Below are 230686 nucleotides of genomic sequence, written 5' to 3' on the forward strand. Positions count from 1 at the left end.
AAATCGGTGCCGTCCGCGACGGCCCGCTGAAGTCGAGTGACGGAAAAGGACGCCGCGTTCATCGGTTTCAAACTCAAGCAAGGGGCATGCGGCAATCCAAAATACGGACCGACACTTCCTTCCTTAGAAGCAATGGAATCCAATGTACCCTCCCAGCTGGCGCTTCAAATGCGCCACGATAGTCGCAATCAAAGCTGGGCCTCCTCAGTTTGCTAGCTTAGATTAGCCCCCAGTCAAGAGCAACTGGGGACAACAAACGTTCAATCGACACTGGCGGTTCATCCGAACCGTCCACGAGGCATAACAGTCTATGGGATTTTGCGCCTTTCTTGGGACAACTTCTTGTATGAGAGGCTTGCAATTTGACGGATATGTTCAGATCGTGGCCCGACGGCGGGATAAGGGCTCGACGAGCAGCGGGCGATAACGTCCAAAATAAGAGCTCATCATTCAAGATGATTGACACGACAACCGATTACAGTGGCACCTCGGCGAAGAGGCAACGGAAATAGTGGCACAACGTAAGCGGACCCCACCCCATTTTAGAAGCGAGTGCTTCCTTGCCCTCGCAAACCTGTCCGTCGGTAGAGCCCGATGGTGAATCGGCGACTTATCGAGCGATGGCATGCTGAGAATGTTCCCCTTGGCACAAGCGGATTGCAGCGGCGCATACGACTGATCGGAGCAGCTTGCCTAGTCTGCATTATTTTTCTGATCGACACTTTCACTTCCCTTGGCAGTGCGATTGCCGTTCTCTACGTCCTCGTCCTTGTTCTGGCCGGCGACTTCGGGAACCGATTGTGGACACTGTTTTGGTCCTTGGTCTGCGCTGCGCTGACCCTTGCCAGTTTTGCCTATGTCCACGGATATCAAGGGGACCCGCAGGCGGTGCTGCGGCTCCTGTTCAGCCTTTCGACCAACATCGTGACCACCGTCCTGGTCCTACGACGCCACGCTGACCGCGTCATATTGGAGGCGCAGGCCCGTCTGTTGGATTTAACGAACGACGCGATCTTCCTGCGAGACAGTTCGGGAAGAATCGTCTTTTGGAACCGTGGAGCCCAGCAGCTTTACGGTTGGTCCAGCAGCGAGGTATTTGGCCGCGACAGCTCACGAGCTGTTGCAGACCCGTTTCCCCGGCTCACGCGATGATGCCGAGGCGGCACTCATTGCAAGCGGACACTGGCAAGGAGAACTCAGGGTTCGAGATCAAAGACGGGCGGGAAATCGACGTTTTGGGCCGCTGGCGTCTGCAAAAAGATCGGCATGGCACGGCCTCTACCATTCTTGAAACCAATACGGACATCTCCGAGCAAAAGGTTGCGGACCGAGCGCTGAAAGTCAGCGAGCATCGATTTCGAACAATTTTCGAAACACTTGCGGTGGCGATCTGGGAACATGACTTCAGGGATGTAAAACACGAGCTCGACGCGCTGCACAGGACAGGCGTCCAGGACATGCGTCAATACCTGGCCCAGCATCCGGAGTTTGTACAAAAGGCACGTCGGCTGGTTCGAATAACAGATGTAAACCAGACGGCGCTGAAGCTGATGGGCGTCCCGAGCAAGGAAGAATTTTTCACTCATCTTGACGAGTTTCTTCCCGATACCGATGAAAGCTTCGCGCAATGCCTGATCGCGATCGACGAGGGTCATTCAACATTTCAATCGGAAGCGACGGTCAGGGGACGGCACGGCAAGCTCATAAATGTCATCGTCGTCCTCAGTTTTCCGCCAAATGGCGCTGGCCTCGACCGCATTCAAGGCAGCATCGTAGATATTACAGAACGACTTGCTATTCAGAATACGCTCGAGCAAACCAGACGGGAGCTTGAACAGGCATCCCGCGCCGCCATGATTGGCGAGATCTCCGCATCCATCGCTCACGAGGTCAACCAACCGCTATCGGCGATCACGACGTCCGCGCAAGCCGCCCAACGCTGGTTGGCCAAAAGTCCACCCGATATAAGTGAAGCTCATACGGCCCTGGCGGATGTCGTGATCGCCGCACAACACGCCGATGGTGTCGTCAAACGCGTCCGCATGCTCCTAAGCAAGAGCAAGACGGACATGGGAGAGCTGTTGCTTGACGAAGTCATCGCCGACACCGTTCACTTGAAGCGGGGGGAACTTGAGGCTCAAGACATAGATTTGTCTCTGAACCTGCGCGCGGTGAGCACGGTGATTGAGGGCGATCGCATTCTACTGCAACAAGTGGTCAGCAACATCGTCACGAACGCCATCCAGGCTATGGAGTCGGTACCACGGGACCGCAGGAGTTTATCGATCGTGACTGAAGCTGGTGACAACGACGTCCGGATTCTGCATTGCTGATTCCGGCCCGGGCCTCGCGCCCGAAATGGCAGAAAGAACGTTTCGAGCATTTTCAACGACAAAAGACTCCGGAATGGGGCTGGGGTTGGCTATATGCCGCTCCATTGTAACGGCTCACAGCGGCTCCATTGCGATCGTCAACCGGGACGACGCGGAGGGCGCACTCGTTGAGATACGTCTGCCCAATACCCTCTCTCTGCACTCGACAGATACATTCGAGATGACGGCATAGCTGAGTAACGCGGCCGCTCGTGTCACGACGGCAGTGTTCCCCCACCAAGGATCGTGCCTCACACTGCCGGTGTTGGGAGCATTGGTCGACCTCTCGACGAAAAGCATGAGCATTCGCTCCGCCGCTCTTAGGTGACCGTGCAAATCTTCAAAACGGAATTCAATCAGACAAGACGCGCATCGGCTGCCTCGACCATAGTCGCCACGAAACTGAAAATGTTTTTCAGTCGAGAGGAGCCGTTATGTCCATCAAAGCCACCCCAACGCCAGGATCCCAACTGGTATCCCCGAAAGACCACACGCTGATTCTGATCGATTTCCAGTCGCAGATGTCTTTTGCCACAAAATCGATCGATGCAGTAAATCTGCGGAACAATGCCGCGCTTATATCCAACGCAGCTGCCGGTTTCGGAGTTTCCACCATCCTGACCACCGTGGCGGAAAAGAGCTTCTCTGGCCCTATGTTCACAGAGATTACCGATGCATTCGAAGGCAAAACACTTTTCGATCGAACTTCGATGAACACCTGGGAAGATGCCGCCGTTATCGAAGAAGTCAACCGTATCGGCAAGAACAGGGTTGTCCTCGCCGGACTTTGGACGTCGGTATGCATTGTGGGTCCGGCGCTTTCGGCACTTGATCAGGGTTTCGAGGTCTATTTCATCAGCGACGCTTGCGGAGACGTGTCCACCGAGGCGCACGAACGCGCGTCCGACCGGATGATTCAGGCCGGAGCTCGGCCCATGACCTCCCTTCAATACATGCTTGAACTGCAGCGGGATTGGGCACGCACGGAAACGTACGACATGACCACCGGAATCGCCAAGAAGTTTGGCGGGGCATACGGGCTTGGCATCATTTACGCAAAGACCATGTTTGGTGCCCACGAGGGCTAATGTCTGCACAGGTGCGCCGGCACTGCCCCGGCGCACCTCCCCTTCTGATGTAATGTTAGTCAAGGAGCCGATGGGTTCATGAGAATGTATCTGATATCACTCGCAGCGGGCCTGTTGGTTGGCGTGATCTATGCGCTACTCAATGTCCGGTCTCCCGCCCCTCCGGTTGTTGCCCTGATCGGCTTGCTTGGCATCCTGGTGGGGGAACAAATTCCACCGCTTGTAAAGCACCTCTGGAGCAAAGAACCAGCTGCGGTTTCCTGGCTCAACCAGATCAAGCCCCACGTGTTCGGTGATTTACCCAAAGCCGCAACAGTCTCGAAGCGTGGTGACGCCGTCACTAAGCGGAGCCAAGGCTGATGCCGACACGCCGCAATTTCTTGGAGGCTGCTGCCTCAGGCATCGCGTTGTCGAAGCTTATCTCGCCTGTGTTCGCAAGCGACAAAAACACCAATCCCGGAGAAACCAACATGGCTGCCGAACTCATCCTCTATCACGGCAAGATTACGACTCTGGACCGCGGCAACCCAAACCCCACTGCAGTAGCGATCAAGGACGGGAAATTTTTGGCGGTAGGGCAGGACGACGAGATTTTGGCGCTTCGAAACTCGGAAACGACGGTTATCGATCTCAAGGGACGTCGGGCATTGCCCGGGCTGATTGACAATCATCTCCACATCATCCGGGGAGGATTGAACTTCAATATGGAGCTGAGGTGGGATGGAGTGCGGTCGCTGGCCGACGCTATGGACATGCTGAAGCGTCAGGTCGCAATCACGCCTCCCCCGCAATGGGTGCGCGTCGTCGGCGGTTTCACCGAACACCAGTTCGCGGAGAAACGTCTGCCCACCATTGATGAGATCAACGCAGCAGCCCCCGATACTCCCGTTTTCCTGCTGCACCTCTATGACCGCGCGCTCCTTAATGGAGCGGCCTTGCGGGCCGTCGGTTACGATCGTGACACTCCGGCACCCCATGGGGGCGAGATCACGCGGGACGCCAAGGGGAATCCCACCGGCCTGCTCTTGGCCAAGCCGAATGCCGCTATCCTCTATGCTACGCTCGCCAAGGGGCCAAAGCTGCCGTTCGATTACCAGATGAATTCGACGCGTCATTTCATGCGGGAGCTGAACCGCCTTGGAGTTACGGGAGCAATCGATGCAGGCGGCGGATTTCAGAATTATCCTGACGACTACGCGGTGATCCAGAAGCTTTCTGACGAAGGGCAACTGACCATCCGCCTTGCGTACAATCTCTTCACTCAAAAACCCGATGAAGAGAAGGAAGACTTCCTCAATTGGACACGCACATCGAAATACAAGCAAGGTGACGACTATTTCCGTCACAACGGAGCCGGCGAAATGCTGGTTTTCTCCGCCGCCGATTTCGAGGATTTTCGCCAGCCCCGGCCGGACATGCCGACGGAGATGGAAGATGATCTCGAGGGCGTAGTTCGGATTCTGGCGGAAAACCGCTGGCCATGGCGGATGCATGCGACCTACGACGAAACGATCTCCCGTTCCCTCGATGTGTTCGAGAAAGTGAACAAGGAAATCCCCCTGGAAGGACTCAACTGGTTTTTCGACCACGCCGAAACAATTTCAGATCAGTCGATAGACCGGATCGCGGCGCTTGGCGGCGGCATAGCTGTTCAGCACCGCATGGCTTACCAGGGCGAATACTTTGTCGAGCGCTATGGACAGGGTGCAGCCGAGGCGACACCGCCCGTAGCGAAGATTCTTGAAAAAGGCGTCAAGGTGTCGGCAGGTACCGACGCCACCCGCGTCGCTTCCTACAATCCATGGGTTTCGCTCTCATGGCTGATAACCGGCCGCACGGTCGGCGGTATGCGAATCTATCCCGAGCGAAACTGCTTGGACCGCGAGACGGCGCTCCGGATGTGGACGGAGAACGTGACCTGGTTTTCGAACGAGGAAGGCAAGAAGGGACGGGTAGAAAAAGGTCAACTGGCCGACCTCATCATTCCTGACCGCGACTTCTTCTCGTGCGGGGAAGATGAGATCAGCCACATCACGTCTGAACTGACCATTGTTGGTGGCAAGGTTGTCTACGGCAGCGGTGATTTTGAAGTTCTGAACGAAAATCCGGTGCCGCCTGCCATGCCCGACTGGTCTCCGGTGCGGACGTTTGGCGGTTACGCGGCTTGGGGCGAACCCCAAGGCGCAGGCAAGAACTCGTTGCGCATCAAGGCGGCATCGATGTGCGGCTGCAGCAATACTTGCAACGTACATGGGCACGATCACGCCAACGCCTGGTCCAAACAACTTCCGATCTCAGACCTCAAGGGATTTTGGGGTGCGCTCGGCTGTGCGTGTTGGGCGGTCTGATGTCGGATCTGACTGTTCTAGTGGTTCGCCTGTTGCTGGTGGCACACCGCGCGCTGCAATACCCGGTCGCGAAGATGGGAGGCAACAATGTCTGAGGAACGCTTATCGATGGTGACTGGCGTAGCTGCGCGGTTTGCCGCGCCGGCAGTGAGATGGCTTGCCATGCTTGGCCTCTGTGCTGCTTATATACAGGGCGCCCTCACAAAGCTCTTCGACTTCAGTAGCGCCATTGCGGAAATGAATCACTTCGGGCTCGCGCCCGTAGTGCCTTTTGCAGTCTTGACCATTGCGCTCGAGTTGATTGCGTCGCTCATGATACTGAGCGGGATTTACCGCTGGTTAGGAGCGCTCGGCCTCGCGGGATTTACGCTGCTGGCAACTTTTGTCGCAAACCGCTTCTGGGAAGCGCTGCCTCCCGAACGGTTCATGATGACGAATTCGTTCTTCGAGCATCTCGGCCTGGTCGGAGGTTTCGTTCTAATAGCCTGGCACGACCTTCGCCCTCAAGGCGGCGAGAATAACGGAAAACCAACATGACCAATGTATCAAAATCGGATTCTAAGGCATCCGAGACGAGCGGCTTTGCGCCTTTCCGTCAGCCCGTGTTCGCAGTTCTCTGGGCAGCGACCGTCCTCGGAAACACCGGAAGCTTCATGCGTGATGTGGCAAGCTCCTGGTTGGTGACTGATCTGTCAAGCGCCCCAGCGGCAGTCGCAATGGTTCAGGCTGCAGGGACACTGCCGATTTTCTTGTTGGCGATTCCTGCGGGAGTGATGTCCGACATTCTCGACCGCCGCAAGTTCCTTATCGTCATACAGCTTCTGCTCGCAGCGGTAAGCGCATCGCTGATGATACTATCCTACAGCGGCTTGCTGACCGTGAGTTCCCTCGTTGCCCTGACTTTCGTCGGAGGCATTGGGGCCGCACTCATGGGCCCGACGTGGCAGGCTATCGTGCCTGAACTTGTTCCCCGTCAGGACCTGAAGAGTGCAGTCGCACTGAATTCGCTCGGCATCAACATCGCGCGATCCATCGGGCCGGCCGCAGGCGGACTCATCCTTGCCGCGCTTGGAGCAGCCGTCACCTACAGTGCCGACGTGATCAGTTATGCCTTCGTCATAGCTGCGCTGATCTGGTGGCGCAGGGCCCCCGACGCAGACGATGCACTTTCGGAACATTTCTTCGGCGCATTTCGGGCAGGATTGAGATACGCTCGAGCAAGCCGCGAACTGCATATTGTGCTTCTCCGCGCCGCAATTTTCTTCGCATTCTCCAGCGCCGTGTGGGCCTTGCTTCCATTGGTGGCACGAAACCTGCTCGGAGGTGATGCGGGCTTTTACGGGATCTTGCTAGGCGCTGTGGGAGCCGGCGCAATCGTAGGGGCGCTCTTGCTGCCGAGGCTCCGTTCACGGCTCGATGCCGACGGTCTGCTTTTAGCATCTGCGATAGCGACAGCGATCGTCATGGGCATGTTGTCGATCGCGCCACCGCGCTGGCTGGCCATCATGGTCTTGCTGGTCCTCGGCGCTGCCTGGATTATCGCGCTGACGACATTAAATGGTGCGGCTCAGGCCATTCTTCCCAATTGGGTCCGTGGCAGAGCACTGGCCGTTTATCTGACCGTATTCAACGGAGCGATGGCTGGCGGGAGTTTGGGCTGGGGTGCAGTAGCAGAGGCGGTAGGCGTTCCCAACACGCTTGTTATCGGCGCGTTGGGATTGGCCGTCGTCGCGCTTGTTCTCCATCGGATTAAACTGCCCATAGGTGAAGCCGACCTTGTAGCGTCCAATCATTGGCCTGAACCCCTTATTGCCGATCCCATTGAACATGACCGCGGGCCCGTCCTTATCCTCATCGAATATGCCGTGCGTAAAAACGACCGGACCGCATTCCTGCAGGCCTTGGCTGAGCTTTCCGAAGAACGGAGGCGGGATGGCGCGTATAGTTGGGGAGTGACCGAAGACTCTGCTGATCCCGAAAAGATCGTGGAGTGGTTCATGGTGGAATCTTGGGCCGAGCATCTCCGGCAACATAAGAGGGTCTCAAAAGCTGATGCTGATCTTCAGCAGGAAACAATAAAATTCCATATCGGTCCGGACAGGCCGGTCGTGAGGCATTTCTTGACACTGGATGCACGCCGGGTGAACCGCAAGTCCAAGCGGAAGACGGTAACGACATGACCGACGCGAGTGCATCATCTAGGATGTGGCAGTATTTGCTAAGGGCCCCCTCCGTGGCGCTTTTTTGGGGCATATGCGCCTCCGTGACTCTGATCTCGACGGCAAGGTCTGAGGAACGACCCGCCTACAAGAGCTCGCGTTCCGAGGAAGACTGGACCGCCCTCCGCGATCCTTCGAAGCGTACCGATCCGCTCGACGCGCTGAAATGGATTCCGTTGAACGGCGACGGATCGTGGTACATGACCATCGGCGGTGAGCTTCGGGAACGCTATGAATACTCCCGCTATCCCGTTTTTGGCTTAGGTGCGCCTGCACGCAATGACTACCTGCTGCAACGGGCGTATCTGTTTGCCGATGTTCATTACGGCCCTTATCTTCGCACGTTTACCGAACTGGCAAGTGGTCTCGTTACCGGCGAAGCCGCGGAGCCGTCGCCAACGCAAAAAGACGAGCTTGATCTTCTGCAGGGCTTTGGTGAGGTCACCCTACCGCTGTCGGAAGGAAAATTCTCCGTCCGGGCGGGAAGGCAGGAATTGAGTTTCGGATCATCGAGGCTGGTGTCAGTCAGGGAGAGTCCGAATATCCGTCGTTCTTTCGACGGCGTGCGGGTGTCATGGAGCGGACAAGACAGTGAGCATATCGATGCGTTCCTGACGAGGCCGGTCGCCCCGCAGACCGGAACATTCAATGACAGCAATGACCAAAACCAGGCCTTTTGGGGAGTTTACGCAACCGCGAACGTGCCCGGAATCGCCGACCTGAAGGCAGATCTTTATTATTTCGGACTGGAAAGGAAAAATGCGCGGTTCGCACAAGGGGCTGCTGACGAGCAACGTCAGACTGTGGGCACACGGCTCTTTGGCAGTCATGATGCGTTTGACTGGAACGTTGAGGCCGCTTATCAGTTCGGAACCTTCGGAACAGACAATATCAGTGCGTGGACGGCGTCCACAGACATCGGTTACACGTTCACGGATATCCTTTTTTCTCCCCGCCTCGGCCTTAACGCTGACGTCATAAGCGGCGATCACGACTTGCATGACCAAAGGTTGGGCACGTTTAACCCTTTGTTCCCCAAGCTTCCCTACTTTTCCGAGGCAAACTTGGCGGCCCCCGCCAACCTGATCGATATCCAGCCGAACGTCACATTACAGCTGTCGCCCAAACTCGAACTGAACGTCGGTTGGAACCCGCTCTGGAAAGAGGCCGAAGCTGACAGTTTTTATATCCCGCCGCTGAATCCGGCCAAAGGTACATCGGGGGGAACCGGGCGTTTTATTGGCCAGCAGATCACCGCGGCGGTCGGATGGCAGGTATCCGATCATCTAAGCTTCAACGGAACATATGTGCATTATTCTCCGGGCCAGCGGATCAGAGACGCGGGCGGGCGGTCCGGTGATTTTGTCTCGGCTTCGGCGCAATGGCTCTTTTAATTTAACCCTCCATCAGCCCTTCAATGGACCATCGAGAATTGCTGATCAGCATGCAGAAAAGGCGATTACAATGAAACCAAAGCTCCCGGCCCTTCTCAGTTTCAATGGCGGTTATGTGGACACAGCAGGATTTCTGGCACTTCAGGGACTGTTCACCGCCCACGTCACCGGAAACTTTGTGACCCTTGGCGCATCATTGGTTTACGGAACATCTGGAGCCCTTGCAAAATTGATGGCGTTGCCGGTGTTTTGCTGCATCGTCGTTTTAACCAGACTGCTTGGCTACTGTCTCACCAGATACAAGTTGCCCGTTCTCCGCACCATGCTATCGATCAAGTTGTTGCTTTTGACTGTCGCCGCTGTCCTCGCAATTTCTTATGGCCCATTCCCGGACGGCGACAGTTGGACAGCTTTGGTGACTGGGATGGTATTGGTGTCGGCCATGGCGATCCAGAACGCTGTTCACCGTATTCACCTGGCTACTGCGCCGCCGACAACGCTGATGACTGGCACGACCACTCAGATAATGATCGATTTCGCGGATTTGCTGCATGGGACAGAAGCCGACAAAATTGAGGGCGTCAGGCAAAGGGTCAAGAAGATGGTGTTGAGCGTCTTCGCCTTCGCCTGCGGTTGCGGGTTGGCCGCTGCACTCTATCTGATTGTCCAAATCGGTTGTTTCATTGTGCCCCCCTTGCTTGCTCTCGTCGCCCTCCTTCTTCGGGAAGCGTCGGGCGAACAGGTCAACTCATCTCTCTAATCAATCAGTACAGTCGCCTTGTTCAAAGGCTGCAATTTCCGACAAACCCCGTCGGCGGCTACCCGCTACTTTGCTGCAGGATTCCAATTTGAAGAGATCGATTTATGGCTTTCAAACTTCAACGGTGTCGACCACGACGTGGATGTGGACGATGACGCCCCTCTGTTGTGGATTCTGCGAGACATTCTTGGGCTCACAGGCACGAAATTTGGATGTGGTATGATGGAGCGCCGGACCACGGACAACGACAGCAAGTACGCCTGGGTCGAACGCGCTGGAAGCCTTGCTGTTCTTGGCCGCCAGGCAGAAGCGGAGGCAACCGTCAAGGAAGCACTCCAGCGTTACCGGACCTTAGCATCGAGACTATTGCCAATGACCAGGCCTTCAGTGCTGCCGAGCACCAGCGGCATATTGAGACGATGCGACGGGCGGGATTCCCGCCCTGCGCGACGCCGGAAGCGTTGGCGAAACTCGTCAAACCTGTGCGACTGGAAGAATGCAGCGCGGACCAAGATAAGTCGTCGGAGAACCATAGGACAGCTGGTCTACAAGCGGGCATGAGGCAGAAATACCCAAATGGCACGCCGGGCGCGTGGTGAAAGCGTCGGCCGGCCTGTTCGAGCATTGCGGCATGTATCCGGGCTACAAGGCGTGGGGGTCGTTCGGCTTTGAGACGCGATACGGCCGGAACGGTATTGCAGCGAGCACAACCGGGCTGATACGGACGAAGGCTAGACCGACAATCGCTTCTGACCAATGTAGATCTCGGCCTCCCGCGCAGCTTCGATAAACGCTTGCCGAGCCTTGGTGCGGGTGATTTTGCCGTGCAGCGCATCAAGACAGGCCTGGCGGGCCGCTGTGAGTTTTCGGCTATGTTTTATCGGCCAATCGTGAAGCATGAACTCGCTGGCTTCTTGCACGGACGAAATATTCCTCTCCTTGCCGACATGTTCGGTCATGACTGTCACATATGGAAATGGCAAGTCGCGCATACTCAATAAACGCGGGATTGGAATGCTGTGTGAACTGGCAGTTAACGCCAATTCCCCCTCCCCGACGTAGATTTCCGATTCTTTTGCTGCATCGATGAAAGCTTCGCGCGCAGTGTTGACCGCAACGGCCCTCTCCATCGCATCCAGACAGGCGATGCGGGCCTTCAAGTGCCGCGTGCCTTTCTGTGTCGGCCAATCATGGGCAAGGAAATCTCCGGCCTCTTCCACCGATGTTATGGTCCGATAGCGGCCGACCTCTTTGGTTGCAACGGTGACCGCTCTAAACGGATATTTGCGCATATCCAGAAACGCAGGTTGTTGATTTGCGGTTCCAAAAGATCAGCGTATAGTGCCCGCCGGAGTAGCCAGGGCAGATGCTTTGGAAGGCCCATTGGGTTCGCATTACGTGGAGGGGCGCCATGCCGCAACGACTCAATTTCAAATCAGATTGCCCGATGTGCGGGGTAACATATCTCTACATTCCAACCGGAGTGACCAATTCTACCGTCATCCATTGCAGTTCATGCAATACCCCGCTCGGGATGTGGTACCAGCTTGAGACGTCCTTTGTTGGGCAAGGTGGTTCAAAAGGCATACCCGGGATCGAGGACGAGCAGGTCATCCGAGAGGCGTAGCTCCCAATAATGAACATGTGCGAATGGAATCTACGGGCCACTGTGGTTCTGTAGCCGGCCATGCCGACTGAACGGAGACGCCGCGATGGACATTCGACTGACACTGATCGAGCTATGCGAGGCCTTCAATGCGCATGATCTGGATCGCATCATGACGTTCTTTTCTGATGATTGTGTCTTGGAGATGCCGCGGGGCAATGAGCCTTGGGGTTCTCGTTTCGAGGGCAAACGGAACGTACGAGAGGCGCTGGCAACACGCTTTGAAGGCTTGCCAGATGTTCACTACGGCAATGAGCAGCATTTTGTAGATTCGGCTGCCGAGACTGGCATCTCAAAATGGATGCTCACAGGCACCACCCTCGACGGGACGAAAAAGGAGGTCCAGGGTTGTGACTTCTACACGTTTCGCAATGGCAAGGTCGTCCGCAAAGACTCATACTGGAAAATCGTGGAGTAAAAGGCATTCCGCTTTTAGTGCCCAATGACTGCGTACCTCAGAGGTCACTAACCTTTGATTCCATCGAAAATGTCCATGAGTGCGATTTTTTGCCGAATACGATTGTTCGTGGAATTCTACAATCTCCATCAGTAGTAAGAAGTTTTTTCCATTGGGCACTACAGAGCAGCCCGCAGGCTGCCGAACGTCGAGCACCGCCGAATAAGGCGCTCAACGACCGGGCAGAGAATTTTCAATTGCCGTTGCGAAGCTTAACTGGAGGATTACAGCAGTTCATCTTGGTCTTTCTGCCTTCGCAACTTTTTCGTTCCAGTTAGCCAGGTGCATCGTGCGATGGTTGAAGGGACAATCCTATCGCGGCGCGATTTGATCCAGAAGGCAGGCGGTATCGATGAGCAATTCATCACCAAATGTTCCGCTTGTGCAGCGTGATGCAAGCCGGGCAATGAGCGAAGGCCCTTTTCGGGCGGCGATGTCCTCGATCACTCCAAGGTTTTTTTCAAAGAAGCCCCGGAATGCTTCCGGTACGCGCGGAACGGACAGGGTGTTCTGTGCGACAACAAGATGATCAAGTTCAAGCGCCTTGATGCGGTCGCTCAAAATAGCCGGGTCCTGCGTTAGTATGAGATCCCTCATAGCCAGCATGCGTTGCTGGATCGGCATGAAATAGCCGCGCTGATAAGCGATAGCCAACTCCCGGTTGAAAAGCGTCGAGCGATTTGTATAGACCGGCGAGAAATCGAGATCCCTGACGAAGCCGCCAACAACGGCTTCCTGCGGCAGAGCGGCAATTGCCGCCAGTAAACGGGGATTTTCAGGAGTGCTGAACTTCAATTTCACATCGCCGGCCAAATAGATGCCTCCGGCCACTGTGACCACGAAACCCGCAATCATTGAAACCCTTAACCGCTGCCAATTCTTCAAAACAATCGGCAAGGAGCGATTGCGAGATCCATCCAAGAACAAGTGGAAGAGTTGAAAGATATGGTAGCAACGAGAAGAAGGACATGTACCGGCTCGGAATGTGGAGCTTGAACATCGTAAGGGCCGCGACCGCAGCAAACGCGAAAGAGCTGGTGACGAGGAGAAGTGGCAGCGCCGATCGTGCCCTGGCGGAACTGCGCCGGTTGAACAACGCAAGAAACAACAGCACGGGTCCTGAAAAATACCAGACCGTCAGCCAGATTATTTTCGGATCTCCAAGATCATCGCATTTGTCGAAGAAAATTCCCGTTCTTGGCGAGCAGACGAAATTGATTGAGCCATCTTCGTTGAATATTTGACCCCGTCCGCCCGTCTGGAATGTCGGTATTTGTCTTGCTTCGGCAAGGGTCATCGTCGGCGAGAACTCGTTGGTTCCGGTCGCAAAGGGAAAAATACCGACCAAGGTGGCGACAGCAGCAATCACAATGATCGTGATCCGTCGGCGGCTGAAATCGATCCAGTGCGAATGCCAAGGCGTGAATGTCGAAAGGCCGATCATCCCGGACGTGACGAGTGCCATCTGCGGATAGGAACCGGCGAGCAGCAATTGACCCACGGCAGTTTGCCAGATCCTTTTGCGGGACAGCCCGTCAACAACAACGAGGGTGAAAATGGGCCACAACGCCCTCGGGGTTCCGCTGGTGACAAGATCGCCGCGTATCAGGATGTGGAGCATGAACGCCGTCGCAATAAATGCTATAATCGGCTCAAACCGGAAAGATCTCAGCAGGCGGTAGGCAAAGAACGCCATAGGCGGATAAAGCATGGCGGGCATAATCTTGACGAACATCACAGGCTCGATACCGGTGAGCCAGGCAAGCCGGAAAATTCCAGAATAAAACCATGGGCTGACCGACGACCAGTAATCGGCAATCAGATCGCCTTTTAAAAGGTTGGCGTCGCCGAAACGTCCCATCCATGACAAGAACATCCTAGCATCGTCCGGAATGCTTCCAGGGTGGTGGGAGGCTTCGAAGATAAATGCTGTGCAGGAAACCAACCCGAGAACGAGTGTCAACGGCAACCAGAAACGATCCTCGTCACGCCGTTCCAGTCTCGCCTTCACGAACGCGGAAATAGGGCACGATTTTCGCTCCACGGCGGGTGAGGCGTTCACGTCGACCTCTTTTTGTCAGACGGCCGCACCAGACCGATAAAGTCACCGACGAAAGGTGCGCCGGCAATGGCCGGAAGCACGTAGCGCAGGGTGGCGAGAATGCCAAGAAGCGCAGCCGATTCTGCTGTCAGATAGGGAGCGTAGAAAAAAATGATCGCCGCGTCGCGTGTGCCGACACCTGCAAATGTGAAGGGCAAAAGCCCGACCAGTATAGCCAGTGTCGCAAAGGCTGCATTTTGCAGAATGGGAACGTTGCCATGCAATGCCTGTGAGAACAACCAGAACTGGAACAGGTGCGCACCCCAAATCAATATGGAAAGGCCAATGACCGCAATTGCGTGTGAGGGACGCTGCCAGAACGTCTCGGATATGAGCTGCCAGCTTGCCGATGATTTTTCCAAGATCCTGCTAACTTTGCCCGGCATTATTTGGCCAAAGGTGACAAGCATGATGGGCAGGATACGCAGCGGCAGGATGATCAGCATCAGAACTGCGCAAAGACCCGCCACCGGTACGAGAAACAGGAGCATCGCGGGACGGCCAATGCCGACCACGACCAGCCCGCCGCACCCCCATACAAGCAGGGACATCATGTCCAGCGTTTTTTCCAGAATGACGGTAGCGTAGGCGAGCCCTGTATCCATGGAATGACGTTTGGACAGCACATGTCCCTTGGCCAGATCGCCAAGCTTGGATGGCAGAAACAGGTTGAGCGTGCTTGCAGCGAGGATGAGACGGTTGGCTTCAAGAAAAGAAATGCGGTTTTCGACGAGCAGCATGAACCGCCATGCCGTCAGCAGCGTAAGCGGTACCACGAAGAGAATGCCCGCCAGAAGCCACGAGCCATCTGCAGCGCGCATGGCCCTTTGCAAGCCGTCGGCATCCAGCGAAGCGTATAGCAGGGCTAGGATTAGCGAGCTTACGCCAAGACCGATCAGCTTCCGCATGCGGCTGGTTCGCTCTTCAGATTGCGCGCAAATTTCAGCTTCTGTCCCTTGTCGAGATCATTGACGCCGTCGATCTCGATGAAAGGCGTTTGCTGACTGTGCTGATAGACCCGCGCCATCACCGTTGTCGTCGACGTCTGATGACTGGAGATGCCAATCCGAGCGACGTCCTTCCAGTCTTCAGCGGCAGCGATCTCGTCGCTGACGCGCCAGCCGTCGGCGGTCCTTTCAAACTGCCTGCGGTAACTGAACGGTGCTGGAGACTTTCCTGTGACAAGAATCTGCTGGAGCAGCCGGCGTATTAGATTGGGAAAAAACCTGCCGAAGCTCATCATCAAACAACGCAGGATAACGTTTTTCACCGGCGTCAACCGAGTGCCCTTGGCCCAGCCCATCTGCCCAGAAACGCCGATCTTGCCGCACGATCGCTCGACGGACGAACCGCCGAGATGCGTCACCGCGACACGGCCGCTTTGTGTGCGTAGTGTAATCCCTGTATCGCTGGCAATGAGCCGCCCACCGGAAAAGAACTTGTAGACGCCGCCACGATACAGCGAAGCGACCAGCATGTCGCCTTTGGATCGCTCAACCATGAGACCGCAGCCGGGAAACCAAGTGCTGTCGGCACGAGCAATATTGTCTGACGGTCGAACTTGCTGGAACTCGCGCAAGGTAAAGAGCCAACCCCAGAGATGGTGACCTAGGATGCGATCATCGGAATAACAGGGCGTCGTCCGGCACATGACGGGAATGAGTGCAAGGTTGTTGATGCGCAGTGCATCGTCATGCCATGCACCTGCGATTTCAAAGCCGAACGGGAAAAAGTTCAGTGTTCCGCGGCTGGCATACTCACCGCCGACGGTGCCATCGGGATGGACGAAATTTGCAAAAAAATCGATGGCTGCCGTCAATGGCGTTCTTAGCTGCAAATCGGGTCTGCGCCGGTCAAGATCGGAAAGGAGACCAATCGTCAGAGACAGATAGCCGAGATCCGCGCCGCCATATTCGTCAAACCAGCCTTCCTCATGCTGCCAGGACAAAAGCCGCGTGAGCCGAGCGCCAATCTGCGCTTCGAAGGCCTGATCGGGATAGCGAATGCGGGCGCGCTCAAGGCAGGAAATGATCAGCGCCTCGTGGTTTGAGAGGCGGCCACTTTCCCTATGGGATGCCAGCCAATTGGCGCGGCGCTTGACAAAAGCATCGATCTCTTCATCGGCCTGCAAGCCGAGGATATCCATTGATTCAAGGATGGCGAACAGCGAAAAAGCGGCGGCACCGGCGGCTCGCTCGAAGGGATAATAGTCGTCACAGGAACTGTCCGGATGAGCAGAACGGGCTGCATAACGAATGCCTGCTATGACGAAATCGCGGATCAGCGGATCTTGATAATAGACATTGCCGGGCAGGTCCGGCATCGACCAAACGAGTGCCAGCGGCAGGACGAATTCCTGTGACATTCCGCACGGAAAATCGATCATGCGGTAGTGCCAATAGGCACGGTCGAAGCAGCCGTAAGTGGGACTGACGGGCACGCGGTCGAGTAATGTCAAAAGTTTTGGAATGTCGGCGAGCACAAGCGAGCGCCACCGCCTTGCGCAGAAATTCAGCCTGCATAGGATTCCGCCTGATCGCCCCTGCCGTCGCCCAGACGCTCGCGCCGCAATTGATACTGGATGTCCTCAAGCAATTTCCGGTTGATGCCGTGGAGTTCGCCCAGCAGTGCACAGAGCCAGCATAGCAAAGCCGCGATCAGCATGATCGCCGCAAGGATCAGACTTGGAACATGGCTCCTTGTCGAGTCGTCGAAATAGAAGGCCAGCCATCGAAAACTGAAGAAGAGCCCGATTGCCAGCGGGAACAGGCCAAGGAAGAAGAATGTCTGGCCGGGCCGATAGACGAACATTGATCTTAATATGGAGAGGCTCGAACGCAAAACGTAGCGCGGAATGCTGCGAACGAGGCGCGAAGGGCGGGTTTCGCCATTGACACGGATTGGGACGGAAACAATGCTGACGCCCGATCGTCCCGCTTGGATGATGGATTCAAGCGTATAGGTATAACTATCGAAAATGTTCAGTCGCATTGAGGCTTCCCGCGATATGGCGCGAAAGCCGCTCGGTGCATCGACGACGTTCGCGCCAGATGTGAAGCGGACCACCCAGCTTCCTAGGTGCTGCAGCAATTTCTTCATCGGCGAGAAGTGTTCGATGCTTCGTATGGGCCGGCTGCCCACCACCAGATGGGCGCGGTGCCCGACGATGGGCGCGACCAGCTTTGGAATGTCGTCTGCGTTATATTGATTATCGGCGTCTGTGTTGACGATTACATCCGCGCCTTCTTCCAGCGCGCGGTTGATACCGGCTACGAAGGCTTTCGCCAGACCGCGATTTACTGGGAAGTCGACGATGTGGTCGACGCAGCACTCTTTGGCGATCTCGACCGTTCTATCTTTACTGCCATCATTGACGACGAGCCACTCCACGGTATCGAAGCCTTCAACTTCACGGGGAAGATAAGAGAGGGTTTCTGCGAGTGTCCCTTCTTCGTTGAAGCATGGAATTTGAATAATCAGTTTCAAAACAGAAGATCTCCCGCGCAACACGTGGAAAAGCTAATCGGTATTGAGCCTCTCCTGACGTGTCAAGCCAGATGCCGTCAGACGACAATTTGGTGCCGACGTCGATACTATAGATCCAAGCATATCCTGGTCGATCAGGCGAATAAAGCCGGAAGACATTTGCCTTGCCGATAGAGTGCGGTGCACCCGTCTGTCACGATTGTCTTCGCCATTACGAATTGGCGAACCAAACCGGTCCGTCGGGCCACTTCAAGAGGATTTCACCTATTGCGTCGGAAGACGGTCATCGACACACAAAACCTGCTCTACACGAGAACCGCTCGGCACGCATAGGTCGAGACTGTGATACTTAACTCCAACTGCACGACGAGCTCCCTGCGCTCGAGCATTTCTGCAAGGTCGAGCGTGCCATCTGGCTCTCAGTCAAAAAACACTGCTCCGCGTCGGCGATGCTGATCAAGTCCGCCACGATCCCTGCAGACGACACCACTGCGACGGTTGTGCCAGGAAGGCGGGCACTGAATGGGCGATTTCGCAAGGCCGGGTTTAATTTCTGCAAGGTTCACACAAGCCGACGCTGCTAGCCCTGCAATGCTGGGTAAAAGTGCAGGAGAGAGTCTTGGGAATCCTTATTGGACTGGTTGTGACGATGGGATGTCTGCTTGGCGGGTTTATCGCCATGGGTGGGCATGTCGCCGTTCTCATGCAGCCATGGGAATTCGTCATCATCGGCGGTTCGGCGCTGGGCACCTTTCTCGTGGCCAATCCGTTTTCGGCGGTCAAGGATACCGGCCGCGCCTGCATGGAAGCCTTTACAAATAAGATCCCCAAGCAGCGTGACTATCTCGATGTGCTCGGCGTTCTTTATGCATTGATGCGCGAACTGCGCGCAAAATCGCGCAACGAGGTTGAGGTTCATATCGACAATCCGACGGAATCGTCGATCTTCCAGACATTTCCGAGTGTACTCAAGAACCACGATTTGACGCACTTCATCTGCGACTATTGCCGGCTCATCATTATCGGCAATGCTCGGTCGCATGAGATCGAAGCACTGATGGATGAAGAAATCCACACGATCTCCCGCGACAAGCTGAAACCCTACTATGCCATGGTAAGCGTTTCGGAGGGCCTGCCGGCACTTGGTATCGTCGCAGCGGTCCTTGGCGTCATCAAGGCCATGGGAGCGCTCAATGAATCTCCGGAGATCCTCGGGCACCTTATCGGCGCAGCCCTCGTGGGTACGTTTGCCGGTATTTTCCTGTCATACGGCGTCGTGGGTCCAATTGCGACCAAGATCAAGACGACACGCGAGAAGCAGAACCGTCTGTATACGGTCGTCAAGCAGACATTGCTGGCCTATATGAACGGCGCTCTTCCCCAGATCGCACTCGAATATGGCCGCAAGACTATTTCCGCCTATGACCGCCCGTCGATTGATGTGGTCGAGCAGGAAACGTTGACCCCTGCGCCCCTACAACAGGCCGCCTAGGATTAATCATGGACGTCGAGGCTGAACAGAAGCGACCCGATGTATTGGCAGAGAGCATTCTGCGCGCCGCCGGCATGTCAGTCGACGACCTCAAATCTTTCGAAACGGTCTTCCGCGAACTTGCCGCTTCGTTCGCTACAAGGATGGCCGCACAGACGGACGTCGCCGTCGGCGCCGAATTTGTCCGCATCGAGTCGCTGGAAAAGGACGATATCGCCGACACGCTATCGCGCTGTGGGCTTGTGGGCATGGTGCCCGTGGCAAAGTGGGGATCGCGGCTGCTGCTTGCCGCCGACCGCAGCTTCGTCGATTGCGGCATTGAAGCGCTTTTCGGTTCGGGCGCAAGTCTTGAGACCGGGAGTGCGGCAAGGGCGCTGACCACCGTCGATCTTGGCATTGCCCGTCAGGTTTTTGGCGATGTCACGGCGTCGCTCGATCACATGTTCTCCGGTGGGGCAGAGTCACTGTTTCAAATTGGTGATCTCGTCGAGGCTGCCCATCTGGCCCCCGGGACAGTCAGCGAAACACGCATGATTTGCTGTGCAATTGCACTTAAGGCCGCCGACCGGTCCGGTCAGATCCTGATCCTGTTGCCACGCTCCAGCTTCAAGCCAATGCAGGATGCTATGGCCCGCATGCTGCGTCAGCCTGCACATCATTCCGACCCGGCCTGGGCAAAGAAGCTGCGTCTGGAAGTCAGCCGTGCTCGAGATCGAGGTCGAGGCTTATTTGCAGCAGGGGTCCATGACCCTCGAACAGATTGCTCTCCTCAAACCAGGACAGGTCTTGCATTTACCTAAAGATGCAATCGACCACGTGCGGCTGCGCAGTGGCAATCAGGCGCTTTACAAATGCCGCCTTGGCAAGGCTGGCAGTGCATTCACCGTGCGGATCACCGATCCCGTCAATGAAGAAGAGGATCTCCTTGATGAGCTTGCCGCTGGTTAATCTCATTTCGATCACCCTGAGCGCGCTGTCGCTGGTCATCTTCTTTGCGGCGCTGCGAAAAGCCAATCGCCTGACAGCAATGAGCCGGGTCATGGCGCATCAGGTTGCAAGTTCAGCCGCCAATCTCCAGCAGGCGCTGGCGATCCTGCAGGCAGAGCGGGAAACCTGCCGCGACGAAAGCGTTCGGCTTGAAGCTAGGTTGCGCGATTCCGATCGCGTCCGCTCAGAGATCACCCGCGCCATCGACCTCGTCGAACGTGCCAAAAGCGACCTTAAGGACGGCGTTGGCCCCTTGCCGCTGCCAGTCCAGCCGTCGGCTGCAGTCCCTCCCTTTGTCGCCAAGGCCGCACCCGTTCTGCCAGCACAGCAGCCTGGCGCCCCGGCAAGGGCGCTCCCCGTTTTCGTCAACCGCATCGTGCGCAGTGCCGATGTAGCAAGCGCAGTCCTTTAAACCTCTTTTCGTTCAGGACCCTTAAGATATGACCACAACCGACAAGAACTCGATCGAAGACGAGCTTAACGAGGCAATCGAAGAACTCAAGCGCGACGACCCGCAGCCGAGCCGCAAGCCAGCGGGTTCCAAGCCCAACATCGACCTCATCATGGGCATCCCGGTTGACGTTCAGGTGGTGCTGGGCTCAACCTCAATGCCCGTCGCCAATTTGATGAAACTCGGGCGCGGTGCGGTCGTTACGCTCGACAAGCAGATCGGCGACCCGGTGGACATCGTCGTCAACGGCCGCGTCATCGCCAGGGGTGAGGTGATTGTTCTCGAAGACGACAGTTCGCGCTTCGGTGTCAGCCTGACCGAAGTCATTGGCAGCGGCGTCTAGCCGCGCATATCACTTGTAACCTTAGAAGCCGGTCCGCATGAGCGATCAAGAAACACCCCAAAGTGCAAGCGCCATTCAGGATTTGTCGGGCCCCGAAAAAGTGGCTGCACTGCTGGTTGCGATCGGACGCCCATCCGCATCCAGGCTTCTGAAGCATTTCACCGCCGATGATTTGCGCTCGCTCGCCGGTCATGCCCGCAAGCTCGAACCCATTACGCCGGGGGATTTCGAAGAACTGGTGAAACAGTTCGAAAATGCCTTTGCCGATGGCGCGCCGGTTTCAGAGGCCGGCATGCGCTTTGAGGGGCTGCTGCGCGAAACGCTCTCGGCGGAAGATGCCAGCGCTGTCATCGAGAACCGGCGACCGGAATTGCTGACACAGGAATCGGTGTGGGATCAGCTTCCGCGTATTCCGGCCGACGTGCTCCACACCTATCTGGTCGCCCAGCATCCGCAGGTCACCGCCTATGTGATTTCCCGGCTGCCGTCGGATATTGCGGCCAAATTGCTGATCCGCTTCAGCGCTAGAGAGCGCAGCGCCATCATTCAGCGCACGCTGCATATCCGCAAGGTTGGACCATCCATATCCGCGATGCTGGAAACGCTCCTGCAGCGCGAAGTGACCGGAAAGGACAACACAAGCGCGCAAAAGAGCCATCACGGTACGATTGCCAATATCATCAATCAGCTCGAAAAATCCGAGATCGACGAATTGCTCGCCGGTCTGACGGACCTTGGCGTTGATGACCTGGCCAAGATCAAGGCCAAGCTCTTCACTTTCGAGGACATTGCGCGCATCACACAGCGTGCCCGGCTGGTGCTCTTCGACGAAATCCAGACGGATGTTGTCACAACGGCTCTGCACGGCTGCGAACCGCAGTTGCAAGAGCTCATCCTGCAATCCCTATCGACCCGTGGGCGCCGCATGGTCGAAACAGAGCTCTCCAGCCAGACCAATATCAATGCCAATGCGGTCACCGAGGCGCGGCGCGTCATTGCCCGCACGGCGATTGCCCTTGCAGATCGCGGCGATCTCAAGCTCGACGCGGAAGTACCCGCAGCATGAAACGCAGTTAATCGATGTCAGAGGGCGCTGACAAAGAGAGCAAAACGGAAGAAGCGACTGAGAAAAAAATCAGTGACGCGATCGAGAAGGGCAACCTCCCCTTCTCTCGTGAAGCACCCATCCTCGCCTCCATCATTGCGTTTTTGGTCATTATGGTCTTCGTCGCCGTACCAGGTGGATTGAAACTGACGGCCTTGCTGTCTGAGCTGCTCGATAAATCCGACGACTGGCGCCTCACCAGTGCTGACGATGCACGCCAGTTGTTCTCTATTATCGGCGCTGCGGTCGGGATCGCCCTGTTGCCAGTATTGATCATCATCCCAGGGGCCGGCATCCTCGCCTCGGTGTTGCAGAACGCACCGCGTATCGTCGCCAACCGGATCGAGCCGCAGTTTTCGCGCATCTCGATCGCTAAAGGCTGGTCACGCATTTTCGGCGCTGCAGGGCGTGTCGAGTTCCTAAAGTCGACATTCAAATTCGCCGCAGCCAGCATTATCGTCTTTATGATCTTTTTCGAGGACACTCATTTTTTCGTCGACGCGATCATCACCGAGCCAAACGCCCTGCCGGAACTGATCCGCAGTCACCTGGTGCGTTTGCTTTCTTCCATTGCGATTGCCGTTACCGTACTTGCCGCATTCGATCTGGCCTGGACCCGCATCCACTGGCGCAGCGAATTGAGAATGACCCGGCAGGAAATCAAGGACGAGCACAAGCAAGCAGAAGGCGACCCGCTGCTCAAATCCCGGCTTCGCTCACTTGGCCGTGACCGGGCACGGCAACGCATGATTGCCTCGGTCCCGACAGCCACGCTGATCGTCGCAAATCCGACACACTTCTCGGTTGCTCTGCGCTATGTTCCGGCCCGGGATTCAGCACCGGTGGTCGTGGCCAAAGGACAGGATATTATTGCCCTCAGGATCAGGGAGATCGCGGAGGCTCATGACATACCGGTGTTCGAGAATATTCAACTGGCACGCTCACTTTATAAGCAGGTTCAAGTCAATAACGTAATTGCCCCGGAATTCTACAAGGCAGTGGCCGAACTTATTCAATTTGTTAATGCGCGCCGTCGATAGTTGCGGTGGCTGCAATCGGATGAATGTATGAAGAGAACCCAATATTCCGTCGCCCGCGTCGAGATCATCTCCGAACACCTGGTGGAGGTCATTGAAGATCTCCGGCTCGTCGATGTGGCGGACTATATTGCTTTCATCCGCTGCGAGCTTTTCGGTAATATTGCTGACATCGTCAACTCAGCCACGGAACTGACTTTCTATCCAAATATGCTGACTTTTGGTCTCGGCGGCGAATACACGCTCGACTGGAACTCTTCACCCAAGGTGATGCTTGATCTGGAATTCAGCAATATGGGCGTGAACGCCTATTTTCGCCTGACGCTGGCGGCAGACTCCACCGAAATCGATCTGCACCATCTGCGTTTTGCCGACACCGGACGCAGCCCCGCCGACAACACGGCCCTGCTTGCAGCCGCATTTGAAGACGCGCGCCTTCCACAATTTACGACACCAGCGAATGGATGAGCGACCGATCTTCTCGTCGACTACTTGAACCTGTTGGTTATGACCGGCATCTGGATAACGCCCAACGCCAGTGCCGTGGCAACGGTCGACGTGCGGTTGGAGCAGCCAAGCTTGTTCTTGGCGTTTTGCAGATAAGTGACCACGGTCCAGCGAGCGATGTTTAGAATTTCGCCAATTTCGCCATCGGTCTTGCCGTTGGCTGCCCAATAAAGGCAATCAATCTCGCGCTTCGTCAGAAGGTTTTCAACGGCGGCGGCCAACACCGGGTTGCGGTTGCCGTGCAGTGTGTTGTGAAGCCGGGTCGCCACGGCAGCCAGTCGCTTGCGCGTGCGATCGATGAAAGCGGTCTGCTCGGAGGTTTCGATGTGGAAAGTGAACTCGGTGATCCCTCGAAAGCCGTAGGAATTGCACGCATCGACAGTAAGAAAAAGATTGCCAAGACCGCGCAACTCACAGTCCCGCAGAAATTGTTTTGACTGGGCTTCCAGCCCGGTTTCTGCAGACAGATTGCGGATTGTGCCGGGAGCATCGGCCGGGCGCGGGGAAACCGTGATCCCCTGCACGAGAGGATCAACCTTGTAGTAGTTCTTAGCCGAATAACGAAGAACCCAGTTCATGGGCAAGGTTGTCAGCACCGATATTTCGGGCGCTGAACCTTGCTGCGGGCCGGCCGGAGCCGAATGGCCAATATGCGTGATATGCCGGCAGCTCAGTTGCTGTCTGATTTGCACAAGCATTTGAAGGGTGTCGCCAGTGCCATTACCGCTGAACAAACCTTGCTGGAATTCCGGGAAATGGGCCAGATCAAAATACATCGGGGACTCGAACCATTCCTCTTAGCAGGCCTAATATGCCGACATCGTCATTAGGATCTTTAAAAATCGAGATTGCTGTAAATGCTAAAGAATCAACAACGTGTGTATGGTTGCACCAGCTTGGTGCAGCATACAAGCAGTGAGCAACGTATTTCACCTAATTGCAACGGTATGGCAATTTAAGGTTGACAATCCCATATGTCTTGTCCGCAACTTGTTGGGGCAAGAGGCCGAGGATGATCGCGAATTGGTGCGTAAATCCACGCTTTTATCAACGAATCCGACTGTTAACCGTAGCGAGATATCCCTACTATCCTTGGTTGTATTGCCGCATGGTCAAACCAATGAATGATGATTTCTTCGATACGCTTCCGGTTTTCGTGCATTTCGAGGGGGTCGCCGACACCGGCAATTACAAGCCCCTGCCCGATGACTGGGTGCTGGCAACGGCTGACATTGTCGGCTCGACCAAGGCGATCAAGGCGGGCCGCTACAAGGCGGTCAACATGGCCGGCGCCAGCGTCATCTCCGCCATCCTCAATGCACTTGGCAAGCGCAGCTATCCCTTTGTCTTCGGCGGCGACGGTGCATTGGTAGCGCTTCCCGCTTCGGCTGTGGATCGGGCGCGCGAAGCGCTTGCCGCAGTCCAGGCCTGGGTTGCCGATGATTTGCAATTGAGCCTGCGTGCAGCGCTTGTGCCGATGCGCGATGTAAGGGCACAGGGGCTTGATGTGCGTGTCGCCCGGTTCAGCGTCAGCCCCGACCTCTCCTACGCCATGTTTGCCGGAGGCGGAGCGAGTTGGGCGGAAGCGCGCATGAAGGCAGGCGAATACACGATCGAGGCAGCGCCATCCGGAACGCGGCCCGATCTTGCCGGCCTGTCATGCCGCTGGAATCCGATCCAGGCGCGTAACGGCGAAATCGTGTCAATCATTGCCGTGCCTGGCACGCCCGGCGCGAGCGCAAAGTTTCAGAAGCTGGTTACCGACATCATTGCCGTTGCCGCTGAACAGAACCGCGGCGCCCACCCGCTTCCGGCCGAAGGCCCTCCCATTATCTTCAACACCAGGGGCGTTGAAACGGAAGCTCGGGCCACCGCCCCTGTTGGCCAGCGATTTTATCGCAAGCTTGCGATTATCGGTCAGATCATCTTGCTCTTTGCGCTCGACAGGCTGGGACTAACCGCCGGAGGGTTCGATCCGAAGCGGTATAAGATTGAGGTGGCACAAAATTCCGATTTCCGTAAATTCGACGATGGCCTCAAAATGACGATCGATATCGATGCCGAACGTCTTCGCCGGATCGAGATGCTTCTGGAAGACGCTTCAGCTGCCGGTATCAGCCGCTATGGATTGCACCGCCAGGATTCCGCTCTCATCACCTGCTTCGTGCCGACACCACTCGCACATGATCACATCCATTTCATCGATGGCGCCGCAGGCGGTTATGCGATGGCCGCGAGCAATCTGAAGTCGAAGCTGTCATAAATCTGGCGGCAGCTACGACTTCACAATATGCTTGCCCATCAGTCCAAGCTTCGCGAAGATGTTGCGGGTGTCGATAATGAGGGGCGCCCATCTGCCCAATGCCGCATAGTCTATACCATCATGATCGGTCGAGATCAGCACAGCGTCGTAAGATCTCACATTTGCCTCGGTCAGATCTTCGGATTTGCGGCCCTTGAGCGTCATATGTTCGCGTGTGGTCGGGATTTCGGCGACGAAGGGGTCGTGGTAGTCAGCACGTCCCCCACGTTCCTCGATAATCTCAATCAGCCGCAGTGAGGGGCTTTCGCGGATATCCGGCACGTTCTTCTTATAGGCCAGGCCAATAATCAGCACGCGTGAGCGGCTGAGCGCCTTGCCTGCCCGCACGTCAAGGGCTTCGGCCAGGCTGCTGACGACATAGCGCGGCATGGCAGAATTGATTTCACCGGCCAGTTCTATGAACCGCGTCGGCAGCTCATATTCACGCGATTTCCACGTCAGATAAAATGGATCAATGGGGATACAATGGCCCCCCAGACCTGGGCCTGGATAGAACGGCATATAGCCAAACGGCTTGGTTTTTGCAGCCTCGATGACTTCCCAGATGTCGATGCCCATGGCCGCGTAGACAACCTTCAGTTCGTTGACCAGCGCAATATTGACAGAGCGGAAAATGTTCTCCGTGAGCTTGACTGCCTCGGCCGTCGCGTTGGAGGAAACCGGTACAACCGTTTTCACCGCCGCGCCATAAAATGCCTGCATCAAGTTTCGCGCCGCTTCACCATCACCGGCGACAATTTTCGGGATCGTGGCCGTGTGGAAATCGCGATTGCCCGGATCCTCCCGTTCCGGCGAAAAGCCGAGATAAAAATCAATACCGGATTTGAGACCCGTTTCCTCGAGGATTGTCTTAACGACATCGTCGGTCGTGCCGGGATATGTCGTCGATTCCAGGACGATCAATTGCCCGGGGCGCAAGGTTGCTGCAATCGAGCGGCTTGTCGCCTCCACGAACGAAAGATCTGGATCGCGGTGTTTGGTCAAAGGTGTCGGCACACAAATGACAATGACGTCGCATGTTGCAAGTTGGGCAAAATCACTCGTCGAGTGGAATCTGCCCGCCTTTGCCTCGTTTGCCAGCGCCTCATCGTTTACCGCTTCTATGTAGGAGCGCCCGGCATCGAGCGCGACGATCTTGCCTGGATCGATGTCGAAGCCCGTAACGGCAAAGCCGCTGCGCGCCAGCGTGATTGCCAAGGGAAGTCCTACATAGCCAAGGCCGATGACACCGGCATGGGCCTTGCGCGTTGCAATTTTGCCTGAAAGGTTTTCGTATGGAGAGGAGGTCAAGACGATCTCTTTTGTGCGAGCGCAAATGCATTCAAGTGACGTTTAGATGGCTTCTATCAAATTGCCTGTCAAGCGAGCGGTTGCAGACACGTCTTCTCACGATCAAGTGACTAGTCCCTATTGTTTAGGTTGGATGACATCCCCATGTGAGTGACTTGGAAAACAACGACTGATAAAGGACCGCCCGTCGAGCTACCCGCTCAAGTCGTATCGGACCGGTGAGATTGCGCCGCCGGCTTACCTGTGCCAGCGTTGACACCGTCGCCCGATTCACTCATTTTCATCTTGGCCCGGCATGCCTTGAGTGTGCTCTGATCACGCTGGGCCGGCAGTAGTGAAGTACCGGGGAACGGACGTGGCTCGCATTTGCAAGGATCAAGGATGAGCACGACCCAATCTGACGTATCCGTCATACTTCTCGACAAGGTAGCTGACTGGCTGACGCAATCTTCGCTTGCGGGCGAAAATCTCGAAACAATCGTACGCGGCTTTTGCGAACGTATTGCAGCGGCCGGCCTGCCAATTGCCCGCGTCAATCTTTCGTTTTCCATGCTCCATCCGCTCTATGACGCCCTCGGATTCACCTGGAAGCGGTCGAGCGGCATGACGGTCGAGGGCTATCGGCACGATCCAGGCGGAAAACCCGAACGCTTCTTGCTGAGCCCGTATTTTTATCTGCTCACCAATAATCTTGAACATGTGCGCCGCCGCCTCGATGTTGACGGACCGATGGAATTTCCGGTTCTCGACGAATTGCGCCAGGAAGGCGTTACTGACTATCTTGCTTTCCTGCAGCCTTTTGGCGGCCAGTCAACGCAGGGGATGATGGGTTCCTGGGCCACCGACAGTGGCGGAGGGTTCAGCGATGCCATGATCGGCGCGCTTTTGCGTCTGCAGCATCATTTGGCTGTGGCTGCAAAGATGGCGGTTCTTGGCAAGCTCGCCGACAATATGCTTACGACCTATCTTGGCGGCAATGCCGGCAAACGCGTCCTCAATGGCCAGATCCGCCGCGGCGACGGCGAGACCATCCGGGCGGCACTGGTGATGGGCGATATGCGCCAGTCGACGGTGCTGGCCGAAAAGGAAGGTCGCCAGGCCTACATCGATACGCTCAACCATTTCTTCGATGCGATCGCTGCGCCATTCAACCGCAGCGGAGGAGAAATCCTCAGCTTCATGGGCGACGGCTTTCTGGCAGTGTACCCTTGCGGGCGGCACAAGGATCCCTCGAAGATGGCGTGCGAAGCCGCCCTGTCGGCTGTGTTCAAGGCGCAAGCGCGCGTCGCCGAACTCAATAAAGAGCGGCGCAAGGATGGTTTAAGCGATATCCGCTACGGCATCGGCCTGCATGTCGGCAATGTGATGTTCGGCAATGTCGGTCTGAAGGACCGCCTGACCTTTTCTGCCTTCGGTTCAGCAGTAAACGAGGTCCAGCGCCTGCAGGGCCTTACCAAGAAATATTCACGCGAAGTGATTGCCAGCCAGGCATTCGCCACCTATTGCGGCGGGGATTGGACCACTTTGGGAGAGGAAAAAATTGCGCGGCGTTGGCCAGAAGGTCACGGTTCTCTTGCCCAAGTCGACTGGCGAGACCGTTCAGCTGGATGACGCCTATGACGATGTCGCCTATGACGGCCTGTCGGAAGCCGAGCAGGTCATGCTTCTGCACCGCGATGCCAAAACGCAACGACCCTTGCTCGAGAAATTCATGCAATGATAGGAAAGATCCTCGCCATGGCTCTTCTCGCCGCCACTTTCAATTTAGCCAGTGCGGCAGCGGACCCGGCGGGCGACGTGCTTATCGATAATTTCGATGGCAATGACTTTTCGCCGGGCGGCGGACTTTATTATCGCGAAAATTTCGAGCAGCGCGCCGGAACGGTGGAGTTTCAATCTGAAGTCAAGCAGAGCGGCACAGGCGCTTTGAAGCTCAGTATCAAGCCATTTTGTCCAAATACGAATGAGGATTGCAGTGAACGGGCCGAGATCTGGGAGAAAACCGAACGGCGCGTGCCCTATAACGAGGGCGTCTGGTACGGTTTTTCGGTCAAATTTGCCGATCCCATCCCACGCGGCGACCATCGTTATCTGATCGCACAGTGGAAACGTGAAATAGGACCCGAAGCGGTCGGCGACTTCAGTCCCTTCCTCGCGCTTCGTCTCAACCAGGGCAAATTGTTTGCCACCATCGAGACCAATTATGTCGCGCCTTCAAAGGCGCAAGGATCAAGCAGCGTTAAGGCGTGCGGCGATAAGCGGACGCCGGTATGGTTCCGGCCGGACACCAACCAAATGCGCGCGCTTGTTGCGACAGACACAAACTGGACGCCGCAAGATGGCAGCCAGTTCAACAGCTGCACCGATGCGATCGTCGTGACCGATCACGGCAACAAACTACCAACGCCGGATTCCGGCTGGATCGACTTTGCCATCTATACCAAACCCGGTCCTGATGGCTCCGGCCACGTCGAGATTTTTGCCAACAAAAAATGGATCGTGACGGTCAAGGGCCATGTCGGGCACGCTGACAAGGGTCTTGGTGCCAATCAATACTTCAAGTTCGGTCCTTATCGCGCCGCGGACAAGACCGACTGGACCCTCTATTACGACAATTTCCGCCGCTCTCCTCGCTGCGCCGATGTTCTGGATGCGGATATCTGCCCCATGCCCTAGGCGCGGCTTTCAAGCTTGCGCAAGGCGCAGTGAGTCTGACAGTCTGATCGGCGTCGAGGTGTCGTCCCTAGGGTTCATCACGCTTTGGCACCTGCCTTTTATCCCGGCACCAAGATGCCGGGAATTTTTTTCCACATCTTCGCGGTGATCGGTGGCACTTTCTAGGTGCCTCCCTTGACGAGAAGAGCCCATATGGTTTGGGTCATCGCAACATTCGATGAGACGGGATCGGTAAACCAGGGAAAATTCTATGCGTCTCGAACGCGCATTGTAGATTTTGGATCCGATCCACGCACCTCCCATACGGGCCGGCGGCATCGGCGCGCTCCGGAAGTCGGCCACCATGGCCGCTCGTCAATGTCGCGCCACAGCGTCAATTTTTGCAGTAGCGGGTCGTCCGATGGATCTGATCCGACTAGCTTTTTCATCGGACGATGTTTCCAATTCTTCCGCTGTAAGCGCGGCTCCACCCACAAGCTTTGGGCTATAGTTGATGTTTCCACCGCCCTCGTCACCCCTCCGCTACGCGTCTGAGGGCTCCGTCCAGCATTTGGTTACGATTGAATCCATCCCTCACGCGGCTTCCAACGCCAATCGCCGTCAGTCTGCGCCATCAGGGGCAGTAAAAGCCGCCCGAGGTCCGTCACTACAGCAGCCAGACGTGGCGGCGCAGCGGCCATACGTTCGCGTCCGAGAAACGCCCGCCATTGCCGATCCCACACTTCGGCGTAGGCATCACTGAGACCCATCGGCCTCTCCTTCCGAAAATCTGTCCCTCTTCTAGCGAAAGTCTGGCGCGCGGCCTCCGCGAGGGTGGACCGCTCAAGCTCGAACGTTTCGGCGATCAGCCAAAGATCGTAGAAATCCTTCAGGCGGCTATTCGCCATGCCGAGTGTCACCAGCGCCTCGAATTTCTCGGCGATCACGGTTGCGACCGGATAAGCTCGAAGGCGCGGCGCCGGCGCATCGAGCAACGATGGATATTCTATATCGACCGGTCCCGGGGTGACGGCGTCGCCGAAGCCTATGTCCACCTGGATCGGAATGCGGGCGCCTGCGATGGTGGCCGTGGTGCGGACGCGAACGCCGCCATACTCGACTTCTTCTCGGATCGGCGCGGCTTCGAGCCCGTCCAGGTCGAAGACAACACCGTCATCCTCGACCGGCTGTGTGCAAATAGCGTGGAAAGTCTCTGCGATGGCCCTAGGACTGTTCTCGCCGTACCCCAGCAGGTCGAGGTCCCGCGTTGGCCGAAAAGGGTCGGCGACCCAGGCAACGAACAGCATCGCGCCCTTGAGGATGAAGCGGTCGCGATGCGCGGATAGGCTCAGCCGGTACAGGAACCTTTCGAGCGCATAGCGCGTCAACAGGATCTGAAAGTCCGTGCGTTCCGCGCGAGACCGATCCAGGAGCCGGGCGCGCACCGATGCCCCGACATTTTTCTTCGGTTCACCCGCCATCAGCCACCGTCGCTTCGACATAGGGTCGCATGGTCGACCAGATTCTGGCCCTCTTCGCATAAGCCCAGAGTTCGTCACTTGTGGTCTTGCGCCGCCGGAGCCCCTCGCGCAGCCCCTCCATCGCAACATCGAGGCCGACTTTCGTCCGATAGCGGAAGCAATCGACGATCGAGCGCGCCGGATTTGTGATCGGCACCTCGACCCCCTCGATGCGATGCCGTTCGACGCCCTCGGTGAGAGCGGCGCCGGTGAAGCGTACGAAACGGATAGGCGGATAGTCGATCTTAGGGCGCCAAGCCGTTCGATCGATGGCCATCCAGACCGCCGACGGCATCTGCAGCGTCAGCTCATGAAATTGCAGCGCCGAGGTCAGGCAGACGATCCCTTTCGGCACAAGCGCCGATGCCTCGGCCAGGACATGTCGTGCGTCGGCCGCAGCGTCGGGAAGCTGGTAGAGGCCGCGCGCCGGACGAACGACTTCTTCATCTCGTACGAGACGCGCGAGCGTCTCTGAGCCAATGCCGTGCGCGGCGAAATCCTTCAGCCGCAGCATATGCCGGGCTTTCAGGAGTTCCAGTGCGCGAGCCCGTTGGGTGCCAGCCGTGTCCACTTCCGTGATGTTTCCTCTGCCGAGACTCATAACAGCAGAGGTTTTAACACATTCCCCTCTGAAAAACACCCATGTTCAGGGCGGGTGTGAGATCCATCAGAATCGACCGGATTTTGCGGCCATGGCGGTTCGTCGCGGGGACCGCCGTCCTCAAATCTCAGCAGAACAGCATGGAGCTTCGCGACAATTCCAGCGACGGATTGGGCACGCTCGGCCCGAATGGCTCCCGCCAGTTCGTCCCGATGGACTCCGCCTCTGCCCTCAAATGTTTGTGCGGCCAGAATGCTGCGCCTGATCAATCAAGGGCGGGGGCGTCTTCGTCATCCGCGCAAATCGCAACAATAGTCGAGGCATCCAAGAACATTAAACGTCCCACATTTCATCGATGTACTTCTGCATGTCGAAGTCTGGCCTGTTTGGTCCCATTCTCGCCTTCACATCGTCCTGAATCTCGTTAATGCGGACCTTCAAGGGTAGAGCCTCTCGGGCGCGGGCCAGTTCGTTCTACAAGGCGCGCCTGACGGCCTCGGTTTTGTTTGGTGCCTTTGTCAGTTGCTGAACCTTTACGGCCAGAGCATCAACGTCATTGTCGCGATGTAGAGAGACATCCTTTAGTCCTCCATGGGTGTTTTTGGAGTATGCGTCATGAGCAAGGCGATGCCGCACTTAGATATCAAGGCACGCGCAGAGCTTGCAAGGCAGGTTACACCAACATTCGGCATCGGAATGCCGTTGCGGCAATCGAATTGTTTTCAGCGCCGGAATTCAACTGGCGGACAACGTGCCATCAAGCGCAGGCAAACTTCGACCATCCCTCTTGTCAGCAGAACACCTTTGACGTTTGTGCCCCAATGCCGCTGCTTGCAATAGCAGGCGGCAGAACCAACGCGACCTTGGTTGATCAACAGTCGTCAGTTTCTCCGGCTTGCTCATCAAGAAACGCCTCACGTAAGACATTAGTAGCATGGTCCGCCTCCCGGCGTTTTTCCAAGGCGTAGAGCAGATCATACCAAAGGCGCAAGCGCACCCCGCTAGACTCCCCGTATGCGGTGCGATAGTCTCAATTTCAATGGGCGACAACGATACGCTATGGGAAAATAATTGGCTGGCATGAAGTCAGGATCTGATCTGTTGCGTATCGAAAATCTGGGCATTTCATTTTCAATGCTCGGTGGACGTATGGACGTCGTCAAAGGCGTTAATCTGCGCGTTCTGCCAGGAAAAGTTACCGCACTTGTCGGTGAATCCGGCTCGGGCAAGTCGGTCATCAGTCAATCCGTCATGGGGATTTTGCCCAACACGGGAAAAGTCACCGGAAAAATTCTCTTCACCGACCCTCTGGACGGCAAGACCACGGATATCTTGCAATTGTCGCGCGATGGCGAGGAGATCAGGGCCCTGCGCGGCAGCCGAATGGCCAAGATCTTTCAAGAACCGATGACGTCCCTGTCGCCACTGCATACCGTCGGTAACCAGATCAGCGAAGTGCTGGCGATCCATACCAGCGCAACGAAAGACGAACGGCGCGCGCAAACCGAAGACATGCTCGGCCTTGTGGGTTTTGCCAAGCCAAGCCGCACCTACGACATGTATCCATTCGAGTTGTCTGGCGGCATGCGCCAACGCGCCATGATCGCCATGGCGCTCATCTGCCGGCCAGCCCTTTTGATTGCCGATGAACCGACAACGGCGCTCGACGTGACCATCCAGGCGCAAATTCTCGAGCTGCTGCGCGACCTTCAGCACAAGCTCAATATGGCTATGCTGCTGATCACGCATGATCTTGGTGTCGTCGCCAATGTGGCAGACGAGGTAGTTGTGATCTATCACGGCGAGATCATGGAGGCGGGCCCCGTCGATGCGATCTTCCGCAGGCCGCAGCACCCCTATCTGAAGGGCCTCATGGCGGCCGTTCCACACTTCGACATGAAGCCCGGCGAAAGACTGAAGGCCCTTCGTGAAGTGCCGGTCAATTCAGAGACGCTTTGGGCCAAGAAGAAACGGGTCGAGAATGCTCCGGAGGTACTTGTATCCGTTCGCGATCTGACCAAAACATTCACCACGCGCAAGTCCGGCCTGTTCGGCGGCAAGGACAAGACACTCGTTCGGGCCGTCGATGGAGTCAGCTTCGACATTTATCGGGGTGAATGCCTTGGCCTGGTCGGTGAAAGCGGTTCCGGGAAAACCACGGTCAGCAAAATATTGATGCGGGCGGTTACACCCGACACCGGCGCCGTTAGCTTCGATGATGGCAGCGGCAAGATCGACGTCCTGGCCGCACAGGGTGATGCGCTCATGGAGCTTCGCACCAAAATCCAGATGGTATTCCAGGATCCAGTCTCCTCTTTGTCCCCGCGCATGACCGTGCAGAATATCCTCAGCGAGCCGTTGGAAATTCATGGGCGTGGCGACAGCGACTACCGTCTTGAGAAGGTGCGGGGGCTGATGTCGGCGATCGGGCTCGATCAGCGCTACCTCAACCGTTATCCGCACAGCTTTTCTGGTGGCCAGCGTCAGCGTATCGGCATCGCTCGCGCCTTGGCATTGGGGCCACAATTGCTGATCTGCGATGAACCCGTCTCGGCACTGGATGTGTCGGTGCAAGCGCAAATCCTCAATCTTCTCAAGGATTTGCAAAAGCAGCTCGGACTGACCTATCTGTTTATTTCCCACAACCTTGCGGTCGTCGACTATATGGCCGACCGTATTGCGGTCATGTGCGGTGGGCGTATCGTGGAAATCGCACCAAGAGAGATTATCCTGCGCAACCCAGTCCATCCCTATACAAGGGCACTTCTTGCAGCCGTGCCTTTCCCCGATCTTGATCGGCCGCTTGATTTCGAGACCTTGCAGGCCAGCGGCGCATCCGATCAAAGAGCTTGGGGTCCGCAATTCTCCACCGATGGCAGTGACCGGCCGCTTGCACCAGCAGACCTTGGCGATGGACATCTGGTCCTTGCAAGGCGTAATGTCGATCCTCGGGAGTTACGCTCGTGATAACGCGCCGTACTGTTCTTGGTACTGTTGGCCTTAGTGCCCTTGGCTGTGCACTACCGGGTCTGACGCGCGCCGCCGATCGCGAACTTGAGCCGGAATATTTGGATGACCGGCTGAAAGCGCGCAGTATTCCCCCGCTTAACGAGCGCCTGCCGAAGCGCCCGCGTATTGTCGGTCTGAAAACGATGGGGCGGACGCCAGGCCGATATGGCGGCACGGTCCGCACGATCATTGGCAGTGGGAAAGACGTCCGCCTGATGACGATCTACGGCTACGCGAGGCTCGTTGGTTATGACGAGCATCTTGTCATGCAACCGGATATCCTTGAAGCATTCCAGTCTGAGAACGATACCGTCTTTACCTTCACGCTCCGCGACGGCCATAAATGGTCGGACGGTTCGCCTTTGACCGCAGATGATTTCCGTTACTGGTGGGATGACGTCCTGCTCAACAAGGATCTGACGCCAGGCGGCGGCTCACTTGATCTGCGCGTCGATGGAAAGCTGCCACGCTTCGAGGTTCTCGATGCGTTGACGGTCCGCTACACCTGGGAAAGGCCAAATCCGAATTTCCTGCCAGGCCTTGCCGGCCCGCAACCACTGATCATCGTCGGACCATCCGCCTATTTGAAGCAATTTCATAAGAACTATCAGGACGAATTCAGGCTTTCCGCGCTGATGAAGGAAAACCGGGTGAAGAAGTGGGCCGACCTCCACATCAAGATGTCGCGCGAATATCGGCCGGAAAACCCTGAACTTCCAACGCTCTACCCATGGCGAAATACGACAGCGCCCCCGGCAGAACAATTTGTCTTTGAGCGCAACCCGTTCTTTCATCGTGTCGATGAAAACGGCCGGCAATTGCCCTATATCGACCGATTTGTGCTCAATGTCAGTTCTTCATCCATCATCCCGGCCAAGACTGGCGCCGGGGAAAGTGATCTGCAGGCGACAGGCATTGATTTTGCCGACTATACTTTCCTAAAAGATGCCGAGGACCGATATCCGGTCAAGGTCGATTTGTGGAAAATGACACGCGGCTCGCGCGTGGCAATCCTGCCCAATCTCAATTGCGGGGATGAAGTCTGGCGCGCGCTGCTGCGTGATGTGCGCGTGAGGCGCGCGCTTTCGCTTGCCATCGACAGGCACGAAATCAATATGGCGGTGTTTTACGGCCTGGGAAAACCCAGCGCCGACACCGTTTTGCCCGAAAGCCCCCTGTTCAAGCCGGAATATGCCAAAGCATGGATTGATCATGACCCGCATAAGGCAAATGCCCTGCTCGACGAGGCCGGTCTTAACAATCGCAATGATGACGGCCTTCGGCTGCTTCCTGATGGCCGCCCGGCGGAAATCACCATTGAAACACCAGGCGAAAGCACCGTTGATACGGATGTTCTTGAGCTGGTCACCGACCATTGGCGCAAGATCGGTATTGCGCTGTTCATCCGCACCTCGCAACGCGATATTTTCCGCAGCCGCGCCCAGGCCGGCCACATCATGATGTCCATCTGGTACGGGATCGAAAATGGCGTTGCAACCGCCGACATGAACCCGCAGCAACTGGCCCCGACATCGGACGATCAGCTGCAATGGCCGCTGTGGGGCATGCACTATCTCTCGCTCGGCCAACATGGCCAGGCACCGGATCTGCCTGAAGCGGCAGAGCTGATCAAGTTGCAAAACAGCTGGCGGGAAACTGCCCACATGGCCGAGCGCACCGCTATCTGGCATAAAATGCTGGCAATCTTCACGAGCCAGGTTTTTTCCATCGGCCTCGTCAATGGGACCTTGCAGCCAATCCTTCGGTCGGACCGCTTGCAGAACGTTCCCAAAAACGGGCTCTATGGCTTCGATCCAACCTCCTATTTTGGGATTTATATGCCTGACACGTTCTGGTTGAGCGAGGAGCAGGCCTAGAATGCTGAAATACATTCTGTGGCGCATCGCCGCCATGATCCCCACACTGCTGATCATCTCCGCTCTTGTCTTCGTCATCATCGAATTGCCGCCCGGAAATTTTCTGGACAGCCAGATCGCCGAAATGCAGGCTCAGGGCGAAACCGTGAACATGCAGGATCTGGAAGAACTACGCCATCAATACGGGTTCGATCAGCCACCTGTTCTGCGCTATTTTCATTGGCTTGGCGGCATGCTGCACGGCGATTTTGGCTATTCCTTCGAGTATCAGCTACCGGTCAGTGAAGTGGTCGGGGACCGGATGTGGCTGACGATCCTTGTCTCCTTTGTCACCATTTTGTTCACATGGCTGATCGCATTTCCCATCGGCATGTATTCGGCGACCCACCAGTATAGCTGGAGCGATTACGGCCTTACCTTTTTGGGTCTCCTTGGGATCGCCATTCCAAATTTCATGCTGGCGTTGATCTTGATGTATTTCGCCAATATCTGGTTCGGCACCTCCATCGGCCATTTGATGGACCAGAAATTTCTCAATGAGCCCATGAGCTGGGAAAAGGCGCGATCAATCCTTTCCCATCTGTGGATTCCGGTCATCATCGTTGGCACAGCCGGGACAGCGGGCATGATCAGGCGGCTGCGCGCCAATCTCTTGGATGAACTGCAGAAGCAATATGTCATGACTGCGCGCGCCAAGGGGCTGCATCCGTTCCGCACGCTGGTCAAATATCCGCTGCGCATGGCGTTGAATTTTTTTCGTCTCCGATATCGGCTCCATTTTGCCGTCGATCATATCGGGCGCCGAAATCACCGCGATCGTCCTTTCGCTGGAAACCACCGGACCGATGCTGATCAAAGCGTTGCAAAGCCAGGATATGTATCTTGCAGGCTCCTTCTTGATGTTCCTGGCATTCCTGACGGTCATCGGCGTGCTGATATCGGATATCGCGCTTGCCTTTCTTGACCCGCGCATTCGTCTTGCTGGCAGGAGCACCAAGTGACGGCGCCGCTTCCTTCCCCCGGCGCGCCCTTGCAGCACTATGTCTCGACGGCGCCGTTCGATCCGATGTCGGTCGAGGTGATGACCGACGAACAGGCGAAAATCCATCTTGCATCGCAAACGCGGCTGATGTGGTGGAAATTCAAACGACACAAGGTGGCCCTGGCATCCGGCATTTTTCTGCTGCTGCTCTACGGCATGATCATCATTGCCGAGTTTCTGGCGCCCTACAATCTGCACACGCGCAATGTGGATTTCATCCATTCGCCGCCGCAGCGGGTGCATTTTTTCCATGAAGGCAGGCTTGTCGGGCCATTTGTCTATGGCCGAACCATGCAGCTCGACATCGACTCTTTAAAGCGCAACTACACGGACAATAAAAACGATGTGCAACCGATCCGCTTTTTATGCCGGGGGGACAGCTATCGCTTCTGGGGGCTTGTGGAAAGCAATATCCATCTCGTGTGCCCGGCAAAGGACGGCCAGATGTTCCTGCTGGGCACTGACCGGCTGGGACGCGATGTCTTGTCGCGCATCATTTATGGCGCCCGCATTTCGCTGACAATCGGGCTGATCGGCATCACCATCAGTTTCGTTCTGGGCATCATCATTGGCGGGCTTGCCGGCTATCACGGCGGTCTGTTCGACCTTTTGGTGCAACGCGTCATCGAGGTGTTGCAATCCTTGCCTAGTTTGCCGCTATGGATGGCGCTGGCGGCGGTTATGCCGGTAACCTGGAGCCCGATCCTGATCTATTTTGGCATCACCATCATTTTGGGGATGCTCGACTGGACCGGGCTTGCCCGTTCCGTGCGCTCCAAACTTCTGGCCTTGCGTGAGGAAGACTATGTTTTGGCGGCGCAGCTGATGGGGGCAAAAAGCGGACGCATCATCGGACGCCACCTCGTCCCTGGATTTATGTCGCACCTGATCGCGACGGCGACCATTTCCATTCCCGGCATGATACTGGGCGAAACGGCGTTGAGCTTCCTTGGTCTTGGGCTAAGGCCGCCCATTACCAGTTGGGGTATTTTGCTCACCGAAGCGCGCAGCGTCAGTGTCATTGCCTTTTATCCCTGGCTGCTGTTCCCGATGATTCCGGTAATTCTTGTTATCCTGGCGTTCAATTTCTTGGGAGATGGGTTGCGCGATGCCGCCGATCCATACAGATAGAGTCCGTTAAATTAGCATACTCACGGCTGTTTCAAGTGCACTGCGCGGGTCAACCCGCAAAACAGAGGGTTTTGACCATGATGCGGCGTTTTGAAGATGCACGGATCTTGATGTACAGCCACGACACCTTTGGCCTTGGCCATCTGCGGCGGTGCAGGACAATCGCTCATTCGCTCGTAGAGGACTATCGCGGGCTCAATATTCTGATTATCTCCGGCGCGACCATCGCCGGAGCATTCGACTATCGTGCGCGTGTTGATTTCGTGAAGGTGCCAAGCGTGATCAAGCTGCGAAATGGCGAGTACACCTCGCTTGCCCGCCATATCGATCTGCATGAAACCCTAAAGATGCGCCAATCGATTATCCGCCACACCGCCGAGACATTTCAGCCCGACATCTTTATCGTCGACAAGGAACCGATGGGCCTGAAGGGCGAGGTCGAGGAAACGCTTGCCTACCTGAAATCGCGCGGCACGACACTCGTGCTTGGTCTTCGCGAAGTCATGGATGCACCGCATCTGCTCGAAGCCGAGTGGAAGAATAACAATGTGATGCACAAGATCGATGAGCTCTATGACAATGTGTGGGTTTATGGACCGCCGGATTTCTACGATCCCTTCGTGGATCTGCATGTGCCGGCGAGCGTCCGCGACAAGATGAAGTTTGTCGGTTTCCTGCAGCGCAGCCTGTCACAAGACCATGCTCCCAGCCATGTTCCAGAAGGTGATTATATTCTGGTGACAACCGGCGGCGGCGGCGACGGGGCAGATCTCGTCCACAACGTCATCCATGCCTACCAGCAGGATCCGACGCTTCAACACAAGGCGTTCATCGTGCTTGGTCCCTATATGCCGGCCAAGCAACGGGCCAAGCTGGTGAGGAAGGGCAGTAAGATTCCCTATATCCAGGTCATCGAATTCGATAACCGCATGGAAGAACTCATCGCCGGCGCCAAGGCCGTTGTCGCCATGGGTGGTTACAACACCTATTGCGAGATTTTGTCCTTCGACAAGCCAGCGCTTATCGTGCCGCGTATTGCACCGCGCGAGGAGCAACTGATCCGCGCGCAACGCGCTTCAGAACTTGGTCTGATCGAGATGCTGCTGCCCGAAGAGGCAGAGGATCCTTTGCGCTTGGCGCAAGTGCTCAAACGCCTGCCGGAGCGCGCACCACCATCCCAAACCGGCAAGGGTGAAGGCATGCGGCTGGAGGGCCTGGTCCATATTTCCGAAATCGTCGGCGATTGGCTTGACGAACGCGAGCAGCCACTTCCTGCCGTCGCGGAATAGTATCTGGCTCAAGCATGCACGCTCCACTCATACGCCGCAAAACCCTCGTCGTTCTGAAGGGTTATCCGCGTCTGTCCGAAACGTTCATTGCCCAGGAGTTGCTGGGGCTGGAGCGCGCCGGTTTTGACCTGACGCTCATCTCCATGCGCAAGCCGACCGACAAGAAGCGTCATCCCATCCATGACGAGATCAAGGCCCGCGTCGTCTATTTGCCGGAATATCTGCACGACGAACCACTGCGGGTGTTGCGCGCCCTTGTTGCTTGCTGGAAAAAGCCGAACTTCAAGCCACTCATCAAGCGATTTTGGGCGGATCTGCGCCGTGATGTTTCGCGCAATCGCTTTCGCCGCCTTGGCCAGGCGCTGGTGCTGGCGCACGAATGGCCGGATTGCGCTGAATGGCTGCATGCGCATTTCATCCACACCCCCGCTTCAGTCACGGCCTATACCAGCATCATCACCGGCGTGCCATGGACCTGCTCGGCCCATGCCAAGGACATCTGGACGTCGCCGGATTGGGAGCTGACGGACAAACTCGAGTCGGCCCGCTGGAGCGTCACCTGTACGCGTTCGGGGTTCGAGCACATGCGTCAACTCACCAAACGCAAGGATCGGGTTCATCTGAGCTATCACGGTCTTGACCTGGCGCGCTTTGGACAATTTGATACGCTTCGCTCCAGCCGCGACGGCTCCAGCAGGTCGGATCCGGTGCAGATTTTGAGCGTTGGCCGTGCCGTTCCCAAGAAGGGCTATGACATCCTTCTTCACGCTCTTGCGCTTTTGCCAGCCAATCTCAATTGGCACTTCACCCATATTGGCGGCGGCGACGAGCTGGCAAAGCTCAAGCCATTGGCGGAAAAAGCTCGCCATTACCGACAAAATTACCTGGAAGGGCGCGCTTGCCCAACAAGAGGTGCTTGCGCATTACCGCAGTGCGGATCTGTTTGCCCTTGCCTGCCGTGTTGCCGCCGATGGCGATCGTGATGGGCTTCCCAATGTGCTGGTTGAGGCCTCGAGCCAAAACCTTGTCTGCGTCTCGACCAATATTTCTGGAATTCCGGAACTGTTGACCGGCGGCGAAAACGGCTTTGTCGTTCCGCCCGAAGACCCGCGCCTTCTCGCCGTCGCACTTGAACACGCCATTCGCCAGCCTGATCTGCGCCACCGGCTTGGACAAGCTGCCGAGGCACGCGTGCGAGCGCATTTCGACCATAATTCCAGCATCCGCCAGCTCACGCGCCTGTTCGAAAGCGAGTGGCAAAAAGCATGACCGCACCGCGCGTTTTCTTCTATGTCCAACACCTTTTGGGGATTGGCCATCTCGCGCGTGCCAGCCGCATTGCCGCAGCTCTTGCCGAGGACAATTTCGACGTGACGGTTGTCACCGGTGGATCGCAGGTTCCGGGTTTTCCAGGTCCCGGTGTCCGCTCCGTTGCGCTGCCTGCGGTTCTTGCCGGCAACGCAAGTTTTTCAGGCCTTGCCGACCAATTTGGCAACCCGGTCGATGAAGCGTTTTTGCACCGCCGCCGCGATCTTCTGCTTCAGGCATTCCATGCGGCCTGCCCGGACATTGTCATCCTGGAAGCTTTTCCCTTTGGACGCCGGCAAATGCGGTTCGAGCTCTTGCCTTTGCTTGACGCAATTTCAGCCGCGTCACCACGGCCAATGCTTGTGACGTCGCTCCGCGACATCCTGCAGGAGCGCACAAAGGCGGGCCGCGATAAAGAGACGGTCTGTCTCATCAAGGCACATTTCGATCATGTGCTCGTCCATGGGGATCCGTCCTTCATCACGCTGCCCGATACGTTTCCGCTGGCGGGCGAAATTGCCACCAAGATCATCTATACCGGCCTTGTTGCCGGTGCGGCTCCCGCCCCGCCTGCCGACGCATATGACATCGTCGTTTCGGCCGGGGGCGGCGCCGTCGGGTTGGATCTTGTCCGCTCGGCTCTGGAGACGGCCAAACGTTCCGCCTTTAGCGGATCGTGGTGCCTGATAACCGGTCCAAATCTACCGGAGAGCGATTTTACCGCTCTTTCTCGGCACGCGCCGGACAATGTCACGCTCGTGCGCTTTCGAAACGATTTTCCGTCTTTGCTCAAGGGCGCGAAGCTGTCGATTTCACAGGCGGGTTACAATACGGTCTGCGATATTCTACAGGCACAATGCCGCTCGATTCTCATCCCGTTCACCGCCGGCGGCGAGACTGAACAAAGCGTGCGCGCCACGCGCCTGGAGGCGCTTGGCCTGGCTATCGCTTTGCCGGAAAACGGCCTTGACGCCGACATTCTTTGTGAAGCGGTTGCGGCAGCCTTGTCCCGGGTCAAACCTCATGGACACAAGCTGGATTTGAACGGCGCACAGCGCACAGCGGCGGTCTTGCGCGGGCTTCTCTAACGACACCCACATCATATAGCGTTCATGGCTTGGATGCTGTAGGCTTGGGCCAATGGATCATGGAGTTCGTCCATGGGGTCTTCAAACGTTTTAATGATTGAAATTCTTGGCTGTTTCACAGCGCGCGGTTATCCATGGAAAAAGTCTAGGACGTTATATCTGGTCGAACACACGACTTCAGCAGATTTGGATTCTGTGTGTCGTGGCGGTGTCGATGATTCCATACTTCCTGTCCTTCGATCTGCCGAAACAGATCGTAAACGGTCCCATTCAGGGTATGGGGTTCGACGCGCCCGGCGCCACGCAGACCTTCATGCGCATCCAGTACGATATTCCCTATATCGGCAATGTGGTGTTTTTCAACGGGCTCGAGCTCACCCGCTTTCAGATGCTGATGGCGCTCAGCCTGGTGTTCCTGTTGCTGGTCATCATCAACGGTCTGTTCAAGCTCTATATCAACACATACAAGGGCCGCCTTGGTGAGCGCATGTTGCGGCGCATTCGCTTTGAACTAATCGACCGGGTTTTGCGTTTCCCGCCCGGCCAGTTCAAGCGGGTAAAGTCAGCCGAAATCGCCACGATGATCAAAGATGAGGTGGAGCCGATGGGCGGCTTTACCGGCGATGCCTTTGTCCAGCCAGCCCTGCTTGGCGGCCAGGCGTTGACTGCGCTTGTCTTCATCATCATGCAAAATTTCTGGCTTGGCATGATTGCTGCGGGCATCGTCGCCATCCAGGGCGTTGTGATCCCGCGCATGCGCAAGCGATTGCTTGAACTTGGCCGCCAGCGCCAGCTGACGGCACGCGAATTGTCGGGCCGCGTTGGCGAAATCGTCGACGGCATCGGCACCATTCACGGCAATGACACGTCGAATTTCGAACGCGCCGATATCGCCGCGAGGTTGGGCCTGATTTTCTCCATCCGTTACGATCTTTACCAGTGGAAATTTCTGGTCAAATTCATCAACAATTTCCTGGCGCAGGTTACGCCCTTCCTGTTCTATTCGATTGGCGGTTTTCTCGCATTGCAGGGCCGTCTGGATATCGGTCAGCTTGTGGCCGTCATCAACGCCTACAAGGATCTGCCTGGCCCGCTGAAGGAATTGATTGACTGGGACCAGGCACGCCAGGATGTGCAGGTGAAATATGCGCAGGTCGTCGAACAGTTCAACGTCGAGCGTCTCGTCGATCCGCGAATTCAGGCTTTGATGCCCGAAGCGGTCAGCCGTCTTGAACATTCCTTGCAGGCGGTCAACCTCACACTTTCCGACGACAGTGGCGCGCCGCTGCTGCGCCATGTTTCTTTGGAGATAAACCCCAGCGAGACCGTTGCTATCGTTGGCAGTGGTGGCAGCGGCGCGGAATATCTGGCCGAGGCCTTTGCCCGGCTCATCTGGCCCGAGCAGGGCCGCATCACCATTGATGGCAAGGACATCCTTGAACTGCCGGAATCGGTCACCGGGAGGCGAATTGGCTATGCCGCCTCCGATACTTACTTCTTCCATGGAACGCTCAGGGATAATCTCCTTTATGGCCTCAAGCACGCCCCGCTGACCAAGGTCGAATATGAAGGAAAGAGCGCCGCATACTACAAGTGGAACATCAATGAGGCACGCCGCGCCGGCAATCCGGAGCTGGATCTTAACAGCGACTGGGTGGACTACGCCTCCGCTGGTGTGACCGGTCCCGACGATCTTTTCAAGGTCGTGCGTCCCGTGCTCGATGCCGTCCTGATCTCGCAGGACATTCTCGATATGGCGCTGCGCTCGACGGTCGATACTGCCGCCCATGCCGATCTGACCGACCGGATCGTCGAGTTGCGGCAGGCTTTGCGCAAGCGTCTGAAGAAAGAGGACCTTGACGACCTCGTCGTGCCATTCAAGCTCAACGCCTACAATGCGCAGGCCACCGTTGGCGAAAACCTTCTGTTCGGATCGATGAAGCGGCCGATGATGACCAATCGCAAACTGGCCGCCCATCCCTACTTTCGCGCGGTCCTGCGCGAAAACGATCTGTTGATCGATCTTTATACGATGGGCCTTGAGATCGCCGAGAATGCGGTGGAACTGTTCCAGGACTTGCCGCCAGACCATCCGTTTTTCCAGCAACTGACCTTCATGACCGCAGATGATATCCCGCTCTATCAGCAGCTGCTGCAAAAGCTTAAGGGCCACGGCATCGAGGCCGCCTCGTCGGATGAACGCACAAGCATCATTCGCCTGAGCTTTTCCTATATTGAACCCAGACACCGCTTTGGTCTTCTCAATGATAAACTCATGGCAAAGATCGTCGATGCCCGTGAAAGGTTCCACAACAACCTGCCCGATGACCTCAAGGCTGTCATTGAACGCTATGATCCAGAGCAGTTCATCGCTTCTGCAAGCTTGATGGACAATGTTCTTTTCGGCCGGATCGGCTTCACACAGGCCGACAGTTCGGAACGCGTCAACACGATCCTGCGCGATATCTTCGACCGCCTCGACCTGTTTGAAAGTGTGCTCTCCATCGGCATGGATTTCGACGTTGGCTCAGGCGGCAAACGGCTGACCAATGTGCAGCGGCAAAAACTCAACGTCGCACGCGCATTGCTCAAGCGGGCCGATTATGTGATCTTCAACCGCCCTATGCCGGCCCTCGACCAGCGCGTGCAGGATCAGATCACCCACAATATCATGGAGAATTTGCACCAAGAAGGCCATGCCCCGGCAATCATCTGGGTGCTTTCCAATACGGCCCTTGCCAATCTGTTCGACCGGGTGATTGTCTTCGACAAGGGGACTTTGGTCGAAGATGGAACGCACGCGACTCTTTTGAAGAAAAACGGTATATTTAAAGAACTGGTGTCATAACAAGCTGTCACAAAGGCGGGGAACCTGGATGGCGCAAAAGGGGGATAGTGGACGTCTATGTTGCTGAAAGATGAAGTCGAGATGTTGCGGCGCGTGCCGCTGTTTTCTGGGGTTGCGCCAGCCAAGCTGAAGCTTCTGGCCTTTACATCCGATCGCGTCAGCTACAAGGCAGGCCAGACATTGTTCCGCCAGGGCGATCCGGCCGATGCGGCCTACGTCATCCTTACCGGTGCAGCCGATATTTTGTCGGACACACCGAGCGGCGAAATCAAGGTCGCCGAGATCGAGCACGATTCCATCGTCGGTGAAATTGCCATTTTATGCGATGTATCACGGACCGCGACCGTCAGAGCAAATTCGGCCCTGGAAGCGCTGCGCATCAGCAAGGACCATTTCCTCAAACTTTTGAGCGATTACCCGGAAATGACGATCGAAATCATGCGGGTGCTTGCCGACCGCCTCAGCCATACGACCACGGAACTTAGCGAGGCGCGCAGCAAACAGAAACAGGCAGCAAAGTAGCTGCCTGTCGACGCTTTGGCGGCCTATGGCTCACCCCATGCCGATTTTCAGATTTTGACGAGCATGGCAGTGATGTACATGAAGCTGGCGCCCGCAGCCAGACCGCCAAATGTTGAAGGTGCAAGCAAGGCGGAAATGCCGGCACTGCGCGAGCGCACGATGAGAGCGCTGACCTCGATGATGACCTGAGCGATCGCGCCTGCCCCGATTGCCAGAGCAATTGCCGTCCACTGGGGGGCATAGGCAAGGCTGCCAATCCATATTCCGATAACGGCGGGCCCTCCGGCCAGGAGTGTCAATCCTGCAAAAGCGGCGAGCGTTGGCGTTTTTCTCAATATCGGCGCGGCAATCCCAATACCTTCGGTGATATTGTGAAGCGTAAAGCCGAGGACAAGGAATGTTCCCAATCCGGCGGCACCGGCGGTAAATGCCGCGCCGATAGCCAGTCCCTCGCCGAAATTGTGCAGACCGATACCAAGCGCAATATAAGTCGCCAAAGCCAGGCCCGTTGGTGTTCCGTGTCTTCGCCCGATACCCATTAACACGAGGAAGCTGGCCGCGGCCACCAGCACGACCATGGCGCTTCCCTGGAAAATTGCCGCCGACTTTGCTGCAAATTCCAGCGCCTCAACCAGGGTGTCGATCAAAAGGAATGCCAGCAAACCCACCGTCATCGCCAGGAGGAACGTCATCGTTCCCGGGCCCGCACCACGCAGTGCCGGATAGCACATCAGGCCGATGGCGACAGGAAGAATTCCAACGAATGCACCCAGAATTGCTTGCGCCCACAGGCTTGAAGAGGTGGCGAGCGGCGTTGGCACGGCTACGGCGATCTCGTGCTCGAACGTCGCTCCGGTATTTGTGACAAAATTGACCTTGTGCGTTTCGCCAAGCACCCACGGGAAGGGCAAGCTGATCCAGGCTGTTTCGCCCCGTGCAATGCGGCCCTGCGGGTTTTGCTGGAATTCCCAATAGGCATCGTCGACCTGGACCTGGGCAATCATCATCGGATCGGAGCCTCCGGCACGCACCAGGAGCTGCAATCCGTTGTGGTCAAGGATCGTTCGCTCGATCGTCAGGTTCTCAACCGGCGGGGCGCCGTTGTTGAAACTTTGCAGCGGATTTGCCTGGAACAGCCACACGATTGCCATTGCCAGGACGGCGATGGGGACAAGCAGCCAAAGCCAATGCGACAATCGTGGCGATGCCGGCGCGCGCGGCTGGGTAACGTTGACAGGTTTGTGCATCATGACACCGTCTCCCTGACATCGAACATGCCCATCCAGCCAAGTTCGGTAAATTCCGATTGATGCGCATGGAACATGTAGAGCCCCGGCTCGTTTTCCTTGAAGGTAAATTCAAGAATGCCGCGCTGGGCCTGACACTGCATGATCAGATCGACCGTCTTCAGTGTCGGCGTCAATGTCGTTCCCTGATCGTAATAGTCGAAGAAATTGGCATGCAAATGGAACGAATTGATTGGATCAAACTCGGTAATATTGACCAGATAAATCCGAACCGGCCGCTCACGCGCGATCTTGATCGGTTCCTTGGCATAACAATGCGCGATCGTGTTGCATGCGTAGAACTCATTTTCGCCGTCGAAATTCGTGTCGAACGCATTCATCACCATGGCCAGTTCCTGCCAGTTTGCGTTTTCAGGCGAACCAAGAAGGCGTGACTGTGCAACGTCGACATGCTCCGGGTGACGGGCCGGATCAGGATCAATGACAAACAGGCCGTACATGCCTTTGTGGAGATGCCGGGTCAGCGGCAATGCATGGCAATGGTAAAGATGGCAGCCAAACGGCTTTGCATCGAATTCATAAACGAACTCTTCGCCCGGGTCGATGACACCGGCCCCTGGCACACCGTCCATCCGCGCCGAATGGATTCCATGGAAATGCAGCGAATGCGGGTGCGAGCCATTGTTCTTCAAAGTGATCTTGAGGCGGTCTCCCTGCGTTGCCCGCAGTGCAGGCCCAGGGACCCCGGCCATTATAGGTCCAGGCCGGGAACATCACACCTGGCGCGATCTCAATTTCCTTTTCTTCGACGGTGATTTCGAAGCTGCGCTGTTTGCGCCCGTCGGGAAGCTCGCTCACGACACCGGTATACCAATCGGTGAGCATTGCCGTTGGATCGAAACCGTTGCGCGCACTATCGACGGTCCCGACCGTCATCATCGCACCATGCGCCGACCTGTGGGCAGAAGCCGCAGCGTCAGCGTTTGGTGCCGGACCGCCGTGATTGCCATGGGCTTCCTGCGCGCTCGCAGTGCTGGAACAAATCGCTGATGCGCCGATTGTTGCGATACTTCCGCCCAACAGACGTCGTCTGCTCAGATTTGTCTGTGCCCATTTCAGCATCCGTCCCGCTCCGATTAGCAACCTAGATGAATTAAAGCATTGTACTCAATTTATAGCAAGTGCTATAATTGCTGTCCTCATTTGCCTGCTTGAAAATCCAAACTTTTTTTAAGGTGTAGAAATTTGGTGCATATGATGAAAGAATAGCCAGGGCTAACTTAGGCAAACCGGCTTCAAAAAAGTTTACGGAAGTGAAGATCAGATGATACCCGACGATAGCGCGCGCGGCGATGGCGACAGTCTGCTTGTTGATCCCAGCACCCATATGGAGAGTTTTCGCCGCACCCGTCACAATCGCCGCACGGAACTGATTGAAGACTATGTCGAACTGATTGCCGATCTGATTGAAGACGGGGGCGAGGCCAGGCAGGTCGATATCGCTCTGCGCCTTGGCGTGGCGCAGCCGACGGTGGCAAAGATGCTCAAGCGGCTGGCATCCGACGGCTATATTCAACAGCGGCGCTATCGCGGCATCTTCCTCACCGATACGGGCAAACAGCTTGCAGAACAAAGCCGTGAGCGCCACCAAATCGTTGAATCGTTCCTCTGCGCTATCGGCATCTCTCTCGAAACGGCAAGGATTGATGCCGAAGGTATCGAACATCATGTGAGCCCTGAAACCTTGGAAGCCTTCAGGCTTTTTGTGGCAAAGACCAACCCTTGATCAATCGGGGCCAGAGACGATCTCTCCGCTTAAAAGATTTACCTTGAAATTGCGCGATGGCAGGCCTGAAAGGTAGCGGTCCATCATGCGCAGCATCCGTCCGAAACGTTCCTGGGCGCCGCCGGTTTTGATTGCAGCAGCGCTGGCATAGACCAGGATCAAAAAACGATAGGCACGAAGCTGCTCTGGTGAAATACGATCGAGCGCCATTTCACTGCCCATGCGCAAGCGATACCAGTCGCCAAGCAAAGCGAGAACCGGGATTGCATCCAGCTGTTCGATGGTGACACCGCCCGCTTCAGATAGCGCCTGCAACGTCACAACTGCACCGTTACGGGCGCGCTGCGCATGGATCAGCGTAACTGCATCCTCAACAGGAAAGGGCTGCGCACATTGGCTCAGCACAAGCAGGTCGCCGAGATTGAGCTGCGGGATGATCCGCGCCAGATCCTTCGGCCACTCGCGCCGCAAATAGCGGTATACGACCAGCTGATCGACATGCTCCGACAGGAATTGACCGTAATGGTCGGCATCAAGCATCCTGCCAACCTTCTTGCCCGTTAGATTGATCTCGATGCGATACTGCTCCTGGATGGCAGGATTAATCGGCAGGTGATCCAGGCTTAATGTTTCGATATCAAGGGTGGCACCATCCAGCGTCACGATCTTAAGTGCCGGGGGAAAGGCAACCAGCGATGGGACCCCAACATTGACGAGGAAGCCCCCGTCCTTCACCACCCGTGCGGTATCATTGATGTGGAGATGCCCGCTGAAATGGATGCGCAGCCCTGCATCCATGGCCGCGCCCGCCACATCGGGCAAAGGCATGCGCTCGCTTGAACTTGTCCTGCCGATAAGCCCAAGCTCATCGTGCGTTGTTGCATCGAGCATATCCAGCATCGGATAATGTGAAAACGCCAGCAACTGCTTGCCGTGGCGTTTTGCTCTTGCGGCAACATCTTTTGCCCAATCGAGCACGAAACGCTTGTGTTTCCGCATGGCATTCCAGCCGGCATTGGTGCTGTCGATGAACGCCCCCGCATCGCCTGTCGCAAATTCCCCATTGCGCGGCTCAAACACATTGGCATCAATCATCAACAGCCAAAGACCCTCCACCGGTTCAACGAGATAAGACGCATCCATCAACTTGTATTGGTTTTTCCCGTCGTTGGAACAAACCAAATAGAGCCGCTTTTCAGGATGATCATCCGCCCCAAATGGCGTTTCCCAATGCACGTCAGCCGGGCGGCGAAAGAAGCCGATATCCGGCAGTGCCTGTAATGCGGCGGGATAACCCGGGCAATACATTTTGTCGCTCACCACCATTCCATCCGCGTCGTCATCGACGAAGCCGCCGTCACTGGCAACGATCGTATAGGTGCCGTCGGCGTTGAGCAGGCGCTTGGCGTGATGGCGACCGTTCGGGCCAAAAATATCGTGATTGCCAACGGTTGCGATAAAGACAAGCCCATGATCGCGAGTATAGCCGTCAAGCAATTGTCGCAACGCGCCAAGGGTCGCCACCTGGCCGTCATCGGAATAGTCGCCAAGCAGGATGACGAAGCGAATACCGCGCGCCACCACCGCCTCCAGCGCCGCTTTGAGCGCATCATAGCTCTCGTTGAACACGCGGGTGGAACGCACCGTATCGGTCAGCCGGCGCGCGGTCATCCGGCCGGCCCCCGTCTTTATGCCGGCAAAGTCATAATCGCCATAAAGATCATGGAAATGTGCGTCGGCAATGACCGCGATCGGTGGGAACTTCGAAGAAGTCATGAATCAGGCGTTCCGGCTGGCTAAGTTCACGAACTTATACATTTTGTAGTGACAATTGTCATAAAGCTTAAAAATCAGATGACCATCGCCTACATATGGTCACACGCAGGTTTTTATTGCGTTATTGACAAATAAATCGAAATCCAAGTCTCGCATAACGAATGCAGTTTGGTTACGGTACCCGAAAAAAGCGGGGAATTGGGTGTAAAGATCAGCATGAACGACGAAGTGTTTAGGGTGAAATTCTGGGGAACGCGTGGCAGCGTCTCTGTATCGGGCCCCGAGTTCAAGCGCTATGGCGGCAACACCGCATGTATCGAAGTCCAGTGTGGCACACACAAGCTGATCTTTGACACCGGCACAGGTGTACGCCAGGCAGGCGAAGCCCTGACCAGGGAAGGCGTTGATCAGGTCGATATCATCTTCACGCATTGCCACTACGACCATATCATCGGTCTGCCGTATTTTGCGCCGCTCTACAATCCGATGATGAATGTGCGGGTGTGGTCCGGGCATCTGGCCGGGGTCATGACCACGCGCGAAATGGTCAAGCAGTTCATGCGACCGCCATGGTTTCCCGTTGAACCCGAAATCTGCAAGGCTTGTCTCGGCTTTCGCGATTTCCGCTCCGGTGACGTGCTGGAGCCGTTTGAAGGCGTTATCATCCGCACCGATAGCCTCAATCATCCAGGCGGTTGCATCGGCTATCGCATCGAATGGGCGGGGCGCGCGCTGGCGCTGATTTATGATACCGAGCATGAAGCCGGAAAGCTCGACCCTGTGGTGATGAAGCTCATCAAGGATGCCGACCTTGTTATCTATGACTGCACCTATACCGAGGACGAGATGCCACGGCGCTTCGGATATGGCCACTCGACCTGGCAGCACGGCGTTCTTCTGGCGCAGGCAGCTAAAATCGGCAAGCTGGCGCTGTTTCACCACGCGCCATCGCGTACCGATGACGAGCTTGACGCGTTCGAACGGCTGTCCAGGCAGCGGTTTGCCGGCGCCTTTGCTGCCCGCGATTTTCAGGTTATCGATCTTTAGAGGTTATGGCGGCCGAGCAATTCGCCCATGCAAACCCAGCGTCCGCCCGGCGCTTCGGCCACCACGGCAAACAGCGTTTTAAGAAAGTCCCAGGCCGATGCATCATGGACGAGATGATGGGTGAGGAGGCCGACCGGCTCGTTGCTGCCATCAAAGCGCTGCTGCAGTTCCTCAACGATTGCCCTAACCAGCTCGCCATGATCCCGGCAGCCACGCGTCCCGTGCCAGTCGATCAGGTCGACATGCGTGTTGATGACCGGCAGGAAAGCTGAATGTTTCGCCTTGGCGGCGCCAAACACCGACAAAGCCTCAAAGCCGAGCCCCGGCAGTTCGGGCAACAGCAGCAAATCGATGCGGTTCCAGGGCGGAACCAGCACTGGCACAAACTGCCCGTTAAACCGTGCCTTCAGCTGGCTATAGCCATCGCGAAGCTCGCCGAGAATGACACTTTGCGGCCGGTGCGGTCCAAGCTCCTGCTTCTTGTCTGAACTTGGTGCATGGTTTTCATGCGACCAGCCATGCACGGCAACGCTGACGCCCGCTTCGCCCGCCAATCGCCCGGCAAGCGCGTCCGAAGCATAAAGTGGAACCACAGCAAGCGTCAGCGGCACTTTTTGTTCCTGGCCAAGCGTCAACAAACGCTCCAGCGCAGGCGTCGGCTTGACGGCATCATCATCCCGCAACCAGAAACGCGCGCTGCGGTTGGCGTGGATCCAGCGCGCAAGTTCTGCGCGCAAGGGCTGCCATACTTGATCGTTTGTCATAGGCCCGCCCCCGTAAAGTTGCGCAGTAATATATCCAGCCGCCTTGATGCAACATCCAGCGACCGGTCCTGCAAGATGAAGCGGCGCGCCGACCGGCCCAATTTATGGCGCCGTGCGCCGTCACCCAGCATCTGCGCGATGGCATGCGCAAAAGCCAGGGTATCGCCCGCTGGCGTCAACGTGCCGGTGACGCCATCCTTGACCACTTCCGGCACCCCGGCGGTCTTTTGCGCCACCACCGGCAATCCTGCCGCCTGTGCTTCCATATAGGCGATCCCATAGGCTTCACCCGTGCCGGGCCAGACATAGGTTCCCCCTTCATAGAGAAGGTGGACGACTTCTGTCGCCGGTTTTTCGCCGAGCCATTGAACGCGCCCGGCACTAAATTTTGCAAACAACGCCCACACCGCGTCGCGCGCCGGGCCATCACCGATCACCGTCAATGTCCAGGGCACGTCCTCAATCAAAGCCAGTGCTTCGGCAAGCATGCTGTAGCTCTCCAGCTTGTCACCCGGTCGCATCATCGCCACCGTGACCAGTCGACGCGGGTTTTGGTTTGATGGTTCGCTGGCAAAGGGCAAAACGTCGATGAAAGGCTCAAGCCGCGCCAGATGCACGCCTGGAACAGCGGCAGCAAGCCCCGCTTCATCGCGTTTTGTGAAGCATATATTCACGACTGCCTGGCGCACCGCATCGCTCACCAGCAATTGCAGCTCTGCCCAGCCGGTTTCATCCCGCCGCCTGGAGTAGGAAGCCTCCGCCGTCACATAGGGAAGATTGAACAACGACGCGAGCTTCGGCCCGATCAGGTCCGGCGCCTTGTAATAGGGATGATAGCAGAACCAAAGATCAGGCTTTGCGCCTTGCCGCCACTTTGTTGCCAGGCGCTTCGCCTCATTTTCCGCCTGCAACGCCACCTGTTGGCGCGCACCGGCCTCTGGCGTGCCCGTAAAGCTGCGCAGCTCTGACGCAATCTCGACCTTGTGCCCGGCCCGTTGCATGGCGGCCATCAAGAGCCTTGCCATCTGCCGGTCGCCGGATGGAACCGGATGATTGGGCGATTTGAGGGGCGCGTAAAAGGCGATATGCATATTGCTTTATGATTCAATCAGTACGTGTGCAGCTTGCTAGAATCTTGCACACCCATTTGCCGGCAATTGCAAGCAGGATATGCTTGATAAAACCGCTGTGCCGGCGCGTGTGAACTACACATAATTGTCATCCGCGCCGGGCCTTGTCTTGCCATTATTCAGGAGCAATTGCGCAAAATGTGACCATCTCGCCAAATCATTATTCGTCGCTTAAGTTAGTTCGACAGAAATCAGTTCGGTATTCATGACAGTCATTGCACAAGCGCCTCGCTTCTCCGAACGATCCCTGCGCAGGGCGCGGCTGGTTTCAGGGCTGATCATGCTGGTCTTTGTGACATTGCATCTCAGCAATCACGCACTCAACCTGATTTCCTTGACCGCCGCGGAAGAGGGACGGTTGTGGTTTACAGCGATCTGGCGCAATCCCATTGGCACGCTCATTCTTTATGGCGCAGTTCTCGTCCATGTCACGCTTGTCATGCGTTCACTTTATCTGCACCGGACCCTCGTCATGCCCATGCGCGAGGCGATGCAGGTCATTCTTGGATTGTTGATCCCGCTCCTCATTATCGACCACGTCATTGCAACGCGCGTGCGTTTCGAAATGATGGGCCTGCAGGACAGTTACGAGGCGGTGATACGCACCTTGTGGATCGAGATCGCCGACCAGCGGTCTGCGCCAGTCGATCGCGCTGCTCGTCATCTGGACCCATGGATGTATCGGGGTGCATTTTTGGCTACGCTATCGCGACTGGTACTATCGGGCTGCGCCGTTTCTCCTTACATTCGCTATTCTCCTTCCCGTCCTTGCGCTGCTTGGCTTTGCCGACACCGGGCGGATTCTTGAAAGCGAACCGGTTCAGTCGAGCTACGGCAGTGGCTATGCAAGGGCTCGTGGTGCTGGCGGATACGGCCAGGTATCGGCAGCGCTCGAAACGCAAATGCAGCGCGTGCAAATGGCAAAATACTCGCTCTACGGCGGATTTGCCGGCGCTTTGATACTTGTCTTTGCCCTGCGCACACGCCGCAGTTGGCGCGAACGGGCCGACCAGATCCAAATTCGCTATCCAGGCGGGGAAACCGTTAACGTTCCGCGCGGATTCAGCGTGCTGGAGGCAAGCCGCATGGGCGGTATTCCCCATTATGCGGTCTGTGGGGGCAAGGGACGTTGTTCAACCTGCCGCGTCCAGGTTGTCGAAGGCGTGACGACACTGCCGGCTCCCGAATCGATTGAGCAGGTCACGCTGAACCGCATTGGTGCCGATCCTGGTGTGCGCCTGGCCTGTCAGCTTCATCCGGTCACCGATATCAGTGTTGTGCCGCTGCTGGTACCGTCCGTCGAAGGTATCGTGCCGGTCGGCAGCCAGCAGACCAATCCTGGCCGCGAACAGGAAATCGCCATCCTCTTTTGCGATATTCGCAGCTTCACCATGCTGACCGAAGCGCAGCTTCCCTATGATGTCGTCTTCCTGCTCAACCGCTATTTCGCCCTTGTCGGTCAGGCCGTGGAGACGTCGGGCGGCCGCGTCGACAAATTCATCGGCGACGGGGCCATGGCCCTGTTCGGACTGAGGGGGTCGCCCGAAGATGCCTGCCGCAATGCGCTCAAAGCAGCGGCAACCATCGCGCAGGAAATCAAACGTCTCAACGAGGAGCTGGCAGGCGACCTGCCCATGCCAATTCGCGTTGCCATCGGCATTCACAGCGGCCCTGCGATCGTCGGCGCCATGGGCTATGGATCGGTCAAAAACTTGACGGCCATTGGTGACACGGTCAACGTTGCCAGCCGGCTGGAAAGCTGTCGCCAAGGAACTTGATGCCACCGTTGTTGTCTCGGAGCCGACGATCCTTTTGGCCGGCTCGGATACCGACGACCTGGAAAGCCGGGAGATTGCTATCCGCGGCAGGGCTGAACCGCTGCGCGTCTATATTATTTCCCAGGAAACAAGCAGCCGGTTCGCATGAGTACAAGCTGGAAGCGCCAACGCCGAAAACTGCGCAACCGCCTCGCCGGACGGTTTTTCGACACACGCTACGGGCGCGAGCTGATGATCAACGCCATCGGCCCGCGCGTTCTGACAATGACCGTCGATTGCGGCGATCACATCATGACCTTCGCTCCCAACGACTATATCGGCAAAAAAATCTTCCGTAAGGGCAACTTCGAACGCGACAGCGTCAACCGGCTGCTTGCCATCCTTCAGGAAAGGCAGCTGTTGCGGCAAGGCAGCACGTTGCTTGAGCTTGGCGGCAATATCGGTACCCAGACCATTTATTTCGCTTTGAGCAAGGCCTTTGCCCGCATTGTCAGCGTTGAGGCGGATCCGCGAAATTTTGAACTTCTGCGCATCAATATCACCCAAAACAAGCTCGCCGATCTGGTGACGCTCGTCAATTCAGCCGCCGGCGAGAGCGAAGGGATGATCGATTTCTTCCAGCACCAGGACAATTACGGCAAGAGCAGCGCATTTGCGCAAAGCGCGGGTGACCGCGAGATTGTCGTTCCGGTCAAACCTGTCAGCACGATCCTTGCGGAGGCCGCGACCCCCCTTCATGAGGTCGGGCTGATCTGGATGGACATCGAGGGCTATGAGCCGCTTGCCTGCCGCTCGATGGAAGCGCTGCTGGCTCGCAGAGTTCCGCTCTACATGGAGTTTTCGCCGGTTTTTTACGGCCCGCAGCAAAGCACGGCCTTCGTGGACTACCTCGCCGGTTTCTACGAGGACTGCCTGATCGTTCGCGACAACGCCATCGCTCCAGCGAAGGTCAAAGACATTCCCGTTAAAGAGCAACAGTTTGACCTGCTGTTATTTGAGGCCTCAAACGCGGCGGTATAGGAAGTAGCGGCCTTTCTCGACCCCCGGCGGCATCGGCAAAGGCTCAAGGTGCGGATGCTGCAGTTCAAGGCCGCTCACCGCAAAACCGTTCGGTGCAACAAGCCCAGCCATGAGTTGCGGTAACCAGGTCAGCGTGATCGCATCCTTCTCGTCATAGCCCGTGCCGATATCGACATGCGCAAGAGCAGCATTGACCCCGATGTATTGCTGCGCGGTCTCCCTGATCTCGCCAACGACCATGTTTTCCGGCTCCGGCGTTGAGGTCTTGTGCGCGCCAACGGCCCGGTCAAAGACGATGATCCTTCGATCCGGAAAACATTCGCGCAAATGATCAAACGTGCGGCCGTTGCCCAGACCAAGCTCGAGTATCGGCCCATCGAGCCCATCCAACTTACCGGTAAGGTGATTGAGAATTTCGCGCTGCGCGGTCATGCGGAAGATGAAGCTGTCGAGCCGGCTCATGAGATTTCGGTTTCCATTATTTTGATATGCGAGGTGGGCCTAACATGCTGCCCATCGGTGGTCGACCGCTGGAGTGTCACCTTGAGAAAACGAGACCAGTCCAGAAGCCATCAGAGAAGAGTTTGAGAGAGATTCGCTCCATTCTTGCATAGAAACCACCTGATCCTGGACAAAAAATTGTGATTCTGACAAAAGCTGAGGCCACTTTTCCGGCATTATGGAGCAAGTGCCACAAGATTTGATTTCGGCCCTGACGCCCCAAGATGTAACTTTGGATGTAGTACCACGCGGATATGCTGCGACGATGGTTTTCGCCCCTCTCACCCTGTTAGGCCTGACCATCTTGAGGATCTGGTCTTGGTGCGGGAGTTTTTCGGCATTCGTAGCAAAGACCACCAGACCGACCGCTTATGACCGGTGGCAGGTTCGTCCTCTTCTCTTATTATAATCGTGATTATAACGGAAGAGACAACCAATGGCCCCGATTCGTGGGACGAGAACGCGAGTTAAAGCGGGTTGCGCGCGAACTCAACAAGCCTGGAGCCTCGCTGGTCATAGCCTATGGACGCCGTCGCATCGGCAAGTCACGACTGCTGCGCCAGGCAGCTGTTGGCCGCAAAGAAAGGGTCATATTCAGTGTGCGACGGGAACCATTTCACGTTTTTGGCTTTCTTCCCCAATAGTCGATCTCGCACGGAGGCACGGTGTTGTTACCGCTCGCAATCATGTTCGGTCCAAGTGACTGGGTGCCAAACAATAAAAATCTGCCCGTCCTTTATTATTCTTCGGTGATTGCCGCCAATGGCAATCTTGCCGACCTTTTTGAACAACGCTTCTTGGCAAATGGGTGGCAAGGCTGTTGGCGTAACGGCATATTCTCTTATCAGCACTACCATACCAAAGCCCACGAGGTTCTCGGCATTGCCCAGGGAACCGGACGCGTTCTTCTGGGCGGCCCCGCTGGGCGGGCGTTTGACGTGTCAGCAGGCGATTGCGTTGTCCTGCCGGCAGGAACAGGTCATCGCAAGATTGACAGCAGCGCGGATTTCCTGGTCGTCGGCGGCTACCCACCCCATCAATATGCCGATATCTGCACAACAAGGGCTGATGCCCAGGGCTTGGGCACGATCGAATCGCTGGCGCTGCCAGCCTCGGACCCGGTCATTGGGCCTGGCGGCCCCTTGATTGACCTATGGAAATTGCCCTGATCGCAATACGCAAACATGGAGAGAGGAAATCATTATGGAACTCAAGCGTGGACGGCTGATCGACCACCTGCACCTTCATTCTGCCAATCTTGTTGAAAGCAAGCGGTTCTACCAAGCAGTGTTAGGTACGTTTGGTATCGAGGTTGTCGATGGTGGTGATCACTTTTATGCTGACGAATTGTGGATCGACGCGGGGAAGCCGGCAACCCGTGTGCATTTTGCTTTCCAGGCACGCGACCGAGATGCTGTCCAGCGTTTTTACAACGCTGGCCTTGAGGCCGGGGGCAAGGATAATGGCGCGCCAGGGGAGCGCCACTACCATCCGGGATATTATGCAGCCTTCTTATTGGATCCAGACGGCAATAATGTTGAGGCGGTGTACCACGGCCCTGCAGAAAAATCGGCCGAGTTTATCCGGATCAGCTTCGAAGACCCTTCCTAGCAGCGCTCCGCTTCTCTGCGGTCCAAGGCCTTCCCTCGCATCGGGCCGCGACGATGTTGGAACGCATCTTTGTGGCGACGCGGAAATAGAAAAACGCCGCGGGAACCCGTGCCGCAACCTTCGTGGCAGATGCTCAAGTCTATTTTGCCCCAACTGCGGCTGGAATGGTCCAATGGCGTCTTAGGCGCTCTCCAGAGTCGCGACCCTTAACCGGGTTCTGGTGAGAAAGACTGCTGACGGCGGCTTTGACTAACTATTTTGGTTTAATAACTTGACTCTTTTTATCATGTTAAATTATAGCTGACGCCGTAACATTGACGGTCGGCTTTACGCACGCATTTTGAATAAAACTGCGCGCTATGAAGCTATTACCTCCTCACTGTAATCACTTGGCAAAGATTTGCAAAAATGGAAAAAGAACAAGACTCGTATAATAGCAATGTTCTTGTCGATGCGCTTATTCAATACAAACCAAAACTTATAAAAATCGCTGACGGAATACTGCATTCTCACGCCCAATCTGAAGATATCTTCCATGATGCTGTCGTTAAGGCCTGTAGCATGCGACCTGATTGGATTCATTGCCCGGTCGGGTACGCGTGCCGGATGGTCTATAATCTCGCCGTCGACGCGGCCCGCAAAAAGACCCATGAAAGGCTCAGCATGAGGCCTATCGACGGGATAGAGTCCATCCCTGCCCCATGTGTTAGCGCGCTCGATTGCCTCGTCAGTACAGAAACACTGCGCGAGGTGCTCAACTCATTGAAAAATCTGCCGCAACGCACCCACGACGCCTTCGTCCGTCACCGTATAGACGGCGTTCCGCAAAAAGATATTGCCGAAGAGCTCGGCGTATCCAGAACCCTCGTTAACTTCATGATCAAGGACGCGCACCGCGCCTGCCAGCACATCCTCAATGCTGCATAGATCGACGCCCGGTGCGGATCAGCAGGAGCGCGAACACCGGACCTCCGAGCAGTGTCGCGACAAGGCCCGTGGGCAATTGCCACGGGAAATAGATTGTGCGTCCGATGAAATCCGCGATCGCCATCAGCAGCGCCCCGAGCAGCGCCGACCCCAATAAATGGGCCAGACCACGTGTCAGTCCAAGGCGCTGCGCCATATGGGGGGCCATCAGTCCAACGAAGCTTAGCGGACCCACGACCAAAGTGGCGATGGCTGTCAACAAGGCCGCAAAGCCAAGAATCATAACGCGGAATTTCGCAACGTCGACACCGTGAGAGTGCGCCGAGATATCCCCAAGTGAAAATTGCTGCAATGGCCGCAGAAAAAGCGTTACCGCAGCCAAACCACTGACCGCAAACGCCAATGATATCCATGCGATTTGGCGGCTTATCCCATAGGTCGAACCTGCCATCCAGCTGATCAGCGAAAGAGCACGCGGGTCTCCAGAGGCAAGAATGACTGAGATCAATGCGCTCAGCAATGCCCCCAGCGATACGCCAATAATGAGAAACTGGTTGCCGGAATGCACCTTGCGGCTCATGGCAAAAAGCACAGTGAGCACGATCGCGGCGCCCGAAAAACCACCGAACACCCTGTGGCCATAGGTTGGCTCGGCCACAAGAAACAGGACGCAAAGCTGCCCGAATGCCGTCGCGGCGCTGACGCCAAGAACTTCCGGGCTTGCCATCGAATTGCCGGTGAGCCGCTGCAGCAAGCTGCCGGCCAGTGCCAGCATCAACCCCGCGGACATTGCAGCAACGAGCCGGGGCCCGCGCCATGGCAGGAGAGATCCGAGCGTTGCACCGCTTTGACTTATCCACGCCCCGCCGACATCCCGGCCGACAAATACCGCAATCGATGCAACCACCAATAACAAAAGCGCGATGCTTGCTATCACACGCATGGGGAGCCTGCTTGCCGTGATTGCCACTTTGCCTTCGGCTGCGGTCAGCATCGAACGTCCGCGCCGCAAGATAACAATCAAGAGGACAGGCACACCGATCAGCGCGGTGATGGCACCAGTTGGAAGATGCACAGAAGTTTTTGCAGCATAAATTTGCAAAACCTGATCGATGATGACCAGCAATAGCGAGCCAATGAGCGGCGAAACCATCATGCGGGACTTGATGCGCCTTGCACCAAGTGCACGCGCAATGGCCGGCGCTGCAAGCCCGAGAAAGCCAATTACTCCAACGGCACTGACGGTGAACGCAGTCAGTGCTACCGCGACAAACAGCACGCAAACGCGGGTGAATTGCAATTTGATTCCAAGGCTTTGCGCAGTATCGCCCAACGTCAGGACGCTCAGCTGCCGCGCCAGCATAAATGCAAGAAAGCTGCAGGCAACGACTTTTGGAAACAATCCTTGAACCTGGCGCCAATCATTCTGGTTCAGCGACCCGCCGCCCCAGATGAACAGGCCCGATAGGTAATGATCGTTCATCAAGGTCAGCAAGGTAACGATCGCAGTGCAATAAAGGCCAATGACCAATCCGCTAAGAATGATGGCGACCGGCTGGAATTTGAGCCGCCAGGCTGCCGCAAAGACAAGAGCCAGGGCAGCAAAGCCTCCGAGAGCCGTCGTCGCATCGCGGCTCCAACCAAGAAGCGCGGGGAACCACAACATGGCCATTGCGAGAGCAAGCTGTGCGCCTGCCTCTACACCCAAGGTTGACGGTGAGGCCAGCGGATTGCGCAGCACATGCTGGAGCAGCATGCCGGATAATCCGAGCGCAAAGCCACAAACGCACGCCATGGCCAGGCGCGGAAGCAAACTATAGTGGACAAGGACTGCCAAACTGTCGTTGGGCGATGGCGCTGAAAAAGCTGCACGCCATCCAATGATGCTGATCATAGGCCCAAGATTGAGCGCTGTGATAGCAAGGGCAACACACGAAAACAAACCTGCCCAAAACAAAGGATGAGGATACAGCGATTTCATGCGGCAGCTTCAGTGAGCAGTCGGGCAAAGCGTGAGGCGGCAGGGAGCGTGCCGAACATCAAAACACTCGCCATGCGCTGCGCATGCCCGTTCTTGACGAACGGCATACTTTGCCACAGCGGGCTTTCAGACAGGGTTGCCAGGAGATCTGGCGGAACAGGATCCATGTAGAAAAGCCGGCTGTCGCCGACATCGATGAGACCGGCCATGCTGGTATCACCAAAGCCCCATTCATTGGTGGGGTGCGGCCACGCATTCTCCAGCTCGAGACGATCGAAGACATCCTGAAAAATACCGCCAGGGCCGTAAACGCGGATGTTGCGGGCATCTATGAACGTGATGACTGCAAGCTTGCCCAGATGTCGCGTTGATGCCCTTGCCACTTGCAATTCATTGTCGGTGCGATCGATCAATGCTTCGGCTTCGCCCTGGCGTCCAAGCATGCGCCCAAGTTCGCGCGTTGCAGCAATGATGTGCGGATAGGGCGATGAACCGAGCGCATGAATTGGGAACGATTTGACCGGCGCGATTTGTTCCAGCTGCGGTCTGACCCATTCGAGATAGGGTGTGGAGATGATCAGGTCAGGCTTTAGCAGCTGCAGCAGCTCCATATTGACTTCAAAGGATGAGCCAATGTTAACGACACTTGGCGGCAGTGGCGGTTCAATGGGCCATTCGGCCCACCCTTGCGTATCAATCAGACCAATTGGCGGGACACCAAGCTCAATCAACGTCTGTGCCAGACCATAATCCAGCGCAACGACCCTTGGTGCAGCCGCCCTGCCCGGCACTGGACTCAGGGAGGCGGCAAATGCCGCCGAGCCAAACAGAAAGTTGCGTCTGCGCATTTTGGTCATTTCAAAGGACGTAGCTGATGGGCGTGTGTGTTTGCGGGTGCCTGAAGATCCCCATACGCACGCCATAGATGGCGTCAAGCCTGTCTGCCGTAATGAGCGCGTCGGTCTCGCCGTTGGCCACAAGCTTGCCGCCGGATAAGGCAATCAGCCGGTCGCAATAGCGTGCAGCCATATTGATATCGTGCAATACGATGAGGACCGACCGGCTATGCTCGTGTGCCAGCATGCGGATGAGCCGCATGACTTCGATCTGATGATTGATATCAAGAGCTGAGATCGGCTCATCCAGCAAAAGACACTCGGTGTCCTGCGCAATAAGCATGGCGAGAAACGCGCGCTGCCGCTCGCCCCCCGACAATGTATCGACGATGCGATCCGCCATTGCCGTCAGCGACGTCAGCGCCAGCGCGTTTTCTACCTTCGCCTTGTCGGCACCTGAAAACCGCCCAAGCGCCCCGTGCCAGGGGTAGCGCCCCAAGGCAACGACTTCCTTCACCGTCATCCCGTCCGTGTCCGGTGTTTGCTGCGGCAGATAGGCGACCTTGCGCGCATAGTCCTTCGAGCGGAATGATGCCAGCTCCTGTTCAAGGCATTTCGCGCTTCCGCTGGTCGGCGATTGAAAGCGCGCCAATATCTTCAGCAATGTCGATTTGCCGGAACCATTATGGCCGAGAATGCCGACGACCTGGCCACGCGGAACGTCCAGGGTCAGCGGATGGAGCAAGGTCTTGCCATCGACTTTGAAGCTGATTCCATTCAAGGAAAACGACGTTCTGTTCATCGCCTGCCGCCTAGAATTTGGCCGAGAGCGCTGCCTTGACAGCGCGTCCCTCGCCATAAATGCACATGGGACTGCCATCGTTGTCGCCAGCACAGGTTGCATAATACTCCTTGTCGAAGACATTGCTCGCCTTGAGTGATCCCTTCCAGCCATTCTTCTCATAGCTGATCGCGGCATCGACAAGCGTATAGCTATCCACCTTGATCTGGTTGGCGTTGTCTCCAAAGGAACTGCCGACATAGCGCACGCCGGATCCAACATTCAGCCCGTCGAGAACACCGGTTTCGAATGTGTATTTCGCCCAAATCGCCGCTTGATGCTCGGGCACCAGTGCCGGGCGATTGCCCAGTTCTCCCTCGGTATTGCTCGATGTAATTTCAGCATCAAGATAGGTGTAACTGCCGGTCAGGCTAATACCGTGGAAGAGATCCACCACTGTCTCAAGTTCGAAGCCGCGGTGGCGAACTTCACCGGTCTGGACCTGGAAATTCGGATCATCGGGATCAGGTGTCAGCACATTGGACTTGGTGATTTCGAAAACGGACCCGGTCACTGTTCCCGGGAAGAAGTCCGGTTCGTACTTCACGCCGGCTTCATACTGCTTGCCTTCTGACGGGGAAAACGTCTCGCCTGTAGAGCCTTGGCCGATGGTTGGGCTAAAAGATTCCGAATAGCTGATATAGGGCGTCAAGCCATTGTCAAACAGATAACCAAGGCCGGCCCTGCCGCTAAAGGCGCTGTCGGATTGTTCCGAGGTCGTGCCGCTCAAGCGGTCATAATTCTTGTCTTCAACCCATGACTGGCGCCCGCCGAGGGTCAGCAACCAGTGATCGTCGAATTTCGTCTGAGTTTGGGCGTAGAGCCCAACCTGATCGATTGTCTGTCTGCGGTCGAGATAGATCGCCGGCGCCGCAACATCCAGTCCATAGACGGGGTCATTGATATCCAGCGTCGGCCCGGTATCAAAGCCATTTTGTCCGTCAACGGTCTGGCGGGTATAGTCCAGCCCCATAAGCAACGTGTTCTTTATCCGCGTGCCTTCATAGTCATATTGCACGCCATTATCGACACTGAAGATCGTCGCCGTCTCATCAACAGTAAACGCCGTGCGGTTCATTGTGTGATCGTCGATCATGCTCGAATAGTAGAGATGGCGGTAATCCGTGTCCTGCTGCGAGTATCGAAGGTTCTGCCGGATAGTCCAAGCCTCGTTGAAGCTGTGCTCGAACTGGTAGCCGATCGAGCCATGATTTGCGTCAAAACGGTCGAAATTCGGATCGGATGTGGTGAAGCTGCGCGAGAATTTCGGCAAGGTGGGATTGAGCGGGCTGGCAATTGGCAGGAACGTGTTTGGCGTCAATTCGTCCCACTGGTAGTTGGCGAGAATTGTCAGCGAGGTATCGGCACTCGGCGACCATGTAATGGCGGGCGCAATGAAAACCCGATTGTTCTTGGAGAAGTCCTTTTCCAGCTCTCCGTCACGAAAAAGCCCCGTCAGGCGGTAGGTCCAAACGCCTTCCTTGTCGAGCGGACCGCCCGCATCGATACCCACTTCATACGTATTGAAGGATCCATAGCTCGCATAGGCGCTATAAAGCGGGTCCCTGGTTGGCCGCTTTGTCACCAGATTGACGAGACCGCCCACTTCGTTTGCGCCGTAAAGCACCGATGCCGGGCCCTTGAGGACTTCAACCCGTTGAAGGGCGTATGGCTCGACTTTGAAACCTGAAAAATCGATGGCCTTTTGCGGCAGCCCATCGCGGAAGAGCGCGTAAGGGCCAACATCAAACCCCCGGATCAAAAATTGGTCAAAGCGCTCGTCAACGCCCCAGGGCGAAGCCGTCACCCCGGATGTATAGGCAATCGTATCCTCGACGCGCTCGGAAAACCGGTCATCCATCTGCTCGCGGGTGATGACGGAAATCGACTGCGGTATTTCGCGCAGCGGCGTGTCGGTTTTTGTGCCCATGGTCGTGTTCTTGGCAATATAGCCCTTGTCGGGGCCAATCGGGCTTGTATCACCGTCAATGACAATGGTGTTCAACTGGATGCTGGGCGCTTCCTGGGCCATTGCCACATTTGCCAGCATGAGACCGGCAATGGAGGTGGTCATGAGCAATCGTGCACGACGCCTGTAGCCCGTTAAACTGGCGTCATTTGCCATAACCATCGTGCATCCCCGCATGACCACACCCCTTGTAAAACTTTGACTCTGCTTGAGAATTTATATGAGAATCGTACTCATGTTTAAAGATGACTACATTTGTCATATTATAAGAGTCAAGGCGCGATCGATGATATGCCGCCTTTTTTCACGCGCCTTGCCAAATCGCGCTGCGGCTGTGGCTTCAAAACTACAGGCGGGCGCTGTGCAGTGCCTGCTGGATGTCGTTCCAGATGATTTCCGGTTGCTCCAACCCGACGGCAAAGCGGATCGTTTGCGGGTTCACACCGAAGCGGACAAAGGACGTCATGCGATCAGGGATCTGCAAGGCGGCTTTGGCAGGAACAACGAGCGTTTCAGGTCCTCCCCAGCTGACGCCAAGCCTGATATGACGCAGCGCATTGACAAAACGCGCCACATCGAGGTCCGGGCTCAGATCAAAGGCAAACAGACCGGAAAAGCCCGTCAGGGTCTTCTTGCCAGGGTGATCAGAAAATGCAGGATGGCGAACAAGCGCAATATCGCGATGCTGCTGCAGATGCTTGGAGAGTATGAGCCCGTTATGCATGTGCTCCTTCAATCGCACCTTCAAAGTCCGGATACCGCGCAAAAGCAGCCAGGCTTCAAAAGGCGACAGTTTCGCGCCTATATAGGGGTAGGTCGAGCTGTTGATTTTGGCGATCAGGTCGCGCGGACCGACGACCACGCCGGCAACCGTGTCGCTGTGCCCGCCGAGATATTTTGATGCCGCATGAATGACGATATCGACGCCGTGCTGGATTGGCTTTTGGAACAGCGGCGTTGCCCAGGAATTGTCAATAACGGTCGTAACACCATATTCCTTGGCCATTGTGGTCAGGGCCTCAATGTCCTGCAATTCGAAAACCATTGATGTCGGGTTTTCCAGATAGAGCAGTTTTGCGCCCGGCAGCGCCGCGCGCACCTCATCATGGTTGGACGGGTCGACAAAATCCACCGTGACGCCGAAGCGGCCAAGCAGTTTGACGAACAGGCGGTAGATATCATTGTAGAGATGCTGGACGGCGACGACGCGGTCACCGGCTTCTACGAGACTGAGGATCGTTGCGGTAATTGCCGCCGTACCACTGGAAAAGCCGCGACCATCTTCGGCGCCTTCAAGGCGCGCGGTCAAAAGTTCGAATTCACGCACCGTCGGATTGTCGCCGCGCGAATAGATGTAATTGCGCGAGCGTCCCGCGAACACATCTTCCATCGCCTCATAGCTGTCATAGGTGAACAGCGACGTTTGGAAGATGGGCGGCGAGACCGCATTGAAGGCTGCGGCATCGATGGGAGAAAACAGATCGTCCGCCATTTCGACATCAAACTCTTGGGGTGGCATGGCTTTGTTCATGATGCCCTCTCAGACACGGTATTGTTGAAACTGGTAATCGGGATGGATGGCGAATGGCCACGCAGCTGGCGCAGGGTCACAGCGAGGATGGCCAAAGACATGAGTGCCGTCAGGGCTGGTGCCAAAAAGAGGCTGGCAAGAACGCCGTCGAAGGCAAACCAATGCGGCAGGATGAACAGCAACGGCAGCAGGAAATAACCGTTCTGGGCCACACTAACCGCTCCAGCCAGGCGCGCCCTGCCCTGTGCCTGCAGGAGAACAACGAGAATTTGCCGGGCGCCAAAGAATATGAACGGGATGTGCGCGACGATAATGGTCAATGCAGCAATCTTGGCAATCTCCGCGTCATCGGTGAAGATCGTGGCAATGGGATAGCGCAAGAGCACGGCCGCAGAACCGTAAAGAACGGCAAAGCCCGAGGTGAGTTTTAAAAGCGTGCTTGACGCACCAAGCAATCGCGCTGGATTGTTCGCGCCCCAGGCGAAACTCAGGACGGCCTGACCGCCAAGCGAAAGGCCGATGATCGGCAGCATACCGAGCGTGAGAACACGCATGGCGATACCGACCCCGGCAATACCGCTATCGCCGCGATAAAAACCGGCAACGGAGAACAGAACTGCGAAACTGATGCTGCTCAACATGCTGGTGAGCATCGTCGGCAAGCCGATGAACAGCACCGGTTTGAGGACATCGGCGCGCCACACGGCAAACCGCGCGGCAAGATGCAGCGTTCCGACCTGCTTGCGGAAATAGAGCGCATAGGCACCAAGTGCTGCCATCTGGGAAAGGATGGTGGCAATCGCCGAACCGGCGAGCCCGAAATCGAACCCGAAAATCAGGATCGCATCGAGTATGATGTTAAGGGCAAAGCAGCCCATCAGCGTCCACATGCTAAAGCGGGTATTGCCTTCTGAAATGGCTATGAAATCAGAAAGTATCTGCAACATGGTCAGCGTCACCGAAAAGGCAACGATCGAAAGATAATGCTCGGCCAGCGGTAGGATGGCTTGGCTGGCGCCAAAAAGGACAAGCAGTTCACGTTTGAACAGCAAGATGCCCACCGTGAGCACGAGGCCGAGTGGTATCGCCAGCACAACAAACGTCGAGGCGGTGACATTGGCGCGCTGCGGATCAGCAGCTCCAAGCGCGCGGCCGACCGCCGTGGCAACGCCAACCCCCACCCCCTCGCCGATTGCACCAATCATCATCAGGATCGGCAGAACAACGGTAATCGCCGCGATCTCCTGACTGCCTATCATGCCGACGAAAACCATGTTGATCGTATGGTGCACGGCATTGATCGACAGGCCCGCCACCGCAGGCATGCCAAGGCGCAAGATCAGGCGGGTCAGCGCCGGGTCGTTCAGGTCATCAGGTGCAAAGTAGGCGCGCTTCGGCTTGCCCCTCATGATGCGGGAATCCAAAGGCGATCACCGAAGAACCGCTCGCGTGTCAGCATCATCAGCATGGCGCGTTTGTGGGGAAAATCGAAATGCTTGACCTTGGCAAATCCCGAACGGTCGAGATTACGGATTTGCTGTTCGTGACTGGCCCGCGGTTCGCCAACGATGCGATATGTCCGCGGATCGTCGAGAAAAATGAAATGCATCAGCGATGGTAGCCAGGCGGTGATCCACTTTTTGCCGCGATAGGCCGGCTCTCCGATGGCGACATGCCAGCCGCGATCATAATCCTGCGCATCGTAATATGGCCCGAGCCGGTTTTCCTTGGCCCAGTACACCTCGAAATACCCAAATGGGACACCATCGAAGCTGCCAATCAGCGCCAGCATGTGCGGATCGCGCAGGCGTTCCTCAAGAATTAACCGATGCTTGTCGCGATCGCCGCCGTCTTCCCAGATGTCATTGACCTGCTCGTTATTCATCCATCCATGGAAATGCTCAAGGTCGGCCCGAGGATCGGCAACGCGGAATGACAGCACCTGGTCGAGCCAGGGAATATAGCGCTCGTAAACGACACCGACCGGCTTTTGCGACCGTTTGGGATGATACTGGCCATTGCTCATAACGTGCACCTGCGGGTGCGGATAGGCCGGCCTTGCAATCCAGGGGTTTGGCCATTGCCAAAAAGCGCGCGGATCGATCGTCAGATAATCGCCTTCAAAAGTGCCAAGCGGAAAGTCGGATGCCGGAACATTCCCGATCTTGATCAGGTTAGGCTCGCGAGACTGCGCTGACATGAACTCGACCGCAGAAGACAGAACGGCGAGCGCATCAGTCTCTGCTAAACTCGGCAATACCAGTTTAACCTCGCTCGGGTTCAGCTGTACCGATAAAGTGTAAGCGCCGCTGGCGGTGGAAATCTCCAATGTGTCTTGGGTTGGCGGTGTACCTGCTTTTAAGAATTGGGATGAGACCGGAAACGGTTCAACACCTGTTTCCTTTGCAAGCTTGGATATAAGGGTCATGGCACACTCCGCAGCATCCCCGCTGCAACCGTTTCGCGTGGGGTTTGCTACAAAGACGCAATGGGCCAGCGCCGATTTAGTCCAATCTGAGACTTTTATCGAAAGATGGCACTAAACATTGAGCCATGTGGCAGGGACGCCAATCCATGAGCTTTTGGAAGAAGACAGTGCCTCTTTGCGGCTGTTATGCGGTGCATCAACGGGTCTGCCGTTACGAGAGCGGCGCGCAAGGCGGTCACCTTTTGCGCGCGACACCACGCCGCCGGGTAGCCCATGTGGATCGCTACGCTCGCCGGCACGCGCACGGTTCGTCGTTCAAGGTCACCGCGCAAACGGCCACAGCAGCGGTTCGCGAGCGCCATGTTGGCGATGAACGGCAAAGCCGTAAAATTTGCTGCCCGCAAACGCCGCAGCCTATCAGAAACTGCCGGTAGGAAAGAACACCGCAGCTGACCCGGCGCTTACATGCGGCGAACATCGTCGACAGGCACCAGCTACTCGAAGGCTGTGCCAAAAACGGTTCACTGTGGCGCAGAAATGCGACCGATGACTTGCAGCGGACCAACGGGCTGGATGCGCGCAAAGGTCATTTCGCCGCTACCCGGTACCTTTCCGGTCAAGGCGGTGATGTTGACCTGATGAGTGACCAGTAACAAGGGGCCGTCGAAGCGCCGGCGACGCAGCCAAGTCAAAAGCGCTGCGGTACGTTCTGGTTCAACCGAAGCATCGCCGAAGAAGGAATTGAGCAGTTCGAGGGGAGCAGGTTCACCCAATCCGAGCAAACGTGCCGTATCGAGACACCGGCACCATTGGCTGGAGTATACACTTGCAGATGAAATGCCATTGGCCCGAAAGAGGTTGCCGATCGCGCCGGCCTGCGCTCGGCCCTTTGCCGACAAATTCCGCTGCGTGGTGCAATCGCCAAGCCTGAAATCCGGCGGATCGCCGGTGCCGGGGGCTTCCCCATGCCTTAGCAGCGCTACGGCTTCCCCCGATCGCAGGGCGGTCCAAACCGACGCTTCAGTAGCCTGCACTCGTCCAGACAGGGTCGCGGCAAGCGAACAAACCAGAAATTGTCGGCGTTCAAATCTCATGACGTACCTCAATGCGAATACAGTCGCTGGCGAAGTTCAATGGACCTTATTTCGCCCTTGCCCAAGGTTTGGACTTCGACTTTCAGGAATATCCTCCTGGCTGTTCTAAGCCAACGATATGACCATCGTAACCCAGGATAACGTTATCGTGCACGAGAGCCCCGATTGGCGCTGACGGGCAAATTATCGTTCTCGCGTTTTCACCTTGGCGATTATCCCCTTTTCCGCAGAATGCAGAAGTGCGTCGATGAAATCATGCGCCTTTAGCGCCGTCCGGCCGCAAACGCGCGGTGCGCGGTCTGCGTCGATTGAATCCAGAAAGTCGGCGAGGACGGCGCGATGGTGATCATGGGGAAAGGCCATCGGGTCAGCGCCCGCCCCGCCGCCCGGTCCGCTGTCGGAGGCAACCAATTCCGTGCCGTCGTGGAATTTTGCCGTCAGTGTCGGCCCGTCGAGAATGGCTGTGCCGAGCGTGCCGATAAGGTCAATGCGATCGGCAAAACCTGGAAAGGCGCAGGTCGTGGCAGTCACTGTTCCCATCGCCCCACAGGGATAGCGCAGCGCGCAGACGACCATATCCTCGGTCTCCATACGATGAACAGGGCTCGTTGTCGCATAGGCGAAAACCTCGTGCGGCAGGCCGGTCAGCGACAAGAGAAGATCGATCGTGTGGATGCCCTGTGTCAGCAAGACGCCCCCGCCGTCACGAGCACGCGTGCCGCGGCCCGGCACGTCATAATAGCTTTGTGGCCGCCAATTGTAGAGGCGCGCCGATACGCCGACCATTTCGCCAAGACGGCTGTGTGCCAAAAGTGCGGCAAGCGCTTGCGATGTCGGGCGAAAGCGATGTTGCAGTACCACAGCGAGTTTCACGCCGGCGCGTTCGGCCGCCTCCACCAGTTTCTCGGCGTGCGGCGTACTGATGTCGAGCGGCTTTTCCAGCAAAACGTGTTTGCCAGTCTCTGCCGCGCGTTCGACCAGTTCGCGGTGACTGTTGGGCGGCGTCAAGATCATCACCGCGTCGATCGATGCGTCTGCAAATATCGCGTTGAGATTGTCTGAAACCGGCATGGCGTATTTCAAGGCAAAAGCCTCGCGCCGCGCTTGGGTGCGGCTGTAACCGCAGACCACCTCCACGCGCTCACTCAAATCGATCAGGCTTCCCGCATGCGGCTCGACAGCCATGCCAAGACCGATGATTGCAATACGGGTCCGGGCCATGTGTCTCTCCGTCCTTGGGTATTTGCACGCGCGCACACTGCCATAGTCACGGTACACACAAAATCCCGCACTACAAATAAATTCATCATACAACATTATCACTTTTGTATGTTGACATATGACGTGCATCTTTTAACCTATGAATGGAGGGGAGAATTGCTGTTGCGCGGATGCCCGTTTCGGGTACGTCGGCTTGGCTGCGTCCATGAAAGTCTGCCGCAATCAGGCGGCATGGAGGCAACTATTTGCCCTGCTGCGCCAATGGAAATTTGGAGATCCAGCGTCATTGCCAATCGTGCCAACCACGCGTGCTTTCAGTCAATTTCGGCGCCATGACCGGACGCATGGGATGATTGCACCCTTCTCGCGCACTTTTTGGCGGAGCGTTAGCTCCCAAGAACGGGGAATGAACTGAGCTGGATCTGGCCTGTACGTCTCCTAAGAAACGTACAGGCTCTGACTTGAACTGGGCATATCGCCCAAATGCAACAAGGGAGGAAACCTATGCTGTATTTTTCGAAGTTGGCAGCCGCCATCGCGGCTGCATCACTCATGATGGGAGTTGCCAGCGCGCAAACAGTGCTGCGCTCGTCCGACACGCACCCGGACGGTTATCCAACGGTCGAGGCCGTAAAGTATTTCGGAGAGCTTTTAAAGGACAGGTCAGCAGGCCGCTATAGCATCGAGGTGTTCCATTCCGCCCAACTTGGGGAGGAAAAGGATACGATCGAGCAAGTCCGCTCGGGCGTCATTAATTTGAACCGCGTCTCTATGGGGCCGTTCAACGGGCTTATCCCGGAAACCACGGTGCCCTCGCTGCCCTATATCTTCCGTTCGGTCGATCATATGCGCAAGGTCCTCGATGGTGATGTGGGCACGGACATTCTCGCAGCCTTTGAGCCCCATGGTCTTGTCGCTCTCGCCTTCTATGACGGAGGAGCCCGCTCCTTCTACAATTCCAAAAAGCCGATCGCATCCAAGGAAGATCTCGGCGGTATGAAGTTTCGCGTCATGCAGTCGGACATCTTTGTCGACATGGTCAATGCACTCGGCGCCAATGCGACGCCGATGCCCTATGGCGAAGTTTATTCGGCCATCGAAACTGGTGTCATCGACGGCGCGGAAAACAACTTCCCAAGCTACGATACGGCCAAACATGCGGAAGTGGCCAAATATTATTCGCTCGATGAACATCTGATGGTGCCTGAGGTACTGGTCATGTCGAAGGCCAGCTGGGACAAGCTCAGCCCCGAAGATCAGACAATCTTCCGGCAGGCAGCCAAAGACAGCGTCGTCAAGCAGCGCGAACTTTGGGACGCCAAGGAAAAGGAATCCCGTGCCAAGGTCGAAGCGGCCGGCAGTACGATCTCCACACCAGAAAAGCAGCCCTTTATCGACGCAATGGCGCCCGTCTATGAAAAACACGTCACCGATCCCAAGCTGAAGGATTTGGTCGAGCGCATCAGGGCGGTTCAATAATGAATCATGGTGGCGCGGTATACCGCGCCGCCATGTTTTCTTGAAGGACGATGAAATGACCCACAGATTGGAAAAGCTATCCAATATCCTTTCCAGGACGAGCACGGCGGCGCTGTATCTCGCCGGCATCGGGCTGGTGCTGATGACCGCTTTCGTCGCTTGGCAGGTATTTGGCCGCTATGTCTTGAACAGATCGCCAAGTTGGACCGAGCCCGCCGCTGTAATGTTGATGAGCTGGTTCATTTTTCTGGGTGCCGCGGTCGGCGTTCGAGAAAACTTTCATCTCGGCTTCGATGTGCTCCTCTACGTCCTTCCCGAAGGTAGCAAGGCCATACTGCGCACTGCCTCGGACGTCATTGTCGCTGCATTCGGTTTTGGCATGGTCTGGTACGGTTGCCAGTTGGTTTCGCTGACCTGGGCTTCCACCTTGCCTTCCCTGGGCCTGCCCGGCGGTTTCGATTATCTGCCGGTCGTGGCCGGGGGTGCGCTCATCCTTCTGTTTTCCCTGGAGCGCATGGTGCAGCGCTTTGCCGGCGTGGGCATCGACCGGGATTTAAATCTCGAAGAGGTTCCTGACCTCAACACAGTTCAAGAGGCATAGGCGATGGAACTCTGGATACTCTTTGGGCTATTTACCCTGTTGATGCTGATTGGAACGCCGATTGCCTTTTGCCTCGGGGCGGCCAGCTTCGCCACCGTGCTTTATATGGGGCTGCCGCCCCTTGTCGTGTTTCAGCGATTGAACTCAGGCATGAGCGTCTTTTCGCTTCTGGCCATTCCCTTCTTCATCTATGCCGGCGACCTGATGGTACGCGGAGGCATAGCGGGTCGCATTGTGGCTTTTGCCGGTGCTCTGATCGGGCATATCCGCGGTGGGCTGGGACAGGTTAACATTGCCGCTGCTACTTTATTTGGCGGCATTTCCGGCTCTGCGGTGGCTGAAGCCGCCGCTGTCGGTGGGCTCATGATCCCCCAGATGAAGGCACGCGGCTATGGTGCGGATTATGCCGTTAACGTCACATCCATGGCCGCGTTGATTGCGCTGCTTCTTCCACCATCCCACAACATGATCATCTATTCGATTTCTGCAGGCGGCCAAATCTCGATCGCGGACCTGTTCACCGCCGGCATTATTCCGGGTCTGCTTTTGGCCCTGTCGCTGATGATAACCGCCTATTTCGTGGCGCGCAGCAGAGGCTATCCGACAGAGCCGTTTCCCGGCTTCGCCATCGCGGTCCATCTTGGTGTTATAGCAATACCGGGAATTCTTCTTATCGCCATAATCTTTGGCGGTGTTCGCTCAGGCGTTTTCACCGCGACCGAGAGTTCATGCATCGCCGTCATCTATGCCCTGCTGGTCACGATCTTCGTCTATAGACAGATGAATTGGCAAAATTTCGTCCACGCCACGTTGGGCGCCGTGCGAACGACTGCCATGGTCCTTCTTATTATTGGCACAGCGGCAGCCTTCTCGTGGTTGATGGCCTATCTGAAAGTGCCGGCGGCGATGATCGAATGGATGAATACGATCTCGGACAATCCGATCATCATCCTGCTTCTCCTGAACGTGATCATGCTGGTACTCGGTACTTTCATGGATATGGGTCCGATGATCATCATTACCACCCCGATCTTTCTGCCGGTTGTCGTAGCCTACGATATCGATCCGGTTCATTTCGGCGTTATCATGATCCTCAATCTCGGCATCGGCCTAAACACGCCACCCGTTGGTTCCGTGCAGTTCGTCGCTTGTGCCGTCGGCAAAATTACGGTCTGGCAAGCAATGCGTTCGATCTGGCCCTTCTACTTTGCTGGTGTGGTTGTGCTGGGGCTCGTCACTTATGTGCCAGCAATCTCGCTGTGGTTGCCGAGCGTGTTCAAGTAGGAGGTCCAGATGACTGAGGATTTTTCGCCGGAACTGAAGATAGAGCGCAAACCGAAACTCGCCGAGCGAGTGGTTTCTGTCATCCGTTCGCAGGTCATTTCAGGAGAAATCGCGCCCGGCGAAAAACTGCCCACGGAAAGTCGGATGACAGAAGTTTTCCACGTCAGCCGAACCGTGATTCGTGAGGCGATCACCACGCTCGCCGCCGATGGGCTGGTAGAGGCTCGTCAAGGCGCGGGCGTCTTCGTGGTCGAAAGACCCAGCCAGGCCTTTCTCACCATCAGCACCGAAAACGGCAACCGTATCTCGAACGCACTCAACGTTCTCGAAGTGCGCATGGGCATTGAAATCGAGAGCGCAGGCTTGGCAGCGATGCGGCGCAATAGCGCCCAGGAGGCGCAGATACAGGAGGCGTTCCTGGAATTTGACCGCCTGTTGGAGCGGCGCGAGGCAACTGGCAAGGCGGATTTCGCCTTTCACCGCGCCATAGCTGTTGCGACCAACAACCCCTTCTACGTCGAGATCCTCGAGGCGCTTGGAAATCGCGCTATACCCTGCGATGTAACTTCGCCCTGGGGCACTGACGACATTCTCACGATCGAGTATCAAACCGGCCTCCAACGGGAGCATTTCGATATTCTGAAGGCTATTTCCGCGGGCGCCGCGGAAGCTGCTCGCACCGCGATGCGCCACCACCTTACGGCCAGCCAGCAGCGCTATCGCGCCCGCCTTCATGGTCGCTATGAGGAGTACCTTTCCGTCCTTGGCAAAAACCGGAAAAACAAACCAGGCAAGGCAGGACCGGAAACATGACAATGAGCAATAGCCGATATACATCGCGCCACGCGATCGACGCCAATGCGGCGGCACGTATGGGAACACAGGAACTACGCGACAATTTCCACATCCCGGATCTGTTCCAGGCCGGAAAGATCGAGCTCGTCTACACGCACTACGACCGGATGATCGTGGGTGGCATCGTGCCGACTGACATCCCAATCGTACTTGAGGCCATCAAACCGACAGGAACAAAGAATTTTCTCGACCGGCGCGAACTCATCGCCGTCAACATCGGTGGTGCCGGTTCAGTGACAACCAACAATGGCAGCTTCGGATTGCGCACCCGCGACATGATCTATGTTGGTATGGGCGACAACGTCAGCTTTGCTTCGCACGATGCAAATCTTCCTGCAAAGTTCTATTTGCTCAGCGCTCCGGCGCACCAAACCCACCCGACACGACATATCGCGATAGGTGAAGCAAAGCGCCTCGATCTTGGCAGTCAGGAGACCTCAAACGAACGATCGATTTTCCAGTTCATTCATCCCGAAGGCGTGAAGACCTGCCAGTTGGTGGTCGGTATGACCCAACTCGCGCCGGGTTCGGTTTGGAACACGATGCCCTGTCACATCCATGACAGGCGCATGGAAGTCTATCTCTACTTTGACCTCCCGGAGCCGGCAACCGTCTTCCATTTCCTTGGCGAACCCAGCGAAACACGACATATCATTGTGCGCAATCAAGAGGCCGTGCTGTCGCCGGTTTGGTCGATTCATTCAGGTTGCGGCACGTCGAGCTACGCCTTCATCTGGGCCATGGCCGGTGACAATGTCGACTACACCGACGTCGATCTCGTTTCGATGGACGCTTTGCGGTGAGTACACACCCAAGATTCAGCCTTGCGGCCAAGACGATTGCAGTCACCGGTGCCAACACGGGCATCGGACAGGGCATCGCGGTCGCGATTGCGCGTGCCGGTGGCGCTGTGATTGGTATTGGTCGTTCGCAATGGAGGAGACGGCGGCACTGGTCGAGGCATTCACTTCGCTTCACTGTGATCTGAGCAACCATACGCTCGCCACAAGCAACAACGCAGGCAAGCCCCGCCTGGATATCGGCTGCGCACATGACCCGCGAGGAGCATTTTACATCAATGCGCTAGGCCGCTCCGCGCCAGCGCTCGGCCATATGCGGGCACGTATTGAATCAGGGCCTTTAATTTTCGTTCAGGACGTTCTCCAGTCCGCGCAGTATGCTGTGTCGCCCAACACGCCGGAAAGGTGATCACGATGCCAACACCCTCTGTTCCAAGAACGGCTTTCCTCCGACTGATCGTCCGGAGTGCCAATCCTGTCATCCGCTCATACGGCAAGCGCGAATACCGCATTCGTGACCCGTTCGGGTATCTCTGGATCCCGAGCCAGCAGGTGCCAGAATGACTGTACGCCGCATCGTCGCGAATATAGCTGTCGACACGGTGCCGGAAGCCCGGAAGTTCTATTGCGATCTTTTCGGGCTCGAGCCGGTCATGGATCTGGGATGGATCGTCACCCTTGCGTCGCACGAGACTGCCGTTACCCAAATCAGCATTCTCAGCGAGGGAGGTTCAGGCGCGCCCGTGCCCGACATATCGATCGAGGTCGACAATGTGGAGGAAGTGTATCGTCGAGCGAAGGAGATGGGCTGCAAGGTGGTCCACAATCTGACCGACGAACCTTGGGGCGTAAGACGCTTTTTCATCCACGACCCGGCAGGAAATCTGCTCAACGTGCTCTCGCATCTCTCCTAGAGACAGTTTGGAATGTACCTAGCTGGCAATTCAATGAATCGAGGGTCGAGAAGCAACAATTTGCATAAAAGTTTCAGGATAGTCCGGCCGGAACCTTAAATACTGTTCATTAGAAAGCTCTCCAGAACAACAAAATCGGAGGCGACTAAATGAAATATTCTCTCGTGCATCGGAACAGTGTGAAATCGATAACGACAGCAGCAATCGGATTCGCAGTTTTCGCGGTTCTTGGCGCAAGCGCACAAGCTGGAGAAAGCCGCAAACCAAAACAAGAGATGCGATCCGTCTACCTCGTCAAATATCGGGTCAATAATGAAATTCGTTATGCCAAGAAGTCTGCTGGCAAGACCGTGAAGGTGTCGGCATCGCAATACATGAACAACAATCCTTATGTCTGCACGCCTAGCGGCTTCGGTCAAAAAGCCCGTTGCTATACTCCAAGCATCTTCAAACGGCCAAACGTTTAGCGCGCAATTTCGTAATAAGAGCTGCCGCGCCTGATCCGCCCGGCAGCTCTTCGCGGAGCTTATCGCCGAATGGCCTTGAGCTGAGCCGCTTCTTTGCTCACCCGATCGCCTTTGACCAGCTTGAGCGCTTCATCATCCTTCCGAACGGGATTATGCCGGAAGACATACCAGCTGCCGCCCAAGCTTGGCTTTTGATAGATGACGCCATCCTTTTTCGCGATGCAGGAAACATGTGACTGCGCCGCCACTTTCCATCTTGCTGGACCACAGAGCCTGCAAGCAGAGCTTTCCGCCATTGGCCGCATACCAACGGCCATCGGCGTAGGACCAAGCCGCCCCTTTGCGCGTCCACGCGGTAAACTTCTTCCGGTCGGCGGAAAAGAACCCGCCCCCATCTTTCCATTTCCATGTGCGGTCGGCATAGAGCTTTTCCAGGGCCACGGCCTTCATCGGCAACGCGGCGGCGGCAAGCTTGGCTGTCGCGTCGTCGACTTGTGCCTTGGATGCGGCGCTGGCATTGCCAGCCAGCAAGAGTGCGGACAGCGCCGTACTTACGATAATTGAACGGAACGGATACATTTTTTTACTCCTGACTAATAAGGCAGTTCCAGCGACAATGCGTTAGGGCACTTGCGTTTGGAATCGCATAGAACAAAGGGATGGAGCGGTTCGCGAACTGGTGCAAAAGTCGAACCGCTCAGTTAAAAGCCGGGATCATTCCAGCGGATGGTTGGCGACGCGCCAATCAGGTCGGCCGACGTCCCTCGGCCACGGATAGACTTCACGATCGTTGAAGTAGACAACCGCAGTCATTGCAGGGAACTCGGTATGTGGCTTGTTTGCTTCGGCAGCCCAGTCACGAACGTAATCGTCGTTACCTTCATAGCCAAGCTCGGCAATAGCGATTGGTTTGCCGAAGCGGGTCACACGATCGTATCCGGGTTTTGTCCGCTCAACAAACGTCGTGTCGTGACCGACCTCCAGTTTGTCGTAGGGCTGGTAGGCAAAGACAGACAGACCGATAATGTCGACATATTCATCCCCCGGATAGTAGGCTTCCAGTCCCTCCTCTCCTTTCGGTGACCACATATATTGGGCCGACGGAAATTGCTTGCGGCATACATCGATTACATGTCGATAGGCCTTCACATAACCTTCCGGCTTCCAGAAGGCCCACGTGAACTGCCCGTCATTATCTTCCATTTCCTGCGCCCAGCGGATCGTGACCGGGCTTTTCAGCTTTGCTCCTGCAGAACAGACCGCCGACATGTTGGAATCGTACCGTCCGGCCAGGATCCCATTGAGCAGATCGTCCGGGCTGATGCGCCACTCACGCGCCCAGGACCACGGTTCGATGGTGATCAAGAGGGATCGTCCACGCTCGCGCGCATACGCGTCCGCAGCACTGAGTGTTGTCAGATCCACGTCCTCCCACGGCAGGAACAGGTGTTCGATCTTGGAATTGGAATCGTTGGTATAATCCCCGTGCGGATCATAGGCGCCGGGAGTCACGGCCTCAGCCGTGATGATGGGCCGCTTATCTTGAAACTTGTTGCGGCCGTCAACACTCGCTCCTGACACACCGCTGGCCGCATATACGCCACCGGAAACGAATGCACCGCAAAGCAAAGCTGCGGTTAGTTTATAGAGACTTTTCATCGCCCCCTCCTTTTCTTATTGTTCAGGCAACTGGGCCGCGCCAAGCGCGGTTTTGATGCTGTCGCTTTGTTGAGAAACCAGATCGGTGAAAACCAGCTTGTGGGCCTCGTCGTCTTCGCGCGCTTTGGCGTGGCGGAAGATGTACCACTCACCATCGGGCTCGCGCTTTTGATAGATGGTTCCATTGCCGATACGATGGGAGAAACAGGTCTTGGCTGGAAATGCGCCCTGTCCGGAATGCCATGTCGCATTGAGACACAACCCGCCTGTCTCGGTGATGACCCAGCGACCTTCTGCCCAGGATTTGCCTTTCTCTCCATCGGCCCATGCCGTGAATTGCCGCCCGGCATCCGTCATATGCCCCGCGCCGTTGTCCCACTGCCAGCTCTTGTTCTTGTACAGTGCATAGATTTCGAAAGGCGTCATGGCGCGAGTTCCTGCCGGCTGTTCAGACGCTTTTGACGACGCGGCAATAGCCGGTGCGGCAATGCAGAATAGGGCGCAAGCAACTGTCGTTATCATCCGAAAGCCCGGCAGGAACCCAGCCTTTGCAGATTTAGAGATTGTCATTGGAACCTCCCGCTGTCTCGAAATGAGCGCCCTCCGCTCTTGGTCCTGGATGGACCCGTTCCGCCGTATGAGGCAGCGCGGCGGAGGTACTCCCATCATACCGGGCCGTCGTTGATCGGCCGATGGCCGATACACGAAAGCCGATTTCTTCCGCAACGCCCTGCTCAAAGGCATTTCTGAGATCGATCAACACCGCCTGGCGCATGGTATTCTTCAGGCGCGCAAGATCGAGTTTGCGAATGCTGTCCCATTCCGTGATGACGACAACAGCATCGGCGTTGTGCGCGCATTCATACGCATCGTCAAAAAACTCGACGTCCGAGAGGATGCGGCCGGCATTCTCCATACCCACGGGGTCATGGGCGCGGATAGTGGCGCCGAAACGCTGCAGGGTTTCGATGAGCGGAACGGAAGGCGCATCGCGCATGTCATCGGTATCAGGTTTGAAAGTGAGACCCAGAACGGCAATCGTCCGGCCTTCCACATCACCTTCTAGGGCATCCATGACTTTCAAAGCCATGCGGCGCTTGCGCGCTTCATTGGCGGTCACAGTTTCTTCGACGATCCGCACCGACACGCCGTAGTCCTGGGCTGTGCGCAACAGCGCCATCGTATCTTTCGGGAAACACGAGCCGCCGTAACCTGGTCCAGCATTGAGGAAACTTGTCCCGATGCGCTTGTCGAGACCCATGCCCAGTGCCAGTTCGCTTACATTGCTGCCAACCTGCTCGCAAAGATCGGCCAATTCATTGATGAAGGTAATCTTAGTCGCCAGAAATGCGTTGGCGGCATATTTGATCAGTTCCGACGTCCGGCGCTGGGTGACCACGATGGGCGTCTTATGCGCTTCGAGAGACGCACCGTAGAGTTCCATGAGAACCTGGCGCCCGCGCTCATCCTCGACGCCGATCACAACGCGATCAGGCTCCAGGAAATCGCGGATAGCAACGCCTTCCCGCAAGAATTCGGGGTTGGACGCAACCGAGAAAGCGCCGGTTTTACGCACCGATCCGATGATCTTCTGCACGATGTCGCCTGTGCCCACCGGAACCGTGGACTTCACGACCACAACGGCACCGTCGTCAATCAGCGGCGCCAGTTCCCGCGCGGCCATGTAAACGAACGACAGATCCGCATCCCCGTGACCTGCGCGCGGCGGCGTGCCAACCGCGATGAACACGACTGATGCCCCCGCCAGCGCTTCGGCCAAATTGCACGTAAAGCTCAAACGGCCTGCCGCAGAATTGCGTTCCACCAGTTCATCCAGACCGGGCTCGTAAATCGGCACAACGCCGCGTTTGAGGCCGTCTATTTTCTGAGCATTCTTGTCGACGCATATAACCTCGTGGCCCCAGGTGGCGAAACAAGTCCCGCTGACCAATCCGACATAGCCCGTTCCTATGACTGCGATCTTCATGTGTTTGATTGCCTTTTATTGCTGGTTTGAATTGTTGGGAACGTTGGTGCGCCAACGCGGATTGAAGATGGTTTTGTGAACATCGCGACCTCCGACGCCTGCGCCAGCAACCGAAAAGCGGTCCTCGAACAAGGAAAAGCTTTGGGTTCCCCATGCGAGCGCCTCAATGCCGTCGCGGCCCCGTTCGGCGGTTGCAAAGCTCGGCAGAGCCACAAGAGCAAGCAAGCTGGCGGCAAGCGCTGGGCGATAAACCCGAGTGCGGTAGCGAACCGTGTTTTCACGTGCATGCTGGAGAACGATAACGAACAGGAGGAGCGCATAGATCACGGCGTTGATGATGGCGAAGACATAGAAGCCACGGCTGTTGTCACTGGCGTCCGGGATGAGCAGCACCGGCAGGATCGAGAGAATCGCCAGGAAACCGTAGGGTGCGAGCACACGGAACGGCAGGGGATCCACTTCTGACGCCCCCTTCGGCGTGACGCGGAAATCCACAAATGAACCCGTTGCCCAATCGCGCAGCGCAGCCAGCGTTCCAGCCAGCGCCCATGGCCAGCGCGCGAACAGAAACAGGGTCATTTCGACACTGAGTATTTTCGCATCATGCGAACGGAATGTGCCGGAAGCGCGCCAGCGATAGGCCAGCACGATCAACATGATCGCCTGGGGCAGAAAATGGCTCAGGAAATCGGGATAGGTGACGGCAACGAAGCTATCCCCTATCACCAGCGCAATGATCGGCAAGACGAACATCAGCGCCATGAATAGAGAAAACAGGGGATACCAGAACTGCGAGAACAGAAACTGGAATTTCAGTCGCAGTGACAAATTACCAACCAGCCGCGGCGAATACTGGAGCAGGATCATCATCAGGCTGCGCGACCATTGAAACTCCTGCGTGATGAGGTCAGCAAAGGTGCGGGGTCCGTCGCCATGTGCGATGGCGTCGAGCGCATGCACGCCGCGCCAGCCATGGGCATTCATCATCAAAGTGGTGGAATGATCTTCCGCCAATTCCGGTCCAAGGCCGCCAATTTCCTTTAATGCCGCGGTGCGAACCGCATAGTGCGACCCGATGCAAAGTGGGGCTAGACCGTTGTTGTAACCGGCCTGCAAAGATCCATGCATACTCGCTTCGGCATAGAGACGTCCGCGCGCGGACCAGCTTTCGTGGGCATTGCGGTCGCAAATGCTGGGTGCGGAGACATACCCCACAGCCGGATCAGCGAAGGGACGCAGCATCTGAAACAAATAGTCCAGAATCCGGCACATGGTCCGCATCGAGGCTGCACCACAAAATCGTAAGCGTCGTAGCCGTAATGGTCATAGAAAAAGGCGAGATTGCCTTCCTTGCAGCGCGTGCGTCGCGGCCACGTCTTGCGGTGATAGTCCGCGCGTCCCTTGCGCGTGGAGACGAAGACACCATGTTTCTCGCACCAGGCGAGCGTTGCCGCAGAAGGGTCCTCATCGGCAAGCCATGTGTCGTGCGGCACATCCTGGGTCAGCATGGCGCGTAGCGTCTCGGCCACCACCTCGAAAGGTTCAGATGGCGCCTTTGTTACCACCATGGCGATGCGGCTTCCTGCCGGAAGTCTCAACGGGCCACTTGGACGGCGCGCACGGAAAAACAGGACAATGAAATAGGCCGGCAACAACGTCACCCAAGCCAGGATAGCCGTAACCAGAATAGAGCCCGCAAGATTCACATGGTTGGCAGGTTCAAGCCACCAGCGCCAAAAGTAGACAAGCGCCGCGGCCCACAATGCTGCACCGAGCAGATATTCCACGCGCCGCCAGCCGGTAAAGACCGGAACCATCAAAGGTTCGTCTTGGGCAGCTTCCCCTATTGCACGGCGTGTATTCATGTCCGCACCTCCAGCCCAAAGAAGGGAGCCGCCGTGCGAATGATCGTATCGAGATCGGAATAAAGTGCCTGAAAGCCAAGCTTTTCCGCTGCAAGCGCCGGGTCGGCATAAAGCACCGGGGGATCGCCGGCACGGCGAGCGCGCATTTCGACTGGCACGCTACGGCCTGTCAGGCGCCCGATCGCATCGAGAATCTCCTTGATAGAGGTGCCGCATCCTGTACCCAGATTGACAGCCATATTGTCGCCGCCGTTGACGAGATGTTCGACTGCCAGCACATGCGCGCGTGCCAGATCGGCGACATGAATGTAATCGCGGATGCAGGTGCCATCCGGTGTATCGTAATCATTGCCGTAGATTTCCAGAAAGTCGATGCTGCCTGCGGCAGCCATCATGGCCCGCGGAATGAGATGCGTTTCGGGATCGTGGGTTTCGCCGATTTCGCCGTCGATATCCGCTCCTGATGCATTGAAATACCGCAGCGCCACATAGCGCAGATCATAAGCAACCGAATAATCGGTGAGCATCTGCTCCGCGATCAGCTTGGTGCGACCGTATGGGTTTATCGGGCGCTGCGCCTCGCCTTCGCGGATCGGAAGTTGATCCGGAACGCCATAGGTTGCGCAGCTCGACGAAAAAGATGACATTGCGCGCGCCGGCGAGCCGGCAAGCTTCCAGCAGCGACTGCGTCCCGCTAACATTGTTGCGATAATACTTAGCCGGATGCTCGACAGATTCACCGACATAGGCCGAGGCGGCGAAATGGATCACCGCGATCGGATCGTGATCCTCGACCACCGCAATGAGCCGCTGCGTGTCGAGAATGTCGCCTTCGACGAAAGTCCCCCAACGCACGGATGCGAGATGCCCCGTCGAGAGATTGTCATAGACGACAGGCTTGTAACCCTGCCTCGACAAGAGCTTGGCGGTATGACTTCCAATAAAGCCCGCGCCGCCGACAACGAGTACGTTCCGCCCACTCATCATGCCACCTCTGCGAGTTCCCCATGGGGCCTCACCAGCTGGCGTTCGAAATAGGCTATCGTCGACTTCAGGCCGTCCGTCAGCGCAATGCGCGGTGCCCAACCGAGCTCCCGCTCTGCCAGCGTAATATCGGGCCGGCGTTGGCGCGGATCGTCTGTCGGCAGAGGGTGATAGACGATTTTGGATGACGAGGCTGTCATGGCGACAATCTGCTCGGCCAGTTCACGCACGGTGAATTCGCCCGGATTGCCGATGTTGACGGGCGTGTGAATAGCCCGAGGACTGTACATGAGCCGGTGAAAACCTTCGATCAGGTCATCGACATAACAGAAGGAGCGAGTCTGCGATCCGTCGCCATAAACCGTGATATCTTCGCCCTTGAGCGCCTGCACGATGAAGTTGGAGACGACCCTACCGTCGTCTGGACGCATGCGCGGTCCATAGGTGTTGAATATGCGCACGATACGAATGTCGACGCCGTATTGCTTATGGAAGTCATAGAAAAGTGTTTCGGCGGAACGCTTGCCTTCGTCATAGCAGGAGCGCGGACCGAAAGAATTGACATTGCCCCAATAGTTTTCGGGCTGAGGATGCACGTGGGGATCGCCGTAGACCTCCGAGGTGGAAGCCTGGAAAATACGCGCCTGATAATGTGCGGCCAGCTCGAGAAGATTGAGTGAACCGATCACGTTGGTCTTCATCGTATGGATCGGATCGGCCTGATAGTGCGGGGGCGATGCCGGGCAGGCGAGATTGTAGATCTCGTCCACAGGCAGATCGATCGGATCAACGATGTCATGACGTACATAGCTGAACGTGTCAAAGCGCAGGAGATGGCGCAAATTTTCCATCCGTCCCGTAGTAAAATTGTCGACGCACACGACGGTCCGACCTTCGCGTAAAAGAAGTTCACACAGATGAGATCCTAGAAACCCCGCGCCGCCTGCAACAAGAACGCGTCGTTTCGAGGCGCGATCAGAACGAAAGTTTGACGAATTGAAGACGATGCTCACAGAACTCTCCCAACTATAACAACGATATTTGCGTCAATGCTTGCGAAGGAAGAAGGCATGTGAAAATCACTGAAAACTAACAGAGCTTTTCCGGTTTTTTCCTGAAGCAAGTTTGGTAGTTTCTAATACCGCCCTGGTTCTTGCGTTGCGATATCAGGGAATCCGGAAACTTGTCAGAACGTCCATTTTTGCAGGTACCTGCACGCGTTCGCCCGTGGATCGGATGGCGAGCGGATTTCGTGCCGATGCGGTCCGCGATGGCTCAGAAGACTGCACCCACATGAATTAACTGAAATACCTTCAAGGTCACCGAACAGCACCATCACCGCCGTTCCGATGAACTGGCCATTTGTTTCGAGGCGTCCGGCACAACAGAACGGTCGCACGCCTGTAGGCGCAGATCGAGACTGAGGCCGGCCCTTAAAATGAACCGCCCACAACCCTCGAAAGTCTTGTAAAAAGGCTCTGAAGGTGGGCCCACCGCAAACGGCTTTACCGGGCGCGCGGCGGCATTCAAACAATCCCGTCGCTTAAGTCGAGAACCCATGCAACTTTAGGGCCCTTTACGCCAATGCTGAACCGGAAAGCCCGTTCATGGGTGGGTCAGGATCGGGCGGTGAATCGCAGAGCACCCTTGATTTGGTGCGACAGAATGAACAGTTCTACATGATCGCGAAATTTTCAGTGCATAACGTCCAGATCGACGCCTAAAAAAACAAAAGAGCAATTCAAAGTAAAACGGCAGTGGGGCATGTTAAAACTGGATTCCCCGACTCTTTACATCGTAATATTTTTGAATTCCTTGACTATCTGCGTAATATGGACATGGTTTATCGCGTCCGATCGCGATTTCATACCTTTGCAGATTTGGCAGGCAGGCAGAGACGGTTATACGATGCTGACTACCACGGTTGTAGGGCGCTATGTTTCGGCATTTCGGGTCGGGGGCGATGATGTCGGATACTGACGACGACCCCCATTCAGAACCGGTATCCGTAGAACGTCGTCGCTGGCCGCGCGTATCGCAAGATCCCCTTGGTGAAGACGAGGTGAAGAAGACCGTCTTGGTTCCGCTGCGTTTTGAGACGGAAAGCCTTCCACCATGCAAGCAGTTTCTTGCCTGGCAGAAGCACATGGCGGTATTGTCAGATACGCGTCTGCCGGACAATGTTGATCCGGAGGATGGATTTGTCGCCCGGCAAGCTGTGTGGAATCTGGGCGGTATGCTGTTACTGCAACAAACCACTGCGGCTTTCAGTTATGAACGCTCGCCAAACACGGTGCGGTTCAGTCCAATTGACCATTGGCAGATCACCTTTCTCCGTGCCGGTCGTACTTGGACCGGCAATGATGGACGTGTTGCGCAAAATGAACCAGGCATGATTGAAATTCGATCACTCGGTCATCCGTTTAGCGGGCGAGCATTAGCAACGGATTCGGTCAGTTTGATCGTTCCGGTCGACCTGTTTGCTGATCGAGGTGGCTTGACGGCGGCAAGCAACAACGTCGTTTTGGGGGGACACCGAGCCAAATTGTTAATCGATCATCTGTCGAGCATTGAAGCCAATCTCGATCGCTTCACGCATGACGACCTTCCGGGTATCAGGGACCGCTTGCGGGAAATGGTTTTTGACACGATTACACCTTTGGTGGACCGTGATAACGGCAACGATCAGATTTCGCAGATAGGATTGATGACGCGGGCGAGACGCTTCATTTTAAGCAATCTTGCCTCGCCAGGACTGACACCGGATGCTCTCGGCCGAGAACTGGCGATCTCGAGGACGCGGCTCTATGAACTTTTCGAAACGTCAGGTGGCGTGGCGAACTATATTCGCCGACGGCGACTGTTCGCAGCTCATGCAATGTTGGCGGATCCTTTAGACACCCGAAAGATCGCCGAAGTTGGCTTAGCCATCGGTTTTGATTCAGCAGCCAATTTTAGTCGCGCTTTCACGCAACAGTTCGGGTACAGCCCCAGCAACATACACAAGCGCGGGGACAATACGCGCCCGGATTGGCAGACGGATAACAGGAAGGTCACATTCGAAAGCCTGCTGCGAACACTCGGACTCTTTTAAGGCGCGCATTCCAGAGTTCTATCCGTACGTCTTGCCACCCATGATGAATGAGGCAATCCAGGAACCAAGCAAGGGGCGCCACTGCACCCCTTGCTCGCACTCGTATGCCCAACCACAACCGCTTAGTAAGGCCGGGTTAAGATAACCCAAAGGGGAAATCCGGGCGCCTCCTCATTATCCGCGAGGCCGATATCGTGGCGCATGCGATTGGACAGGTGGGAGATGTGGTTCTTGAATTGACGGCGCCTCCACATGGCCAGAATTAACGCACATGCGGTTTTCCGGACGCCGAATTTTTGGCACAGTTCATCAACCGTTGCCGTTAGGGTATCAACTACTAAAGCTTTTACTTCGCGCATGATTTTCTATCCCGGTGCAACGGCGCAGCCGGCCCTCTCGAAGGTCAAATAGACGCGCAGGTGCGGACGCGGAAATGCGAATAGTCGCTTTGTCAGCCAGTCACGTCAGGGTAATGGGAAAATGCCAAACGGCAGAAACTCGGGGCTTAGACGCCCTGGCGCCGACGTCGGCTTGGGCGAGATGCGCATCGCATCAAAGCCAACACAGCCGTTCCACCAGAGAGGCGCGTAAACACGAGAATAGATTGCATTGCACGCCTCCTCTTACTTTGATTGCGAGTAGCGTCAAGTTACACACCGCAAGCTGATAAGCAAGTATCCAATTCGCATTGTAAATGCTCCCCGGAATTTCGTTGCAAAAAAGCAACACCAATTCCGATGACGCTTTACACCTCGACCTTGGCAGACTGTACGATCCGCCTATGTCGCCCATGCTCCCCCGTCGCGAAACCCAATACGGGAGAATAGAGGAGCGGCGTGCGTTCACAACATTTCGAAGTTCAGCATCTTTAGCCGACAACGAGCACAGGCCAATGTTTGAAAAAATATTCTCCTTTTTCGCTTAAATCGCGTCCCTGTCCATCCGTCTCTTGGTCATGTTTGTCCAATTTGGAGCCTGCATCATGTGCGCAGCGGAGATTTTGCCGGAAAGCTGGAGCGTTGTTCGCGACGGGGAAGATCGTTATTCCGTCTGGCCAGATGACAAGGCCCTGCCCGTCGGCTGGAGTAAAGTGCCGATCAGCGGCACGCGCGATGCGTGCCTGCAGAAAATCAAGATGATCTGGATTGACCCCCGGCCGCTTGGCTTGCGGCGAGCCATGGCCTGAGCCCCGCCTTAATTCAGAACAAACCGGTGAAGACATGAACAAGTTTTTTGCGCCAGAGCAGGCGAATAATCCCGTTGCCGTCGAGGATCGCGACCGTGGTACCTCGGAGAGCTTTCCGCTGACGCTGGCGCAAAAGCGCATCTGGTCGCTCGAACAGATCGGCAATAATACAGTTTTCCCCTTGCAGGTGCTGTCGGTCCACTGGAAGCCAACTGTTACACTCGATCAGGTGCAACATGCTCTTGCCAAGCTCACCGAACATCACAATGCTTTGCGGACGCGTTTTTGCCGTTTTCCAGGCGGACGTATCGAACAATTTTCGAATGCGGGCGACCTTCCATCCATTGAAACGCTTGGAAGCGACGGCAACCCCCTCAGCCCGATGGAAGCGGAGGAACAGCGCAGCGCGTTTGTTTCCCGATCCTTCGATCTGCTCAACGGCGTTTCGTCCCGCTGCCAGCTGATCAGGTCAAAGGACCAATTCATATCCACAATCGTCTTGCATCCAATCGTTTGCGATGAAGCCGCTTTGGCCGTCTTGCAGCGCGATCTGATGGCCCTCATCAATGATGAAGCGTTGGCCGCGCGCGTCGATGACAGCCTGCAGCGCGGTTCGCGCGAAGAGGAATGGCTGGAAACAAACGATTTCAGCACCGCTCTTGCATATTGGCGCGATCTGATCGGCGAAGATTATAACGCCACAACCCCGCCAACGCGTTTCAATGCCAGCGGTTACGCGGGTGCCAAGCGCGGCCATGCTTCATTCAACCTCGATGCGGCGCTATGGGACCGCATACAGCTTTACGCCAAGCAGCACCATCTGAGCGCAGATATGGTTCTGTCTGCAGCCTATGCAGTTTTGCTTGCCCGCTATAGTGGTACTTATGATCTGCTGCATGGCATTCTTCTGTCAAATCGCCGAACGCATAAAAGCCGGCAGACCATCTGCCGCGCCGAGCAAATCCTGCCGCTGAAACTCGAGCTGACATCCAGAGCCCGCGTGCTCGATATCTGCCATACGCTCGCCGCCAACATTGCGGCCGGCTCGCAACATCTTGTTCCTTTCGAGCGCCTGGTGCAGGAAATCCAGACGCATGAGGAACGTGAGCAGGACGCAATCGTCAAATCGCTGTTCGAATATCGCGAACCTAGGGTTCAGTCCGATCTGGTGTCCGAAACGTTGTCTCCCCTCGCTCCGCGCTCCGACGTTGAGCTTGCGCTGGTGGTGGCTCCCAACGCGAATGGTGGAATTGATGGGCTATTTGACTATGCCGAGGACCTTTATGAACCGGCGCTGATCGAGCGGGCCGCGACCCATTTCGGTCGTATTCTGGCACAGGCCGTGAGTGGTCCGGGTATTCGCATCAAGGATATTGAGCTCATTGCTGGCGACGAGCTCGATATCCTCTCAGCCCCCTATGAGGATGATGGCGTCAATGATGATCGTCCCGTGCACGAACATATCGCCGCCCACGCCGCCCGGAACCCGGACAAGACCGCCATCATTTATGCCGACGAAGTCTGGAGCCATGGGCGGCTCGACCAAAATGCCAACAGACTTGCGCATCGCCTGATCGAGCTTGGCGTTGGCGCAGACATTAGCGTCGCCATTGCTGTGAAGCGCTCGCCGGAAGCCATTATCGGCATTCTCGCGACGCTCAAAGCGGGCGGCGCTTATATTCCGGTTGAACCTGATCATCCAACGACGCGCAATCACCATATTCTGCGCGACGGCGGCGTGAAGGTGATCCTGACCAACAGCTGGCTCCTCGATCGTATCCCCGAAGGGCTCGACGCTACGATTTTACAGTTGGACAAGCTCGACCTGAGCAATGAGCCGGACAGCGCGCCTAACGTTCGAGTCCACAAGGACCAGCTCGCGTATATCATGTATACGTCGGGCTCAACCGGACTGCCGAAGGGTGTCGCGGTCGAACATGGTCCGTTGACCCATCACATGCAAAACACTTCCCGTGTCTATGGCATGAGCGCAGCTTCCCGCGAATTGCCCTTCCTGCCGTTCAGCTCTGATGGCGGACACGAACGCTGGATGAATCCGCTCATGGAAGGCGGCAGCATCATTCTTCCCGACCAGCCATTATGGACACCCGAAGAAACGCTAACAGCCATGCGCAAGCACGGTGCCAACAATGCCAGCATTCCGACAACCTATCTGCAGCAGCTCGCCGAATGGGCTGATCTGACCGATAGCGCGCCGCCAATGCGCCTCTACTCATTCGGTGGCGAAGGACTTGCCCAACCGACTTTTGACCTTCTGTCGAAAGCACTGAAGTCGGAATGGCTGATCAATGGTTATGGCCCGACGGAAACCATCATGACGCCGATGGTCTGGAAGGTGCGCGCCGGACAAAAGTTCGAGGGCGCCTATGCGCCGATCGGACGGGCTGTCGGCAACCGCCGCGTTTATGTGCTTGACCCCGATCTTAACCCCTGCCCTATCGGCGTAACGGGCGAGCTTTATATTGGTGGCGAAGGCATGGCCCGCGGCTATATCGGCAAGCCAGACACAACCGCCGATCGCTTCATTCCCGATCCGTTCTCGAAGGAAGGTGGCCGCCTCTACCGTTCCGGAGATCTGACGCGTTGGCGCGAGGATGGCACGGTCGAATTTGTCGGCCGCGTCGATCATCAAGTGAAACTGCGCGGGTATCGCATTGAGCTTGGGGAAATCGAAGCAGCCCTTCTGCAGCACGATGGCGTTGGTGAAGCACTCGTCGTCCTGCGCGACGACGAGGCGACAAAGCAAAAGATACTTGTTGCCTACGTGGTACCGAAACAAGGCACCGCGTTGGATATCGCTGAAATTCATGCGGCCCTCGAACGCTCTTTACCAGGCTACATGGTCCCCTCGGCCATCGTTGCGCTAAAGAGCATGCCCATCAATCCCAATAGCAAACTCGACCGGTTCGCTCTTCCCGCGCCAACGCCAATGAAACGCACCATCATCGAGCCGGAAAATGCCGCCGAGGAACAAGTTCTGGAACTTTGGCAACAGATCCTGAATATTGGTCCCATCAGCGTTGAAGACAATTTCTTTGCCATCGGCGGCAATTCGCTGGGTGCCATCCGCATTCTTTCGGCACTGCGCCAGCGCAAACCGCAAAACCGCACGACAATCGCCGATCTCTTCAACAATCCGACGGTCCGCTCTTTCGCCAAGATCATCGAGGCCGGTGATGGTGAGGCGGGAAGCGAAGTCATCGTGCTGCGCGCTTCAGGCACCAAACCGATGCTTTACTGTTTCCCGGGCCTGCTGGTCAGCACACGCGAATATGTCAAACTGGTCGACTATCTGGGCGTTGACCAGCCGGCGACCGGCTTTATCTGCTATTCGCTTTCCGAGCAAAAGCAGATCGGTGCTTCGGTCGACGAAATCATCGAGGGTTATGTCGATTACATCCGAAGTCACAGTAAAGGCCGGCCGTGCTACTTCCTCGGCTGGTCGTGGGGCGGATTGCTCGCCTATGAGGCGGCGCGCCGGCTTGGCAACGAGATTGATCTGCGTTTGATCACGATGGTGGATGTGTGTGATCTCGGCACGGAATTCGCTATTGGCTCAACACCGCGTTTCAAGCCCGGTGAGCGCGAACAATTGCATGGGATGGTGCAGGAGTGGCTGTCACGCACCGCGATGCGCGCGGAGTGGGATCGGTTGCTCGGCGTCATGGATGCAGACACCTATGATCAGTTCCTGCGCTTTGTTGGAGATGAGAAGGACGATCTGCCAACCGACGGTCCAGATATCAGCAGCCGCGAACATACATTCTGGATCCTCATTGATAACGCCCTCATCTTTCGGCGCCACCAACTGCAGCCACACGATGTACCCATTCACTCATGGGCAGCTGACGATAGTCTCAACCGCGGGCTCAACCTCATCGATTGGCGCCGTTATTCACCGCGCGCCAATCCGGCAGAAATCATTTCCGGCACCAACCATCTGCACGTCATCGGCTCACAAGCCTTCCACAGCCGGCTTGCGCACAGGCTCGCCGAAGCACTTTGAAGCTTGAGACTGGAAAGATGTGTTCACAGAAAGGAATTCTGATGACTGCCATGTTTGCAAACAATGATCGAACCAGTCCTGCAAGCGAGGCTCTCGATCTCGCCGGTATCGGTATCGGGCCATCCAATCTGAGTCTGGCGTCGCTCCTCGACGGCGTCGGAAATGTCAGGGCGCATTTTTACGAAAGCCGGGCCAGTTTCGATTGGCACCCGGGCATGATGCTGCCGGATGTTGAACTGCAATCGTCATATTTGAAAGATCTCGTCACCCCGGTCATGCCGACGAGCCCATGGTCCTTTATTTCCTATCTCGTCGCCCACAAACGCCTCTATGCCTTCCTCAATGCCCATTACGAGGCGGTTCCCCGACGCGAATTTGCGAAGTACCTTGCATGGGTTGCCGGCCAGCTCAAAAACCTTACCTTTGAGCAGCCCGTCCGTGAGGTCACGTTCGATAAGGACCAGTTTCTCCTGCGGCTGGATAGCGGCACGGTGACCGCCATAAACCTTGTGCTCGGCACCGGCACGACGCCGTTCGTACCGTCCTGGGCAACGCCTTTCCTTGGTGAAAAATGCTTCCACAACTCGCAAGCCAAACAGCGCTTGCCGGGGCTCAAGGCATCGCGCATTGCGGTCATTGGCGGGGGTCAAAGCGGCGGCGAGGTGGTCGAGGCGCTGCTCAATTCCAAATCGACGCTGAAAGAACTCCATTGGTTCAGCCGCCGGCACAATTTCGAGCCGATCAATGACACGGCCTTTTCCAACCAGGTCTTCTCGCCGGAGTATGTCTACGCCTATCTCAACCTCAACAACGATCAGAAGCTGGAAGCGCTGAAAGCGTCGATCCTGACGAGCGATGGCCTATCCATCTCCACGATCAACGCCATCTACCGCCGGCTTTACAGCCTGCGTTATCTGGAAAATCGCAACATCGAGGCGAAGCTTTCGCCCAACCGCGACGTCATTCAGGTGGAAGCGGATAAGGACGGCTACCGTCTCATCGTGCGCAACCGTTTCGATGGCGGGGTAGAGGTCGCCCATGCCGATGCGATTGTGCTGGCAACGGGCTATCAGTTCAGGCTCCCCGACGCTTTTGCCGGTTTGCGGGACCGCATTCAGTTCGATCGCAACAACCGGCCGGTCTTGAACAACGACTATTGTTTAAGCTGGAGCGGTCCGAAGCAAAACCGTATTTTCGCTCAAAATGCCGGGCGACACAGCCACGGAATCGCGGACTCGCAGCTGAGCCTCATGGCGTGGCGCAGTGCTCACATCATCAACGCGCTGCTCGGACGCGATCAGTTTGATCTGGAGCCGCACGACTCCCAGGTCAACTGGCTGTCAACCGGCCATGACACCATGAGCCAATCCATGGCGGTCGATTATTAAGGCGTCATTCCGGATCAAGCAGTTTTTGCTGCCGCAGAACCAACTCTGCCTGATCCGACTGCACTGATAGAGCGATGAGATGGCCGCACGGGGCATGAAGCAGCCGATGATGCCAATTGGTGCTATCGCTGACTAATGCGTTATCGATACGGATGGACTTGGTTGTCCGGTCGATCTGAAGGTTCAGCTGGTCTGGTGCTGCTATAAGGCCGGTGCCCATCGCTTTCAGATGGCTTTCCTTCAAGGTCCAATAGCTTAGAAGCAGTGACTGGCGTTCGCTCCCCTGAAGCGCCGATATAATCTCCAATTCCGCCGCTGAGCAGAACAACAATGCCGCTTTCGTCTCAATTGCTGTCCCAATCGGCTCAGCATCAATACCCAGCGTCTTGGCGGTGCAGCTGATTGCGATAGCAGCCAACCCCTTCGGTGTTGGTCAAATTGAAGGTCATCCCTGCATTGGCGAGATGTGGTTTGCCGTGTACGCCCGCGACAATGTCCAAATCCCTCTGTGGGACGGACGTATATTTCGACAGGACGAAACGCTGCAGATAGCGGCCCGCCATGAAGGCAATGGCATCCTTGTCGAAATGGAAGGCCGTGGCTCGCCTTTGCTCGTTGAGCGTCAGTTTGGAGCGTACTTTCTCCCAGTCGACCCTGGCATTATAGGGCCACCACCAGATATCGACATACAAGACTTGAGGATCGAATTTTGCAGCAGGAATGTCGGGAAGGCCCGCTAGAGGTTCGCATTGCAGCATAAAAACCTCCCGTTCGCCTTGTGCACTTACACAGATTTGCGGATTGCAAAGGCATTTTGAATCGCGCGATTGACGGCGACCGGAAGCAGCGACATGTGGTTTTCACCCGCATGGATTTCGAATTGCGCATGGATCGGCCGGCCCGGCAGATTGTTTAGCCGTTCCATCAGCTCGATGGCATTTGCATCATTTAATGTGACTTTCTTTTGCGCGAGCCGCTCTGCCTCGTCGGCCGCACCAATTTGAAACGGTGCGAGCTTATCGGTCTCATATTCCCCGCAGGAGAGGAACAGCTTTGCGTTTTCTCTTGTCTTGGGCGCAGCGGCAAACTGTAAATAATACTGATCGATTGTGCGATTTTCCCAATAGATTGACGGGCTGGCCGCGATCCAGGTCGTGAAAGCAGACGGCCGGGTGAACAGGCTGTAGAGCACAAAAAGCCCGCCAAAGGAGTGTCCAAACAGCGATTGGCGGTCCGGGTCAATCGGAAGCACGGCCTCAACCATGGGTTTGACCTGTTCTTCCAGGAACGAAAGAAACTCTTCGGCCCCCCCGGTCTTCACAACCGGGCTATTTTGAAAAAAATGGCGGATAGGTTTTGCCGGGCGGCGGGCCTAAATCCCAGGACCGGCGCAAAGGGTCATACGCAGCATTCAAGGGATAACCTATGGTTACGATGACGCCCGGGGCTATATTCGTGCCGCTTGGGTAGTTCGCTTGCGCCCGCATCACATCAACTGCTGTACCGATGACGGCATTGCCATCAGTCATGTACAGCACCGGCCATCCCTCCTCCGGCGCCTCATCACCCGGGCGGTAGATGAAAATCCGGTAGACCTGTCCATTCCTGTCCGATGTAACGTCATGGAATGTTGTGTTGCCAATCAAGGCTGGGGACGAGTTCGCAAATCCTGTCATGAAAACCATCTGGTAGAGAGCATCCTGTTACGGGTTATTAAACATGAGCGACATGGTCAATATTTAAAGCACTTGCGTGCGAATTACTTTCTGTGGCGGCGCCACTCCAGCATAGATGGTCCAAACTCGCATTGGATCCGTGCGCAGTTTCAACACGGCGGCAACATGCGAAATACCAACCCCGACCACTTCTGCGGCCCGCATCAAATCTCTTTCAGATCGCATGTGTGTGAGCATCCACGACAAAGACATCGCCACTTAAGATGTCCGTGCTGTGCCACTGGTCGCTGCCCCGCGGGCAATAGCAGGTGACCGGTGCTGTTTTGCTCGTGCGCGGGGCGCGCCTGATGTACGCCACTGGGAGCGCGTTGATCCCTTGCGTTCTTAATGCGTATGATTAGAATCCTATTTTGGTAGTTTGATTGCGATTGGGCAAGATCCTGCCATATCTTGGCTCTACCAGGAGCGTCACGTGAGCAGTGGATGGTTCAACAAGCTGCGGGCAACCGAGAACAGATTCCGGGGGCGCCATTGGCTGTTCTGGTCGCTCACCATCATCTTCCTAGCCGAGGTCGCCACCGCGTACGGCGTCTACGCGAAATTGACCGGAAATGTCAGGCACATCGAGGTCACCCGCGAGGATTTGGGCAACGCTCGCCCATCGAAGGCACCAACCGCCGCGCTGAACATCCTGGTGGTGGGGTCGGATCAGCGAGACGGCAGTGCAGGGGGGCGTACGGACACGATCATGCTCGTGCACCTCTCCGCCAAGCCAAACGATACAGCGGTCATCAGCTTTCCGCGCGACTCACTGGTGCAGCTTCCCGCCTGTCGTTCGCAAGAAGGGGCGCCGGGCCAGCGAAGGCATCGTGGCATGATCAACGCGTCTTTCAGCTTCGGCGGCATCGGCTGCACCTGGAAGACGATTGAAACGCTCACCGGCATCCACATTGACCACTTTGTCAAGGTTGACTTCACTGGCTTCACGGAAATGGTCGACGCGATCGGCGGGGTGGACATTTGCATCCCCGAGCCGATCCGCGACAAGTACGTCCAGCTTGATCTGCCCGCAGGGTGGCAGACGCTGCAGGGCGAAGAGGCGCTGGGATACGTTCGGGCGCGCTACAGTCTCGGCGACGGCTCCGACATCGGGCGCATCCAACGCCAGCAGGTCTTCATCGCAGCCATGGCGAAGAAGGCGATCAGCGCCCAGACCCTCTCCAACCCTTTCCGGGTCTTCCGCTTCCTCGACGCGGCCACCAAGTCCGTCACCGTTGACCCGGCCTAACCCCCGGCGTGATGAGAGAGCTGGCGCTCACCGCCCGCGGCCTGTCCGCTGGCAAGATCCACTTCGTCACCACACCCTGGCGCTACTCCGCCGCCTATTCCGGCCGGGTCGAATGGCGCCAAGGTCCAGCAAAGAAACTGTTCCGCTTGATCGCCGCCGACCAGCCTCTTTCCGGCTCAAAGGTCAACGACACCACGCCCGGATCCAAGACAGACACCCCGTTGAGCGCCCACGCCGCCGGTATGGCGGCCTCGATAACCGTGCCCCACCCTTCCGAGCCGCCGACAACGCCTCACTCATCTGGACCCTGCGCACCCAGTTGGATCGGGCGGTGATCATAAGTTCCACGAACAGAAACGTCTGGATTGCAACCAAAATCCGGTTTTCATCCACGAACCCTCGACGGCTAGGGGAAGCGGGCGCATCGGCTACCCCTTAAATGCGATTGCACTAGGAGCCGACACTCCTAGGGCCTTTCGTAAGCGGGCCCTTGATCTCGACGACTGGGGTTCATCCCCAAGTCATCGCATCTGGTGCGTTGTAACCGGCCGATTGTTACCGCGGAGATTTCGTCTTGACGCGGGCGATGAGTTCTTCGTCGTCGACAAAGCTGTCGAGGAAGTCGTTCCATTCTTCCGTCGATCGGCGGGCGTGAGCAAGCATTTGTCTCAACTCGTCAATCCCATCGTCAGTGAGAGCGGTGATTGCCTCGTCCGTGCCATCGTAGACGCTGATGATACTGCCGTAGGAGAGATTGTCGTCGTTGCTGACGATCGCCTGAAGGAGCTCAGGAACCTCTCCCAGCTTTTTAGCGACGTGGTTGATGGTGAAGACATAGGTGATCGTAGCCATCAGGCGGCCTCGGCGCAGGTGATGGCAACAGGTGACCAATTCCAAGGGAGTAGTTCGTCGAGGCGGTTGATCTTGTGATCGTGGATGCGGTCGAGCACATCGGCCAGATAGGCCTGTGGATCGACGCCATTCATCTTGGCCGTTTCGATGATCGTCATGGCACGTGCCAGGGTCTCCGCGCCGGTGTCGGCGCCGGCAAATAACCAATTTTTCCTTCCAATTCCAACCGGGCGCAGGGCCCGTTCAGCGGCATTATTGTCGATCGCGACACGGCCGTCCTCCAGGAACAGACAGAATGACGACCACCGGCTCAGGCCGTAACGGAAGGCTCGCGCCAGATCGCCTTTTCCTGGGATGCGGGTCAATTGCGCCTCGGCCCAGACGCGCAAGGCTTCGACTTTTGCCTTGCTGTGCTTTTGACGCGCGGCCAAGCGGATAGCGGCAGGCTGACCGGCAATGTCGCGTTCGACGTCGTAAAGCGCGCCGATACGATCGAGAGCCTCTCGCGCGATCTCGGATTTGTTCGAGGTCCAGATATCGTGGAAGTCGCGTCGCCAATGCGCCCAGCAGGCCGCTTCCCGGAAGCGGGATGTCCCGTCGGGCAAAGGTTCATAGAGCTTCCCGTAGCCTTTGTAGCCATCAGCTTGAAGGATACCGCTTGCCTGCCTGAGATGGTGATGAACGTGGTCTTCCTTCCAGTCCGGGGCGAAGTAATAGACCGCACCCGGTGGAGCGCCGCCCGCCCAGGCACGTTGATCGCGGACATACGTCCAGATCCTGCCTTTCTTCACGCCTTTGCCTAAGCCCTTATCTCGAAGAGAGCGATCGAGCACCCGGATCGGGGTGTCGTCGGCATGGAGAAGGTCGCTTCCCATAATCGCGCTCTCGATCCGCTCGATCAAAGGCTGAAGCACCTGCATGGCGCGACCGCACCAATCGACCAGCGTGCTGTCGGGAATGTCGGCGCCCATGCGGGCGAAGATCTCGTTCAGACGATAGAGTGGCAGATGGTCGTCGAACTTCCAGACCAGGATGTAAGCCAGAAGGCCAGCACCTGCCATGCTGCCCGGTATCGGACGGCTTGATGCCGGCAACTGCACCATCTTCTCGCAACAGCGGCAGGACTTCTTCATTCGAGCGACCTCGATGACCTTCATCTGCGCGGCGATCATGTCGAGGATTTCGCTTCCGTCTTCGCCAACAAGCCGCAGTTCACCACCGCAAGCGGGGCAGCAGGTACCGGGATCGAGTTCTTTGCGTTCGCGCGTTGCCTTTTCCGATACCCGCGGACGGCGGCGCATAGTCTTTTCGGGAGTGCTTGCCGCCAGGCGCGGCAGGCACTGCCTCATCGACCTCATCGAGCGGCTTGGTGCCGCTTTCCGCCGCGGCGATTAAAAGATCCTCCAGCGCCAGTTCCAGCTGCTGGATTTCCCGCTCGATCTTTTCCGAGGACTTGCCGAAGACCTGTTTCTTCAGCTTGGCGATGCGCAGCCGTAAGGTCTGGATCAGCTGGTCATGCACCTGCAACGTCGCCGACATCTTCGCATTTTCCGCCTGCAAGGCGGCGATCATCGCCTTCAGGAAAGCCGGATCGTCTGGAAGATTTTCGGTCACTTTTGACATGATCCTGACTACCATAAGTCAGGGCGAATCGCCATAAAAACAAGCAAATTCAGAAGGATAAAATCACCCGACACGGGCCGGTGGCGCACCCCAATCGGGACGCCGCCAATCAATCCCTTCCCAAAGCATCGCCAGTTGCGCCGCTGTCAATCGGGCGGTTCCATCGGCAGCTGACGGCCATGGAAATCGCCCCCTCTGCAAAATTTTATAATACAGGCAAAAGCCCTGGCCATCAAAATACAGGAGTTTTATGCGATCGCCCCGTCTTCCTCGAAACGCGAAGACTGCACCTCCCGTCGGCTTCTGGCGTAGCACATCCTGCGCAAGCGCAGCCAAACCTTCTACCCCTTTCCGCATGTCCGTGGCTCCGCAGGCGAGATACACTTGGACACCGGTTCCTGGTCCAATCATGCTGCTTCAACCGCCCGGATGAGCCGAGTAAGGACGGTGGCATCGACACCACTGTCGAAGCGAAGGCTGCGCCCATAGTTCAACCGCAACTCGATCATGGCAGGCACGCGCGCAACGTCCTCCCGCACGACCGGGGCGCCATGCATGGCGGACGTGTCTACGGGAACCAAGACCGTGTCGGCAGTGGACGGCAACAAACCCTTCTTCTTCAGCTCATGCCGCCAGGCGTAAATCTGCTGCCGGGTCACATCGTGCCGGTGTGCAACCTCAGTGACCGTCGCACCGTCGAGCCCAACCGACATGACAATGCCGAGCTTCTTCTCGTCACCCCAACGCCGCCGCCGTTCCTGACCAAGAATTTCAACACGCATCCCATACCTCGCCTAAGACACGTCGCTAACGACGTCGTTAATGACGTGTCTTAGGCCATCAAGGCGCTATTCGGCAGGCGGTGCCAATCGGGTGCTTACGGTGCGTTAGCGCAAGAGGCTTTTTAGAACGCCTTTCATCAATTCCTCTCGAGTACGGCACTCTGACACCTGTACTTGGTTATTCAGGCGCTATGGTGTATCAGTGGCTTGGCAGAAACCGGGCAAACGTGAGTGAAAAACAATTCTTTGGAGGGACTACGTGGTATTGCTGCGTTGGGGGTGGTGTTATGCCACTTGCTCTTCACGCTCTTCCCGTATCTGACTGTTAACCTCGCGTCGCGGCCGTCATCCCACAGACATATTGGTGGGAATTCTATGCAGCGCTCCCGTTCGGCACGGTTTGGATCAACGGAAGTTTTGCGGTTTCGATTTTCTTTGTGCTGAGCGGTTATGTTCTCACTAAAAAGTTTTTTGACACAGGCGATACTAAATTTCTCTACATTGGCGCCGTGACGCGTTATCCACGCCTAATTATACCAGCAGCTGCCTCGATCTTTGTCGCGTGGCTGTTGCTATCACCGGGGCTAATGCATAACCGTCTTATCCCGCACTCGGCAGTGCCGGATGGCCAATAGATTTTTATAAGGACCTTGAACACGGCCGGCGCAACGTTGTTGGTGGCTGCCGCGATTGGTCACTGCGGATTCGCGGGAATGTTGAATGCTAAGGTTCCAGTATTTTGGGGAAGATATCCTACTCAACCTACCTTCTGCATTGGCCGATTATCTGCTCATTCAGTCTCGGTTTGATTTATGTAATGAAGGTCAAGTTGGGCATAGATCATCAGACGATCGTATTGACAGCTATGCTAACAACGCTTCCAGTTGTGATTTATCTCTCTGTTCTTTTTGAGAAGTATGTCGATCTTCCCGCTACCCGATGTCCACTCGGCTGGCTAGTATTGTCGAGAGCGTAGCACACGTGGCTAAGAATAGGCTCGCTGAGCTAAAAGCATAAAGTTGCACCTATTTGCTTGCGATCAGATAGGCGAAGTAGTGCGGTAGCTTTCCAGAATCGATCAGAGCCGTATCCATATCCAATATCGTTTGAAAGAACTCGCGCCCCTTATCGGTATCATAAAGCGCGTCGTGATTGAGGCACCAAGACAGGATGAAGACGAACGTTCCGTAGGTTGGAATGATCTCAACATTCGAGAAAATGCGTTTCATCACATCAGGAATGGCAGATGAGTGCACCGATTCTGTCGGGTCAACTGCTATCAGTTCCTCCTTGGTACACCAACGCAGTTCTGGCTCCCAAGCCTTCTTGAGATCCGGATCGATGGACCGATAAAAGCGTTTCGCAAACTCTGTATCCTTGTCTGGGTATTGAAAATAGTCCGGTCCAATGTACTCGGCGGCCCAAAGAACGCCACCAGGCGCGAGCGCCCTCTCACACTTTTTTCAATATGCCATCCAAATCCTCGATGTGGTGCAAGGATGCGATGAACGTGATGACATCGTAACTTTCCGGCTCCAGATCGACCGTATGAATGTCCTTGCAAATGAAGCGTGCCTTATCAGCAATTCCTATATGTTCGGCATCAACTCTTGCGCTATCCAGTGCTGCCTGACTGACATCGTAAAGGTCATATCGTCCTATGGTTCCTGTCGAGAGAAGGCGAAGTTCACTATTTGCCGTTCCGACACCGATGCCCAAGGCGCGGAGATTGGAGCGCCCGTTGAGATGTTGATAGTAGAACCACTCCTCACGTGCTGCTACGCCACCCAACAAGTGGTGCAATCGTTGCTTTGCATATGGATGGAATGACCATTCCGCACGCAAGAATACGGGGTCAAAATGTTGCAGATCCCAATGGCTTGCGGTGCGTGAATGATCCATCAGGTTCCTCCTCTTCGTAAGGTGAGAAAATACAATGCAACTGTAAAGTCAAGGCGCTCGTTTCTTAAGGAAGGATTGACTTTATCGAGTTGCGCCAGAGCGCTACGGAATCTTCCTCACCTGTTGGCAGTCTCATGTGTGGATCGTCTGCAGATTAGAGAACAAACCAGCGGCACGCTTCGCCTGCGCCATGAGACATTCCAAAAAGGCTTAGACCCTATACATCCTGTCCCCCTGACACTCATATCAGTCGGCGACGCGCCGTGTTTTATGCCATGTCGCGGTGAAGATACGCTTCCGCGCTACGCCTTCGGGTTGTGCGACGATGATCAGACGAAAACTCCATAAGACCATCGCAAATACGTTGTGAGACATAGAGAAAAACATGCATCAAGATCGGGCACCACGCCGCAATTACCCCTTGGCCTCCGACAGCACTCGCACCACCGTTGCGTCCTTCGAAACTTGCCAATCGGGCGCTCGCCAACCGAACGTGTGAAGAAATTTGTTTGTAGATAATCTCGAATTAAGTGGGCGCTTCGCTTTCGTCGGATAGTCGGTACTTACGATGTCCACCACATTGGCGAACGGTCCGCCATAGTGCCTGCTTGATGCAAAAATCGCGCGAGCAAACCCGCTCCAGTTTATGCTGCCCGTTCCTACAACGTGGTAGATCCCATAACCTGCAAATGAACCATTGGCATTGAGATGCTTGGCAACCTCGATAATTGCATCCGCAACATCGAAAGCCGAGGTCGGATTTCCCCACTGGTCGCTGACCACGGAAACCGTATCCCGGCTTTCGGCAAGCCGCAGCATCGTCTTGAGGAAATTCTTGCCAAAAGGACTATAGACCCACGCTGTACGCAAAATAACGTGCCGTGGATTTGCCTTTCTCACGGCAAACTCACCGTCAAGTTTGGTCTGGCCGTAAACCCCTTGCGGACCTGTTTCATCTGACTCCAAGTAGGGTTCCAATCCCTCCCCGGCAAAAACATAGTCTGTCGAAAGATGAATGACCGCAATCCCGAGTTGTGAAGCGGCCCGAGCGACAGCACCAGCACCGACCACATTGATCGCGTATGCCAGTCCTGGCTCGTCCTCGGCCCGATCAACGGCTGTATAGGCTGCCGCAGAAACGACGATATCTGGCGTTGCCGCTAGGATGGCGCTAGCAATTGTGGACGTGTCGAACAAATCGAGCTCTGGTCTTCCCAAAGCGATTATATCGATATCAGGATAGCGAGCAGCCCTTTCAATCAAGCTGCGAACAACTTGGCCTTCCTTTCCCGTGATAACGATCCTCATACGTTTCCTTGAGCTTCTGCGCCAAGACGTTCGCCCGCATAGCGACCACTGCGAATGGGTCCCCACCACCATTCATTGGCAAGATACCAATCAATGGTCTTGGCAAGGCCGCTCTCAAACGTTTCTAGCGGTTTCCACCCGAGCTCCCGCTCGATCTTGGACGCATCGATGGCATAACGGCGGTCGTGGCCCGGACGATCAGATACGAAGGTGATCAGATCACGATAGCGACCGCCACCTTTGCGCGGGCGTTTGAGATCCAAAATATCGCAGATCGTCTCAACGACATTGAGATTGGTCTTCTCGTTGTGCCCACCGATATTGTAGTTCTGGCCAACAACGCCTTTGGTCACGACAACTTCGAGTGCCCGTGCATGATCCTCGACATAGAGCCAATCGCGTACATTTGCTCCCGCGCCATATACCGGAAGCGGCTTGCCATCCAAAGCGTTCAGAATGACCAAGGGGATCAACTTTTCCGGGAAATGGAAGGGACCGTAATTATTCGAGCAGTTCGACAGCACGACCGGAAGCCCATAGGTCTCATGCCACGCGCGGACAAGATGGTCGGACGCCGCCTTGGACGCAGAATAGGGCGAGGACGGCGCGTAGGGTGTGTCTTCGGTAAAAATGCCGCTGTCAAACGGCAGATCACCGAATACCTCGTCGGTAGAAATATGATGGAAGCGAAATGCATTTTTTGCGTCTGACGGTAGCTCTCGCCAATATGTGAGCGCAGCATTTAACAAACGAAACGTCCCGACAATATTGGTTTCGATGAAAGCGGCGGGCCCATCGATCGAGCGGTCGACATGGCTTTCTGCCGCAAGATGCATGATCGCTTCTATCTTCTCGCTTCGCAGAAGGTCGAGAACCGCCATATCATCGCAGATATCACCCTCAACGAAGCGATAATTGGGATAATTCTCAATCTGCCGGAGTGACGTTAGATTGCCGGCATAGGTCAGTTTATCAACGTTGATCACGTGATTTTGCGGATTTGCTGCAAGCAAGCGGCAAACAGCCGAACCAATGAAACCAGCGCCGCCGGTGACGAGAATCCTCATCAACAAACTCCGTCTTTAATTAGTGAAAGTTTCTGCATTAGCCAGACTCGGCGCGGCCCGGTCCTTGTCCGAAAGTTGAATCTGGTCAGAGGGCAAAGGCCAATCGATCCCTATTTGCGGATCATCAAACCGAATGGCACGGTCATGTTCAGGCGAATAATAGTCGGTTACCTTGTAGATAACCTCGGTATTTTCCTCAAGCGTCATGAACCCGTGCGCAAAGCCCTTGGGCACGAGAATCTGATTCCACTTTTGAGCAGACAGTTCCAGAGAAACCCATTTCCCAAATGTCGGCGATCCTTTGCGAATATCGACAGCAACATCGATAATCGATCCGCGGATAACGCGCACAAGCTTGTCCTGCGCCTTGGGGGACAGCTGATAATGCAAGCCGCGCACGACGCCCTTTGCTGCGGACAACGAGTGGTTGTCCTGAACGAAGACGAGCTCCAGCCCCGCTTGGGAAAAGCTCGAAGCGTTATAAGTTTCGGAAAAGAAGCCCCGATCATCCCCAAATCGCTGGGGTACGATCTCCAACACCCCATCAAGTCCAAGTTTGCGTATTTCAAGCATCTGTCGCCAGCTCCACAATGCGGCGCCGTAAGTAAGCGGCATATGCGGTTTTTCCGAGCCGCGAAGCACGATCCAGGACCTGTTCGTCCGTTATCCAATGATTTTGGTAGGCGATTTCCTCGGGACAGGCGATCATAACCCCCTGCCGGTGCTCAATGGTCCTCACGAAGGATGAGGCCTCGTGCAGGCTATCATGCGTACCTGTGTCGAGCCAGGCAAAACCCCGGCCAAGCCTCTGGACATGAAGGTCACCCCGTTCCAGATAAATATTGTTGACTGCCGTTATCTCGAGTTCCCCCCGATCGGACGGTTTGATCTTGGAGGCGATATCAACCACGTCATTGTCGTAAAAATATAGACCCGTGACCGCCCAGTTAGATTTAGGTTTCTGCGGTTTTTCCTCAATCGAAATCGCACGCTTGGTGGCCCGATCGAACTCGACGACGCCATAGCGCTCGGGGTCCTCCACATGGTAAGCAAAGACCGATGCGCCACTCTTACGCTCGGCAGCTTCCTTACAGAGGCGTGACAAGCCATCGCCATAATAGATATTGTCGCCGAGTACCATGGCTACATGGTCGTTGCCAATAAATTTACGCCCGATAATGAAGGCTTCGGCCAGTCCATTGGGTTGCGGCTGTTCGGCAAAGGATAGGTTAAGGCCAAAATCACTGCCATCACCAAACAGGTCCCGGAACACCGGCAAATCGCGTGGCGTCGATATGATCAAAATGTCTCTAATACCAGCCAGCATCAAAACGCTGAGCGGATAGAAGATCATCGGCTTATCGTAGATCGGCAATATCTGCTTCGACACTGCAATCGTCAGTGGATAGAGCCGCGTTCCGCTACCACCAGCTAGAATAATACCCTTCATATCAACGAAAATCCTACATAATCATGGAGACTGTGGAACCGTTAGCCTATCCACATGCTTTGGACAACCACTCAACGGTAATGTCCCAGCGCTAGGCCGCCTTGTGCCCGTATCGGGCAAAAGCGGCACGAAGTAGGCGCCGTGCACAGCCTTTGACATTTTCCGCAGTGAAAGGCTAACGATGACACCTCCTCGCTTTCAATCCTGAACTGCGACAGGCGGTCACTATTAAGTCTCATTCTAATGTGCTAACCGCCTGACCTATAAGCATCGATAAAAAGAGAGACTACTCTACATGGCCAGAGCGCGTTCGCAAACGATGACTGCGTGGGAGGACATCTCTCGTTCAGTGGCCAATTTCCAATTGGCCGCGCTCCTTGGCTGGCAAGACGTTGCCCAGAGATACCGAAGGTCCAGCATTGGCGCTTTCTGGCTGACCATCAATATGGGCGTGCTTATCGGGGCGCTTGGACTGGTATTCGGAACGATCTTCAATTCGCCCATGTCGGAATTTCTACCGTTCATTTGCGTCGGCTTGATCATGTGGGGTTACTTTTCAAGCTTGGTCAATGACGGCTGTGGCAGTTTTATATCCAACAGTGAGACTATGCTGCAGCTGCCTATACCGTTCTTTACATATATCCTGCGGACATGGTGGCGCAATACGATCATCTTGGCCCACAACATGGTGATTTTCCCCATCGTGCTTCTAATTTTTTGGAAGTTTGTCAATTTCAATGTTCTTCTGACTATTCCAGGTTTCGTGCTCGTGTCACTGAATCTTCTCTGGGTGATGGTTGTGCTCGCCGTTCTTTGCACCCGCTACCGGGACCTCACGCAGATTGTTCAGAACATCATGCAGGTCGGCATGTACGTTACACCCATCATGTGGATGCCCGACCACCTGCCCGGGGGTACAAGATCGCATCTGATGCTCGAGCTCAATCCCTTCTATCACCTGATCAGTATCGTGCGCGAACCCCTGCTTGGCGGCACCGCAACACAGCTGAACTGGATGGTCACGGTCGCGATGGCGATTGTCGGATGGACGGTGGCGCTCCTCTTCCTTAATCGTTTTCGCTCACGTATCACCTATTGGCTATGAACATAACATCACAACAACAATTTGCGCAGGCAGACATGACGTCCATGCATCTCGAAAACGTCACTGTGGACTTTCCGATCTACAATGCAAGAAGCCGATCGTTGAAGAACCAGGTGATCAGCCTGGCGACTGGCGGTACCATCGGCTCGAATTCCGAGGGTCATGTCGTGATCCGCGGTCTGGAGAATGTCAGCCTGAGCCTCAGCGAAGGCGAACGATTAGGATTAGTTGGCCACAACGGCTCCGGAAAGACCACCCTTCTGCGAGTTATGAGCGGCGTTTATTTCCCTTCCGGCGGTAGTATTGCGATTAATGGAAAATGCACGTCCCTGATTAATATATCCCTGGGGATCGATCCCGAAGCGACTGGTCGCGAAAACATTGGTATTCGCGGTGCTCTTCTTGGATTCAGCAAGAAAGATCTAGCAGCCCGGCAGGCTGAAATCGAGGATTTCTCCGAACTCGGCAGCTTCCTGGATATGCCAGTGCGAACCTACTCGACTGGCATGCAGCTTCGTCTTGCCTTTTCGATTTCAACAGTAATTCAGCCTGAAATCCTTATCATGGACGAATGGCTAGCAACGGGCGACGAGGGCTTTCAAACCAAGGCGAACGAACGGCTGCACGACCTGGTCAACAAGACCAAGATCCTCATCATCGCCAGCCATTCCAGTGATCTTCTGCTGAAGAACTGCACGCGGATTGTGTGGCTCGAACATGGCAAGGTTCGGATGGACGCGGATGCCAAGACGGTGGCGAACGCCTACTTCGGTTTCCATTCATAATTCAGTCCATTGGAGCAGGTTTGCCGATGTCTTCGAGCGGACGTCTCTGGCAAAGTTAACGATCCATCGATCCATCCGTTTGCCTTGGAATGGGCGTATTGCCGATACCCGATACCCGATACCACCAATCAAGCAGAATGAATTGGCCGGCCATTTCCTCCGACACCGCCGGCGAGCTCGATGAACGGTTTCGCCACGATCCACCGACTGAGCGCCATTGGTGGTTGATTGCCGTTGTTATGATCGGACTGGTTATAGTTCCGCCCGGCGGAAAAAGCTCGAATCAACATTTCCCTCCTGACGCTCTAATGTCACGAAGTCAAGGATTTCAGATACCCGGCCACCCTATCGGCTTCTTCTTCCCAGCTATTCTTCAAGACACACTTAAACGCAGCCTCCGCTTTCTTCTTTGCTTTCTCCGGAGATTGCAGGACATCGATCAGGGCCGTCGAGATGGATTCCACACTCATTTCGCAATACGTGGCCTGAGTTTCGGAAAGCAGCCAATTTGAATGTGGACCATCATTTAGAACCACGGGACATCCGCACGCGGCGACCTCCAACGGCAACAGAGACAGATTGGTTCCTGACAAGATTAGAGCTACATCGCATTGTGAATAGAGGTCAGGCAGTTGCGGGATAGGGACGCTACCATGATTTAAGTGTGGGAACGGAATATGATAGCCTTTAATGTCCCATCCCGCGAAGATGATTAAAGTATCAGGAACAGCTTCGCAGACCTTTTTCAAAGACAGTAATCCCATCTCAAAACAACGCCGGGCAGTCACCGGGCGAGCATAGAAAAATACATACTTTTTCGTATGGTCGCGCCGCACGGTCGGTTTATAAAGTTCAGTATCGCAGGCGAAGGAATACGGAAATGTTTTCATCCCATATTCCTTGGAAAGTTTTTCCGCCAACCAAGTTCCGGCCGTAATGCCGGTCAAGCCCAGGCGGTAAGTATTTTCCGCAAAGGAATAATCACTACCATAGGGATAAAAGGCAGGTTCGAAGTCCTGAACAAAATATAAGCGATGCAACGTGTCCTTATATTTGGATACCCAATAAGCCGTTTGCCAGCCCGTGGCCACAAGATATGCACAAGGTTCGATCGAGCGAACACCAAGTGAGATGGTGATGCCGTGATCTCCGAATGACCGGATCATAACAGCTCGAGCCTCAGCGGACGACGACCACCGGTGCGGCTCCATTATGACAACGTGCTGGTGCGGGAATCCACGCTCTTTTAGAAGCTTCATCATGCGGAGGATATTTATGTGTCCACCTGATTGGGCTTCAAAATCAGGAATCAACCAGGTCATTGAACCTTGAGGAAGGTTTTCCTGCGTAAGTTTAAGTCCGAACCCCTGTTCGACTCCGAGAAGAAATTCATAATGTTTGATTGTGTCGGGCCTGTAGATCATGCGGCCCGGGGCGTGAGCAGCGAGGCGCGCGATAATTTTCTTCGCCGCGACACGAAATCCGTCTCGCTTGATCACTCGCTTCAAATCACTAATGTCATCACTAAGCATTATGTTTCCGCAATCACTACTTGGCTTGCATCTGCTTGTCGCGCGAAAGAAGTTCGACGTGACGGGTAGAAAGTTCAGATTTGGTTGATCCCAGATTGTGACCAATCTGACGTGCAACATTGTCCAACGGCATTTTCAATGTTGCCAGCGGATAGCGGAGAATCCAACCATATCGAATTGCAAGGCAGGTATCACGCAAAGTCGTTTTTAACGCGCGCTTGAATGCCAATGTTTTGGATCCGCACAATCTATAGCCGAACAACCTTCGAAAGGCCCGCGCTTCATCATAACTGCGCTGCAGACGCTCCCATAATGAATAATCGTGAGAATGAGCTACCACGGAGTCCCAAGCGAACGCTTTAGCATAGCCTGCTTCAACAATTTTCTTGGCCCAAAGTTGATCTTCCGCAAAATCGACGTCCGGATAAGGAATCTCCTGCCAAACTAACTTGCGCAGGCAGGATGAATTGTCGGAATAGAAATGATAGATTTGCCTCAGCCCCTCATTGCGCGCATATTCCCGAGCGTCTTCGATCTTCACTTTCGGCCATTGGCGCAACCCCGCAAAATGAGTTTCAAGCTCCCAACGCGTAAATGGCGATGCGGCTTCATATGCGACATGACGACCGAACACGCCCGCTACCTCTGGATCCTCACGCAATGGGCGAATAAGTTCAGCGAGCCAGCGCTCATTGATCGGAGTTGCGTCGTGGGTCAGAAATGCACAGAACTCGCCGCGCGCTTCGCTTGCTCCGAGGTTTCGCGTTTTTCCGTGCCCAAAATCTGAAGATGGAATTTCGATCAGCCGAAATCGCGGATCATCACTCGGGATGATTTCTTTCGAACCATCCTTTGACCCTGAATCAATAATGATGACTTCAAAGTTAGCATCTAATACTTGACGAGAAACCATATCAATCACGTGCTTAAACGCAGGCAGACCGTTCTTGACGGGTATAACGATAGAGACCAGCGGAGCCAAGTTCACCGAATGGTCGTTGTGCGTCGGATTTATCATAGTCAAGGGCTCAACATCGCGGTGTAAATAAGACTCTGGAAAGCTGTTCAGGATGGGCAAGTCTTGCAGCTAGACTGCGCAGCGCACAATAGGTCATCCCTTATCTGCTTCCACCGTTAGTCGAATCCCATCCTGGAACTGTGTCTTTGGCCGCCAGCCGAGCATTTTCTTTGCCGTTTCAATATCCAAACTGGCGACATCGACGTCAGTTGCCCTCGCCTTAATATAGTCGCGCTTGAATTTGTAATTGGTGATCGCTTCAATGGCGTCAATAACCTCATTTACCGACCGTACATCGCCGCTACCGATATTTATGATCCGCCTCGGTGCGCCGGGGAGGTCAATCGCCCTTTCAATCGCGTCTATCAGATCATCGACATAAAGATAATCACGCAAGGCCGTACCATCACCAAAAATCTTTATGGGAGAATTCTTGTGCCAGTGATCAAGTATAGCCGGGATCAATCCTTGACCCTTTCGAAATTCTTGGCCAGGCCCAAAAGGATTTGCGGCACGTAGGATAATGTATTGAAGGTCATCTACATGACCATGCATCTGAATATATTTCTCGACAGTAAGCTTGGTCAGACCATGGGAATTTATCGGGTTAGTCGCACTGGTCTCGGGTGTCGGAACCGGCGCATCTGGTCCATAGACCGTCCCCCCGGAGGAGAGGAAGATATAGCGCTTGATCCCAGCCTTGACACAGTTTTCTAAAAACTGCACATGCGGGACGACGTTTTCGGCAATGTCAGCAATCGCATGGTCATTTTTCATTCCAGGAGTGGATGTGGACACGAGTTGTACCACAGTGTCGATGTCCTGAAGTGATGAAGCCATATCCATGGGCTGCCTGAGATCGGCCTCAATAAATTCCACTCTCTTGCCGATGGATTTTACGAAGTGTCTGTCGAACCTGCGTGACACCGATCGTACAAGCTGACCGCTACCAGCAAGCCGACGGACAAGATGGCGACCGATAAAACCGTTTGCGCCGTAAACACCGATCATGGTCTTATCCAAATAGCATCCACCTTGGTACCATCCATTCTGTTTGCGGTTTATTGGTTAACGCTAACCATATCATCGGCGACCGACTACGTCTTAGGTTCGAAGGTCCACATCTATCAAAATTTGAAGTTGGTGCGGAATTAAACTGCTAATGGGAACAGCTCGTAAATCATTTCGGCAATATTAGTTTTGGAAGTCGTGTCGCAGTACGAAAAAACTTGTAGACTGGTCGCAGCATTTTGGAAAGCAACGGCGATCGACGTAGGAGTGCAATTTTTACAGATCGAACAAAACGTCTGAACGATTCCCTTACCCCGACATTTGTCGCCCCCAAATAGCCCATCTGCGTCCGAAAGTCCGCACCGGGGATAGTTGAGAGCACTTTTTGTAACTTGGCCTCGAGCATCACATAATTGTGGGCAGCCTGCCGGCTCGTGAGCACATGGCGAACTAAGTAACCGCTGTCGATTGCTACGTATGCTATTATGCGCTCGATTGCGTGAGGAAGGCTCCCGTCTTCATAGTTTTGATCAGCAAAATCGTCCCATGTCCAAGGGTATACAAAAAGCTTGTACAACGCCTTAGGGCGAAACCAATACATTCCTCCATTGGGAGCCACAGGAGTGTTGTCATCCAACGGAACTGCTAGCTCAAGATCGACGGCGAGCTTGGCCACGTTATCTTTGTTTGAGAACCAGGAATGCCCCATCGTCGGATACCCAATATGAACGAGGGCCGGAAATGCCAATCCTAGCTGTTCGTTCTCGGCAAAAAGATCGAGAATATTGTCGACATAACCTGGGCTACCCAAGAGATTTTCGAACATGTGTCGCTTGAACAGCAAGCCCTTGGCGCCATCCTGCGGCGATTTCTTGGTATGAATGCGACAGACCAAATCGTAGCGGTCGTCCATAAATAAATCGCGGCAAGTGATCAGAAGAGCAGATGTATCGCGACCGTCGTTTGAGTTTACCACCAATACGGTGAGATTGCTTACATCTACCTTACCCGCCGCCAGACTCTCAATCTCCTCCTTTTTCGCGGCACTGTCTGTCGTGATTATCAGGTCGTACCCAGTCGTAATATTTGCCGCATGCGACAGAATTTCGTCGAGCATATCCGTGTAGTAAACATGCGCGCATACCGCCACCTTTAGTGTGGATCGTCTATGCGAATGCGAAACGGCGACGTCGGGGAAAATCGAAAGCAATGCCGCATTGTTGTTGAGAGTCCGCGGAGTTGCAACACGGCCAATGCTTTTCCAAATCAAACTTAGATCATAATCCGACTCTTTTTCAACGATCGTCAGAGCCCGAGGCAAATCGATTGCCTCCCCCTCGAGAAACAGCGTGTCATGAAAAAACAGGCGCTTCTTAAGGATCGGGCTTCTATTCTCCAGGGTTCTGTCGATCTCCATGAACACCGGGTACGGAGTATGATATTCGTCAGGGTCTAGGTAGACGGAACACACGAAACCCAGCTGCTGAAAGTGTCTAGTGAAACGCGTCTCGTGCAGAAGAATCGAGATCGATATAGGATTCAATTCTTCCCATATCAGTCCAGTACCTCTTGAACGCAGGCGATTGGTGCATCTCACGTCGTACCACTATGAAATGCGAATTAAGATGGAAGGGTAGCTCCCCCAGTTCGTCGCCAAAAGGATTCGGTGAAATCGCCCGGTGTGCGGATATTCCCCAGAAATCACAATTCCGTTTGTCCATAGCCGAGAACATTTCGGAAAAGGGAAAAATAGGCCCGTAAAAGGTATGGTTGTAAAATATTACCTCGTCATATTCCTTCAGCCGATCCCAACCAAACTGCTCAAGTGCCGATTTATAAGCCCAAACATCAAAGCCTACGTTCTTCCGAACGATCAAATCTTCGACGACAGGCCGAATATTGTTTTCAGAATTCTTCGATAAGGGTCCGTTTGAAACCAGAATCGTATGATCAACGTATGGTTTGAGAGCTTCAATCAGGTGGATATAATATTCATCCACGATACCCGCGGCGTCATAGAAAAACGCGATTGCCAGGCGCTTGGTCATTACATCACCGCAGAATTTTGTCTGCTGACAGATGCTCTCGCACGGATTGAAGTTTCTGGGTATCTCCCCATATTGCTCGTGAATCGTACGGCCTCAAGGGAAACGCGCCCCAAATTGGCTTTATCGTGAGGTTGTTTTCCGCAATGAATCGGAGAACCATTGTCTTCAACGAGATTGGATCGCCGGAACAGCAGTTGATAATTCCGGAAATCTCGCGCTGTTCTGCCACATCTGCAATCATAGCCCCCAACTCATTCACATGAATAAAATCATAAAGAAGTTCCCCGGTATTAAGAGGGAATTCACTCTTACCTTCGGCTTCGGCCTTCAACAGTTTCGTGAAAATGGAATTGTTCAAGCTATCGTCGCCATAGATGTAGAAGCAGCAGAATCCAATGGTCGATAGCGTGATACTCGCGACACAATAACGATTGGACGAGCCTGAGGTGATTTTTTGCAATTCCGTATGCATGTTGAGGAAATGTCGGCGTTGTCTCGAACACCGGGCCCACGTGATAGCCGACTTCGTGCATCGTTCCGACGCCGACGACATGCTTCAGTCCGCCTGACAGCATGTTTCGAAGGAATTCAATATGTTTTGGAAGATTTTCAAGGTGCTTCTTGCTCGCATGATTGAAGCCATCTTCCCAAGCGAGGTGAATCAAAACATCGGGCCGCCCTAATGTTTCGTAGGTGGTTTGATCCGGATCCAATACGTCTAATTCAAGAAATGATATTCCGGCCTGTGGGGTCGAAGCGTTCCGGCTGGCAACTACCACATCGTTGCCTTTTTCAACTAGAGCTCGCACCACATGTTGACCCACATAGCCCGTGCCCCCTGTGACAAGATACTTCAACGGTACAGATCCTCGCTTAGGAGTTTTTACCGGTAATCGGCTCCCCCTTTGGCATCCTCTTTTTTGTTCTGTCAACCCACAACCAAAAATCGGTAGCGCAATTTGCGTTCACGAGGTGGAACTATAAGGGCATTTTTCATATTACCACACGCCTCCAAAACTTTCGTTTTCCACGTTGTTGGTGGGGGGTAATATAGATGAAGTCGTAGGGCATTGCGCAGCCTATTGTCGGGGAAAATCGATGGTGGGCATTCCGGAGGAGTTCAATCGTACAAATCTCATTTCTCTAATCAGCAAAAAATGGTCGGTGCTTGAAATAGGGCCTTTTACCAATCCAATTGTGCGGGGCTCGAACGTCAAATACGTTGACGTTCTCGATAAGGCCGGCGGCCTGTTGGAACGAGCTCGGAGAATTGGCTATACATTCAATAACGCGACGGACATTCACTATGTTTCGCCTACAGGCGATCTATCGATTGTGCGCAATACCTTTGACATTTGCATAAGCAGTCACTGCGTTGAACATCAACCCGACCTAATTCATCACCTAAAACAGATCGAACGAATTCTGAACCCAGGGGGGCGCTACTTTTTGATATTCCCGGACAAGCGCTATTGCTTCGATCATTTTATTCCCACAATCGCAGATATTCTAGATGCACAAGGGCACAGGGTTCATTCGTTGCGCAGCGTAATTGAACATAGGGCGATGACAACACATAACGAACCTCACCGGCACTGGATTGGCGACCATGGTGCACCAGCAATGGCGTTCGATATCAACGTGGTGAAATCCGCGATAACCGAATATGAAAATGCAGATGGCGGTTATATCGACGTCCATGCCTGGCAATTCACGCCGGCTAGCTTCAGCTTAAACGTTGAATTGCTTTCACAGTTCGGGATGACGAACCTGCGCGTTGAAAAGGCCTATTCAACACCCTACAATTCGCTTGAATTTTGCGCCATTCTACGAATCAGGCAAATTTGAAGGCTAGCCGTCTGCCGGCGAACTTATTGGCTTGTCTCTTACCGAATTCATTGAGCGGATTCTCGATGAGATAATATGTCAATGTCGCAATGGGTATGACGAACCCCATCACCATTATTAACATCAAAAAATACGCACCTGTATAACTTGGTATAGCTTCCTGTATGGATCTCATTTTTGGAATAAGGTATACAATAACTGGCGTGTGAACCAAATACACGGAATAGCTTATCTTTCCCAGCCAAGTTGTAAGTTTGTTAACGATCAACCTAATTGGAGCGAGGGCTAGGCCAACAAGAAGCACGGCAAACATCAGCCCTTCCCAATAATATAAATTAAAGAACGGAACATCGCCGTTCGAAATTCCAAAAATAAAACAGGAACAGATGCCAAAAGAGCATACCCAATATGTCGCCTGTCCTTCAAACGTTCAACAAGTGGTAGTGCGTAAAATGCGACTAGTCCGAACATGAAAATCGGAGCGCGATATAGAATAGAAAACATGTGATACGTCACCGGATCGGAGACGAATAAATTAATCGTCATGAGGAAAATTTGAGCTATACCTAGCGAAACAAAGACAGCTGCCGTCGCCAGCCAGATATTTTGGGTATATCGATAAAGGACCGGAAAAATCAAGTAGAAGACCATCTCCACGCCAATAGTCCACCCAGCAGGCACTATTGACACTTGATAACCCGGAACGAGATTGAACAGAAACAATATGTTTAAGCTTATTGACTTCCAATCAATAACAACGCCACTAATATTCCTATAGGACATAAAAACGATCATCAAATAAAACAGCGGGGCGATCCTGAAAAATCTTCTGATCGCAAACCCGAGTATTGGCCTTGCGTCGCGTCCGTGCGATGGCATGCTGAGGCAGAGCGAGAATGCACTAACGACAAAGAACAGTTCAACCCCCATTACCCCCTTTACAACGAACAAATCCATCCAACTCGAAAGCGGTATGCGAGGATACGGCAACATTGCGATGTGAACCATGACTACCCAGAGGGCGGCCAGGCCCCGCAAAGCGTCGAGGTATGGATAGCGATCTTGGCGTTTTGAGTTTTGTGGTTGCAATTATTCACTCATACTTAAGGACATTGCATTCGGCCCTATACGGAAAGTGCAGCACGCGCAATGTCTCAATCACCAATTGATTGGACTGGATGCTCCGCGGCTACTTTTGATTGAGCTATGATACTTCAGAACTCCTTCCCTCTTCTGGCTACAACGACTATCGCTTGCTTGGTGTCTGTTGAGCTTACTGCGGTCAGACCGGGATAAAATGCCGGGCAATAATTAACGGCCTCGGATTGAATACCTTGAGGCGTGGAACATCCTTATTACGTCACCGGACCAAACGAACTCTGCCGCCACGACTGGCCTGTTCAGCCTTGGCAATGTCCAGCCGGTCTACACGTTCTATTCAGACAAATTGGTAAGGAACCTTCGGGCAAATTCGCGCTATTCATCAATTCCACCACGTTGGGTATTAGGATACCAGAGGGAAACTGTCATGAGCCGTTCCGAACTGACCAGCGACTGGGCACTCTCTCCAAGAGGGCCTATGACAGGCTTGGGACCGATTGCGACATGCGCGGCTTCGCGGCACCTATGATGTGCTAATGGCGAAGCCATCTCGTCGCCGGCCATTAAATAATTACTGGACTGCAACGGCCTTAACCTGTGCGGTGATGGTCACACCGCTATCATCAACGGTATTGCCGGGTTGATCTGAGCATTTAGAATGCCAATCTTGCCGGTTGAGCGGCGGTGCCGGTGTGTCTGCCATCAGTGGCGGTATCATTCACTTGCGCGAGGGCATTTCCTTCGGTGCCGGCGAGGCCGAGCATGTCCTTGCATCCTATGGCAGGATGTTTTTATCGAAAACGATTATTCCGTCGTAAGGGGGTGCCGTCACCCCTGGCATTCATATGCCGCTGGCTATATCACTGTGCAGAACAAGACCGTTACGATGGCCCCCGGTCTGGTTGGGGATGCTTCACTGATCGCGCGCAACATGACCGTATACCAGTACGATCAACGGCTCACAGTATGTCGTTCACAAGAACGGTTTCATGGAAATTTAACTCGATCCAATCGAGCAGTTTCAAAAGCCGCGATAATGGCACAAAACGGCAAAGTAATCAGCCACAACACGATGCCGATAACGGTAGTCACATTTTTGCGATCATCGTCTTCAAGGGGCTGGCCGCCTCCTTATGATATAACAGAATCGGGGGCGTTGGATCGGAATGGTCGAGAGTTGTACGGGGTAGATGGCTTTTTGACTAAGAGACCTTGGAAATACGTCTCATTTATTCCCCCTGAGCATCTTGCGCTCGCCGTGTTGGCTCAACATTTATAGGCCAGCTCATGCATCACTTCGGCGTGGCATTCTATAAAGAGATCTTTGTATGGCTCCATCTCAGCGATGTTGGCTTCGTCGCTGCCTTTGCGAAAGAAGGCTGGCTTGAGCGATTTCAGTTCTGAGAATGATTTACTGAACCGCCGCAACACTGGCGCTCCGAGAAACGCCGATATCCTGTGAGCACCTGCATTTGGATCGGATACGAGGTCTTCGTATCTCAGCATGAGGGTGTTTGGACGGTTGGCCCAAGCCCGGTAGTGATCAGACCATGATCCGGCGTAGACATCGCCGCGAATAATGCTCTCAAGCGGAACTGGGTAACTTTCGACCTCTGCCATGTAATGCACATAGGAGATGATTGCTGACCGGCCATCGCGGACGATATGAATCGTCTTGCCCTCTGTCAGGGGCGGTTCATGCGTTTTGATAACAATCGGCTCGTGTGCCGAATGCGCATAGTTGATAAGCTCTTGGTTTACCAATCCATTCGAGGTGCATCCGACTACATCCCTTAATTCTGGTGTGGCAAAAACGCTGTTGTCGCTCTCGCCGTAAAGCGTCTGTGTTTTGATGTCGAAGCACTCCTTGAGAATAGTGCGAACAAACGTATTTCCAGAGCGTGGATATGAGGCAAGCCAGACAAGCATGAGGTTCTCCCAAGTTTTAGCATCCTAAATACGAGAATGCCGTTCTTCGCAATACGGTGAGCGCCACTACTGAGGGTCTCAATAGATAAAAAAACGATGAGATCGGTGTCAAGGGTATGAGCCCCGTATGCAGGCAACGGGATTGCTATGTCAGGGGACGCAGTCGACCTTGATATCGGTCTACCACGACCATCTTCAGGAATTTTGTTCCTCACCAACCAAAATCAAGGAAACTGCGATGACCATTACATCGGACTGGATGCCGAAGGTATCCATACAACGGATCATCTGTCACTGGACGGTGGTGGACACAAGGCCAGCGAGTTTGACCGCGGGCACTATCACATTCTGATCGAGGGCGATGGCAAGGTTCGCGGCACGGGTTCGCCGGATCTTAGTCTTCGGAATACTAACTTACTAAGGCGTCGCCATCGCCTTCATCCTCTGGCGTGGCCACGATGATGCTCTTAACCGAGATGTGGCCACCAACCTGATCCTGCTCGTTGGCGCTATCGGCAACGGCTACATCTTCGGCGCGTTCTGGGACAGCAACAATCGTCGCAAGCGCCGTACCGATATGCAGCCCGGCGTTCGCGAAACCACAACCATTGTCGAGAAGACAGCGCAAACCACTGAACCCGTCGCGCCAATTGCTCCGAAGGGACTACGACGATCCTTGTCACCTTTCTCCGCACTCTCGGCCTTCCGCTCTGCATCTTCATCGGCATGCTCGGCTTTTATGAAGGTGTCCCGGTTTTCCGCGACATTCCTTTTGCTGACCGCATCCCCGTCGTTCGCGAGCTGATCGCCGGACCGGGTTCCGATTGAGCGGGCAAAGGCGGCAACAGAAGCCCGCTAGGATTTTGTCACCCTCACCAAAAAAACCGCGCTCGAGACGCAACTTGCCAAGGTCGAGACCGTCTCCTGGCATCCCTCGCCGCTCTCCTCTTATGCGGTCTCTAATTGACAATGATGCACCACTTCGCCCATAGGGAGAGCAAAATTTGCTAATCCGACTGGATCCATGCCAATGCATACAGAAGAATTCATTCCTTTCAACGATCTCGGGCGCTTATATTCCCGTTTCCAATCGGAGTTAGAAACTGCACTTCTGGGAGCATCCAGATCCGGTTGGTGGCTCAACGGAAACTTCGGCAAAACATTCGCTGAAAATTTCGCCAATTTCTTGGGGGTATCTCACTGTTTGAATGTGGCAAACGGAACGGATGCGCTAGAGCTTTCTTTGAGGGCGTTATCCCAGATCCGAGGATCTGACGCGAACGAAGTCATCACTGTTGCTAACGCGGGCGGCTACACCACAACCGCATGCCGCCAAGTGGGTTTAACGCCGGTATACGTCGACATAAATCCCGACAGTCACCTTATCGAACTTGATGCGGTCATCGCCGAACTTAATGACCGTTCATTGGCAGTGGTGGCCACACACCTTTATGGTGGCGCCGTCGATGTCATCGCCCTCAAGGCTAAGTTGCAGGAGGCTGGATTCGGCCACGTCTACATTTTAGAGGATTGTGCACAATCCCATGGAGCCACAATCAACCGCACAATGACTGGCTCTATGGGTGATGTTGCAACGTTCAGTTTTTATCCAACCAAGAATTTAGGGGCAATGGGGGACGGAGGCGCAGTAGTAACTTCTGACCCAGAAATCGCAACATTGGTCAAGCGCTTGCAGCAGTATGGTTGGCATTCCAAATATGCGATCGGCACCCCGGGCGGCCGCAATTCCAGAATGGATGAGCTGCAAGCGGCCACGCTAAGCGTTCTGCTATCGAAGCTCCCGTCACTCAACGCGGAAAGAATCCGCATCAAGAAGCGATACAGTGACGTCAGTACCAACGGTATAACGTTCGTCAACGGGGGCGAAGGTTCGGTTGCACACTTGGTAGTTGTAGTTTCCGACAATCGAGATGGACTGAAGAAATTTTTGACGGCAAAGGGCATTTCCACCGAAATTCATTACCCGATATTGGATTCATCGCAAGTGGGATGGTCTGAACTTCCTTCACGAAAGCCAAGGCACGGCCTCCCATTTTCAGAAACAGCCGCACGTAACATTCTTTCCCTTCCTTGTTTCCCAGGACTAACGGACGAAGAAATCAACCGGGTGTGCTCAGCTCTAGCCGAATGGCGTGGGTCGTGAAGAAATACTCGCTCATAATTCCCATCTATAGGAACGCGGAAAACGTTCCTAGTTTAATGCTGGCGTTGTCCAAGCTACGGGACGCCGTGAACAAGGACATTGAGTTTGTCTTTGTGGTCGATGGTTCGCCCGATGATTCTGGGCAATTATTAAAAGACGCTCTGGATCGATCTGATTTTGACTTTCAGCTGATATTCCATAGCCGAAATTTCGGCTCCTTTACCGCTATCAGGACAGGAATGGAGGCCGCTCAAGGTATGTACGTCGCGGCGATGGCAGCGGACTTGCAAGAGCCCCCTGAGCTAATCCTGGAATTCTATAACATTTTGGCTTCCGGGAATGCTGACGTCGTTTTTGGTAAGCGGGAGGGCCGGAACGATCCGCTCATAACGAAGACGTTGTCAAATCTGTTTTGGGGCGCATACCGCCGATTTGTGATGCCAGCAATGCCGAAAGGTGGCGTAGACATCTTTGGATGCAACAGAGATGTTAGAAATGCCGTTCTTTCGATTCAAGAACCTAACAGTTCTTTGGTTGCTCAACTCTTTTGGGTCGGGTTTCGTCGCGAGTTTGTCCCATACGTTCGGCGGGTACGGGAACATGGGAAGAGTGCTTGGAACTTTTCCCGTCGCCTGAGATATATGATAGACAGCATATTATCATTTTCAGACCTCCCAATCATGCTGGTCTTATGGCTCGGGATTATCGGTTGCAGTACAAGTTTGATTTTCGGACTTGTCACATTAATAGCTAAACTATCGGGTTTCATAGAGGAAACAGGATATACCAGCCTCATTCTATTGACCCTCTTCTTAGGTTCTTTGATATTAACTGTGCAGGGCATTCTTGGGATGTATATTTGGCGAACAGCGGAAAATACCAAACGCCGACCCTTAAACATTATAAGTAACGTATATAAGAGGAATAAGAATCAATGAGCATAGAAGGCGTCAAGGTTCATCCCAATGGAATTTGCGAAAGTAAATCAGTTGGTAATGGGACGCGGGTATGGGCGTTTGCACACGTGCTGCCAGCCGCTGTGATCGGCGAAAACTGCAATATCTGCGACAATGTTTTCATAGAAAATGATGTCATTGTTGGAAACAACGTGACGATTAAATGCGGGGTCCAGGTTTGGGACGGGATCCGAATTGGCGATAACGTTTTCATCGGACCGAACGCAACGTTTACGAACGATAAGTTTCCTCGCTCGAAGGCCTACCCAGATGAGTTCTTGCAAACGGTTGTAGAGGCCTCCGCTTCAATAGGAGCAAACGCAACGATTTTGCCGGGGATCACCATCGGTCGCTCTGCCATGATAGGCGCTGGAGCGGTCGTTACCAAAAGTGTCCCCGCCAATGCCGTCGTAGTCGGAAATCCCGCGGTTATTGTCGGATATCAAACCAAGGAACAACGCGGATCAAACCGGGCTGTCGAACTGGAAAATGAGCAGCGAACGCGTTTGGGAGTTGGCGAATGCGAACTGTGGCGTCTTCCTCATTTTTCTGACTTGCGTGGCCAATTAGCACCGCTCGAATTTGACAAGAATCTCCCTTTCGTGCCGCTGCGTTCGTTCATTGTACACGGCGTTCCAAGCAATAAGGTTCGGGGCGAACATGCCCATCTCGAATGCGAGCAATTTCTGATCGCTGTTCATGGTAGCGTTTCGGTCGTGGTGGATGACGGTAAGGAAAGAGCCGAGGTAATGTTGTCAGATCCATCTATTGGTCTCTATCTGTCCCCCAAGGTGTGGGGCATTCAGTATAAATTTGAACCAAATTCCGTCCTGATGGTATTCGCATCGCTCCCATACGATTCCAGTGATTATGTCCGAGACTACGAACGGTTCCTTGAGATCATTGATGAAAAAAATGCTGACTAATATCAGTTCGGATGGGCTTCGATTTGTCATCGCCGGGCTGGTTAATACCGGTCTGACGACAGCCATCTACATTGGCCTGTTAAAATCAGTGGGTCCGACAGTCGCTTATGCAATCGCATGGATCGGAGGGATCATGTTCGTTTTTGTTGTTTATCCCAACAAGGTGTTTGTGGGCGGAAGAAGCGGATTCATCGATAGGTTTAAATTAAGTGTTTCGACCATCGCCATTTTTCTGGCCGGCGTTTCGATGCTCAATTTTCTAGTTGTGGTAACTGAGAGCGCGATCTTGTCGTTTTGCTTGACGCTCGTCTTCACGACCTTAGCGAATTTTATATTAGGGCGAGTAATTTTGAGATCATGAGAAGATTGGGTCGCGACAGTTATTTCTTGCAGGGTTGATAGATCTTTTAAATGCTTACCAAGGCTTTCGCCCGGACCATTGATTTCCTGAAATCCAGTGACTTTGCGCCAATTTTGTTTATCGTTTTGGCGCATCTCACCATGTTCTGGGGCCATTATTCGGCTCAGTATGTTTTTCCTTGGGATTTCATGAGCGCTGGTTATCACGCTGAGACAGCGGCGTGGTTTCGCGATGGAACTATATTTAATCCTCCGACATGGATGCCGTACGGAAGTATGGGGTTTCCAGCGTGGTGGTCGGTACAGTCGAGTGCATGGTATCTGCCATTGCAGATTATGTACTTCCTCGGTTTTGATTATACGTTTTTTGCAGCAGCTGCGTTCCAGTCTGCGCATGTCTTGGTAGGAGCATTGGGTACATACTATCTGGTGCGAGTCCTTGGCTACGGGCGAGCGGCATCGTGTTTGGCCGCGCTCGTTTTTCATTTCTCATCGATTTTCTTTTCTAATGCTCAACATATCGACATTATTCGAGCTGCAGCGCTCCTTCCGCTATTACTACTTTCCGCGCATCCAAAGGTTATATTGCGCAACTTTTTGATGCCCGCTTGGACGGTAATTATCGTCTTCCAGTATCTGATTGCTGGTTACCCAGGAAACATTGTAGCGGCTTTCTACACGGTCCTGATTTGTAGCGGGTTCTGGATTTTCCAATGTAATAGAGAAAATCGTTTTCGCTACGTTGCTAATCTGGCAATGGCAGGTCTGGCCGGACTACTTATGGCACAAATAAAATATCTACCTCTGATTTTGGAGGCTTATTCATCATATAAGGCCAAAACGATCACCTTCAGTATACAGACGGATCAATTCTGGACCTTTTTGTTTCGGCACGATCTACCCATATTATCCCAAGATCCGACGATGCAGAGCTTATGGTCTCCACCTGCGGCCATCTTACTCGCTTTCTTTGCAGCTCGGCCAGTTAAAAGCTTTCAATTGCCACTGACACTAATGCTCGCCGCCATTTTCTTCGGCGTTCTTGAAATTCTCTTTCCATATGCCCGATCTATAATTCCTGGACTTACCGTAAGCAGAATGCCGCATGCCGATTGGCGCCCAACGTTGCATATCAGTATGGCAATCTTCACGGGATTGCTATTTAGCAATGCCTGTCGACAGGCCAATTTGGCCTCAACGGTTTGGCTGCGATTGGCATTATCATTGAGTGTGTTATTCGTAGTTTCGATTTTCGCGCTTCGTGCTGGCTATGGGCTGCGCGATATTCATTGGGAAATTGCGATCTCGTTTGCCAGCATATGGGTGGTGGCTGCGGCACTTTTTTGGGCCGCACAGCGCTCTTATCTGGCTCGGATTACGGTTTTGTTTCCAGTCGTCGCTGCAACGATAATAGCGTCTTCCATCATGATGTATGTCGTCCGGGTGCCTCGAACCTGGATGACAGAGTGGACGGGTGCAAACGAGATCGGATATTTTGGCGAACCAATCAAGGCAATGCTTGACCGGCCAAAGCAGGATACATGGGCGCGACGTCCTGCTCGTCAAACCTACGGTACCGATAGTTACTCGCCGTCCGGACAGTTTGATTTACGGTTCAACCGTGCTTGGTACGCGCAAGAATTCGGTACTTTTGGCTATGACAACCTACGCTCCCCCGAGTTTCTTAGATTCGGGGAATTTGTTGTTGATCCCAAGGTCGGTCCATCGTTGATCGAGTTTATGCGCCATCCGAGCCAGGCAATCCTGAAAAAGCCGAGCAAGCCATTCAACTTGGATTCTGCGGCAGATTGTCCTGTCCGCGTCGAAGCATGCGCTGACGGGGTCAATGCATCGGCAGATATTCGCTCGTACGGACTAAAGCAAAACGAATTTACAGTCACATCCGCTGAACTGGTGGATCTCGTTGAAAACGAGATGTTCTATCATGGATGGATCGGTGAATTGTGCTCCGTTCAGCATAGCTGCATCCCATTGAATGCACTGAGCACTTCCCAAGGACTCAGGTATTGGCAAATTCCCCCAGGTCAGTGGACCCTCACAACTCGGTATGTCACGCCTCACTTTGTCGCGGCAAAAATCCTGTCGGGCGGAGGGTTTCTACTGATGATTCTCCATATTGTATTTGGAGCAGTGGTTGAAAAAATTGCGGGTTCGTAAACCCCGATGATCAATACAATTCGAAGAGATCGCCTGTGGTCGTTGCCAATACAACGATTGCCATCGTGGCAAGCACCATAAACGCTAGTAGAAGGATGTCTTTGGGTGGGCGTTGAGCATTCATAAAAGCGCCTCTACCAATCTTTTATAAACGTCGCAAGCGCTGAAGCCCTTCCGTCGGCGGCGGACGTGGCGTGGTGTCCACCTGACCTGCTCCCGCCAAATTAGTCCATTCTCAACTGGAATTTTCCAATAATGCCCCCGGTGACGGGCTGAGGAGAATTCGATGAAGAAGACGAAGTTCACAGAGGCGCAGATCGCCTTCATTCTGAAGCAGGCGGAAGACAGCGTTGCCGTGGCGGAAGTCTGCCGCAGGGCCGGGATTTCCGACGCAACATTCTACAACTGGCGCAAGAAATATGCGGGCCTGATGCCATCGGAGATGCGACGGTTGCGGCAGCTTGAGGAGGAGAACGCCAAGCTGAAACGGATCGTTGCGGATCTGTCGCTGGACAAGGCCATGCTGCAGGATGTTCTGCAAAAAAAGCTGTGAGGCCTGCGCGCAAGCGTCAGCTTGTCGACGAGCTGCGATCGGTGTGGAAGGTGTCGGCGCGCCGTGCGTGTTCGACGCTGAAGGTCGATCGGGCGCTCTATGTCTACAAGTCGAGACGCGGTGAGCAGGCTGACCTCAAGGCCAGGATCAAGGAGATTGCCGAGACACGGATGCGTTATGGCTATCGGCGCATTCATGTGCTGCTGCGGCGGGAGGGGTGGCCGGTGAATCCGAAGCGAGATCTATCGTCTTTACAAGGAGATAGGCCTGCAGTTGCGCAACAAGACACCGAGACGGCGGGTGAAGGCCAAGCTGCGGGAGGATCGCAGTGCGGCGGTCCGGCACAACGAGACCTGGGCGATGGACTTCGTTCACGATCAGCTTGCGACAGGCCGGAAGATCAGGATGCTGACCATCGTCGACACCTTCTCGCGCTACTCACCTGCCGTCGACGCCAGGTTCTCCTATCGCGGCGAGGACGTCGTTCAGACACTGGAACGGGTCTGCCGTGAAGCCGGCTATCCGAAGGCGATCCGTGTCGATCAGGGCTCGGAATTCATCTCCCGCGATCTCGATCTGTGGGCGTATCACAAGGGCGTCATCCTCGACTTCTCCCGCCCCGGAAAGCCGACCGACAACGCCTTCATCGAGTCCTTGAACGGCAAGTTCCGCAGCGAATGCCTGAACGCCCACTGGTTCATGAGCCTTGACGATGCCCGGCGAAAAATAGAAGATTGGCGTAAGGACTAAAACGAGGTCCGGCCTCACAGTGCCATCGGCAACAAGCCGCCGATATCGCTCATAAACGGCTCATCGGCTCGTCTGCCGGCATGAGCCTTAACCCCGGAAAATTCCAGGTCCGGCCGCGCAAAAAAGGACGGCGTGCTTTGTGGCACACCGTCTAATTTTTGAGAACTGAATTTTACGGGGCGGAATCAGGAGCTCAGCTGACCTGGAATTCAGCAAGTTAAACAACAAATGAAAATCGACTTCGTTCCGTTTTTGTGCGCTACCAGACATAAGTGAGGCCCGCTTCAAGGAGAGTAAGCGGTTACGCCATCCCATCTGGTGAGCAGCTTGATTGGTAGGTATTTGCAGCAGTTACGAGCTTGGGTGTGAGCTACTATGTCTGCTGTTAGTTCTGATGATAAAAGCTTCTATATAATCGAGGCATTGCCGGATCGCCTTGAGGGGGCACCGCTGGAATCTCGCCGACGCTGGTCCGATGGATTCAAGGCTCGGGCCGTTGCAAGATCGTTCGACCCAGATGCGAATATCTCTGCTGTCGCTCGTGATGTCCGCGTTGCTCCGTCACAACTGTTCGACTGGCGGCGCAAGGCATTGCGCGACGGCACTGTGAAGAAGGAAACGACGCCAAAATTGCGACTGTCAGAACTGATCGGACCGGGCCGCATGCATTGAGATTGCCATCGGCGATGCAGTGATCCCAGCGGGGATCGAGATTGATGAAGTTCATCTGGCTCGGATTATCCGTGCGGTGCGCTCGGCATGATCACGTCGGGAGTGAACGTATTTCTGGCAAACCACCCCGTCGACTTTCGAAGGTCCGGACAGTCTTTTGTCCTTGGTGCGCGATGCCGGCAATGATCCGTTCAATGGCTCTCTTTACGTCTTCCGCGCCAAGAGAGCGGACAGGATCAAAATTGCCTGGTGGGATGGGTCAGGGGTCTGTCTCTATTCCAAGCGGCTGGAAAAAGCGCAGTTCGTTTGGCCGAAGATCGGGCATAGTCGGGTGCAGCTCAACCACGCGCAACTCCTCGCTTTAGTCGATGGCATGGACTGGAAACGCGTTCGCTCGTTTGCGGTGAACCGGCCGGAGATTGTTGGGTAAAGTAACCGGCCGATTGTTACCGCGGAGATTTCGTCTTGACGCGGGCGATGAGTTCTTCGTCGTCGACAAAGCTGTCGAGGAAGTCGTTCCATTCTTCCGTCGATCGGCGGGCGTGAGCAAGCATTTGTCTCAACTCGTCAATCCCATCGTCAGTGAGAGCGGTGATTGCCTCGTCCGTGCCATCGTAGACGCTGATGATACTGCCGTAGGAGAGATTGTCGTCGTTGCTGACGATCGCCTGAAGGAGCTCAGGAACCTCTCCCAGCTTTTTAGCGACGTGGTTGATGGTGAAGACATAGGTGATCGTAGCCATCAGGCGGCCTCGGCGCAGGTGATGGCAACAGGTGACCAATTCCAAGGGAGTAGTTCGTCGAGGCGGTTGATCTTGTGATCGTGGATGCGGTCGAGCACATCGGCCAGATAGGCCTGTGGATCGACGCCATTCATCTTGGCCGTTTCGATGATCGTCATGGCACGTGCCAGGGTCTCCGCGCCGGTGTCGGCGCCGGCAAATAACCAATTTTTCCTTCCAATTCCAACCGGGCGCAGGGCCCGTTCAGCGGCATTATTGTCGATCGCGACACGGCCGTCCTCCAGGAACAGACAGAATGACGACCACCGGCTCAGGCCGTAACGGAAGGCTCGCGCCAGATCGCCTTTTCCTGGGATGCGGGTCAATTGCGCCTCGGCCCAGACGCGCAAGGCTTCGACTTTTGCCTTGCTGTGCTTTTGACGCGCGGCCAAGCGGATAGCGGCAGGCTGACCGGCAATGTCGCGTTCGACGTCGTAAAGCGCGCCGATACGATCGAGAGCCTCTCGCGCGATCTCGGATTTGTTCGAGGTCCAGATATCGTGGAAGTCGCGTCGCCAATGCGCCCAGCAGGCCGCTTCCCGGAAGCGGGATGTCCCGTCGGGCAAAGGTTCATAGAGCTTCCCGTAGCCTTTGTAGCCATCAGCTTGAAGGATACCGCTTGCCTGCCTGAGATGGTGATGAACGTGGTCTTCCTTCCAGTCCGGGGCGAAGTAATAGACCGCACCCGGTGGAGCGCCGCCCGCCCAGGCACGTTGATCGCGGACATACGTCCAGATCCTGCCTTTCTTCACGCCTTTGCCTAAGCCCTTATCTCGAAGAGAGCGATCGAGCACCCGGATCGGGGTGTCGTCGGCATGGAGAAGGTCGCTTCCCATAATCGCGCTCTCGATCCGCTCGATCAAAGGCTGAAGCACCTGCATGGCGCGACCGCACCAATCGACCAGCGTGCTGTCGGGAATGTCGGCGCCCATGCGGGCGAAGATCTCGTTCAGACGATAGAGTGGCAGATGGTCGTCGAACTTCCAGACCAGGATGTAAGCCAGAAGGCCAGCACCTGCCATGCTGCCCGGTATCGGACGGCTTGATGCCGGCAACTGCACCATCTTCTCGCAACAGCGGCAGGACTTCTTCAATCGAGCGACCTCGATGACCTTCATCTGCGCGGCGATCATGTCGAGGATTTCGCTTCCGTCTTCGCCAACAAGCCGCAGTTCACCACCGCAAGCGGGGCAGCAGGTACCGGGATCGAGTTCTTTGCGTTCGCGCGTTGCCTTTTCCGATACCCGCGGACGGCGGCGCATAGTCTTTTCGGGAGTGCTTGCCGCCAGGCGTAATCTGCTGCCGGGTCACATCGTGCCGGTGTGCAACCTCAGTGACCGTCGCACCGTCGAGCCCAACCGACATGACAATGCCGAGCTTCTTCTCGTCACCCCAACGCCGCCGCCGTTCCTGACCAAGAATTTCAACACGCATCCCATACCTCGCCTAAGACACGTCGCTAACGACGTCGTTAATGACGTGTCTTAGGCCATCAAGGCGCTATTCGGCAGGCGGTGCCAATCGGGTGCTTACGGGGTAAAAGCCCTGCGGCGCATTGAATCAGACACCTGAAACTGCGGGAAATTCCGCGCAAAATATGCTCTACATGAGGGCATGAAATCTCCCGATCTGCAACTCCCCGATGACGTTGATGCGCTCAAAGCCATGATCTTGGCCATGGCCGAGAAAGCCGCGCGTGCAGATGTCCTGGAGAGCGAAATTGCCGATCTGAAAGCCCGCAATGCCGACGCCGACGAGCAGATTGCGAAGTTAAAGCAGGTGCTGAAAGCGTTCGATCGGTTCCGGTATGGCCGGCGCTCGGAAAAACAGGGCAGAAGTGCCGATACGATCTCGCCGAACAGGGTGCATTCGTGTTCGAGGAAATCGAGACCGGCATTGCCGCGATCAAAGCGCTGGTGGCGAAGTGGAGAGGCGCAGAGGCTGCAAAACGTGCACCACGTCCCCGCAAAGACTTTTCACCTCATCTGGAACGCATCCATGTGGGGATCGAGCCGGAGGAGCTTCTTGAACATGCCGGCAAGAAAAAGATCCTGATCTGTGAAGATACCTGCGAGCGGCTCGACGTCATTGCAGCGAGTTCCGGGGCATTGTCACTCATCGCCCGAAATACGCCTTCAAAAATGAAGACGGCATCATCCAGGCCTTGGCCCCGACGCATATCATCGAGAGCGGCATTCCGACGGAAGCGCTGCTGGCGCAAATCGCTATCTCAAAATATGGCGATGGCTTGCCGCTCTACCGGCAGGAAGCGATCTTCTTGCGCGACCTCGATGGCTCGGTGGATGGACAAGGTCGGCTTTGAGTTGCGATCCTTGCCGACTACAATTTTGCGCAGATCAAACAGGGCGAGCGGATCATTCTGCACGTTCCCACACCCAGATTTCATTAGCATTAGGCTTTTTTCATCCAGAAGGCGCCTCCGATGGCGCGCGTACCGCTCAGAGATTGGTGTTCCAAAATGGGTGAAAGAATATTCAGCATGACGGGAGATTGCGCGATATAAGCTATCGGCATCACAATCTCATCACCTCCCGCCCCACCCAGAAGGTAGGCCATCAAGAGATATTGTTCATTATAATATCGCTTGAGCCATTCTTGCGGATAGTCTGACGGTAGAAAAATGTCGTGAATCCCATAATGGCATCCTGATTTCAACGACGGAAGAATCTCTGTGAAGAATACTGTAACATCCGAGTTTTGAAAACTTCTGTGGGAGTTGTCGATGAAGACAACATCTTCATCGCCAAGGTCTTCGAAGATTGAGAGATTGGTTTCTTGCAGACCTGATCGGATCACCTGGTCACAGATTTCGTCAATTTCTGCCCGCGGCATCGGATCGATTGATATTATCCGCGTTCTCAAATTCTGGTCGCGAATTGCCCGACGCGCATACTTTGTCGAATTACCCGAACCAACCTCAACATAAAGTCGGGGGTTTCGGCTACTTAGAAGCCCATAGATGCTAATGCCGTCTAGAGGCGGCAACCAATCATTTGCCCAAAATGGTTCCGTGCTGTCTATCGGCTCCATATTCGAGATCGAATGAAAAGATTTTTCAAAGACAACAAAAGAATTGAGCAATTTGGCGTAGATATGCTCGTTGGCTGATATCAGGGAGCGCCAAGGATTGCCTCCTTGTAACGTTTCCCAAGACCTGACTTTTGGGAGATAGGGATAGTCGGTTTCGATTAGAAAACCCTGTTCTACTCTAATTTTGAAATCGCTTTTTTCTCGTTCAAGTTCGGCCTTGATGAGCGTCGAATTGTCTAAATGCACCTGCGGGTTTCGCATTTCCTGCAAGATGCGTTCATTATTAGTTGCGGGCCCCTGGGCAATTTTCTCTTCGAGGGTCTTGACCAAACGAAGCAGTTCATCGCGCTGAAATTGCAATTCATTGCGTTGATTGTAGAGTCTCGCTATCGGGGGTATGGCCAAAGCAAGCTGATTGATTTTTTTACGCACTAGTGGGCCCTCTCTAGAATTTGGGGGACGCTATCAACTGGCACCTATTATGCAATTCGTCCAGCGCTAAATTTCGCTTGTGGCCGAGACACGATAGTGTATCCGTGATCACCGAATTAACTCTAAGTACGGTAGAAAATGCGATGCCTGTATCCATTCAGCAGCAATCAGTGTTGTACAATAGTGAATTTGACGCGATTACGAGATCTTTGGAAGGTGTGACCCGTGCTGCAGAATTGGGGGTTCTATATGGCATCACCGATTTCGTGGTCAGCTACGGGGATTCTTCACCGCATCCTTGCTTGACGGGGGGAGCAGCTAGGCATGCTATGCGAAAAATTTCCACAGATCACGATTAAGTACGAGCACTTTGGCGCCAATCTTGGATCAGCCGGGGGGCATAATAAATTAGCTGCTTCCGCAACCTCGGATTTCCTCCTGGTGCAAAATCCTGATGTCGTTCCGTCACCGCGATTGTTGGAAAATTTGATCAGCCGATTTGTAGACAAAAGCGTTGGATTGGTGGAAGCGAAACAGCTCCCGATTGAACATCCCAAGGAATACGATGAGACTACAGGAGATACATCGTGGGCAAGTACCGCCAGTGCGTTGGTACACCGAGATACGTTTGAGCGTCTCAACGGCTTCGATGATGATACTTTTTTCCTTTATTGTGACGACGTTGACTTTTCTTGGCGCGTGAGAGAGGTAGGGCTCCGCGTCGTATACCAGCCATCCGCTGTTGTATTTCACGACAAGCGCCTCACAATGGATGGCACATGGCAGACGAATGCTTCTGAGCGCTACTATTCAGCAGAGGCCGCACTTCTATTAACGTATAAATGGTCGCGACAAGATTTGACTGAGGCTGTTCTGAACGATTTTTCGACATCTGGCGATGAATTCCAGAAAAAAGCAGCGAGAGAGTTCGAACGCCGCCGGGCAGCAAATGCGTTGCCAAGTCAGAGGGATCCAGAGCATAAGATCGCGCAGTTTATCAATGGCAACTACGCAAAACATAGGTATGCCCTGTGATCACAAATCCCTTTCACGAATACAAAAATGATTACGCCTTCGACAACGTCTATGGTCACACGTTGGAGTTGCTCAAGCGAAACATAGATTCCTCACCTCCAAACGATACTACACTTCACCTCGACGTTGGCTGTGGTTATGGAAGCATCGCCGAACATATTGTCGAACAACTTGGCCGGACTTACGTTGGCGTCGACGCGAACCGCAATGGCTTATCTTCGTTGAATTCGCGAGGCTTTGAGACGCATGAGTTTCACCTTACCGACGTAGATCATAATGTCACATTCCTGCAGGGGATCATCGGCAACAGAGTTGTTGGCTCGATCACCCTATTGGATACCTTGGAACATATGCCCGACAGCGAAGCTGTGCTTGGCGCACTATACACAATAGCAAGGAAACACAATTCGCTTGTTGTTATAAGCGTACCAAACATCCAGCATCGTGATATCGGCTTTAAGCTGGCGCTCGGTCGATTGAATTATACTGAAGCAGGTTTGCTCGACCACACTCATGTTCGAATGTTTGACGAAACATTCTTATCAAATACGTTAAGACAGTCCGGATTCCATATTGTCGATCGCAATGACATTCGAATGAACCATAGCGATCAATTTTTTCCGTCGGACCACCCGGTCCTTAGAGACGCAACCACACTTCGAACGTTCCTGAAAGGTGTTCGCTCCGAAGTCAATGATCAGGACCAAGTTAACCAAATCGTAATGGCATGCTTACCGGGCGAAAAAATAAACAGAGCCGCGTTTGTTGTTCATCGGGAAACTGAGCGCCCGTTCCTGTCCATTGTAACCCGCACTCAGGGTACACGAATACACTGTCTCGTTGAATACTTTACGTGTTTGTCGGCACAAACCTGCAGAGATTTCGAAGTATTCGTTGTTGGTCATCGATTATCAGTCAAACAACAGATCGCCATCGAGCAAATCTTGGAAGATCTACCGGTTTGGTTGCGAGAAAAAACGCGTCTGCTCCGGGTGGATCATGGGAATCGCACTCACCCTCTCAATGTTGGTTTCGAGGCAGCACATGGTAGATATATCGCTATCCTCGATGATGACGACCTACCGATGGGAAATTGGGTAGAAGGATTCAAACAGATTTCTACGATGCATGATGGCCGATTGCTTCGTTGTGTATCGGTCCTGCAAAAGGTCAAAACGGTAGAGATCGGAAAAAAGCTTGCCATCAGGGCAACCGGCCCGTTTGAGAAAGTATTCGCCTCGACATTCGATTTTGTCGATCATTTCACCCGCAATCACTCCCCAAATAACACACTCGCATTTCCACGTGGTGTATTTCATGATCTGAACATGAGGTTTGACGAGGGCCTTACAACCACCGAAGACTGGGATTATATCCTGAGAGTTGCCGCAATTGTTGGCGTCGGCTCAAACCCGGACATTACGGGAATATACCAATGGTCTGAAAGCGCCAACTCCAGATCCGATCATACTGAACACGAATGGCATGTTAACAAGCTTCGTATTCAACAAAAGATGGATAACCGTCCACTCTTACTTCCATCAGGCTCCTTCTCAAGGATCATAAAATTAGTCGAGGAGCGTGATCTCTTTGGGAGTATGATCCGCCAACCGGTTGATCTTACTGAGGAGTTGCGTAACAAACTTCTCCACATTTATGCCATACTGGATTCAAGTTCTTGGAAGATCACAGCACCATTGCGACTTGCCACATTCATGTTGCGCGGTCGCCGCAGTCCGCGATTCAGTAGCTATTTGAACTATTCCATTGAACAATTAGACGACGTGATCTCGCCGATTGCACGCTTCTCGGTCTTGGCGGCTAACTGAGGGCTGGAGACGTCTGGGTAGATTTTTGCGAAAAGTCGCTTCGCGCTGATTTGATCAGCAGAGCACCTCCAAGTATGATTCATAGGGGCACCGTAAGCTATGGAGTGAAGCTCGCAACATCACAACCTGGCGGACGCTGACTGTAAGCGGTTAGCCGACAGCGTCAGGCTTGAAGTTCCAGGGCATGAGCAGCTCGATGTCTGACGTGGGCCATCGGTTTGCGATGCGGGTCAATGTCTGGGTTAGCCAGGTGAGCGGATCAACGTCGTTCATTTTGGCTGTCTGAAGGAGTGTGGCGACCGTAGCCCATGTCTGCCCTCCGCCCTCACTTCCGGCGAATAGACTGTTCTTTCGATTGCGCGTTCGACGATGTTGGAGTCGATTTCGATGCGCCCATCGGTCAGGAAGCGTTCCAGGGCTCCCCGGCGGTAATCGCATAGCGGATCGCCTGGGCGGTCCTGGATTTTCCAGAGATCCTGGAGAGCTCCTTCTCCCACAATTCAAAGAGATTGGCGACGATGGCGGAAGACTTTTCCTGACGAAGCGCTGCTCGGATTTCCGCATCCTTGCCGCGGATCTCCTCCTCAACCTTCCACAGTTCCGCCATGGCGGTGACCGAAGCAGTCGCAGCCTCGGAGACGCCGTCGACATGTAGCTCGTAAAATTTGCGGCGCAGGTGAGCCCAGCAGCCTGCCAGCCTGATGGTTTCATTGCTGCCAGATTTGGCGCGCGATTTGACCATGCTGGTATAGGCCGAGTATCCGTCAACCTGGAGGATGCCCTGGAAGCCGCTGAGATGGCGCGAGACACAATCAGCACCTCTGCTATCGTCAAATCGATAGGCAACCATCGGTGGACCGGATCCGCCGAACGGTCGGTCATCGCGTGCATAGGCCCATAACCAGGCTTTCATCGATTTGCCGGAGCCGGGAACCAGCGTTGGTAAGGTCGTTTCGTCGGCGAATATCCTCTCACCGTCCTTGATACGTTCCAGGATGTAATCCGCCAGGATCCGCAATGCGAAGCCCAGATGCCCCATCCATTGCGCCATCAATGACCGGCTGAGAACCACGTCGTCGCGCAGATAGATCGCCTCCTGGCGGTAAAGAGGAAGACCGTCGGCGTATTTCGACACGGCGATATACGCAAGCAACCGTTCCGTCGGCAGGCCACCTTCAATGATATGCGCAGGTGCCAAAGCCTGCAGTACGCCGTCACGTTCCCGGAAGGCATACTTGGGACGGCGTGTGACGATGACCCTGAACTTCGGTGGTATGACATCGAGCCGCTCGGAGCGATCCTCGCCGATCAGCCAAACCCTGGCATTCGTCCGGGATTTCCGGCTCGATGATCTCCTCGATGCGTTCCAGATGCGCAGCAAAGCCCTTGCGAGATCGTGCTGCTCGCTTTGGTCTGTCTTTGACCGACTGGTCAAGCTCGCTCTCAATGGCCGACAAACCGGTCTCCACTTCCTCGAAAGCGAAGTTTGCCTGTTCGTCGTTCATCGACAGCCGCAGCCGCTCGGAGCGCCTGCCGTGTTGGGCGCGCTGCAGAACATTCACGATAGCTGTCAGATTGGCGATCCGCTCGTCGGCGTTCTTTTGAACCGCCTGCAGCCGAGCAATTTCGGTCTCGGCCGCAGCCCGTTCCCCGGTCATTGCCATGATCATCGCTTTGAGCGCATCGACGTCATCAGGAAGGTCGGAAACGGGCAAGATCATGGGATGCAATAGAGCATAAAATCGGCCGATTTCCCAACACTGACAGCAACATGATTCATCTTGCCGCAGGCCGCAATCAGCCCGTCGAAAGCGGCCGTCTCACCTTGGTCGGGCGGATTTTCTTCCAATCCAAACCGGCCAGAAGTGCCATCAACTGGGCGTGGTCGAGACGGATGCGTGCACCCGATATTGCTGGCCAGCAGAAGCCATTTTCCTCGAGAATTTTCGAATAGAGGCAGACCCCGCTGCCATCCCAGATGCAAGCGCTGCTCGTCGCCAACCAAAAAGCTGGGAGGGATCCATTCCATGGGCACGCGCAACCGCGGAGACATTCGCGCCCGGAGCCAGCGCTTGCTCCAGAATCAGAGCCTTATCCTCATCCGCCCACGGCCTCGGGTTTCGCCGCTTCCGCACCGGTTCAGCCGTCAAAACTTCAAAGGTCCGACCCTGATTAATATCTTCGCTCATAGGACTCCCCGCATGATTCATGCAGAAAATGAGCGATATCGTGTCGCTATGCTACGTGGGGCTGCCTACGCGCTTACCGCTGACTAAAAGTTCAGCTGTCTTAATTTCGGCTGTGGCCACCAGCGCCGCCTGAGCCGGTTATTGTGATCGCAGCAAGCAAGCCGTTTTGTGCCTGGGCAAATCCACCATCTCCACCGCACCGGCATCCCAAACAGCGTCCTGCCAGACTTTATCGCCGGTGTGCATATCAGTGTAAGCGCCCTCGACAGCTTGTGTTTTGGCGACATATGCCACCGGATTGTAGTGGATATCTCCATAGCTATAGCCATCGCCGCCATTACCGGCGTTTGCGTTGCCACCATCAGAATTGCTGAGCTGGATCGTGTCAGATATTTGCGGAATAGGCATAGTATTACTCCTCCACCTTGATTTTGTCTGTGTGTCTCCCACCGGCCCGGTACCCCAGCATGTCACTGCCAGGCAAGATAACCGCACTTGAGTGCTCGCGATTTGACCTGCCAACTAGCTAGATATTCGGGGACGTTCCTTTGGGCGGGGTGTGCCTGACGGAGGGGATATAGCGCGCGAACATCCAGATGGTTACAGCCAGTCGAACAGGCGAAACCTGGGCTACGACCGAGAAAATCCGTCCCCACGATGATTCTATTGCAGAAGTGGATAGATGCTAGGTGTCCAGAAAATTGAGATTGTCGTCTACAAGGGCTGAATGAGCATTTGACAGATCGCCCTCTCCTCCAATGCCGGCCATTTGCAGGGCATGCTGATCGTAAAGTACATGGTCGATCTGTTGGGCATCGGCCGTACCGCCTGCAGGTACGGCGATATTGATTGGGTGGAAATAACCGAGGTTGACGTCGACCATACTGCCGTTCGAATATCCTGATCCGCCACCACCAGCCATGCCGCTTCCGGTGAAAATTGTGTCGGACGACGGATTGGAACCGCCGCCGTCGCCACCGATTCCCGCGATTTGGACGGCGCCCTGATCGAAAATTGCGTTATTTGTCTGGTGGGCTTCAGCCGAGCCGCCGGCAGCGCCGACGGCGATATTGATTGGCGAAAAAGACGGCCACGTTCACGTCAACCATGCTCCCGACGAATAAACCGCTGCCGCCGTGGCCTGCATGCATATCACCGGTGAAAGTGTGCCCACCTCCGGAACCATCGATCGCCGCGTTGTGAGACCCGCCTGAGCCTCCAACACCGCCGATCTGGGTGGCGCAACATGGCCGCATTATTCGTTTGATCTGAAACTGCGCTCGAACCTGGGCCTCCCGCGACAGCGGTATTGATCGGAGCAAACACCCCGACATCCGAGCTCACCATATCACCATAGAAAACCCCATTGCCGCCACTGCCAGCGTGATTGGTGGAGTCTCCGCCACCAACTGCAACGTTCCCAATTCCACCGTCGCCGCCCATACCGGCGACTTCTATCGCATGCTGGTTGATCATGGCGTTATTGCCTTGATGCGCGTTCGCCGCCGAATTGGGCCCCGCAATAGGACGGCATGAAAACCGCCATAGGATTGCTGCTGATGACGCCCATGGCGACGCCGTCGCCACCACTTCCGGCCGAATTGTGGTTTGCACTGCCTGTGACATCTAGCGGGAGCCACGTCGGCACCAGAGCCAGATGCGCTGCAGAAGAACCGGAGATTGGGTTTTGATTGGCGCTCGGATTGGGCGCGTCTTCCGATACAGGACGAGTTTCCGTCATAGCCTTCGCTCCGTTCCGGTTCGAGCGTAGGTCCTGCAAACTCACAGGGCTTACGGCCCAGTCATTCCCCTTCATTGTGCCGGTAGATGAAGAAAAAGAAGAGCCTGCAATTCGTCTACATCCATTTGGATATTACGATAGCCATTTGGGGATCATGCGCCTGAGACTTCGAAATCGCGAAAGCCGTCCCACGCTCCAGAGTTTCAGATTTATTACTCTGAAGCCAAGGCAGGCAAACTTTCGGCCGGTAACCTGTTTTCTACGCCTAAGTTATTCTTATGACTGACCATAGAACATATCGCTTTGCGAGTGTGCCCGGTTGTGTCATCGATTATCGAGGTTAGTCGCATCAATGGCGGATAATAGACGTAATGATTTTCAGTTTGGTTCGCATGTTTTGCATAGTCTGCCTATTCATCGGCGGCCTGAACAGGCAAGCCCTCGCACAAGACGATCTATTTGCTGGCCGGCGAGGTTTGGCTGGACCAGAACAGATGCCATTAGAAAATGTAACCTGTGACGGTCTGGCAGCAACGCTTGCGGGGCTTGAAGTGCCTTCAGGTGACCGCATCGATCTTTGGGCTTCCGGGCCACTTACCCTCATTCATTCCGACGAGTCGCTTTGGTATCTCGCCATCTGTTCTGATCCAGGAATTCGGGTGATGTGTGTCACTTACTCAGACAACGCAATGAAGCTTGGCGAGCGTGTGCTCGTTCGTGGTGGCATGCGAATTCTGGACGAGACGCATATCGTTCTAGATCCGTGCCTTGCTTCGCGCGATTGACGATGTGGTAAGTCGAATTCGATCGAATATCTGCTGGGTATGAACCATCTGAGATGAGCACTTCTCCACTGCGTTGAAACTGAAGTTTGGCGGATCGATCCCCATGGGGGACGCCGATAACATTTTTTGCGATGCTTTTTCAGTCCGCCTCTTTTTTACGCGAACGGCGTCATTATGTATTCGCTGAAACCAAAATAATTCCAGCGGAGGGCGCAGCAATGTCTCACCCTGACACTGCCGTTCGTGTTTTCATTGTGGAGGGCAAATTGACGATCACCGCCCTCAAGTTTCCATGTGCAAAGGACGCAATGCGCGCTGTTCGCAAATACCCCGTGCTGCAGGTGGAGATCGAAGGTGAAGGCACGATGTTACCAGAAGAGTTCATGGCCTATTGTACCGATCACGGGCTTACAAATTAGCTACACAAACAGGCTGTTTTGTTTGAAATAGGAATCAATTTGACCGGCGACCTGTCCCTAACACTATGCGGCTTGGCTATATCAACCGATTTGAAATACTTTTCCAGGCATACTTCGAGCGGGCAAACTGAGCTCGCTTTTGTGAGAACGCGATGAAACTTTACATTGCCACCATTGCCGCCATTGCCGCCGCTGGTTCGCTCATCTGCACAGCACAGGCTGACCAGAATCTGAACGAGTACCGAAAATGCTGGGCGAACGCGTCGACCACGGTGATAGATGCCAGGGGCGTTTCGGGGAGAACCCTCTCATACGCTGTCTTCGTCGCTGACTCTCAGTGCCGACCAGTCAAGATAGAGGCAATGGCGACGAACAGCCTCTCTGTCATGAATTGGGTGAGCGAACAGTTGGTGGTCAAACTCCACAACGCCCACCGGGCGGAGGAGAAGATTTTGCGGGACGTCGCATCTACAACACCGAATCGAGAATGATATTGTCTGAGCCGGTTGCAGACGTCTCAATTCTCGGACCCCAATATCCCGACGCCGAATTGCCCTTCTGCCGAAAGGGCGCGGAAACATCCCTTGCGGGTGGCACATCGATGTGGAGGTAACACCTCCCGCTCCGGTAACATCGATTATCGATTAACCAGCTCGGTAAGCCAGCAGGCGCCGGCGAAGAGACAGACCGTCACGACCACCATCAAGAAGTCTGCGGACTTACTGCGCAGGATGGCACCGGGTTGTTGATAGCAGACCATCCCGGCAACCAGCACCAGCGACAAATAGCTGCTGCACTCAAAGATTTCCTCTTTGATTTGATCTGAGACTGACCCGTGCAGCATGTCGAAAAGCGCTCCGGCCAGCAGAAGAACGCCAGCGATGTAGAACGGCCAAGCAGTTCTGCTGAAGACATACCGCACAACGTCGCTAACCAATCTCCAGCGCAAAACCAGATAAACCACGGCCACACCTGCCACCACAAGCGCCTCATGAGCCCGGAATGATTTGCTCTGCAGATAAGTCGAAATTGGCCCCGTCTTATCGATCTCCAGTTCCCGCAGGAAAAAAACGAGAGCAAGCACGGACACCCCGATGCAAAGCATCCGGTCCGCCTTCGACAGCATTGCGGCCGCTGCGAAGAACAGCGCAGCGCCACTTGCAAGGTAAACAAGCTGAACGGTCTCAATCGCACCGGACTCATCGAGCGATACAGACACATCGACAGGGTCAATCGCCAACCAAAAATACGCAGCATTTATCGCTAGGGCAAAGAAGAGGAAAAACGCAAATTTTGGCGTGAATTCAATTCTACTCACCGCACCATCCAAATATTAGCCAACCAAATAAGCTAACTGTAATGGACGACGCCTCAAATCGCAACAAGCAGGCGGCGGTAGGGAGGTCGCCGAGCACGGAAGACGGTCTCGCCGCCCTGCCAAAATCCAGTATATTATGAGCAGCTTGAAAGCACTTTGTAGTTGCACATCGGAACCGCATTGGGGGCAACGCTAACAACGCCGGTGAGCTCGGTGGCGCGGCTGCCGAAACAGCGTCCGTACTGGCTTGAGAGCGGCCAGCACATGCCTATTCCGGAAAACAGCAGCGATCGAAATTCTTGGAATGCGTCGTTCTTTGTCACTGATGCTGCCGGATCCCTCGGCAGCAAGCACGAGTACGCAACACATCGATTTGCATGGCTTCGGCATCGTTTTGATCGCGGCCACGTTATTGTACCAATCGATCGCTTGCGTTGTTACCGACTTTGATCGGGCCGCAAAATTGCATCAAGAGTCGCCGTGCTTGCGCTTGGCAATGAACAAGACATGATCAGTTGCGCTTCTTCTGTCGAGGAGCATTTGACTGCCTTGAACAAGGAGACGAGATGAAAATATCGAAGAAACGCTTGGCACTGTTGCGTAAATTGGAATCGATCATTGGCAACGAGTGCTACAATGGAAACATTCAAAACTGGGGGCCAAACGGCATATTTTATGGTTCCGGCAGAGAATTCAGATACCCAATTACATTTAGCGGCAAAGACGACGGACCGCTAAAACGGAGTGGCTCATACGACGATTTACCTGCCGAAGTTCAAATCACGGGACGATACAAGTTCGGCAGCAATGAACTCCATATAGTTGCGGCGCTGGATAAGGTTATTTCCTATCTGGAAGAGTACAATGACCTTAAAGTGTAGAGCCGCTGGCGTGAGCAAGTAGTTTGCAGCCCGATCGAGACTCTGTCTGGCATCGTTCTTAGCTTGCTTGGCCTTGTCCATGGCAGGTATGTTGTTTGGGTCGGCACATCTCGCAATTTTGACGTGGTCGTTCGAATCTGGCGATTGTAGGATCCGCAAGTCCCATTTTGCACCGGCAGTTCTGGCCACAACAGCCGCAGAATGACCATCGCTCGTCACCCTATTCTGGCGAGAAGTGCTCGAATGGACTCACGAGTAACAGCCCAATTCGCACGTCGTATGCGGCGTTGCTGTGATGACTAGCGCTTTGGAGCTTGTCGATCTTTTTCGTTGTCCTTTGCGTCCGCCTTAAAGGTGGCGTCACCGTCTTTTTTGCCAGACAACACGCGAGGGTTTGCGCTTAAGACGCCATCATTATCGGCGCCGTGGCGCGTTTTAACAAACTGACCTTTTGCGTCTTTCTCCGGACCCGACTGGCTAGCTTTATTTTTCATGAGCGAACCTCCTGGGAAGGGAAAGGGTTAGCAGCGCTATTTGTTCCCGAGAGTAGTGACTTCAGTGTGTCCTCGATCTCGATTGACCCTGTCGAAAGATATCAAAGCTGCGCTCGATACTGCCGCAATCATCTCTTCCACAAGTGATGGGCCCAAATCCCAGGTCGAGGAACATGAGAAGTGTTCAAATCGAACACAGACTGAGCGCAGCGCTCTGCGTGGCCGGTTCAGGTTCGCCCGAGATTCTCAAGGGCCATGCGCAACGGCGCATCGGAGACACGAATGAAGCTGAGATACGGATGCTGGGCAGGGTTGCCGTTGAGGTCACGCTTCAATCGAGCATCCACGAGCGACCTTGGGTTGGGCAAAAGGTGCTCTGCATTGCACCGGAGTTTTTCTCGGATTGATCCTTTTTGCAATTGGTGCAGCGTTTTCCGTCGAGGTAAGACCCTCTACAATTTTGGTGTTTGCTGGGATCCTCGCGGTGGGTACGACAGCCCTGACCGTTTTCCGCATCGGACCACAAGAGTTGAAAAGGTCGAGCTTGCCCCTGTATTGTTCTTGTATTCCGGCAACAAAGAGATGCAGCAATGAGAAGCGTTGCCATGATCGGGATAGTAGTCAGGAATAAGAAAATACAGCAAGCGGCCACAAGCCGAACCAACGCGAAAGCCGTACCCCAATGCCAAATGGCGCAGGTTCGCTCTCGATTATCGATTGATGGGAATGGTCCTGCCGATTGAGGGCGGTCATCGTTGGATGGCTGCCAAGCCCGTTTATCGATCGCGAACGGCCGCCTTGCTCCGGATATCGTTCGGCGGGACAGGATTGAACCTGTGCCCTTCGCAAAATCCCTGACATCCAACTGGATTACGCAGAGGCTCGATTCCGGGGCCGCGATGTCTCGCAAAGTCTGTCTCGAAACCTTCCGTTTTGCGCCACAAAAGTTCCCCTGATTTTTGAGCGTAGGCACCTACTTTGGGGGAGCGCGCTCCAGGCACGTCGACGCGACTTACGACGCAAAGGGTAATTTACCGACTTATCATCAACAGAGTATCTAGGAAACCAGTGTGACACAGGTGCGCGTTACGCACGACTTGTTGGAGTAGTGTAACCACAGAATGCGACTTTCTACAGCTTAACATTCACTATCAGCTATTTGTTTCGCCTATATGGCGATAACAGCTCTAGATAATCAACGCCGAGCGCCTGCGCGAGTTCATATATTGTAATGATCGTCGGATTGCGCTGGCCTCTTTCAAGGCCGCTAAGGTACTGTTGGCTGAAGCCTGAACGCTCTTCAATCTCCTCTTGGGTCAGCCCTTTTTCTCGCCGCAGACGTGAAAAATTTTGGCCAACCAGTTTGCGCATATCCATGCAAAAAGGGTGGCAAATTATATACTATAGTGTTATCAACTATAATATGTATTGTGGTCTTTCGAGACAGGTTCTATGACGCATGAGTACGACCGGAACTTACCAATTTTCCACACCAAATTTCGAAACTGTTTATGGCGACGCGTCACGGGGGCGCGTACCGCGAAATACTCACTCAACGGGGAGTGACGGATGCAGCACCGGAAGGTCCCGCGGACCGAATGGCAACCCCGCCTGCTACACCTGCAAGCGGGCGCGGGCGAGTGGCCACATGCGGCTGACCTTTATGTCGGGCGTCAGGTTACCGCCGTCCGCCTTCAATCCGACGTAACGCAGGCCGAGCTGGCCCGCGCTGTCGGGGTAAGCCCCCAGCAATTGCAAAAATATGAGAACGGCAAAAACCGCATCAGTGCATCCATGCTCTTTGAAATCGCGACATGCTTCGGCGTGCCCGTCGGCCGCTTTTTCGAAGGTCTGCCGGGAAATGCGACGCAGAAGGGCGAGGCGGCGTCTCTCCCCGTCGACGAGCGGATCACATTCCTGGCAAGCAGTGAGGGGCGCCGGCTGATTGAAGGGGTGATGCGGCTGCATCCTCGCACGCGCCGCCGCGTATCCGCCCTCATCGCGGCTTTGGGCGAAGAATTGTCGGCGCTGAAGGGCGACGAGGGATGCCAGCGGCCGAAGACAGAAAACGGGCACGGCGGCGCACCGGACCCGCAGCGGGCGTTTCAAACAGTTTTGGCATCGGATGATGCGGATCGGGGGCGGGCATGACGAAGCCCGCGCCGCAGCCTGCCTTCAAGGTCGGTGACTGCCGGACAACCTCCCATGACCGGAGGTCGTGGCACCGCGTCGAGGCCGATCTTGTCCGGCGGAGCGGGCTTGCAAAAGAGGAGACGGCAATCACCTCCAGCCAGCACCTTGTTCTGCTCAATGTGCAGGGCAACTCCGAGCGTGGCCAATACTTCATCGATGGCAGGAACGCCGGGTTTGTCCCGCGAAAGCCCGGGGCAATCCTGTTTGTTCCCACCGAATGCAGCTGGCGGGGCTGGGAGGCTGGCGCCTCGACAGCTGCCTACCTGTCAATCCTGGTGAAACCGGCGCACGTGGCAGAGCTTCTTGCCCGGGTGCCGCCCGGCGCGCTGCCGTCGCTCTCGCCCGATCTGGGATCTCGAGGATGCCATCATCATGAACGCGGCCCGCGGGATAGGCGCAGAGATTCTGGGACCGCAATCCGCTCAGCACCATGCTTGTCGAGAGCTATACCGCCACAATCTTCACCCAGCTGATGCGCAAGCAAAAATATCCGGCCCCCGTGCGCAAAGGCGGGCTCGCCGCCACGAACCTTAACCGTGTGATTGAGAAAATTGACGATGACCTCACGGCTGACTTGTCGCTTTTACAACTGGCCGAACTTGCCGGTTTGAGCGTTCCCCACTTTTGCCGCGCATTCAGGCAAACGCTCGGTTGTCCGCCATACGCCTTCATTATCCGGCGCAGGATCGAGCGGGCAAAGGACTTTTTGCGCCATTCCTCCAGGCCTGTCACCGACATCGCCCTGTCCTGTGGTTTCTCCAGTTCAAGCCATTTTTCCAATGCCTTCCGGCGAGAAACGGGAACGACCCCCTTGGCGTATCGCGGCACCTGGCCGGGCAACGCATCGCAATGATTTACTGATCAGATCCCGCAGTTGCATCAATTTGTTCCCGAGGATAGCGACTTCAATGCGTCCTCGATCTCGATTGACCTGCCGATAGATATCAAAGCTGCGCTCGATACTGCCGCAATCATCTCTTCCACAAGTGATGGGCCCAAATCCCAGGCCGAGGAACATGAGAAGTGTTCAAATCGAACATTGACTGAGCGCAGCGCTCGGCGTGGCAGGTTCAGGTTCGCCCGAGATTCTCAAGGGCCATGCGCAACGGCGCATCGGAGACACGAATAAAGCCTAGATACGGATGCGCCATGTCGATAATCAGAAATACTGCTCCTGCCACCGATAATGCACACACGAGTAAGATGGAAACGACCGTTGCATTGCGGGGAGACAATAGCCCAAATGTGAAAAATAGCAGCGCAAGCCAGAAGACCAGAATTGCAAGGAAGGCCCACGGAGGCTCCTCGCCCTCCTGTTCGACCAGCAACCAGTGTGCCTCGGCTATTTTCCCGCTAACCTCAAGCGCACGTGACTGCAGCAAGCGTTTCACCTCCACCTCGGGGATGAGGGACCGCAGTTCATCTTGTACGGGCTCTATCCCCGCTGTTGCAATCTCCCCTCCACCCTGTCCACTTTGCTGCAGTCGGGCCTCTACCAATTGCGCAAGCGCCTGGCGTGCTCCGGCTGTTTCCGCACCATAATGCGCCATGACCCGGTCAAGAAGGACCACCTGCGCTACCGAGGTTCTAAGCTCAGCTTCAGCAACGTCAAATGTTGTCTTGGCTGACGCAATCAGGAAGCCGAGCGCGAGGGCCGACAAGGTGCCTACCACGGCTGTCGCAAGCTTGATCGTATCCTTCGAATCGGCACCTAGATGGTGATGCGGCAAGCGGAGGCTCAGCATCATTCCCATCGATATGGCAAGAGACAGGAACACGAACACGATTCCGCCAATCGTGAGCGCACTCATCAGTTTGCTCCCGGGTTGCCCGATGGCGATGGTACATCGATGCGGATGAGCCGGGAGAACTCCGCCGACAATCCCGCCGTCTTTGTCCGCTCTTCGATGTGAGCACGGTCTCGTAAATCGACAAGCGGCAGGCGGGTGTCCAGCGCGCCACGGTCGTACGCGTATTCAGGCAAATATCCGTTGACGATCAGCCGCCAGTCGAAGGGGACTACGTCACCCACGGCACGCATCATCTTGACGATCGTCGTCGTACAGTTGGTCGTAATTGAGTTGTAGAACTCGGGTGTGGTGGAAAGGGCGTTGGCGTCCACGACATATTCGAGCAGCAACGCCCGGGCAGCTTGCGGCGACGCCTTGAGGCGATAGATCTGAACGTCTTCCCCGCGGAAATTCGATCGAACGCCAATCACATCCCGCTCGTCAGCCGCTATGATCACCAACGGATTGCTCTTGAAGAGATCGGCAACAGGCGAAAACGCGCCGCCGATACGCCGCCGCACCTCGATCGACCAAGCAATAAAATCGCCATCCTCAAAACCAAAACTCAGGATGACGTGAGCAATGTTGGGGTTCCCCCATTGGGACATGAATAAGTCGGCAGACTTGAGAGTTTTCAGGTCGTAAGTACGCGTCCAACGCTCGGTGAAGTCGCTTTTGCTTCGCCATTCAAAGTCACGGACATTGGTCAGCGTCAGCAAATCGCCGTTGCGCGTTCCCGTGACCTGCCGCGCGACCTCAGGGGCCCAATCCGCATCTGCGAGCGGTTTTATCGTGCTCCACCATGTCAGCAGTAAACCGAAGCAGCCCAGAAACACAATGAGTGACCAAGTGCGCAAGGGCGTGAAGAGCATCACGATTGTTGCAAGGCCAAGCAGTCCGAACAAGCATCCGGCGGTGATTTTTGCGGGCGGCGGAAAAGGCAGCCGGTACCAAAGTGCCATCACCGCCCATGTTGTTGCGATCGTAACAACCAGCGCGAGCAGACTGGCAACGAGCAAACGCCCTATGCGATGCAACCGATACCTCATCGGCCGCTATAGGATGCGCCCGAGGCCGATCATTTCGGCCCGGCGATCAACCGCTGCTTTCGGATTGGCGGCATTAAAGGGGATTTCTTGTCCTGTAACGAGCGAATAAACTTGGTTGGGCGCAAAGGTCGTCGAATTCGCTCGACCAACACTGGTTGCAAAGAGAGAGGCGATCTCAATCGCCCCGCCTAAAGGACCACGTCTGTTCATCGCGCATATCCCCACGTTTGACTGCAATTTTCGATCAGGCGTTGGGGAACCAAAGGTTGGACGAAATCGGATCACCGCACCCGACGACATGTTAGCACGGACAGGCCGCTTGGGCGCATGAATGCAGAAAAAGTTTGCTCGCTTTGCTTCCTTACAGGAGTAATACCCGTCAAGCAGCGACGGATTGCTTTCCTTTGGCCAATCAAGACGCTTCATCAGGATGAATTTTTAAACGCATCCTGGGGCTGGTACCGGGGCCCACGGGCATACCGCGCTGAATGTCATTGGTGCCATAGATCCTGTCTTGGACTCGGCTTATCTGTCGCTCCTACTTGCTCATAAAACAGACCGTTCAGCCGATTGAGGGGAAGTGAGACAGGCCGGTGTTGACAAAACCGGGCTCATTGAATTCAGCGTAAGGCCTATACCTCACCGTCGTTTTCAGCCGTAGATTGACAAGCAGGAGTCAAGGGTTTTGCGCAGTAGCCCATCTAACAGCGGCAGATGGGGGATATTGCATTCTGGTTAACGGGTTTTCTTGATTATTTGCGGAACCTTATTCCACTAACACGCGTTGCTCCGTCGCTGGTAACAGCTGAAGTCTCACCGTGATTACTAGGCGAGTAGGTACGGCGAAGCTTCATGAGACTTGGTTTGTTGTTCTCAACGCGGGCCAAGTCTCTTTTTTTACCTCGGATTTGGCCCTAGTGTGAAGCGATCGTCTCGCGTTAGACTGGGTTGTGCCTCGTCAAATCCCGATGGCCGTAATGAGAAATGAACGGGTAGCAGCATGAATCGAATAAACGATCGCGATGACCTGAGAATTTCATTGCCATCGAAAATGACGGCGGAGAGGGGCACATTGGCATGCACCCCAATCGCCCGTGGCCCAGCCGCATGATGGTCTTGGCCTGGTTTAGAAACATGATGAGCAAGGACATGCTGCTTCTAGCGTTGATCATAATAGCAACGATGGTGATCGTCGCGTCGTCGGTGTACACCAACGGCATCTAAGCGACGCAAGCCGATATGGCAGATACAAAGCCAGCCTGGAGAGCCAACCTTCATTATTTGTTAACTATACTGGCGCAGCCTTGAACCGCTGACCCAATCCCCAATTGCCCAACCGTGTCAGCGCCCCGGCCGCTGCCCCCATTGGCGGCCGGGCTCCTTTGCCAAGGCCGGTGCTGACGGCTCCAAACGCACGTTTGTGCGATGTTGCGGTCGAGACAACAGGCATGGATTATCGCGATCGCCCGTCCACGTTGGCCAGTCTCGACTGCCAGCGATTTGGCGGTCATGAAAACCGCGCGGTGGCTGCCTATCGTTGAAGGCTGCGGTATATACGAATTACTTGCGGTATTTACTTCTAATTGATTGATTGTGATTGGCCAGCGCTGTGTTCTACTGACAAAACGTAGAATAGCGTTGGGGGCGGCGTTGTGGGGAAATATTTCTCTTTTATTGCTGGACTTATTGTTCCAGCCTGCTTGGGCTATGGGTTGATAAAGCAAACTAGTATTTCCGGCGATGTTGTCATATTTATAATCGTCGCCCTAATCGTATTCGTTGTATTTTGGATCAAGCATCATCAGGCTCAGATTGCTGGCACAGTTGCTTTTGCCGCGGCCGTTTGCCTGTTGGCGTCGCTGTATTTCTTTCAGCAGGGAGGCGATGCTATCAGGACAGGCATTGGTTTGCTCGTTGGCGCCGCGGTCCTGGCGGCTATAGCCGGACAGGCGATGCAGGAAAAACAAGAACCTGGCCCAGGTAAAACGATTTACCAACCCACACAACAGACACTACTAGGAGAGCGTGCCTGCGATGCGTGCAGTGGCGCCGGGACTATTCAGGAATGGACCGTGAAAATGTGCCCGTCATGCGGTGGAACCAGTCTGCTGCGAGATGGGACAAAGTGCCCCAATTGCCCCAATGGAATGGTCGGCGAATGGTCGTACGTCAGATGCACGAAGTGCGGGGGGAGCGGGACAATCTCAAGTTAGGCAGAAAAAAATCGCTTTTTCAGTTTGGCTGCATCCAAAAAGGGAGGAGAGAGACGAGGACATCGCCCCACGATCCTTGCCTCTACCCTCCCAGTTCTACCAGACCACGATACAAGACACGCATGCAAAGCGGTCTGATGTGCAAGCACAGCCTATAACCATATGCCCGATAGTGCACAGTGTCAGCTTGGCATTTAGAGGTATGGGATACGCCCTTTGACTATGATGATGCTGCTATCTTTAGGAGCACCGAACAACGGCGCTGGCTCATGGAATCGTAAAGATGCTAATTTGATCGGTAATGCCCCGAAGCATGACATCGTGCGACATCGGTTTCAGGCCACGCTCGGCCAGGAGATCAGAGGCGCGAGGATTTTGAAGCACGGACCCGGTGGCAAAGATCTCACGCGCCGTGGCCAGGTGCTGCACGCGCGAGGCAATATTTACTGTCTGGCCGAAATAATCCTGTCGCTCGTTGAGGCTCACAGCGATACAAGGCCCTTCGTGGATGCCGATTTTTAGGAGCAGATCCTCGTTGCCGCGTGCTTGGTTGAGACTGTGCATCGCATCGCGCATGCGCATTGCTGCGGCCACCGCCCGGTCAGGTGTCGGAAAGGTTGCCATCACAGCATCCCCGATCGTCTTCACAACAGCGCCCGCCTCGGCAGCCACGATCTCGTTAAGAATACCGAAATGGGTCTTCACCAGATCAAATGCTGCAAGATCGCCGACTCTTTCGTATAACTCGGTAGAACCGCGCAGGTCGGTAAAAAAGGAAGGTGAGACTGGTGATCTTCAGCCGCTGATCCACGTCGATCGTGTCGGTGCGATAGACGTCGCGGAACGTCTGATTAGACAGAAGGCGCTTGGCGGTCAAAAACGGTCGGCGATTGCCGAGTAACGTATGCAACGCTTCATTTGCCTCGCATACCGATGGCAAGACGCGAACTTCAGTGTGGTTTTCCACCAGGATACGCAGTGGACCGGGGCGCAAATTAAGGGTCTCATGATGCCGGTGTCTACGGTCGAACACAAGCGAAAGGCTTTGCCGCTCCTTTGTGGGTTCGCCCTGCACGTCGAGGAACTGCGCGGCGTGTGTTACCGGTTCGAAGATAATGACGAATGCTGCCGGCAGTTGCAGTGAGATGACAGCCTTCTCGCCCGCTGGCAGTTCAAGGGACTCCAAAACAAACTCCTCGACCTTTGCCTCATAATTCTCCTCCGGCAGATCGACGCCCGAGCCCCAATAAATCTGGCGGAAATACTCCAAAGGCGGAAGCTGGTGCGGATTGTGGGCGTCGATGCGGCGCACGCGCGGGCTCACGGTAAAAGTTACCTCAACCATCTCATCCAGCGTGGGCTCATAGCCGGCCGCGCAAAGCGCGCAGGTATACTCCTCACTTTGCACGGTCTTTAACGTCGTATTGGCGTCGAGGACACCGCCACAGCCAGGGCAAAGAACATTCCAGGACATATCGAACAGGCCCAAATGCGATGCCTGCAGGAAGCAGTTGATGGTTTGTTCCTCGTCAAAACCTTCAGCGGCGGCGAATGCGAGTGCATTGATGCGGCCAAGGTTGCGGTCGGGCGCTTCGCGAACAAGCCGCTCGATGGCATCAACGATGCGTGGCTGGGCCGACTGGCGCAACATGCTGAATAGAGGCTGGGCTTCATTCATAGGTCTAACTTATACCGAATTTGGTGCGCTTGCCATGCCATGCGCTGTGCAAATGTTTCCAATTCTAAATTCTTGCTCTACGCCAGCTGGATCGGCAGAAGGTGCAGACCACGCAAATCGGCCCTTTTCAGTTCCGCGGCCACCAGAGAAAGCCGGAAAAAGCATCAACCGCACTACGATTGTTGGTGTGGTGTGGACCTACCACTTCCGGAGAAGGCGGCGGCGATATCTGCCCCTTTTAGCGGGTTGGAGCTGACCGGCATACCCGGCTTTCCATCGCCTTGGATACCGGTCCTATCCCTATTGCCGAAGTGTATCCGCATCGGCGCCATCTATAGTGAATCCGATATTCATCACTGTCTTCGGCGGCTGTTTTCAAACGGGGGGAAGCCGGCCCGGGGGCCAAGACAACAACAAGCTCTCGGGAGCATTGACCAGGGAACGGCGAATGGCTGCGAAAACCGCATTGATTATTGGTGTTACGGGGCAGGATGGCGCGTATCTGAGTGAGTTCCTGCTCAACAAGGGATATATCGTTCACGGGCTGAAACGCCGGTCGTCATCCTTCAACACGGCGCGTATCGACCATCTTTACCAGGACCCGCATGATGAAGACATTCGTTTTCGCCTGCACTTCGGCGATCTGACGGACGCAACCAACCTTTGCCGGGTGGTCCAGGAAATCCAGCCGGATGAAATTTACAATCTCGGGGCGCAGAGTCATGTGCAGGTGAGTTTCGAGACCCCCGAATATACGGCCAATTCCGATGCGCTTGGCACGCTGCGCCTGCTCGAGGCCATGCGGATCATGAAGATTGAAAAGACCTGCCGGTTCTATCAGGCCTCGACATCCGAGCTTTTCGGCAAGAGCATCGAAGCGCCGCAAAACGAAAAGACGGCGTTCTATCCGCGCAGTCCCTATGCTGCGGCAAAACTCTACGCCTACTGGATCACGGTCAACTATCGCGAGGCCTACGGTTTCCACGCGTCCAACGGAATCCTCTTCAATCATGAAAGCCCATTGCGCGGCGAAACCTTTGTGACGCGCAAGATCACGCGGGCGGTCGCGGCCATTGAACGCGGGCTGCAGGACAGGTTGCGGCTCGGCAATCTCGAAGCAAAGCGTGACTGGGGTCATGCCCGCGACTATGTCGACGGCATGTGGCGGATCCTGCAGCAGGATACGCCGGACGACTACGTGCTTGCCACCGGCGAAACCCATACGGTGCGTGAATTCGTCGAGAAGGCGTTCGGAACCGTGGGAAAAGAGATCGAATGGACCGGCACGGGTGTCGATGAGATCGGCTATGACCGCAAATCCGGCAAGGAGCTCATCGAAATCGATCCGCGGTACTTCAGGCCGACCGAAGTCGAACTCCTGCTCGGCGATCCGGCGAAAGCCCGCCAAAGGCTCGGCTGGCAGCACACCGTCTCCTTCGATGCCCTGGTTGCCGAAATGGTGGAAGCCGATCTTCGAACAATCATGCGCGAGGAGGGCCGAAATGATTTCTATGGCTGAAAGGGACGATCACCACTTCGATCTGCGCGGAAAGCGGATCTGGATCGCCGGTCACTATCCAACGGCTTTGTGGGGGATTTAAAGGCAGGCTGGGTGCCGGCGCCAATGGGGCGTCAGGTTGTGGGATCCATTGCTTCGGGCGGGTTGCTGCTGCGGCTGTCTCTAGCGGCAGTTTGCTATTGCCTTAGGCTATGACCTGAGCGAACTTCTCGTGCCGGGCATTTTTTAAGCACCGGCAATTGAAGAACCTCGGGAGGCTAAAATGACTTTCGAAGAGCCACCACTCAGCACCGTCGGCATTGAGCCAAAAGACGACAAATGGTTCGTAATGGTCCACGAGAAAGGAAAAGTTGCCCAGCGTTCATTCGGCACAGAGGCCGAAGCGAAGCAATTTGCCAAACAGGAAGAAAAGCGCCTGGGAATTCCCAGGCGATAGGCCAGTCATAATCTACCGAGCACGACCCTGCCATGTGGGCGACGACTGGCGGCGAAACTTCTCCTTCGCAGGTCTGCACTGAACATCAAATCAGGCTGACATTCTAAGATTTACTAAGTTTGACCAGAATCAAATCGGTTGCTTCAAAGTTATGGATAATGGCCATGTTGCGTTGAGGCATGAGTGAATCCTATCTTTGACGGATGCGAAACAAGAAATTCTCTTTTGCCAATGACGCATAACATTGGATCTGCGTCACCGTTTGCGCGTCATTGGTTTCTTGGCAGCTTCAGACGGAAGTAGCGGATCCCATTTTGATGGTTATTTTCGCAGAGGCAAAAAACCTGCTGAGACGTTAAACCCGATTGGTTCAAGCCTCGGCCGGCTAGTCCTTCTTTTTATCCAAGGCAATCTCACGATCGCCAGTATCGTGCTAAGTGACACAAATAACCTACGCCACCACTGGCGGGGCGGGCCGGCAAGCGAGCAGATTCAACACTTGGGCCTAGAAAATCCGATACGCACTCCGTCCGGCGGCCTTAGCAGCATAAAGGGCCGAATCGGCCTTTTTGAACAGCTCGGTGGGAGCATCCCCGTCTACGACGAAGGCAATCCCGACCGAGGCGCCCGAGCGAAAGCAGCGTCCGCCTTGTTCAACTGGTCTGGCCAAGGCATCAACGATCCCCTGGGCAAAAGCCGCAATTGTATTCCTGTCGTATTCAGGCCCCGTCAGAATCCCGAATTCATCGCCGCCGATGCGCGCAACCACTTTTGCGTTCTCACACACTTGCGATAGACGAATCGCCATCTCTTTCAGACACTCGTCCCCGGCGGCGTGCCCCAAGGTGTCGTTCACCTTCTTGAAGCCGTCCAAGTCGATCAGAAGCAGAGCGCCTGAACGATCGCCAGCATCACATAACGCGGCCAGTTTGGCCTGAAACTGGCTCCGGTTTGCAAGACCGGTCATTGGATCAAACTCAGCCAGATACCGTGTCTGGTCAAACAGGATTTTCTGCTGAGTGATATCCTGCTTCATCCCGAATATCCTGACTGGCACGTCATTTTCGCATTCAATGCTTGCAGTAATACGTATCCATCGACGGTTGCCCTTCGCAGTCACGATCTCGGCATCCAATCCGAAGCTGCTGCGATTTGCGATGGCGTTGCTGCGCCTCTTTTCCAGCTCTTTGGCGGCTTCAGCGGAATAGCAGGCGACGGCGTTTTTCCTGTCGAGGGGAGACCCGCGAGGAAGATCGAAGAGGTCGTAAACCACATCCGTCCACTCAAGCGTTTCATCCGGTAGACTGCATTGCCAAACGCCAATTTTGGCTGCGGCGGATGCTTTTTCGAAGATTTTCTGGCTTTGTGCAAGAGCCAGACTTTGCTCAAGTATGATGGCGTCTTTCCTTACCAGCTCCGCTTTGAGGCGCGCCACTTGATCACGCTTTGACATTAAAAATTGCAGCGACTGGGGAACCATTTCGAGGATGCGGCGGGTTGGTGAAAAAGGCTTGCGCCGGCTGACCTCTGACATGGGAGCGCTTTTAATCCCCTTAAAAGTACCAAACACACCCGACAATCAGTATGCGCATAAACTACATACCATGATCATTCTTAAACGATCGTCTCAAACCGTTCAACGGAGCGTCATGAGGCTAAGAAGACATTGTCGCGGAGCAGTCTCTTCTCACTCCTGCCGCATGTTGGTGATTGGCGCCTTGAGAAATCTCGGTGCTTAAGTTTTGTCCCTGTTGAAAATAACTTTGGCAGGAAAGGCTGCCCGGTCGTTTTTTAATCCACGCGCTGGTACTTCACCGTCCTTACGCCAAGGACCAGCGGTGAGGAACTCACGTTGGCGAGGTAATTTCCTGGTCAAGAGGTGGCGTTGACCATCGCCTTCCTGGTTGAAAGAAACACCAACGTCCGTTGCAGCGCAATGAATGCAAAAAGGAGAGCGCCCACGACGATTTTCGTCCACCAACTGGACAAGGTTCCGTCGAAGACGATGTAAGTCTGGATGATGCCCTGGATGATCACACCGACAAAGGTGCCTGCGACATAGCCGACACCGCCCGTCAGCAATGTTCCCCCAATGACAACAGCGGCGATCGTGTCAAGCTCGACCCCGATCGCGGCCAGCGAGTAGCCGGCGGATGTATAAAGTGAGAAGACGATACCCGCCAGTCCGGACAGGAATCCTGATAGTGCATAGATAGTGATTGTCGTCCGGGCCACGGGAATGCCCATCAGTTGGGCCGATGTGCGGTTTCCACCGATCGCATATATAAACGATCCGAGCTTGCTGAAATGAGCCATCACGATGCCCATGAGGAAAACCAGCACCATCAGGCAGCCGATGAATGTCAGGCGGCCGCCGCCCGGCAGGCGGTAATACATGCCCTGCAGCATCGAATAGAATTCATGATTGATCGGAATGGAATCCGTTGTCATGACGAAACACATCCCGCGCATCAGGAACATCCCGGCCAGGGTCACGATAAAAGCCGGCACATCGAGATAATAGATGATGAGGCCCATGATCGCGCCAAAGGTCGTGGTAATAATGAGTGCGATGGCAAACGCCGCCAGCGGATGCACGCCATATTTGGTGATGAGTACGGCAAGCAATACGCCTGTAAAGGCGATGACCGATCCAACCGAAAGATCGATGCCTCCCGACAGAATGACGAACGTCATGCCGACAGCTGCGATCCCGAGGAAGGCGTTGTCGGTCAAAAGATTGCCGGCAACGCGCGTGGACAACATCGCGGGAAACTGCATGACGCAGGCAGTATAGGCAAGCGCGCAGATGAGGAGCGTCGCATAGAATGGAAGAAGCCGCGTGTTCATTGGCGCTTTGCTCCCTTTGCGCGCAATTCGCTTTTCAGGAATTGCCAGCCGCCCGCGGATGAGAAAGACTGCGCCAGCAGGATTACGATAATCATCACTGCTTTGAGGATGAGGTTATATTCCGGGGGGAACCCGGAAAGCAGGATCCCGGTATTCATCGCCTGGATGATGATGGCGCCGAGTGCTGACATCAGGATCGAGAAGCGTCCGCCGAACAGCGATGTTCCACCAATGACAACCGCAAGGATCGCATCAAGTTCAAGCCAAAGCCCGGCGTTGTTCGCATCGGCCCCGCGAATGTCAGCAGCAACGATGAGGCCGGCCAGCGCCGCACACAGACCGCAAAACGCGTAAATGACGAAAAGGAGCAGGTTGCTGTTTAACCCCGCATAGCTGCTGGCGCTGCGATTGACACCGATGGACTCGATCAGCAGTCCAAGTGCAGTCCGTCGAACGATCATGATCGCAAACACAAGTAAAGTGGCGGCAATCAGCACCGGCATCGGAATGCCGAGAACCGCGCCCGTACCGAAAAAGATCAGGGCTGGATCGGTGAAGGTAATGATCGACCCTTCTGTGATAAGCTGCGCGATGCCGCGGCCTGCAACCATCAGGATGAGCGTTGCAACGATCGGTTGGAGATCAAAATAGGCAACGAGCAATCCGTTCCACAGACCGCAGAAAAGTCCTGTCCCGAGCGCCGCAATAATGACCACAGGCAGTGAATAGCCGGCAACGGTCAATGTAGCGGCAATGGCTCCGGAAACCGCCATGACCGCGCCCACCGATAAATCGACCCCACGGCTGGCGATGACGGCCGTCATGCCAATGGCGAGAATGATCACCGGCGCACCCCGGTTCAGCACGTCGACGAGGCTGCCGAACAATCTCCCATCCTGCAAACGAATGTCAAAGAAGCCGGGAAACGCCAGATAGTTCAGAAACAGGATCAGGGCCAGCGAGAGGAGTTGCGGCGAAGCCTTGGTCAATGCAACTGCATTTATGCGGTTCATCCGTGCACCTCGCCAGGTTCGGCAGCAATTTTCTGCATGATTTTCGTCGTTGTAATGTCGCCGCCTGCAAGCTCGCCCCGATGCGCGCGGTCACGCAGCACAACCACGCGTGTGCTGTAGGCGACGATCTCTTCAATTTCTGATGAGATGACGAGAAGCGCCATGCCGTCATCACAAAGCTGATTGATGAGGGCAATGATCTCCGCATGGGCGCCGACGTCGATGCCGCGCGTTGGTTCATCCAAAATGAGGAAGCGTGGATTGGTGGCTAGCCAGCGGGCAAGAATGACTTTCTGCTGGTTGCCACCGGAAAGAAACTTGATCGGCTTTTCAATATCAGTCGTGCGGATGTCCAGCGCTTTGACGAACTTGTCAGCCAGCGCAACCTGCTGTCTTCGCGACATTCGTTTGAACCAGCCCCTTTGGGCCTGCAAAGCCAGCACGATGTTTTCCCGCACCGAAAGGTCGCCGATAATTCCATCGGTCTTTCGGTCCTCCGGGCATAGCCCGAAACCCAACGCGACTGCGTCTTGCGGCGAGCGAATGCGGACGGGAACGCCATCCACTGCCGCCTCGCCGCTATCGGCAGAATCGATACCGAACAACAGGCGCGCCGTCTCGGTCCTGCCTGAGCCCAAGAGACCTGCCATGCCGATTACTTCGCCCTCGCCAATGTCCAGATCGAACGGCGCGACACTGCGGCTCCGCCCCATGCCTTTGAAGGAAAACTGCTTCATTTCAGGTTCTGGCCGATCCCGGCGGACATTGTGCGCCACGGCCGCCAGCGCACGGCCCAGCATAAGAGAAACAAGCTGCATTTTTGGCAGTTGCGCCGTCAGTTCGGACCCGGCAACCTTGCCGTTGCGCAACACGGTGACCCGGTCGCAGATTTCATAGACCTGATCGAGGAAATGCGTGATGAAGACAATCCCGAGACCACGATCTTTCAGCCGCCTGAGTGTTGTAAAGAGGATTTCCGTTTCGTGGCGATCAAGGCTCGCAGTCGGTTCATCGAGAATGAGAATGCGGCCCGACATATCGACGGCTCGTGCAATGGCAACAAGCTGTTGCACCGCGACAGAATAACGAGACAGATCCGACGAAACATCGATGTGAAGGTCATATTGACGAAGCAGTTCGCGGGCGCGCTTCTCCATGCGGCGGCGATCGATAAAACCAAAGCGCATCGGCTGACGGCCGACGAAGAGATTGTCTGCCACAGACATGTTCGCAAGCAGATTTACTTCCTGGTAAACCGTGCCAATGCCAAGATGTTGCGCCTGTAACGTATCACGAACCTGAATGGTCTGCCCGTCAAGCTCCATGACGCCCATATCTGGCTGATGGACGCCAGTTAGCACCTTGATCAGCGTTGATTTGCCGGCGCCATTTTCCCCCAGCAGCGCATGAATCTCGCCGCGCCGGATGGTCAAATCGACAGCGTCCAGAGCCCGGAAACCGACGAAGGATTTGCATATGCCTCGAGCGGCCAGCAGAACAGTAGGGTCCGTCATTTCGCCCTCTCCCGTGAGCGGTTTTGTCGGTGAGACTGGCCGTCCTAACGACGGCCAGTCATGACGGAGTGATTAGTACCCCAATCCCTTTTTCTCTTCGTAAACCTTCTTCGGGTCATCAGCCTGCGTGTAGAGCTTGGATTCGGTCTGGATCCACTTAGGCGGGGCCTTGCCGCTCTCCTTGTAGGCTTTCAGGGCGTCGAATGCAGGACCTGCCATGTTTGGCGTCAGCTCGACTGTGGCGTTTGCCTCTCCTTCGGACATTGCCTTGAAGATATCCGGCACGGCGTCGACCGAGACGACAAGGATGTCCTTGCCCGGCTTCAGACCAGCCTCTTTGATGGCCTGAATGGCCCCAACTGCCATGTCATCATTATGGGCATAGAGCGCGCAAATGTTCTTGCCGCCATTTTCCGCCTTGAGAAAGCCTTCCATGACTTCCTTGCCCTTGGCACGGGTAAAGTCGCCGGTCTGACTGCGGGTAATCTTGATGTTCGAGGCGGCTGCGATGCCCTCCTCAAAACCCTTCTTGCGGTTGATTGCGGGGCTCGATCCTACTGTTCCCTGGAGCTCGACAACATTGCAAGGCTTGCCCGCTGTCGTTTTGACAAGCCATTCACCCGCTACCTTGCCCTCATGCACAGTGTCAGAGGTTACCGCCGTCAGATAGAGGTCGTCATTGGCAGTCTCGATCGTCCGGTCAAGCAGAATAACCGGAATTTCGGCTTCCTTGGCTTCGGCGAGAACCGTGTCCCAGCCTGTCGCAACGACAGGCGCAACGAATATAGCATCGACGCCCTGGGCGACGAAGCCGCGGATCGCCTTGATCTGGTTTTCCTGTTTCTGCTGTGCATCGGCGATCTTAAGATCGATGCTGCGCTTCTTTGCCTCGATTTTGGAAACGGATGTCTCGGCGGCACGCCAGCCTGATTCCGATCCGATCTGTGAGAAGCCGATCGTCAGGTCAGACGCAGATGCTGCTCCTGCAAAAGACATGGCAACCGTACTGGCAAGTAGAATTTTCTTCATCAACGACACGATTATTCCTCCCGAATTAGGTCGATTCCGTAAGATCCTCCCAGACCTCAATAAAGCTATTATAATATAGTATTATAATTGGCAAGCACCGGTTGGCGAGCTTGTGCACCATGAGAATCTCAGAATGCCGATGATCACAGGCCTGAGAGGCTTGCCAAAGCTGTACTACCTAGCCCATGAAGACGCTCGCCATTCCTCCAACGCGCGCCTCCGCCCGAACCCGTTCGCTGGGCGCGGAGAACTCAGCGCCGTACAATTCTAGGAAGCATCACCAACTGTTCCTTCGAAAATGCCGATAAGAGCTGATTCGGCCGATGTTGATTGGTGTAATGCAGTCCGGCAAGAACGACCCTGGCCGTGCGCCGATGATATTGCCGATCGCACCAAACCGCAGCCGTCCGGGCAGCTGTCGCGCCGCGTTGTGTCACCGATCACTCTTATCTTGGCGGTATTTGATCATCGGTATCGCCGAGGCATGACGCTCGATTGCCCTCAAACCGCTCGGCCGCGTGGATCGAAGATAAAATTCAACCCGAATGCAGCGCCTTGAAGGCGTTGAAGGAACCTAGTCGGTCAACAACGTGTTTCGGTACGAGAGTGATTTTTCATGCATTTGGGAGGTCGCTGTGAACAGACAACATTGGCAGAATACTTTGGTGGCAATAATTGGTGTGGCTTGTCGCGTCCCCGTGGTTACTGAATTACAGCAGTCCGGATACCGTCGGTCGGGATATCGCATTGAAGAATTTCATTATTGTTGGCATCGCATTGTTTTCGATCGGGTTCATGGCGATCACCAACCACCTTCTATGACAGGAACGGCTGGATGTTGCCGCTTCCGTGTGGTTGATCGTTTCACCTGGGCGCTCGGCTATCACGCAATACCGACGGCGGTGTGGAATGCGATAATTTGTGGCTTTGCTGTCATCGGCATTTCAGGGTGGGTAATTTTTTCCGATCGATCGGCGCGCGCTCTATAGAAATTGCGTATTCTATCTCACCGGTGAGGACGATTGGCAGCTGAAAACCCCGACATTCACATCATCATTTTTATCAACGCTCTGCTTGGCGGAGTGACTCAGGACGGTGTTGTCGAAAATGACACAGAACCCAACAAACTATTTTGCGACATCGAGGAGCATTTTTTAGCATCGCATTGTCTGATTTTGTCGCGGATATCAGCAATTCCCCCACACCACGCGACATCACCCGACGAATGAGCTCAAGCCAGAGATTTCTAGTATTTAGGAACATTTACGGAACTGATGCTGCCACGGCGCTGTGCGAACGTTGCGGTGTTGCGCAAGCACGGGTTGGCTGGACGACATCCAAGACGCGTCGCAAGGCCCGGCGTGCGGTTTCAGCTCGTGGCGTGATGCAGCCGTCATGCGAGAGCGAGGCTGGTTTTTGACATCTGTACAAATATAAACGCTCGAGAAAACGTTCCGCTGAAAATGTCGATAGTATTTGATTTTGGCCGATATTGATTGGTGCCTATTTGTCTACAATATTGCCTAATAAGGCCGCTCTAAATGGCAAGCCTCGGTGGCCGAAATATGCCTGATGACAAGAGGAGTGATTGGTCGTGATACCTCTCGGCAAGCCCATCGAACAGATTTTGGGGGTCGCTGCGCTTCTTTTGCTGGCGATCGGCTGCGTTGTTGTGCTTTGGCCGTTTCTGTCGGCCATTCTGTGGGCGGCGGTCATATGTTTCTCGACATGGCCCATCTACAAGAAGTGCGAGCGGGCTGTCGGCGGCTATAAAGCACTGGCGGCCGCCATGATGACATTGCTGGTAGTCCTCGTTCTTGTCGCGCCGTTTGTTGTCATGGTTGCGGCCCTGGCGGACAGCGTAGGCAGCCTAATCACGGGGACGATCAGTATTCTCGAGCAAGGTCCTCCGGCGCCGCCTCGTTGGGTCGAGGGGGTACCGGTAGTTGGGGAGAGCTTGGCTGTCTATTGGCAGAGCTTGGCTCACGACGCTCCCGCCTTCATCGTTGAGCTCAAAAAGTTGGTCGGTCCTCTCACCGATATCGCCGTAACTGGCGGAACGGTATTCGGGATTGGCCTTCTTGAACTCGTGCTGAGTGTAATCACCGCCTTTTTCTTCTATCTCCACGGCCGGCGGATGACAGCCTATATGCGCGATATCAGCGAACGATTCGCCGGCTCCCGCGGCCACCAGCTACTCATGGTGGTCGGAGCAACCGTGAAAGGCGTCGTTTACGGCTTGATCGGAACTGCACTCGCGCAAGCCCTCTTGGCCGGTATCGGTTTCTGGATCGCCGGTGTTCCTCAGGCGTTAGTGCTTGGTTTCCTTACGTTCGTTTTGGCATTTGTCCCGGTCGGTCCCCCGCTGGTGTGGGGCGCAGTGGCGCTATGGCTCTTTGTGCAGGGAATGGTTTGGTGGGGCGTCTTCGTTGCGGCATGGGGTTTGCTGCTTGTCAGTAGCATCGACAATGTCCTCAGGCCTTATGTCCTCGGTAAGGCCAACAATCTGCCCGTGTTGCTCGGTCTGTTCGGGTTACTTGGCGGGGTTCTCGCATTTGGTCTCATCGGCATATTCCTCGGCCCGGCACTGCTAGCTGTCGCCTACAGCCTCTTCCTTGAGTGGACAGCCGCCGAGGTGGAGGAACGCAGGCATCCCACGCCGCCTCCGACGGATCCTGCCTGAGCTCTTGATTTAGAGAAGTGGCGTTGGAGACTTCTCCAAACGGGTAGGAACCCACGGGATTCTTCGAGCACATATCCGTCCTGATCAACCGCCGCCACAACCAGTTTCTCTTGCCGGCGATGGAGATCACGACTTCATGCAGATGCCAAACATCATTCGGCGAAGGCGGCTTGGGACGACGACGACGCGCTCCATCTGCGGCGGAAAGCGATGGTAGCACCTCTGACCCTAATCCTCTTTCGGCTCTTTCTTGAGTGGCAACATCAGGCGCAACGTCAGGAAGGTGAAAAGCGAAATGATGAGTGCAACGTCGTAGCTCTCAAGGCCGACGGCGACGCCGATGGCTCCTGTCGACCAGATGCTTGCGGCCGTGGCCGTACCCCGCACGGAGTCCTTTAATTGTAGGATGGCCCCGCCACCAATAAAGCCAACACCGGTGATCAGGCCTTCGACAATACGCGCCATGGCTTCAGGGCTATCGGACACTAGGCTTTCGGCACCCTGAATAAAGCCGCAGCTCGCCAGCGCTACGATGGGAAATGTCCGGACGCCAGCGCTGCGCTCTTGAGTTTCGCGCTCAACGCCAATCGGAAAAGCCAGGATATAGGCAATCGCCAGCGCAATGACATGCGGGACAATGGGCAAAGAATTTAGGTAATGAAATGTCTCAAGCAATTAATTCCCCCCTCAATGGTTGTGAATATCGCAAGGTAACGCTTCAGAAGGGCTCCGGGTTCCCGCTCGTCAATCCGCTATGCCGTGCCCTCCTGCCCTCCACCGGGCGCTCGTCCGTATTCGGAGCGCGCTTTGGGCCAAGATCGGCAGGACGCCTGAGCATGCGTAGGCAGGAGCCAATAGTTAGTTACGCCACTTTGACGATTGGAACCTAAATCGCGCAGGACTGTTGTTGAATGTCGAACCACCCGTTCGGCAGAGACTTGACGCGGGTCTTCTCAAGCCCATGACCCGCGCCAAGCCTCGCAATATGAGTGGTTTTGACTGCAGGAGATGTTCTCCGCCTGGTCCTCGTGCACTACGAGACCCGATGTTGCAAATGGTGCGCAGCTTCTAAAGAGTGCCAACGACATTTGACACATCTTGCGGACGTCATTCATTCGCTCTTTCCGTTCAATTCGTCGGAACGAAAGATAGTAACTGGGAGTTTCTCAGCGTCAGGCGGGTGGACAAAAAATGCAGCTGCTCCACAATTTTTAGTTGGAGCTGGGCGTTTTTTTGCTATTGGAGCAAGCCACCGGCATATGAGGGGTATAACTCTCAACCTAGACCGATATTCTCCTGTTTTTCACCGCCTCGCCGCGTCCCACAAGCCCACGCCGGCACCATCCAAAAGGGTGTGGGATGAGAGATTGCGATGCGGGAGCGGCGTATTATTCGCACCCGACGTCCCTACAAAATGCAGCATTCAACGACAGGCCGATAACATGGTTCGAATGAGTGATTTATCGAAGACGAATGGAAGCGCTCAAGCGGCTGTTAGACGGCGGGACTATCCAGCAGATAAATATTCAAACGACCGCCGACTGACAACGCTTGGTATCCTCAAAAAGAAAAAGAACCAAAAAAGAGCAATCCAACGCTGCACAGCAGCCTGTGATCGAGCTCATGGCCGCATCAGCCGCGCACGATGTCGCCGATGAGCGATCGACCTTGATCTATCGATTCTTCGGGACTCCGAGCAGCCCAAGAAAATATTAGATCGAGGCCAGTGCCTGGAACGGGCATTCGTAAGCTGCTCTTAGAAGAGTACACACCCTTCATTTTCATTGATAGGAAAAGACCGCTCCCTGTTCTGTCAGTTCCTTTTCGTACAGTTTGAGATCTCTCTGAAAGTCATCAGCATTAAATCGACTGAACTTAAGCTCGTAAGATTTGTCGCCCCTCTTTTCATCCAACGTTTTCCGTCCACTGGGATGGTTTGTAATTCTTAGCCGGATTTTCATAGGTTGCCTTCAGTCATTGTTTGCGGGGGACGGTCAACGAGCCATGGACCCGGGATGGGCCTAAGCTAATTTCTCACTCGTCGACGGTTGGAATGGGGGTGGTGTTGCCCCCCACACCTTCAGACAGGTTTGCTAAGTTCAAGCTGGCATGCCTGTGCAAGGTCTGTATTTGGTTTGTCTGTACCAAGTGCGGTGGCCCACCCCGTCTTTTCGATAATTGCGCGGCGGCTATAGGAGGAAGCCGCCTTCAGTTCCGCAAGGATTTCCACTGATTTCGGGTCGCTCTTCGAGCGCTCGAGACAATAGGGCGTCAGTGCCAGCGCAATAGCAGAAACCGATTGTTCGCTCGCAAATTTCCGGGAACTGCCGCCAGTGACCCAGCCACCCCAACTGAATCCCACAATAGCCATGGCAATAGCGCCAGCGACCGCACCTGTTACAGCGGGCTTGGTCCAATTGGGGATTTGCATGATGGTGTCCGTTCTTTGACGGACAAGAGCGCATGATTTTCGCGCGAGACGCTATTCGTAGCATGGAACCTCAAATTTCACATACGAATTCTGCACCCGCGAACCTAACGTCTAAAACAAAGTTCAACGATCCAAAATTCAATGCCGCAGTGATATAGCTCTTTGCTGGGCCTATCAACTCGAACGTCAACAACCACTGCATCACCAGCTCCTAACCTCCACGATATTTTGTACTGTAATCGTTTCTATTCGCTCTTATAGTTCCCGGCTATCATATGCGACGTAGTCAACCGATGCAGGTCACCCGAACATGCGCCAAATTTCCTGTATCGCTTTTATTCGTTCGAGGGACGATTAGATCAGTCGTTAAACATCTGCGTGGTGACATGACCACGAAGGAGCCAATGCTCATCGCGCTTCAAAAAGTGAGTAAATCCTATCGGACAGCAGAAGGGCCGTTGGAGGTCCTGCGCGAGGTTGATCTCGGGCTTGAAGTCGGCCGAACCCTTGCTATGACCGGAGAGTCAGGCAGCGGCAAAAGCACTCTTTTGCACCTGGCGGCAGGGTTGGACCATCCGGACTCCGGCCGCATCGAAATCGCCGGTCAGGATATCTCGCAGCTGAACGACGTTGGCCGCGCCGCCTTACGGCGCGGCGTGGTCGGACTGGTGTTTCAACAGTTCAACCTGATCCCTTCACTTGATGTAGCGGCCAATCTTTCCTTTCACGCGCGCCTTGCCGGGCGCTACAATTCGGCTTGGCAATCGGAATTGGTCGAGCAGCTTGGGCTTGAAGCCCTGTTGAAGCGCTACCCCGAACAGCTCTCCGTCGGCCAGCAGCAAAGGGTGGCGATCGGGCGAACGCTGGCAGCGCGTCCGAAGCTTGTGCTGGCCGACGAGCCGACGGGCAATCTGGACGAGGCGACCGGTGATGCGGTGCTGGCGCTGATGCTGGAACTGGTGGTGCAGACCGGGACAGCTTTATTAATGGTGACCCATTCGACACGACTTGCCGAACGGCTCGATGCACGGGTGCACCTTCACGCCGGGCGGATCGCCTGATGTTTTATGCGAGCATGTCCGCCTTGCTTTCCCATTGGCGCCGGCGACCGATGCAACTGGCGATGCTGCTCATGGGTCTCTCTCTGGCGACCGCCCTCTGGTCAGGTGTTCAGGCGATCAATGCTGAGGCGCGGGCCAGCTACAATCGTGCAGCGTCGATGCTGGGACAGGATCGCCTCGAACAATTGGTATCGGCGGACGGGGAAACGATCCCGCAGCAGGTCTTTGTCGATCTCCGCCGGGCTGGCTGGCTGGTGTCTCCGGTCCTGGAGGGTCAGCTGCGTCTCGGCGCCGTGCGGCTGCACGTCTTCGGCATCGAACCTGTGAGCTTGCCGCACGAAGCGCAGCAGGTGGATCTGGCAGGAGGCGATAGTCTTTTGCCGTTCATCACCCCACCGGGGCTGCTCTATGTTTCGCCGGGCACGGTAGAACAGCTGGCAGGCCAGCAAACGCCGCCATTGCGGATCGCAAAAGACCTGCTGCCGGGCATTGCAATCACCGATATCGGGATAGCCCAGTCCCTGCTCGGAAAGCCCGGCCAGATCAGCCGCCTGATCGTCTCGCCGGACCAACCTGTCGATCGTGCCATGCTTGCGAGGACTGCGCCGCACCTGACGCTGAAGAAACCGGATCCCGAGGGCGATTTGGCGAGACTGACCGACAGCTTTCACTTGAACCTGACCGCGTTCGGCTTTCTGGCCTTCGCGGTCGGGTTGTTCATGGTCTATTCCGCGATCGGGCTAGCCTTCGAACAGCGCCGCTCAACCTTCCGGACGCTGCGCTCGCTCGGTCTGTCGACGCGATCGCTGACGGGTCTTTTGCTGACGGAACTGATCATGCTGGCACTGGTGGCAGGCGTCGCCGGGGTGACGCTCGGCTATCTCGTCGCATCGCTTCTTCTGCCGGGAGTCGCCGCCACCCTGCAAGGTCTCTATGGCGCCAGTATTCCGGGAGTGCTGACGTTGCGTCCGACATGGTGGGCGACGGGACTGGGCATTGCTGTTTTCGGAACACTTTTGTCGGCCGCCCAAAGTCTCTGGCGCATTTGGCGCATGCCTGTGTTGGCACCGGCACAACCGCGTGCATGGGGGCGGGCGTCGGAAGGTACGTTTCGCATCCAGGCGATTGCCGCGATTACGCTTTTTGCTTTGACGCTTGCGCTCGCTCGTTGGAGTACCGGGCTGATCGCCGGGTTTTTCATCCTCGGCGGCCTGCTCCTGGGAGCGGCGCTCATGTTACCGGTCCTCCTCGCGCTGTTCCTCCTCTTCATGCAGCGATGGTCGGTGAGACCTGTGACGGCGTGGTTCTGGGCGGATACACGCCAGCAATTGCCCGGCCTTTCGCTGGCGCTGATGGCACTCTTGCTAGCATTGTCTGCAAATGTCGGCGTGGGAACGATGGTGTCAAGCTTCCGCTTGACGTTTACCGGCTGGCTCGATCAGCGACTGGCCGCCGAACTCTACGTCACGGCACGAACCGAGACTGAAGCTACCGCCCTTCGCGAATGGCTCACACCTAGGGTAGACGCAATCCTCCCGGTCTGGAATGTCGAAGGCGACGTCCAAGGACAGCCAGTGCAGATCTTCGGCGTAGCCGATGATGCGACCTATCGCGACAACTGGCCCCTGTTGCAGGCGACGTCCGACGTTTGGGATCGTGTGGCCCGCGGCGAGGCCGCTTTGGTCAATGAGCAGCTCTCGCGCCGCGATCATCTGAACATCGGCGATCCTCTCATCCTCCCCGGCGGCTGGACGACGGTAATCGCGGGAGTTTATTCGGACTATGGCAATCCGACCGGACAGGTTATCGTCGGCATAGCTGCCTTGACATCGCACTATCCGGACGTACCCCGGCTTCGCTACGGTCTGCGAATGGCCCACGCAAAGGTTGCCGGAGTGCGCAGCGAGCTGCGCAAGCAGTTCAATCTTCCTGAGCAAAACGTGGTTGATCAGGCGAGTCTCAAACGCCGGTCTATTCAAATTTTCGAACAGACGTTTGCTGTGACCGCGGCGCTGAATGTGCTGACCCTTGGGGTAGCGGGCCTGGCGATGTTTGCAAGCCTGATGACCCTGTCGGGGATGCGGCTGCCGCAGTTGGCACCAGCCTGGGCGATGGGATTGACGCGGCGGCAATTGGTCCTTCTTGAATTGGCACGAGCCATGGTGCTCGTGGTCATTACCCTGCTTGCGGCCCTACCGGTCGGCATCGGGCTTGCCTGGGTACTGCTCGCGATCGTCAATGTCGAGGCATTTGGATGGCGGCTGCCGATGCATTTGTTCCCGGCCGACTGGCTGCGGCTTGGGGCGAGCGCGCTTGCCGCCGCGCTGCTGTCGGCGCTGATCCCTCTTTGGCGTCTCGCGCGGGTTACGCCCACCGATCTTCTGAAGGTCTTCGCCAATGAACGCTAGATCTTTGCTGTCGGCACTCTCTGCCGTAATTATGCTTTGCAACGCTTTCGGCGACGCGGCTAGTGCTCAGGGATTTGCCGGCCTTGGAACGACCGCGGAGGGATTTGCAGTTCCACAGCCCGGGATCGCGTTGAACTTTTCGGTCGATCACGGGTCGCATCCGAATTATCGAATCGAGTGGTGGTATCTGACGGCAAACCTGAAATCCGCCGACGGCACGGAGTATGGCGTACAATGGACGCTCTTTCGCTCAGCACTTGCACCGGGCGAAAAGACCGGCTGGTCGAGCCCGCAGGTCTGGATGGGCCACGCGGCGTTGACGACGCAAAGGCAGCAATACGTCGCCGAGCGCCTCGCCCGTGGTGGCGTCGGCCAGGCCGGCGTGACCGCCTCGCCCTTTGCGGCCTGGATCGACGACTGGCACATGCAAAGCCTGGTTGGCGGCCAACAAGACGGGTTGTCAAATATCGGCCTCAAGGCTGCTGGTGCGAAGTTTCGCTACGATCTAAGGCTTCGCGCAACCGGTCCGCTCGTTCTGCAGGGCCAGAACGGCTACTCCGTGAAATCCGCAAAAGGGCAGGCAAGCTATTATTACTCGCAGCCTTTTTACTCCGTCGAGGGTAAACTTGATCTGCCGGAAGGCGAGGTTGCCGTCACTGGGCAAGCGTGGCTAGACCGGGAATGGTCGTCACAGCCGTTGGCAGCAGATCAGACCGGATGGGACTGGTTCTCTTTGCATCTCGACAGCGGCGAAAAGCTGATGGGCTTTCGCCTGCGGGATGGCGGTAGTGGATTTACATCCACAACATGGATTTCCGCAGAAGGAGAGCCGACGCCGCTACCTCCAGGGACACTGAAGCTTACGCCGCTCGACACCGCGCGTGTGGCCGGTCGCACTATCCCGGTTGCATGGCGCATCGAATTGCCATCTCGCAATCTCAATATTACCGCGACCGCGCTCAACCGCGAGGCGTGGATGGGGACGCGAACGCCCTATTGGGAAGGTCCAATAAGCTTCAAAGGCTCCCATACGGGTCGGGGATACCTCGAAATGACCGGTTACTGATCCTATTCAGCTCGCCGTCGTGTGGCGGCCCGTCTTCTGATTGAGTGCATGGTTGATCATTTTGCATCTCGCTCCATGATCCACTCGACCTCAGGCGCGGGAATGAACCGTCACTTGCGCAGCGGACCGGCCATCACATTGAGATAGTACATCTCAAAATCATAAGGTGCGCCGCAGGGGTGGTGCCCTCGCGGCACCAGCACGACGTCGTTATCCTTCACCACCATGGTCTCTTCGAGAAGCCCGTAGCGTATTGCGGGCTTTGCGTAAGTTGCCGCTGGACGAGCAGAGGACGATACGGATCGTTTGTTCTGACATCGGACCGAAACACCCGCAAAGGATTGAGCACAGGAACTGAGTGATGTGATGCTGCGCTTAATTGAGCGTAGGGATGCCGCATCAATCGAACAGAGAATCGTCCCGTTGACATCCTGACTCCGGAAAGCATTTGGACGAAGTTTCTGCCAAATCATTCGGAAGTTTTGTTGCGTCGATCTACAATAAGTGATCTGTCCGGCTGAAGGATAATGTGACAGCCTACCGGATGCGCTCGCCATGCTATGCGCTCTGCGAGGGTTCCTCTCCTTAGGCCGCCAGTCAGCTGCAACGCATATCGACCAATACTTTGGGCGAGCGATTGCGATCCACGTTAAATCAGGTTTTCAGCCGCGCAATTATCCCCTCCAGCGTCTGGAGAGCACTTTTCTTGTCCAGCTTTTGCAGGTCGAGGAAGATTCTCAGCCCGTCTTGCTCTTCCCGGATCGCTTTGCCATGTCCGATCATGTCATCGATCCGCTCGAGCACCTGGTAATTTCGCACTGGCTTGGCTATGCCTTTGGCGCGTATCGGTTCGCGTTCCTCGGCTACAACCCTGTCCTTGACCAAAGAATAAGTCGCATGGCTCATAAGAATGCCGCCGAGCTTGGCATGGGACTGCAGCCTGGACGCCAGGTTCACTTCACTGCCGATGATGGTGTACTCCATGCGGTCTTCACTGCCGAAATTACCGACGGTGCAATAACCCGTGTTGATGCCGATCCGCAGCTGGAAGGGCTTCTGCAGTCCCTTGTCGCGCCATTCTGTCTGCAAGTCCCACATCCGTCGCTGCATCGCGATTGCCATGTTGACGCAAGCCATTGCATCTTCCTTGACACCCCTCGTCTCAGGATCGCCAAAGAACGCCAGGATTGCATCGCCAATGTACTTGTCTACGGTCGCTCCGTGCGCCAGAGCAATCTTCGTCATCTCGGTCAGATAGTGGTTGAGCATGGCCGTCAGTTCCTCCGACTCCAGATCATCTGTTGTCTCGGTGAAATCGGCGATGTCAGAAAAGAATATGGTGAGCTTCTTGCGACTTGAGGCTATTCTTACGTCTTGTGTGCCGGCGAAAATCGATGAATAGACCTGGGGCGACAGATATTTCGAGAGTTTGTTCGACAGCGTCACAAGCGTCCGGTTCTTCTCGGTAACGAGTGCATTGGCTCGCTCAACCCTCGACTTGGCCTTGCGGATCTTTTCTTCGGCCCGCTTGAGTTGTGTGATGTTGGTATAGACAGCAACGATTCCGCCCTCTGTCGTCTTGCGCTCGTTGATTTGAATCCAGCGGCCATTGGCGCGCTGCTGCACATGGGGCGGGCCGGGTTGCCTGTGTCTGGCAAGTCGCTCGGCGATCCACTCCTCAACCCGTCCTTTCGCGTCCTTTACAAGACCTTGTTCTGCTGCATTGCGAATCAGCTTTTCATACGGCGTACCGGGCGCTGGCGTGCCCAGACCCGGATAGAGGAGTTCACCATAGGCGCTGTTGCAGACAATAAGGTGGTCCTCCGCGTCATACAGCGAAAACCCCTCCGAGATTGATTCTATCGCGTCCGTCAGGCGTTGCTCGCTGCGAAGGGAATCGATCTCCGCGTGCTTGCGTGCGGTCACGTCGCTCCACGACCCGATGACTTCAAGGGGCTGGCCATCCTTGTCGCGGACCAATTGCTGTTCGTCGTTCACCCAGCAATAGGTCCCGTCCTTCTTACGAAATCGATACTCGACGGTATGGCGGCCCTTTTTGTACAAGTGGACGGATTCGGATTCCACCCAGGCCAAGTCGTCGGGGTGTACCCGGTCACGCCAGAAATCGGCGTGTTCAAGGTACTCGCATGGCTCATATCCAAGCAGGCTCTTGATATTCTCGCTGATAATGATCGGCGCGTAGTCGCCGGTCGCCTTGAAGCTGTAGATCACCGCAGGCGCAGACGACAACACGCGTACGAGACGGTCCTGGGCAGCGACCAGTGCTTCGCTGATTTGCTTGCGGGACGTAATGTCGTTCCACGCACCGACCACTTCGATCGGATCACCTTCAGCGTTGCGCTGCAGCTGCAGATCGTCGCTGATCCAGCAGTAGTTGCCGTCCTTCTTGCGGAACCGGTACTCATTGGCGATACGCCCTTCCTCGAAAAGCCTCGCATAGTCATTCTCGACGCGCGGCAGGTCCCCCGGGTGCACACGGTTGCGCCAGAAATCTGGGCTCTCGAGATACTCCTCACGCTCATAGCCGAGAAGGTCCTTGACGTTGGGACTGATGAAGGTCGGCCAGTAGTCACCCGTTGCTTTGAAGCTGTAAATCACAGCCGGCACACACGTGAGAAGATATTCGACGCGCGCCTGGGCCGCCGCCACGGCTTCTTCGGCCCGCTTGCGTTCTGTAATGTCGCTCCACGACCCAACAATCTCCAATGGCTGGCCGTCCGCATTGCGGACCAGGTGCTGTTCATCATTCACCCAGCACCAGGTGCCGTCCTTCTTGAGAAAGCGGTACTCGACCGTATGACGTCCCTTCATAAACAATTCGACCGACTCCGCTTCCACCGCGGCGAGCTCGTCAGGGTGAACACAGCGCCGCCAGAAATCTGCATTTTGGAGGTACTCGCGAGGTTCATAGCCCAACATGGCCTGAATGTTGTCACTGACAAATGTCGGTGCAAAGTCTCCCGTCGCCTTGTAGCTATAGATCACAGCCGGCGAACTCACCAGCAACCGGGACAGGCGAGTATGGGCTGCCGCCTTGGCTTCCTCTGCTGCCTTGCGTGCTGTGATATCGCTCCATGATCCGACGATCTCCAGTAGCTGGCCCTTCTTGTCACGGATCAATTGCTGCTCGTCATTTACCCAGCAATAGGAGCCATCCTTGCGGCGGAAGCGATACTCCACCGTGTGAGTACCATTTTGGAAGAATTTTGAAATCGCCTCCTCGACGCGAGCAAGATCGTCGGCGTGAACCCGGTCGCGCCAAAATGACGGATTCTCGAGGTACTCGTCCGGCGCGTAGCCGAAAACCGTTCTGATGTTTTCACTGACGAACGTGGGCGCGAAATCACCGGTCGCCTTGAAGCTGTAGATCACGGCAGGTGACGAACTCAGCAGCCGCTCCAACCGCTGCTGCGCTGCCGCCTGCGCCGCCTCCAATTGTTGGGCGACCTTTCTGCCGCGCTCACGCGTAGCCTCTTTTATGGCCTGCTCAATAATTGCGGCGGTGCCATCATCATCGAACTCATCCAACGGGATCGGCAGAATATGAAGCAGAGCCGCCGTCGCGTTCTTGGCGTATTCCTTCGCGGTCATGACGGTGTAATTGGGCTCCTATTATTTGATTTCCCAGGTCGTGTTATGCGGGATGTCCATCGCAGTGTAGCCACCGGGACCAGACAATGCCGGCATTGCTATGCAGGCAAAGGGTTCACTCCCGGTAATTCCCTTGTACTTGCCGCTGCCGCCGGTGATGATATGCGTGCCACAACCCATCTCCGGCTGTGACTTGTCGACGTCGCGCGTGTCAAAGGTCGAAAAAATCTTGTCGCCGTCGTTGTCGGCCAGCACGCAGGCACCATCGATATATTTCTTCTCGCCTGACGCAACACTCAGCGCTGTACAATGTGCCGACATCTTGTCGAACATCTTTTTCTCCCTTCATGTTTTCGGTGGTACCGACCGCCTCGAGCGAGGTGGCTGTACCGAGGTCGGCAATGTCGATGTTCATCAAAGGCCGGAAAATGAAATGTGTCACATAGGGTGTCGTCCCCTTCTTTTTCGATCGCCTGTCCAAGGACGATTCCAGGGGCAAAGGCCACGAGCACTCCCGCGAGAATTGCGGCTTTGACCAGCGTCATCGTTGCGGTGGGTGCAGCGACCATGTTTGGGTTAACGGGTTTCATTGGTTCCTCCATTATTTTGCGCGCGGCGCTGCCCGATTGATTGAGTCCTGGGCTACCCCCCTTAGGCCGACGTCGTCGATGCCACTTTCAATGGACCCATGCTACGCGGCGTCGCATTTCAATATTGGCGAAAGCGCCTGGCAGGTGGCCCTGACAGCGGTGTTGTCCTGTATCAAAGGAGTGTCTCTAGCGTTCATCTCCGCCGGTAGACCGTCAGCAACACGCGCTTCTTGCCGGATGCATCTTGTCGATGTCTGTGGGTGTCACATGGGCGTCGATAATTAGCCGCGCCTCCTTCGATTAATGTCGAAGATCGGATTTTCGGGCCGGGTCACGCCTACTTCTACTCTAATCGATTGAATTTCCACGCATCTAGACACAACTTAGCGCTCCGTAAGACCACTTACAGACAGTCCGCTCCGATAGATCCACGATGTACGCAAATACGCAGGCAGCATTGCTGCTCCTGTTTTCATATTCTGCTCAGAAGTCACCCTGATGACAACGTCGAAGGATACTTCCTCCGACAATGTCGGAGATTGCCAGGAAAATGCGATGGCAATCTGTGAAAATCATGGCCACCCCCCACGCTTAAACGCGTGCGAATTTTCTCCTCAACTTTCTAGGATACTACGAATTCGTTGATAACGAAACCTGTGGGCAGGTAGCCATTTTGATCTATGAATCGTGGGCTTTGCGCGCCCGCACAACCATGGAGAAAAAATACGCCCGCATATATACTGCCGATCAGTGCAAACCCGCGGCCGCACTCTGATTGTCATATGCCAAACTGGCCCGCGCCATACCCCACCCGTGACCACCTTGTAGACAGCCTCCGCAGCCACGCGATCGGAATGGTCGGCGATGGCGGCGCCGAACTTTCGCTGCGGCCAGGATAGCGCCCTCGGATAAGGTCAAGGACTGTGGCCTCGTCTCCCCATGCTCGGCAAGTATCCACGATGAACAAGTCCGATGACGGGAAACATCACCTGATGCAAATATATCTCTGTATTTGGTCCTGACGGTCTTGCACCATTATATGAAAACAAGGTCGTCCGCTGACAAATCAGCAAACGAGATGTCCTCGATGAGAATACCGTTCGTGTCACCGGCAAAACTGACGTAAACACCGGCCGCGGTGTCCTGCGAGGCGGCAATAAAGCTGTCGAAGTCTTCAAAACCGGCGCCATTCGACACGTAATTGCCGAATCTGATCACGTCGCCGCCAGCGGTGTCAAAATCGACCATGCGATCAATGCCGTTGTTGGAAGGTATTTCATAGTCAAACCAAACGAATGTGTCGGCGCCCGTGCCCCCTCCAGAGTATCGGCTCCACTTCCCCCAACAAGCGTATCCTTGTTGGCGCCGCCGGTGAGGATGTCGTTACCTTCATTACCCCGCAGCTCATCATTATCCTTGCCGCCAGACAGTAAATCATAACCGACACCGCCAAACAGCCTATCGGAGCCATCCTCACCGTAAAGAACATCGTTGCCGGTTTGACCCGAGAGGATATCTCGTTCCGCCCCAGAGCGTGTCATCGCCAGCACCGGCATCCACACTGTCATGGCCACCACCGGCGCGTATGATATCATCGCCCGCACCCATGCCTCGGATGTCTTCATTGGCATTGCTAAGTGTCAGATCCAGCCGCTCTATGCCGCGAGTAAATGCCGACACCGAATGTGCCGACCATGGCGTGCCCGGCACCGAAATTCAGATGAAGCGCGTAAGGCGATGTCGACGCATCAATAACAAGGGAATCGTTTCCCTCGCCGCCGTCTACCGCTCCACCATATAGGGCGACACTCTCGCCGCTAAATACCAGCCGGTCATCGCCGTCGCCACCATCAAGCCGGTCAAAATCGTCGGAACTCGTCAGAACGTCATTGCCTGCGCCGCCATAGAGGAAATCATTTCCCCCGCTGCCATCCATGGTGTCATTGCCGCCGAGACCCCAAATATTGTCGCGCTCATCTGTTCCGAGCAGCGTATCGTTCGCACTGGTACCGACAATTTTTGCCATATCACCACCCCTTGCTGGTTCTGCGGACCGTTATATCCGCTGTCAATGTCTCAAGTGAACACGATGTCATCGGCCGAAAGGTCCGCGAGCGTGACACCTTCGATGAGGATACCGTCAGTCTCGCCTTCAAGCTGACATAAGCGCCGTCCTCGGTATCATGCGAAACCGAAAGAAAGGCGTTGTGATCGGCTATATCGAACCGGCTGATCTCAATCACGTCGCCATCGCCCGCGTCAAAGTCGATGATGTGATCCCACGCCACCCCATCTCCGGTCGAGATTACGTCGTCACCCATGTCACCCTGAACAGTGTCATTGCCACTCCCGTCGTCAGTTCCAGCCGCTCTACGTCGCGGAAGTAAATATGATTGCCGGCCGCGACGGGTCGCCGATGAAGCCATGGCCGTTAAGGCCGTTGAACCTGACCGAGGCAATCGTCGATGAAAGATGAACGGCGAGCGTATCGACACCGGCTCCGCCGTGCGCCGCGCCGCCCGTTCCGGTGAGCACAAACCGGTCATCGCCATCGGCGCCGTCAAGCTCGTCATAGCCGCTCGAGCTCGTCAGGACATCGTTGCCTGCCCCGCCGTCAAGGCGATCATTCCCTGCAGCGCCATCCATGATGTCGCTGTCGTCGAGACCCCAGATATGGTCATTCTCGTCCGTCCCGTGCAGATTATCGCTCGCGACCGTGCCGACGATTGATGCCATTGCACTTATCCTCCCAGATATTTAGAAAAACTATAAGGAGTTTTGTTTTTATATAAGTTGCTATGTAACACTTTGAAATACTTTTAATTTCATGTAATTCGATTATACTTCAAATTTAAAAACAACACAAAAATAGAATATGAGTTTAAACCGCGACCTTTCCACGAAAGATATTTTTACTTCGCGCATCTGATGAAACGTTGCTCTGCGCTAAATTCGCCTCCCCGAGAGCCGACCGAATAGTGATCGCGGCTTAACTGTTGTTCTGGCGTCACTCTTCGACGAAGTCAAAGTCTACGAGCGGGCGATCGGGACGCCGGGCTCCGTCCTGCGATGTAGACGAATAGCGGGGCATGTCATGGGCATCTCGTCATACACGGCCTTTGACAAGGTGTTCGAGTCGCTGGCGTCAGGGGTGCCGTGTTCCGCAATTCCACCGGAACGCGTGAACAAGAGAACGGAATAATCAAAACTTCGAGTGACGCCTATTGGCCATCTGATTCCAAGACGCAATGAGGGCCAAGCCTCACTTACGGGAACTATTTCGAAGATCGTCGTTTTACATCGCCGAATCTAGTTCGGCTGAGTCCCGACACCGCATTCCCGTTGCAATTTGGGCTCATTGAATTGACGGTGGGATGTGATCTCACCCTCTTTTTTCGTTCGGCACTTACTTCACGGTCCAGAGCTTGTTACCGGCGATCGGAGAAACCTCGCGTAGGAAGCGGTCTGGACGTGAAGTGAGATATTCATCGAGCTGCTGAAACCGGTTGTACTCTTTATATATATATGGAGAGTGCTGTAGCCGCACCTGCTTAAGGAGCTCGGCAGCCTCTCTGGTTGAACCAAACATCCGATGGATCTCAAAAGCTGCTTTCGGCTCTAGATCAGTATCCAACGTGCGCCACATCTCAACGAACTGGTTTACGAGTGCCAATTTAGAGTTCGGCAAGCGCTTCTGGTCAGTTGGCGTTGATAATGCCAACACGAACTTTTTGGCGGCCGCAACCATTTCGCCATAGCGTTCGGTCTCGGCGAGCCAACCCCGGCCATTCACGGCAAGCATGCCCTTTGCCAGCGACACTACGAACCGTCCGTCACCATCGAGATCGCATGAATAGATCGGGGACCTCACCTGAGCATCGTTCAAACGCCATTACAAAGCATGGATGCTCTGCCGGATCAGGCAGCGAATCTCTCCACCTAGTTGCTTTGGCGACGGCTCGTGTAAACTCGCGCACTGCGAGAATGTCTTGGCTTATCCACACCGGATTCAATGACCACATTCTTAGATTCGCCTTACTTGGGGCCAGTGTTGGGACCGTGAACAGCACCAAAAGTTACCAAAATCTTACCAATTCCAAGGACTTACCACTAACAAGCGGTTAATGGATGCCCGTTTCGTGATAAAATGGCAACACCAAGGCGGCAAGCGTTACCGCAACAAGACTTGGCGATTGCCCATGTCGATAAAATTGGATTAAACAGTGTTGGTCAACACGACACATATTGGAGAGATCAACAATGAACATTAAGAGCCTTCTTCTCGGCTCCGCTGCAGCCCTGGTTGCAGTCTCGGGGGCACGTGCTGCAGACGCAGTAGTTGTTGCAGAACCAGAACCAGTTGAATACGTTCGCGTTTGCGATGCATACGGCGCGGGCTTCTTCTACATCCCAGGCACCGAAACCTGCCTGAAGATCAGCGGCTATCTGCGTTACGACGCACAGGCCGGCGATGATCCCTACACTGGCTTCGACAGCGAGACCTGGCGCAAGCACACTCGTGCAACGCTCCGTTTCGACGCTCGTTCGGAAACAGAACTCGGCACACTGCGTTCGTACATCGAAACCCGTTTCGACTATGATGCAGGCCGTGAAGACGACTTCGACGGCGATGGCGATTTCGCTTCGTTTGCTGACCAGAGCGAAACGCTGGCTCATGGCTACATCGAACTCGGCGGCTTCCGCGTTGGTGTGACGGACTCGCAGTTCGACACATGGACCGGTTCTGCTGGTAACGTGATCTTCGATGATGTCATCGATTACGGTGGCGGGCGTACAAACCAGATCAGCTACACTTTTGCTGGCGGCAATGGCTTCTCGGCCACGGTCGGTCTGGAACAGGGTGACTCGGATCACATCATTGACGACTACATGCCACACGTTGTTGCTGGTGCGAAGTTCGAGCAGGGTTGGGGCGCAATCTCCGCTGTTGCTGGTTACGATGCACTTGACGAAGAATTCGCTGGCAAGCTGCGTTTGGACGTGAAGTTCACCGACACGATTTCCGCTTTCGTAATGGGCGGCTATCAGTCTGACTTCCAAGAGGGCGAACCGACCCAGTTCTACGGTGCATGGAACGGCGATTGGGCTGTTTGGGGTGGCGCTTCCTTCAAGGTTACCGAACAGGCCACGATCAACGGCCAGGTTGCTTACGAAGACGAAGGCACGGTTGCTGCTGCTTTGAACGTAGCTTACGAGCTGGTTCCTGGTTTCGTAATCACTCCTGAAATCGCTTACACCTCCTTCGGCGACGACCGCGGTGTAGAAGACGACGCATTCGGCGGTATCATCCGCTTCCAGCGTAACTTCTAATCCTTTAGGGGATGGGGTTACGAAGTCCGGGGGCTTAGGCTCCCGGATTTTTTTTGACTAATCGATATTTTTAGATACAACTAAAGTGTCGCCGGTGTCGTAGAAGGACTGCGGCGCCGACGCGATGATGAGATCTCCAGTCGCATCATTGTTGACAGACGGTGAGCCTCACGGCTCACCGTTTCTCGTTGGGAGGGTTGCTACGTCGCGCCAGTCAATCTGGTCGGATGTCATGCCACGCGCGGCGCCGAATGTTTCGGTAAATTGGTGATACCGATCAACTGGATTGCGCCTGACAAATGCATCCCGTCCATGTTCGCCGAGACATTACAGAAAGATACGAACCGGCTGCGTTTTTGCTCCTACGTCGCCGCGATGACTATGGGTGAAGCACCGTCCCGCCAAGCTATCCCGAACACATGGAGAAGCCCCAACCGGTCTATTCCAGCATTACCTACATGCATTCCGGCTGCAAGGGCTTGGGAAGCGTTCGGGAGAGACCTGAACGGAGGCAGTGGTGATAGCTGACAATCTTTATACCTGTCCTAACCGAAGGCGCATAGACTTGAGGGGTGCGTGAACAAGCGTCTCGTTGCCGTAGCGCCCTTGTGCCCTATTTGCTCTGCACCAGCGCGCAAGCGGCGGGGCCGCGCAACTGGACTAGCGGAGACAACCAAGTCAGTTGCTGGTTTGGTCGCAAGTCTCCCGGGGCTCCCAGAATTGGTTGCCTGCTCATTGAGCGGCTCAAAGCGAAAGCAGGAGCGCTGTGGAAAGCGCACTCGTCCGATGCTATACGGAAATGGAGCCAAACTCCGACAATCGCATAGACCCAATTCGACTTGGTTTACCTCTTGCACGCTCTCACATCGCGTCTGACGTAAGCATCAATACTCGGGCAGGATTGATTGACTGAGGCGGGGTTCAGAAGAAGATTCACATTGTAACCATGGAATAGTGCACTGCAATCACTCTCCAAACATCCTGGCGGCAAACCCAAATTCTCGTATAGGCAATTTTTGCCGCGAACATTTCACCATAATATGTGCCGCTAACTCTTGCGCGCAGGGAAACCGAGGCGGCATTGTCCAGCAGATTTATAACGCGGTCATAGACGTCCAATTCCTCCAGCTTCAAGATCCCTGTCCGATGGGCCTCAAGTTCTTCAAGCTTGCCCACTCTCCTGCCGAGGTGATCGATGAAGGTGACATCATCAGCGATCAGCGCATCCAGCGCCTGGACATCACCTGCCAGCGTGGCCGCCCTCAGTTGCCCTTCCAACATGTCGATCGTTAATTCATTCGTCATGGTCACCAATCAGTTAGCAGGGATCCGCTCCAGCTTCACGAGCCTTCTCGGCCACAAGGGCGTCGATTGCGCGTCGTACCTCTGTAAAACTCCATCCGGATAGTTCGGCTTCATTGGCAATTGCCAAGATTTCCTTCGTTGAAACCTCATCTAAAAATCGTTCGCGTAAGGCTTCCATACAATGAGCATGGCGATGTTCGGGGCTTTCATATTCCACGTCCGTCAAGGGACCAACAATTGCAGCTCGCATCATAGCGGTAACTCCATCAACGAAACACTAACTCCGATTGGTTGAAACAGTTCCGCAATGGCTTTCGGCCGGCGTTGGTTATGGTGATCATAAGGGGCGACTTCGCCTGCTATTACGCAAAGGCCCATCACAGGAGCCAACCCGTTCGCGAGGATATACAACATACGCCCCCTATGCGACTGCGATGACAAGGACGCCGATCAGGAGCCCCACGCACGCCGTGAGTTGCTCGGCCCCCGCTTTCGAACTGCATTGTCTCGAAAGACGGCACAAATTCATCTTCGTCCGATCTGGAGAACACCATTAAAACGATGAGGTGTGCCCGCTGACACCCATCGATGGTGGCTGCGGGAGATCGGTGCCAGAGCGTCCCGGAGTAAGCTGACATTCGGATATGTCGTTTATAACAACGATGGAATGCGAGGGATGCAACTCACTGCAACTGCGGCTTTCGCAGAAAACTGTTGCGATCGGCTGACTTCACCCGCAGCCATGCTTCGCGGCCGTTGCGCAGAACTCTCATGGAAATCTCTGCCCCGGCAGAGCCGCTCATCCACAGCTTCCGGTAAAAATCAGCCAGCCCATCAATCCCCTCACCTCGAGATCTCCGAGATGATGTCGCCCGGACGCAAGCCCGCTTTCTCCGCCGGCCCCCCTTGCGTGACGCTCATGACCACGACTTTACCGTTGCTCTCAGCGGAGAAAGCCCCGAGCCAAGGCCGTGGCGGCTTGTTGACCTTTCCGACAGTGAGAAGATCATCAAGGATCGGCGGCAACAAATTGATCGGCACGATCATATTGACGTCTGCAATCCCGCCATGTCTGCTCATTTGCAAGAGAAGCGAGCCAATGCCCAAGAGCTTTCCGTCAGCGCCAATCAGTGCGGCCCCTCCCCATGAGGAATGGGCAGGCGCAATGAAGATCGCTTCATCCAGGACGTACTCCCAATAGCCAGCAAATTCCTGCTTGGCGACAATGCTGACGCGAATGCATTGACCGATCCCGTCCGCAAGCACAGCAAAATCGCCTACCTTGGCGTCGGCTGCGTTTCCGAAGGCCACTGCAGAAAGGCCAAGCGGACCAAGCGCCTGCACGAGCCCAAACCCTGTTTCTTGATCGTAGGCGAGTGCATGACCAGGCACGACATGCCCGTCGTGGCGCATCAACCAAACCTCTTCAGCTTCAATAATCAGATAACCAATTGTAAGCACGAGCCCGTCTTCGCTAATGACCACGCCGCTGCCCTCTCGAAGGGTCCCCAACGTCGCAGCTGTGAACGCGTCATCGAAAATTGAAGAGCGCACAGCTACAACGGACCGCAAAATCGTATCGAGACTCATGGTTTTCAGTCCAGGCCAGACGCGGCACGCGATGCGACCGCGCAAAGCGGGAAACATGTCGTCCAATATAGGTATGAACACGCGTGCCCAGGCACAAGGCCAAGAATACAATTGTTTTAGCCTCCTGGCGCTCAGGTTGGGTCCAGGCAATCACCAGATTCGTGGTTTTTTGACGCTTGGTGCTAACGCGATTGGCGCCTCGCCGAGCAACATCGATTTAGCGCGCTGGACACGGTAGCGTTCGGCTGATCGCAGGGAATCTCGTTCTGGTCCAACTCGGACTATTTCGCCGCCCCCGCGAATTCAATATCATGAGCGGGCTACATGTTCATTCTCCGCTAAATGAACTGATTAAATTCTTGGATCTCGTTGACCATAGCCAAGAGGCCCTGCGCACGCAGCGTATCGAGGTAGTCTTCGACGGTCTTCGGCGGATTCTTTAAGCGTAAGCGGACCGTCTTCACAGCGGCTAGAAACTGCGGCTGCGAAAGGTGGAACTGGCGTTAGGAATTCATCAGGATGTTGGGCTTCAATGCCCCAAGGTGCAAGCTTGCTGCGTGGAAAGTCCTTGAGGTTTCCTGTAACGATCACATCGGCCCGCCCCTTGATTGCCGCCGCCAGCACATGGCGATCGTTGGGATCCGGTAGCTCGAGAATGCCAATGAGCTGGTCAAAATCATTGACAATTGCGTCGCGCACATGGGCATTCATCAAGTCGCGGGTCCGCCCAAGCCGCTCTCGCGTGAGATCGTCTCTACTTTTGAGCAAGGCGTTGATCCATTCGTCATGCACAGCATTCGACCATTTGGCGCGATACACGTCGGAAACAGCAAGCTCCAAAAGCAGGTCGCGCAAGGGAGCCGGGTAAAGTACCGAGGCATCCAAGAAGGCTGTGAAAGGCCCAAAGCTCAGTATCCCATCCCCTCTTGAGCCTCGGCTGCGAGCTCGGCTAGTATCTTCCAACGTTCCGCGTCGATGGCATCTTTGTAATTCAGCGCACATCTTCGAACCGAACCCGGCGATGCGTTCCCACCATACGGAATGGAAGCTTCTCCTCCAAAAGCCCAATCAGAAACGGCCGCGACACGTTCAGGACACCAGCCGCCCCAGCAGGATGATGTCGCGGCGAGGCCTCGTTTCTTAACGCGACAATCTAATTTCCTAATTCGCACCGCGAAGGAAACCACTTTGTCGAAGCCAACGCGCGCTTTCTCTCGGCCGTCTAATATTGGAGCAGACGGGAGCGAAGGATGGACCTTCAGCCTTCAATTTGAACGGGGTATAATAGAGCTACGACGGTCGAAATCGTCTTTATTGCTGATGGAAAAGCGAAGGAAATTGCCTTGGCTGGCACCGCAGATATTGATCAGGTGCAGAAACGCTCTCGCCAAAATGCGCAGCCGCATGCCATGGCCATCTCGGATCGTAAAGAATGGCTCTTGCTATTGCGATCAGGTCGGCGTCGCCGGTGCCGAGGATGGCCTCCGCCTGCTCGAACTCGGTTATGAGACCAACCGCTATTACGGGGATCCGGGTGGCAGCTTTGACGGCTCTTGCAAACGGCACCTGATAACTTGGGCCAACAGCGATCTGTTGATTAACCGCCAAGCCGCCGCTCGACACGTGGATGGCGGCGCAGCCGCGCTGTTCGAGAGCTTGCGCAAAAGCGATTGTTTGATCAACGTTCCAGCCCCCGTCGGCCCAATCGGTTGCCGATACCCGCATGGTGACGGGGCGATCGGCAGGAAATGCTTCGCGCACGGCCTCAAACACTTCAAGCGGGAACCTCATGCGGTTTTCCAGGGTGCCGCCATACTCATCCGTTCGTTGATTTGAGAGCGGCGACAGAAACTGATGGAGGAGATAGCCATGGGCTCCATGGATCTGAACCGCCGCAAGATCGAGCCGAGCGGCGCGACGAGCCGAGATCCGCGAACGCTGCACGCAGCCGAGCCAGCCCATCGCGGTCGAGTGCCATCGGAGTATCATACGATGCATGGAACGGGATGCCACTTGGAGCAACCGTCTTCCAACCGCCCCGTTGGTCTGGAGCGATCTGCCGGCCACCCTTCCAGGGGATTTCGCTCGAGGCTTTGCGGCCCGCGTGTCCGAGCTGTATGGCGATTGGCATGTCTGACCAGCGGCGCACCCCGTCAAGGGTTCGGCCCATGGCCGCTTCGCACTGATCCGAATAGAGGCCAACGTCGCCGTAAGAGATGCGGCCTTCCGGCGAGACCGCCGTCGCTTCGATCGTCAGAATACCGGCACCAGAATGAGCCAAAGTCCCAAGGTGAATAAGATGCCAATCGGTCATCTGCCCGTCTTGCGCCGAGTATTGGCACATCGGTGCGATGACAATGCGGTTGCGCAACGTCAAACCGCCAATCGACACCGGCGAGAACAGCTTCGTTCCACTCATGAGCCCTCAAGCCTCACTTCCTGCAGTTGGGTATCTGCAGCTGCAGTTACCTCGTCTCGTTTTTGGCAACCTTGCCAGTGGCATTATTCAGATAGCGTAGCGTTTCTCAATCGGCACGGCCGGAACTTTACCATTGAATTGCGCCTTAGGCTTGGACGATGTCCTGGATTCAGTGTTTCAGCTGTCGCTTCGGCGAAAATATAGCCTCTATTCGACCACAGCTGATACAAGCAACGTCACTGGCCGCGATGCGAATTAGCATATTCCGTCAACGGGTTGGGAAGACGGTTTGGATCGCTGCATGCAGGCCCTGATAGCGTGCTCCCGTACATCGCCCTTCCCGGCCCTTGCGTTGGTGGCTGCTAACGCGTCGACTGCACTTGGGGTTGCATCAGGTCGTTGTGCTGCCGCTATCGGCGCGCAAAGCCCAAAATGCGAAAAGCGGTGTATTGAGCGAACGCACTGCGTGTTTAATACCCCGGGACATTGTAGAAGGAGCCGCCAATGCCCGGCGAGAGCCAGCCGCCCTCTCCTTGCTGAAACTCGCCTGTCGAGAGAACAAGATAGACCTCCTCTGGCGCGTGATCATGATTTGGGTAACGCACGTTCGGAGCCATCAGGGTCACACCGAGCCAAAGGTCCTTGCGTTGCTCAAGTCCGCCTGGACCAACAATCATTGCATTTGCGTGCCCATCAGCGAAGTTCTCGCTGGCAGTGCCGTCATATGACGTGCGCCGACGCCATTGAAGTTGCGGCTCAATGGCCTTGAACCTCTCTATCAATCGCCCAAGCGATGGGTAACCGACCTCGACGGCCAGTGCCGTGTCCAAATGTTGGCAAACGGGAAGTCTGCTTCCTTGCCCTTCCCGCCGCACACCAGGACGCTGCAGAGCCGCGAAAATCTCAAGAATGCTTCGCCGGGAACCTGGCGCATGAGCGAACTGGTCGAATGCCACAAATGCGCAATCCACGAATAGTTGCAGGTCGTCGCTACGTTGGGTCATTTTCACTCCCTAGAAAAAGGGTTCCATCAGCGACCCACTCAAGATCAAATATCCTTGGCAATGCGCAGGCCGTCATAGATCGCAGCGTGCGTGTTTCTGGCTGCCACGGCATCGCCTATGCGGAACAGCTGGAACTTGCCGTCCGGATTGCGGATGACCGACTGCGGTTTTCCAGCAAGCAGCTGGTCATGCGAAATTTCACCCAAATTGCTCGAGGCTGGCTTCAGCTCGAAATAAAGCGCGTCAAGCGGGATGGTGCCGTGGTTGATGACGATTTGGTCAACCGTTCGCTGCTGGGTGACCCCGCCGTAATCACTGCCGACATGGGCGAGGATTTGGTTGCCGCTCTTTTCAGCCCGCTCCAATCGATAGGTTACAGTAAACGTCACGTCGAGCTTCTGGAGGGATCGCATATATGGCACCAGGTTCATGGCCATGACTTCCGGGGCAAAGGAGCGGTCCGGTGTCATGATCTCAACCTTCGCACCCGCCTTGGCCAAGAACTCGGCAGCCTGCAGACCGGCATGATCTCCGGCATCGTCGAAGATCAGGACGTTGGAGCCAGGCTTCGCATCGCCGGCAATGATATCCCAGGCGGAAACAACCAGTTCATTGCCCTTCGAGAGTACCTCTGTGTGCGGCATACCGCCGGTGGCGACAATGACAACATCCGGCTTTTCGGCCGCAACCGTTTCGGCCTCCGCCCACGTGTTGAAGTGGAAAGTCACGCCATGCTTCTCACACTGGCTCATGCGCCAGTCGATGATGCTGATCATTTCTCTGCGGCGCTCACTTTGCGCGGTCAGCCTGACCTGGCCGCCCGGATCGTCCGCCGCCTCGAAGACGACAACCTCGTGGCCGCGCTCACCTGCAACGCGTGCAGCTTCAAGACCGGCGGGACCTGCTCCAACGACAACGACCTTCTTGCGCAGGTCAGCCTCTGCGATAACATGCGGCATGGTCAGTTCGCGACCCGTCGCAGCGTTATGAATGCAGTACGCCGCTCCGCCCTGATAGATGCGGTCGAGGCAGTAATTGGCGCCGACGCAAGGCCGGATGTCATCTTCACGCTTTTCGATGATCTTTCGAACGATATGCGGATCCGTCATATGGGCGCGCGTCATACCGACCATGTCGACCTTGCCTGACGCGATGGCATGGCGGGCGGTGGCGACATCCGGGATCTTCGCGGCGTGGAAAACCGGAAAGTTTGTGGCCGCGCGAATTTCGCCTGCGAAATCGAGATGCGGCGCGTTTGCCATGCCCTGGATTGGGATCACGTCAGTCAGACCGGCATCCGTATCAATATGGCCACGGATGACGTTCAGATAGTCAATGAGGCCGCTGTCGCTCAGCCGCTTGGAAATCTCAATGCCATCTGCCTTTCCCGTCCCGCCGGGAAGACATTCGTCAGCCGTGTAGCGCACGCCCAAAATAAAGTCGTCGCCAACCCGTTCCCGCATTGCCCTGAACACGTCGAAACAGAAGCGAAGGCGATTATCGAGCGAACCTCCATAAGGCTCATCCAGTTCATTTGTCAGCGGTGAGGTGAACTGGTCGATGAGATGACCATAGGCTTCCAGCTCAACGCCATCCATACCGCCAGCCTTCATGCGTTCAGCTGCGTCAGCGAAGTCCTTGATGATGCGCTCAATATCCCAATCCTCCAACTTCTTTGGAAAAGCGCGGTGCGAAGTTTCACGATGATGCGATGGCGCGACAACAGGCAGCCAATCCCCTTTATCCCAACGCGTGCGACGCCCCAGATGGGTCAGCTGGATCATGATCGCCGCCCCTTCCTCGTGCACGGCATCCGTCATGTCCCTGATCCAGGGAACGATTTCGTCCTTGTAGGCGAGCAGGTTGTTGAAGACGGGCGGGCTATCCCTCGACACTGCCGCGGACCCCGCCGTCATGGTGAGGGCGACACCGCCTTTGGCCCTTTCGACGGTATAGGCAAGATACCGCTGTTTGGGCATTCCGTCTTCCGGGTAGGCCGGTTCATGTGACGTCACGATGATGCGATTGCGCAGTTCAAGATGCTTGAGCCGATAAGGCTGAAGGAGAGGATCGTTCGACATGCGTCGTGCTCCAGAATATCAATGTGGCCAGGGACGTTAGGCGTAAATGTACACCTATGTCAATATTGAAAACATGTTTGTCATGTTGGTAGACAGCTATGTACATTTTCCTTGTGAGCCGAAGCATAATTTGTTAGGAGAACGTTATGGAGCAGGTTTTGAACGATAGCGGATGGCGCGGATCGCAGGAGGGATGGCTTGAAGCCGCCTACGAGGCCCTTTTGGATTCCGGTGTGGATTCAGTGAAAATCTTGCCGCTGGCAAAAAGGCTCAACCTGTCGCGCACAAGCTTCTACTGGTTTTTTAAAGATCGGGAGGAGTTGCTCGCGGCTCTGCTGGAACGTTGGCGCGACAAGAATACCGGCAATATCATCAAGCAATCGGAAGCGTATGCAGAATCCCTGGCAGAGGCGATGCTGAATGTGTTCGACTGCTGGTTGAGTAATGATTTGTTCGATTCCAAGTTCGAGTTTGCCGTCCGCAGTTGGGCGCTTCAGTCAGATGAAATTTTGGCGGCCGTGCGGGAAGCCGACCACATGCGTCTGGACGCTATCAAACGAATGCTTGTTCGGTTCGGCTATTCGGAAATCACCGCAGACGTTCGCTCACGAACAACCTACCTGGTCCAGATTGGCTACATCTCCATGCAAGCAAAGGAGGACTTGGCGGTCAGGATGAAGCGCATTCCCGAATATATCACGATCTTTACCGGTCAGGTTCCGCAGCAAAGAGAGCTTGAGCGCTTCTTTGCGCGACATGGCTATACGTCCGACTAGGAGGGCACGCGATGATCGGCACCTCATTGAAGATTGGCTCAATCGGTAGCAAGCAAACCGATTTTGGCAAACGAGACAAAGCGATCCACGCCCATGATCGGCACGCCCAACCGAAGACAATCTGTCTGAACCGCACTGACGCCGAAATTTTCAGGATTCTGACATGACAGATTTTCCTTTCCCTGGGCTCAACCTCGCCCTAACGACGCCTTTCGACGCTGAGGGACGTATTGATTTTGGCCGTTTGGAGGAGAACCTTGAACGCTATTTGGCGCTTGGCATCCCTGGCTTTGTGCTTAGCTCCGGCACCGGCATGCATGTCTACCTGTCAAAGGAAGAATCCAAGCAGTTGGTGCAGCGCGGTTCGAAGATCATCAACGGACGGGCGAAAATCGTAGCGCAGACGTCGGCCCTTCTTTCGCAAGATGTGGTGGAGCGCACACGCCATGCGGCCGATTGTGGCGTGGATGGCGTCATGGTCCTGCCGCCGTTCTTCGAAGGGCCGACGGACGATCAGGGAATCATCGATTTCTATGTGGAAGTCGCCAAAGCCGGACTACCCGTCATCGGCTATAATGTGCCTCAGGCGGTCGGCGTCGAGGTCTCCCCTTCTCTCCTGAAACACCTAGGCGACATCCCGGGGTTCTGTGCGGTAAAGGACAGCAGTGGCGATCTTGGAAAACAGGCATCGCTCATGCGTACCGGCCTTGCCGTCATGAACGGCGCCGACCACCTGGTGCCCTATGCCCTTTATGCAGGGTGCAGCGGCCTCATCTGGGGCGGCGCGAACATCGCGCCGCGCACCTGTCTTGCTCTCGTAGCGGCGGCCTCAGAGCGCAAGTGGGTAGAAGCGCGCGAAATCTGGTCTGTGCTTGAGCCAGTCATGTCGCTGCTTTGGGATGGCGATTATGTACAGTCAGTCTATGCGGCAGCAGAACTGACCGGCTATGGTGCAGGCAGCCCCCGCAAGCCTTTGAGAGGTTTGTCGTCCGAGCGAATTGAAGCAGTAAAGGCTGTTCTCGGCGACCTCGCGAAGCGGGAAGCGAGTGTAGCGTGAGCACGGTTACCAAGAAGGTTTTCGCCACTTCAAAACTCCCGCACAACACGGGCGTTTCTGCATGGGTTGCGATGCTGCCGACTCGTGAGATAAAACCGCGCCTTGAACGGGCACGGACCGCCGATGTCGTCATTGTCGGCGGTGGTTTTGCGGGCCTGTCTGCCGCGCGGCGAATTTCTCAGCTCGAGCCCGCCTTGCGGACCGTGGTACTGGAAGCGGGTATTATTGGCGAAGGACCTGCCGGACGTAACTCTGGCTTCATCATCGACTTGCCCCATGAAGTCTCCGCGGACGACTATGGCGGCGATTGTGCCAGTAAGAGCCAGCAGGATATCGTCATCCATCGCAGGGCAATCGCCTTGGCAAGCGAAATCGCTGTAGAGCACCGATGGGACAGCCGCATATTTGATCCGTGCGGCCGATACAGTGTGGCGATGAGCGAAAAAGGGGACGCGCACCTTGTCGCCTATTGCGCACAACTGCGCAAGTTGGGTGAAGATCACCGGCTTGTTGATGCGCAGGAGATCGCGTCGATAACAGGTACCCGTTGCTATACGTCTGCCTTGTTTACTCCAGGCACAATCATCGTGCAGCCGGCAGCATACATACGCGGCGTTGCAGATTGCCTTCGGGAACCCATTTCCATTTACGAAAGAACGCCAGCGCTGGCGTTCGAGAGCAATGCTGAAGGATGGACGGTCAAAACCCCGCAAGGCTCGATTCATACCGGGAAGATTATCCTGGCCAACAACGGCCATGCGGAGAGCTTTGGTTTTTTCAAAGGCCGCCTGCTGCAAATCTTCACCTATGCGTCGATGACGAAGGCGTTCGCGCCGGGCCGCCTTTCGGGTGAAAGAAAATGGGCCGCTACGCCAGCCCTTCCCATGGGCACCACGGTTCGCCGCGTGGCCGGGCAACGAGGCGATCGTATCCTTATTCGCTCGCGCTACACCTACAATTCAATGCAGATTGTTAGTGAAGGTGCCCTTAAGCGGGCCGGCGCCCAGCACGATCGCAAGTTCAAGGCGCGATTTCCAGGCCTCGCCAATGTCGACATGGAGTACCGCTGGGCTGGAGGGATGGCTCTGACGCTGAACGCAGTCCCCGCATTTGGTGAAGTTGAACATGGCGTGTTTGCCGCCTGCGGGTGCAACGGGCTCGGCGCATCAAAAGCCACTGCATCCGGTATCGCAGCAGCAGAGATGATGTTGGGATACAACTCTGAACTCACGCAGATATATCGCAGGTTCCCAGCGCCGAAAGCCCTGCCGCCTCGGCCATTCACGACGATCGGCGCCAAGGCGAACCTGCGCTTTCGCGAATGGAAGGCAGGTGCGGAGTAAAGGAAACCTCGCAGCGAGCTGATCTCAGCAGGCGAGCTTTGAACATCTTGGACAGATCAAGCCGGTTGCAGCGCGGCACGCCGGTTTCGATGCGTTAAGCCGCAAAATGAGGGAACGATAATGAAAAAACTACTTGCGTCCACAAGCCTGATTTTCGGCCTGCTGGGAGGAGCTTCCTTTGCCAGCGCTGCTGAATGCGGCAGTATCACAATCGCCAGCATGAATTGGCAAAGCGCCGAGGTTCTTTCGAACCTTGACAAGATCATCCTCAATGAAGGCTACGGCTGCCAGGCAGATATCACCGTCGGTGACACTGTTCCGACAATCACCTCGATGGCCGAAAAGGGCCAGCCGGATATCGCACCGGAAGCGTGGGTTGATCTGCTCCCGGACATCGTGAAAAAAGGAACAGAAGAGGGTAAGATCGTGGCCGTCGGCTCTCCACTGCCCGATGGTGGCAATCAAGGCTGGTGGATTCCGAAATACCTTGCCGATGCCCACCCGGACATCAAGACCATACCGGACCTCTTAAAGCATCCGGAACTCTTTCCAGATCCCGAGGACCCTGCAAAAGGCGCGATCTTCAATGGCCCGTCAGGCTGGGGCGGCACGCTCGTGACCACGCAACTCTATAAAGCGTTTGAAGCGGAAAAAGCAGGCTTTAGGCTGGTCGATACAGGTTCGGCAGCGGGCCTCGACGGTTCCATCGCCAAGGCCTATGAGCGCAAGCAGGGTTGGGTTGGTTATTACTGGGCGCCGACCGCTCTGCTTGGCAAATATCCCATGGTGAAGCTGGAGGCAGGCGTTCCCAGTGATCCCGCGGAGTGGAAGCGCTGCAACACGGTGGCAGATTGCCCTGATCCAAAGCCAAATGCCTGGCCCGTCGACACCATTGTTACACTGCTGGCAAAGCCTTTCTCGGAAAAAGCGCCCCCAGAAGTGATGGACTATCTCAAGAAGCGGTCGTGGAGCAATGAAACCGTCAACAAACTGATGGCCTGGATGACTGACAATCAGGCGACGGGCGAAGACGGCGCCAAGCACTTCCTGAAGGAAAACAAGGACCATTGGACCAAGTGGGTCACGCCGGAAGCTGCAGAGAAAATCACCGCTGCCGTACAATAATGCTCATCGGTGCGGCGGGGATAAACTTTGCCGCACCACCACCTCGCTGCAACAGGCTGAACGCTTCCACGTTCAGCGGCTTCGGTTGTTGAGGAGCATCCTCAATGACCCAATGAAGGGGGTACTGACATGGATTGGTTCTACTCATTCCCAAATATGAATGACGACACGCTGCGCAATCTGAAAAAGACATTGGATGAGGGCTTCAAGGCTTTCACCCGTCAATATGGCGATGTCATCAGATCCTTTTTCGAGCCGCTGCAGTATTTTCTTATCCAGGCCGAGCGCTTTATGACGGCGACGCCCTGGCCCATCATGATCCTCCTGATCGGTGGCATCGCCTGGATCGCCAGCCGCAACTGGAAGATCGTTGCAGGAACCGTCATCACCCTGCTCCTCATTGGCTATTTCGACATGTGGAGCGATGCGATGAAGACCATCGCCATGATTTTCGTCGGAACGGTCGTCTCCATTGTCGTCGGCATTCCCATAGGCATCGTCATGGCGCGTTCGGATAGTTTCCAGCGTCTTGTCAATCCCATTCTCGACGTGATGCAAACCATGCCGAGTTTCGTCTACCTGATCCCCGTCGTCATGCTTTTGGGTATCGGCAAGGTGCCGGGGCTGATCGCTGTAGTCATCTATGCCATTCCGCCGATGATCCGCCTGACAAATCTGGGCATCAGGCTTGTCGACAAGGACGTGCTGGAAGCAGCGGATGCTTTCGGGTCGTCCAGCTGGCAGCGTTTGAAGAATGTGCAGATACCTCTCGCCCTTCCCACGATCATGGCTGGCATCAACCAGACCATCATGATGGCTCTTGCCATGGTGGTCATCGCCTCGATGATCGGCGTTCAGGGTCTTGGCCAGCCGGTGCTGCGTTCCGTCAATGGCCAGTTCTTCTCTCTCGGACTTTTCAACGGCCTTGCCATCGTTGGCATTGCCATCATTTTCGATCGCGTTAGTCAGGCCTATGGCAAGCGTCTTCAGAAGCACCAGGAGGTGGTCCATGGCTGATCGCAACGTTCAAGGCGCCGGTATCAAGATCAAGAATCTATACAAGATTTTTGGTCAAAGACCGGACGCCTATGTCGAAGCCGTCAAGAAGGGTATGTCCAAGACGGAACTGAATGAAAAACACGGTCATGTCCTTGGCCTACGCGATATCAATATCGACATGCCGGCTGGTTGCATTCAGGTGGTCATGGGCCTTTCCGGTTCGGGAAAATCCACGCTGATCCGCCACATCAATCGTTTGATCGACCCGACGGCGGGCGAGGTCATCATTGACAACGCCGACGTCTGCAAGATGAACCAGAACGATCTGCGCCAGTTCCGCCGGCACAAGACAGCGATGGTTTTCCAGAAGTTCGCCCTGCTTCCCCATCGCACGGTGCTCGACAACACCGTTTACGGTCTGGAAATCCAGGGGCTTTCCCGGGAAAAACAGGAAGAACAGGCGCGCCGCTGGATCGCAAGAGTCGGGTTGAAAGGCTTTGAGGACCATTATCCAAATCAGCTTTCCGGTGGTATGCAGCAGCGTGTCGGCCTCGCCCGCGCGCTGACGAATGACGCTCCTATCCTGCTGATGGACGAAGCGTTTTCCGCGCTCGACCCGCTGATCCGCATGGATATGCAATCAGTGCTTCTCGATCTGCAGAAGGAAATCAAGAAGACCGTCGTTTTTATCACCCACGATCTCGACGAAGCACTGCGGCTTGGAGACCGCATCGCAATCCTGCGCGATGGCGAAGTCGTCCAGCAAGGGACTGGCCAGGACATCGTTCTGAAGCCCGCGGACGAGTACATCTCGAGCTTTGTCAAGGAAGTCAACCGCGGCCGCGTCATCATGGTCGATACCATCGCGACTCATTCGGGTGCTCCGGCTGCAACGGGAGGCGTTACGGTCAAGAGCGGGACCATCCTGGAAGAAGCTGCCAAAACCATGACCGACGCCAACCAGCAATATGCGACGGTTGTCGACGATAGTGGCAAGCCGACCGGCGTGATCAGCATGAACAGCCTGATCCAGGCCATGGTTACGCCGATCAGCCACCTGACCTCCCGGGCCGCAGCGGAGTAACTGTGGCGAAGGCCTTGTAAAAATCGGGAATCTCCGGAGCGGTACCAAATGCGCTTTCGCCTGATGCGACCGATCCTGCCTTCAAGGAACGCGTCTCTGCACAGTTCGATCGCTTGCGTGCAAAATGCGTGCGCATTCCCGGCAGCCGCGCGTCGATGCACCGGGAGGACCGAGAGATCATCGACCTTGAGACCGAGATTGTTGCAACGATCAGGAGCCTTGCGGGCTATGGCCCACGGCACATGACTTCATGACGCGAGCGCGGGTTGTTCAAGCCCCAGCCCATGCGGGTATATTCCAAGCGGCGTCAAGGTTCACTGTTGAGGCCATTGCATTGCCTTGTCACGGACGGCGGTGGTGTAACTGCCGTCTTTCCGCCCGATGCCGATGTCGCTGTTTTCCGTTCCTGGCGCTGCGGTCGAATGCGATTCCACCTATTTTGGCATGATGGACCTCGCAGTCGATTTGGCTGGCAAGCTTCGAGCAATTCAGCTCTTCCTCGGCATACCAAGCTTGAAAAGCACAGCTTCGTTAACTTGGGATTGAGGTGGACGACGCCCTGCAACTTTCCGAGGAAATAGAACGATGAAAATGACCATCGGCTTCCAAGCCGATGGTCGTGCCTGCCAAGCGCCGTCTTTGCCAGAAAACAAAGCAGGACCGCTCGCATTGGCAATGCCGACTTTGGCGTGTTTGGCTGCTCTCGCACCGGATCGCGAAAATCGGCAACAGGAGCTGATGCCGGCAAGCCTTTGCTCGATCCTGATGTGCTATTCGTCGATCTGCGGCTCGACGAGCCTTGCCAAGTTTCGCAGCGACTCTTGCCAACCAAGATAACAAGCCTCAGATGGAATGACGTCTGGCACACCTGCCTGCGTTATATCCAACTCGGTCCCGACCGAAACTTTGGTCAACGTCACAATGACCTCCATTTCGCCAGGCAGGTTGGGGTCGTCGAATTTGTCCGTATATCGCAGGCGTTCGCCTGAGACGAGCTCGACATATTCGCCGCCAAAGGCGTGGCTTTTGCCGGTTGTAAAGTTGCGGAAGGACATTTTGAACGTGCCGCCGACTGTCGGTTCCAAGTGATGCACCGTGCAGGCAAAGCCGTTGGGGGGAAGCCACTTGGCGAGCGCGTCCGCCTCGAGGAACGCGCGATAAACCTTTTCTGGGCTGGTTGCCAGAACGCGGTGCAAGCGTATGGTACTCGGCATAATCGTGATCCTTTTGAATTGACAGTATGGACGAGCCTAGGACGAACGAGGCATTGTTAATCCGACACCGGATCAATCTTTATTGAACTAAAATTACTCAGACCTTTTGACCAAGATCAACAGGGACCGCTGGAAAAACGTCGCTATTACGACCTGTCGAAGAGAGCTGGCGTATCAATCAAGATATAGCGTGCCAAACGCACTCATATTCGCTAATTTATGTGGCACCCCGCGCTGAAAAAGATGCTTTGACCAGCAGTCAGCGGATGTGCATCTCCGTTGACCACAGCGGTCAGTTCGCCCTCAATGAGGTAGATGGCTTCATCGTCCTCGGTGTGGACGTGGATCGGCGTCTTCGTGTTTCCGCCGCTGATGTTTTCAAAGAGGCAAAACTGGCCATTGGTCTGCTTGCCGGAGCAGGCGCTTCATCACCACGCCGGCCAAAACAAACTCTATCGTTTCTATACTGATCATAGCAATTATCCTGATTCGAATATTAAAGGTTTCGCTCGACCTAACGGTCGGCTCGGTGGATTAATGTCCCCTGCCATGTGCGACCCGACTTAAGCGAAGGTGACGATTGGAACGAATGAGGCCGGAGAGCGTAAGTTCCAGATGTGTGCAAGCCCCACATTGAGAGGACTCAGCTAGGCTCAACGGCAAATCCGTGTGCTCACCACTCGGCGTAGCCATAAATGCAATTGAAAAAAAGCCGAGCGCTTGTCGACGGAGCCGACCAGCTTAACCATTTTCCGCCAATTTCGAGTATTTGCAACTACAGCGCGGCAGGACACTTAGCGCAATGATCGGAAATTGCAGCCATCGCAGAATTCTGAATGTTGCGATGGCGCAATGCTAAGGTTTTAGTCTTAATTGAGAAACTTGCGCTGTTCAGTAGCAAGTATCACCAACCACAGTTTCGAAGATCAGAAGGAATGCCTTCGGCCGACCTGGTGGGCCATAAATCCTCGAAAAACAAGGGCGCAGCAGGCAGCGTTGTCAATCCACAGCGTTCCGGCGGCTGTCGTCGTCTGCGCAGCGCGACCGTTACACATTGCCTTCGCCTGGAGCGCAACTGTTGCGCACGTGCACTGGTCATCCTCAAGTTCTCGTCACATAATGTTCGTCATGCGCCAAGAAGATATCTGGGACACTGAGGCAGCAGAGAGCTATGACACGCCGCATGTGGGAATGTTCTCGCCTGACGTGTTGCAGCCAACGGTCGAACGCCTGGCGGAACTTGCGCGCGAGGGGAGAGCCCTTGAATTCGCGATTGGAACCGGTCGTGTGGCCGTACCGCTACACGAGCGAGGTGTTGCGGTCGCCGGAATTGAACTATCACCTGCAATGGTAGCGCAACTGCGCAAGAAAGCCGACGAAGCGGCGATCCCTGTTGTTCTTGGTGATATGGCGACAACTGTCGCTGCGGGAAACTACTCGCTTGTGTATCTGGTCTTTAACACAATATCGAACTTGTTGACCCAAGCCGAGCAGGTTAGTTGCTTCCGCAACGCGGCGCGCCACCTGATGCCCGGCGGTTACTTTGTGATTGAGCTATCAGTGCCAGACCTGCGCAAGCTGCCACCAGGTCAGAAGGCGGTCGTGTGGCAGGCAGAACCCGGTTATATCGGACTGGACACTTATGATGTCGTGCGACAGCACGTCGTATCGCATCATTTCAAGTTCGGCGAAGGTCGGCAATCCCAAGTGTTTCGCACCCCTCACCGCTACATCTGGCCCGCAGAGCTGGATCTCATGGCTCAGTTAGCCGGGTTCGAGCTGGAGAGTAGGCACGCGGACTGGGTCGGGTCTGAATTCACTGCCGAGTCACGTTCGCACGTATCCGTCTATCGAATACCTCTTGAACGTTAGGCCCAAAGACAAAAAACTGGCGCGTCTGCGGTCAAACTTGCGACCTGGGACTCGTGCTAAGCGAATTCTTGCATCACAAAAACGCTGAGCGATCATCGGCATACCCGGCAAAGGCTCGCAGCCACTCCATCCCACGTGTTCGTACAGGCTTAAGGTCCAGCCGGCGGCGACGATCGTTTGCCGATCGCTCTTACCCGAATGGTATAATTGACACTGTTGGATGCTCTGGCAATCTGATCGCGCGCACCGGAAGCAATTCCTATATGACCCGACAGATCATCTTGGAATGATATGCTCCAGTGGCCCCTGTCATGTTTCAGTCAGGTGAAATAGCGACCTGGAGTAATGATGCGAGTACGCGATGGGATCAGCCGGGATCTGGTCAGAAACGCAAACGATCCCTTCTTTCTTGCTTCCGCGGAAAAGCGGGCACTTCTTCGCGAGGCATCTGCGGCAATCCGTTGCTACCAGGCGCTGGCGGCCATCTCAGGCCCAATGACAAATGATCCGGCGCGCAATATCGCAGTTGAATTGAGCCAATTCGCTGATGATCTTGACTTCCGGTATGCTGACGAAACGAAAGCGATCATGCTTGAGGCTGCCGATACCATCAGACTTCTGCGGCTGATGCTCGGCATCAAGCAGGAAAGCGTTTGAGCCCTCGGGGCCCTTACAACCACGATCTGAGCATAGCAAAACACAACGCCGCCGCAGCAATGGCGAGTATTGATGCTTTCCAGACATGCGCGCCAAAGGCCATCGTTCCAAAGATAGACGCATAAACAGCCTTGGCCAGCGTGTTGGACAGGACCGCAATGGCGATGGCCAGCGATGCGGTCTGTACCGAAAGGGTCGGCAGCAATCCTGCCACTGCTATGGTTGCCGCATCGACGTCCGCAAGGCCTGACAGCGCTGAAGCGATGAACAACCCGGCGTCGCCAAAAATCTCGCTTGCTGCGCGGGCCAGAAATCCCACACCGACGAGAACCACCGCCATCTTGACAACCTCGTCGAGATCAAAGGGATTCTTCGGCAGGACCTCCCGATGCTTGGCCGAGCTTTGCCGGGCAAGCAGGACAGAATAGACCAGCATGGCGGCGGCGGCGGAAAACAGAACCGGAAGGAGCTCTGCGGCAAGTGGCCGTGCCAACACAATGACCAAAAAGCTGGTTCGGACCATCGAAACGGCGCCAGCACTGATGGCACCGGCAGCAAGCGGTCTCGTTAGATCTTCACTTGCCGAACGCCGGGCGTTTGAAATCGTTGCTGCCGTGGATGAGATCACGCCGCCAATCGCACCGGCGACAATTTCGCCGCGCGCACTACCAAGCAGGCGCACGGCGATGTAACCGCAAAAGGAAATTGCAGCCAGGACAATGACCATGATCAGGCTTTTTGACGGTGACACACCTCCGAACGGTCCGACCGGCTCAGATGGGACAATGGGAAGAACAACAAAGGTGAGCGCAAGAAGGATCACGGCCGAGCGCAGTTCGGACCAGCGCAATTTGCGCATGGAGGCGTGGAGAAATTCCCGGCTCGCAAGCACTGCGACCAGAACCACGCCACCTGCGGAGGCGACGGTCATGCTCCCGAGGACAGCTGCACTTGCAAGAGCGAATGTGAGCATCGCAACCACAACCGACGTCGCGCTGTAGGTCTCGTCTGCGATTGCCTCACGCAACTGAAACACCGCAAAAACCGCTGTCAGTGTCACCAGAAATCCGACCACGACAATCCCCGGGATGCCGCCGGGTCGCGCAAGAAAATGCTCGAGTAGTCCGGCCACGCCGCCGAGCAGACCAATGAGAGTAAATGTCCGAATGCCAGCGGTACGGCTGCCTTCCTCTTCGTCCTTTTCACGCCAATGCCGTTCGACACCAACCGCAGCACCGATAGCAAGCGCCAGGCCCATGCGTTGAAATATTTCGATGTCTTCCATAGCCGGAGATATCCGCAGCATATCTGCGGCCCGTCAAGGACAGAATTTTCGGTTTGTCCTTCAACAAAGAAGCAGCAGCTGTCGGCCGAAATGTGCTCCTGGGCCGTCGATATTCAACCCGGTGCTCCTGGGCTTTGCGCGCCGTATCACATCTGCCGGGCAGGCCGGGGTTGTTGGTTATCCAGGTGCGCAAGGTTTTTCAACAATCCGCGTCTTAGGCGCCATCGGTCTTAAGGAGAGCCCAAGACGTTTGAGTTTTTCCGTTCCCATTGTTGCCGAAATGAGCCGCCAGTTTTCTCTGGCAGCTCATTGTATTTAGCGCGGTTAGCTCTTCAATCGGGAATTGCACAGGCTGTAATAGCCGCCACCCTTTTGAATCCATTTGAGACCACCAAGGGAGTTCCTTTCCTTGTTGGCGTAATATTGCGCGAGGCATGTGTGCATCCGGGCCTTGCCTGGACTTTCGGTCGAATATTTCGTCGCAACGGCGCTCGGAAAGGACACGCCGCGCGGAGCCGCCGTCGTCGGGGCAGCGGGCTCATCCGTATAGGTAGCCGTATCAGCCGTCGGAGCTGTATCGTCATCGTTTGCTGCGGATGCGCCTGCACTGCATTGTGCCTTGCGGAAATCATTCCATTCCAGACCGCCTAGCGTGCCGGCGCTCTTGGCTGCCTGATATTTTGCACTGCATTCCTTCATGGTTAGACCAGAGCCATCGCCACTGTCTGATGGAGCGGTGGCTGTTGTCGTCGTTTGTGGAGGTTCCCGGTTCGTCCCTGCCGGCGCACCTGCACTGCACTCAGCCTTGCGGAAATCATTCCATTTGAGGTTGCCAAGCGTACCTGCACTTTTGGCGGCCTGATACCTGGCGCTGCATTCCTTCATGGTTAGGCCGTCGCTGTCGCTACCGGTTGCAGCTTTGGTGGTTTTGGTTGGGCTTGCAGGAGCTGCAGCAGCAGAACCGGCATTGCACTCAGCCTTGCGGAAATCATTCCACTTTACACCACCCAGCGTTCCCGCATTCCTTCATCGTCAGGCCATTGCCCCCATCGGCGCCACCGGTGGCCGTGGATGTTGCGGTATCGGCCTTTGTCTTGCTTGCCGCCTTTTTCGTGTCCGTCGCTGGGGCGGCATCGGAGCCACATTGCGACTTTCGGAAATCATTCCATTTCAGACCGCCAAGCGTTCCCGCCTCCTTCGCTGCTTGATACTTGACGCTGCATTCCTTCGCTGTGAGTGCGTAAGCTGGTGCAACGGCAACTGATGCCGCGGCAAACATGCCAGCCAATACAAGATTTCGGATAATCGACATTGTAGACTCCCTCAGGTGGCCGCAAGCGCCTGAACTCGCGACCTGAATTGCTTTCCACTCCTAAGATCGGGCAAGGAAAGTTACCAATGGACGCCTCTTTGTTCTTGCTAAAACTATGCTTTATTATAAAAAATTGTATCGGAAAACTATAAAGCGTGAAGGCTTGGCCTTTGCGTTTACAGTGCTGATGATTGTGCGCCCCAGATGCATCGCCCATCAGCGAATTTTTCAGACGGCAACGATTTTGGAAAAAATCGCGAACAGTGCGGTCACACAAGCTGTTTTTGACGTCGTTCCATGGCACCGTCCTCCCGCATACACTCCTTCAGATACAACTTGGTCCTCGTCGTGAGCGGTGAATGCGTCCTGCGTTATGGCAATGAGGCGGCAAAGACGGCCACCGAGACGTTAAGGACCGCTCAGATGCGGGACGCCAGGACCTTATCGACACGCCGATGATCAAGGTCGACCACTTCAAAACGCCACTCGTCGAAATTGATTGCCTCACCCGTTTCCGGAATTCGCTCCAATCGATCGATGATAAAGCCAGCAACGGTTTCGTAATGACGGGTCTTTGGAAGGTCAATGCCCAAGAGCTCTGCCATTTCATCTGCGGGCATCCAACCGGCAAGCAACCAGGATCCATCATCGCGTCGAACGGCCTCCGGCTCTCCCTGATCTTCATCGGAACGGAATGCACCAGCAATCGCGTCAAGAATGTCAGCAGGCGTCAATAAACCTTCGAAGTGGCCATACTCGTCATGAACGAGCGCCATCGGCACATCCGAATTGCGCAAGACTTTCAGCGCGGCCAAAGCATCAAGCGTATCGGGAATTACGGGAGCACTGCGGATGTGGTCGCGTACCACAACGCGCGACGAGGAAAGCAGCGCCTCGACCATGTCTTTCAGCATGATGACGCCAATGACGTTGTCGCGGTCCTCGTCAAAGATGGGCAAGCACGAATGATTGCTCGCGATGAGCTTTCCCTTGAGTGAAGCGACGTCTTCGTCAACCTTTACCATCTCGACATCGGTACGTGGTGTCATCACGGCGCGGACACTGCGGTCGCCGAGCCGGATCACCCCCGAGATCATCGAACGTTCTGCTTCTTCGATCACTCCAGTACTGCCGGCCTCGGCAACGATCGTGAGAATTTCCTCATCCGTGATGGCGCTTTGCGATGCTGTTGAAACCCCCAGCAGTTTGAATACGCCACGCGTCGAGGCATCGAGCAGCCAAACGGCAGGGGCAGCAACCCGAGACAAGATATTCATTGGCCGTGCAATAAAGCAGGCGATGCGCTCGGGATTCTTCAACGCTAGATGTTTGGGAACGAGCTCCCCGACGATAACGGAAAGATAGGTGATGATGCCGATGACAAGAGCATATCCTCCAGGCTGGGCGATATCGGGGCGGAGGCCTGCGCCCGTCAGCAATTGACCCATCCGCGCGCCTAAGGTCGCACCGGAAAATGCACCGGCAACAATGCCGACAAGGGTGATGCCGATTTGGACTGTCGAGAGGAACTTACCCGGACTCTCGGATAGGGCAATTGCGGCTTGCGCGCCAGCGACGCCGCGATCGGCCAGCATCTCAAGACGGACTTTTCGCGCCGAGACCACAGCAAGTTCCGAAAGTGCGAAAACGCCATTGAGCACGATGAGGAAGCCGACGATCAATAACTCAAGCATATGATTTAGACGTACCTCTCCGACGATTCAGCACGGAGGGTAAGTCTCCCGTCTGACAAGCCAATCTATGATCCCGCGCCCCGTAATCCAAGCCATTTCTCGGCAGCATCGCTCAAGATCAAAACGGTCCTTTTCGCAAGCGGATATATGCGGCTGGCGCAGGGAATACGCGGCGGTCAACCCGGCCCGAGCACATGGGTCGTGGCAAATGGAGATTTATTCAATCAGTTTCCCAGAACGGCGCTGTTCGGTGATGACTATAACCAAAAAGGCGTCGGTTCGATGTCCAGCATGCAGCAACCCGGTTGGTATTAAATTGGGAACGATAAAATTAGCTGCGAGTTGTTGAGGTGCCAAATTGAAACCGGAGCACCAAAATGAAAACTCTTGCAGAGCTATTCGAACACACCCTCAAAGATGTTTATTACGCCGAAAATGCTATCGTAAAGGCTCTTCCAAAAGTGTCCAGCGCGGTAAAAAGCGCAGAGCTTAAAAAGACCTTAGATCAACACCTTGAAGAAACAAAAGGACAAATCAAAACCTTGGAGAAGGTTTTCAAGACGATTGGCCTTAAACCGGAAGGCCAAAAGTGCGATGGTACGGATGGTCTGATAAAAGAGGCCGATAGTATCATTGCTGAAGCGCAAGGTGTCGCTTTGGAAGCCGGTGCCTTGGCCGCGTGCCAAGCTGTAGAACACTATGAAATTGCCCGTTACGGCTCTTTGCGCGAATGGGCAAAAGTTCTGGGAAATGAAGAGGCGCATGTTTTACTGAGCGAGATTCTTGATCAAGAAAAGGCGGCCAATAACAAGCTCACCAACTTGGCAGTCACCTCAATCAACAAGTAGCTCTTTGCGGTAGGACCGGATTGGCGAGGGCGACCTTTCACATTATCCGATCATTTTAAATCAATGCGGATGGGAGGGGTCACCTCGTCTGTTTCGCACCTCGAAGAACGTCGGTTCGATTCCACCCTGTCGCAACCATTTGCTTCTAGACACCGTCCAACGCAATTATCCTCGTCCTTGCGCATCGTTCACGGATTGCCTTGAGGACGCAGTATCGCGGTGCGTTATGCCAATTCATCAACGAAATCATAACCGGCAACTCGACGACAACACCACGGTGCGGCTCCCAATCACCTTCGAGAACTTGGCCAAGCCGCTACGACGTAGCTGTTTAGCGCCGTGGCACTGCTCAGTCGCAGGACTTCGCGTTTATATTCCTCGAAGAGGCCGGCATCGGTGACGTCGACATCCGCAGTATGCGGACATGGTGGCAGCCCCTTGAAGGTTTGTGCTGTACGAAAAATACGCCTTTCCCCTAGTCATCTCCAAGCGGCCATCATCGTGCCGCCTGAAGGATAGAGCAGCAATCATCGAATGCGCGCAGCTTTCTCATCAAGCCGGTGAGGCGATGGCCAGAACGATAGCGATTGCCAGCAATAGCGGCCCCATCCATCTGAAATGGCCTACGAGGTTTGCAAGCCAAGCATTCTGCGCACCTTGATTGGGGGTGGGAAACGAAAGGTAGCCGAAGCCGACGGCTGCCATCCATAGTCCGGCGCAAAACATAATGAACTCGTCGATGTAAGCTGCAATCACGCCCGCTTCTCCCTACCATCGGTCCAACTTGCCAAGTTTCAATGTCGGTACTCGAGAACGCTGGCATGAGAAGTTCGCGCGGGCTGTGGCCAAAGGCAAGAGCGAAACGAATGCATACGCCGGTTCCGGTTTTTAATCCCAAAGCCAGAACGCCGCTCGATCAATGGACGATGATGACATTGTCGCTCTGATGGGGAAGCTGAGGGCCTAAGGTGCGACATGCCCCCTGTTTCGACCGAGAGCCTCACCAACAAGCGAAGAAGAAGTCCGCCAATTGGTAGTGGCCAATGAGAACGTTGCGGTGTTCATAATAGCTCATGTCTCGTCTACAAATTTTACGGCGAAAGATCCAGCAGGGCCGAATAGTCGAAAGGATTCAATAAAATGTGCAGGTCGGACGCTGTGTCGTAACGTTATGATCTTTGCACGCGCCAAATAACAGTTAGGAAATTCGGACGAGGACAAGGTGCATCATTCTAGCCCAATATGCTGAAAAACTTACTCTCGTGGCGGATATACTTCGCAATCCGATTACTGCATAGTCGCGCGCGAACAGTTTTAAGCATCAATAGCTGTCGGCAAACAATCATCTATTACGGATAAGATTCCATGAATGCTTCCCCCTGCTGGGCAGCGTTCAACGATCCCCGCTGCCTTCATGACCACCGTGAAGTCCTCAAGCCTCAATGACGAAGCTGGCTGCAGCAGCCTAGCGGGGCAGAAGCCAACAGCACCAAAATCGTGCTTTCAGATTTTAAGGAGCTTGCGAAAATGGCTGATTCTATTTCCATGCAGCGTGATTTTTGGAACAGATGGAATGCGTCGACGCGGGAGGTGCACCTCGAAGAAGTGTCTTTCCGTCAGGCGGAGGTAGTACGAAGCTGGCTGGCGCAGACACCTGGCATTGAGCGCCGCATTCTGGAGGTGGGCTGCGGAGCGGGCTGGTTCTGTGGTGAGCTAGCGGAGTTCGGCGAAGTTACGGCGACCGATCTATCCGACGAGGTATTGGCAAGGGCTCAGGAACGTCTGCCCAATGTGAGATTTATCGCCGGAGATTTCATGCAACTCGACTTTGGAGGCGAAAAGTTCGACGTGATCGTCTCTCTTGAAGTTCTCTCGCATATAGCCGACCAGCATGCATTCATCGCCAAGCTTGCCAGCCACCTGCATGATAACGGCCAATTGATGCTGGCCACGCAAAATCGCCCCATCCTTCAGAAATACAATCGTATCCCGCCACCAAGTCCTGGCCAGCTTCGACGGTGGGTGGACAAAAAAGAGTTGACCTCGCTTTTGTCCAAGCACTTCGACGTATTGGAGCTGTTTTCGGTGACACCCACAGCAAACAAAGGTTTCATGAGAATATTGCATTCCCGAACGCTCAACCGGCCCATTCGAGCCCTCGTTGGCAATAGACTTGACCGCTTGAAAGAGTCTATTGGTCTCGGCTGGACGCTTATGGCGCGGGCACGGAAGAAACCAGTGCTGGTGCAATAGCGTCCGAGAGTTTTGTTAAATTGAGGTGCTGTTCACCGCACTGGAATTCACCCTCAATTGACTTTCTCTGATCGGTTGACCGAGCGTATGCATCAATCGGTTCGCCCACCCGAAGATTGCCACGGCATGAATCACATCCAATATCTTTAAATCCGTGAGCCATTGAGAAGATTTTGAGCGGGCTATCGTTCGCGACTGGTTATGGTTCAGAATCCGAACCGGCCGGCGTTTTCTCACCTGCGGTGTGTTCGCGCTCAATGGCGTTTAGCAATTGCTGAATTCGAGCATCTCCGCCGATCCTGTCGAGGTCCGAGTCATTCCTGAACCACATGACCTGATACGACGAACTATTGGGTAAAACCCTTTGCAAAAGCTCGATGGCTTGGTCAGTGTCTCCGATGATCGAATAAACGCAGGCGACATTGTATTGTGCCACAATGTCGTTAGGGTCGATCGCCAGTGCACGCGCTGCCCACTCGCGGGCGCGCTCTTTTTCGCCAAGATGTGCCCATGCAAGCGCACCGCGGTGGGCTGGACCAGAATTTTCGGGATTGCGACTGAGCGCCCGTTCTGCTCGCCACACACCGATGCGTGCCCAACTTTCCGTTGCCGCGGGCTGTCCCAGCGAGCGATATGCACTCATAAGGTGGATCGGCGATATATAATCGTCGGGCCTGATCTGGGCGGCACGTTTGAAATAATTGACAGCCTCCTCGAAGTTTCCGTGCATGAAGAAAAAACGGGCATAATGAAAATGTGCCTCGTAAAGATTGGCGTCCAGCGCAAGCGCGCGCTCGAAGGCGGCAACGGCCTGCTTGTCGTGGCCATTTTGATGCAGCGCAAGTCCCCGGGAAGCATGGGCCTCCGCCAGGTCCGGGTCCAGCTCGAGTGCCTTCGCACTGGTGGCCATGATGCTGCTCAGCGGAAAATCATCAGGTTGCCAGTCCCGTAACGCCGCGTCGCAATCGGCTATGCCGGCATAGGCGCGGGCGTAACCCGGGTCCAACTCCACCGCCTTGCAAAACATACGCCTCGCCAAATGCAGATAAGTCTTGGTCCAGGCATGGGAAAACTGGCGGCCGCGCAAATAATAGGTGTATGCTTCAACGTTGGCGGTGGGTTCGCATTCAATGGCCCTCTTCTCCCCCGGCAACAATTTAATCTTTAACTGGTTCACGATCGCGTGCGTGATCTCATCCTGGATAGCAAATATGTCGATAAGATCTCGGTCATATCGCTCGGCCCACAGATGTCCCCCATTTTTTGCATCGATAAGCTGGCCGGTGATGCGGATGCGCTGCCCCGCTTTGCGCACACTGCCTTCCAGCACGTAGTGGACACCAAGTTCCTGTGCCAGCTGCTTTACCTTGACCGATTTGCCTTTGTAGGTGAACACGGTGTTTCGGGCGACAACTTGGAGGCTGGAGATTTTCGACAGATCCGTAATTATGTCCTCGGTAATGCCGTCAGAAAAATATTCTTGCTCCGGGTCCTGACTCATATTCGTAAACGGTAGCACAGCAATGAACAGTTGGTGCCGATCGGACGAGTCTCGCCCGGCGGGACTTTGGTTGTGCGCCTGAACCGGAAGGCCAAGCGACACGGTGTAGACCCGTACATTCTGTTTTATGTTTTTTAAAGAATGTTCGCCTTTGTCCTCAAATGCCAGATTCAACCGGGAGCCGACCTGGTCGCGCACAGACGCCGAAACGGCGATACCGCCTGGCTCGGCAATTCCTTCGAGCCGCGAGGCCACATTCACACCATCTCCGAAAATATCGTCATCCTCGACGATCACATCTCCAAGGTTGACACCGATCCGGAACTCGATGCGTCTGTCCACGGACACAGCCTCGTTGCGCTGGCGCATGTTTCGCTGGATTTCGGCCGCGCAGGCAACGGCGTTTACAACACTTGGGAACTCGACCAGCATGCCGTCGCCGGTGACTTTCACAATACGGCCTTTGTGATCGGTGATCTTTGGGTCGAGTAACTCGTTTCGATGACGCTTGAACGTAGCAAGCGTGCCGGCTTCGTCTGCACCCATGAGACGACTGAAGCCGACAATGTCTGCAGCAAGTATCGCGGTCAGTCGACGTTCCAAACAGCCCCCGTTTTCGTTGGATCTAGCCCCTGGCGGAACTTAGCTTTTTCTTGGCCCCCTGTCGTGTCCATACTTTTGGTTAGTTGGCAGCAGGTAGCATGACCTTAACGAGCGACGATCCACCTGCCCCGTTACACACCGAAAAGTCGATGATCCCAGTACACCGGCTCGTGCAGACTTGCGCTGATCATTGCGAACTCAGGGTGAGCTGGATTGATCAGTATGTTGCGATCGAGCCGGCTTACGACGCTCGGTACGAACAGGATCGCGCTTCGCCTTTGCAAACACCACCGCTCACCAAATTCTTTACTGACTGTCGCCGGCATACTGTCCCAACCTTGTACCGCCGGTGGCGAGAACATCTCGTAGGACAATCCTATGGGAAGCGTTATTTCAACATAGTGTTGGTTCGGTGGCAACCGCCCGCTTCCATGCACGAGCTTTTCCAGCAATGCCGTGGAATAGTGGTGGCTTGCGTAGATCAACGGGCTACCCTGCGTGTTCCACCGGCCTGGCGCAATGGTCGAGCCGGTGGCGTCAAAAATCGGATAGGCACCCCCCGGATCACCAATCCTGAAGCAGGCCAGCGTTCGATCAAGGATCTGTGCTGTCACGCAGCACTGCCGTATTTCAGACCTCCGAGGATGTCGAGAACCAACTCAGCGCCAATCTCGCTCTGAATGACCACGTCGATTGGGCGTCGGTCCTCCAGCATCGGATGCGACCGAAACAGGAAATCGCGGGCGTCTTCTTCGGTTTGCCAGACATCCAGCGCCAAACTCCACACACGCGCCACCCGGGCAAGACGCGTACCTTCGTCCGAGGACAGACGAAGCGCGGCCTTACGCCTCTCATAGGTTGCCTTCGGAATCAGGCGATATTTGAACTGGGCGTCGCTCGGCGCAAGAAGATGAGCTACCCGTTCGAGCGCTCCGATGGGCAGTCCTTCTTCAATGCGCGACATTAGCCCGAACGGCGAACGGGCGGCGTTCTCCTTTACCGGAAGTCCGAGCACGTCGGCAATATTTGCGAATGCGAGCATTATCGCCTCCTTCAGTTGAGACGACATATAGCCTCAATTGAGGCTATATACAAGCCAATTGAACCTCTGGACGCAAACCGGATTAAAGGTTGCCTGCCAGTAGATTGGTGCGGCACATTTCTCATTACCGCAATGGACTACAGGCTCCACCCGGCAGCGAAATAAAACAGCGCGGATATGATTGCAGCCGCCGGCATGGTGACCAGCCAGGCAATGACAATGTTGCTGGCTAATCCCCAACGCACCGCCGAGACGCGCCGGGCTGCGCCAACACCGATGATTGCCCCTGTAATCGTGTGGGTCGTGGACACGGGAATTCCGAGCCATGTTGCTCCGAATAATGTCAGCGCCCCGCCGGTTTCGGCGCAGAAGCCTTGCATCGGATTGAGCCTGGTGATTTTTGAACCCATGGTATGAACGATCCGCCAGCCGCCGAACAGCGTGCCGAGCGCCATTGCCGACTGGCAGGCAATTACGACCCAAAACGGGACAGTGAATTGGCTTCCAAGATAACCTTGCGAGAAAAGCAATACGGCAATGATGCCCATGGTCTTTTGCGCATCATTGCCGCCATGCCCGAGCGAATAGAGCGAGGCCGAAATAAATTGCATCCCGCGGAAAGTTCGATCGACTGCAAAGGGGGTCTGGCGGACAAACCCCCAGGAAACGATCAGGACCAGCACAAGCGCCAGAAAGAACCCGATCATCGGCGACATAAAGATTGCGCCCACGGTTTTTAATAGCCCGGTCCATACGATGGCCTCGCCGCCAGTTCTTGCCAGCCCTGCCCCTACCAGACCACCGACCAGCGCGTGGGACGAACTGGACGGGATGCCGAAGATCCATGTCACGATGTTCCAAATAATTGCGCCCATGAGCGCTGCAAAGATCAGCCGCGGCGTGACGATACTCGGGTCGATTATGCCCGTCCCCAAGGTTTCAGCAACGTGCAGACCGAAGAATAAAAAGGCGATGAAATTGAAAAATGCCGCCCAAAGGACCGCATATTGAGGGCGAAGTACCCGTGTGGAGACGATAGTCGCAATTGAATTGGCCGCATCGTGAAGGCCATTGAGAAAGTCAAAGAACAAGGCAATCGCAATGAGCCCCACCAGCAGGGGAAAGCTAAGCGCGGCCTCCATCAAACGTTCTCGATCACGATGCCGCTGATTTCGTCCGCAACGTCCTCAAAGCGGTCGACAACTTTTTCCAATTCGCCGTAGATCTCGCTACCGATGATATAGGCCATCGGATCGGACTTGCCGTGCCGCTGGAAAAGGTCCTTCAGTCCTTGGTCATGCAACTCGTCCGCACGCCCTTCCACTCGTACAACTTCTTCCGCAATGGCGGAGAGCCGTGCCGAATGCGTACCCACACGATTGAGCAGCGGGATTGCTTCTGCGATCAAGTTCGCAGCCTCGACGATAAGCACACCCATTTCGCGCATGCGGGGGTCGAAACTGCTCTGCTCGAAAAGCTGGATGGTCTTGACTGTCTTGTGCATCATGTCGATGGCATCGTCCATCGACTGTATCAGGTCCTTGATATCGCCGCGGTCGAATGGTGTGATGAAACTGCGGCGCACCGCGAGCAAGACCTGCCGCGTAATTTCGTCTGCTTCGTTTTCAAGTTCTATGATGCGATTACATCGCTTTTCGATAGCGCCGTCGCCAGCAAGTAGGGCTCTGAGCGCGTCAGCCGCCTCCACAACAACCCGAGAGTGTTGAGCAAAAAGATCAAAGAACCGGTCTTCACGTGGCAGTAAAGCACGAAACCATTTCAGCATGGGCACTTGTTCATTGGTAGGCTTCCAATCCGCAACGAGTTCTCCCTCATAGCTGGATCAGCCCGTCACTTCAATTGGGCCATGGCAAATTGGAACCAAAACTGTCGAAAAATAGTTAGACGGATAAGCAGAATCTGGCGATAGTGAACCTTTCGTCTATTATTTGTATCGCATGAGACGATGGCAGCAAGATCACGGAACGAGATGTCGTCGAAGAAAGACCAGCATCATATCGCAAGCCCGACGAAGAAGGGATTCATGCCCCAGGTGGCCGCCCTGCCCTACCGCATCGGGGATGACGGACAGGTCGAGATTCTCCTGATAACAACCCGCCGTACCAAACGCTACATCATTCCCAAAGGCTGGCGAATGAAAGGGCGGAGCGAGCGCAGAGGCAGCCGCCCAGGAGGCTCGGGAAGAGGCAGGCATTGTCGGCACGGTATCCAAGCATCCGGTCGGTCAATATTTCTATTGGAAGGAACTTCCCAGAATGTCGATTCAGATCAGAGTTTCCGTCTATACCTTGGCCGTTACCGAACAATTATGGCAATGGCCGGAACAAAACCAACGCAGCAGAATTTGGGTCCATCCAGACCGGGCGGCGTTCATGATCAGCGATCGCGCGCTCATCCCGTTCATCAAAGAAATCCAACAGCTTTCGCAATTCTCCAGCCCACTTTGAGTTGATCCCAATAAGATGCCCTCGTTCAGAGCTTGATGCGCTCCACTTCCAGGTTCACGTATTGCCGAGCGCTCCCACCATGGGGCGCTCGGCACTTGAATTTGCCCATCACACGTCGTCAATAAAGCGACACATGACGCAGAAGCAACCGATGACCAACCCATCGATGGCCGTTAGCGCGACGTCGGGCACAGGGACGGAGTTCGACAAGCTCGTGGACCTGTTTTGGCGGGCCGAATGTCCTCAAGCATCCTGTATCGAGCTCGATCGAGGCCCATGACATGATCCTGCACGGAATTCCGAGCCAGGCTTTGGAGAATCTCGTCCACCATCTGATTTTCATCGATGCCACAAATGCGTTTGAAAAGGCATTCGGCATCAGCGAGCGAACGTTCCAGAGATACTAATCAGATCGCTCCAGGATGCTCAGCACGGAGCAAAGTTCGAGAACCTGGAACTTTGCACGAATTCTCACCAAGGCCACCTCCGTTCTAGGATCGCAGGCAGAGGCAGAGAAGTGGATGATGCAGCTACCGATGGGTCTGGACAACCGTCGGCCGATCGAATTGCTGGCAACTGCAGCCGGTACCGAACTCGTGCAGGAATTTCTGGAACGAGATCGACTACGGTGTCTATGCATGACGCCTTTGCCGGGTTTGCTAGGTACAGGACAGATCATCGGCTGGAGGCTTGAGCAAGATCGCTTCAAGACTACCTGGGACAGCGGCGAAGACTCATTCAAACGGGCGGAAGGTGGAACAGTAAGGGTGTAAGGACGGTTCTACACATCAGTTGATCCGGCGACGGCAATTTTCGAAGTCGCTGTTTATAAGGGGTTCAAGACGCCGGACACTGTTCCCCATGTGCTGACTCGAAATCACGGGACCCGTCAGCGATCCATGTTGTAGACCGCAGCGCAATTCCAAACGCCAACTGGCTGCGGCCCGGTATTCCCAGCGCGAGCCAGCAGCAGTTCGGTGACAACTTGCTGGCAAGCCATGATTTCTTCCTAGCTCCAAACACTGTATCCCAACACAGCTGGAATTTGATGTTCGATCCGGACCGAGCGCGCGGCCTTTACCGGATGCTCTCCCAGGAAGAATTCGCGTTGGACACGAGGTTGCACCCGCCAACGCCCTGAGGCTGGAAATTTCAAAAGCTTCCCAAATGTGCCAGCTTTTTACGAGTGCTCACCACATAGAGGGATTCGAGCCTTAACCAGCTACCATGCCCATCTTGAATCGGAGGCGAACCGCAGAGCCGCAAGTGACCTGCTCCCTTCAGGCTGTTGCGTGCAACAGATCGGTGCCTTCGTGCACTGTCCTCTGCGCGGTTCCAACCCATTGGATGGTCTCCTTTCTGTTGGAAATGGCACCGCTTGAAAGGAGGTAAATATTGGCTGGCTTTTACTTTGGTGCAGGGCGATACTTGCACCGTATCTGACCCCAAACCGGGCGCGAGATCGGCCGGTCAAATTGCCTATCTTGGAGGAAATGTCGATGTGGCGGGCGGACGATGGTAGCGACCGGGGAAATTGTACCCGTTAGAGAAAGCCCATAGACCAACGCCCGTGAGGCTACGTGTATCGGAATAATCGGAACCTATGACACCGGGGCCCGGATAGGGAGCGTCCGGCGGCTGCCAGGCAGGTCTCGGCGTTGGTCCTTTCAGCATGTCTTCCAGTGACGTGGTGAAGGATGGCCGCGGATAACGCGTCGGCGCATTGAATCGATGGTCGTTGGGAGCGGCCATGGCGAACCCATCCCGCTTTCCCTCCTTGTTGTAACCATCCACCACGGTTTCCAGCGAATTGATGAAAGCTTCGGCGCGTTCCTTTGGAAGCGTATTGAGATAATTGACCACAGAAGGACCGTCGGTCTGGCACCATTTGCGGGCGAATTCGTCTATTCTCGAAGGCATGTCCTTCTCATCAGCAATCAGCTCGGCGATTTCCGGGCGGATATTGGCGCCTTTCAAATAGTTTTCCGTATCGCTCTCCCGCTGATTCTCTGCTTTCCAGCTGCCATAGATCATGTTGGCAATCGATGCGACAACTGTGATGCCCAAAGAGACAGGCGTTACCCATTTCGGCGTCGCAAAAAATGCCACCATCCCATCCGCCACCGTCTGCACACCGAAAATGGCTGCTTCGGGATACTTCCCTTCCGAGAGATTGGAAATTGTATAGGCGGCATCTATCCCAAACCAACCCTTCAGATACACGCCGGTCGATTTTGTCCAAAGATCGCGTTCGACCTTGACGAAGTCCGTCAGTTTGTCGATGCGACCACCCTGCATTTTCGGATTGAGCGCTACCGCCGCCTGGCCTAAACCGCCAAGGAATTCGGCGCTATGACGCGCCGTTGCCGTCGAAAAGGCCAATCCATAGGCCGTGCCCCAGAAGTCCTTGTTCTGGAACATGGCGTCGACGTGAAAGCCGCCGAGAACAGAGCTGGCAAACCGATAGTTGAAACCGAAACGCGTCGTTGAATTAAACCCGGCAACGGGGGTCGGGCCGCCACTTGCGGTTTTTCCCGAGCTTGGACCGCCCGGTGCAGGCTCGCCGGACTTGGTCACATATTGGGTCGAGTCATGAATCTGATTCATATTGCGCCCAGCAATATCGTGGGTCAGATCCAGGCCTGCACGCAGCGACCACCATGGCGTCACGCCGGGAAGATCAGTTCGCTCCACGCGTGAATCATTGGCGGAAATATTCACCACTTCATCGGAACCCATATCGAGGGCGAAACCGAGGCTATCCTGTTTCTTCTTGTCGCCTTCAGCCTTCGCAAGGCTATCCTTGAGCGCCTTGAAGTTGTCCTGATCACCAAGCTGATCCTCATAGGCGGAGACAGCCACCTGGGCACGCCATAGTGCACGCCCATCCTCCCGCACGTCATTCAAGGAATCGTCAAATTTCTTTGCTTGTTCGGGATTGCCTTTCCTCGCCGCTTCCATCGCGCCGGGCTTGTCGCCTTCACTGACGAGCCTGCCGGGGTTCTGCTCCAAAGCAATAAAGGGCTCCCTCGCCTTGCCGAAGGCCTCCACATCACCATAGGTCTTTTCGCGCAGGCGCCCGATGCCGTCTTTGACTGATCCACTCAAGCCATCGGCATAGTCGGTGCGCTTCAGGTCCTTCAACTGTGATGCGGTCGCCAATGTCAAGACTGTACCGTTGCGTTCCGACACGACCCATTTGAAGGCCTTGGTGACGTCATGTATCGGGCGCTCGCCGGTCTTGTAGTCCATATCCTTCACCTCCGGCAGCGACTGAGCCAGGGTGAACGACACACTTTTAAGCGCCTTCTCGCCAGGATCAGAACCTGCCGCCGCTTCATAGGCGGCTGACAGATCGCCCAGCACCGCGACAAAAGTATTATCACTCGTCATCTTCGCATCCTTGCGCGAATAATCGAGGAAAGCCTGATCACCCTCCAGAAGATCGGAGACATTGCTGGTCGAGTTGGCTGGCAGCTTTTCTCTGGCCTCGGTGCCGAGATCAGTAGCGACCTTGGTCATGGTCAGGTCGGCTGATTGCAGAATATTGCCCGCGAGCACAGACGAGACACCCGCCGTCTGTTTTCGCGCCTCGAAGGCCGCCGCAGGAGCGCCTCCCTTATCGTAGGCCTCCTCGATCAGCTTGGCCGGCTTGTCGACGAGCTCTTTCGCCGTCGCGGCGTCAAGCGCCTTGCGGTAGTTGACGTCATCGGGGCCGAAACTTGCCAGCGTAAGGACCCGGCCCGCCACATCGGTCTCGCGTTGCTTGGGATCCTTGTCCTTGGATATCTCCGGCAGTTGCCGGGCAGCTTCGTCCGTTACCGCCGCCCATGCCCTTTCGGCCTCGCCTTTGGCTCGTTGCGCCTTTGCGCTCAGCGACTTGTCGCCATCCTTGACGGATTTTGACAGATCGTCAAAGCCCGTCTGCTTGCCTTGAGCCGTCTCTGTGAGGGTAAGTAACTTATCGAAATTCTCTGGCGTACGCCCGACGGCATTCAACTCACTTTTTACTGTGCTGGCAGCGCTGTCCACGATGCCATCGAAACGCACATTGTCAGGCGCGCGTGCCTTGATTTCCACTACCGCTGCATCAAGCGCCTTCTGCGGCGCCCCGCCTTCCCTCGTAACATAACGCAGTTCTGCCTCGACAAGTGGCTTCATCCCCTGCCAGGCTTCGTCGCGCATGGCTTGGGCTCCATATCCTTTGGGCAATTTGTCGATGCCGTTGAGCGCCTTGCGTTGCTGCTCAAACGCATCGGTACGAACCGGATCGAGGATCTTGATTTTCAAACCGACATCGATGGAATTCTTGTTCGTGATGACTGGATTGGCACGGAGTATATCTTTTACGCTTGTATTGCTTTCCTTCGATATCTGATCGAGCCGATCGCCATTTTCTATTGTATATTGTGTCTGACCCGTTGGGCTTTTGCTCGGATCAATCGGCTTGGTGGCGCTCTCCTTCAAAATTGCATCAAAACGGTCCTGAATATCCGATGATGTCCGCCACGCTCTGCTGAATATACTGTTAGTACCAAACGACATACCATGTCCTCCAGACTGCAATCATCGATGCTATTGCCTATCAATTCCTTGATGGGTAATATTCTTCAACATCTCGTGCAATACTGTGCAGGTCATAAATTGTTTCACAAGTGAAAGAATTGATGTAAAATCGTATCATTACAAAACAAACCAATACAATGCAGCGTTTCTGTTTATTCTATTGTATCATTACAATGTAAAAAGGGAAAAAACACATCGACTGAGCGCGGTACAGCGTCGCCGTGCGCGGCTCGGCTTGACGGGATCGAACGCACTTATGTCTCACGAGTTGCGCCGAAGCGTTTTTTCGGCACGGCGCGCAGGCGGCGAAAACGACCACAAGCAGCCCTTAAACGCTCATTGCAACGATCGCGCTCTCGCGCGTTCGGTCTTCCGGTCTTGTTCGCAGCGTCATTCACCCAACTTGCGCAAATTTGCGCCAGGCGCGCGCCTGGCGCTCGGTGTTGAGGAATGTTCTACGTCGTCGCCCAATACGGTTGTCCAATTGTGCTTTCGATGTTCATAGACGGAGAATTTCGGCGCCGGGAACTGCGGATCGGCAAAAGCGCCGAGCGGCACCGCCGTGACACCAGGCCAGCCTTCAATCGCATAAGCGACTGTTGAACCGCAATTCGGACAGAAGCGATAAGTGGCCCGATGTCCGCTGTCGGCCACCCGCGTCCAGGTCTTTGCCTCACCGGTCACGCGAACCTTTTGATCGGGCCAACGCGCTTGCGCCGCAAAGGAGCTGCCGCTCCGCTTCTGACACTCGAGGCAGTGGCAGACCGAAACACGCACCGGCTCGCCCTCGCACTCGGCTCGAAGCTGACCGCATCTGCAAGTGCCCACATACTTCGATGCATTCCTTTTCATACCAGTCCCGAGCCTCAACTGCGCTGTTACGCCGAGTCCACCGATAAGCTTGGAAGTGTGCAGCGAACGCCAGCGACGAAATGATCGTCAACAATTACTACACCCACGCCACATCACCCTCAAGGACACCGTGATTTTGCCCCGCATGTTGGCAACTTGTTGGCTCCGGGACAGGAAGCGCCTGTCGCAACTTTCCCGACGGCAATCTCGAGTCGCGCGGGATGCGCCGCCTGAAATGGCCTTTCTCGACAGCGCCAACAGACTCATTGTGGCGATAGCCCGTGCCGGATGTTGCCATTCTGGTATCTTCGCCGGCTATCTTTGAAGCTGAATCCAGGGCCATGGAATGCGCTGGCCAATGCATTTTGTTCGAGCCATCCCGCGTCGCCTCTCGTGGCGAATGCAGGCCATCCATCTTGCATGGCAGCAAATTCTCAGGTCGGGAAATAACCTCTCGCTGGATCAAGCAATTGACAGCCGTGAGATCAAAAGGCACATTTGGCCGTCGAGGGTCATTCCTTGGCAGTGAGGCTCGGTCCCTCTCCATTCGGAGGGCCACTCCACCGGGTCTCATTAGCCAGTGATGTGGGGAGGTTTACAGGAATATCCTCATCAAGAATCATAACCCACCTTCTGCCATCCTCAGTCTCGGTGGATCCGCACTCGTCTTCAGAAATGCCAGAATCTGAGACCTTCACCGCAGGAGGCCCCCTCCCGAAACAAGCTGCTACCTTTATGGCAACATTTCCAAATCGCGACGTTGGCGCGCCGGAGCGTCTGTTGCTGGCGCGATTCATCTTATTTATCACTATGGACCGGATGACGAAGACGCTATGTGGCATTCGCCGTGCTGGATTTGGGGCCTTGTCAACTCAGGAGCAATTCCAATGCGGGATGGAGTTTCTTAAGATTCGGCAAAGACTTCGACTGCCAGGGAATTTCGGACGTTCCCTTTATAATAAGTTGGATATTGTGATGCTTACGAACCTCTATTGTGAACTTGGCGAGGAGGTTGATGCCAGACGAGTTGAGAAATTCGAGATCCGATAGATCGAGTGTGATGGAATCGGGTGTCGAAGCCAGAACGCTTATCATCAAGGACAAAATTGGTGCATACGCCTCGGAACTGGCCAGCCGCACAACTCCATCGAAGTGAATGTCGCTCCCCTCGGTCCACACGCGATACTGATCTGTTTTTATTTCCATATTTGAATTCATTTCGCTTAATGATGAAGTTGTGAGATCGGAAGGGAAGCATATATTTCCAGCGAGACCACGTCGGCCTGGTCGGCGGGACTGAATATCCAGGCGAGCCGTGCGCCATAGTCGCTCATCAACGTTAACAATCCGAGACCTGAGCCCGTCGACTGGGGATCGGCAGCATTGGCCTCGAGCTGTTGAATGAGGAGGTCAGATGGATCTCCCACTGTAATCTGTGACAAAAGTCGCTGAAATTCAGCGGCCGTATCGCCATCAACATCGTTCGAAATCTTGACCTTGAAACTCTCCGTATCCATCGACGCCTCGACCATGATCTCACCCGGCGCGCGAAACTTCACCGCATTTTCCATCAACTCGTTGACAAGATACCCGACGCTGTGGCGAACTTCCCTGTAGTCGTTGCGAGAAGACTGAAATCGCACCGCGAAAAGATCGGCGATAAAGTCGGCCGTTGTTGCGCAATGGTGCCAAGAGATGTCGAGGGGTCCGTCGAATAACCGAACGCGGCTAACGCTTTCGTTCATGCCAATTGCCAGATCCGCTGTCCCAAACAATGTCGTCATTGCTATGTGTGCCTCATAATCACGAGAGTGATGTCATCATGGATCTTCTGGGTGCCAATATGGTCCATCAGGTCTTCAAGAATTCCAGTCTTGATCTCTTCTGCGGTTCCACCATACCGTTGACGCGCACTTTCGCAAAGACGATCGATACCGTAGAGCCTGCCATCGAGGTCTTCCGCCTCGGTCACGCCGTCGGTGTAAAGCACAATCACATCGCCCCGACTGAAGGCAATGGTGTGTGTTTCAACGAAGGGCAAAATGTCGAGTTCAAGCCCAACTGGCAATCCCAAATGGAGTGTATCGATGCGCTCAACGTCACCGCCTGCCCGAATGACAAGAACCTCCTCATGCTGGCCTGACAACGTCACCCGTTCATCCTCATAGTCGAGGAAGGCCAAACTGAGATGCTTGTCGGTGTTCGTGCGTTCTATATTCTTGAAGATCGCTCTGTTCAGTCGATCCAAAAACTGACGCGGGTCACAATCGCCTGTTTCTTGCAGCGCGCGTGCCACCGACTGAACCATCAGCATCAACACACCGCTCTCCAGTCCATGACCCGTTACGTCGCCAATTCCGATCTTGATACGAGAACCGTTCTGCAAGACGTCATAGTAGTCGCCGCCTACTTCGTCGGCCGGCCGCATATAGGCAACGATTTCGATCTGAGGGATCGCTTCAAGCTCGTGCTCCCTCGGCAACACCATCAATTGAATTTGTCTGGCAACTGCGAGCTCTGCTCCGAGGCGCAGATTCTCGTCTTGCAATTTGCTGTTGAGTGCGGAGATCTCTTGGTTCGCCCCCTCAAGCTCGCTGGTTCGTTCGTCAACAAGGCGCTCAAGGTTTTCCGTGTGGAAGCTAATCTGCTCGGCCATCCGGTTGAACGCAGCACCTGCCTCTCCAACTTCATCGCGTGTGGGAATGTTCACCCGGACCGAATAGTCTTGGGCCTGGAGCCGTCGCGCGGCGCCGGCAAGCGCACTCAGGCCCGCCGTGATCCGCTTTGAAATTCCCAGCACTGCCGCAAACACGATCAACAGTGACACTGCAATTGCGATGATCTGATAGATCAAAATGCGGTTTGTTGCCCGGGATATGCCGTCCTGGGCTGCAAACAATGCGGCATAAATCTCCCGTTCGGGAACGACGATCCCAACTGACATTGTTTCCGGCTTTATCGGTCCCGAACTCCAGAGATTTGTCGACTGCAACCTTTTGAGAACGACAATATAGGGAACGCTCTCACCCTGGTTATCGAGCATAATGTGCTGAATGACGCCGTCATTGTTCTTGTCGAGAGGCAAGGAGGTAATGGCCGGCTGCGTGCTGTTCCTCAGGGACCTTTCGAGGCCGGTGACACCTTGCGTACCCGTGTCGCTGGATGATTTAAGGCCAATGATCGTCTCACCGGCCGGATTAATGGCGACCACATTGCCGTTCGACATCGTCAGGAAGCCGAACCCGGTTCCAGCGATCTTCACGTTCTCGACGATCTCGGCGAGCTGATCGAGCGTGATATCTGCTCCAGCCGTACCAGCGACGCCGGTCCGATCCTTTGTCCACAAAGGATTAAAAAAGCTGACGATCAGCTTTCCGGTGATGGCATCCGTGTAAGGGGCAGTCTGCGTGATATCGTCGGCGACGGGGCGCGAGGCCGGATCGCTGGCCCATTGTTGCCAGGAGCCATAGATTCCTGGAAAGAAAAATTCCCAGAAGTCTGCCTTATTATGGCCTGGATAGAGCCGGTCGAAGGTCTGGGCCTGTTCGGTATAAGGTGCAGTACGGAAGATCGGCTCTTCCTTTGGTCCTATATAATACATCTGCAGCTTGGACGACCCGCCAGCCAGAAGGCTCGGTGCCACGAGATCGAGCACCGCGCTGTTGTCGATCACCTGCTGAACGTCGGGCAATGGGGTGTGGTCAGGACCCAGCAAATAGCCCCAGACGCTGACCACGGACGGTGCCCCGGGCAGGTTTTGCGCCCAATCGCCTTGGCGGTCGTAGACCACCGCCACGGAACCTGGGGTTTGCCGCGCCAAGGTCGCTCCGATCTGTTCTTGCCTGGCCGGGTCGTCAATCTGGGATTGAAGAACGCCGGCCAAGGTTTTGACGTCCGCATGCACCCGGTCAAGCAGGAGATCAACACGCGAAGCGGTCGACTCGGCGTAAGAGCGAATATACTCTTGGTTGGCGGTTGTCAGACCTTCACCAACCTCTAATGCCGCGTCCTGAGACAGCTTTTGCACGTTCCACAGCGCCAAGCCGCCGCTGACGAGCAGGTCGAACAGAACTGCGCCTCCAACGACCAGCACGAATTTCGCCCGGAAGGAGCGTAGACCGAAGCGCTGCGTATTCTCGCCCTCGCCCCTCATAGCGGCCTGCGTCCCGAAGCGACCCAGATCGGCCAGCCAGCATAGCCCTTGGGGTGAAGTGCGGCGAAGATATGGTCCTGGAATCCCTGCCGGAAGCGTTCGATGAACTCCGGATCATCGCCGCGGTTTTTGGCCATGTCGCCAGCATAGACGTTCTCCCACGCCGCAATCATATCGGCGAAGTCTTGCGGATCACCGTCAAGGTTCGTGACCATGTAGGACTCGACGCGGATGTCGTCGAAACCGGCCTCGGTCAAATATCGTCGGCTCTTGGGTCCCAGCTCGACGTCCATCTCAAAATGCTCAAACAGCTTTGCGACCTCGTTATAAGTCCACTGAATGCTTTCCGAGCGCGGTTCGCCGAGGCAGTGCGAATTCTTTTCGTTGGTGATGTAGACCCGCCCTCCTGGTTTGCATATCCGGTACAGTTCCTTCAGGATGAGCTCGGGTCGATTGAAGATTTGCAACGAATGCCGGCATGTCACCAGATCAAACTGTTCTTCGTCGAGCAACATTTCCGATGCGTCACCATAGGTGTATTCAATGCCCCGAATATCGAAGGTTGCCGCCACGCTTCGCGCATAGGCCAGACTTGATCTGGAGTGGTCAAGGGCAACGATTCGGGACGGTTGAAACTCCTTTTGCACCAGTACGGCAAAATCGCCGATCCCGCAGCAGATGTCGGCCATGACGATACCCGACTGCATACCATGGCGTGGCAAAATCGTCCGCTCATGGCGCCAGGTCATCTTCGTCTGTGTGCGAAGGATCGGGATGAACCCGCCTTCTTCCAGAAAACTCTGGCCCGGATAAAACTCGCTGTCGTACTCCTCGACGGTGATGTTTGGTTCAATTCCGCTCAAGCGACGGAATTTCTGTGTCGTCCATCCAACGACACTCGACGTGACAACCACGAACCTTAGATCGGGGTAAGCGCGACAGGCATCAATGATCACGCGTGAGAACGCATGAAACGCCGTGTTGTTCATTTGCGTCAATCGTCTGATATTCACATAGAGAACGCCCCGAACCCGACTGATTGAATCCTTCAACAGCGCAATACTGGGTGCAAGCTCATCAATCGTTTGGGGCCTTACCACCCCTGAAATCGAAAACTCCTGATTGTTCACGTCGTATCGTGCCTTGAAAGGCGGAACAAGCGGATCGTAGGGGGTCAATGTGGCATTTCCTCGAGTGAGAGATCTACCAGCAGCGTGATCATGTCTGCGCCGGCTTGTCCAAGCTGCAACGTCGCGTTGTAATTGACAGCCAGCTCCAGCAACACCACTTCACGGCTTGGCGCAACATCCCCCGATACGGAGCTGAGGTATCGCTCTTGGGTATCAGGATCAGCTGCATGCGACACCACATTTTCATAAAATTGTCGCTCGTCCTGCGTGCACGGGAAGGTCAATTCGATCCTATCGGTGGCGCCCTTGCGTGACACTTTACATGCCAAGTCACCGCCGGAATGGCGCGTGCGGAAGGTGACTTCCAACAACTCATTAAATGCAGATGAAAAAAGATTTGAGTGCCGCACGGAATCCGATCGGTTGTGGCTGATCATGCGTGCCAGATAGGTCGCGATGTGGTCGCAGTGAAACCAGGCCGAGAGGAATGCCTTAATATCCATATCGAACTGGATCACCGGTTCAAAGATAGCTTTACCGGCTACTTGCTTTGCGCTCACACCCATTGGCCTTCCCCCTTTTCATTCACAACAACAGAGCCAACCGGAGTGGTGGCGCTCCAAAACGGCCCGATATTGGATATTTGATCCCGCGCCGCTTCGCCACAACTCTTTGCATCGCTCCTCTGCAAAAACAAACCCTTCCGGTTCTACCCGTTCCGCGCCCTACATCGCCCGGTTCTGTTCCTCGCTCGTTCCAACTGCGCTCGGCACGGACCCTCGGATAAAATCGCGCGTGGTTTCCCCTGGCAGTGGCGGCCCAAGCCAATTGCCTTGCAGGTAATCACAGTCCTCCTCAATCAAAAAACGCGCTTGTCCCGGCGTCTCAACTCCCTCGGCCGTAACACGCATCCCAAGACCATGTGCCAAGCCTATGATTGATCGCACGATCGCCTGGCTCTTTTGGTCGGTTTCCAGATCTATGATAAAGTACTGATCAATTTTTAAAGTATCGAACGGGAAGTTCTTCAGGTAACTCAAGGAAGAATACCGGGTGCCAAAATCATCAAGGGAAATGCGGATACCTAAGACATTCAAAGTATTTAATGTGTCGATATTGTCGACTGTCCTTTCGAGCAGGACGGTCTCTGTTATCTCAAGTTCCAGCCGGTCGGCCCGCAGTCCGGCCGCGTCTATGACCTGTGCCACTGTGTCAGTGAGCGTTCCGCTCAGGAACTGCGCGGGCGACAGGTTCACGGCGACCGTCATCCAGGAAGGCCATGTTCTTGCCTGGCGACAGGCCTGTTCCAGAACCCACCGGCCGATGTCATCCATCAGGCCGTCGGTTTCGGCAATCGGTATAAAGACACTCGGAGGGATCGTTCCGACCTCGGGATGATGCCATCGCAACAGCGCTTCGAAGCCCACCACCGATGAGGGGGGGGCGAAAAATCGGCTGATATTCCAGATGGAGTTCACCATTGCGCAGCGCAGACCGAAGGCTGCGGCGCAAATTTTCGCGCTGCTCAAGCAGGAGCAGCATCGAGCGATTGAAGATCCGCGCGCAACCCCGTCCATCTCGCTTGGCCGCGTAAAGAGCAATGTCCGCAGCCCTCATCAGTTGCTCGCTCTCGGTTCCATGCTCCAGTCCGAAAGCGATCCCGATGCTCGCTCCAATGAAGACCGGAATGCCGTTGATGAGGAACGGAGCCTTAAGGGTATCGACCAACGACACAGCGAGGCGCTCGGCCTCGGCAGGCTGCTCTTTGCCCGACTGGATGACAGCAAACTCGTCCCCCGCATAGCGATATGCTGACTCGCCCTCCTGCAACTGGTACCGTATACGGTCTGCGACGAGCTGAAGCAACGTATCACCCGCGCCATGGCCGAGGGTGTCGTTAACGGCCTTGAACTCGTCAAGATCAATTTGCAGCAGGGCCACCTTCTCCTTGGATCCGTCCACACCCGAGAGCGTTTGCTGTAGCCGTTCACTGAACCGCCGACGATTCTCCAATCCGGTCAGCGGGTCATGCGAGGCCTGATGCAGGAGCGTCTCATGCTCTTGCGTTTCCCCCGTGCCTTGTCTGCGAGGTTCCGACGCTCTTTCAATGATTCCCAGCCAGTCGGCTGCACCAAAGAGAAATACACGGCCGCGTGCTTCGCTCGACGAGCCCTGCAGCTCAACATTTGCCGGAGGCCCCCCGTTTAGCACGCGGTCCAGTGCGGCGCGAAGCTTGGGATCGCGGAAGCTTGGATAAATCTCCCAGACAGCCGCCCCGGGCGCGGCCACGCCCCCACTGGTACCCTTAAGGTCAGTCGAGGAGTGTGTCAGCCGGAGATCGCGGTCGTAGAACGACACAATTTCAGTCGTGTTTGCCAAAAGGTTCCCGAAACGCGCTTCGCTTGCAGCTGAATGGCCTGATGCCCGCTTCCTTTTTGCTTTGTCACTCGATGCCCTTCGGCGCAAAAGCCTGCTCCAAAATTAGGAAAAAAATCCGTATCGTCTTACCCCTACACTGACGCGTAGATAGCATAACCATAAACGGGAGCACAAAGAGTTTTGGCTTGGTTTGTTAATAGTCACCCATCGGGGGTCATCTGGTGAGCGCAGGTCGTTTGACCTCGTAAAGCCGTGCAAGGGGCTCCACGATCTAGTCCAGTTTCGGTGCGTAGCTTGCCGGATCAACGCGCGCCGGGCGGCCAGCAAGATGCAGTGCGCTGGTCCGACTTGGCGTCCTGGCTATAACCTTGCCTCCCTTAATCACAGCAAGACGCGTCGCCTTCAGGCGGATTGCTTCAATCGTGTCGACGGCTTGCAGCAACACCATGTCTGCCTTGCACCCGACATCAAGGCCGTAGCCTTTAAGATTGAGAATTTTGGCGGGCTCGGTAGTCACCGCAGCAAAGCATTGGCGCATTGCGGTGCGGCTTGTCATTTGCGCCACGTGCAACCCCATGCTCGCCACATCCAGCATGTCACCCTGTCCCAGAGAATACCATGGGTCCATCACGCAATCGTGGCCGAAAGCCACCGTAACGCCATGGGCCAGGAGTTCTGGCACACGCGTCATCCCGCGACGCTTCGGATATGTGTCATGGCGACCCTGTATGCCAATGTTGATCAGCGGATTGGCAATCGCCGCAACCCCAGCTTCTGCAATAAGCGGCAGAAGTTTGCTGACATAGTAGTTGTCCATCGAATGCATCGATGTCAGATGCGAGCCCGTCGAACGGCCGCCAAGGCCAAGACGCAGGGTTTCGAAAGCCAGCGTCTCAATATGGCGTGACAGTGGATCATCGGTTTCATCGCAATGCAGGTCAATCATCAGGCCGCGTTCTGCTGCAATCTCACAAAGCGCTCTCACGCTTGCCGTGCCATCAGCCATCGTTCGTTCGAAATGCGGAATGCCCCCCACCACGTCCACGCCCAGATCGAGCGCGCGTTTGAGCAAGTCAACGGCACCTGGGTAGCGGTAATAGCCATCTTGCGGGAACGCGACGAGCTGGAGATCAATATAGGGTGCGACCCGTTTCTTGACTTCGAGCAGCGCTTCAACCCCCAAAAGGCGGTCATCACAGATATCGACATGCGTGCGTATCGCAAGCAGACCCTGCGTGACCGCCAGATCGCAATAGCGCAGCGCACGATCGATGACGGCTTCATGGGTAAGAAGCGGCTTCAGTTCGCCCCAGATCCGGATACCGTCAAGCAGCCGCCCGCTTTCATTGAAGCGCGGCTGGCCGACGGAAAGGGTCGCGTCCATATGGAAATGGCAATCAACAAAGGGCGGCGAAACAAGCAAGCCGCCGGCATCGATAATCTCACCCGCATCGCCGCCCAACTTGTGTTCGACGGCGACGATCTGGCCAGATTTCACACCAATATCAATGCCTGTGCGGCCATCAGGTAAGGTTGCATCGGTGACTTTTACATCAAACATGAGGTGCCCATTTTTCTCGTAGTTGCAATATCTGTCATGTAGCGTTGCCACCCCGTAACGACGTCAGTAGCGGACGAGCTTGCGTTTAAAGAGAGCCACGATCATGAACAGTCAAATCGCTGACGACAACATAATCGCTGCTCAGGTGGTTTCTGAACCTAAATCCGCAGATTGTCGCTACCTCGGTTTTGGAGATACACCTTCGTAGGCGGCCGGCGCTTTTGCTCTGCGGATACTAGGGCGATTGCAACGTAGGCTATACCTGCGATCATTAAGCGGCAACGGAGCCGGCCGGCAAACCTATTGTCAGGGGCAATTTCAACAAAATTCCTGCGCTTGCACAAAAGGCGACCACTCCCGAAACGGCGAACCAGTACCAACCCTGCGCTTTTCTTACCTTGAGTGAGAGCGCAATTTGTAAAACGCCTTGAATGAAATCACCGAAGCAATAAGCAGGGTGATCGCCATCGCCCCCTTCAATGGGTTGAAATAAACCATGAAACCGCCAATCAGCTCCACGAGACCGGTAAGTTCTTGCCAGACAAAGCCCGTCCAGTTCTTCACTTGCAGCGATTGAATTATCTTCACTATTCCAACAGCGATAAGAATTATTCCAAAGACAACACTTGATGCAAATGTCGAAACCACTGGAACGGCCACCGAACATGCGCCGCCAATAAAAAGAGCCAGTCCAAGAACAAGAAAGCCCTTCCACTTTTTGTGTGCAATGCTGCTTGGATCAGAACCAAGATCGCTCTCAACGGCTGCATCCGTCATTGCTGTTACCCAGTCCACAACATGAATTCAGATTTGTGGGATTAGGATCTGCGTTCTGAATTAAGAAAACCCCCACTCAGTGGCCTATAGCTGCCGCCCGCGGTTCCGCCGGACAATCATGCGCACGATAAGAACCAGACCAAGCGCAATCAGCGCAATACCCATCGTCAGGTATTCGGTCGATCCATACCTGTAACCCGCCGCCGTCAGCAGAAACCCCAAGATGATTGCAATCAATCCGCCAAGCTTCTTGAATAATGAGATCGGGTTGGGACCGTTTTCGACCATATTGAACCTCCGATTTGCTGGTTCCAGGGTAACCTTCCTGACCGTTTGATCACGGCACTTATGCTATCAGTGCTCGAGATGTCGCTCATTCCATCGCGTGCTCTCCAATGCCGAACAGACGGCGCTTCACGGTTTCCCTTATCGTCTGGACGAGAACGTAGAGAACAGGGATCAACACAAGGCCCACGATCGTGCCCAAAATCAGCCCGCCGAACACAGTCGCTCCAATCGAGCGCCGACTGCCGGCTCCCGCACCCGTCGCGATTACAAGCGGTATGACCCCGAGAATGGATGCGGCGGCCGTCATCAGCACCGGCCGAAACCGTTCGGATGTTCCGGCCATGGCTGCTTCCATTGTGCCCATTTTCTCCTCGCGTCGTTCCTTGGCGAACTCAACGATGAGGATTGCGTTTTTCGCGGCAAGCCCGATCAGCAGCAGGAGGCCAATCTGCGCATAGATATTAAGATCGATGCCACTCGTGAGAAGCGCGATAAGCGCGCCAAGCACCGCAACGGTCACCGACAGCATCACCGCCAGGGGGATACTCCAGCTTTCATATTGGGCAACGAGGAACAGATAGGTGAAGAGGATACCCATGAGCACGATGATTGTGATCTGATTGCCTGCCTGCTTCTCCTGAAGCGCTAGTCCGGTCCACTCATAGCCGAAGCCGGACGGCAGCACCTGTTCCGCCAGCGAAGCCATGGTTGTCAAGGCCTGCCCCGTACTGGCTCCCGGGGCGGCCTGTCCATTGACCGCTGCAGCAGGGAAAAGGTTATAGCGGCTGATGGCGTTGGGGCCATAGGCCGTCGATGCGGTCAGGAGCGCCTGCAAGGGAACCAGTTCCCCGCTTTGGCTACGGACCCTCAACCTCTGTATATCTTCAATCCGGCTGCGGAATTCCGGCTCGTCCTGCAGGCGGACCTGGTAGACCCGTGAGAATATGTTGAAGTCATCGACATAAGATGAGCCCAGATGCGCCTGCAGTGCGCTGAAGATTGTTGCCGGGGAAACCCCGTATAGTTCCGCGCGCTTCCGGTCGATATCCACGAAGACTTGGGGAACGTCGGCGGAGAACGTGCTGAATACACCGGCCAGCCCGGGTGTCTGATTTGCCTTGACGATGAGCCCCCGCATCACTTCGGCCAGCTCTTCCTGGCTTTGGCCGCCGCGCGCCTGCAGCCGCATGTCGAATCCGCCGGTTGTGCCGAGGCCGGGGATTGCCGGGGGATTGAAGGGCACGATGGACGCGGTCGAAATCCTCGCAAACTCCGTGCGCAGGCGGCTCATGACGGCGTCAACACTCTCGCCTGAACCGCGTTCGCTCCATGGCTTCAGCGCGGCGATGACCATGCCAGTGTTTGATCCACTGCCGCCAATCATGCTCATACCGGAGATGCCGATGGAGTTGGCGACGCCGGGTATCCGCTGCAACACCGACACGACGCTCGCCAGAGTCTGTTGCGTCCTCTCGAGAGAGGCCGCATTCGGAAGCTGGACGTTGACGAACAGGTAGCCTTGGTCCTCCGCGGGCACAAAACCCGTCGGCAGCAGACGGTAAAGGCCGTAAATGCCGCCGAAGACAACAAGGACGACAACCGCCGCGACTGGCAGTCTTGTGCCGATAGCGGAAAGCAGTTTGAGATAGAAGTTGCGCGAGGCGGCAAGACCCCGATTGAAATATTTAAACAGTCTGAAGCGGGCGGGCTGCGGAGGCCGGAGCGTGAGCACGCACAGTGCCGGGCTCAGGGTCAGGGCATTGATGGTCGATAGGGTGATGGTGATGAGGATCGTGACCGCAAACTGCTGGTAGAGCTGTCCGGTAATGCCTGGCAGGAAAACAATCGGGACAAAAAGGGCCGCGAGCACAAGTGTGGTCGCGACGATAGGGCCCGTAACCTGCCTCATCGTGCGTACCGTTGCTTCGTGTACCCCCAGTTGATCCTCTTTCATGATGCGCTGCACGTTTTCGACGACGATAATGGCATCGTCCACGACGAGGCTGATGGCGAGAACCATGGCAAAAAGCGTGATCGTATTGGCGGAATAGCCGAGCAGGTAAAGAACGGCAAACGCTCCGATCAATGACACCGGAATCGTCAACGTCGGAATGATTGTCGCGCGCCAGTCCTGCAAAAAGATATAGGTGACAGCGACCACAAGGGCGAAAGTGATCGCGAGCGTGAGGCCGATTTCTTTGATGGTCTCGGTCAGAAATGATGTCGTGTCGAAGACGACCGTATAGGCCATGTCTTCAGGAAACTGGGTGGACAGCGTTTGCAGTTGGGCGCGAACTGCATTTGCGACGGCAAGCGCATTGGCGTCTGAGGATTGGTAGATGACGACAGTGGCACTCGTCTGTCCGTTGAGCGTGGAGGCGGTGTCATAGGACTGCGCGCCGAGTTCCACCCGGGCAACATCGCGCAGTCGAACGATAGCTCCGTCCTTGTTGGTGCGAATGACGATGTTTCCGAACTCGGTGTCGTTTGCGAGGCGGCCCCGCGCCGTCACCGTAAGCTCAAGCTGTTGACCGCTCACAGAAGGCGCAGATCCCAGCTGGCCCGCTGCCGCCTGCACGTTCTGGGATTGGATCGCAGACGTCAGGTCGGCGGCCGTGATGCCGAGGGCTTGCATGCGGTCAGGATTCATCCAGATCCGCATGCTATAGAGAGGTCCGAAGACGCTTGCCTCCCCGACACCGGCCACGCGGGCAATGGCGTCCCTGACGTTGATCGTCGCGTAATTACTGATGAATATCTCATCTCTTGTTCCCTTTGGCGAATAGAGTGCGATGCCCATCAGCATGCTTGAGGAGCGGCTACGCACCGACACGCCCGTCTGCGTGACCACAGCTGGAAGGCGCGCCGTTGCCATGGCGACGCGGTTCTGCACGTTCACCTGGGCTATCGCCGGATCGGTGCCCACTGCAAACGTGACGGTGAGCGAATAGGTCCCGTTGTTGCTGCTGGATGAGGACATGTACAGCATGTCTTCCACGCCGTTGACCTGATCCTCGATCGGCGCGCCGACGCTGTCGGTAAGCACGCTCGCGCTCGCGCCGGGATAGCTTGCCGTGACCTGCACTTCCGGCGGCGTGATCTGAGGGAACTGGGCAACGGGAATTTGCGTGAGGGCCAACGCCCCGGCAATGGTCATGACAACAGCGATCACCATGGCCAATCTCGGCCGTCCTATAAAGGGCGCGGAGATGTCTTTCATGGCTTCGTCCCCGATGATGCCGGCATCGGGGCACTGCCTTGCTCGGGCGCGCTGCTGACGTCGGCGGCGTTTACGACGGAACCCTGAGGGGCATTCTGGATGCCCTCCACAATCAGTCTCTCTCCGCCCTTCAGACCGTCTGCGACGATCCAGTTCCTGCCCGATTGCTCGGACACGCTTATGCGGCGCATCGCTACGCGGCTCGTGTCGTCAACGATAAACACAAATTTGCCGTCGCGATCTTGCTGTACAGCACCCACCGGTACCACGGGGCGCAGCGTCTCTTTAGCGTCTTTCGCCACTACGGTTACGAATTGACCCGGAATGAGAAGCGACTGCGAATTGGGAAACTGTGCGCGGATGGCGATGGTACCGGTCTGTGCATCGATTTCATTGTCAAAGTATTCGATCTCGCCCGGCTGGCCGTATTGATCGCCGTTCGACAGGCGCAGCCCCATCGTGAACTGTTGGGCAAGTTGGTCCTTGCTCAGTCCTCCGGCTGCGGCGAGCAAATTCATTATCGTCCGGTCGCTGACGGAAAACACCACGCGGATCGGGTCCATCTGGACCACGCGGGCCAACGCACCAGACGATGTTCCGACGAAGCTCCCCACCGCAAAACCCGCGGTGCCGATCCGTCCGTCGATTGGAGAAGCAATCCGTGTGTAGCTGAGATTGAGCTCAGCCTGGCTGACCCTGGCCTCAGCCGACATGACCGTGGCCTTTGCCTTTTCCAGCGCAGTCTCGCTCTGCTCGAGAACGGATTGCGAAATCGTTCGCCCGCTCATAAGAGATCGGTTTCGCTGCAGCTGCCGCTCGGCATCGAGGAAGGCGGCCTGTGCGCCGACGAGAGCAGCCTGCGCGTCTTTCAGCGCAATCTCGTAGGTGCTCCTTTCGACAAGGAAGAGATCTTGTCCCTTTCGGACGGTCGACCCCTCGTTGAAGAGCCTGCTTTCAAGGAATCCGTCGATGCGGGTCAGAATATCGACGCTATTGAGCGCTTCGACGCGCCCTACGAATTCAGTGGAGCGCGAGGTGTCTTCGATGGCCACGGGCGCGACACCGATCACGGGAGCATCCTGAGCAAGCGCACCGCCTCCAAGGTTCAAGGCAACGAGGACTGCCAACATTGTTCTCCGAAGCCAATTCAAGATCGGCACCTGAACTATCTCCTTCTCGAAATCCTGCGGACATCGACGACGCGGCCGTTGCTTTGCCTGACGGCAATCTCGAACCGGGAATTTCCTCGCCATGCGCGATAAACAAAGAACCGACCACGGCAATCTATGCGCAGGATGTTGCGGAAGCCGCGATTGCGGAGCAGCCTTTCGCCCTGGCTGCAGGTTATCCCCCTGCCTCTGTTGAGATTGGTTCCGATGGTGATGCTGACGGACTGGGCAATGGCGGCGGTGGGCAGCGCCACTGGCGTCATCAACAGGCTGACAATAAGTCCGAGCGTGACAAAGAAATTCTTTTTCAAGCTTTCCTCCATGACGATTGGCGGTGGGAGCATTGAATCGCGAACGCC

The 230686-nt window shown here is 55.3% G+C and carries 198 protein-coding genes and 29 pseudogenes (1 of these 227 running past the window's edge); 100 read left to right on the forward strand and 127 right to left on the reverse strand.

The features are described from left to right. A protein-coding gene (locus N8E89_RS18760; protein WP_262262743.1) for a helix-turn-helix domain-containing protein crosses the window boundary here: on the reverse strand, positions 1–143 show its 5' end (the start). Its footprint begins 766 nt before the window's first position; only the first 143 of its 909 coding nucleotides appear in the window; it begins with the start codon at positions 141–143; its stop codon lies beyond the left edge, outside the window. Between the two features lie 451 nt (positions 144–594). On the opposite strand from N8E89_RS18760, the gene N8E89_RS18765 reads away from it, so the two are divergent. From N8E89_RS18765 to N8E89_RS18805, 10 genes are all read left to right on the forward strand, one after another. Then, positions 595–1152, forward strand: coding sequence for a PAS domain-containing protein (locus tag N8E89_RS18765; RefSeq protein ID WP_262262744.1), 558 nt, complete (start codon positions 595–597; stop codon positions 1150–1152). A gap of 17 nt (positions 1153–1169) precedes the next feature. Further along, positions 1170–2333 (forward strand): PAS domain-containing sensor histidine kinase, encoded by a 1164-nt coding sequence (locus N8E89_RS18770; RefSeq protein ID WP_262262745.1) that lies wholly within the window; start codon positions 1170–1172, stop codon positions 2331–2333. Positions 2334–2358: 25 nt separating this feature from the next. After that, the gene (locus N8E89_RS29390) at positions 2359–2565 is read left to right on the forward strand and encodes an ATP-binding protein (protein WP_410010425.1); all 207 of its coding nucleotides are present in this window, start codon (positions 2359–2361) and stop codon (positions 2563–2565) included. Between the two features lie 241 nt (positions 2566–2806). Further along, positions 2807–3460: a hydrolase gene (locus N8E89_RS18775; RefSeq protein ID WP_262262746.1), complete on the forward strand. Its 654-nt coding sequence runs from the start codon at positions 2807–2809 to the stop codon at positions 3458–3460. A 78-nt stretch (positions 3461–3538) separates the two neighbouring features. Further along, positions 3539–3820, forward strand: a complete 282-nt coding sequence (locus N8E89_RS18780) for a XapX domain-containing protein (protein ID WP_262262747.1) — start codon at positions 3539–3541, stop codon at positions 3818–3820. Beyond that, a complete protein-coding gene (locus N8E89_RS18785; RefSeq protein WP_262262748.1) occupies positions 3820–5808 on the forward strand; it encodes an amidohydrolase in 1989 nt (662 codons plus the stop codon). Before N8E89_RS18780 ends, N8E89_RS18785 begins: the two co-directional genes overlap by 1 nt. 87 nt (positions 5809–5895) lie before the next feature. After that, positions 5896–6345: a DoxX family protein gene (locus N8E89_RS18790; protein ID WP_262262749.1), complete on the forward strand. Its 450-nt coding sequence runs from the start codon at positions 5896–5898 to the stop codon at positions 6343–6345. Beyond that, complete coding sequence (locus N8E89_RS18795) at positions 6342–7988, forward strand: MFS transporter (RefSeq protein WP_262262750.1); 1647 nt, start codon at positions 6342–6344, stop codon at positions 7986–7988. Before N8E89_RS18790 ends, N8E89_RS18795 begins: the two co-directional genes overlap by 4 nt. Before the next feature lie 83 nt (positions 7989–8071). Then, positions 8072–9421, forward strand: a complete 1350-nt coding sequence (locus tag N8E89_RS18800) for an alginate export family protein (protein WP_262262751.1) — start codon at positions 8072–8074, stop codon at positions 9419–9421. A 70-nt stretch (positions 9422–9491) separates the two neighbouring features. Beyond that, a complete protein-coding gene (locus N8E89_RS18805; protein WP_262262752.1) occupies positions 9492–10181 on the forward strand; it encodes a YoaK family protein in 690 nt (229 codons plus the stop codon). Positions 10182–10912: 731 nt separating this feature from the next. Here the strand turns inward: N8E89_RS18805 and N8E89_RS18810 are convergent. Beyond that, complete coding sequence (locus N8E89_RS18810; RefSeq protein WP_262262753.1) at positions 10913–11473, reverse strand: DUF982 domain-containing protein; 561 nt, start codon at positions 11471–11473, stop codon at positions 10913–10915. A 420-nt stretch (positions 11474–11893) separates the two neighbouring features. Here N8E89_RS18810 and N8E89_RS18815 point away from each other — a divergent pair, with 420 nt between their 5' ends. Then, positions 11894–12265, forward strand: a complete 372-nt coding sequence (locus N8E89_RS18815) for a nuclear transport factor 2 family protein (protein WP_262262754.1) — start codon at positions 11894–11896, stop codon at positions 12263–12265. Between the two features lie 351 nt (positions 12266–12616). On the opposite strand, the gene N8E89_RS18820 is transcribed toward N8E89_RS18815, so the two are convergent. From N8E89_RS18820 to N8E89_RS18840, 5 genes are all read right to left on the reverse strand, one after another. After that, a complete protein-coding gene (locus tag N8E89_RS18820) occupies positions 12617–13099 on the reverse strand; it encodes a hypothetical protein (protein ID WP_262262755.1) in 483 nt (160 codons plus the stop codon). Beyond that, positions 13080–14180 carry a hypothetical protein gene (locus tag N8E89_RS18825; RefSeq protein ID WP_262262756.1) on the reverse strand — a complete coding sequence of 367 codons (1101 nt, stop codon included), beginning with the start codon at positions 14178–14180 and terminating at the stop codon, positions 13080–13082. The genes N8E89_RS18820 and N8E89_RS18825 overlap by 20 nt, the downstream gene beginning before the upstream one ends. Positions 14181–14362: 182 nt before the next feature. Next, positions 14363–15313: a lysylphosphatidylglycerol synthase transmembrane domain-containing protein gene (locus tag N8E89_RS18830; protein WP_262262757.1), complete on the reverse strand. Its 951-nt coding sequence runs from the start codon at positions 15311–15313 to the stop codon at positions 14363–14365. Continuing rightward, positions 15301–16887 (reverse strand): hypothetical protein, encoded by a 1587-nt coding sequence (locus tag N8E89_RS18835; protein ID WP_262262758.1) that lies wholly within the window; start codon positions 16885–16887, stop codon positions 15301–15303. Before N8E89_RS18835 ends, N8E89_RS18830 begins: the two co-directional genes overlap by 13 nt. A 29-nt stretch (positions 16888–16916) precedes the next feature. Beyond that, complete coding sequence (locus N8E89_RS18840; protein WP_262262759.1) at positions 16917–17891, reverse strand: glycosyltransferase family 2 protein; 975 nt, start codon at positions 17889–17891, stop codon at positions 16917–16919. 395 nt (positions 17892–18286) lie between these two features. On the opposite strand from N8E89_RS18840, the pseudogene N8E89_RS29395 reads away from it, so the two are divergent. The 9 genes and pseudogenes from N8E89_RS29395 to N8E89_RS18880 all read left to right on the forward strand — a co-directional run. After that, positions 18287–18475 (forward strand): annotated as a pseudogene (locus N8E89_RS29395) (hypothetical protein); the annotation flags it as partial. Between the two features lie 35 nt (positions 18476–18510). Further along, entirely contained in the window at positions 18511–19383 is an 873-nt protein-coding gene (gene motA / locus N8E89_RS18845) for a flagellar motor stator protein MotA (RefSeq protein ID WP_315975721.1), read from the forward strand. Between the two features lie 8 nt (positions 19384–19391). After that, positions 19392–20183 (forward strand): flagellar motor switch protein FliM, encoded by a 792-nt coding sequence (locus N8E89_RS18850; protein ID WP_262262760.1) that lies wholly within the window; start codon positions 19392–19394, stop codon positions 20181–20183. Further along, positions 20128–20331: a FliM/FliN family flagellar motor C-terminal domain-containing protein gene (locus tag N8E89_RS18855; RefSeq protein ID WP_262262761.1), complete on the forward strand. Its 204-nt coding sequence runs from the start codon at positions 20128–20130 to the stop codon at positions 20329–20331. Before N8E89_RS18850 ends, N8E89_RS18855 begins: the two co-directional genes overlap by 56 nt. Further along, positions 20312–20782 carry a BAB2_0123 family type IV secretion system effector gene (locus tag N8E89_RS18860; RefSeq protein ID WP_262262762.1) on the forward strand — a complete coding sequence of 157 codons (471 nt, stop codon included), beginning with the start codon at positions 20312–20314 and terminating at the stop codon, positions 20780–20782. Before N8E89_RS18855 ends, N8E89_RS18860 begins: the two co-directional genes overlap by 20 nt. Before the next feature lie 28 nt (positions 20783–20810). Then, a complete protein-coding gene (fliN, locus tag N8E89_RS18865; RefSeq protein ID WP_262262763.1) occupies positions 20811–21164 on the forward strand; it encodes a flagellar motor switch protein FliN in 354 nt (117 codons plus the stop codon). Positions 21165–21201: 37 nt separating this feature from the next. Beyond that, a complete protein-coding gene (locus N8E89_RS18870) occupies positions 21202–22230 on the forward strand; it encodes a flagellar motor switch protein FliG (protein ID WP_262262764.1) in 1029 nt (342 codons plus the stop codon). A gap of 14 nt (positions 22231–22244) precedes the next feature. Then, entirely contained in the window at positions 22245–23309 is a 1065-nt protein-coding gene (locus N8E89_RS18875) for an EscU/YscU/HrcU family type III secretion system export apparatus switch protein (protein ID WP_262262765.1), read from the forward strand. Between the two features lie 27 nt (positions 23310–23336). Further along, positions 23337–23774 carry a BspJ family T4SS effector nucleomodulin gene (locus tag N8E89_RS18880; protein ID WP_262262766.1) on the forward strand — a complete coding sequence of 146 codons (438 nt, stop codon included), beginning with the start codon at positions 23337–23339 and terminating at the stop codon, positions 23772–23774. A gap of 20 nt (positions 23775–23794) precedes the next feature. Here the strand turns inward: N8E89_RS18880 and N8E89_RS18885 are convergent, their stop codons facing one another. Beyond that, the gene (locus tag N8E89_RS18885) at positions 23795–24589 is read right to left on the reverse strand and encodes a helix-turn-helix transcriptional regulator (protein WP_262262767.1); all 795 of its coding nucleotides are present in this window, start codon (positions 24587–24589) and stop codon (positions 23795–23797) included. Positions 24590–24933: 344 nt separating this feature from the next. Between N8E89_RS18885 and N8E89_RS18890 the strand changes: the two genes are divergently transcribed. Continuing rightward, entirely contained in the window at positions 24934–26076 is a 1143-nt protein-coding gene (locus N8E89_RS18890; RefSeq protein WP_410010426.1) for a DUF3095 domain-containing protein, read from the forward strand. Between the two features lie 12 nt (positions 26077–26088). On the opposite strand, the gene N8E89_RS18895 is transcribed toward N8E89_RS18890, so the two are convergent. Next, positions 26089–27426 (reverse strand): nucleotide sugar dehydrogenase, encoded by a 1338-nt coding sequence (locus N8E89_RS18895; RefSeq protein WP_262262769.1) that lies wholly within the window; start codon positions 27424–27426, stop codon positions 26089–26091. Positions 27427–27807: 381 nt separating this feature from the next. Between N8E89_RS18895 and N8E89_RS18900 the strand changes: the two are divergent. Next, positions 27808–29146, forward strand: a pseudogene (locus tag N8E89_RS18900) (adenylate/guanylate cyclase domain-containing protein). Beyond that, positions 29143–30102 carry a polysaccharide lyase family 20 protein gene (locus tag N8E89_RS18905; protein WP_410010427.1) on the forward strand — a complete coding sequence of 320 codons (960 nt, stop codon included), beginning with the start codon at positions 29143–29145 and terminating at the stop codon, positions 30100–30102. The pseudogene N8E89_RS18900 and the gene N8E89_RS18905 overlap by 4 nt, the downstream one beginning before the upstream one ends. Before the next feature lie 554 nt (positions 30103–30656). On the opposite strand, the gene N8E89_RS18910 is transcribed toward N8E89_RS18905, so the two are convergent. Both N8E89_RS18910 and N8E89_RS18915 read right to left on the reverse strand, forming a co-directional pair. Then, on the reverse strand, positions 30657–31562 hold the full coding sequence (locus N8E89_RS18910; RefSeq protein ID WP_262263348.1) for a nucleotidyl transferase AbiEii/AbiGii toxin family protein: 906 nt from the start codon (positions 31560–31562) through the stop codon (positions 30657–30659). Then, positions 31552–32115 (reverse strand): type IV toxin-antitoxin system AbiEi family antitoxin domain-containing protein, encoded by a 564-nt coding sequence (locus N8E89_RS18915; protein ID WP_262263349.1) that lies wholly within the window; start codon positions 32113–32115, stop codon positions 31552–31554. The genes N8E89_RS18910 and N8E89_RS18915 overlap by 11 nt, the downstream gene beginning before the upstream one ends. A 1167-nt stretch (positions 32116–33282) precedes the next feature. On the opposite strand from N8E89_RS18915, the gene N8E89_RS18925 reads away from it, so the two are divergent. The 9 genes and pseudogenes from N8E89_RS18925 to N8E89_RS18965 all read left to right on the forward strand — a co-directional run bounded on the left by N8E89_RS18925 (position 33283) and on the right by N8E89_RS18965 (position 46316). Then, entirely contained in the window at positions 33283–35169 is a 1887-nt protein-coding gene (locus N8E89_RS18925; RefSeq protein WP_262262770.1) for an ABC transporter ATP-binding protein, read from the forward strand. After that, the gene (locus N8E89_RS18930; protein WP_262262771.1) at positions 35166–37088 is read left to right on the forward strand and encodes an ABC transporter substrate-binding protein; all 1923 of its coding nucleotides are present in this window, start codon (positions 35166–35168) and stop codon (positions 37086–37088) included. The genes N8E89_RS18925 and N8E89_RS18930 overlap by 4 nt, the downstream gene beginning before the upstream one ends. Before the next feature lies 1 nt (position 37089). Then, a pseudogene (locus tag N8E89_RS18935) lies at positions 37090–38089 on the forward strand (ABC transporter permease). Then, on the forward strand, positions 38086–39261 hold the full coding sequence (locus N8E89_RS18940) for an ABC transporter permease (RefSeq protein WP_113173527.1): 1176 nt from the start codon (positions 38086–38088) through the stop codon (positions 39259–39261). The pseudogene N8E89_RS18935 and the gene N8E89_RS18940 overlap by 4 nt, the downstream one beginning before the upstream one ends. Before the next feature lie 77 nt (positions 39262–39338). Next, on the forward strand, positions 39339–40550 hold the full coding sequence (locus N8E89_RS18945; RefSeq protein ID WP_262262772.1) for a glycosyltransferase family protein: 1212 nt from the start codon (positions 39339–39341) through the stop codon (positions 40548–40550). 14 nt (positions 40551–40564) lie between these two features. Then, positions 40565–41819, forward strand: a pseudogene (locus tag N8E89_RS18950) (glycosyltransferase). Beyond that, positions 41816–42946 (forward strand): glycosyltransferase family protein, encoded by a 1131-nt coding sequence (locus tag N8E89_RS18955; RefSeq protein ID WP_262262773.1) that lies wholly within the window; start codon positions 41816–41818, stop codon positions 42944–42946. Before N8E89_RS18950 ends, N8E89_RS18955 begins: the two are co-directional and overlap by 4 nt. A gap of 214 nt (positions 42947–43160) precedes the next feature. Then, positions 43161–45794 carry an ABC transporter ATP-binding protein gene (locus N8E89_RS18960; protein ID WP_262262774.1) on the forward strand — a complete coding sequence of 878 codons (2634 nt, stop codon included), beginning with the start codon at positions 43161–43163 and terminating at the stop codon, positions 45792–45794. A 57-nt stretch (positions 45795–45851) separates the two neighbouring features. Beyond that, a complete protein-coding gene (locus N8E89_RS18965; RefSeq protein WP_100003791.1) occupies positions 45852–46316 on the forward strand; it encodes a cyclic nucleotide-binding domain-containing protein in 465 nt (154 codons plus the stop codon). 47 nt (positions 46317–46363) lie between these two features. Here the strand turns inward: N8E89_RS18965 and N8E89_RS18970 are convergent, their stop codons facing one another. Together N8E89_RS18970 and N8E89_RS18975 are read right to left on the reverse strand one after the other, a co-directional pair. Continuing rightward, positions 46364–47566: a ZIP family metal transporter gene (locus N8E89_RS18970; RefSeq protein WP_262262775.1), complete on the reverse strand. Its 1203-nt coding sequence runs from the start codon at positions 47564–47566 to the stop codon at positions 46364–46366. Next, a pseudogene (locus tag N8E89_RS18975) lies at positions 47563–48685 on the reverse strand (multicopper oxidase domain-containing protein). Before N8E89_RS18975 ends, N8E89_RS18970 begins: the two are co-directional and overlap by 4 nt. Positions 48686–48887: 202 nt before the next feature. Here N8E89_RS18975 and mntR point away from each other — a divergent pair. Beyond that, on the forward strand, positions 48888–49349 hold the full coding sequence (mntR, locus tag N8E89_RS18980) for a manganese-binding transcriptional regulator MntR (RefSeq protein WP_262262776.1): 462 nt from the start codon (positions 48888–48890) through the stop codon (positions 49347–49349). Here mntR and N8E89_RS18985 read toward each other — a convergent pair whose 3' ends face one another. Next, positions 49350–51125: a metallophosphoesterase family protein gene (locus tag N8E89_RS18985; protein WP_262262777.1), complete on the reverse strand. Its 1776-nt coding sequence runs from the start codon at positions 51123–51125 to the stop codon at positions 49350–49352. Between the two features lie 216 nt (positions 51126–51341). Here N8E89_RS18985 and N8E89_RS18990 point away from each other — a divergent pair, with 216 nt between their 5' ends. Then, on the forward strand, positions 51342–52172 hold the full coding sequence (locus N8E89_RS18990) for an MBL fold metallo-hydrolase (protein ID WP_262262778.1): 831 nt from the start codon (positions 51342–51344) through the stop codon (positions 52170–52172). Here the strand turns inward: N8E89_RS18990 and N8E89_RS18995 are convergent. Both N8E89_RS18995 and N8E89_RS19000 read right to left on the reverse strand, forming a co-directional pair. Beyond that, entirely contained in the window at positions 52169–52936 is a 768-nt protein-coding gene (locus tag N8E89_RS18995) for a polysaccharide deacetylase family protein (RefSeq protein WP_262262779.1), read from the reverse strand. The two genes, N8E89_RS18990 and N8E89_RS18995, sit on opposite strands and share 4 nt — an antisense overlap. After that, positions 52933–54027 carry a glycosyltransferase family 4 protein gene (locus tag N8E89_RS19000; protein WP_262262780.1) on the reverse strand — a complete coding sequence of 365 codons (1095 nt, stop codon included), beginning with the start codon at positions 54025–54027 and terminating at the stop codon, positions 52933–52935. The genes N8E89_RS18995 and N8E89_RS19000 overlap by 4 nt, the downstream gene beginning before the upstream one ends. A gap of 244 nt (positions 54028–54271) precedes the next feature. Between N8E89_RS19000 and N8E89_RS19005 the strand changes: the two are divergent. Both N8E89_RS19005 and N8E89_RS19010 read left to right on the forward strand, forming a co-directional pair. Further along, positions 54272–55992 (forward strand): annotated as a pseudogene (locus N8E89_RS19005) (adenylate/guanylate cyclase domain-containing protein). Then, positions 55989–56864 (forward strand): FkbM family methyltransferase, encoded by an 876-nt coding sequence (locus tag N8E89_RS19010; RefSeq protein WP_262262781.1) that lies wholly within the window; start codon positions 55989–55991, stop codon positions 56862–56864. The pseudogene N8E89_RS19005 and the gene N8E89_RS19010 overlap by 4 nt, the downstream one beginning before the upstream one ends. Here the strand turns inward: N8E89_RS19010 and N8E89_RS19015 are convergent. Beyond that, positions 56847–57326 carry a class I SAM-dependent methyltransferase gene (locus N8E89_RS19015; RefSeq protein WP_262262782.1) on the reverse strand — a complete coding sequence of 160 codons (480 nt, stop codon included), beginning with the start codon at positions 57324–57326 and terminating at the stop codon, positions 56847–56849. The two genes, N8E89_RS19010 and N8E89_RS19015, sit on opposite strands and share 18 nt — an antisense overlap. 704 nt (positions 57327–58030) lie before the next feature. Between N8E89_RS19015 and N8E89_RS19020 the strand changes: the two genes are divergently transcribed. The 3 genes from N8E89_RS19020 to N8E89_RS19030 all read left to right on the forward strand — a co-directional run bounded on the left by N8E89_RS19020 (position 58031) and on the right by N8E89_RS19030 (position 59903). Then, positions 58031–58534: a cupin domain-containing protein gene (locus tag N8E89_RS19020; protein WP_315975722.1), complete on the forward strand. Its 504-nt coding sequence runs from the start codon at positions 58031–58033 to the stop codon at positions 58532–58534. Between the two features lie 34 nt (positions 58535–58568). After that, complete coding sequence (locus tag N8E89_RS19025; protein ID WP_262262783.1) at positions 58569–58976, forward strand: VOC family protein; 408 nt, start codon at positions 58569–58571, stop codon at positions 58974–58976. A gap of 408 nt (positions 58977–59384) precedes the next feature. Further along, positions 59385–59903: a sigma-70 family RNA polymerase sigma factor gene (locus N8E89_RS19030; RefSeq protein ID WP_262262784.1), complete on the forward strand. Its 519-nt coding sequence runs from the start codon at positions 59385–59387 to the stop codon at positions 59901–59903. Here N8E89_RS19030 and fhuB read toward each other — a convergent pair. From fhuB to N8E89_RS19065, 7 genes are all read right to left on the reverse strand, one after another. Beyond that, a complete protein-coding gene (gene fhuB / locus N8E89_RS19035) occupies positions 59890–61884 on the reverse strand; it encodes a Fe(3+)-hydroxamate ABC transporter permease FhuB (RefSeq protein WP_315975723.1) in 1995 nt (664 codons plus the stop codon). The two genes, N8E89_RS19030 and fhuB, sit on opposite strands and share 14 nt — an antisense overlap. Then, the gene (locus tag N8E89_RS19040; RefSeq protein WP_262262786.1) at positions 61881–62732 is read right to left on the reverse strand and encodes an ABC transporter substrate-binding protein; all 852 of its coding nucleotides are present in this window, start codon (positions 62730–62732) and stop codon (positions 61881–61883) included. Before N8E89_RS19040 ends, fhuB begins: the two co-directional genes overlap by 4 nt. Before the next feature lie 10 nt (positions 62733–62742). Next, positions 62743–63522, reverse strand: coding sequence for an ATP-binding cassette domain-containing protein (locus N8E89_RS19045; RefSeq protein WP_262262787.1), 780 nt, complete (start codon positions 63520–63522; stop codon positions 62743–62745). Positions 63523–63532: 10 nt separating this feature from the next. After that, positions 63533–65692 (reverse strand): TonB-dependent siderophore receptor, encoded by a 2160-nt coding sequence (locus N8E89_RS19050; protein WP_262262788.1) that lies wholly within the window; start codon positions 65690–65692, stop codon positions 63533–63535. Between the two features lie 184 nt (positions 65693–65876). Continuing rightward, complete coding sequence (locus N8E89_RS19055; protein WP_262262789.1) at positions 65877–67061, reverse strand: PLP-dependent transferase; 1185 nt, start codon at positions 67059–67061, stop codon at positions 65877–65879. Further along, entirely contained in the window at positions 67058–68470 is a 1413-nt protein-coding gene (locus tag N8E89_RS19060; protein ID WP_262262790.1) for an MATE family efflux transporter, read from the reverse strand. Before N8E89_RS19060 ends, N8E89_RS19055 begins: the two co-directional genes overlap by 4 nt. Beyond that, positions 68467–69489, reverse strand: a complete 1023-nt coding sequence (locus tag N8E89_RS19065) for a GNAT family N-acetyltransferase (RefSeq protein WP_262262791.1) — start codon at positions 69487–69489, stop codon at positions 68467–68469. Before N8E89_RS19065 ends, N8E89_RS19060 begins: the two co-directional genes overlap by 4 nt. A gap of 146 nt (positions 69490–69635) precedes the next feature. On the opposite strand from N8E89_RS19065, the gene N8E89_RS19070 reads away from it, so the two are divergent. Next, positions 69636–69923: a hypothetical protein gene (locus N8E89_RS19070; RefSeq protein ID WP_262262792.1), complete on the forward strand. Its 288-nt coding sequence runs from the start codon at positions 69636–69638 to the stop codon at positions 69921–69923. Positions 69924–70010: 87 nt separating this feature from the next. Here the strand turns inward: N8E89_RS19070 and N8E89_RS19075 are convergent, their stop codons facing one another. Together N8E89_RS19075 and N8E89_RS19080 are read right to left on the reverse strand one after the other, a co-directional pair. Further along, the gene (locus N8E89_RS19075) at positions 70011–70583 is read right to left on the reverse strand and encodes a histidine phosphatase family protein (protein ID WP_262262793.1); all 573 of its coding nucleotides are present in this window, start codon (positions 70581–70583) and stop codon (positions 70011–70013) included. A 183-nt stretch (positions 70584–70766) separates the two neighbouring features. Continuing rightward, positions 70767–71804 carry a Gfo/Idh/MocA family protein gene (locus tag N8E89_RS19080; protein WP_262262794.1) on the reverse strand — a complete coding sequence of 346 codons (1038 nt, stop codon included), beginning with the start codon at positions 71802–71804 and terminating at the stop codon, positions 70767–70769. A gap of 504 nt (positions 71805–72308) precedes the next feature. On the opposite strand from N8E89_RS19080, the gene N8E89_RS19085 reads away from it, so the two are divergent. From N8E89_RS19085 to N8E89_RS19120, 8 genes and pseudogenes are all read left to right on the forward strand, one after another. After that, complete coding sequence (locus tag N8E89_RS19085) at positions 72309–73283, forward strand: TRAP transporter substrate-binding protein (RefSeq protein WP_262262795.1); 975 nt, start codon at positions 72309–72311, stop codon at positions 73281–73283. A 55-nt stretch (positions 73284–73338) separates the two neighbouring features. Next, positions 73339–73884, forward strand: coding sequence for a TRAP transporter small permease (locus N8E89_RS19090; RefSeq protein WP_262262796.1), 546 nt, complete (start codon positions 73339–73341; stop codon positions 73882–73884). Positions 73885–73887: 3 nt separating this feature from the next. Further along, the gene (locus N8E89_RS19095) at positions 73888–75168 is read left to right on the forward strand and encodes a TRAP transporter large permease (RefSeq protein WP_262262797.1); all 1281 of its coding nucleotides are present in this window, start codon (positions 73888–73890) and stop codon (positions 75166–75168) included. Between the two features lie 9 nt (positions 75169–75177). Continuing rightward, the gene (locus N8E89_RS19100) at positions 75178–75981 is read left to right on the forward strand and encodes a FadR/GntR family transcriptional regulator (RefSeq protein ID WP_262262798.1); all 804 of its coding nucleotides are present in this window, start codon (positions 75178–75180) and stop codon (positions 75979–75981) included. Beyond that, on the forward strand, positions 75978–76826 hold the full coding sequence (gene kduI, locus N8E89_RS19105; protein ID WP_262262799.1) for a 5-dehydro-4-deoxy-D-glucuronate isomerase: 849 nt from the start codon (positions 75978–75980) through the stop codon (positions 76824–76826). Before N8E89_RS19100 ends, kduI begins: the two co-directional genes overlap by 4 nt. Then, positions 76823–77028: pseudogene (locus N8E89_RS19110) on the forward strand (2-deoxy-D-gluconate 3-dehydrogenase); the annotation flags it as partial. The gene kduI and the pseudogene N8E89_RS19110, both read left to right, overlap by 4 nt. Before the next feature lie 355 nt (positions 77029–77383). Continuing rightward, positions 77384–77737, forward strand: coding sequence for a VOC family protein (locus N8E89_RS19115; protein WP_262262800.1), 354 nt, complete (start codon positions 77384–77386; stop codon positions 77735–77737). A 149-nt stretch (positions 77738–77886) separates the two neighbouring features. Next, positions 77887–78204 (forward strand): hypothetical protein, encoded by a 318-nt coding sequence (locus tag N8E89_RS19120; protein WP_262262801.1) that lies wholly within the window; start codon positions 77887–77889, stop codon positions 78202–78204. A gap of 59 nt (positions 78205–78263) precedes the next feature. Here N8E89_RS19120 and N8E89_RS19125 read toward each other — a convergent pair. The 7 genes and pseudogenes from N8E89_RS19125 to N8E89_RS19155 form a co-directional block, all read right to left on the reverse strand. After that, positions 78264–78783: pseudogene (locus N8E89_RS19125) on the reverse strand (DUF995 domain-containing protein). Positions 78784–78918: 135 nt separating this feature from the next. Then, positions 78919–79863, reverse strand: a complete 945-nt coding sequence (locus N8E89_RS19130; RefSeq protein ID WP_262262802.1) for a glycoside hydrolase family 26 protein — start codon at positions 79861–79863, stop codon at positions 78919–78921. 15 nt (positions 79864–79878) lie between these two features. Further along, positions 79879–80433 carry a DUF995 domain-containing protein gene (locus N8E89_RS19135; protein ID WP_262262803.1) on the reverse strand — a complete coding sequence of 185 codons (555 nt, stop codon included), beginning with the start codon at positions 80431–80433 and terminating at the stop codon, positions 79879–79881. Beyond that, positions 80420–81850, reverse strand: coding sequence for a UDP-glucose dehydrogenase family protein (locus N8E89_RS19140; RefSeq protein ID WP_262262804.1), 1431 nt, complete (start codon positions 81848–81850; stop codon positions 80420–80422). Before N8E89_RS19140 ends, N8E89_RS19135 begins: the two co-directional genes overlap by 14 nt. 15 nt (positions 81851–81865) lie before the next feature. After that, positions 81866–83715 (reverse strand): annotated as a pseudogene (locus tag N8E89_RS19145) (glycosyltransferase family 2 protein). Further along, positions 83712–84699, reverse strand: a pseudogene (gene galE, locus N8E89_RS19150) (UDP-glucose 4-epimerase GalE). The pseudogenes N8E89_RS19145 and galE overlap by 4 nt, the downstream one beginning before the upstream one ends. Continuing rightward, complete coding sequence (locus N8E89_RS19155; protein WP_262262805.1) at positions 84699–85712, reverse strand: UDP-glucuronic acid decarboxylase family protein; 1014 nt, start codon at positions 85710–85712, stop codon at positions 84699–84701. Before N8E89_RS19155 ends, galE begins: the two are co-directional and overlap by 1 nt. A gap of 950 nt (positions 85713–86662) precedes the next feature. On the opposite strand from N8E89_RS19155, the gene N8E89_RS19160 reads away from it, so the two are divergent. After that, positions 86663–87793, forward strand: coding sequence for a helix-turn-helix domain-containing protein (locus N8E89_RS19160; protein WP_410010428.1), 1131 nt, complete (start codon positions 86663–86665; stop codon positions 87791–87793). A gap of 122 nt (positions 87794–87915) precedes the next feature. On the opposite strand, the gene N8E89_RS19165 is transcribed toward N8E89_RS19160, so the two are convergent. Beyond that, positions 87916–88152 (reverse strand): DUF1127 domain-containing protein, encoded by a 237-nt coding sequence (locus N8E89_RS19165; protein ID WP_262262806.1) that lies wholly within the window; start codon positions 88150–88152, stop codon positions 87916–87918. 623 nt (positions 88153–88775) lie between these two features. Between N8E89_RS19165 and N8E89_RS19170 the strand changes: the two genes are divergently transcribed. From N8E89_RS19170 to N8E89_RS19180, 3 genes are read left to right on the forward strand one after another with little or no spacing between them, the layout of a single operon-like run. After that, positions 88776–88979 carry an MbtH family protein gene (locus N8E89_RS19170; protein WP_262262807.1) on the forward strand — a complete coding sequence of 68 codons (204 nt, stop codon included), beginning with the start codon at positions 88776–88778 and terminating at the stop codon, positions 88977–88979. Between the two features lie 34 nt (positions 88980–89013). After that, positions 89014–93006 carry a non-ribosomal peptide synthetase gene (locus N8E89_RS19175; RefSeq protein WP_262262808.1) on the forward strand — a complete coding sequence of 1331 codons (3993 nt, stop codon included), beginning with the start codon at positions 89014–89016 and terminating at the stop codon, positions 93004–93006. A 41-nt stretch (positions 93007–93047) separates the two neighbouring features. Continuing rightward, the gene (locus tag N8E89_RS19180; RefSeq protein WP_410010429.1) at positions 93048–94394 is read left to right on the forward strand and encodes a lysine N(6)-hydroxylase/L-ornithine N(5)-oxygenase family protein; all 1347 of its coding nucleotides are present in this window, start codon (positions 93048–93050) and stop codon (positions 94392–94394) included. 4 nt (positions 94395–94398) lie between these two features. On the opposite strand, the gene N8E89_RS19185 is transcribed toward N8E89_RS19180, so the two are convergent. The 4 genes from N8E89_RS19185 to N8E89_RS29045 are packed head-to-tail and all read right to left on the reverse strand — an operon-like array spanning position 94399 to position 96070. Then, positions 94399–94812: a 4'-phosphopantetheinyl transferase family protein gene (locus tag N8E89_RS19185; RefSeq protein ID WP_315975724.1), complete on the reverse strand. Its 414-nt coding sequence runs from the start codon at positions 94810–94812 to the stop codon at positions 94399–94401. After that, the gene (locus N8E89_RS19190) at positions 94766–95152 is read right to left on the reverse strand and encodes a 4'-phosphopantetheinyl transferase family protein (RefSeq protein WP_262262809.1); all 387 of its coding nucleotides are present in this window, start codon (positions 95150–95152) and stop codon (positions 94766–94768) included. Before N8E89_RS19190 ends, N8E89_RS19185 begins: the two co-directional genes overlap by 47 nt. Positions 95153–95178: 26 nt before the next feature. Then, the gene (locus N8E89_RS29040; protein WP_315975725.1) at positions 95179–95715 is read right to left on the reverse strand and encodes an alpha/beta hydrolase; all 537 of its coding nucleotides are present in this window, start codon (positions 95713–95715) and stop codon (positions 95179–95181) included. Between the two features lie 7 nt (positions 95716–95722). Further along, complete coding sequence (locus N8E89_RS29045; protein ID WP_315975726.1) at positions 95723–96070, reverse strand: alpha/beta hydrolase; 348 nt, start codon at positions 96068–96070, stop codon at positions 95723–95725. Between the two features lie 472 nt (positions 96071–96542). On the opposite strand from N8E89_RS29045, the gene N8E89_RS19200 reads away from it, so the two are divergent. Together N8E89_RS19200 and N8E89_RS19205 are read left to right on the forward strand one after the other, a co-directional pair. Then, positions 96543–97358 (forward strand): LCP family protein, encoded by an 816-nt coding sequence (locus N8E89_RS19200; protein WP_262262810.1) that lies wholly within the window; start codon positions 96543–96545, stop codon positions 97356–97358. Between the two features lie 11 nt (positions 97359–97369). Continuing rightward, entirely contained in the window at positions 97370–97693 is a 324-nt protein-coding gene (locus N8E89_RS19205; RefSeq protein WP_262262811.1) for a hypothetical protein, read from the forward strand. Positions 97694–97913: 220 nt separating this feature from the next. Here N8E89_RS19205 and N8E89_RS19210 read toward each other — a convergent pair whose 3' ends face one another. From N8E89_RS19210 to tnpA, 4 genes and pseudogenes are all read right to left on the reverse strand, one after another. Beyond that, on the reverse strand, positions 97914–98210 hold the full coding sequence (locus N8E89_RS19210; RefSeq protein WP_262262812.1) for a hypothetical protein: 297 nt from the start codon (positions 98208–98210) through the stop codon (positions 97914–97916). Beyond that, positions 98210–99833, reverse strand: a pseudogene (gene tnpC, locus N8E89_RS19215) (IS66 family transposase). The gene N8E89_RS19210 and the pseudogene tnpC (N8E89_RS19215) overlap by 1 nt, the downstream one beginning before the upstream one ends. Positions 99834–99896: 63 nt before the next feature. Further along, on the reverse strand, positions 99897–100244 hold the full coding sequence (tnpB, locus tag N8E89_RS19220; protein ID WP_262262813.1) for an IS66 family insertion sequence element accessory protein TnpB: 348 nt from the start codon (positions 100242–100244) through the stop codon (positions 99897–99899). After that, a complete protein-coding gene (gene tnpA, locus N8E89_RS19225; protein ID WP_262262814.1) occupies positions 100241–100615 on the reverse strand; it encodes an IS66-like element accessory protein TnpA in 375 nt (124 codons plus the stop codon). The genes tnpB (N8E89_RS19220) and tnpA overlap by 4 nt, the downstream gene beginning before the upstream one ends. Positions 100616–101052: 437 nt before the next feature. Between tnpA and N8E89_RS29400 the strand changes: the two genes are divergently transcribed. Continuing rightward, positions 101053–101250, forward strand: coding sequence for a hypothetical protein (locus tag N8E89_RS29400; protein ID WP_410010430.1), 198 nt, complete (start codon positions 101053–101055; stop codon positions 101248–101250). Between the two features lie 390 nt (positions 101251–101640). Here N8E89_RS29400 and N8E89_RS19230 read toward each other — a convergent pair whose 3' ends face one another. The 6 genes from N8E89_RS19230 to rfbA all read right to left on the reverse strand — a co-directional run bounded on the left by N8E89_RS19230 (position 101641) and on the right by rfbA (position 106342). Further along, complete coding sequence (locus N8E89_RS19230) at positions 101641–101844, reverse strand: hypothetical protein (protein WP_262262815.1); 204 nt, start codon at positions 101842–101844, stop codon at positions 101641–101643. 223 nt (positions 101845–102067) lie between these two features. Continuing rightward, a complete protein-coding gene (locus tag N8E89_RS19235; protein WP_262262816.1) occupies positions 102068–102517 on the reverse strand; it encodes a class I SAM-dependent methyltransferase in 450 nt (149 codons plus the stop codon). A gap of 414 nt (positions 102518–102931) precedes the next feature. Then, positions 102932–103825 carry a dTDP-4-dehydrorhamnose reductase gene (gene rfbD, locus N8E89_RS19240; protein ID WP_262262817.1) on the reverse strand — a complete coding sequence of 298 codons (894 nt, stop codon included), beginning with the start codon at positions 103823–103825 and terminating at the stop codon, positions 102932–102934. After that, complete coding sequence (gene rfbB, locus N8E89_RS19245; protein ID WP_262262818.1) at positions 103822–104892, reverse strand: dTDP-glucose 4,6-dehydratase; 1071 nt, start codon at positions 104890–104892, stop codon at positions 103822–103824. Before rfbB ends, rfbD begins: the two co-directional genes overlap by 4 nt. 15 nt (positions 104893–104907) lie before the next feature. After that, the gene (gene rfbC, locus N8E89_RS19250) at positions 104908–105465 is read right to left on the reverse strand and encodes a dTDP-4-dehydrorhamnose 3,5-epimerase (protein ID WP_262262819.1); all 558 of its coding nucleotides are present in this window, start codon (positions 105463–105465) and stop codon (positions 104908–104910) included. Continuing rightward, the gene (gene rfbA / locus N8E89_RS19255) at positions 105458–106342 is read right to left on the reverse strand and encodes a glucose-1-phosphate thymidylyltransferase RfbA (protein WP_262262820.1); all 885 of its coding nucleotides are present in this window, start codon (positions 106340–106342) and stop codon (positions 105458–105460) included. Before rfbA ends, rfbC begins: the two co-directional genes overlap by 8 nt. A gap of 295 nt (positions 106343–106637) precedes the next feature. Between rfbA and N8E89_RS19260 the strand changes: the two genes are divergently transcribed. Beyond that, positions 106638–107447, forward strand: coding sequence for an ABC transporter permease (locus N8E89_RS19260; RefSeq protein WP_262262821.1), 810 nt, complete (start codon positions 106638–106640; stop codon positions 107445–107447). A 35-nt stretch (positions 107448–107482) separates the two neighbouring features. Beyond that, positions 107483–108232: an ABC transporter ATP-binding protein gene (locus N8E89_RS19265; protein WP_262262822.1), complete on the forward strand. Its 750-nt coding sequence runs from the start codon at positions 107483–107485 to the stop codon at positions 108230–108232. 311 nt (positions 108233–108543) lie between these two features. Here the strand turns inward: N8E89_RS19265 and N8E89_RS19270 are convergent, their stop codons facing one another. The 7 genes from N8E89_RS19270 to N8E89_RS19300 all read right to left on the reverse strand — a co-directional run bounded on the left by N8E89_RS19270 (position 108544) and on the right by N8E89_RS19300 (position 114698). Continuing rightward, positions 108544–109764, reverse strand: a complete 1221-nt coding sequence (locus N8E89_RS19270) for a rhamnosyltransferase WsaF family glycosyltransferase (RefSeq protein ID WP_262262823.1) — start codon at positions 109762–109764, stop codon at positions 108544–108546. Positions 109765–109780: 16 nt separating this feature from the next. Beyond that, entirely contained in the window at positions 109781–110782 is a 1002-nt protein-coding gene (locus tag N8E89_RS19275; protein WP_262262824.1) for a glycosyltransferase family 2 protein, read from the reverse strand. A gap of 93 nt (positions 110783–110875) precedes the next feature. Then, positions 110876–111793, reverse strand: a complete 918-nt coding sequence (locus N8E89_RS19280) for an NAD-dependent epimerase/dehydratase family protein (RefSeq protein WP_262262825.1) — start codon at positions 111791–111793, stop codon at positions 110876–110878. Between the two features lie 169 nt (positions 111794–111962). After that, positions 111963–113390: a rhamnan synthesis F family protein gene (locus N8E89_RS19285; protein ID WP_262262826.1), complete on the reverse strand. Its 1428-nt coding sequence runs from the start codon at positions 113388–113390 to the stop codon at positions 111963–111965. Beyond that, on the reverse strand, positions 113287–113841 hold the full coding sequence (locus tag N8E89_RS19290) for a rhamnan synthesis F family protein (protein WP_262262827.1): 555 nt from the start codon (positions 113839–113841) through the stop codon (positions 113287–113289). The genes N8E89_RS19285 and N8E89_RS19290 overlap by 104 nt, the downstream gene beginning before the upstream one ends. Positions 113842–113845: 4 nt before the next feature. Continuing rightward, positions 113846–114199, reverse strand: coding sequence for a hypothetical protein (locus tag N8E89_RS19295; RefSeq protein ID WP_262262828.1), 354 nt, complete (start codon positions 114197–114199; stop codon positions 113846–113848). Between the two features lies 1 nt (position 114200). Continuing rightward, entirely contained in the window at positions 114201–114698 is a 498-nt protein-coding gene (locus tag N8E89_RS19300; RefSeq protein ID WP_262262829.1) for an NAD-dependent epimerase/dehydratase family protein, read from the reverse strand. A gap of 241 nt (positions 114699–114939) precedes the next feature. Between N8E89_RS19300 and N8E89_RS19305 the strand changes: the two genes are divergently transcribed. After that, the gene (locus tag N8E89_RS19305) at positions 114940–115689 is read left to right on the forward strand and encodes a class I SAM-dependent methyltransferase (RefSeq protein WP_262262830.1); all 750 of its coding nucleotides are present in this window, start codon (positions 114940–114942) and stop codon (positions 115687–115689) included. Between the two features lie 312 nt (positions 115690–116001). On the opposite strand, the gene N8E89_RS19310 is transcribed toward N8E89_RS19305, so the two are convergent. After that, positions 116002–116778, reverse strand: coding sequence for an acyltransferase family protein (locus tag N8E89_RS19310; RefSeq protein WP_262262831.1), 777 nt, complete (start codon positions 116776–116778; stop codon positions 116002–116004). 704 nt (positions 116779–117482) lie between these two features. On the opposite strand from N8E89_RS19310, the gene N8E89_RS19315 reads away from it, so the two are divergent. Beyond that, positions 117483–117608 (forward strand): hypothetical protein, encoded by a 126-nt coding sequence (locus N8E89_RS19315; protein ID WP_262262832.1) that lies wholly within the window; start codon positions 117483–117485, stop codon positions 117606–117608. Between the two features lie 448 nt (positions 117609–118056). Here N8E89_RS19315 and N8E89_RS19320 read toward each other — a convergent pair whose 3' ends face one another. Together N8E89_RS19320 and N8E89_RS19325 are read right to left on the reverse strand one after the other, a co-directional pair. Continuing rightward, positions 118057–118719: a sulfotransferase domain-containing protein gene (locus N8E89_RS19320; protein ID WP_262262833.1), complete on the reverse strand. Its 663-nt coding sequence runs from the start codon at positions 118717–118719 to the stop codon at positions 118057–118059. Between the two features lie 409 nt (positions 118720–119128). Then, positions 119129–119347, reverse strand: a complete 219-nt coding sequence (locus tag N8E89_RS19325; RefSeq protein ID WP_262262834.1) for a hypothetical protein — start codon at positions 119345–119347, stop codon at positions 119129–119131. A 402-nt stretch (positions 119348–119749) separates the two neighbouring features. Between N8E89_RS19325 and N8E89_RS19330 the strand changes: the two genes are divergently transcribed. The 8 genes and pseudogenes from N8E89_RS19330 to tnpB (N8E89_RS19365) all read left to right on the forward strand — a co-directional run bounded on the left by N8E89_RS19330 (position 119750) and on the right by tnpB (N8E89_RS19365) (position 127708). Beyond that, entirely contained in the window at positions 119750–120883 is a 1134-nt protein-coding gene (locus tag N8E89_RS19330) for a DegT/DnrJ/EryC1/StrS family aminotransferase (protein WP_262262835.1), read from the forward strand. A gap of 56 nt (positions 120884–120939) precedes the next feature. Next, positions 120940–121821, forward strand: coding sequence for a glycosyltransferase (locus N8E89_RS19335; protein ID WP_315975746.1), 882 nt, complete (start codon positions 120940–120942; stop codon positions 121819–121821). After that, positions 121818–122765, forward strand: a complete 948-nt coding sequence (locus N8E89_RS19340; RefSeq protein ID WP_262262837.1) for a WxcM-like domain-containing protein — start codon at positions 121818–121820, stop codon at positions 122763–122765. Before N8E89_RS19335 ends, N8E89_RS19340 begins: the two co-directional genes overlap by 4 nt. Continuing rightward, positions 122746–123126, forward strand: a complete 381-nt coding sequence (locus N8E89_RS19345) for a GtrA family protein (RefSeq protein ID WP_262262838.1) — start codon at positions 122746–122748, stop codon at positions 123124–123126. Before N8E89_RS19340 ends, N8E89_RS19345 begins: the two co-directional genes overlap by 20 nt. A gap of 50 nt (positions 123127–123176) precedes the next feature. Further along, complete coding sequence (locus tag N8E89_RS19350; RefSeq protein WP_262262839.1) at positions 123177–125303, forward strand: hypothetical protein; 2127 nt, start codon at positions 123177–123179, stop codon at positions 125301–125303. A 286-nt stretch (positions 125304–125589) separates the two neighbouring features. Beyond that, positions 125590–126690: pseudogene (locus N8E89_RS19355) on the forward strand (IS3 family transposase). A gap of 291 nt (positions 126691–126981) precedes the next feature. Further along, complete coding sequence (locus tag N8E89_RS19360; protein WP_262262840.1) at positions 126982–127278, forward strand: transposase; 297 nt, start codon at positions 126982–126984, stop codon at positions 127276–127278. 166 nt (positions 127279–127444) lie between these two features. Then, the gene (gene tnpB / locus N8E89_RS19365) at positions 127445–127708 is read left to right on the forward strand and encodes an IS66 family insertion sequence element accessory protein TnpB (protein ID WP_262263354.1); all 264 of its coding nucleotides are present in this window, start codon (positions 127445–127447) and stop codon (positions 127706–127708) included. Positions 127709–127724: 16 nt separating this feature from the next. On the opposite strand, the gene N8E89_RS19370 is transcribed toward tnpB (N8E89_RS19365), so the two are convergent. The 3 genes and pseudogenes from N8E89_RS19370 to N8E89_RS19380 all read right to left on the reverse strand — a co-directional run bounded on the left by N8E89_RS19370 (position 127725) and on the right by N8E89_RS19380 (position 129494). Continuing rightward, positions 127725–128021, reverse strand: a complete 297-nt coding sequence (locus N8E89_RS19370; RefSeq protein WP_262262812.1) for a hypothetical protein — start codon at positions 128019–128021, stop codon at positions 127725–127727. Next, positions 128021–129346, reverse strand: a pseudogene (tnpC, locus tag N8E89_RS19375) (IS66 family transposase); the annotation flags it as partial. The pseudogene tnpC (N8E89_RS19375) and the gene N8E89_RS19370, both read right to left, overlap by 1 nt. Further along, complete coding sequence (locus N8E89_RS19380) at positions 129234–129494, reverse strand: transposase (RefSeq protein WP_315975727.1); 261 nt, start codon at positions 129492–129494, stop codon at positions 129234–129236. The gene N8E89_RS19380 and the pseudogene tnpC (N8E89_RS19375), both read right to left, overlap by 113 nt. A 180-nt stretch (positions 129495–129674) precedes the next feature. Here N8E89_RS19380 and N8E89_RS19385 point away from each other — a divergent pair. Beyond that, a pseudogene (locus tag N8E89_RS19385) lies at positions 129675–130437 on the forward strand (transposase); the annotation flags it as partial. Positions 130438–130472: 35 nt separating this feature from the next. Here the strand turns inward: N8E89_RS19385 and N8E89_RS19390 are convergent. Beyond that, a complete protein-coding gene (locus N8E89_RS19390; protein WP_262262841.1) occupies positions 130473–131543 on the reverse strand; it encodes a class I SAM-dependent methyltransferase in 1071 nt (356 codons plus the stop codon). 324 nt (positions 131544–131867) lie between these two features. Here N8E89_RS19390 and N8E89_RS19395 point away from each other — a divergent pair, with 324 nt between their 5' ends. Further along, positions 131868–132578: a glycosyltransferase family 2 protein gene (locus tag N8E89_RS19395; protein WP_262262842.1), complete on the forward strand. Its 711-nt coding sequence runs from the start codon at positions 131868–131870 to the stop codon at positions 132576–132578. Next, positions 132575–134407 (forward strand): methyltransferase domain-containing protein, encoded by a 1833-nt coding sequence (locus N8E89_RS19400; RefSeq protein WP_262262843.1) that lies wholly within the window; start codon positions 132575–132577, stop codon positions 134405–134407. The genes N8E89_RS19395 and N8E89_RS19400 overlap by 4 nt, the downstream gene beginning before the upstream one ends. Before the next feature lie 150 nt (positions 134408–134557). Here the strand turns inward: N8E89_RS19400 and tnpC (N8E89_RS19405) are convergent. From tnpC (N8E89_RS19405) to N8E89_RS19420, 5 genes and pseudogenes are all read right to left on the reverse strand, one after another. After that, a pseudogene (gene tnpC / locus N8E89_RS19405) lies at positions 134558–136128 on the reverse strand (IS66 family transposase). Between the two features lie 76 nt (positions 136129–136204). Next, positions 136205–136408 (reverse strand): IS66 family insertion sequence element accessory protein TnpB, encoded by a 204-nt coding sequence (gene tnpB, locus N8E89_RS29405; RefSeq protein WP_410010431.1) that lies wholly within the window; start codon positions 136406–136408, stop codon positions 136205–136207. Between the two features lie 11 nt (positions 136409–136419). Further along, positions 136420–136617 (reverse strand): annotated as a pseudogene (locus N8E89_RS29410) (transposase); the annotation flags it as partial. Positions 136618–136699: 82 nt separating this feature from the next. After that, positions 136700–137004, reverse strand: a pseudogene (locus N8E89_RS19415) (PE-PGRS family protein); the annotation flags it as partial. A gap of 277 nt (positions 137005–137281) precedes the next feature. Beyond that, positions 137282–138337, reverse strand: a pseudogene (locus N8E89_RS19420) (hypothetical protein). A gap of 494 nt (positions 138338–138831) precedes the next feature. On the opposite strand from N8E89_RS19420, the gene N8E89_RS19425 reads away from it, so the two are divergent. The 3 genes from N8E89_RS19425 to N8E89_RS19435 all read left to right on the forward strand — a co-directional run bounded on the left by N8E89_RS19425 (position 138832) and on the right by N8E89_RS19435 (position 140032). Then, a complete protein-coding gene (locus tag N8E89_RS19425) occupies positions 138832–139122 on the forward strand; it encodes a hypothetical protein (protein ID WP_262262846.1) in 291 nt (96 codons plus the stop codon). Between the two features lie 218 nt (positions 139123–139340). Next, a complete protein-coding gene (locus N8E89_RS19430; protein ID WP_262262847.1) occupies positions 139341–139541 on the forward strand; it encodes a hypothetical protein in 201 nt (66 codons plus the stop codon). Positions 139542–139693: 152 nt separating this feature from the next. Continuing rightward, complete coding sequence (locus N8E89_RS19435) at positions 139694–140032, forward strand: hypothetical protein (protein ID WP_262262848.1); 339 nt, start codon at positions 139694–139696, stop codon at positions 140030–140032. Positions 140033–140178: 146 nt separating this feature from the next. Here the strand turns inward: N8E89_RS19435 and N8E89_RS19440 are convergent, their stop codons facing one another. Then, positions 140179–140871: a hypothetical protein gene (locus N8E89_RS19440; RefSeq protein ID WP_262262849.1), complete on the reverse strand. Its 693-nt coding sequence runs from the start codon at positions 140869–140871 to the stop codon at positions 140179–140181. A 554-nt stretch (positions 140872–141425) separates the two neighbouring features. On the opposite strand from N8E89_RS19440, the gene N8E89_RS19445 reads away from it, so the two are divergent. Further along, a complete protein-coding gene (locus tag N8E89_RS19445) occupies positions 141426–141740 on the forward strand; it encodes a hypothetical protein (RefSeq protein WP_262262850.1) in 315 nt (104 codons plus the stop codon). Between the two features lie 299 nt (positions 141741–142039). Here N8E89_RS19445 and N8E89_RS19450 read toward each other — a convergent pair whose 3' ends face one another. Further along, complete coding sequence (locus N8E89_RS19450) at positions 142040–142234, reverse strand: hypothetical protein (RefSeq protein ID WP_262262851.1); 195 nt, start codon at positions 142232–142234, stop codon at positions 142040–142042. A gap of 173 nt (positions 142235–142407) precedes the next feature. On the opposite strand from N8E89_RS19450, the gene N8E89_RS19455 reads away from it, so the two are divergent. Next, positions 142408–142641 carry a hypothetical protein gene (locus N8E89_RS19455; RefSeq protein ID WP_262262852.1) on the forward strand — a complete coding sequence of 78 codons (234 nt, stop codon included), beginning with the start codon at positions 142408–142410 and terminating at the stop codon, positions 142639–142641. Positions 142642–143389: 748 nt separating this feature from the next. On the opposite strand, the gene N8E89_RS19460 is transcribed toward N8E89_RS19455, so the two are convergent. Beyond that, positions 143390–143611, reverse strand: coding sequence for a type II toxin-antitoxin system RelB family anti-toxin (locus N8E89_RS19460; RefSeq protein WP_262262853.1), 222 nt, complete (start codon positions 143609–143611; stop codon positions 143390–143392). A 192-nt stretch (positions 143612–143803) separates the two neighbouring features. Between N8E89_RS19460 and N8E89_RS19465 the strand changes: the two genes are divergently transcribed. Genes N8E89_RS19465 through N8E89_RS19475 form a run of 3 tightly spaced genes read left to right on the forward strand, consistent with a single transcriptional unit; the run spans position 143804 to position 145280 of the window. Then, entirely contained in the window at positions 143804–144385 is a 582-nt protein-coding gene (locus tag N8E89_RS19465; protein ID WP_262262854.1) for a helix-turn-helix domain-containing protein, read from the forward strand. After that, positions 144382–144900, forward strand: a complete 519-nt coding sequence (locus N8E89_RS19470; RefSeq protein WP_262262855.1) for a hypothetical protein — start codon at positions 144382–144384, stop codon at positions 144898–144900. Before N8E89_RS19465 ends, N8E89_RS19470 begins: the two co-directional genes overlap by 4 nt. Next, on the forward strand, positions 144858–145280 hold the full coding sequence (locus tag N8E89_RS19475; protein WP_262262856.1) for a helix-turn-helix domain-containing protein: 423 nt from the start codon (positions 144858–144860) through the stop codon (positions 145278–145280). Before N8E89_RS19470 ends, N8E89_RS19475 begins: the two co-directional genes overlap by 43 nt. 217 nt (positions 145281–145497) lie before the next feature. Here N8E89_RS19475 and N8E89_RS19480 read toward each other — a convergent pair whose 3' ends face one another. The 5 genes and pseudogenes from N8E89_RS19480 to N8E89_RS19500 form a co-directional block, all read right to left on the reverse strand. Next, on the reverse strand, positions 145498–146238 hold the full coding sequence (locus tag N8E89_RS19480; protein ID WP_262262857.1) for a bestrophin-like domain: 741 nt from the start codon (positions 146236–146238) through the stop codon (positions 145498–145500). Further along, complete coding sequence (locus N8E89_RS19485; protein WP_262262858.1) at positions 146238–147254, reverse strand: Lnb N-terminal periplasmic domain-containing protein; 1017 nt, start codon at positions 147252–147254, stop codon at positions 146238–146240. The genes N8E89_RS19480 and N8E89_RS19485 overlap by 1 nt, the downstream gene beginning before the upstream one ends. A gap of 18 nt (positions 147255–147272) precedes the next feature. Further along, on the reverse strand, positions 147273–147692 hold the full coding sequence (locus tag N8E89_RS19490; RefSeq protein WP_262262859.1) for a hypothetical protein: 420 nt from the start codon (positions 147690–147692) through the stop codon (positions 147273–147275). Between the two features lie 1340 nt (positions 147693–149032). Then, a complete protein-coding gene (locus tag N8E89_RS19495; protein ID WP_262262860.1) occupies positions 149033–149233 on the reverse strand; it encodes a hypothetical protein in 201 nt (66 codons plus the stop codon). A 513-nt stretch (positions 149234–149746) separates the two neighbouring features. Next, positions 149747–151157 (reverse strand): annotated as a pseudogene (locus N8E89_RS19500) (adenylate/guanylate cyclase domain-containing protein). A 448-nt stretch (positions 151158–151605) separates the two neighbouring features. Here N8E89_RS19500 and gmd point away from each other — a divergent pair. Both gmd and N8E89_RS19510 read left to right on the forward strand, forming a co-directional pair. After that, positions 151606–152676, forward strand: a complete 1071-nt coding sequence (gene gmd / locus N8E89_RS19505) for a GDP-mannose 4,6-dehydratase (protein WP_262262861.1) — start codon at positions 151606–151608, stop codon at positions 152674–152676. Positions 152677–152938: 262 nt separating this feature from the next. Next, complete coding sequence (locus N8E89_RS19510) at positions 152939–153112, forward strand: hypothetical protein (protein ID WP_162739946.1); 174 nt, start codon at positions 152939–152941, stop codon at positions 153110–153112. A gap of 505 nt (positions 153113–153617) precedes the next feature. Here N8E89_RS19510 and N8E89_RS19515 read toward each other — a convergent pair. The 5 genes from N8E89_RS19515 to ytfQ all read right to left on the reverse strand — a co-directional run bounded on the left by N8E89_RS19515 (position 153618) and on the right by ytfQ (position 159518). Next, on the reverse strand, positions 153618–154646 hold the full coding sequence (locus N8E89_RS19515; RefSeq protein ID WP_262262862.1) for a diguanylate cyclase domain-containing protein: 1029 nt from the start codon (positions 154644–154646) through the stop codon (positions 153618–153620). A 338-nt stretch (positions 154647–154984) separates the two neighbouring features. Beyond that, positions 154985–155962, reverse strand: a complete 978-nt coding sequence (yjfF, locus tag N8E89_RS19520; protein ID WP_262262863.1) for a galactofuranose ABC transporter, permease protein YjfF — start codon at positions 155960–155962, stop codon at positions 154985–154987. Continuing rightward, a complete protein-coding gene (locus N8E89_RS19525) occupies positions 155959–156975 on the reverse strand; it encodes an ABC transporter permease (RefSeq protein WP_262262864.1) in 1017 nt (338 codons plus the stop codon). Before N8E89_RS19525 ends, yjfF begins: the two co-directional genes overlap by 4 nt. Next, complete coding sequence (locus N8E89_RS19530) at positions 156972–158489, reverse strand: sugar ABC transporter ATP-binding protein (RefSeq protein ID WP_262262865.1); 1518 nt, start codon at positions 158487–158489, stop codon at positions 156972–156974. Before N8E89_RS19530 ends, N8E89_RS19525 begins: the two co-directional genes overlap by 4 nt. Before the next feature lie 72 nt (positions 158490–158561). After that, positions 158562–159518: a galactofuranose ABC transporter, galactofuranose-binding protein YtfQ gene (ytfQ, locus tag N8E89_RS19535; protein WP_262263356.1), complete on the reverse strand. Its 957-nt coding sequence runs from the start codon at positions 159516–159518 to the stop codon at positions 158562–158564. 1022 nt (positions 159519–160540) lie between these two features. Here ytfQ and N8E89_RS19540 point away from each other — a divergent pair. Next, complete coding sequence (locus tag N8E89_RS19540; protein ID WP_262262866.1) at positions 160541–160747, forward strand: hypothetical protein; 207 nt, start codon at positions 160541–160543, stop codon at positions 160745–160747. A gap of 365 nt (positions 160748–161112) precedes the next feature. Continuing rightward, positions 161113–162201: an AI-2E family transporter gene (locus N8E89_RS19545; protein WP_262263357.1), complete on the forward strand. Its 1089-nt coding sequence runs from the start codon at positions 161113–161115 to the stop codon at positions 162199–162201. A 59-nt stretch (positions 162202–162260) separates the two neighbouring features. Here the strand turns inward: N8E89_RS19545 and N8E89_RS19550 are convergent. The 3 genes and pseudogenes from N8E89_RS19550 to N8E89_RS19560 all read right to left on the reverse strand — a co-directional run. Next, positions 162261–162391, reverse strand: a pseudogene (locus N8E89_RS19550) (IS6 family transposase); the annotation flags it as partial. Positions 162392–162429: 38 nt separating this feature from the next. Beyond that, complete coding sequence (locus N8E89_RS19555) at positions 162430–162876, reverse strand: MgtC/SapB family protein (RefSeq protein WP_262262867.1); 447 nt, start codon at positions 162874–162876, stop codon at positions 162430–162432. Between the two features lie 1405 nt (positions 162877–164281). Then, positions 164282–164632, reverse strand: coding sequence for a hypothetical protein (locus N8E89_RS19560; protein ID WP_262262868.1), 351 nt, complete (start codon positions 164630–164632; stop codon positions 164282–164284). Positions 164633–165036: 404 nt separating this feature from the next. Between N8E89_RS19560 and N8E89_RS19565 the strand changes: the two genes are divergently transcribed. Genes N8E89_RS19565 through N8E89_RS19575 form a run of 3 tightly spaced genes read left to right on the forward strand, consistent with a single transcriptional unit; the run spans position 165037 to position 169167 of the window. Then, positions 165037–165693 carry an ABC transporter ATP-binding protein gene (locus N8E89_RS19565; protein WP_410010432.1) on the forward strand — a complete coding sequence of 219 codons (657 nt, stop codon included), beginning with the start codon at positions 165037–165039 and terminating at the stop codon, positions 165691–165693. Continuing rightward, positions 165693–168101: an ABC transporter permease gene (locus N8E89_RS19570; protein WP_262262870.1), complete on the forward strand. Its 2409-nt coding sequence runs from the start codon at positions 165693–165695 to the stop codon at positions 168099–168101. Before N8E89_RS19565 ends, N8E89_RS19570 begins: the two co-directional genes overlap by 1 nt. Then, the gene (locus N8E89_RS19575; RefSeq protein ID WP_262262871.1) at positions 168091–169167 is read left to right on the forward strand and encodes a lipocalin-like domain-containing protein; all 1077 of its coding nucleotides are present in this window, start codon (positions 168091–168093) and stop codon (positions 169165–169167) included. Before N8E89_RS19570 ends, N8E89_RS19575 begins: the two co-directional genes overlap by 11 nt. Positions 169168–169277: 110 nt before the next feature. On the opposite strand, the pseudogene N8E89_RS19580 reads toward N8E89_RS19575, so the two are convergent. From N8E89_RS19580 to N8E89_RS19610, 7 genes and pseudogenes are all read right to left on the reverse strand, one after another. Next, a pseudogene (locus N8E89_RS19580) lies at positions 169278–169412 on the reverse strand (5-deoxy-glucuronate isomerase); the annotation flags it as partial. Positions 169413–169821: 409 nt separating this feature from the next. After that, the gene (locus N8E89_RS19585) at positions 169822–172779 is read right to left on the reverse strand and encodes a PAS domain-containing protein (protein ID WP_262262872.1); all 2958 of its coding nucleotides are present in this window, start codon (positions 172777–172779) and stop codon (positions 169822–169824) included. Between the two features lie 21 nt (positions 172780–172800). Beyond that, positions 172801–173112, reverse strand: a complete 312-nt coding sequence (locus tag N8E89_RS19590; protein ID WP_262262873.1) for a hypothetical protein — start codon at positions 173110–173112, stop codon at positions 172801–172803. Positions 173113–174404: 1292 nt separating this feature from the next. Further along, the gene (locus N8E89_RS19595) at positions 174405–174617 is read right to left on the reverse strand and encodes a hypothetical protein (RefSeq protein WP_262262874.1); all 213 of its coding nucleotides are present in this window, start codon (positions 174615–174617) and stop codon (positions 174405–174407) included. After that, complete coding sequence (locus N8E89_RS19600) at positions 174584–174883, reverse strand: calcium-binding protein (protein WP_262263358.1); 300 nt, start codon at positions 174881–174883, stop codon at positions 174584–174586. The genes N8E89_RS19595 and N8E89_RS19600 overlap by 34 nt, the downstream gene beginning before the upstream one ends. After that, positions 174843–174977 (reverse strand): hypothetical protein, encoded by a 135-nt coding sequence (locus N8E89_RS19605; protein WP_262263359.1) that lies wholly within the window; start codon positions 174975–174977, stop codon positions 174843–174845. Before N8E89_RS19605 ends, N8E89_RS19600 begins: the two co-directional genes overlap by 41 nt. 25 nt (positions 174978–175002) lie before the next feature. Continuing rightward, complete coding sequence (locus N8E89_RS19610) at positions 175003–175395, reverse strand: calcium-binding protein (RefSeq protein WP_262262875.1); 393 nt, start codon at positions 175393–175395, stop codon at positions 175003–175005. Between the two features lie 181 nt (positions 175396–175576). On the opposite strand from N8E89_RS19610, the gene N8E89_RS19615 reads away from it, so the two are divergent. Further along, positions 175577–175756, forward strand: a complete 180-nt coding sequence (locus tag N8E89_RS19615; protein ID WP_262262876.1) for a hypothetical protein — start codon at positions 175577–175579, stop codon at positions 175754–175756. Here N8E89_RS19615 and N8E89_RS19620 read toward each other — a convergent pair. Together N8E89_RS19620 and N8E89_RS19625 are read right to left on the reverse strand one after the other, a co-directional pair. Continuing rightward, the gene (locus N8E89_RS19620) at positions 175740–176105 is read right to left on the reverse strand and encodes a calcium-binding protein (protein ID WP_262262877.1); all 366 of its coding nucleotides are present in this window, start codon (positions 176103–176105) and stop codon (positions 175740–175742) included. The genes N8E89_RS19615 and N8E89_RS19620 overlap by 17 nt on opposite strands. A 670-nt stretch (positions 176106–176775) precedes the next feature. Beyond that, positions 176776–177189 (reverse strand): DUF1552 domain-containing protein, encoded by a 414-nt coding sequence (locus N8E89_RS19625; RefSeq protein WP_262262878.1) that lies wholly within the window; start codon positions 177187–177189, stop codon positions 176776–176778. A gap of 440 nt (positions 177190–177629) precedes the next feature. On the opposite strand from N8E89_RS19625, the gene N8E89_RS19630 reads away from it, so the two are divergent. Beyond that, a complete protein-coding gene (locus N8E89_RS19630; protein ID WP_262262879.1) occupies positions 177630–178700 on the forward strand; it encodes a porin in 1071 nt (356 codons plus the stop codon). 933 nt (positions 178701–179633) lie between these two features. Here the strand turns inward: N8E89_RS19630 and N8E89_RS19635 are convergent. The 8 genes and pseudogenes from N8E89_RS19635 to N8E89_RS19670 form a co-directional block, all read right to left on the reverse strand. Beyond that, positions 179634–180005, reverse strand: coding sequence for a nuclear transport factor 2 family protein (locus N8E89_RS19635; protein WP_262263360.1), 372 nt, complete (start codon positions 180003–180005; stop codon positions 179634–179636). A 13-nt stretch (positions 180006–180018) separates the two neighbouring features. Then, positions 180019–180258, reverse strand: a complete 240-nt coding sequence (locus N8E89_RS19640; protein ID WP_262262880.1) for a hypothetical protein — start codon at positions 180256–180258, stop codon at positions 180019–180021. Between the two features lie 430 nt (positions 180259–180688). Beyond that, positions 180689–181595, reverse strand: a pseudogene (locus tag N8E89_RS19645) (S1C family serine protease). Between the two features lie 338 nt (positions 181596–181933). Then, positions 181934–182507 (reverse strand): annotated as a pseudogene (locus N8E89_RS19650) (putative toxin-antitoxin system toxin component, PIN family). After that, positions 182504–182700: pseudogene (locus N8E89_RS19655) on the reverse strand (excisionase family DNA-binding protein); the annotation flags it as partial. The pseudogenes N8E89_RS19650 and N8E89_RS19655, both read right to left, overlap by 4 nt. Before the next feature lie 206 nt (positions 182701–182906). After that, positions 182907–184014 (reverse strand): annotated as a pseudogene (locus N8E89_RS19660) (NADH:flavin oxidoreductase/NADH oxidase). Positions 184015–184405: 391 nt separating this feature from the next. Next, positions 184406–185018 (reverse strand): annotated as a pseudogene (locus N8E89_RS19665) (dimethylsulfoniopropionate lyase). A 44-nt stretch (positions 185019–185062) separates the two neighbouring features. Continuing rightward, positions 185063–187099 (reverse strand): NADH:flavin oxidoreductase, encoded by a 2037-nt coding sequence (locus tag N8E89_RS19670; protein WP_262262881.1) that lies wholly within the window; start codon positions 187097–187099, stop codon positions 185063–185065. 146 nt (positions 187100–187245) lie between these two features. Here N8E89_RS19670 and N8E89_RS19675 point away from each other — a divergent pair, with 146 nt between their 5' ends. The 6 genes from N8E89_RS19675 to N8E89_RS19700 all read left to right on the forward strand — a co-directional run bounded on the left by N8E89_RS19675 (position 187246) and on the right by N8E89_RS19700 (position 193483). Next, positions 187246–187875 (forward strand): TetR/AcrR family transcriptional regulator, encoded by a 630-nt coding sequence (locus tag N8E89_RS19675; RefSeq protein ID WP_262262882.1) that lies wholly within the window; start codon positions 187246–187248, stop codon positions 187873–187875. Positions 187876–188038: 163 nt separating this feature from the next. Continuing rightward, positions 188039–188932 (forward strand): dihydrodipicolinate synthase family protein, encoded by an 894-nt coding sequence (locus N8E89_RS19680; protein ID WP_262262883.1) that lies wholly within the window; start codon positions 188039–188041, stop codon positions 188930–188932. Continuing rightward, entirely contained in the window at positions 188929–190275 is a 1347-nt protein-coding gene (locus tag N8E89_RS19685; RefSeq protein ID WP_262262884.1) for an NAD(P)/FAD-dependent oxidoreductase, read from the forward strand. The genes N8E89_RS19680 and N8E89_RS19685 overlap by 4 nt, the downstream gene beginning before the upstream one ends. Before the next feature lie 120 nt (positions 190276–190395). Further along, on the forward strand, positions 190396–191400 hold the full coding sequence (locus tag N8E89_RS19690; protein ID WP_262262885.1) for an ABC transporter substrate-binding protein: 1005 nt from the start codon (positions 190396–190398) through the stop codon (positions 191398–191400). 129 nt (positions 191401–191529) lie between these two features. After that, positions 191530–192417, forward strand: a complete 888-nt coding sequence (locus tag N8E89_RS19695) for an ABC transporter permease (protein ID WP_262262886.1) — start codon at positions 191530–191532, stop codon at positions 192415–192417. Then, positions 192410–193483 (forward strand): quaternary amine ABC transporter ATP-binding protein, encoded by a 1074-nt coding sequence (locus N8E89_RS19700; RefSeq protein ID WP_106662850.1) that lies wholly within the window; start codon positions 192410–192412, stop codon positions 193481–193483. Before N8E89_RS19695 ends, N8E89_RS19700 begins: the two co-directional genes overlap by 8 nt. Positions 193484–194253: 770 nt before the next feature. Here the strand turns inward: N8E89_RS19700 and N8E89_RS19705 are convergent. Together N8E89_RS19705 and N8E89_RS29050 are read right to left on the reverse strand one after the other, a co-directional pair. Beyond that, complete coding sequence (locus N8E89_RS19705) at positions 194254–194697, reverse strand: SRPBCC family protein (RefSeq protein WP_262262887.1); 444 nt, start codon at positions 194695–194697, stop codon at positions 194254–194256. A gap of 212 nt (positions 194698–194909) precedes the next feature. Further along, a complete protein-coding gene (locus tag N8E89_RS29050; RefSeq protein ID WP_315975747.1) occupies positions 194910–195071 on the reverse strand; it encodes a cupin domain-containing protein in 162 nt (53 codons plus the stop codon). Between the two features lie 754 nt (positions 195072–195825). On the opposite strand from N8E89_RS29050, the gene N8E89_RS19715 reads away from it, so the two are divergent. Next, on the forward strand, positions 195826–196569 hold the full coding sequence (locus tag N8E89_RS19715; protein ID WP_262262888.1) for a class I SAM-dependent DNA methyltransferase: 744 nt from the start codon (positions 195826–195828) through the stop codon (positions 196567–196569). A gap of 345 nt (positions 196570–196914) precedes the next feature. Beyond that, positions 196915–197226, forward strand: coding sequence for a hypothetical protein (locus N8E89_RS19720; RefSeq protein WP_262262889.1), 312 nt, complete (start codon positions 196915–196917; stop codon positions 197224–197226). Positions 197227–197239: 13 nt separating this feature from the next. On the opposite strand, the gene N8E89_RS19725 is transcribed toward N8E89_RS19720, so the two are convergent. The 4 genes from N8E89_RS19725 to N8E89_RS19740 all read right to left on the reverse strand — a co-directional run bounded on the left by N8E89_RS19725 (position 197240) and on the right by N8E89_RS19740 (position 201517). Further along, positions 197240–198511, reverse strand: coding sequence for an MgtC/SapB family protein (locus N8E89_RS19725; RefSeq protein ID WP_262262890.1), 1272 nt, complete (start codon positions 198509–198511; stop codon positions 197240–197242). A 324-nt stretch (positions 198512–198835) separates the two neighbouring features. Further along, complete coding sequence (locus N8E89_RS19730; protein ID WP_262263362.1) at positions 198836–199522, reverse strand: hypothetical protein; 687 nt, start codon at positions 199520–199522, stop codon at positions 198836–198838. Next, positions 199500–199823, reverse strand: a complete 324-nt coding sequence (locus N8E89_RS29415) for a hypothetical protein (RefSeq protein ID WP_410010433.1) — start codon at positions 199821–199823, stop codon at positions 199500–199502. Before N8E89_RS29415 ends, N8E89_RS19730 begins: the two co-directional genes overlap by 23 nt. Positions 199824–200242: 419 nt before the next feature. Then, entirely contained in the window at positions 200243–201517 is a 1275-nt protein-coding gene (locus N8E89_RS19740) for a hemolysin family protein (RefSeq protein WP_262262891.1), read from the reverse strand. 377 nt (positions 201518–201894) lie between these two features. On the opposite strand from N8E89_RS19740, the gene N8E89_RS19745 reads away from it, so the two are divergent. Beyond that, positions 201895–202365 carry a YciE/YciF ferroxidase family protein gene (locus N8E89_RS19745; protein WP_262262892.1) on the forward strand — a complete coding sequence of 157 codons (471 nt, stop codon included), beginning with the start codon at positions 201895–201897 and terminating at the stop codon, positions 202363–202365. A 145-nt stretch (positions 202366–202510) separates the two neighbouring features. On the opposite strand, the gene N8E89_RS19750 is transcribed toward N8E89_RS19745, so the two are convergent. Together N8E89_RS19750 and N8E89_RS19755 are read right to left on the reverse strand one after the other, a co-directional pair. Then, complete coding sequence (locus tag N8E89_RS19750) at positions 202511–202615, reverse strand: DUF1330 domain-containing protein (protein ID WP_262262893.1); 105 nt, start codon at positions 202613–202615, stop codon at positions 202511–202513. Between the two features lie 302 nt (positions 202616–202917). Further along, the gene (locus tag N8E89_RS19755) at positions 202918–203121 is read right to left on the reverse strand and encodes a hypothetical protein (protein WP_106667387.1); all 204 of its coding nucleotides are present in this window, start codon (positions 203119–203121) and stop codon (positions 202918–202920) included. Between the two features lie 771 nt (positions 203122–203892). Between N8E89_RS19755 and N8E89_RS19760 the strand changes: the two genes are divergently transcribed. Then, a complete protein-coding gene (locus tag N8E89_RS19760) occupies positions 203893–204618 on the forward strand; it encodes a class I SAM-dependent methyltransferase (protein ID WP_262262894.1) in 726 nt (241 codons plus the stop codon). A 199-nt stretch (positions 204619–204817) separates the two neighbouring features. On the opposite strand, the gene N8E89_RS19765 is transcribed toward N8E89_RS19760, so the two are convergent. The 5 genes from N8E89_RS19765 to N8E89_RS19785 all read right to left on the reverse strand — a co-directional run bounded on the left by N8E89_RS19765 (position 204818) and on the right by N8E89_RS19785 (position 209550). Next, positions 204818–206722: a TPR end-of-group domain-containing protein gene (locus N8E89_RS19765; RefSeq protein ID WP_262262895.1), complete on the reverse strand. Its 1905-nt coding sequence runs from the start codon at positions 206720–206722 to the stop codon at positions 204818–204820. A gap of 131 nt (positions 206723–206853) precedes the next feature. Further along, complete coding sequence (locus tag N8E89_RS19770; protein ID WP_262262896.1) at positions 206854–207336, reverse strand: RES family NAD+ phosphorylase; 483 nt, start codon at positions 207334–207336, stop codon at positions 206854–206856. Further along, complete coding sequence (locus N8E89_RS19775) at positions 207333–207764, reverse strand: Xre family toxin-antitoxin system antitoxin (RefSeq protein ID WP_262262897.1); 432 nt, start codon at positions 207762–207764, stop codon at positions 207333–207335. The genes N8E89_RS19770 and N8E89_RS19775 overlap by 4 nt, the downstream gene beginning before the upstream one ends. 137 nt (positions 207765–207901) lie before the next feature. Beyond that, positions 207902–208906 carry an inorganic phosphate transporter gene (locus tag N8E89_RS19780; protein WP_262262898.1) on the reverse strand — a complete coding sequence of 335 codons (1005 nt, stop codon included), beginning with the start codon at positions 208904–208906 and terminating at the stop codon, positions 207902–207904. Continuing rightward, positions 208906–209550 carry a DUF47 domain-containing protein gene (locus N8E89_RS19785; protein WP_262262899.1) on the reverse strand — a complete coding sequence of 215 codons (645 nt, stop codon included), beginning with the start codon at positions 209548–209550 and terminating at the stop codon, positions 208906–208908. The genes N8E89_RS19780 and N8E89_RS19785 overlap by 1 nt, the downstream gene beginning before the upstream one ends. Positions 209551–210040: 490 nt before the next feature. On the opposite strand from N8E89_RS19785, the gene N8E89_RS19790 reads away from it, so the two are divergent. The 3 genes and pseudogenes from N8E89_RS19790 (at position 210041) to N8E89_RS19800 (ending at position 211373) form a co-directional block, all read left to right on the forward strand. Next, a complete protein-coding gene (locus tag N8E89_RS19790) occupies positions 210041–210232 on the forward strand; it encodes an NUDIX hydrolase (protein WP_262262900.1) in 192 nt (63 codons plus the stop codon). A 422-nt stretch (positions 210233–210654) separates the two neighbouring features. After that, positions 210655–210789: pseudogene (locus N8E89_RS19795) on the forward strand (antitoxin); the annotation flags it as partial. A gap of 81 nt (positions 210790–210870) precedes the next feature. Then, a pseudogene (locus N8E89_RS19800) lies at positions 210871–211373 on the forward strand (RES family NAD+ phosphorylase). Between the two features lie 338 nt (positions 211374–211711). Here N8E89_RS19800 and N8E89_RS19805 read toward each other — a convergent pair. The 14 genes and pseudogenes from N8E89_RS19805 to N8E89_RS19870 form a co-directional block, all read right to left on the reverse strand. Continuing rightward, on the reverse strand, positions 211712–214777 hold the full coding sequence (locus N8E89_RS19805; protein WP_262262901.1) for a LysM peptidoglycan-binding domain-containing protein: 3066 nt from the start codon (positions 214775–214777) through the stop codon (positions 211712–211714). 411 nt (positions 214778–215188) lie between these two features. Then, positions 215189–215650, reverse strand: coding sequence for a GFA family protein (locus N8E89_RS19810; protein WP_262262902.1), 462 nt, complete (start codon positions 215648–215650; stop codon positions 215189–215191). Between the two features lie 867 nt (positions 215651–216517). Further along, entirely contained in the window at positions 216518–216856 is a 339-nt protein-coding gene (locus N8E89_RS19815) for a slr1659 superfamily regulator (protein ID WP_262262903.1), read from the reverse strand. Positions 216857–216873: 17 nt separating this feature from the next. Then, positions 216874–217434 carry a slr1658 superfamily regulator gene (locus N8E89_RS19820; RefSeq protein WP_262262904.1) on the reverse strand — a complete coding sequence of 187 codons (561 nt, stop codon included), beginning with the start codon at positions 217432–217434 and terminating at the stop codon, positions 216874–216876. Positions 217435–217436: 2 nt separating this feature from the next. Then, positions 217437–219803, reverse strand: a complete 2367-nt coding sequence (locus tag N8E89_RS19825; protein ID WP_262262905.1) for a SpoIIE family protein phosphatase — start codon at positions 219801–219803, stop codon at positions 217437–217439. Further along, on the reverse strand, positions 219800–220981 hold the full coding sequence (locus N8E89_RS19830) for a class I SAM-dependent methyltransferase (protein ID WP_262262906.1): 1182 nt from the start codon (positions 220979–220981) through the stop codon (positions 219800–219802). Before N8E89_RS19830 ends, N8E89_RS19825 begins: the two co-directional genes overlap by 4 nt. Further along, positions 220978–221499 carry a ubiquinone biosynthesis methyltransferase UbiE gene (locus N8E89_RS19835; RefSeq protein WP_262262907.1) on the reverse strand — a complete coding sequence of 174 codons (522 nt, stop codon included), beginning with the start codon at positions 221497–221499 and terminating at the stop codon, positions 220978–220980. Before N8E89_RS19835 ends, N8E89_RS19830 begins: the two co-directional genes overlap by 4 nt. 159 nt (positions 221500–221658) lie before the next feature. After that, positions 221659–223312 (reverse strand): annotated as a pseudogene (locus N8E89_RS19840) (putative bifunctional diguanylate cyclase/phosphodiesterase). Positions 223313–223583: 271 nt separating this feature from the next. Further along, the gene (locus tag N8E89_RS19845) at positions 223584–224873 is read right to left on the reverse strand and encodes an amidohydrolase family protein (protein WP_262262908.1); all 1290 of its coding nucleotides are present in this window, start codon (positions 224871–224873) and stop codon (positions 223584–223586) included. Positions 224874–225266: 393 nt separating this feature from the next. After that, positions 225267–225650, reverse strand: coding sequence for an HdeD family acid-resistance protein (locus tag N8E89_RS19850; RefSeq protein WP_262262909.1), 384 nt, complete (start codon positions 225648–225650; stop codon positions 225267–225269). 84 nt (positions 225651–225734) lie between these two features. Next, the gene (locus N8E89_RS19855; protein WP_262262910.1) at positions 225735–225938 is read right to left on the reverse strand and encodes a hypothetical protein; all 204 of its coding nucleotides are present in this window, start codon (positions 225936–225938) and stop codon (positions 225735–225737) included. An 85-nt stretch (positions 225939–226023) separates the two neighbouring features. Beyond that, entirely contained in the window at positions 226024–229158 is a 3135-nt protein-coding gene (locus N8E89_RS19860; RefSeq protein ID WP_262262911.1) for an efflux RND transporter permease subunit, read from the reverse strand. After that, positions 229155–230288, reverse strand: coding sequence for an efflux RND transporter periplasmic adaptor subunit (locus tag N8E89_RS19865; RefSeq protein ID WP_262262912.1), 1134 nt, complete (start codon positions 230286–230288; stop codon positions 229155–229157). Before N8E89_RS19865 ends, N8E89_RS19860 begins: the two co-directional genes overlap by 4 nt. Before the next feature lie 35 nt (positions 230289–230323). Then, entirely contained in the window at positions 230324–230638 is a 315-nt protein-coding gene (locus N8E89_RS19870; protein WP_262262913.1) for a hypothetical protein, read from the reverse strand. Positions 230639–230686: the final 48 nt, after the last annotated feature.

Source organism: Phyllobacterium sp. A18/5-2, assembly GCF_025452215.1.
GTDB classification, from domain to species: Bacteria; Pseudomonadota; Alphaproteobacteria; order Rhizobiales; family Rhizobiaceae; genus Phyllobacterium; species Phyllobacterium sophorae.

Coding starts and splice junctions, on each gene's coding strand:
- N8E89_RS19160 (WP_410010428.1), top strand. CDS start 86,663: ATGATGTCGGATACTGACGACGACCCCCATTCAGAACCGGTATCCGTA.
- N8E89_RS19630 (WP_262262879.1), top strand. CDS start 177,630: ATGAACATTAAGAGCCTTCTTCTCGGCTCCGCTGCAGCCCTGGTTGCA.
- N8E89_RS18955 (WP_262262773.1), top strand. CDS start 41,816: ATGACCGCACCGCGCGTTTTCTTCTATGTCCAACACCTTTTGGGGATT.
- N8E89_RS19120 (WP_262262801.1), top strand. CDS start 77,887: ATGAAATATTCTCTCGTGCATCGGAACAGTGTGAAATCGATAACGACA.
- N8E89_RS19345 (WP_262262838.1), top strand. CDS start 122,746: ATGAAAAAAATGCTGACTAATATCAGTTCGGATGGGCTTCGATTTGTC.
- N8E89_RS19570 (WP_262262870.1), top strand. CDS start 165,693: ATGTTTTATGCGAGCATGTCCGCCTTGCTTTCCCATTGGCGCCGGCGA.
- N8E89_RS19140 (WP_262262804.1), bottom strand. CDS start 81,850: ATGAAGATCGCAGTCATAGGAACGGGCTATGTCGGATTGGTCAGCGGG.
- N8E89_RS18780 (WP_262262747.1), top strand. CDS start 3,539: ATGAGAATGTATCTGATATCACTCGCAGCGGGCCTGTTGGTTGGCGTG.
- rfbD (WP_262262817.1), bottom strand. CDS start 103,825: ATGAGGATCGTTATCACGGGAAAGGAAGGCCAAGTTGTTCGCAGCTTG.
- N8E89_RS19640 (WP_262262880.1), bottom strand. CDS start 180,258: ATGATGCGAGCTGCAATTGTTGGTCCCTTGACGGACGTGGAATATGAA.
- N8E89_RS19785 (WP_262262899.1), bottom strand. CDS start 209,550: ATGCTGAAATGGTTTCGTGCTTTACTGCCACGTGAAGACCGGTTCTTT.
- N8E89_RS19805 (WP_262262901.1), bottom strand. CDS start 214,777: ATGTCGTTTGGTACTAACAGTATATTCAGCAGAGCGTGGCGGACATCA.
- N8E89_RS19565 (WP_410010432.1), top strand. CDS start 165,037: ATGCTCATCGCGCTTCAAAAAGTGAGTAAATCCTATCGGACAGCAGAA.
- N8E89_RS19340 (WP_262262837.1), top strand. CDS start 121,818: ATGAGCATAGAAGGCGTCAAGGTTCATCCCAATGGAATTTGCGAAAGT.
- N8E89_RS19510 (WP_162739946.1), top strand. CDS start 152,939: ATGACTTTCGAAGAGCCACCACTCAGCACCGTCGGCATTGAGCCAAAA.
- N8E89_RS19330 (WP_262262835.1), top strand. CDS start 119,750: ATGCATACAGAAGAATTCATTCCTTTCAACGATCTCGGGCGCTTATAT.
- N8E89_RS19700 (WP_106662850.1), top strand. CDS start 192,410: ATGGCTGATCGCAACGTTCAAGGCGCCGGTATCAAGATCAAGAATCTA.
- N8E89_RS19280 (WP_262262825.1), bottom strand. CDS start 111,793: ATGATCGGTGTTTACGGCGCAAACGGTTTTATCGGTCGCCATCTTGTC.
- rfbC (WP_262262819.1), bottom strand. CDS start 105,465: ATGCTTGAAATACGCAAACTTGGACTTGATGGGGTGTTGGAGATCGTA.
- N8E89_RS18775 (WP_262262746.1), top strand. CDS start 2,807: ATGTCCATCAAAGCCACCCCAACGCCAGGATCCCAACTGGTATCCCCG.
- gmd (WP_262262861.1), top strand. CDS start 151,606: ATGGCTGCGAAAACCGCATTGATTATTGGTGTTACGGGGCAGGATGGC.
- N8E89_RS19450 (WP_262262851.1), bottom strand. CDS start 142,234: ATGAAAAATAAAGCTAGCCAGTCGGGTCCGGAGAAAGACGCAAAAGGT.
- N8E89_RS19455 (WP_262262852.1), top strand. CDS start 142,408: ATGAGAAGTGTTCAAATCGAACACAGACTGAGCGCAGCGCTCTGCGTG.
- N8E89_RS19860 (WP_262262911.1), bottom strand. CDS start 229,158: ATGAAAGACATCTCCGCGCCCTTTATAGGACGGCCGAGATTGGCCATG.
- N8E89_RS18990 (WP_262262778.1), top strand. CDS start 51,342: ATGAACGACGAAGTGTTTAGGGTGAAATTCTGGGGAACGCGTGGCAGC.
- N8E89_RS18945 (WP_262262772.1), top strand. CDS start 39,339: ATGATGCGGCGTTTTGAAGATGCACGGATCTTGATGTACAGCCACGAC.
- N8E89_RS18925 (WP_262262770.1), top strand. CDS start 33,283: ATGAAGTCAGGATCTGATCTGTTGCGTATCGAAAATCTGGGCATTTCA.
- N8E89_RS19055 (WP_262262789.1), bottom strand. CDS start 67,061: ATGAACAAAGCCATGCCACCCCAAGAGTTTGATGTCGAAATGGCGGAC.
- N8E89_RS19690 (WP_262262885.1), top strand. CDS start 190,396: ATGAAAAAACTACTTGCGTCCACAAGCCTGATTTTCGGCCTGCTGGGA.
- N8E89_RS19080 (WP_262262794.1), bottom strand. CDS start 71,804: ATGGCCCGGACCCGTATTGCAATCATCGGTCTTGGCATGGCTGTCGAG.
- N8E89_RS19435 (WP_262262848.1), top strand. CDS start 139,694: ATGAAACTTTACATTGCCACCATTGCCGCCATTGCCGCCGCTGGTTCG.
- N8E89_RS19560 (WP_262262868.1), bottom strand. CDS start 164,632: ATGCAAATCCCCAATTGGACCAAGCCCGCTGTAACAGGTGCGGTCGCT.
- N8E89_RS19620 (WP_262262877.1), bottom strand. CDS start 176,105: ATGGCATCAATCGTCGGCACGGTCGCGAGCGATAATCTGCACGGGACG.
- N8E89_RS19465 (WP_262262854.1), top strand. CDS start 143,804: ATGCAGCACCGGAAGGTCCCGCGGACCGAATGGCAACCCCGCCTGCTA.
- N8E89_RS19835 (WP_262262907.1), bottom strand. CDS start 221,499: ATGGGTGTGAGCGCAAAGCAAGTAGCCGGTAAAGCTATCTTTGAACCG.
- N8E89_RS19305 (WP_262262830.1), top strand. CDS start 114,940: ATGGTGGGCATTCCGGAGGAGTTCAATCGTACAAATCTCATTTCTCTA.
- N8E89_RS19585 (WP_262262872.1), bottom strand. CDS start 172,779: ATGACCGCGAAGGAATACGCCAAGAACGCGACGGCGGCTCTGCTTCAT.
- tnpB (WP_262262813.1), bottom strand. CDS start 100,244: ATGATTGGACCAGGAACCGGTGTCCAAGTGTATCTCGCCTGCGGAGCC.
- N8E89_RS19050 (WP_262262788.1), bottom strand. CDS start 65,692: ATGGTTATGGCAAATGACGCCAGTTTAACGGGCTACAGGCGTCGTGCA.
- N8E89_RS19775 (WP_262262897.1), bottom strand. CDS start 207,764: ATGCTCGCATTCGCAAATATTGCCGACGTGCTCGGACTTCCGGTAAAG.
- N8E89_RS18885 (WP_262262767.1), bottom strand. CDS start 24,589: ATGTATTTTGATCTGGCCCATTTCCCGGAATTCCAGCAAGGTTTGTTC.
- N8E89_RS19090 (WP_262262796.1), top strand. CDS start 73,339: ATGACCCACAGATTGGAAAAGCTATCCAATATCCTTTCCAGGACGAGC.
- N8E89_RS18850 (WP_262262760.1), top strand. CDS start 19,392: ATGGACGTCGAGGCTGAACAGAAGCGACCCGATGTATTGGCAGAGAGC.
- N8E89_RS19855 (WP_262262910.1), bottom strand. CDS start 225,938: ATGGTCGAAAACGGTCCCAACCCGATCTCATTATTCAAGAAGCTTGGC.
- N8E89_RS18985 (WP_262262777.1), bottom strand. CDS start 51,125: ATGACTTCTTCGAAGTTCCCACCGATCGCGGTCATTGCCGACGCACAT.
- fhuB (WP_315975723.1), bottom strand. CDS start 61,884: ATGAAATCGCTGTATCCTCATCCTTTGTTTTGGGCAGGTTTGTTTTCG.
- N8E89_RS19190 (WP_262262809.1), bottom strand. CDS start 95,152: ATGCTGCAATGCGAACCTCTAGCGGGCCTTCCCGACATTCCTGCTGCA.
- N8E89_RS19430 (WP_262262847.1), top strand. CDS start 139,341: ATGTCTCACCCTGACACTGCCGTTCGTGTTTTCATTGTGGAGGGCAAA.
- N8E89_RS18825 (WP_262262756.1), bottom strand. CDS start 14,180: ATGTTCTTGTCATGGATGGGACGTTTCGGCGACGCCAACCTTTTAAAA.
- N8E89_RS19590 (WP_262262873.1), bottom strand. CDS start 173,112: ATGTTCGACAAGATGTCGGCACATTGTACAGCGCTGAGTGTTGCGTCA.
- N8E89_RS19265 (WP_262262822.1), top strand. CDS start 107,483: ATGACGTCCATGCATCTCGAAAACGTCACTGTGGACTTTCCGATCTAC.
- N8E89_RS18965 (WP_100003791.1), top strand. CDS start 45,852: ATGTTGCTGAAAGATGAAGTCGAGATGTTGCGGCGCGTGCCGCTGTTT.
- N8E89_RS19810 (WP_262262902.1), bottom strand. CDS start 215,650: ATGAAAAGGAATGCATCGAAGTATGTGGGCACTTGCAGATGCGGTCAG.
- fliN (WP_262262763.1), top strand. CDS start 20,811: ATGACCACAACCGACAAGAACTCGATCGAAGACGAGCTTAACGAGGCA.
- N8E89_RS18805 (WP_262262752.1), top strand. CDS start 9,492: ATGAAACCAAAGCTCCCGGCCCTTCTCAGTTTCAATGGCGGTTATGTG.
- N8E89_RS19075 (WP_262262793.1), bottom strand. CDS start 70,583: ATGAGATTTGAACGCCGACAATTTCTGGTTTGTTCGCTTGCCGCGACC.
- N8E89_RS18915 (WP_262263349.1), bottom strand. CDS start 32,115: ATGCTGCGGCTGAAGGATTTCGCCGCGCACGGCATTGGCTCAGAGACG.
- tnpA (WP_262262814.1), bottom strand. CDS start 100,615: ATGCGTGTTGAAATTCTTGGTCAGGAACGGCGGCGGCGTTGGGGTGAC.
- N8E89_RS19360 (WP_262262840.1), top strand. CDS start 126,982: ATGTCTGCTGTTAGTTCTGATGATAAAAGCTTCTATATAATCGAGGCA.
- N8E89_RS19010 (WP_262262781.1), top strand. CDS start 55,989: ATGAGTACAAGCTGGAAGCGCCAACGCCGAAAACTGCGCAACCGCCTC.
- N8E89_RS19260 (WP_262262821.1), top strand. CDS start 106,638: ATGGCCAGAGCGCGTTCGCAAACGATGACTGCGTGGGAGGACATCTCT.
- N8E89_RS19760 (WP_262262894.1), top strand. CDS start 203,893: ATGGCTGATTCTATTTCCATGCAGCGTGATTTTTGGAACAGATGGAAT.
- N8E89_RS19370 (WP_262262812.1), bottom strand. CDS start 128,021: ATGGCTACGATCACCTATGTCTTCACCATCAACCACGTCGCTAAAAAG.
- N8E89_RS19470 (WP_262262855.1), top strand. CDS start 144,382: ATGACGAAGCCCGCGCCGCAGCCTGCCTTCAAGGTCGGTGACTGCCGG.
- N8E89_RS19720 (WP_262262889.1), top strand. CDS start 196,915: ATGATGCGAGTACGCGATGGGATCAGCCGGGATCTGGTCAGAAACGCA.
- N8E89_RS19135 (WP_262262803.1), bottom strand. CDS start 80,433: ATGACAATCTCTAAATCTGCAAAGGCTGGGTTCCTGCCGGGCTTTCGG.
- N8E89_RS19350 (WP_262262839.1), top strand. CDS start 123,177: ATGCTTACCAAGGCTTTCGCCCGGACCATTGATTTCCTGAAATCCAGT.
- N8E89_RS19790 (WP_262262900.1), top strand. CDS start 210,041: ATGTCGATTCAGATCAGAGTTTCCGTCTATACCTTGGCCGTTACCGAA.
- rfbB (WP_262262818.1), bottom strand. CDS start 104,892: ATGAGGATTCTCGTCACCGGCGGCGCTGGTTTCATTGGTTCGGCTGTT.
- N8E89_RS19825 (WP_262262905.1), bottom strand. CDS start 219,803: ATGAGGGGCGAGGGCGAGAATACGCAGCGCTTCGGTCTACGCTCCTTC.
- N8E89_RS19165 (WP_262262806.1), bottom strand. CDS start 88,152: ATGCGCGAAGTAAAAGCTTTAGTAGTTGATACCCTAACGGCAACGGTT.
- N8E89_RS18830 (WP_262262757.1), bottom strand. CDS start 15,313: ATGCGGAAGCTGATCGGTCTTGGCGTAAGCTCGCTAATCCTAGCCCTG.
- N8E89_RS19635 (WP_262263360.1), bottom strand. CDS start 180,005: ATGACGAATGAATTAACGATCGACATGTTGGAAGGGCAACTGAGGGCG.
- N8E89_RS19115 (WP_262262800.1), top strand. CDS start 77,384: ATGACTGTACGCCGCATCGTCGCGAATATAGCTGTCGACACGGTGCCG.
- N8E89_RS19290 (WP_262262827.1), bottom strand. CDS start 113,841: ATGACCAAGCGCCTGGCAATCGCGTTTTTCTATGACGCCGCGGGTATC.
- N8E89_RS19335 (WP_315975746.1), top strand. CDS start 120,940: ATGCTGGCGTTGTCCAAGCTACGGGACGCCGTGAACAAGGACATTGAG.
- mntR (WP_262262776.1), top strand. CDS start 48,888: ATGATACCCGACGATAGCGCGCGCGGCGATGGCGACAGTCTGCTTGTT.
- N8E89_RS19845 (WP_262262908.1), bottom strand. CDS start 224,873: ATGTTTGATGTAAAAGTCACCGATGCAACCTTACCTGATGGCCGCACA.
- N8E89_RS19610 (WP_262262875.1), bottom strand. CDS start 175,395: ATGGCAAAAATTGTCGGTACCAGTGCGAACGATACGCTGCTCGGAACA.
- N8E89_RS19230 (WP_262262815.1), bottom strand. CDS start 101,844: ATGAAACGCATTTTCTCGAATGTTGAGATCATTCCAACCTACGGAACG.
- N8E89_RS19680 (WP_262262883.1), top strand. CDS start 188,039: ATGACAGATTTTCCTTTCCCTGGGCTCAACCTCGCCCTAACGACGCCT.
- N8E89_RS19170 (WP_262262807.1), top strand. CDS start 88,776: ATGTGCGCAGCGGAGATTTTGCCGGAAAGCTGGAGCGTTGTTCGCGAC.
- N8E89_RS18890 (WP_410010426.1), top strand. CDS start 24,934: ATGAATGATGATTTCTTCGATACGCTTCCGGTTTTCGTGCATTTCGAG.
- N8E89_RS18765 (WP_262262744.1), top strand. CDS start 595: ATGGTGAATCGGCGACTTATCGAGCGATGGCATGCTGAGAATGTTCCC.
- N8E89_RS19670 (WP_262262881.1), bottom strand. CDS start 187,099: ATGTCGAACGATCCTCTCCTTCAGCCTTATCGGCTCAAGCATCTTGAA.
- N8E89_RS19715 (WP_262262888.1), top strand. CDS start 195,826: ATGCGCCAAGAAGATATCTGGGACACTGAGGCAGCAGAGAGCTATGAC.
- N8E89_RS18855 (WP_262262761.1), top strand. CDS start 20,128: ATGACCCTCGAACAGATTGCTCTCCTCAAACCAGGACAGGTCTTGCAT.
- N8E89_RS18785 (WP_262262748.1), top strand. CDS start 3,820: ATGCCGACACGCCGCAATTTCTTGGAGGCTGCTGCCTCAGGCATCGCG.
- N8E89_RS19100 (WP_262262798.1), top strand. CDS start 75,178: ATGACTGAGGATTTTTCGCCGGAACTGAAGATAGAGCGCAAACCGAAA.
- N8E89_RS18790 (WP_262262749.1), top strand. CDS start 5,896: ATGTCTGAGGAACGCTTATCGATGGTGACTGGCGTAGCTGCGCGGTTT.
- N8E89_RS19675 (WP_262262882.1), top strand. CDS start 187,246: ATGGAGCAGGTTTTGAACGATAGCGGATGGCGCGGATCGCAGGAGGGA.
- N8E89_RS29045 (WP_315975726.1), bottom strand. CDS start 96,070: ATGACAGGATTTGCGAACTCGTCCCCAGCCTTGATTGGCAACACAACA.
- N8E89_RS19425 (WP_262262846.1), top strand. CDS start 138,832: ATGCCATTAGAAAATGTAACCTGTGACGGTCTGGCAGCAACGCTTGCG.
- N8E89_RS19820 (WP_262262904.1), bottom strand. CDS start 217,434: ATGACGACATTGTTTGGGACAGCGGATCTGGCAATTGGCATGAACGAA.
- N8E89_RS19445 (WP_262262850.1), top strand. CDS start 141,426: ATGAAAATATCGAAGAAACGCTTGGCACTGTTGCGTAAATTGGAATCG.
- N8E89_RS19460 (WP_262262853.1), bottom strand. CDS start 143,611: ATGGATATGCGCAAACTGGTTGGCCAAAATTTTTCACGTCTGCGGCGA.
- N8E89_RS19480 (WP_262262857.1), bottom strand. CDS start 146,238: ATGAGTGCGCTCACGATTGGCGGAATCGTGTTCGTGTTCCTGTCTCTT.
- N8E89_RS19205 (WP_262262811.1), top strand. CDS start 97,370: ATGAGAGAGCTGGCGCTCACCGCCCGCGGCCTGTCCGCTGGCAAGATC.
- N8E89_RS19490 (WP_262262859.1), bottom strand. CDS start 147,692: ATGAAGCGTCTTGATTGGCCAAAGGAAAGCAATCCGTCGCTGCTTGAC.
- N8E89_RS19525 (WP_262262864.1), bottom strand. CDS start 156,975: ATGAACCGCATAAATGCAGTTGCATTGACCAAGGCTTCGCCGCAACTC.
- N8E89_RS19000 (WP_262262780.1), bottom strand. CDS start 54,027: ATGCATATCGCCTTTTACGCGCCCCTCAAATCGCCCAATCATCCGGTT.
- N8E89_RS19095 (WP_262262797.1), top strand. CDS start 73,888: ATGGAACTCTGGATACTCTTTGGGCTATTTACCCTGTTGATGCTGATT.
- ytfQ (WP_262263356.1), bottom strand. CDS start 159,518: ATGAAGAAAATTCTACTTGCCAGTACGGTTGCCATGTCTTTTGCAGGA.
- N8E89_RS19515 (WP_262262862.1), bottom strand. CDS start 154,646: ATGTCAGAGGTCAGCCGGCGCAAGCCTTTTTCACCAACCCGCCGCATC.
- N8E89_RS19040 (WP_262262786.1), bottom strand. CDS start 62,732: ATGCGCAGACGCAACTTTCTGTTTGGCTCGGCGGCATTTGCCGCCTCC.
- N8E89_RS19395 (WP_262262842.1), top strand. CDS start 131,868: ATGCTATGCGAAAAATTTCCACAGATCACGATTAAGTACGAGCACTTT.
- N8E89_RS19130 (WP_262262802.1), bottom strand. CDS start 79,863: ATGAAAAGTCTCTATAAACTAACCGCAGCTTTGCTTTGCGGTGCATTC.
- N8E89_RS19180 (WP_410010429.1), top strand. CDS start 93,048: ATGACTGCCATGTTTGCAAACAATGATCGAACCAGTCCTGCAAGCGAG.
- N8E89_RS19725 (WP_262262890.1), bottom strand. CDS start 198,511: ATGGAAGACATCGAAATATTTCAACGCATGGGCCTGGCGCTTGCTATC.
- N8E89_RS18880 (WP_262262766.1), top strand. CDS start 23,337: ATGAAGAGAACCCAATATTCCGTCGCCCGCGTCGAGATCATCTCCGAA.
- N8E89_RS18960 (WP_262262774.1), top strand. CDS start 43,161: ATGATTCCATACTTCCTGTCCTTCGATCTGCCGAAACAGATCGTAAAC.
- N8E89_RS19695 (WP_262262886.1), top strand. CDS start 191,530: ATGGATTGGTTCTACTCATTCCCAAATATGAATGACGACACGCTGCGC.
- N8E89_RS19530 (WP_262262865.1), bottom strand. CDS start 158,489: ATGACGGACCCTACTGTTCTGCTGGCCGCTCGAGGCATATGCAAATCC.
- N8E89_RS19320 (WP_262262833.1), bottom strand. CDS start 118,719: ATGCTTGTCTGGCTTGCCTCATATCCACGCTCTGGAAATACGTTTGTT.
- N8E89_RS19015 (WP_262262782.1), bottom strand. CDS start 57,326: ATGAGCCGGCTCGACAGCTTCATCTTCCGCATGACCGCGCAGCGCGAA.
- N8E89_RS18970 (WP_262262775.1), bottom strand. CDS start 47,566: ATGATGCACAAACCTGTCAACGTTACCCAGCCGCGCGCGCCGGCATCG.
- N8E89_RS19605 (WP_262263359.1), bottom strand. CDS start 174,977: ATGGGTGCGGGCGATGATATCATACGCGCCGGTGGTGGCCATGACAGT.
- N8E89_RS18905 (WP_410010427.1), top strand. CDS start 29,143: ATGATAGGAAAGATCCTCGCCATGGCTCTTCTCGCCGCCACTTTCAAT.
- N8E89_RS19175 (WP_262262808.1), top strand. CDS start 89,014: ATGAACAAGTTTTTTGCGCCAGAGCAGGCGAATAATCCCGTTGCCGTC.
- N8E89_RS19235 (WP_262262816.1), bottom strand. CDS start 102,517: ATGGATCATTCACGCACCGCAAGCCATTGGGATCTGCAACATTTTGAC.
- N8E89_RS18815 (WP_262262754.1), top strand. CDS start 11,894: ATGGACATTCGACTGACACTGATCGAGCTATGCGAGGCCTTCAATGCG.
- N8E89_RS19850 (WP_262262909.1), bottom strand. CDS start 225,650: ATGACGGATGCAGCCGTTGAGAGCGATCTTGGTTCTGATCCAAGCAGC.
- N8E89_RS19380 (WP_315975727.1), bottom strand. CDS start 129,494: ATGCGTGTTGAAATTCTTGGTCAGGAACGGCGGCGGCGTTGGGGTGAC.
- N8E89_RS29415 (WP_410010433.1), bottom strand. CDS start 199,823: ATGTCGATTATCCGAAATCTTGTATTGGCTGGCATGTTTGCCGCGGCA.
- N8E89_RS19575 (WP_262262871.1), top strand. CDS start 168,091: ATGAACGCTAGATCTTTGCTGTCGGCACTCTCTGCCGTAATTATGCTT.
- N8E89_RS19475 (WP_262262856.1), top strand. CDS start 144,858: ATGCTTGTCGAGAGCTATACCGCCACAATCTTCACCCAGCTGATGCGC.
- N8E89_RS18910 (WP_262263348.1), bottom strand. CDS start 31,562: ATGGCGGGTGAACCGAAGAAAAATGTCGGGGCATCGGTGCGCGCCCGG.
- N8E89_RS19595 (WP_262262874.1), bottom strand. CDS start 174,617: ATGGTCGATTTTGACACCGCTGGCGGCGACGTGATCAGATTCGGCAAT.
- N8E89_RS18870 (WP_262262764.1), top strand. CDS start 21,202: ATGAGCGATCAAGAAACACCCCAAAGTGCAAGCGCCATTCAGGATTTG.
- kduI (WP_262262799.1), top strand. CDS start 75,978: ATGACAATGAGCAATAGCCGATATACATCGCGCCACGCGATCGACGCC.
- N8E89_RS18875 (WP_262262765.1), top strand. CDS start 22,245: ATGTCAGAGGGCGCTGACAAAGAGAGCAAAACGGAAGAAGCGACTGAG.
- N8E89_RS19210 (WP_262262812.1), bottom strand. CDS start 98,210: ATGGCTACGATCACCTATGTCTTCACCATCAACCACGTCGCTAAAAAG.
- N8E89_RS19705 (WP_262262887.1), bottom strand. CDS start 194,697: ATGCCGAGTACCATACGCTTGCACCGCGTTCTGGCAACCAGCCCAGAA.
- N8E89_RS19085 (WP_262262795.1), top strand. CDS start 72,309: ATGCTGTATTTTTCGAAGTTGGCAGCCGCCATCGCGGCTGCATCACTC.
- N8E89_RS19780 (WP_262262898.1), bottom strand. CDS start 208,906: ATGGAGGCCGCGCTTAGCTTTCCCCTGCTGGTGGGGCTCATTGCGATT.
- N8E89_RS19275 (WP_262262824.1), bottom strand. CDS start 110,782: ATGATAAATCCGACGCACAACGACCATTCGGTGAACTTGGCTCCGCTG.
- N8E89_RS18995 (WP_262262779.1), bottom strand. CDS start 52,936: ATGACAAACGATCAAGTATGGCAGCCCTTGCGCGCAGAACTTGCGCGC.
- N8E89_RS29390 (WP_410010425.1), top strand. CDS start 2,359: ATGGCAGAAAGAACGTTTCGAGCATTTTCAACGACAAAAGACTCCGGA.
- N8E89_RS18795 (WP_262262750.1), top strand. CDS start 6,342: ATGACCAATGTATCAAAATCGGATTCTAAGGCATCCGAGACGAGCGGC.
- N8E89_RS19740 (WP_262262891.1), bottom strand. CDS start 201,517: ATGCTTGAGTTATTGATCGTCGGCTTCCTCATCGTGCTCAATGGCGTT.
- N8E89_RS19045 (WP_262262787.1), bottom strand. CDS start 63,522: ATGAACAGAACGTCGTTTTCCTTGAATGGAATCAGCTTCAAAGTCGAT.
- N8E89_RS19060 (WP_262262790.1), bottom strand. CDS start 68,470: ATGAGGGGCAAGCCGAAGCGCGCCTACTTTGCACCTGATGACCTGAAC.
- N8E89_RS18810 (WP_262262753.1), bottom strand. CDS start 11,473: ATGCGCAAATATCCGTTTAGAGCGGTCACCGTTGCAACCAAAGAGGTC.
- N8E89_RS19815 (WP_262262903.1), bottom strand. CDS start 216,856: ATGGAAATAAAAACAGATCAGTATCGCGTGTGGACCGAGGGGAGCGAC.
- N8E89_RS19270 (WP_262262823.1), bottom strand. CDS start 109,764: ATGCTTAGTGATGACATTAGTGATTTGAAGCGAGTGATCAAGCGAGAC.
- N8E89_RS19745 (WP_262262892.1), top strand. CDS start 201,895: ATGAAAACTCTTGCAGAGCTATTCGAACACACCCTCAAAGATGTTTAT.
- N8E89_RS19025 (WP_262262783.1), top strand. CDS start 58,569: ATGGAACTCAAGCGTGGACGGCTGATCGACCACCTGCACCTTCATTCT.
- N8E89_RS19030 (WP_262262784.1), top strand. CDS start 59,385: ATGGAAAAAGAACAAGACTCGTATAATAGCAATGTTCTTGTCGATGCG.
- N8E89_RS19865 (WP_262262912.1), bottom strand. CDS start 230,288: ATGTTGGCAGTCCTCGTTGCCTTGAACCTTGGAGGCGGTGCGCTTGCT.
- N8E89_RS19070 (WP_262262792.1), top strand. CDS start 69,636: ATGAGCTTTTGGAAGAAGACAGTGCCTCTTTGCGGCTGTTATGCGGTG.
- yjfF (WP_262262863.1), bottom strand. CDS start 155,962: ATGAACACGCGGCTTCTTCCATTCTATGCGACGCTCCTCATCTGCGCG.
- N8E89_RS19065 (WP_262262791.1), bottom strand. CDS start 69,489: ATGACCCTTATATCCAAGCTTGCAAAGGAAACAGGTGTTGAACCGTTT.
- rfbA (WP_262262820.1), bottom strand. CDS start 106,342: ATGAAGGGTATTATTCTAGCTGGTGGTAGCGGAACGCGGCTCTATCCA.
- N8E89_RS18860 (WP_262262762.1), top strand. CDS start 20,312: ATGAGCTTGCCGCTGGTTAATCTCATTTCGATCACCCTGAGCGCGCTG.
- N8E89_RS19750 (WP_262262893.1), bottom strand. CDS start 202,615: ATGATTTCGTTGATGAATTGGCATAACGCACCGCGATACTGCGTCCTC.